Origin of the sequence: Streptomyces auratus (assembly GCF_050433025.1) — a bacterium.
In the GTDB taxonomy this organism is placed as follows: domain Bacteria; phylum Actinomycetota; class Actinomycetes; order Streptomycetales; family Streptomycetaceae; genus Streptomyces; species Streptomyces sioyaensis.
Genome location: NZ_JBNGCB010000003.1, coordinates 1,077,216 through 1,307,901, shown reverse-complemented (window position 1 = coordinate 1,307,901; position 230,686 = coordinate 1,077,216). Strand labels below are relative to the sequence as shown.

The following is a 230,686-nucleotide window of genomic DNA, read 5'->3' as shown; positions in this document are numbered from 1 at the left end:
CTGGCCGGGCGCCACGCCCCGTACCGGCTCCGTGAACGAAACCCGCAGCTCCGTGTCGTCGACCAGCTCGGCCGTGACCTCGGTTTCGCCGCCGTGGGCGCGCAGCTGGGCGGTGTACGTGGCAGGGCCGGCCGTCGGGGGGCGGCCGCACCAGCGGGGGCGGATGGCGGTCAGGGCCGTGACGTCGAGGGCTTCGACGGGGCCGACCGTGACGGTGTTGTCGACCGGGGAGATGTCGAGGACGTAGCGCGGCTTGCCGTCGGGGGCCGGGTGGCCGATGCGCAGGCCCTTGCGCTGGCCGATGGTGAAGCCGTACGCGCCCTCGTGCGTGCCGAGGCGGTTGCCGGACTCGTCGACGATGTCGCCCTGGGCCGTGCCGAGCCGCTTGGCGAGGAAGCCCTGGGTGTCGCCGTCGGCGATGAAGCAGATGTCGTGACTGTCCGGCTTCTTGGCGACGAACAGGCCGCGGCGGGCGGCCTCTTCGCGGATCTCGGCCTTGGTGGTGAGGGTGTCGCCGAGCGGGAACATGGCGTGCGCCAGCTGGCGGTCGTCGAGGACGCCGAGGACGTAGGACTGATCCTTGGCCATGTCGGAGGCGCGGTGCAGCTCGCGGCTGCCGTCCTCGCGGAGGACGACGGTGGCGTAGTGGCCGGTGCACACCGCGTCGAAGCCGAGGGCCAGGGCCTTGTCCAGGAGGGCGGCGAACTTGATCTTCTCGTTGCAGCGCAGGCAGGGGTTGGGGGTGCGCCCGGCCTCGTACTCGGCGAGGAAGTCGTCGACGACGTCCTCGCGGAAGCGTTCGGCGAGGTCCCAGACGTAGAAGGGGATGCCGATGACGTCGGCGGCGCGGCGGGCGTCGTGTGAGTCCTCGATTGTGCAGCAGCCGCGGGCGCCGGTGCGGAAGGACTTCGGATTCTCGGAGAGCGCGAGATGCACGCCGGTCACATCATGGCCGGCCTCGGCGGCGCGGGCCGCGGCGACGGCGGAGTCGACGCCGCCGGACATGGCGGCGAGTACGCGGAGGCGGCGGGGGGCGTCATCAGTCATAGCCCGTCCAGGGTAGACGGAACCGGCGACAGTGCGGAAAGCGTTGATCAGCGCATGGGGAAAAGTGGCGGGGAGCACGGTGGGCAGCACGGTGACGGGGGCGGCGGCGAGGGGGCCGCGCCCGGGGTGACGCGGCGGCGGGCGCTGTGGATCGGGGGCGGCTCCGTGGTGGCCGCCGGGGCCGCGGCGTTCGCGGCGCGGGACGAGCTGGCGCACTGGTGGTGGCGATTGCCGGGGAACGACAAGCCGCGGACGGCGGGCGCGGTCGACTTCCGGGGCGCGCAGTGGGTCGCGGCGTCCCCGGAGAACTACCGGCGGGCGGACCGGCCGGCGGACTACGGGATCGACCGGGTCGTGATCCACGTCGTCCAGGGCAGCTATGCGACGGCGCTGGAGGTCTTCCAGGATCCGGATCATGAGGCGGGGGCCCATTACGTCGTCCGCAAGGACGGGCACATCGCCCAGATGATCCGCGAACTGGATGTGGCGTTCCACTCCGGGAACCGCGGCTACAACGAGCGGAGCGTCGGGATCGAGCACGAGGGGTTCGTGGACCGGCCGGAGTCGTTCACCGCTGCCATGTACGCGTCGTCGGCGCGGCTGACGGCGGGGATCTGCCGGCGCTACGGCTTTCCGGCCGACCGGGAGCACATCGTGGGGCATGTGGAGGTGCCGGGGACGGATCACACCGATCCGGGGCGGCACTGGGACTGGGACCGCTATCTGCGGCTGGTCCGGGCCGAGCTGCACCGGGCGGCACGGGGGACGGAGCGGGCGCCCGTGCGGAAGGCCTGATGGCCCGCCGTGTCCGCACCTCCCGGCATCCCGCCCGGCCCACGGACGTGCGGGCGGACGACGGGGCTGTGCAGACGGCTCAGCTCAGGCCCGCGCTCCTGGCTCGTTCCACCACCGGGCCGATGGCCTGTGCCAGGGCCGCCACGTCCTCAGCCGTGGAGGTGTGGCCCAGGGAGAACCGCAGGGTGCCGCGGGCGAGCTCCGGCGACATGCCGGTGGCCAGCAGGACATGGCTGGGCTGGGCGACGCCGGCGGTGCAGGCGGAGCCCGTCGAGCAGGCGATGCCCTGGGCGTCCAGGAGGAGGAGCAGGGAGTCGCCCTCGCAGCCGGGGAAGGAGAAGTGGGCGTTGGCGGGAAGCCGGCCGGCCGGGTCCGGGTCGCCGCCGAGGACGGCGTCCGGGGCGGCGGCGCGGACCGCCTTGACCAGGTCGTCGCGCAGGGCGCCGATGTCGCGGGCGAAGTCCGCGCGGCGGGTGACGGCGCACTGGGCGGCGGCCGCGAAGGCGGCGATGGCGGGGGTGTCGAGGGTGCCGGAGCGTACCTGCCGCTCCTGGCCGCCGCCGTGCAGCACCGGCACCGGCGCGTACTCACGGCCCAGCAGCAGGGCGCCGATGCCGTACGGGCCGCCGATCTTGTGGCCGGAGACGGTCATCGCGGCGAGCCCGGAGGCGGCGAAGTCGACCTCCAGCTGGCCGACCGCCTGCACCGCGTCCGCATGCAGCGGAATCTCGAACTCCGCGGCCACCTCGGCGAGTTCCCGGACCGGCTGGACGGTGCCGATCTCGTTGTTGGCCCACATGACGGTGGCGAGCGCGACATCGGCGGGGTTGCGGGCGATGGCCTCGCGCAGCGCGCCGGCATGCACCCGTCCGTAGGTGTCGACCGGCAGCCATTCGACCCGGGCGCCTTCGTGCTCGGCGAGCCACTCCACGGCGTCGAGGACGGCATGGTGCTCGACGGGGCTGGCGAGGACCCGGGTACGGGACGTGTCGGCGGCCCGGCGTGCCCAGTACAGGCCCTTGACCGCGAGGTTGTCGGCCTCGGTGCCGCCCGCGGTGAAGACGATCTCGCTCGGGCGGGCGCCGAGGGAGGCGGCGAGGGACTCGCGCGCCTCCTCGACGGTGCGCCGGGCCCGCCGGCCGTCGGCGTGCAGCGAGGACGCATTGCCGGTGACGGTCAGCTGGGCGGTCATCGCCTGCACCGCCTCCGGGAGCATCGGGGTGGTGGCGGCGTGGTCGAGGTAAACCATGGTGCGCACGATTCTACGAGCTGGCGCGACGTGCTCCGGGGGCGCATCCGCAGCGCGTGGATGCTCCGTGCCCGGCGGAGTCATGGTCCGTTCGTCCGGGCCGCCGTGCGTGGCCCGCCGCCGGGCCACCCACACCCCTCGGGCCCCTCGACACCCCTGTAAGGAGTCACTAGCCTGACGGTCATGACTGCCTGGCTTCTGGACCGTACGTTCCGCACCGCGTCGGGCGACGAGGTGCGGTGGGCCGTGCTCGGGGCCGGGCGGGCGGAGGGGCCCGCGGTGGTCCTGCTGCACGGGACGCCGTTCTCGTCGTACGTCTGGCGCGGTGTCGCCCGGGCCCTGGCCGCGCGACACCGGGTGTTCGTCTGGGACATGCCGGGGTACGGCGCCTCGCAACAGCGGGCCGGGCAGGATGTGTCGCTCGCCGCCCAGGCGCGGGTCTTCACGGAGCTGCTGGCGCACTGGGAACTGGACGGGGACGGCACCGGACCGGCCGTAGTGGCGCACGACTTCGGCGGCTGTGTGGCCTTGCGGGCGCATCTCCTGCACGGTGCGCGCTACGGGCGGCTGGCGCTCGTCGACCCGGTGGCGCTGGCGCCCTGGGGCTCGCCCGCCTACCGGCTGCTGGGGGCGCACCGCGAGGTGTTCGGGCAGCTGCCGCCGGCGCTCCACCGGGCGCTGGTGCGGGAGTACGTGTCCTCCGCGAGTCACAACGGGCTGCCCCCGGCCGTCCTCGACCGGCTGGTCGCGCCCTGGTGCACGGACGAGGGGCAGCCGGCGTTCTACCGCCAGATCGGGCAGAACGACCAGCGGTTCACCGACGAGATCCAGGGTCGGTACGGCGAGATCGCGCTGCCGACGCTGATCTGCTGGGGCGACCGGGACACCTGGATTCCGCCCGCCAAGGGCCGCGAACTGGCAGCCCGCATCCCGGGCTCCCGGCTGCGGCTGATCGAGGGCGCGGGCCACCTGGTCCAGGAGGATGCCCCGGCGGAACTGACCGCGGCGCTGGGGGATTTCCTGCGGGAGGACGGCGGGCCGGGGCGCGGCGCGCCTAACGGGTCAGGCGGCGGCTGAGGGTGCGGACGGCGGCCACCGCCTCGGTCGCCCCGGCCTCCGCCGCCGTGAGCGCGTCGGAGGCGGTGAGTGTCTCCAGGGCGGCACGCAGGCGCGGCAGACCGGCACGCGGCGCCCGGCCCGTCCGCTCCAGGTCACGGACGTGGCCGGCGAGTTCGGCCGCCAGGGCGTCCAAGGCGTCCGGGGTGTCCGGGGTGTCCGGGGTATCTGGAGAATCTGGAGTGTCCGTCGGGGTGGTCGGGCCGGCGGATCGCGGGCCTGTTGCCTCGTCCGCGCCCCGCAGCCGCAGCTGATCGCCGAGGGTGCGGACGGCCGCCGTCAGATCGCGCAGCGCCGTGCCGGTGCGGGCGGTCTCCGCGGCGCGCGAGAGCCCCGGCCGGTGCGGACCGGCCGCCGACGGGTCCGGCTTCTCCCGGAGCAGCGCGCGCAGTTCGACGGCCTGCGGGGCGCCGAAGTCCTCCAGGACGGCGAGCGCCTCGCGCCAGTGCGCCTGGGCGCCTTGCTTATGTCCCAGGGCGGTCTGGGCATGTCCCGCCGCCGTCAGTGCGTCGGCCCGCCATCGCTCCCCGCCCGGCACCAGCAGCCGCTCCGCCGCGTCCGCCGCAGCCGTCGCCGCCTCGCCGGGCCGGACCAGGGCGACCATCGCCTCGGCCATCCGGCAGCGGGTGCGCCCCGCCCACAGGCGCTGCCGGTCCTCCTCGAACAGGGGCAGGGCGCGGGAGAGTTCACGGAGTGCGCCGGCGGGCCGGCCGGCCGACGCCAGCGCCACGGCGAGGGCGTAGTGGCCGTGCGCGAGCCGCGGGGAGCCCCCGCCGGCGCTGCGGTGGGCGCCGATGCTCCGCTCGGCGAACAGCACCGCCTCGTAGCCGTTGCCGGTCGCCGCCCAGAGCCGGGCCAGCGCGCCGAGCACGAGGGCCTCGCCGAGCGCATCGCCGCGGCGCCCGCACTGCTCCCATGCCGGGGTGAGATACCGCTCCGCGGTGTCGTGCTGCCCCTGGTGCAGGGCGATGATCCCGCGCGCATACGGTGCCCGGAAGCGGGTCAGCGCGTCGCCGCAGCGGCCGGCCAGCTCCTGTGCCCGTCGCGCCGCGGCCTCGGCCTCGTCGGCCTTGCCCAGCGCGAGGTACGCCTCGGCCAGTGCCAGCCGGGCGCGGCCCTCGGCCCGGGCGTCTCCCGCCCCCGCCGCCCGCGCCGCCACGGTCCGGGCGGCCGGCTCGAAGGCGGCGGAGAGCGCCCCGCAATCCGCCGTCGTCCCGGCGAGCAGCAGGAGGTCGGCGGCGGTTCGGGCGGTCCCCGGGGAGCGGACCACGGCACGGCGGACGAGGGCGAGCAGCTGCGGCAGCTCCTCGACCCAGTCGGCCAGTGCCTTGGTGCGGTCCTTCGTCGTGGGCAGGGGGCCGGGGGACGAGACCCGGGCCAGGTCCTGGAGCATCCGCTCACCGGGGTACCGCAGTGCGTACATCTGCCGGCCCACGGCCAGATACCAGGCCAGCAGCCGCGACAGCGCCGCATCCCGCTGTGCCGCGGGCAGCTCGCGGCCGGCGGCACAGCGGGCCGGGCCCCTCACCTCGTCGGCCAAGCGGTGGCGGTCGGCGGCCGTTTTTCGCAGGGCGCCGGCCGCCGCCAGTTCGTCCAGCGCCTCACGGGTCCGCGGTGCGTCCTCGTCCAGCAGCGCGGCCGCGGCGCCGAAGGGGAGGCCGGCGGGCGAGGTGTCCGCGAGGTCCGCCAGCGCGAGCAGCCGGACGGCCCGGCGCGCGGGCACCGAGAGCTGCTCGTCGAGCGACGGGGGCGCCGGCTCGGGGCGGCGCTGCGACGGCACCACCCCGCCCGGCGGGCCGGGCACCGCGCCCCCCAACCGCTCCAGCACCGGGCTGGCCAGGACGGCGAAGGCCCGCGCCGAGGCCTGCAGCCGCAGCTCCCCGTCCTCGTCGCCCATCAGGACGGGGAAGTCGGGCAGCCGCCCCATGTACGGCTCCAGCGACCGGCCGACCGCCTCGACGACCTCCACGGCCGCTTCCGCACCCAGCCCGCTGAACAGCAACTCCCGTACGCCGGGGCGGAAGTCGTAGACGGGCTCGGTGGCCAGGCCCGGTGGCGGTGCGCCCAGGGCGCGGTCCAGGGTGTGGGCGGCGGAGGTGTCCCGGGCCCGGTCGGTGCGCTCCAGGAGGCCGCCGAGCAGGATCTCCGCGACATGGGTGGGCCCGGCGTCGCCCATCGTGGCCGCGCGCACCAGCTGCATCAGCGGTGTGGTCAGGGGGCGGACGGCGGAGAGGCGGACCGCGAGCCGGTAGGCCTCGGGGGAGAACGCGCCGCGGAAGTGCGCCAGCAGCTCCTCGGCGCTGCCCTCGGGCCGGTCCGGTCCCCGGTGCCCGGGCAGCTCGTCCAGCAGCACCGTGTCGATCAGATGCGGCCCTCCGGGGCGGGTGAGCAGCCCGGCCCACTGCTCCAGCGCGGACGCGGTCGGATGCAGCACGGGCAGCGCGAGCACCCCCTCCGCCTCCGGGTCGCGCTCACCGCTGAGCGGATCGCAGACGAGAAGCCGGCCGAGGCCACCGAACTCGGCGGGCGCGGCCAGCAGCCGGGGCCGGGCGTCCAGGGCGGTGCCGCGCCACAGCCGCCGGGGCAGCGGGTTCAGGACGGCCAGCGGGCCGCAGTTGCCCCACGCGGTCAGGGCGCGGACGGTCTGCGGGCTGCGCCATCCCGGGCTGGTGCCGTCGGTGAGCAGAAAGGTCACCGAGGCGCCCGCCGACCGCCGGTGGTGCACCGGGCCGGCGGGGTTCCGGGGGTCGATCCGCTGGATCCGGACGGAGCGGAAGACCGTGCTCCGGGCGAGCAGCGCGCGCAGTTCGGCGGCGAGCGGCCCCCATACCTGCATGGCGGCCGAGCAGTCCACCAACAGCACGGCCGACCAGCGCGGTTCCTGCTCCGGGCGGGAGACGACATCGAGGAAGCCGGTCTCGGCGGCGAGCCGGACGGTGGCCTCGACGTCGGTGACGGTGCGGTGCGGGTGGTCCCGGGATCTGCGCAGCGGGCGCAGCGCCCGGCCCAGCTGCTGGGCATCGGGCAGCGCACGCCCGCCGGGGACCCGCGCGGGGCGGGCCCGGTCCGCGCCGGGTTCACCGCCCGCGCTCCCCCAGGCGTACAGCGCGCGCCGGGGCGGGCCGGGAGGCGTCAACGGCCGGGTGGATTCGGTGGGTTGGGGTTCACAGGAGGAAGCCGAGGAGTCGGCCGGGTCGGCGGGGTCGACAGGCGTCGCGGGCGCGGCGTCCGCCGACCGCCCCTCAGGTGCCGGGTCCGCAGCGGCCGTTGCGCCCTCCGCTCCCCCGGCCTCCGTACGCCGCCGGCCCTCCCCCGCTCCGGCCCGGTCCTCCGCCCCGTCCCCGTCCCCGAATGCGTCCGCGCCCCCGGATGCCGCCCCGTCCCCCGTCCCGCCCACGCGCTCCCCCGGCTCGCCCGAATCCCCCGGCCCCCCGGCCGCCGTACGCCCCTCCATCACCCGTGCCAGCCACAGCACGTCGAGGAGTTCGGTGGCCCCGAGGTCGTAGCCGGCGGCCGACATCGCCTGTCGCAGTCGGTCGATCATGGCGCCATGGGCTCGTCGAGGCGATGCAGTACGGCGCCGAGAAGTTCGTCCTTGGTGAGGTCGGCGCCGCTGATGCGCAGGTGGACGGCGGCCAGCAGCTGATCGGTGGCGAGTGTCTGGGTTTGCGCGCGCTGGTGGAAGACCTCGATCAGGTCCTCCGCCGCGGCGACCGCCGACGCGCCCAGATTGTGTTCGATGATCTTCCGCAGCCGGTCCCCGGTCGGCTCCGGCAGATCCAGCCGCACGCACCGGCGCAGGAAGGCGGGCGGGAAGTCCCGTTCGCCGTTGCTGGTCATGACGACCACCGGGAAGTGGGTGCAGCGCACCACCCCGCGATGGATCGCGACCCGCTCCCGGCTTCCGCTCAGCAGGACCGGCACCACCTGCTGGTGCTCGGGGAGCCGGGCCAGCTCCGGGATCTCGAACTCGCCCTCCTCCAGGACGACCAGCAGGTCGTTGGGCAGGTCGATATCGGCCTTGTCGAGTTCGTCGACGAGCAGGACCCGGGGCCGGCCGGCGGCCAGGGCGCTGCCGAGCGGGCCGAGGCGCAGATACTGGCCGATGTCGCCGGCGGCCGTGGCGCGCGGAGCCCTGGGCCGGCGCACCGAGCCGTGGGACGCCTCGCGCTCGCGGCGCAGCGAGGCCTCCCGCAGGCGGCCCACGGCGTCGTAGCGGTAGAGGGCGTCCTGGAGCGTGGAGCGGCTGTTGACCGACCAGCGCAGGACGTCCCCGAGCCCGAGCTCCTCGGCGACGGCATGGGCCAGCGAGCTCTTGCCGGCGCCGGGGCGGCCGGTGACCAGCAGCGGACGGTGCAGATGCAGCGCCGCATTGACCACGGAGATCTCGTTGCGCTCCAGGAGGTACGGCGCACGGGCGGCCGCCGTCCCGGCTCCGGCCGGGAAGCGCCGCCAGGGCGGTGGGGCGGGCAGCTCCGACGGGCCGCGGAACACCCACCAGGCCTCCGCCTCCGGGTCGTGGGGTGCGCCTGCTGCGCTCTGTCCGGTCACCGCACGTTCTCCTCGTTCTTTGCTGTGTGGCTCGCCGGGTGGGCCGCCGTGTCCACGGTGCACACTCGGGCATTCAGGGCTGGGTCAGCACCCAGGCGTCCGGGGCGAGTTGCGGGGGACGGTGGTCGGGTGCGTCGTACAGCAGGGACAGCCGGCGGCCGTGGTGGGTGGTGCTCTCCGGCTCGGCCATCGCCTTGGCCCGCTCCAGGCGCACCACCTCGGGGACCTCGGTGTGCTCGGCGCCGTCCACCAGGGCCAGCAGGTCCTGGGCGAGCTGTGCACCGTGTTCGGCGCGGTGCCACAGCACGGTGTGGACGCCCGCCTGGACGCACTGCCGCAGCAGCGTGCCGTGGTGGTGGGGTGGGCAGCACACGATCACCGTCCCGGCGTCGCGGTGCACCTCCAGCTGGGCGCGGGCAACCATCCGGTCGGTGTGCCGCTCGTCGAGGACCAGGCGTTTGGCGTGCGGCAGGGCCGCGGTGCGCTGTTTCCATCCGGCGTAGCTCTCCCGGGAGCGCTCCGTGGTCCGCACCACCACCCGGCGGGTGATCCCCGGGACGAACGGCCCGTCCTCGTCGCCGTCGGGCGACTCCCACGAGTCGACGTCGAGACCGAGCCAGGCGGCCGGGAGGAAGTACTCCACCAGGGCGGTCTCCGGGTCTTCCCGGACCTCGGTGCGCAGCACCCGGCGGATGTCGTCCACCACCTGCTCGCTGCCCGCCTCGGCATCGCGGACCAGCGCGAGACGGTGCGTCCGGCGGTCGGCGAGGGTCCAGATCTGGTAGGTGAAGCGGCGTCCGCTGGCGGTCGGCAGCAGCTCCACCTGGACGCGCGGGGCGGCGGGCGGGGCGCCGGTGCCCGGCAGGCCCGGTGCCGGGGTACGGGCCGGGGCGGCGGCCGCGACCACATCGGCGCGGAACTGGCTGACCGCCGCCTCGTCGACGCCCGAGCGGGCACCGACGCGCTCGACCCAGGCGTCCAGGTCCTCGGAGGGGTACGTACCGGCCGCGCTCTCCTCGACGCTGACCCGCACCACCCCTTGCAGCAGCGGCGGCACGGGCGCGCCGGTGAGGGAGCTGAAGCCCTCCAGGGCGTCCATCGCGTCGGCCAGGCCGGCGACGGCGGGCAGCTCCGGTGCGTGCGGCAGGACGCGTTCGAGGAGGGTGCGGGGGTCGGTGCGGGTGCAGTGGGCCAGCAGGCCCGACAGGTCGCGGCGCTGACGGGTGGTCAGGTACTCGCCGGGGCGGACCGTACGGGCGGCGCGGCGCAGCCGTTCCCAGTCCTCGCGGGCGCCGTGGTGGCCGGGCCAGGGGTGCGGCTCGTAGCCGGCGGCAGACGGCGGCTCGTAGTCCCGTACGAGGTCGAGGAGTTCGGGGATGCCGCGGCGGACGCCCACGGCCAGGCCGACCAGCCGTTCGAGGTCGGCCGCCGGGCCCGCCGAGGGTCTGCCCAACCGCGCGGCGAGCCGTTCCTCGCAGGCCAGCACCGCCTCGCGGCCCTGGAGTACCCGCTCCAGGGCGGTGAGCAGCTGCTGCACCCCGCGCCGGGCGGTGGGCACCGCCGAGGGCGGCAGCGCCGGGAGTTCGGCCTCGATGGCCGGGACGCTGATGGCGTACATCGTCGTCGGCAGGGCGCCGGGCGCGGCCGGTTTTGGTGCGCGGTGGACGGCCGCGACCAATCCGACGACGGCCTGCCGGGCGCGGTCCCACAGCGGCCCGCCGCTGAAGCCCTCGGTGACCTCGGCGCCGCCGAGCACGTCCAGGGCGATCCAGGGCGGGGCCGAGACCCGGGGCACGGCGCGCACCGTGGGCAGCGGATTGCCGCTGGCCCATAAGGCGATGGTCTCGTTGGCGTAGCTGTGCTGGAGGAACGGGGCCGGCTCGGCGCCGGCGGGCGGGGCCTCGGCCAGTTCCAGGACGGCCAGATCGCCGTGGTAGGGCACCTGTCCGGGCCGGACCGGGGCGTTCGTGGCGGCCGTGGCCCGCGGCGGCACCCACATCTCCCGCACGACCCGCCCGGTCAGATCGCGGCCAGCCGCGACATGGGGCAGCCGGAGGGTGACCGGGTCGCCCGCTCCGGGGGTGTCCTGGGCGAAACGGTCCCTGCCCAGTGCGCTGTTGACGACATGGGCGCAGGTCAGCACGAGCCGCTCGGCGACCAGTACGCCCGCGCCGACGGCCCGGTCGCCGGACCGTAAGGAGGCGAAGGACTGCTGAAGCGGGGTGTCCGGACCTGCGCCTGCGCTCACGGCGTCGTCGTCCCTCCTGATCCGTCCGTGCCGCTGCCGAGGTTCCAGGTGGCGGAGACCTTGAAGCTGGCCTCGCCGCTGCCGGAGAACACCCCGAGGCTCAGATCGGAGCCGAGCGTGACCCCGAACTCGACGGTGACCTCGTCGGGGCGGTGACTGCCGGCGGAGATCGAGCGGTGGATCTGGCCGAGTACGCCGCCGAGCGGGCGCAGGGCCTCTTCGAGGGCCTCGCCGCCACGGGTCAGCGCCCGGCTCATCCGGCCGTCCACGCTGACCGGCAGGGCGGCACCGAAGCCGTCGGGAAGCTCCAACTCGGAGTCGTCGCCGGGATGTCGGGGCCGGTCCCCGTCCGTCGCCTGCTGTCCGGTGGACCGCTCGTACGTGCCGGAGTGCTGCCCGGCGGCCGGTTGCCCGTCCCGCAGCCACACCACGGTCGCGTCGTCGATTCTGAGAGCCACATCCCCCATGCCGATCAGTCTGGCATGAGCCGGTCGGCACCGCCTGCTCTTTGCGTCACACTTCCGCCATCGCCCCCGGGGCGAGCTGCGTACGAGGGCTGCCCCCCGGACAGGGCCTCGGGCCCTACCCCTGCAACACCGCCCGCGCCAACTGCCGTGACTGGGCGACCAGTCGGTCCTGGGAGTCCCAGACCTCCGCGTCCTCCTCCAGGAAGCCGCCGGCCAGATTGCGGGTGGTGATGGCGACCCGCAGCGGGCCGGGGGCGGGGCGGTGGCGGATGTGGGCGGTCAGTTCGACGGTGGGCACCCAGCCCAGCAGGCCCATCTCGAAGGCGGTGGGCGGCAGTGCGTCGACGGTCAGCAGCAGGGAGAGCGGGTCGGGGTCGCGGCCGTCGGCCAGGCCGAACCAGGCGCGCATCTCGCCCTTGCCGGAGGGGGCGCCGACCGCCCAGCCGGCGGTCGCCGGGTCCAGGCGGAGGTCGAGCCGCTCGGTGATGGCGGTGCTGCCGGGGATGGCGGTGCCCTCGCCGGGGGCGTCGTCGGCGCCGAGGCAGTGCTCGTACGGCGGGATGGCCGGCGGCTTGGCGGTGGTGCGGACGTCGTCGGGCAGGGCGTCGAGGTCGCCGTACGAGGCGAGCACCCGCAGCCGCTCGATCTCGTTGCCCTCCTCGTCGGTCTGGAGGAGGCGGGCGGTGCCGGTCGACATGGTGCGGCCGGTGCGGACCACCTCGGTGCGGATGACGGCGGGGCCCGGGACCGAGGCCGTCAGGTAGTGCGCGGTGACCGACAGCGGGTCGGGGTGCGGGAGGGCCTCGCCCAGGGCACGGCCCATGAGGGCGAGGAGGTAGCCGCCGTTGACCGCCTGGATGATCGTCCAGCCGGCGGAGAGGTGGGCGTCATAGACGCCCACCGCGCGGCGGCTGACCGCCGTATCGCGGTCGAACTCGCTGTTGCCAAGGGTCACCAGAGCCATGGGTTGCACGCTACACCGGATGGTTACTGACCGGTAGTGTCAGTTTTTGCGGCCTCGGCGGAAGCAGTCCTTCCGGGGCCTGCGATGATGAGCGCCATGCTTCACGTCCTCTACCTGGCCGGGGTCGCGGCGTTCGCGGCAAGCGGGGTGCTGGCCGCCTACCGCGCCAACATGGACCCCTTCGGCGGGCTGGTGCTCGCCTTCGCCGCCTCCATCTCCGGCGGCACGCTGCGTGATCTCATCCTCGACCGGCGGCCGTTGTACTGGACGCACGACTGGGTGCTGCTGACCGTGATCATCTGCGTCGGCGTCGGCACCATGGCGTATCTGCGGTTCTGGCAGCTGCCGCACAAATCGCTGCTCGTGGTCGACGCGGTCGGGCTGTCCGTCGTGACGGTGATCGGTGCGCGGGCGGCGATCGAGGCGGGCGCCACCCCGCTCGCCGTGATCATCCTGGCCGTGCTGACCGGCGTCACCGGCGAGGTGATCCGCGATGTGCTGTGCGGCGAGTTCCCGCCGCTGCTGCTGCGCGAGGACGTCTATGCGATCGCCGCGCTGGCCGGCGCCTGCTGCTACCTGCTGCTGCACCACCTCGGAACGGGCGCCACCCCCGCCGCGGCGATCTCGGCGGGGGTGGTGTTCGCCCTGCGGATGGGCGCGGTCTACCTCGGACTGCACCTGCCGCGGCCGCAGCAGCTGCGCCCCCGGGGCGGCCGGCCGGACGGCGGCTGACCCGGGGCCCGGGGCCTTACTTGCCCGGCAGCGGCGGCTTGCTGTCCGTGTCGAGCCAGGTGTGGAACAGGTCGTCCAGCTGCTTGCCGGAGATCTTCTCGGCGAGCGCGATGAACTGGCCGGTGTCGGCGTTGCCGTAGCGGTGCTGTGCGGTCCAGGCCGGCAGCAGCTTGAAGAACGCCTTGTCACCGATCCGCTCGCGCAGCACCTGCAGCGTCATCGCACCCCGCTGGTAAACGGAGCTGGCGAACATGGTGTCCCGCTTCGGGTCGGCGATCTTCTGCTTCCAGAAGTCGCTGTCGGCGGGGATGTCGTGGTAGGTCTTGCGGAAGGCGTCGTGGGCGCTGAGGGTCCCGCGGTGCTCGGACCACAGCCACTGCGCGTAGCTGGCGAAGCCCTCGTTGAGCCAGATGTTCTTCCACTGCTTGACGGAGACCGAGTCGCCGAACCACTGGTGGGCCAGCTCGTGGACGATGGTGGTCTCGTTGCGCACGGCCGAGTAGACCGGCTTGGACTGCACCTCCAGCGAGAAGCCGGCCTCCGGCATGTCGTCGACGATCGCGCCGGTCTCCTCGAAGGGGTACGGCCCGAAGATCTTCGACCAGTAGTCGGTGGCCTCGGCGGTGATGCCGTAGACGTCGACCTTGCCGGTGGGCAGGGTGGGGTCGGTGGCGACGTAGATGGGGGTGCCGCCGGGGGTGGTGCCCGTACGGATGTCGAACTTGCCGATGGTGGCGGTGGCCAGGTACGTCGCCATCGGGCGGTTCTCGCGCCAGTGGGCGTAGGACCGGCCGTGGGCCTCCCCCGAGTTGATGAGCCGGCCGTTGGAGACGCCGGTCAGGCCCTTGGGGGCGTCGATACGGATGTCGTAGGTCGCCTTGTCGCTGGGGTGGTCGCTGGAGGGGAACCACGTCGAGGCGGCGTTGGGCTCACAGGCGACGAAGACACCGTCCTTGGTCTTCATCCAGCCGTAGTCGGAGCCGAAGATGATCGGCCCGCCCAGCGGCTTGGGGACGCCGTGGTAGGCGAGGGTGACGGTGAACTTCCGGCCGCGGTGCAGCGCGAAGTCCGGGCGGATGGTGATCTCGTCGCCGGATCTGGCGAAGTGGGCCTTGCGGCCGTTCACCCGTATCGAGTCGACCGTCAGCTGCTGCAGGTCGAGGTCGAAGGCGGAGAGGTTCTGGGTGGCCCGGGCGGTGAGCGTGGTGCGGCCGTCGAGGCGGCCGCTGTCGGGGTGGTAGCTGACGCCGAGGTCGTAATGCAGGGCGTCGAAGCCGCCGTTGCCCAACTTGGGAAAGTAGGGGTCGCCGACTCCGGCGGCACCGGCGGACGCACCGGGCGCCGCGGCGATCGAGGCCGTCGCGGCCACCGCGGTGGCCAGGGCGAGCCACCGGGAGGTGCGACGCGCAGAACGGGAGAGTGCCATGAGCCATCCCTTCGGACACACGGATGAAGATCGAACAACCGTGCTGACTCTGCACTCTCCCGCTGCGTCTTGCCCAGGACTTTGCCAAGTCCAGGCGTTATTCGCCGGTTGAGGCCTTACTGCCGGCGGGGCCCTCGGCCGCCGGAGCGGCGGCCGGTGCCGGGTCGCCGGCGTTCTCCGGGTGGTGGCAGGCCACCTGATGGCCGGTCCGCAGCGCGACCAGCGGCGGCTCGGTGGTGGTGCACACCTCGGTGGCCTTCCAGCAGCGGGTACGGAACCGGCAGCCGGAGGGCGGGTTGATCGGCGAGGGCACATCGCCCTTGAGCAGGATCCGGTCGCGCTCGGTGCGCCGCTTGGGGTCGGGCACCGGCACCGCGGACAGCAGCGCCTTGGTGTACGGGTGCATCGGCGTCTCGTAGAGCGCCTTGCGGTCGCTCAACTCCACGATCTTGCCGAGGTACATCACCGCGATCCGGTCCGAGACGTGCCGGATGACCGAGAGGTCGTGGGCGATGATCACGTACGTCAGGCCCAGCTCCTCCTGGAGGTCGTCCATGAGGTTGACGACCTGCGCCTGGATGGAGACGTCCAGCGCGGAGACCGGCTCGTCGGCGACCACCAGCTTGGGCTTGAGCGCCAGGGCGCGGGCGATGCCGATGCGCTGGCGCTGACCGCCGGAGAACTCGTGCGGATAGCGGTTGTAGTGCTCCGGGCTCAGGCCCACCAGCTCCAGCAGCCGCTGCACCTCCTTCTTCACCCCGCCCTCGGGCTCGACGCCCTGGAGGCGGAAGGGGGTGGAGACGATGCCGCCGATGGTGTGCCGCGGGTTCAGCGAGCCGTACGGATCCTGGAAGATCATCTGGACGTCGCGGCGCATCGGCCGCAGCCTGCCCGGCGAGAGGTGGGTGATGTCCCGGCCCTGGAACTCGATGGAGCCGCCGGTCGGTTCGTCGAGCCGGGTGATCAGCCGGCCCATGGTCGACTTGCCGCACCCGGACTCCCCGACGACGCCGAGCGTCTCCCCGGGCCGTACGTCGAAGTCGATGCCGTCGACCGCCTGCACCGCCCCGGTCTGCCGCTTGAGCAGGCCCTTGGTGATCGGGAAGTGCCGCACCAGACCGCGGACCCGCAGCAGCGGCTCGGGGCCGGCGGGGCCCTTCGCGGCCTCGGTCCCCTTCTGGAGCGGGATCTTCTTGTCCTGGTCGTCCGTCGTCTCGGTCACAGCTTCGGCGCAATCTCTTCGGTCCAGATACGCTCCCGCTCCTCCTGCGGCAGGTGGCAGGCGGAGAAGTGCCCGCCGCCGGCCTCGCGCAGTTCGGGACGGACCGTACGGGTCAGGTTGTCCTCGGGGACGTCCGCGTACGGGCAGCGGGGGTTGAAGGCACAGCCGGACGGGACGTTGATCAGGCTGGGCGGGGAGCCCTTGACCGGGATCAGCCGGTCCGTCTGGTCCCGGTCGATGCGCGGCATGGAGCCGAGCAGGCCCCAGGTGTAGGGGTGCTGGGGCGCGGAGAAGACCTTCTCGGCCGGGCCGCGCTCGACGCACCGGCCGCCGTACATCACCAGCAGATCGTCGGCGAGCTCGGCGACCACCCCGAGGTCGTGGGTGATGATGATGACCGCCGAGCCGAACTCCTTCTGCAGATCGCGGATCAGGTCCAGGATCTGCGCCTGCACGGTGACGTCCAGGGCGGTGGTCGGCTCGTCCGCGATCAACAGCTCGGGGTTGTTGACCAGCGCCATCGCGATCATGGCGCGCTGGCGCATCCCGCCGGAGAACTGGTGCGGATGGTCGTCGACCCGCTTGTCGGGCTGCGGGATGCCGACCCGGTCGAGCATCTCGATCGCCCGCCTGCGCGCGGTCTTCTTGTCCACGGCGTGGTGGACGCGGTAGGCCTCCACGATCTGGGTGCCGACCGAGTAGAAGGGGTGCAGCGCGGACAGCGGATCCTGGAAGATCATCGCCATCTCGCGGCCGCGCAGCCGGCGCACCTCGTCCGGATCGGCGGAGACCAGCTCCTTGCCGTCCAGCCAGATCTCGCCGGACATGGTCACCTTGCTGCGCTGCTGGCGCACGGCGCGGTGCAGGCCCATCACGGCCAGCGAGGTCACGGACTTGCCGGACCCGGACTCGCCGACGATCCCGAGCGTCTTGCCCTTCTCCAGGCTGAAGGTCAGCCCGTCGACGGACTTCACCACGCCGTCGTCGGTGGGGAAGTGCACCTTCAGATCGCGCACGTCGAGGAAGGCGGCCGGCTGCGGTGCCTTCTCGGGGGCGGCCGCCGCGGTCCCCTTCCGGTCATCGGTGGAGTCGGTCACGAGAGCCTCACCCGCGGGTCGACGGCGGCGTACAGAACGTCCACCACCAGGTTGCATATGACGATGAAGAACGCGGCGAGCAGGGTGACGCCGAGAATGTTGGGCAGGTCGTTGGCGTTGATCGCCTCGACGGCGAAGGCGCCGACTCCCTTGAGCGAGAAGACCTGTTCGGTGATGAGCGCACCGCCGAGCAGCAGGCCCAGGTCCATGCCGAAGACCGTGATGATCGGGGTGAGCGCGGCCCGCAGACCGTGCCGGAGGACCACCTTGCGCTCCCGCAGGCCCTTGGCGCGGGCGGTGCGGATGTAGTCCTCGCTGAGCGTCTCCAGCATGCCCGCTCTGGTGAGCCGGGCGTAGAGCGCGGAGTAGAGGAAGGCCAGGGTGACCCAGGGCAGGACCAGGGTCCGGGCCCACAGGAACGGATCCTGCATCAGCGGTACGTAGTCGCTGCGCTCGAAGATCGGCCACTGGTAGGTGAACAGGGCCAGCGCCAGGGCGCCGGTGAAGAACATCGGGAGGGAGACGCCCGCCAGCGCCACGGTCATGGCCATCCGGTCGAAGAACGAGCCGGGGCGCAGCGCGGAGAGCACACCGGTCGCGACGCCGGAGACCACCCACAGCACGGCCGCGCCGGCGGCCAGCGAGAGGGTCACCGGAAGCCGGGACTGGATCTCCGGCCAGACCTCGATATGGGTCTTGAAGGAATATCCGAAGCACGGCACATGGCACTTGGCCGCTTCCGGTCCGAATTTGTAGTCGACGCCGACGAAAATGCCCTTGAGGAAGTCCCAGTATTGCTCGAAGACGGGCTTGTCCAGGCCCAGGTTCTTCTTGACCGCCGCGATGTCCGCGGGCGTGGGGGCCTTTCCGATGTATTGCTGGGCAAGCTGGTCGGTGGTCTGCCCGGCCAGCTTCGGCAGCAGGAAGAAGATGCCGAACGTGACCGCGCTGACGATCAGCAGCAGGACCACTGCGCTGATCAGCCTGCGGATGAGGTACGAGAACACGGGGACGCGGCGCCGGCGCCGCGGGCCGGCCGCAACCGGCCCGCGGACACCCTGCCTTCACCTGCCTTCCAGGGCTGCTACTTCTTGACGCCGATGTTGAGGTAGTCGTACTCACCGCTGAAGGCCGAGGTGGACACCAGGTTGGTGGCCTTGGGCGAGCGGTACATCAGGACCTTGAAGTAGGTCAGCGGGACGATCGCGGCCTGCTCCATCGCCTTCTTGTCGATCGCGGCGTACGCCTTCTCGCGGGCCGCCTTGTCGGTGTTGGCGATGGCGCTGTCGAGCAGCTTGTTGATCTCCGGGTCGTCCAGCTGCGACAGGTTGGAGTTGCCGGACTGGCCGATCGCCTTGCCGTGCAGGATCTGCTGGAGGTAGCCGTAGCCGGTGGGGAAGTCCGCGCCCCACTGCATCATCATCAGGCCGACGTTGTTCTTCTTGTCGAACGCCGGCACACCGGCGTAGTCCGAGAAGTACTTGCTGGACGGGTAGGACTGGATCTTGGCGGTGACGCCGATCTTCTTGAGCGACTCGATGACCGAGGTGGCCGCGTCGACCTCGTCCTGACGGTCGTTGCGGGCCAGGATCGTGGTCGTGGCCTTGCCCGCGCCGCACGCGTCCCAGTGCTTCTTGGCCTCGGTCACGTCCAGGTTGTCGCCGCTGTACTTCTGCGGGTACAGGTCGTACTTCTGGTAGCCCTCGATGTCGGTCGGCAGGACCGTGGAGGCCACGGCACCGCGGATCGGGCCGCCGAGCGAGGTCTGGACGGCCTTCTTGTCGATCGCGTACTCGACGGCCTTGCGGCACTCCAGCTTGTCGAACGGCTTCACCTTGGTGTTGATCGCCGTGTAGACGAGGCGCTGGCCGAGCGCGTTGTCGGTCTGGGCCTTCTCCTTGGGGTCGGTCAGCAGCTGGGCCTGCGTCTGCCCGTCGACACCGCGGCCGGCCAGGTCCACCAGGGTGTTGCCCGACTGGAGGTCCTTGTCGATGGTCGACTGGGCGACCTTCAGATTCAGGACGATCTTGTCCGGCAGCTGCTTGCGCAGCGGGTCGGTCTTCGCCGACCACTGCGGGTTGCGGACCAGGGTGAGCTGCTTGCCCTCCTGGTAGCTCTGGAACTTGTACGAACCGGTGGACAGCACCGCCTTGGTGTAGTCCGCGCCCTTGTCCTTGGCCTGCGGGACCGGGGCGGTCTGCGGGGCGCTGACCAGGTAGTCGAACTCGGCGAACGGCTTCTTGAGGTGGAAGACGACCGTCTGCGCGTCCGGGGTCTCGATGGACTTCAGCCCGGCCTTGCCCTTGTCCTTGTAGGGGCCCTTGTAGCCGCCGCCGTCGTTGTCCTGGAGGAACTGCTGGAAGTAGTTCGGGCCCAGCGAGAGGGTGTCGCGCGCGAAGTTGCTGCGCTCGACGGCGTACTTGACGTCCTGCGAGGTGACCTCGGTACCGTCCTCGTACTTGACGCCCTTGCGGAGCTTGTACGTCCAGGTCTTGCCGCCGTCGCTGGCCTTGCCCATCGACTCGGCGAGGTCCGGGACCAGCTCGTTGCCCTTGCTGCCGGGACCCGGTTTGAAGGTGGTCAGCGGGCGCGCGTAGAGCCGGCTGAAGTTGTAGACGAAGGCGTAGTAGGTGTTGCCCGGGTCGAACGACTCGGGGGCGTCACTGATCGCGTAGGTGACCGTGCCCCCCTTCGCGTCCGAAGCGTTGACGACGCCCTTGGTGGCGGCGTTCGCCTCGCCCGAACCGCTTCCGGAATCCTTGCCCCCGCTACAGCCGGCCAGCAAAAGGCCCGCACTGGTGATGGCCGCAACCGCAGCGACCGGAACTGACCTTCGCATGATGGTCGGTGCCCCTTCGTTCGTCGAGAAAGGTCAACATCAAAAACGCAGGTGGGACATGTGAGCGGGCGCCCCGCACCGCCGTCAGCGGCTGCGCGGGTCCAATGCGTCCCGCAGACCGTCACCGAGCAGGTTGAAGGCGAGCACGGTGACGAAGATCGCGAGGCCGGGGACGATCATGTACTGGGGGTCGACCTCGTAGTACTTGACCGCCTGGTTGAGCATCCCGCCCCAGGACGCCTGGGGCGGCTGGATGCCCACGCCGAGGAAGCTCAGGGCCGCCTCGAAGAGGATGTTGGAGGGGATCAGCAGGGTGGAGTAGACGATGATCGGCCCCACCAGGTTGGGCAGCAGCTCCCGGAAGAGGATGAACGGGCCGCGCGCACCCATGCCGCGGGCGGCGTCGACGAATTCGCGCTCCCGCAGCGAGAGCGTCTGGGCGCGCACGATCCGCCCCATGTACGGCCAGTTGAAGAAGCCGATCACGAAGATCAGCACCGAGATGTGCAGCGGCAGGCCCTCCAGGCCGAAGGCGCCGCCCTGCAGCGAGGCGGAGATCGCGATGGCGAACAGCAGCAGCGGGAAGGCCAGGAAGACATCCATCATCCGGCTGATGAAGGCGTCCACCCGCCCGCGGTAGAAGCCCGCGACCACCCCGAGGACGGTGCCGAGGGCGACCGACAGCAAGGTCGCGCCGAACGCCACGATCAGCGACACCCAGGAGCCCTCCAGGACCCGGGCGAGCAGATCGCGGCCGAACTTCGGGTCCACGCCGAGCGGATGGTCCGCGCTCATGCCGCCCACGTCGCCCTTGGGAAGGGTGGTGTTGGGGTCGATCAGCGCCTGGTTCGGGTTGTCGGGGTCCAGCCCCAGCAGCGCCTGGAGCGGCCGGGAGAGCGAGGCGACGAGGACGAGCAGGATGACAACGATGGCACCGGCCACCGCGACCTTGTCCCGCCGGAAGCGCAGCCAGGCGATCTGACCGAGCGAACGCCCCTCGATCCGCTTTCCTTCCACGCCTTTCAGCACCGCTTCCGGCTGCGCCTGGGCAGCCGCCCCGGTGGTCTCGATCGGTGCGGTCACGGTGCCTTGACCCCTCTCGGCCGGCAGTGACCGGCCCACATCCCCGCCGCATAGCGGCCTGCTTCACATCACTGGTGCAAGTCCTGCGGATTTCCCGGAAATTCGCGCGGTGGAATTCGGGGATTCGCGTGACGTCGTGCGGGATGACACTCGTAGAAAGAACCGAGGTCCTCTGCTGCCGGAGTCTTCATCCGAGTTGCGATCACTCACCAGACCCGGTCGGGAAAGGATGCGTAACTGTGATGTGGCCCGCGGCTTTCCGTTATACGGACAACAACGCGGTCTGAGCGGGGCGCACCACCGCGCGAGAGGGCCTCAACCGCGGGTCATAGCGGGAGAATTCATCCCGGAAAGGGCGTCGGACCGACGCGCCGCGACGTATCAGTACGGGCGCGGGTAGCCGTAGCCGTACGAGGCGGCGGGGGGCTGCTGCTGGGCGTAGCCGTCACGGTCGAAGAAGGGGCGCGTGGAGGCCCGCATCCACAGGGCGACCGGGTCGTACTCGTCGTTCATCGCGACCGTGGAGACCGGCAGCCCGTCCGGCACCGCGCCGATCGACTGCTGGATCATCAACCGCGCCGAATCCACCGCCTGCTGGCCGGTGTCGTACAGATCCAGACCGACCGCCAGATACGGGGCACCGAGCGCGGGCTGCACCCAGGCCCGGCGCAGCGACCGGACGGCGGGCGTCCGGTGGGCGTTCTGCGCGAGCAGCGCATAGAACTGCGGGATGTCGATGACCGGCTCCGAGATCCGCAACGGCCCGGCGGGCAGCCGGTCGAGGCCGCCGGCGATCCGGCGCAGATCCAGCCAGGGGATGCCGACGCCGCCCCCGGGGGCGTGCGGGTTGAGCCACAGGCCCCAGCGGTCGGGGAAGAGCGCGGCGGCGATCTCGGGGCCGGTGACCACTTCGTGGTCGCGGTTCCAGCCGGAGGCGGCGAGCTCGGGCGCCGAGGTCACACAGGGTGCATAGCCGAGGCCGTCGACCTCCATGTTGCCGTACTGCGCGTCGGGCGCACCGGCCCTGCCCTGCCAGAGCAGCATCCAGACCTGGCCCGCGGCGAGCGCGTGCAGCAGTGCCTCATAGGCGTCGTAACGGCCGGGCGAGACCTGCTGGAGCAGCTGCTCCAGCTGCCCGGCCGCCGCCGGCCCCTGATGCGCACCCGCGCTCACGTCGTCCGTCCCTTCTGTCAGCAGGGCACGTGTGGGTGCGCCCGCCCGTCATCCAACCAGCTTACGAGTGGTGCCGAGAGAAGAAGGGGCGCACACGCTCCAGCATCCAGTCGGCGACCGGGTCCCCCTGGGCGAGATCGAGCATGACGAGCTGCACGGGCCAGGGCACCGGTACGGCGCCGAGCGCACGTCCAAGGGCTGACAGTACCGCCTCGCGGGCCGTGCCGTCGTGCACTGCGGCGGGGTCGGCGGCGACCTGAACACCGACGAACAGCGCGGGCGTGTCGCCCTCGACACTTGCCAGGGCACGCCGGGCAGTCAGGACAATTCCGGCGGCGGAGAACTCCAGTCCGGCGGCGGCGAGGAAGTCCACCGGCTCGTGCTGCCAGTCCGGTTCGAAGAGCCGCACCCGGCCGCCGCTCGGCAGACCGTCCCCGGCCTGCCGGCCGGCCCGGCAGAGTTCGCAGACCGCGGCGGGCGGCAGCGGGACGCCTATCGTGCCGTCGGGGTTGACCGCGATACCGACCTGCGGCGGCAGTCCGCGGGCGAACTCCCGTGCCGGGGCGACGGTGAAGGACAGGTGCGAGCCGACCACCCGCAGGAACTCCTGCTCGGAGCTGTAGACCGGGACGTAGGGCGCACCGTCGAGTTCGAGGGTGGGCAGATCGAGGCCGCGGGCGCCGGGGCCCGCGCTCTGCGGGCCGCCGCCGTTGGGCAACGGCACCCACACCCGGCTGCGGCCCAGGACCTCGACGATCCGGCCGCCCGCGCCGGGATGCCCGACCGCGGCGGCCAGGACCTCTTCGAGTTCGTTCGCCGGCCACGCCAGCTGCGGTATCCCCTGCTCCGGAAATGTCATGTCAATCCACCCGTTCCAAACCGCACCTTCTGGCCGTCGACCCTAGACGAGAAAGCGCGCGGAGAAACCCGCGGGGCACGGGCCCGCTGCGGTCGGCTCCGCTCAGTCGAAGCCGATCGTCTCCAGGGTGTTCGCCGCCCGCCGGTCGAGAAGGACCGCCGAGCCGACCCCGTACGGCAGCCGGGCCGCCTCCGCCGCGCCGACCAGCCTGCCCACCGCCCCGCGGTGCCGCGCGAAGGCGTACCCCGACACCCCGCGCCCGCGCGACTCCTGGCCGGACAGCGCCACCTCCGGCGGCACATCGAGCAGCACCAGATGCAGTCCGCGGCCGCCGCGCACCGCCGCCCGGGCGAGCCAGCCGCGCACCCACGCCAGGGTCCCGCAGTCGTGCACCACCACGCTGTCGCCGGAGCGCAGCGCGCGGCGCAGCGCCAGATAGTGGGCGGCCCGGACCAGCGGGCGGTAGAGGGCGTAGGGCAGCCGGCGCAGCCGGCCGCGCTCCCAGCGCTCGCGGACGTCCTGCGAATCGATGCGGTGCACCAGGGCGCCGCGCCGGTCCAGCGGCGGCACCACGCGCTGCATCAGGGTGCTCTTGCCGCTGCCCGGCAGCCCGGAGACCACCACCAGATCGCCGGCCGGGAACCGCAGCTCGACCGCGCCGCGCGCCCGCCCCGCGCCCCGCAGATCCACGACCCCGGCGCGGCGGCCGGGCCGCAGGACCCTGCGCCGCGGACGGCCGCCGCGGGACACGGCGGCGGCCGCCCCCGGCACGGCGCCGGGACGTACGGCTTCGGCAGACACGACCCCTGAAGTGGCACCGTATGCCGCTTCTCCGTGCACCGTGATCACCCTCCCCGTCCGGTTCTGTTCCGGTTCGAGTCCGTCCCGTACCCGCAGAGTGTCAAGAAAAGGTAATGCCCATCAAGGTGGTTGTCCGATCTGCCCACGTCATGGGCCGGCCGCCCACCAGGGCTGCTGTATCGGGCGATCCCGTGCAATGATGTGGCCGCCACGTGCACACCGCGTCTCACTTGTGCACCGCCAACTCCATACCGGCCGCTTGAACCCGCGCGGGAGAGTCCCCGGCCGCCAAGGCGGGGCGCCGAAGGAGCAAGTCCTCCCTTGAATCTCTCAGGCCCCTATACCGCACGGGCGAGGCAGATCTGAAAAGCGAGTCACCGCCCGGCCTACGGGATGGCTCCACCCAAGGTGCAAACCGGGTCCGTTCGCAGGATCCCGGTGAACCTCTCAGGTTCCGATGACAGATGGGGAGAACGTCCTCTCACCCATGCCCGGGAGCCCGGAACCATGACTGCTGCCCCCCGTCGTACTGCCTTGGATGCCACCCATCGCGCGCTCGGCGCGACCATGACCGACTTCGCCGGCTGGGACATGCCGCTGCGCTACAGCAGCGAGCGCGACGAGCATGTCGCCGTCCGTACCCGCGCCGGCCTCTTCGACCTCTCCCACATGGGCGAGATCACCGTCACCGGCCCGCAGGCCGCCGATCTCCTCGACTACGCGCTGGTCGGCAACATCGGCGGCGTGAAGACCGGCCGCGCCCGCTACACCATGATCTGTGAAGCCGAGGGCGGCATCCTCGACGACCTGATCGTCTACCGCCTGGCCGACCAGGAGTACATGGTGGTCGCCAACGCCTCCAACGCCCAGGTGGTGCTGGACGCGCTGAGCGCGCGGGCCGGCGGTTTCGACGCCGCGATCCGCGACGACCGCGACGCCTACGCACTGCTCGCGGTGCAGGGCCCGGAGTCCCCCGGCATCCTCAAGGCGCTGACCGACGCCGACCTGGACGGCCTGAAGTACTACGCGGGCCTGCCCGGCACGGTCGCCGGCGTCGAGGCGCTGATCGCCCGTACCGGCTACACCGGCGAGGACGGCTTCGAGCTGTTCGTCCGGCCGGCGGACGCGGTCGCCCTGTGGGAGGCGCTGTCCGCGGCCGGCAAGGACGCCGGGCTGGTGCCCTGCGGTCTGTCCTGCCGCGACACCCTGCGCCTGGAGGCGGGCATGCCGCTGTACGGGCACGAGCTCACCACCGCGACCACGCCGTTCGACGCGGGCCTGGGCCGGGTCGTGAAGTTCGAGAAGACCACCAACAACGGTGACTTCGTGGGCCGCGCCGCGCTGGCGGCGGCCGCCGAGCGCGCCGAGACGAACCCGCCGCGCAAGCTGGTGGGTCTGGTCGCCGAGGGCCGCCGAGTCCCGCGCGCGGGCTACCCGGTCGTCAGCGCCGACGGCACGGTCATCGGCGAGGTCACCTCCGGGGCGCCCTCCCCCACCCTGGGCAAGCCGATCGCCATCGCCTATGTCGACGCGGCCTACGCCACACCGGGCACCGAGGGTGTCTGCGTGGACATCCGTGGAAGCCATGAGCCGTACGAGGTCACCGCGCTGCCCTTCTACAAGCGGCAGAAGTAGCGGACCGCTCCCGCCGGGAGCCGGCCACGGCGCGCACCCGCGCGTCGCACTGTGCAAGAACCTCCCCTTGGCTCCGCCAGGGGCGACCCGCTTCACGACCACACCCTCGCGTACAGGAGAATCGAGCCATGAGCAACCCCCAGCAGCTGCGCTACAGCAAGGAGCACGAGTGGCTGTCGGGCGCCGAGGAAGGCGTCTCGACGGTCGGCATCACCGAGCACGCGGCCAACGCGCTCGGCGACGTCGTCTATGTGCAGCTCCCCGAGGTCGGTACCACGGTCGCGGCGGGTGAGACCTGCGGCGAGCTGGAGTCGACCAAGTCGGTCAGCGATCTCTACTCGCCCGTCGACGGGGAGATCACCGAGATCAACGAGGACGTCGTCAACGACCCCTCGCTGGTGAACTCCGCCCCGTTCGAGGGCGGTTGGCTGTTCAAGGTGAAGACCAGCGGTGAGCCGGCCGAGCTGCTCTCGGCCGACGAGTACGCCGCGTTCATCCAGAGCTGAGCCGCCGGCTCCCCGTCCGCCACCGCCCGAGTGGACGCTCCCCCGGACTCCGGGGGACCCATCGCGCCCCCTGACTCCCCAGGAAAGACTCATGTCGCTTCTGAACAGCTCCCTCCATGAGCTCGACCCCGATGTCGCCGCCGCCGTCGACGCCGAACTCCACCGCCAGCAGTCCACCCTCGAAATGATCGCGTCGGAGAACTTCGCCCCCGTCGCCGTCATGGAGGCCCAGGGCTCCGTCCTCACCAACAAGTACGCCGAGGGCTACCCCGGCCGCCGCTACTACGGCGGCTGTGAGCACGTCGATGTCGTCGAGCAGATCGCCATCGACCGCATCAAGGCCCTCTTCGGCGCCGAGGCCGCCAACGTCCAGCCGCACTCCGGCGCGCAGGCCAACGCCGCCGCCATGTTCGCCCTCATCAAGCCGGGCGACACCATCCTGGGTCTCAACCTCGCCCACGGCGGGCACCTGACCCACGGCATGAAGATCAACTTCAGCGGCAAGCTCTATAACGTGGTGCCCTACCACGTCGACGAGAAGACCAACCTGGTCGACATGGAGGAGGTCGAGCGCCTCGCCAAGGAGCACCGCCCCAAGCTGATCGTGGCCGGCTGGTCCGCCTACCCCCGCCAGCTGGACTTCGCCGCGTTCCGCCGGATCGCCGACGAGGTCGGTGCCTACCTCATGGTCGACATGGCGCACTTCGCCGGCCTGGTCGCCGCCGGGCTGCACCCCAACCCGGTGCCGCACGCCCACGTCGTGACCACCACCACGCACAAGACCCTGGGCGGCCCGCGCGGCGGCGTCATCCTCTCCACCCAGGAGCTGGCCAAGAAGATCAACTCCGCGGTCTTCCCCGGCCAGCAGGGCGGGCCCCTGGAGCACGTCATCGCCGCCAAGGCCGTCTCCTTCAAGGTCGCCGCCTCCGACGACTTCAAGGAGCGCCAGCAGCGCACCCTCGACGGCGCCCGGATCCTCGCCGAGCGCCTGGTCCAGGACGACGTCAAGCAGCACGGCGTCTCCGTGCTGTCCGGCGGCACCGATGTCCACCTCGTCCTGGTCGACCTGCGCGACAGCGAGCTGGACGGCCAGCAGGCCGAGGACCGTCTCCACGAGGTCGGCATCACGGTCAACCGCAACGCCATCCCCAACGACCCGCGGCCGCCGATGGTGACCTCGGGACTGCGCATCGGCACCCCGGCACTGGCCACCCGCGGCTTCACCACCGACGACTTCCGCGAGGTCGCCGACATCATCGCCGAGGCCCTCAAGCCGGCCTACGACGCCGACGCCCTCAAGGCCCGGGTCACGGCCCTGGCGGACAAGTACCCGCTCTACCCGTCGCTGTGACGCGTCTCATGCGTTGACCTCCCCGGCCCGCCGGATGCGGCGGGCCGGGTGGGGTGACGGGGACACGGCGCTGGGCCCGGGGCCGTCCCCCTGGGCTCACGCCCCGCAAGCCCCTCCCCTTTCTCCCCTTCTTCTCCCTCTTCTGCGGGGCCCCGGGCGTCCGGCTCCAGCTGCCCGGCCCTCCCCCTCGCCCGGCACCTGACCGAGCCCCGCGTCCGCGTCCCCGACCAGGCTGGCGACCGGGCCCCGGCGGCCGGAATCCGGGCCCGGCCCGGCATCCGCCGCGGCTTTCGTATCCACCCCGACACCGGCTGTTACCCCCCGCGACGGATGCCCGCCGGTTTCCGTCCGGCGGCCACATCTCCGGTCCGCGTTACGCTCGACAATCGGCGCAGAAACGTACCTCCTGCTCCATTGCTCCACCGTCCACCACGAGCAGACAAGGGAGTCCGCCCCCGTGGCCATCTCCGTCTTCGACCTCTTCTCCATCGGCATCGGCCCCTCCAGCTCCCACACCGTCGGCCCCATGCGCGCCGCGCGGATGTTCGTCGGACGGCTCAAGAAGGACGGCCTGCTCGCCCAGACGGTCAGCGTCCGCGCCGAACTCTTCGGCTCCCTCGGTGCCACCGGCCACGGCCACGGCACCCCCAAGGCCGTCCTCCTCGGCCTGGAGGGGCACTCCCCCCGCACCGTCGACGTCGAATCCGCCGACGACGAGGTGGAGCGCATCCGCACCACCAAGCGCCTGCGGCTGCTGGGCGCCGAAATCGGCGGCGCCCACGAGATCGACTTCGACGAGTCGTCCGAGCTGATCCTGCACCGCCGCCGCGCCCTGCCCTACCACGCCAACGGCATGACCCTCTTCGCCTACGACGGCACCGGCGCGCCCCTGTTGGAGAAGACGTACTACTCGGTGGGCGGCGGTTTCGTCGTCGACGAGGACGCCGTCGCGGGCGAAAACCCGATCGTGCCCGACGACACCGTCCTGACCCATCCCTTCCGGACCGGTGACGAACTGCTGCGGCTCTCCCGCGACACCGGGCTGTCCATCTCCGCCCTGATGCTCCAGAACGAGAAGGCCTGGCGCACCGAGGACGAGATCCGCACCGGGCTGCTGGAGATCTGGCAGGTCATGCAGGACTGTGTCAGCCGCGGAATGAGCCGCGAGGGCATACTGCCCGGCGGCCTCAAGGTCCGCCGCCGTGCCGCCCACTCCGCCCGCCAGCTGCGCTCCGAGGGCGACGCCGCCGCCCGCGCCATGGAGTGGACCACGCTCTACGCGATGGCGGTGAACGAGGAGAACGCCGCCGGCGGCCGGGTGGTGACCGCCCCCACCAACGGCGCGGCCGGCATCATCCCCGCCGTCCTGCACTACTACGTCAACTTCGTGCCCGGCGCCGACGAGGAGGGCGTCGTCCGCTTCCTGCTCGCAGCCGGCGCGATCGGCATGCTCTTCAAGGAGAACGCCTCGATCTCCGGCGCCGAGGTCGGCTGCCAGGGCGAGGTCGGCTCCGCCTGCTCGATGGCCGCCGGCGGCCTGGCCGAGGTCCTCGGCGGCTCCCCCGCCCAGGTCGAGAACGCCGCGGAGATCGGCATGGAGCACAACCTCGGCCTGACCTGCGACCCGGTCGGCGGCCTCGTCCAGATCCCGTGCATCGAGCGCAACGGCATGGCCGCGGTCAAGGCCGTCACCGCCGCCCGCATGGCCCTGCGCGGCGACGGCCACCACCATGTCTCCCTCGACAAGGTCATCAAGACCATGAAGGACACCGGCGCCGACATGAGCGTCAAGTACAAGGAGACGGCGCGGGGCGGGCTCGCGGTGAACATCATCGAGTGCTGAGCGAACGGCGCCGCTGAGCCATCGGCGCCGGGAGGGGAGGGGCCGCCGGCGGGATCGGCGGTCCCTCACTCGTGCTCCGGGACCTCATGGCCCGGGGCCTCGCGGCCCGGGGCCGCACGGTTCATGCCGGCTACCGGCCGATCTCCCAGGCGAAGGGCGGGAGTTCACGGGCCCGGGAGTAGATCTCCAGGGCCTGGCCCGCGGGGACGAAGGGGTGGACCCGGGCGCCGTCGAGGCCGGCCAGCACCCGGGCGCAGTGGTGGACGCAGCCGGCGACCTCCCGGCCGTGGCGGTCGACGAGGGTCGCGGCGTCGTGCGGGCCCTCGCACGGGGTGGGGTCCTTGGGCGCGGCGGCCGGGCAGCGGCCGCGGGAGGCGTGGGCGGCCGGGCGCGGCACCCGGGCGTCGAGCGGCTGGTTCATCGTGGTGTCCCCCTGGCGGTGCGGTGGTACGTGCCGTGGGCGGTGCCGGTGGCGGGATGGCCGGAAGGCGCCCGTCGTCCCGGTGCCCAGGACAGTGCTGCTCGGCGCGGGACGCGTCCATGCCGCCTTGGGAAAGACCTGGTCGGATCGTCAGCTGTTCGTGGGATGGGCGTTGCCCGGCCGCGTACGGGGGACGGCGAGCGGCTCCAGGAGCAGTGCGAGACAGAGCAGGGTGGCCGCCAGCAGCCAGCCGCCGACGACATCGCCCGGCCAGTGGACGGCGAGGTAGACGCGGGTGAGGCCGACGCCGGCGGCCCAGACGGCGAGCACCGCCCACCAGGTGCGGGCGCGGGCGGGACCGACGCGCCGGGCAATGCCCCAGGCCAGGATTCCGGCCGCCAGTGCCGAGGTGGTGGCGTGTCCGGAGGGGAAGGCGTAGCCGGAGGCGGGGCCGGCCCAGTCGAGGGCCGGCGGCCGGGGGCGGGCGAGCAGCTCCATCAGGCCGTAACGGATCGCCTGGCCGGCGGCGAGGACGAGGACGGCGCAGCCCACGGCGCGCAGCCGGCCGCGCGCGTCCCGGCCGGCCAGCAGCCCGGCGAGCACCGCCAGCAGATAGGGGACCGTGCCGGTGCCGGTGGCGGTCAGCACCCGGGCGATCGAGCGCAGCGGCTCTCCGTGGTGGGCGGCGGACCAGTGGATGGCGGCCTGTTCGGGGCCCAGTGGGACGCCGTGGCGTACGGACACGGTGACGGCCGCGGCGGTGAAGAGCGCCGCGCAGACCGCGGCGACGGTGAGCAGCGGGCGGGTACCGGGGCCGGGGCGTGGGGCGGGGCCGCGCCGTGCGGCCTGCGGTTCCGGCGCCGGCGGCGGCCCGGACGCGGTCACCGGGCGGCCACCAGGGGACGCAGCCGGGTGGCGCGGATCCGCTCGACGGTGGGGCCGGCGTGGCGGGCGAGCGGGGTGGCCAGCCGGGCGACGAGGGCGCCGACGAGCAGGCCGACCACGACGTCGTGCGGGTAGTGCGCGCCGACCCAGACGCGCGAGGCCGCCATCAGGAACGCGGCCGGCACCGCGATCCGGCCCAGTTGCCGGTCGCCCAGCAGCAGGGCGACGGCGGCAGCTGCCGCGATGGCGGAGTGGTTGCTGGGAAACGACCAGTCGCCGGGGCCGGGACAGGCCTCGACGGTGACGGTGTGCAGCGTCCGACAGGGCCGCTGTTCGTCGAAGACCGTCTTGACCAGGTCGTTGACGGCAAAGGCGAGGACCACCACGACGGGGGTGGCCAGCGCCCCCGCCATCGCGCCGGGGGCACCGTGGCGCGCCCGCCACCAGGCGATCAGCATCAGGACGGCGAACAGGCCGAGGCCGTAGTCGGTCCAGTAGGAGATCAGGGTGTTCAGGCCGTGCGGGGTGTGCTGCGCCAGGCCGGTGATCCGGGTGTAGAGGCCGCCGTCCATCGAGGCGCCGCCCAAGGCGAGGTGGTTCACGGGTTCTCCTTGGCGGTGGTGCGTACGGCGCGGTGGTGCGGAGGGCGCAGGGGTGGCCAGCGGCGGTGGGCCAAGTGCCCGCGGTGCGGCGGCAACCCCTGTCACCTGCGAAAATGCAGCGGCGGCGGCGTTGTCGGCGGGCCCTTTCATAATGGGTGCGGGCCTGCCCCACGACCGACCGGCCGACTACAGTCACGTAGACGGCTGTCGGAACTGTAGACGACGAAATGGTGAAGGGCGTTCCATGTCGGAGACATCACCTGTACAGCGGCGCCCTGCCGGCGAGCTGGAGGCGAGCGTGCTCGCGGCGCTCTGGGCGGCCGGCGAGCCGCTGAGCCCCGCCGAGGTGCAGCGCGCGCTCGGCGGCCGCCTCGCGCGCACCACCGTCACCACCATCCTCAGCCGGCTGCACGACAAGGGAGCGGTGTCCCGCTCCAGAGCCGGCCGAGGATTCACGTACTCGCCGATACAGGACTCCGCGGGGCTGACCGCCCGGCGGATGCGCAGCGAACTCGACAAGCAGGACGACCGCGGCACCGCCCTCGCCCGCTTCGTCTCCCAGCTGACCAGCGAGGACGAGCAGTTGCTGCGGACCCTGCTGGAGGCGGCGGGGGACGCCCCCGAGGGGCCGTCCGCCGCGCCGCTGTCCGGCCCCGGAGCCGGCCCGTGATCGTCGCCGTATGGATCCCGCTGCTGATGCCGCTGCTCGCGGTGCCGGCCGCCCGCCGCCTGGCCGAGTCGCTGCCGCCGCGCGCCGCCGCCTGGCTGCTGGCCGGCAGCGCGGCCGCCCTCGCCGGATGTACGACCGCGGCGCTCGGCCTGCTGGCGGCCGCCGGGGCGCTGCGGCTGCCCCCGGTCGCAGCCCTCGGTCACCTCTCCCTGCCGCTGCTCGGCGACAGCGGCGACGGTGCCGTGACCGTCCCCGTGGCCGCTGCCGCCGCCGTTCTGCTCACCGCCTGCACGCTCGCCGTCCTGCATCACGCCCGCCGGCACCGCGCCGAACTGCGCACCGCCCGGCAGGCCACCGACGCCCACCCGGCCTCCGGCGATCTGTGCGTCCTCCCCGACCCCGCGCCCGAGGCCTACGCCCTGCCGGGCCGGCCGGGCCGGGTGGTGGTCACCGCCGGGATGCTGCGGGCGCTGCCGCCGGCCGAGCGGGAGGCGCTGTTCGCCCATGAGCGCGCCCATCTCGCGGGCCGCCACCATCTGTTCCTGCTCACGGCCACGCTCTCCGCGGCCTGCCATCCGCTGCTCCGCTCGCTGCGCGCACCCCTGGCGTACGCCCTGGAGCGCTGGGCCGACGAAGCGGCCGCGTCCCGGGTGGGCGACCGCCGGGTCACCGCCCGGGCCATCGGACGCGCGGCGCTGGCAGCCCGCCCGGAGGACCGGGCGCCGTACCGTCCCGGCAGTGTGCTCGCCGCGACGGCCGGCCCGGTGCCGCGCCGGGTCGCCGCCCTGCTGGACGAGGAGCGGGCGACCGGTCACCCCCCGATACGGGCCGGCTTCCCGGGCCGCCGGCTGATCGCCGCGGCCCTGCTCGCCTGTGTCGCCTTCTCGGCGGCCGCCGCCCTGGACGCCGCGGCCGATCTGCACGAGACGGTGGAGGTGGCCCAGGGGGAGGTGGCGCACTGAGGGCTCCCGAGGGCGGTCCGGCGAACCGCCGCGCCCGGTGTCAGGAGTCCCCCGGCTCGTTCCGCGGGTGCGCCCGGGTGCCGCTCCCCTGTCCCGTCCCGACCGTGAATCCCAGGGTCGCGCCGCCGCCCTCGCGGCGGGCGGCGAAGGCATGGCCGCCGTGGGCGGTCGCGATCTCGCGGACGATGGCGAGGCCGAGACCGGAGCCGGGCAGACCGCGGGCGCCCGCGGCCCGGTAGAAGCGGTCGAAGACCCGGGTGAGGTCCGCCTCGGCGATCCCGGGGCCGCGGTCGAGGACCTCGAAACGGGCGCCGGTGACCACGACCTCGATCGGCTCCGTCCCGCCCGCGTCGAACTTGGCGGCGTTCTCCAGCAGATTCGTCAGCGCCCGGTGCAGCGCGGCGGACCGGCCCTCGACCACCGCCGGGCGGACGGTCCGTACGGTGATCTCGCGGCCGGTGCGGCGCCTGGCCGAGGCGGCCGCCTTCTCGGCGACCTCGGCCAGGCTCACCTCGGACAGCGGATCGTCGTCGCGCTGCCCGGCGGCCAGATCCACCAGCTCGTTGACCAGATCGCTCAGTTCCCTGGCCTCGCCCGCCAGGTCGGCGAGGAGCTCCTCGCGGGCGTCCGGCGGCAGCTCGTCGAAGCGCTTGAGCAGCGAGATGTTCGTACGGAGCGAGGTCAGCGGGGTGCGCAGCTCATGGCCGGCGTCCTGGACGAGGCGCTGCTGGTCCTGGACGGCGCTGGCCAGCCGCCCGAGCATGTCGTCGAAGGCCCGCCCGAGCCGGGCGACCTCGTCCCGCCCCGCCACCGGGACCGGGACGTCCAGCCGCCCGTGCTCCGCCACGCTCTCGGCGACCGAGGTCAGCCGCACCAGCCGGCCGGTGATCCGGCGCGCCAGCCACCAGCCGCCCGCCCCGGCCAGCGCTATGACCGAGGCGGCCAGCAGGGCGGTGCGCTGCTGGAGGGCGGAGAGCAGATCCTCGGTCTCGCTGAACTTCTGGGCGACCTGGACCGCCCCGCGGCCGCCGCCGAGCGCGACGGTCGCGACGTGGTAGACCTCGTCGCCGACGTTCGCCTCCCGCTCCGCAACCCGGCCGGCGTGGGCGTCCCGGGCGATCCGCTGTTCCTCGGCACCGGCCGGCAGGGCCGGGCTGCCCAGCTCCACGATCCGGCCGCCGGAGCCCAGGATCTGCACATCGGTACGGGTGGGCCGGGTGAGGTCGTCGCGCGGTCCGTCGTGGTCGGGGTCGGAGGACGCATAGTCCTCGGGCTCCAGCGGCTTCTCCTGGACCTGGGTGCGCAGATCCCCCACGACCTCCGAGAACACCGACTTCTCGTCCACCCGCACCAGCCGGGCCGCCGCGTCGTAGCTGAGGAACCCGACGAGGACGGTCACCGCCGCGGCACCGGCGGCGAAGGCCACCGCGAAGGCGGTGCGCAGGCTGGCCGGCTTCCGGGTGCGCAGCCAGGCGGCCTGCCCGCCGCTGCGCCAGGCCCGCAGCCGGGCCCGCAGCCGGGCCCGCAGCCCCCGGCCGGCCGGGGCGCCCGGATCTCTCCCGCCGCGGGGCCCGGACATCTCAGTCCTCCCGCAGGACGTAGCCGACGCCCCGCACCGTGTGGATCAGCGGGCGGCTGCCGGGGACGTCGACCTTGCGCCGCAGATAGCCCACGTACACCGCGAGGTTCTTCGAGCCCGGCCCGAAGTCGTAGCCCCAGATCCGGTCGTAGATCGTCGAATGGTCCAGGACGATCCCGGCGTTCCGGGCCAGCAGCTCCAGCAGTTCGAACTCGGTCCGGGTCAGCTCCAGCTCCCGCTCGCCGCGCCAGGCACGGCGTGAGGGGCCGTCGATCCGCAGATCCGCGGCCTCGACGACCCCGCTGTCCGCGAGCCGAGCCTCGTCCGGCTCCCCCGGCCCGTCGGCCCCGGCCACCGGACCCGCGGAGCCCGCCGTCCCGGCCGGCTCCGGCGTCGTCCGCCGCAGCAGCGCGCGCAGCCGGGCGAAGACCTCCTCGACCTCGAACGGCTTGACCACGTAGTCGTCCGCACCGGCGTCCAGTCCGGCGATCCGGTCCGCCGTCTCGACCCGGGCGGTGAGCATGAGGATCGGGGTGCGGTCCTGCTCGGCCCGCAGCACCTGGCACACCTGGAGCCCGTCGATCCCCGGCATCATCACGTCCAGCAGGATCACATCCGGCCGTTCGCGGTGGGCGGCGGCCAGCGCCTGAATGCCGTCGGCGACGGCCGTGACCTGGTACCCCTCCAGGGTCAGGGCACGCTCCAGCGCGGTGCGGATGGGGCGGTCGTCCTCGGCGAGCAGCACGGAGTGGGTCACGCGGCAAGTGTGCCAAGGGCCCGGGGGTGCGGCTGCGGGCGGCCGGTCCGATGGCGGGTTTCTTACTTGCCTCTCACCCGTGGTTCTTACCGGGCTCTCACCCTGGCCACGCCATTGACTTACCCCTTACCGCCACGGTTGCCCCCGTGCCGGACGGTCGGCCGCGACGACCAGGTCGCGAGGGTACCGGCCGGTCGGAACGACTCGGCACATCTCGGGGAGAGCACCGCACCGTATGAAGATCACCCTCCTGCTGCACAACGCCTACGCCATCGGCGGCACCATCCGCACCACGTTCAACCTCGCCGCCGCACTCGCCGACCGGCACGACGTCGAGATCGTCTCGATGCTCCGGCACCGCGAGGTCCCGCGGTTCACCCCGGACCCCCGGGTACGGCTGGTGCCGCTGGTGGACACCCGCGTCGGCAGCGAGGACATGGCCGATCCGCGCTTCGGCGAGGCCGCGCAGGACTTCCCGCTCGCCGAGAAGCGGTACGAGCAGTACAACCGGCTGGTCGACATCCGCGCCGCGGAGTTCCTGCGCGGTACGGACGCGGACGTGCTGATCGGCACCCGACCCGGCATCAACGTCTACCTGGCCCGCTTCGGCCCCCGCCGGGCACTGCGGATCGCCCAGGAGCATCTGAGACACGACGCCCACAGCAAGCAGCTCCGCGCCGAACTCGCCCGCCACTACCGGACGCTGGACGCACTGGTCACCACCACCGAGGCGGACGCCGCCGTGTACCGGGCGCGGATGCCGCTGCCCGGGGTACGGGTCCTGGCGGTGCCCAACATCGTGCCCGCGCCGGACGGCCCGCCGTCCGAGGGCACCGCGAAGGTGATCTCGGCGGCCGGCCGGCTGGTCCGCGGCAAGCGCTTCGACCTGCTGATCGAGGCCTTCTCGGCGGTCGCCGCCAAGCACCCCGACTGGCAGCTGCGGATACACGGCGGCGGCGCCGAGCGGGCCAAGCTCCAGGGGCTGATCGACGGCCTCGGGCTGAGCGGGAAGGCGGAGCTGACCGGGCCGCGCTCGCCGATAGAGGCGGAGTTCGCCAAGGCCTCGATCGTCGCCTCGGCCTCGGACGCCGAGTCGTTCGGCATGACCATCGTCGAGGCGATGCGCTGCGGGGTGCCGGTCGTCAGCACCGACTGCCCGCTGGGCCCCGCGGAGATCATCCACAACGGCAAGGACGGGCTGCTGGTGCCGCGCGGGGACGGCCAGGCGCTGGCCGGCGCCCTGCTGGAGCTCATCGAGGCCCCGCAGCGCCGCCGCGAGATGGCCGAGGCCGCGCGGGAGAGCTCGCACCGCTACGACCCGGAGCCGATCGCCGAGCGCTACCAACTCCTCTTCCAGGAGCTTCAGTCGACGCGCACCAGCCGGGCCTGGCAGCGCACCCTGAGCCGTACCCGCGGCCGCGTCCGACGGCTGCTGCGACGGGCCCTGCGCCGCTGAGGCGGCCCGCCCCCTACGGCGGGGCCCACGCCCGGTCGCCCACCGGACGCGCCGTCACATCCGCCCGCGTGCACGGAATTTCCCACCACGATCTGGCGCCTTCCGGTATCGGCATGCTGAACTGCTGGAAACTGCTGGAACGAAACTGCATCCCACGGAACACAGAAACACTGGACCCCGGTGGCACCGCATTGCGGGAACACGGCAGTTCGGGGTCACAGCAGTTCTGGATCACGGCGGCGGCAGCGGGTCAGAACACCGGGACGAAGTGCGCAGGGGCACAACGGCGCACAAACACAGGAACGCCACACCACGCCGCAACACGGTTGCCGCTTCGAGCAGTTGACGCTTCGAATCCGCAGGTCCGATCGGCAGGAGGCCGTTCATGCTGCACGGTGTCGATGTCAGCTCGTACAACACCTCGTATTCCACCGAGGGGTTGGACTTCGTTTTCGTCAAGGCCACCGAAGGCCGTTCCTACATCAATCCGAACCAGTCCGCGCAGGCGTCGAAGGCCCGTAAGGCGGGCTGCGTGGTCGGTTTCTACCACTTCCTGTGGCCGGGAAATATCGCCGCCCAGGCGAAATACTTCGTCGAAAAGTGCGCGTCGGTCCAGGGTGATCTCCTGGCCTGCGACTGGGAGCGCACCGGCGAGGGGACGTATGCCGGCAATGCAGAGAAGGACAAGTTCCTGGCCGAGGTGAAGAGGCTGCGCCCCACCCACCGCGTGCTGCTCTACTGCAACCGCGAATTCTGGCTCCACCACGACACCACGTCGTACGCGGCCGACGGCCTGTGGATCGCCGACTACGTCTCCGCCGGCCATCCGCGGATCAAGGCGAAGTGGCGCATCCATCAGTACACCAGCACCCCGCTGGACAAGGACGTCGCGGACTTCGCGAGCAAGGCCGCCCTCAAGAAGTGGGCGCACCCGGCATAAGGTTTCCTACCGGCACGCCGATTCGCACCCCCGGGAAGCGCACGTACGCGAAAGAGAAACGCTGCGTACGCCGCACGGAACGGTGCGTCACGGGACCCCGTGCCATAGGAACCGTGCGTCACGACAACGGCACGACGCACCACCACGAGAATCCAGAGGAGCAGCCGTGACCGACCCGGCGTCCAAGACCCTGCAGCAGGAGATCGCCCGGGATCTCCAGGTGACCGCGTCCTTCGACGCCGAGCAGGAGATCGAACGCCGGGTGGCCTTCCTCACCGAGCGGCTGACCTCCACGGGCCTGCGCTCCCTGGTCCTGGGGATCAGCGGCGGCGTCGACTCCACGACCACCGGGCGGCTCTGCCAGCTCGCCGTGGAGCGGGCCCGCGCCACCGGGCACGAGGCGACGTTCTACGCGATGCGGCTGCCGTACGGCGTCCAGGCGGACGAGAAGGACGCCCAGCGGGCGCTGGAGTTCATCCGCGCCGACCGGGAGCTGACCGTCGACATCCGCCCGGCGAGCGACGCGGCGCTGCAGGCCGCGGTGGACGGCGGGCTCACCTTCCGCGACGCCCACCACCAGGACTTCGTCCACGGCAACATCAAGGCCCGCCAGCGCATGATCGCGCAGTACGCGGTCGCCGGTGCCCGCGACGGCCTGGTCGTGGGCACCGACCACGCGGCCGAGGCGGTCTCCGGCTTCTTCACGAAGTTCGGAGACGGCGCGGCCGATGTGGTGCCGCTCACCGGCCTGACCAAGCGCCGGGTGCGCGCCGTCTCGGCGGCGCTGGGCGCCCCGGCGGAGCTGGTCCACAAGGTGCCGACGGCCGATCTGGAGACCCTCGACCCGGGCAAGCCGGACGAGGACGCGCTCGGTGTGAGCTACGACCAGATCGACGACTTCCTGGAGGGCAAGCCGGTCGACGACACCGCCGCCCAGGCCATCGTCCGCCGGTACCGGTTCACGGAGCACAAGCGGGGGCTGCCGATCGCACCGTGAGGCCGGTCGGCGACGGGGCGGGCCGACGGCTGCTCGCGGTCCGGGCGTCCCCCTCCCCGCACCCCCACCCGTCACACCCTGGCCAGGGGACCGTCACCATCCCGGTGCTAAATCGTGGGTGGGAGCGGGCATGCATGCGGGCATGGGAAGCCGCGAAGTGCGATCGGACGATCAACTGTCAGTGGGGCCGCCTACGCTCCGGGGCATGGGTTACGCAAACCTGCGCGAACTCCAGACCGCGCTGACCACCGCCTCCGACCTTGCCTCCTCCCTGCAGTCCGCGCCGAGCCGGCGCGATGCGGACCAGCTAGTCCACGTCCTCCGGCAAGCGCTGACCGCCGCCAGCTCACTGGGCGCAGAGACCGGCCCGACCGGCTGCGCCATACATCCGCACGGCGCCGTCGACCCGCTGTACGGCGATCCGGAAGACCCCTTGCCGCCGGGCTACGGCAAGTGCCTGCTGTGCAACGACCGCCGGCGCCGTGCGGACGCCCACCCCCTGCACGCCCGCCCGCACGCCCGTCTCCCTGCCCGCCGGCGACGCCGGCTGGACGCCTGAGCCACCACCGGACGGGCCCCGGCCGGGCGTGCCGGACTACCATCCGCGCATGCGACCTGCCAGATACAGCGATGAGGATCTAGAGCAGCACTCCCTGCAACGACGGGTGCCCGACGACGGGCAGCGGTCCGGGTTCGAGCATGACGTCGACCGGATCCTGTACTCCACGCAGTGGCGGGCGCTGGCCGGCAAGAGTCAGGTGGTGGCGAGCGCCGAGCTGGGCGCGTACCACACCCGGCTGACGCACTCGATGAAGGTGGCCCAGCTCGGCCGGCGGATGGCGGAGCGGCTGGAGCGCCAGTACGGCGGTCCGAATCCGGCGCTGGTCGAGGCGGCGTGCATGGCCCACGACATCGGCCATCCGCCCTTCGGGCACGCCGGTGAGCTGGCGCTGCGCGCCACGATGGACGAGCTGCACTTCGCGGACGGTGTGCTGGACAGCTTCGAGGGCAATGCGCAGACCCTGCGGGTGCTGACCTTCCTCGCCGCCCACAAGTACCCGGGCCATCGCGGGCTGCACCTGACCCGCGCCTGCCTGGACGCCGCCACGAAGTACCCCTGGGAGCGGGCGCCCGTCGACCAGGATCCGGCGCGCCATGTGAAGTGGGGGGTGTATGTCGCCGACCGGGAGGCGTTCTCCTGGGTGCGGGCCGGCCGTACGGACACCGCCGTACCGGTCGAGGAGCAGGTCATGGACTGGGCGGACGATGTCACCTACGCCTGCCATGACGTCGAGGACTTCTACCGCACGGGCCTGATCCCGCTGGCCGCGCTGTTCCCGCCGGACGGCGCCGCGGGCGCCGAGACCGAGCGGGAGACCCGCCGCTTCCTGGACTATGTGCAGGCCAAGCGGGCGCGCGCGGGCGAGGCCTTCGACCGGGAGGCGGCGCTGGTGATGATGGCGGACATCGGCAAGCGGCTCGCGGTGCCCGCCCCGTACAGCGGCAGCCATGAGGACGCGGTCGCGGTCAATCGCCGTACCGCCGACCTGATCTCGTACTTCACCCGCGGGATCGAGCTGGAGGTGGGCGGCGAGGCGGCGATCCGCTACGGCGCGCAGCTGGTGATCCCGGCCGAGCGGCGGGACGCCTGCGCGCTGCTGAAGGAGCTGGTGTGGTGCTACGTCATCGACCGCCCCGCGCTGGCCACCCAGCAGCACGGCAAGCGACGGGTGGTCAGCGAGCTGCTGCGCTGGAGCCATGACGCACCCGAGCTGCTGCCGCCGGACCGCGCCGAGGAGCTGGCGCTGCACGGCGACCGGCTGCGGGCCGCCGCGGACCATGTCGCCTCGCTGACCGAGGACCAGGCACTGGCCCTGCACCGCCGGCTGTCCGGCACGGGCCTGGGCTCGGTCAACGACAACGTGTGGCTCTGAGCCCGGAGTAGCCCCGAGAGGCAGGGAGCAGTCCAAGAGGCCCGGGGCGGAGCACGCGGGGCACGAGGCCCCGGACCGAGCCCGGCGCCGATGCGCCCGGCCTCCCCGCCCCCGGGGCCCGGCCGGTGCCGCCCCGCGACGGCCCGGCCCGGCCCCCGGCCGCGGCTATTCGGCCCCGCTCCGGGTCTGCTCCGCCCCGTCCTGCGGCTTCGCCCCGTCGTCCTTCGGCCTCTTCTCCGGCCGGAGGGCGATACGCCCCAGCACCGCCGCGACGACCAGCGCGGCCACCGCGATCAGGGCGTAGTCCGGTACCGCGTTCCCGATCCGCGTCGCCCATTCCTCGGCCCGGAATTCGGCGTCCGCGTCGAGGACTCCGGGCAGCGCACTGGTCCCGTTGAAGCGCAGGAACAGCACGCCGATGCCGATGAAGAACACCCCGGACAGCAGCGAGGTGGTGTGCAGCCGCAGCTTTCCGAGGGTGAATTCCCGGCCGCGCAGCCAGCTCCGGGTGCCGAGCTTGCAGCGGTCCCACAACAGCGCCAGCACGAACAGCGGCAGCGCCATGCCCAGCGCGTAGACGGCGAGCATCGAGGCGCCGTACACCGGTGAGCCGCTGACCGCGGTCACCGTCAGCACCGCCCCGAGGATCGGCCCCGCGCAGAAGCCGGCCAGGCCGTAGACGCAGCCGAGCAGAAAAGTGGAGACGGCCGACCGGGGGGTGATCCGCGCGGCCGCGGCCTGGGCGCGCCGGGAGGCGAAGCCCAGGCCGAGGATCTGGGCGAGGCCCATGGCGATGACGATCCAGCCGCCGAGGGAGATCAGCAGTTCACGGTGCCCGTTGAACAGCCGGCTGGCCGCCGTACTGGCCGCGCCGAGCGGCACCAGCGTCGTGGCCAGCCCCAGATAGAACACTCCCGTACGGGCCACCAGCCGGCCGGGGGTCGACAGGGAGTAGGCGAAGAACGCCGGCAACAGCAGTGCGCTGCACGGGCTGAGCAGAGCCAGCGCCCCGCCCAGGAACGCCGCGAGGTAGCCGATGTCGGTCACTTCCCGCCCCCCTTTGCCGCCGGCTGATGCTTCGCCGTCCGTGCGGCCTCCTCGATGGCCTGGGAGAAGACCGCGAGGGGCTGGGCGCCGGCCACCGGCCGGCCGTTGATCAGGAACGACGGGGTGGACTGCACACCCAGCTGGTAGCCCTCGTCCTGATCCTTCTTCAGCGCCTTGTCGGCGTCCGCGCTCTTCATGTCCGTACGGAACGTGTCGAGGTCGTCGACGCCACTGCTGCGGGCCAGGCCGACGAGCTTGTCCTCGGCGAGCGCCGCGCCCTTGCGGGTCTTGGCGTACAGCGCGTCGTGCAGCTGCCAGAACTTGCCCTGCCGGCCCGCGGCCCAGGAGGCGCGGGCGGCCCGCTCGGAGTCGGCGCCGAAGACGGTGAAGTTGCGGAATTCGATGCGCAGGGTGCCCGCGTCGACATACTTCTTGATCAGCTCGGGCTGGGTCTCGCGGGTGAAGCGGCCGCAGAACGAGCACTGGTAGTCGGCGTATTCGACCAGCACCACCGGGGCGTCCTTCTTGCCGACGGCCAGCGGGTCGCCGTCCGCGCGCCGGCTGGTCCGCTTGGCGAGGTCGTCGAACATCTTCTGCTGGGCGGGGTCCTCCTCGGCCTCCGGCGAGGCGGCGGGCGCGGCGCCGGGCTCGGTGTCGCGGCCGCTCTGGGTGGACTTGGCGATGGCCACGCCGATGGCGATCACGGCCACGACGAGGGCGAGGACCGCGCCGAGGGCGGCCAGCTTGCGGGCGGGAGAAGCGGATTTGGGCATGCGGAAGCTCCAGACGTACGGAGGGGGAATTCAGGCGGGTTGCTGCGCAGCGGCGGCCTAAATCCGCAGTACGGGCAGGAGCGAGGTGTGGTCGACGGCGGGCGCGCTGCCGGTCGGTGGCCGGGCGCGCGCGTGCTGCGCCGGCAGGTCCGCGGCCCGCGGCCCCGCGCCGGTGGTGGCGGGGGCGAGCGGCTCACCGCGGTGCGGGGCGGGCAGGGGGGCGGACTCGGAGGGCGCCGGCGCATGCCGGTTCGAGCAGCGCTTGGGCGCGGCGGCAACGGCGAGGGGCGCGCGGTCGTCGAGCTGCGGACCGCCCCGGGCGGTGCCCGGCCGCGACGGTGTGGCCGCGTCGTCCGCCGGGCGCGTGGCGCCGGCATGGGCCGCGGCGGTACGGGTCGCGTCGGTATGGGCCGCCTCGGCAGCATGCGCCGCCACCAGGCCCGTCCGCCACTGCGCCGCGGCCGTCGCCGCCCGGCCCGCCAGCCAGGCCTGGTCGCCGCCGATCCGGCACAGCAGCGGCCCGAAGGTGACGGCGAGGAGGAGCAGCAGCGTCAGCGCGGCCGACCGGCGCACAGCGTGCATGTCCCGTCCTCTCCGTCCCGGTGTGAGCATGAACGACCCATCCTACGGATCGTCCCCGCGCGGGCGGCGCACCGGCCGGAGGCCGGGACCCGTCTCGGCCCCGGCCACCGGCGTCAGCGGTCGGCGATCCGCACCTCGAACCAGGTCGCCTTGCCACGGGGCAGCAGATCCACGCCCCAGCGGTCGGAGAGGGTGTCGACGAGGAAGAGCCCGCGGCCGCTGAGGTCCGTCTCCTGGACCGGCAAGAGGCACGGCAGCCCGCGGGAGGGGTCGCGGACCTCGATGCGGATCCAGCCGCGGCGGCGCAGCATCCGCAGCCCGAAGGTGCGGGCGCCGGTGTGGCGTACGGCGTTGCCGACGAGCTCGGAGACGAGCAGGACGGCGTGCTCGGCGAGCTGGGGCGTCAGGGACCACTGCTTGAGGAGTACGGCGGCGGTCAGCCGGCGGGCGATGCCGGCGGACTGGGGGCGGGAGGGGAGCCGGACCTCACCGAGGGTCGGTTCACCGGCCGGATCGAGTGCGGTGGACAGCGGACCGCGGGGCGCCGGCACCGGTTCCGTGTCCCTCCCGGACATGCCCCGGTGTGCGGCGGCCGGATCGTTCCGCGGCCGCGGCTGCTCCATTTCTTCGAGGCCCGCCATGCCCCCATCATGGCTGCTGCCCGGCGGCCACGGGGGTGGAACCGAGGGAATCCCATGTCCGGAATCATCGGTTCCATACCCCCGGGACGACATATGCCAACGGCAGTTAAGGTTCTGACCGACCCGGATGACCTGCGACGACATCCGGCGTGTGAACAAGCGGCCCGATGCGCCAACAAGGGTGGCTTAAGGCGCAATTAAGTTTTCCGTCATTCGCCCACAAGGGGCATCGCCCGCCGGGCAAACCTCAGACCTCCCGCCAACATCAGCTGCTTCAGCGGAACTTGGCCTTGCCGGGCCCTTCCTCGACGAAGCTGCGCATGCCGGTCTCGCGGTCCTCGGTCGCGAACAGCCCCGCGAACCAGGTGCGTTCAATGGTGAGGCCGGTGTCGATGTCGGTCTCCAGGCCCGCGTCGACGGACTCCTTCGCGGCCCGCAGCGCCAGCGCCGGGCCGGCCGCCAGCCGCGCGGCCCAGGCGTGCGCCTGCTCGTAGACCTCGGCGGCCGGTACCACCCGGTCGACGAGGCCGAGGGCGAGCGCCTCGTCGGCCTTCACCTGACGACCCGTGAAGATCAGGTCCTTGGCCTTGGACGGGCCCACCAGCCGCGCCAGCCGCTGGGTGCCGCCGGCCCCCGGGATCAGGCCCAGCAGGATCTCCGGCTGGCCGAGCTTGGCGTTGTCGGCCGCGATCCGGAAGTCGGCGCAGAGCGCCAGCTCACAGCCGCCGCCGAGGGCATAGCCGGTGATCGCGGCGACCACCGGCTTGGGGATCCGGGCCACGGCGGTGAACGCGTCCTGCAGGGCCTTGGACCGTACGACCATGGCCGCGTGGTCCATGACCTGCATCTCCTTGATGTCCGCACCGGCGGCGAACACCTTCTCCCCGCCCCAGACGACGACGGCGCGCACGTCGTCGCGGCGGGTGGCCTCCTCGGCCAGCTCGCGCAGCCGGTCCTGGGTGGCGATGTCCAGGGCGTTCATGGGCGGACGGTCCAGGCGGACGGTGCCGACGCCGTCGGCCACCTCGAGATTCACAGTCATGCCGGAAGGTTAGTACGCGTTAACGACGCCGGGCCCGGTGCACTCGGTCACAGTGCACCGGGCCCGCCCGCCGTGGCCGCCCTACTGGTCGGCCTTCCACTTCTCCCAGGACAGGTTCCAGTCGCTGAAGCCGTTGTCCGGCTGGATCGTTTCGTCGTGCGAGTTCTTGACGATCACCACGTCGCCGACGACGGAGTTGCGGAAGAACCACGCCGCCGGGGTGGAGCTGTCACCGCCGCCGCGCTGGTCGAAGAGGCCGACGCAGCCGTGGCTGGCGTTGCGGGTGCCGAAGGTCGCGCGGCCCGACCAGTAGTTGCCGTGGATGAAGGTGCCGGAGTTGCTCAGCCGCATCGCGTGCGGCACGTCCTTGATGTCGTACTCGCCGCCGAAGCCCACGGTGTCGCCGTTCATCCGCGTCACGAGGTGCTTCTCGCTGATGACCATCTTGCCGTTGTACGTCTCGGTGCCGGGCCCGCCCGAGGTGATCGGGATGGTCCGGATCTTCTTGCCGTCGCGGACCACGGTCATCTGCTTCGACTTGGCGTCGACCGTGCTCACCTGGCTGCGCCCGACGGTGAAGGAGACTTCCTTGGCCTGGGTGCCGTAGACGCCGGGGCGGCCCTCGACGCCGTTGAGGTCGAGCTTGAGGGTGACCTTGGTGCCGGGCGCCCAGTACTTCTCGGGGCGGAAGTCGAGCCGGTCGTTGCCGAACCAGTGGCCCTCGACCGGGACCGACGGCTTCGCGCTGACCTTGATGGCGTCCTCGACGGCCTTGGGATCGGTGATGCCCCGCGTGAAGTGGAGCGACACCGGCATCCCGACGCCGACCTGCTGGCCGTCCTCCGGGCTGTACTGGCCGATGAAGGTGTTCTTGGGGACGAGGGTGGTGAAGCTGGAGTGCTCGGCGGCCTCCCGGCCCTGGCCGTCCACCGCTATGGCATCGACCTTGTACTCCGTCGAGGCGCCCAGATGTCCGCTCGGCTGCCACAGGGCGCCGTTGCCCGCTATCTTCCCGTCGACCTCATTGCCCTTGGCATCCTTGACCTTGACGGACTTGAGCCTGCCCTTGCGGGCGGTCACCTTCAGCGCGCCGCTCGTGGCGACGCCGTCCGCGCCGTCCTTCGGCGCTATCGTCACGGCCGCCTGCGAGGCGTCCTTGTCCCCGCCGGCCTTGCTAGCCGCTTTGCCGTCGTCACCGTCGTTGCCACCGCATGCGGTCAGCAGCAGCGCCCCGGCGAGCAGCAGCGCGAGCGGGCCTCCTCCCCTGTGCGGCAACCGACGCCGGCGAGCCGGCACCCCCGAATTCGGCTGGACGTTCACGACTGGCCCCTCTTCCCCTCGCACGGCCCGCGGTCCCCCGCACGCGGCTGCGGACAGCCGTGTGCTTGGCGTTAGATAACCACACCGCAGTGACAGTGAACTCCCCGTGAACGTCACCGTTTAGTCCCAAGTGCGGGGGTGGTGCGGGGGCAGGGCGCCGCCGGGCCGGCCGCGGGTCAGTGCAGGGCGGATCCGGCCCGCCACGGTCCCCACGGCATGTTCCAGCCGCCGAGGCCGTTGTCCGGCGCGACCGTGCGCTCCGGGGAGTGCTGCACCACCACGGTGTCACCGACGATCGAGCGGTCGAAGAACCAGCCGGCCGGGGTGTGCGGGCCGCCGCCCTTGATGTCGCGCAGCCCGACGCAGCCGTGGCTGGTGTTCAGGCCGCCGAAGACCTGGGGCGGCGCCCAGTAGTTGCCGTGCAGAAAGGTCCCGGACCGGGTCAGGCGCATGGCGTGCGGGACGTCCGGGATGTCGTACTCGCCGCCGAAGCCGACGGTGCCGCCGTTCATCCGCGTCACCGACTGCCGCTCCAGGATCACCATCGTCCCGTTGTAGGTGGGGTTCTCGTCGTCGCCCGCGGTGACCGGCAGCACGGCCGCCACCCGGCCCCCCTGCCGCACCGTCAGGGTGTGCCGGGCGGCGTCGATGGTGCTGATCTGGTCCCGTCCCACCCGGTAGCGGACGGTCTTGCGCTGGGTCCCGTAGGAGCCCGGTCCGGCCTTCACCCCGCGCAGCCGCAGCTGCACCGTGATCGTGGTGCCCGGCCGCCAGCGCGCGCGGGGCCGGAAGTCGAGCCTCCGGTGGCCGAACCAGTGGGCGGCGACCTCAACGGCGGGCCGGGCGCCGACCGTGACGGCGCGTTCGACGGCCGCGCGGTCGGTGACCGGCCGGTTGAAGACCAGCGAGAAGATCATGCCGGTGCCGACCGTGGCGTTGCTCTGCGGCGAGAAGTAGCCGATCAGCCGGCGGTCGGGGGCGGCGGTGGTGAAGGTGGTGCGGCGCACGGCGCGATGGCCCGCGCCGTCCAGCGCGACCGCGTCCACGGTGTACTTCGCCCCGAGTTGCAGGCGGGCGTGCGCCGGCCGCCAGGCCAGCCCGTCCGGCGAGATCCGCCCGGCGACGTGCCGCCGGCCGGCCGCACCGGTCCGGCTGACCGAGACCCGCTCCAGCCGCCCCTGCGGCACCCGGATCTCGAACCGCCCGTCGGCCCGTACGCCGTGCGCGCCGTTGTGCGGGACGACCCTGATCGTCTGTTCCCGGGAGCGCGGCTTGTCGCCGGTGAACACCTCCGCGTCCGCGCAGCCGGCCAGCGCCGCCGCCCCCGCGAGCCCGGCCAGGGCCGCGAGGGCGAGGCGGACCCGCCCGGTAGGCCGTACCGCCGCCCGGCTCCGCGTCCGGCCCGACATGCGGTCCCGCACCCGGGCTCTGCCGCGGAGGTGCGCTCGGTCCCCTGCTCGGTCCTGCTGATGGGCGGTCATATACCGGATTGTGACGGATGAGGCGCGAGATGGGAGGTATGCCGCGAAACGGAATGTCACGGACGGCGCGGGGACGGACAATGAGCCCCCGCCGCGCGACGCGTGAGGCAACGGCCGGTTGCGGGAAGAACAACGGGGAGGGCGGGACACCTGCACGGCCGGGACTCCCCCAGCGCACGCTGGGAGGCCCCGCCGTGCCGGGACTCCGCCCGACCGAGCCATGAGCCGCAGGAGGCCGGCACGTGTCGAGCGCACCCGAGCAGGAGGCGGTGGCGGACGAACCGCTCGCCGCCCCACCCGCGGATATCCGCCCCGGCAGCCCCACCCCCCTCGGGGCCCGCCACCGCACCGGCCCCGACGGCATCACCGGCACCAACTTCGCCCTCTGGGCGGGCGGCGCCGAGGCCGTGGAGCTGTGTCTTTTCGACGACGCGGAGCGCGAGACGCGCCATCCGCTCACCGAGCTCACCCATGAGATCTGGCACGGCTTCCTGCCCGGTGTCGGCCCCGGGCAGCGCTACGGCTACCGGGTCCACGGCCGCTGGGACCCCTGGACCGGCGCCCGCTGGAATCCGGCGAAGCTGCTGCTGGATCCGTACGCCCGGGCCGTGGACGGCGACTTCGGCACCCGTACGGAACCGGCCGGCCCGGGGTCCGCGCTGCCCGCCCAGCTCTACGGCCACGTCCGCGACTGGCCGCAGCAGCAGCTCGCCGACACCGTGCGCGACGACCGGGACTCGGCGCCGTACGTCCCCAAGGGCGTGGTGGTCGGCGAGGACACCGCGGACGAGGGCGGCGCCGACGAATGGCAGGACGACCGCCGGCCCAAGACGCCCTGGCCGGATTCCGTGCTCTACGAGCTGCATGTGCGCGGCTTCACCATGCGGCACCCCGGTATCCCGGAGCGGCTGCGCGGCACCTACGCCGGGCTGGCGCACCCCGCGGCGCTGGAGCACCTCGTCCGGCTCGGGGTCACCGCCGTCGAGCTGCTGCCCGTCCACCAGTTCGCGCACGAGGACCACCTGGTGCGCCGGGGGCTGCGCAACTACTGGGGCTACAACTCCATCGGCTACTTCGCGCCGCACGCCGGATATGCGGCCACCGGCACCCGGGGACAGCAGGTCGGCGAGTTCAAGCGGATGGTGCGGGCGCTGCACGACGCCGGTATCGAAGTGATCCTCGACGTCGTCTACAACCACACCGCGGAAGCCGGCGAGCTGGGCCCGACGCTCTCCCTGCGCGGCATCGACAACCGCGGCTACTACCGTCTGGCGGGCGACGCGCGACGCTACGCGGACTACACCGGCTGCGGCAACACCCTGCACGTCGTGCAGCCCCATGTCCTGCGGCTGATCACCGATTCCCTGCGCTACTGGGTCACCGAAATGGGCGTGGACGGCTTCCGCTTCGATCTGGCCGCCGCGCTGGCCCGTTCCATGCACGACGTCGACATGCTCTCCCCCTTCCTCGCCGTCATCGCCCAGGACCCGGTACTGCGCCGGGTCAAGCTGATCGCCGAGCCCTGGGACGTGGGATCCGGCGGCTATCAGGTCGGCGCCTTCCCGCCGTTGTGGACGGAGTGGAACGACCGCTACCGCGACACCGTGCGCGACTTCTGGCGCGGCGCCCAGCACGACGTCCGCGATCTGGGCTACCGGCTCTCCGGGTCGAGCGACCTCTACGCCTGGGGCGGCCGCCGCCCGTACGCCTCGGTCAACTTCATCACCGCGCACGACGGCTTCACCCTGCGCGATCTGGTCACCTACGAGCACAAGCGCAATGCCGGCAACGGCGAGGGCAACCGCGACGGCACCCACGACAACCGCTCCTGGAACTGCGGCGCCGAGGGCGAGACCGACGACCCGGACGTCACCGCACTGCGCCACCGCCAGCTGCGCAACCTGCTGACCACCCTCCTGCTGTCGACGGGCGTGCCGATGCTGGTGGCGGGCGACGAAATGGGCCGCACCCAGCACGGCAACAACAACGCCTACTGCCAGGACAACCCCACCAGCTGGCTCGACTGGTCGCTCCTGGACGACCCGCAGTGGCGCCCGCTGGCCGCCCTCGCCGCCCGGCTCATCGCCCTGCGCCGCGCCCACCCCGTCCTGCGCCGGCGGGCGTTCTTCTCCGGCCGGCCGCATCACCAGGGCGGCCTGCGCGATCTGGCCTGGTTCACCGCGGACGGCACGGAGATGACCGAACAGGACTGGTACACCCCGGGGGCGACGCTGGGCATGTACCTCTCCGGGAACGACATCTCCCAGCGCGACGACCGGGGCATCCGCATCGTCGACGACAGCTTTCTCGCCGTCCTGCACGCCGCCCCCCAGCCCCGCCAGGTCACCCTCCCCGGCCCACCCTGGGCCCGCGCCTACGAACTCCTCGTCGACACCGCATGCCAGGAGCAGCCGGACCCGGCCCAGCCGCCGTACGCGGCGGGCGGCACGCTCACCCTGGGCGGGCGGTCGGTGGTGCTGTTCCGGGCCGTGCCGGGGTGAGGCGCGGCCGGCGCCTGCCTCGGCGGGCGGCGGCCGGGCAGCGGCTCGAAACAGCGGGCCGGGGCGGTGCCGCGGCGAAATCCACATGAGCGTTGTCAGTGGGGCACCTTACGCTCGCGAGTGATGGCCGATACCGCGCAGACGACGAACCAGACCGACCGGACCGACTTACCCCAACGCTCCGCAGTGCGCTCGCTGTTGCGCCTGTGGCCGTTCATCCGCCCGGTGCGGGCGCGCCTGGGCACGGCCGCGTGCGTGGCGGTGCTCGCCTCCTGCATCAGCCTGGTCATCCCGCTGGTGCTCAAGTGGCTGGTGGACGGGCCCGTGGCGGCGCGCGACCCGGGCGGGGCGTGGCTCGGCGGCGCCTTCCTGCTGCTCCTCGGGCTGGCGGAGGCGCTGCTGTTCGGACTGCGCCGCTGGCTGGTGGCGCGCCCGCTGGCCGGGGTCGAGGCGACGATGCGCGAGACGCTCTACCGCCATCTGCAGCGGCTGCCGGTGGCCTTCCACGACCGCTGGCCTTCGGGCCAGTTGCTGTCGCGGGGGACCACCGACCTTCAGCTGCTGCGGATGTTCTTCGCCTTCCCGCTGATGTTCCTGCTGGTCAACGGGGTGACCATCCTGGTGGGCGCGGTGATCCTCATGGTCCAGCGCTGGTCGCTGGGGCTGGTGCTGCTGGCGCCGGTGCTGCCGCTGATGGTGCTGTGCTCGGTCTTCGAGGCGAAGTACGGGCGGGCGGCGCGCCGGGCGCAGGACCAGGTGGGCGATCTGACGACGGTGGTCGAGGAGTCGGTACTCGGCATCCGCATCATCAAGGGCTTCGGACGCCATCGCAGCCAGGCCCGGGCCTTCCGGGAGCTGACCCGTGCACTGCGGTCCACCGAGCTCGGCAAGGCGCGGCTGCTGGCCTGGATCTGGGGCTGCATCACCGCCCTCCCGGAGCTGTCGATCGGCGGCGCCCTGGTATGCGGGGCGGTGCAGGTGGCCGACGGGGAACTGTCCGCGGGCACGCTCGTCGCGTTCTTGTCGACGGCGCTGGCGCTGCGCTGGCCGGTGGACTCGATCGGCTTCCTGCTGGCCATGAGCAACGAGGCGGCGGCGGCCACCGACCGGTACTTCGAGGTGCTGGACGAGCCTGCGGTGGAGGAGGCGGGGGCGGCCACGCCGGCCGTGCAGATGCCGTCCGGGAGTTGCGCGGCACCGACGGCAACGGCCCGGGAGACCGCAGTCCCCGACACGGCGGCCTCGGACGCGCCGGCCCCGTACACAGCAGCGCCGGACGCCACGTCCCCGGGCACATCGGCCGCGGCCGGGGCCGGGGCCGCCACCGGCCAGGGGCTGGTCTTCTCCGGCGTCGCGTTCCGCTACCCCGACGCGCCGCCGGACTCACCGCCCCTCCTGAGGGACATCACCCTGCACATCCGGCCCGGCGAGACGATGGCGCTGGTCGGGGCGACGGGCAGTGGAAAGACCACGCTGACGGCGCTGGTGCCGCGGCTGTACGACCCCACCGCGGGCCGGATCAGCCTCGACGGGCGGGATCTGGCGACGATCAGCCGGGACGAGGCCCGTGCCATGGTGGCGGTGGCCTTCGAGGAGCCGACCCTCTTCTCGGCGACCGCCGCGGAGAACGTCCTGATGGGCGGCGTGGGCGCCGGGGACGACGAACTGCGGCGGGCGCTGGCGGTGGCGCAGGCCGACGGCTTCGTCGACGCCCTCCCGGAGGGCAGCGCGACCCAGGTCGGCGAGCAGGGCCTGAGCCTGTCCGGCGGACAGCGGCAGCGGCTCGCCCTGGCCCGTGCCGTGGTCGGCCGGCCGCGCTTCCTGATCCTGGACGATCCGCTCTCCGCCCTCGATGTGCACACCGAGGCGCTGGTGGAGGCGGCGCTGCGCCAGGTCCTGTCGACCACCACCGCCCTGGTCGTCGCCCACCGGCCGTCCACGGTCCTGCTCGCCGACCGGGTGGCGCTGCTGTCCGGCGGCCGGATCGCCGCCGTCGGCACCCATCACGAACTGCTCCGAGACAACCCCGAATACGCCGCATTGATGTCGGGAGAGGGAGGGGGCGCCCGATGACCACCACCACGGCCGGTCTGCCGTCCGACGATCCCGAGGGCCGCGACGGTCCGCTGTTCGACGACTCCGCGGGCCGCGCCGCCCCGCCCCGGCGGCCGGAGCCGGCACCGTCCGGGTCGTCACCCTCCGGGCCGGCACCCTCCGCGTCGTCACCCTCCGGACCGGCGCCCAGCGCGCCCCCGACGCCCGACTCGTTCGCCCGCGATGCACTCCCCGCTCCCCGGGGCGCCTCGCGTTCCCTGCTCGCTTCCCTGCTGGCACCGCACCGGCGGCGCGTCGCGGTGGTGGCCGTCCTGCTGCTGCTTCAGCAGGCCGCCGTGCAGGCCGGGCCGCTGCTGGTCGCGTATGCGCTCGACCACGCGGTGCCGGCGCTGCGGGCGGGCGCGCACGGGCCGCTGGTCGCCGTGGCGGTGGTGGCAGCCGTGTGCGCGGTGGCGTCCGGCGCGCTGCAGTTCGGCTTCATCCAGCTCGCCGCGCGCATCAGCCAGGACGTGCTGCTCGACCTCCGCGGCCGGATCTTCCGGCATGCGCAGGCGCTGAGCCTGGACTTCCACGAGCGCTATACGTCCGGCCGGCTGATATCCCGGGCCACCACGGACGTGGAGTCGCTGCGCGAACTCCTCGACGAGGGGCTGCAGGAGCTGATCACGATCGTCCTGTCGACGGTCTACATCAGCGTCACCCTGCTCTGGCTGGACTGGGGCCTGGGCGCCGCCGCCCTGGCCTCCGGCGTCCCGCTCGCCCTCCTCCTGCGCTCCTTCCGGCACCGCGCGCACCGCGTCTACAGCGCCAAGTCCTCGGCCATGGCGAGCATCATCGTGAAGTTCACCGAGACCCTCAACGGCATCCGCCCGGTGCAGGCGTTCCGCCGCGAGCGCGCCAACGACACCGCCTTCGCCCGGCTGAACCACCACCACGAGCGGATCAACGGCGACACGCTCCTGGAGATGGCCCGCTATGTCGTCTGCTCCCGGCTGGTGGCCAATGTCGCGCTCGCCGCGCTCGTGCTGTGGGGCGCCTGCCGGGTGGCCTCGGGGGGCCTGGCGCTCGGCGTGCTGGCCGCCGCGGTGCTCTATCTGCGCCGGCTCTACGACCCGATCGACCGGCTCGGGATGTTCCTCAACTCCTATGAGTCCGCGGCCGCTTCACTCCACAAAATCGCCGGGCTGCTCGCCCAGCGCCCCTCGGTCCCGGAGCCGGCCGCCCCCGCCGCCCTGCCCCCGCTCGCGGCCGGGCGGCCCGGCCGCGAGGTCGCCTTCCACGAGGTGGGGTTCGCCTACCGCACGGGCGGCGAGGTGCTGCCGCGCTTCGATCTGACCCTCACGGCCGGCGAGACCGTCGCCGTGGTGGGTGCCACCGGCGCCGGCAAGTCCACCCTCGCCAAGCTGCTGGCCCGCTTCTACGACCCCAGCCAGGGCCGGGTGCTGCTCGACGGCGTCGATCTGCGCGAGCTGCCCACCGGCACGCTGCGCCGCGCCGTCGTCATGGTCACCCAGGAGGCGTTCCTGTTCTCCGGCACGGTCGCCGACAACATCGCCCTGGGCCGCCCGGACGCCGTCCGCGCGGAGGTCGAACGCGCCGCGAAGGCCATCGGCGCCCACGACTTCATCACCGCCCTGCCGGACGGCTACGACACCGACGTCCGCAAGCGCGGCGGCCGCATTTCCGCCGGTCAGCGCCAACTGGTGAGCTTCGCCCGGGCCCTGCTCGCCGACCCCGCCGTCCTGATCCTCGACGAGGCCACCAGCTCCCTGGACATCCCCGGCGAGCGCGCCGTGCAACGCGCCATGGACACCGTTCTGCAGGGCCGCACCGCCCTGGTGATCGCCCACCGCCTCTCGACGGTCGAGATCGCCGACCGGGTCCTGGTCATGTCCGACGGCCGGATCATCGAGGACGGCCCGCCGGATCAACTCATAGCGGACCGGGGCCGGTTCGCGCAGCTGCACCAGGCGTGGCGGGACAGTGTGGGGTAGCGGGACCGACCGCGGGATCCGCGAGGGAAGGCGTCATTCCGGCGCTCCGTGCGCCGGGCACGGCGTCCGTCGGTCCGTCCGGGATGCGAGGCGCTCCGACTCCGGAGCGTTACCACCCGGAGGGTGCCCCGGCCCGAGGACCATGAGCCGCCCGCCACTCGCCCGCCCCGCTCCCCCACCCACTCCCCGCCCGCTCCCCGCCAGGTCTCCGCCTGGTCATGCCCGGATCCCGAGAGTTCACAAGCCTGGACATGGCGCGCCATTGCTGCCTATCGTCTCGCCATGGTGCAAAGGGTCGAGCCTCCGCCGGAACCACCGGTTACTCTCAGTAGTCCAGCCGAACTTCTCGCCGGCTACCTGGATTTCTATCGGGACGCCGTGCTGCGCAAGCTGGCGGGGCTCTCCGACGAGGAGCTGCGGAACAGCCGCCTGCCCTCCGGCTGGATGCCGCTGGCCCTCCTCAAACACCTGGCGTACGTGGAGCTGCGGTGGCTTCAGTGGGGCTTCGCCGGGGAGCAGATCGAAGAGCCGTGGGGCGACGTCAAGATCCGTCGCGGCGAGTGGCACCTCGAACCGGGTGAGACCCTCGAAGAAGTCACGGCATTCTTCCAGGAACAGTGCGCCCGGTCCCGCGCCATCGTCGCCGGAGCACCCCTGGACGGCAAGGCAGCCACCCTCGGCGGCCGCGTACCGGCCGAGGAAGACCGCCCGACGCTGATCTGGATCCTCTTCCACCTGCTCCAGGAATACGCGCGCCACCTCGGCCACCTCGACATCGCCCGTGAACTGGCGGACGGCACCCTCGGCGAATAGGCGACCCTCGCGAGCCGGCCCGCCCGGCCCCGCCGCCCCCGCCCGGCCCCGCCCGGCCCCCTGTCCAGCGCACAGGTTCGCCCGGACCTCCCGCCCGCCTCTCCCGGTCGGCGCCGACCCTTCCCCCGCGGCGACCAGTTCTCGCCCCAACTGCCCGCATCCCATTGGTTTTCCGCCGCACCCGTGTGCCGCACGTCTCATCCCCCGCACGGCCGGCGGAACGCGGAGAGGATGGTCACAGCGCGAGCGCGGACGACAGGGGGAAGACGGGATGACGGACGGCTCAAGGGGCCCGGCCGGCCCCGACCACCGCAGTGCCGGTCGGTACATCTGGTGGCTGGTGAGCAGTCAGCGGTGGCGGGTCGCGGCGGGCGCGACGTACGGCAGCCTGTGGATGGTGGGGCTGATGCTGCCGCCCTATGTGCTGTCCCGGGCCATCGACGACGGGCTGGTGCCGGACCGGATGCCGGTGCTGCTGGGCTGGGTTGCCGTGCTGCTGGCGGTCGGGGTGGGCAACGCCTGGCTGGCGGTCATGCGGCACCGCACGATGACCAGGATCCGGATGGACGCCACCTTCCGTACGGTCCGGGCCGTCGTGGCGCAGTCGTTGCGGCTGGGCGCGGCGCTGTCCCGTAGGACGACGGCCGGGGAGGTCGTCACCATCGGGATCGGCGATGTCGCGGTGATCAGCCAGACGTTGACGATGACGGGGCCCGGTGTCGGCGGGGTGCTGGCGTATACGGTCGTCGCCGTCCTGCTGCTGGCCGTCTCCCCGCTGCTGGCCCTGGTGGTGCTGCTGGGCGTGCCGCTGCTCGCGGTGCTGGTGGGGCCGCTGCTGAGGCGGCTGCAGGGGGCCGAGACGCGCTATCGCGAGCGGCAGAGCGGTCTGGCGGCGCAGCTGACGGACCTGGTCGGCGGGCTGCGGGTGCTGGGCGGCCTGGGCGGCAAGGAGGTGTTCGCCGCCCGCTACCGGGAGGCGTCGCAGGAGCTGCGCGCCGAGGGCTACCGGGTCGGTGCGGTGACCAGCTGGGTCCAGGCGCTCGGAGTCGGCCTGCCGACGCTGTTCCTGGCCGCGGTGACCTGGCCGGCGGCCCGGATGGCGGCCCAAGGGTCGATCACCGTCGGCGAGTTGGTGGCGGTCTACGGCTATGCGGCGGCGCTGGTGGTGCCGGTGTCGTTCTTCATCGAGGGCGGTTACGACCTCACCCGGGGGCTGGTAGCCGCCCGCCGGGTCGTTCGGTTCCTGCGCCTGGAGCCGGACACCGCGGACGGCCGGCCGGAAGCCGGTGCGGGCCGGGACGTACCCGAGGCGCCGGCCGTGCTGCGGGATCCGGCCTCCGGCGTCGAGGTGGTGCCGGGGCTGCTGACCGTACTGGCTGCCGCCCGGCCGGCCGAGTCGGCGGCGGTGGTCGACCGTCTGGGCCGGTTCGCGGACTCGGCGGCGACCTGGGGCGCGGTGCGCCTCGACGAGATCGCACTGCCCCGGGTCCGGGAGAGCATCCTGGTCGCGGACAACGAGGCGGACCTGTTCGCCGGGACGCTGCGCGAGGTGGCCGCCGGCCGGCGGGACCGCAGCGACGAGGAGATCGACCGCGCCCTGCACACGGCCCTGGCCGAGGACATCGTCCGCGGTCTGCCGGACGGGCTGGACGCACCGGTCGAGGCGCAGGGCCGCAACCTCTCCGGCGGCCAGCGCCAGCGCCTGCGGCTGGCCCGGGCGTTGCTGGCCGACCCCGAGGTGCTCCTCGCGGTCGAACCGACCTCGGCGGTCGACGCCCATACGGAGGCGGGCATCGCAGCCCGGCTGCACACTGCCCGCGCGGGCCGGACGACCGTCGTGACCAGCACCTCGCCGTTGCTGCTGGACCGCGCCGACGTGGTGTGCTTCCTGGTCGACGGCGAGGTCGCCGCGGTGGGCAGCCACCGTGCGCTGCTCGCCGAACAGCCCGGCTACCGGCGCCTGGTGTCACGCGATGCGGACGAGGCGGAGGGGATGGGCGCCGACGGCGTCGCCCCGGCTCACGCGACCGCGACCGCACCCGCGGCGAAGGAGAGCGCACGATGACACCGACGTCCACGAGGCCCGCCTCCCGGCCCGCCCCGCCGGACGGGGCGGCGCTGCCGGTCGCCGCGGCGGCCGCGACCCGGCGGGCCGCGCTCCGGCTGATCCGGCTCGACCGGCGGGCGTTCGCCCTGATGCTGGTCCTGAACTCGCTGGCCGCCGTCGCCGGTCTGGCCGGGCCCTGGCTGCTGGGCCGGATCGTGGACGCGGTCCGGGACGGCGCCGGGGTGCACACGGTCGACCGGCTGGCGCTGGTCATCCTGGTGTGTGCGCTGGCCCAGCTGTTGCTCGCGCGGTATGCACGCTATGTCGGCCACCGTTTTGGTGAGCGGACCGTGGCGCGGGTGCGCGAGCAGTTCGCCGACCGGACGCTGGCGCTGCCCGCGGCGACCGTGGAGCGGGCCGGCAGCGGCGATCTGACCGCCCGCGGCACGACGGATGTCGCCTCGGTCGCCCGGACGCTGCGGGACGCGGTGCCGGAGGTGTTCATCGCGGCGGCGCAGGCGCTCTTCCTGCTCGGTGCGGTGGTGGTCGTCAGCCCGCTGCTCGGGCTGTGCGGGCTGGGGCTGCTGAGCGGGCTGCCGGCGGTCCGGTGGTATCTGCGCCGGGCGCACGGCGCGTATCTGGCGGAGGGGGCGGCCACTTCGGCGCTCGCCGAGCTGCTGGCGGCCACCGCCGCGGGCGCCCGGACCGTCGAGGCCCTGGGCCTCCAGGAGCGTCGGCGGGCGGCGAGCGAGGCGGCCATCGAGCGGTGCCGCGCCACCCGTACCCGCACGCTGTTCCTGCGCAGCGTGCTGCTGCCCGCGGTCGATGTCTCGTACGTCGTCCCGGTGGTCGGGGTGCTGCTGGCCGGCGGGGTGCTGCACGGGCAGGGCCCCGCGGGCGTGACCTACGTCAGCCTGGGCACGGTCGTCTCGGCGGCGCTGTATCTGCGGCAGGTGTCGGCGCCGCTGGAGACGATCCTGTTCTGGCTGGAGCAACTGCAGAGCAGCGGCGCCGCGTTCGCCCGCGTCGAGGGCCTGGGCCAGGCCCCGCGGACCACCAAGGCCGCCGCCCCGGCCCTCCTCCCCCACCCCTCCCCGGGGTCCGCCCCAGCGCCCACCGTGCCCACCGTGCCCACCGACGACCGTATCGACGTCACGGCGGTCCACTACGCCTACGACCACGGGCACGACGACGTGCTGCGCGGCGTCGATCTGACCGTCCGCCCCGGTGAAAGGCTGGCCCTGGTCGGCCCGTCCGGAGCGGGCAAATCCACCCTGGGGCGGCTGCTGGCGGGTGTCGACGCCCCGCGCAGCGGCTCGGTGACGGTCGGCCGGGCGCCGGTCGCGGCGCTGGATCCGGAGGTGCTGCGCCGGCAGATCGTCCTGGTCACCCAGGAGCACCATGTGTTCCTGGGCACCGTCCGGGACAATCTGCGGCTCGCCGCGCCCGCGGCCGAGGACACCGCGCTGCACGCCGCGCTGGCCGCCGTGGGAGCCGAGTGGGCCGAGGAACTGCCGGACGGTCTGGACACCGAGCTGGGCGCCGGCGGGCACCGTCTCGACGGTTCGCAGTCGCAGCAACTCGCCCTGGCCCGGGTGGTGCTGGCGGATCCGCACACCCTGATCCTGGACGAGGCGACGGCGCTGCTCGACCCGCGGACGGCCCGGCACACCGAGCGCGCGCTGGCCGCCGTCCTCCAGGGCCGTACGGTCATCGCCATCGCACACCGGCTGCACACCGCCCATGACGCGGACCGGGTGGCCGTCATGGAGGGCGGCCGGCTGACCGAACTCGGCACCCACGACGAGCTGGTGGCGGCGGACGGCGCCTATGCCGCGCTGTGGCACTCCTGGCACGGCCGGGGCCCCGCCGGGCAGGACGCCCCGGGGGCCGCTCGTCCCGGGTCCGGATCCGGACGGCCTTGAGCTGCGGTTCGAGCCGTTCCGGTGGCCCCGGGAGCACGGGAACGACGTAACCGCCGATCACGGACCGTCCGCCTTCCGGACACGGATTTCGGGCAACGGACGGTTTCCGGCCAATTAGTTGAACGGAGCCTGACAACAAGCCACATGAGGTGGCACTCTTCCCCGCAACCGCCGCACGGACCCCCACAGCACCAGCCGCTGCGGCAGCGTTTCTCTCAGCACCACCCGCTCCACCGGTACGCCACGCACCACCGGTAACGCCACGTATCACCCGTACGTCTCCCCCCACACGCTCCAAGAGTTCTGCCTCGCTCTGCCCGGACGGCCGATGGGCCGCCCGGTCCCCCTCGGCCGCCCCGTCACGTCGCGGCCACCGCAGAAGGAGTCAGTGTGAGACGCACCCCCCATGGACGCGCCGTTGCGACCGGCGCACTCGTCGCCGTCACGGCGATGCTGGCCGTCGGCGTGCAGGCCGGCACCGGTACGGCGGCCGCCCCGCGGCCGGGCACCACGCATGCCACACCCCGGCCCGGCGCACTGCCGGCCAAGCTGTCCCCGTCCCAGCGTGCGGAGCTGATCAGGGCAGCGAACGCGACCACGGCACACACCGCCCGGGAGTTGAAGCTCGGCGCGAAGGAGAAGCTGGTCGTCAAGGACGTCTCGAAGGACGTCGACGGCACCGTGCACACCCGCTACGAGCGCACCTACGAAGGACTGCCCGTCCTCGGCGGTGACCTCGTGGTGCACCAGAGCAAGGGCGGCGCGCTCAAGGGCGTCACCAAGGCCGTACGCTCCCAGCTCAGGGTCGCGAGCACCACCGCGAAGGTGCACCCGGCCACCGCCGAGGCGAAGGCCGTGTCGTCGGCCCGGGCGCTCGGCTCGACGAGAACCGAGGCCGCCAAGGCGCCGCGCAAGGTGATCTGGGTCGCCGACGGCAAGCCGCTGCTCGCGTACGAGACGGTGGTCGGCGGGCTGCAGGACGACGGCACGCCCAACCAGTTGCACGTCATCACGGACGCCACGACCGGCGCCAAGCTCTTCCAGTACCAGGGGATCGAGCAGGGCATCGGCAACAGCGAGTACAGCGGCAAGGTCACCCTCGGGACGTCGGGCTCGGCACCGAACTTCTCGATGACCGACGCGACCCGCGGCAACCACAAGACGTACGACCTCAAGCACGGCTCGTCCGGCACCGGTTCGCTGTTCACCGACGCCGACGACACCTGGGGCGACGGCACCGCGCAGAACGCCCAGACGGCCGGTGTCGATGCGGCCTACGGCGCCCAGGAGACCTGGGACTACTACAAGAACGTGCACGGCCGCAGCGGCATCAAGGGCGACGGCGTCGGCGCCTACTCCCGCGTCCACTACGGCAACAGCTACGTCAACGCGTTCTGGGACGACGGCTGCTTCTGCATGACGTACGGCGACGGCAGCGGCAACGCCGCCCCGCTGACCGCGCTCGACGTGGCCGGCCACGAGATGTCGCACGGTGTCACCTCCAACACCGCGGGCCTGGAGTACAGCGGCGAGTCCGGCGGCCTCAACGAGGCGACCTCGGACATCTTCGGCACGGCGGTGGAGTTCTACGCCAACAACTCCGCCGACCCCGGTGACTACCTCATCGGCGAGAAGATCGACATCAACGGCGACGGCACCCCGCTGCGCTACATGGACAAGCCGTCCAAGGACGGGGCGTCGGCGGACTACTGGTCGAGCGGTGTCGGCAACAAGGACGTGCACTACTCGTCCGGTGTCGCCAACCACTTCTTCTACCTGCTGTCCGAGGGCAGCGGCCCGAAGGACATCGGCGGCGTCCACTACGACAGCCCGACCTTCGACAACCTGCCGGTCCCGGGCATCGGCCGGGCCAACGCCGAGAAGGTCTGGTTCAAGGCACTCAGCCAGTACATGAGCGCCAACACCAACTACGCGGACGCCCGTACCGCCACCCTCAAGGCGGCGGCGGACCTCTTCGGCCAGGGCAGCGCGTCGTACAACACGGTCGCCAACACCTGGGCGGCGGTCAACGTCGGCTCGCGCGTCCCGGACGGCGGCGGGGTCACCGTCACCAACCCGGGCAACCAGACCAGCACCGTGGGCCAGGCCGCCAGTCTGCAGATCAAGGCGACCAGCGGCACCGCGGGCGCGCTGTCGTACGCGGCGACCGGGCTGCCCGCCGGGCTGTCGCTCAACGCGAGCACGGGTCTGATCTCCGGTACGCCGACCACGGCCGGCACCAGCAATGTGACGGTCACGGTCACCGACGCCGCGAAGAAGACCGGGACGGCCGCCTTCACCTGGACGGTCAGCGCCTCCGGAGGCGGCAGCGTCTTCGAGAACACCGACGACGTGGCGATCCCGGACGCGGGCGCGGCGGTCACCTCGCCGATCAACGTCGGCCGCTCCGGCAACGCCCCGAGCACGCTCAAGGTCGGGGTCGACATCGTCCACAGCTACCGCGGTGACCTGGTCATCGACCTGATCGCCCCGGACGGCACCGCCTACCGGCTGAAGAGCGCCAACGCGTTCGACTCGGCGGCGGACGTGAAGACGACGTACACCGTCAACGCCTCCGCCGAGAAGGCGAGCGGCACCTGGAAGCTGCGGGTGCAGGACGTCTACGAGGAGGACTCGGGCCACATCAACAGCTGGAAGCTCACTTTCTGACCAACGGCCGCACCAAAGAGTCACCTTGGTGTGACATAAGCGGGCCGCCAGATCGAGCCACCTCGCAACGGGCCTGCTGAGCACAGTGATTGGGCGTCGTCCCCGGGTCACCGGGGACGACGCCCAACTCCGTTATACGGACGGCGGACTCCACTCTGCGGACGATTTCCAGCCAAGTTGTGAACACCCTCCTGACATGCACGCGTTCGAATGGCAGTCTTCCCGAACGCACGTCACACCCGCATCGCTTTGCACCCCCACCACTTGGCAAAGTTGAAGGAGCACGCGTGACCCCCCGCATATCTCGCAAGACCCGTGTGACCGGTGGCGCCATCGCCGCCGCAGCTCTGCTGGCCGCCGGTATCGCCGGCACCGCAGGAGCCTCCACCGCCCCGGCCCCCACCAAGGACGGTTCGCCCCTCAAGCTCAGCGCCTCGCAGCGCACCGAGCTGCTTCGCGACGCCGGCGCCGCGAAGGTCCAGATGGCCAAGGAACTCGGCCTGGGCTCGCAGGAGAAGCTGGTCGTCAAGGACGTCATCAAGGACGCCGACGGCACCACCCACACCCGTTACGACCGCACCTACGCCGGCCTGCCGGTGCTGGGCGGCGACCTGGTCGTGCACACCGCCAAGGGCGGCGCGATCAAGGGCACCACCAAGTCGACCGACAAGTCGATCAAGGTGGCCTCCACCACGGCGAAGATCGCCCCGACGGCCGCCGCGCAGTCGGCCCAGGGCACCGCCGCGAAGTCGCTCAGCGCCAAGAAGGCCGACGCGCAGGCGCCCAAGAAGGTCGTCTGGGCCGCCTCCGGCGCGCCCGCCCTCGCCTACGACACCGTCGTCAAGGGCGTCCAGAAGGACGGCACGCCCAGCCGCATGCACGTCATCACCGACGCCAACAGCGGCAAGAAGCTCTTCCAGTACGACGACATCCGTACCGGCAAGGGCGAGAGCGAGTACAGCGGCAGCGTCGACCTGGGCACCTCCAAGGAGGGCAGCGGCTTCACGCTGACCGACGCCGACCGCGGCGGTCACAAGACCGTCAACCTCGGCAACAGCGAGTCCGGTGAGGGCAAGGCCTTCACGGACGACGACGACAAGTGGGGCACCGGCAAGGCCGACGACCCGCAGACCGCGGCCGTCGACGCCCACTACGGCGCGGCCGAGACCTGGGACTACTACAAGAAGGTCCACGGCCGCAACGGCATCAAGGGCGACGGCAAGGGCGCCACGTCCCGCGTGCACTACGGCAAGAGCTACGTCAACGCCTTCTGGGACGACAGCTGCTTCTGCATGACCTACGGCGACGGCGAGGGCGACAAGGCCCCGCTCACCGCCCTCGACGTCGCGGCCCACGAGATGTCGCACGGTGTCACCTCCGCCACCGCCAACCTCACCTACAGCGGTGAGTCCGGCGGCCTCAACGAGGGCACCTCGGACATCTTCGGCACCTCGGTCGAGTTCTACGCCAAGAACGCCAAGGACCCGGGCGACTACCTCATCGGCGAGAAGATCAACATCAACGGTGACGGCAAGCCGCTGCGCTACATGGACAAGCCGTCCAAGGACGGTCAGTCGAAGGACTTCTGGGACTCCAAGACCGGGGACCTCGACCCGCACTACTCCTCGGGCGTCGCCAACCACTTCTTCTACCTGCTGTCCGAGGGCAGCGGCCCGAAGGAGATCGGTGGCGTCAAGTACGACAGCCCGACCGCGGACAACAAGAAGGTCGAGGGCATCGGCCGGGACAAGGCCGAGAAGATCTGGTTCAAGGCCCTGACCGAGTACATGACCTCGAACACCGACTACAAGGCCGCCCGCGAGGCGACCATCAAGGCTGCCACCGACCTGTACAAGGCCGGCAGCCCCGAGGTCAAGGGCGTCGAGGCCGCCTGGACCGGCGTCGCCGTCAAGTGACGCAACGAGCGGGAACGTGCTGAACGTGCCGGGGTGACCTCACCCTGGAGCGGGCGGTGTCCGGAGACTTCCGGGCACCGCCTTCACGCGTTTCCGGGGGCGGAGGAGCGCGGTGTCGCGGGCCGCGCCGGTCCCCGCCGAGCCGGGCCGATGCGGCGCCGGCCGGCCCGGCCCAGGAGCGGGCCGCGGGCACCCTGGGGCGCGCCCGTCACCACCTCAACTCCCCTGACTTCCCAGGCGTTTCCTGCCGGACAGCGACGGGCTCACCGACCACCACCCCGCCCCTCGATATGGCCGATTCCACCCCCTCACGCGCCCTTGTACGGACTACTTCCTGGGGGGAGGCTGCCAAGTGACGCCGAGGGGCCCCGGTGCGACACCGGACATCCGCTACACCGCAACTCCGCTGTGATCACACCGAGTTGAGGAGGCGAACGCCGACCGTGTCAGCGCAGCGCCGTAAGCACCCGTGCGGGGGCGACAGCCCGTCCGCCGGGGCGCGGCGGATCCGCGGTGCGGCACCGGTGCACAGCCCGGCGGACTTCCCGGCCGCCCCGTGCGGGACGGCCCGCCGGGAACGAAGGGCCTACCCGCAGGGGCGACCCCGCGCCGCACCTGCACACCGGATCCACCGGGGCACCGCCGGCCACAGACGGCCGGTGGAGCAGCGCCCCGCCCCGCCGTGCCATCCGCCAGCCGAGTGAAAGCGGACAGGAGCGCCCATGCCCGCAGCCGTTCCCCTTGCCGTAAAGCGGATACAAAGGGCAGAACCCCGCAAAGCACCACAATCCCAGGTGAGCCCATGATCGGTCGCATTCCTGTTCTGGACATCCGCCCGCAGATCGATTGCGGCCGCCGCCCGGCGAAGGCCGTGGTGGGTGAGACCTTCGAGGTCTCGGCCACCGTCTTCCGCGAAGGGCAGGACGCGGTCGCGGCGAATGTGGTGCTGCGCAATCCGGCCGGCCGCTGCGGCCCCTGGACACCGATGCGGGAGCGGTCACCCGGCACCGACCGCTGGAGCGCCGAGGTCACCCCCGCCGTCGAGGGCCGCTGGTCGTTCACCGTCGAGGCCTGGTCCGACCCGGTCACCACCTGGCGCCGGCACGCCGCGATCAAGATCCCCGCGGGCCTCGACACCGAGCTGATGCTCGCCGAGGGCGCCGAACTCCATGAGCGGGCGGCCGCGGAGGTCCCCAAGAGCGACGGGCGCGAGGCGGTGCTGGCCGCCGTGGACGCACTGCGCAACCCCGACCTGCCCGCCGCCACCCGGCTCGCCGCCGCCCTCGCCCCCCAGGTCACCGAGGCGCTGGACCGCCATCCGCTGCGCGAACTGCTCACCGTCTCGCGCCCGATGCCGCTGGTCGTCGAGCGCCGGCGGGCCCTGTACGGCTCGTGGTACGAGCTCTTTCCGCGCTCCGAGGGCGCCACCGTCGCACCGGACGGCACGGCCGTCAGCGGCACCCTGCGCACCGCGGCGGACCGGCTGCCGGCCGTCGCCGCCATGGGCTTCGACGTGGTCTATCTCCCGCCGGTCCACCCCATCGGCAACGCCTTCCGCAAGGGCCCCAACAACGCGCTGTCGGCCGGCCCGGACGATGTCGGCTCCCCCTGGGCCATCGGCTCGGCGGCCGGCGGCCATGACGCCCTCCACCCCGACCTGGGCACCTTCGAGGACTTCGAGCACTTCGTGCGCACCGCTCGTGAGCTGCGGATGGAGGTGGCCCTGGACTTCGCGCTGCAGTGCTCCCCCGACCATCCCTGGGTCACCCTGCACCCCCAGTGGTTCCACCACCGCGCCGACGGCTCCATCGCCTACGCCGAGAATCCGCCGAAGAAGTACCAGGACATCTACCCGCTCGCCTTCGACGCCGACTTCCGCGGGCTGGTCCGCGAGACCGAGCGGGTGCTGCGCTTCTGGATGGCCAAGGGCGTACGGATCTTCCGCGTGGACAACCCGCACACCAAGCCGGTGGCCTTCTGGGAGAAGGTGATCGGCGACATCAACCGCACCGATCCGGACGTGCTCTTCCTCGCCGAGGCGTTCACCCGCCCGGCCATGCTGCACACCCTCGCCCAGATCGGCTTCCACCAGTCGTACACGTACTTCACCTGGCGCAACACCAAGCAGGAGCTGACCGAGTACCTCACCGAGCTGTCCGGTGAGTCGGCGTCCTACCTGCGGCCCAACTTCTTCGTGAACACCCCGGACATCCTGCACGCCTACCTCCAGGAGGGCGGCCGCCCCGCCTTCGAGGTACGCGCCGTGCTGGCCGCGACGCTCGCCCCCACCTGGGGCGTCTATGCCGGGTACGAGCTCTGCGAGTCGACACCGGTACGGGCGGGCAGCGAGGAGTACCTCGACTCGGAGAAGTACCAGCTCAGACCACGCGACTGGGACGCGGCGGCGCGGGCGGGGCGCACCATCGCCCCGCTGATCACCACCCTCAACCGCATCCGCCGCCGGCACCCCGCCCTGCAGCAGCTGCGCAATCTGCACTTCCACCAGGTCGACAACGACGCCGTCCTCGCCTACTCCAAGCGCGAGGGGCACGGCGAGCGGACCGACACGGTGCTCACGGTGGTCAACCTCGACCCGCACCACACCCACGAGGCGACGGTGTCGTTGGACATGCCGGAACTCGGCCTCGGCCGGCACGAGTCCTTTCCGGTGCGCGATGAGCTCACCGGCGATACCTACCAGTGGGGCAGCGACAACTATGTGCGCCTGGGGCCGGGCAGCTCACCGGCGCCCGCCCATGTGCTGTCGCTGCGACCGTCCTCACCGATCGGAGGGTCACCCAATTGATCGTCAATGAGCCCGTCCCCGATACCTTCGAGGACACCCCGGCGAAAGACCGCGATCCCGACTGGTTCAAACGGGCCGTCTTCTACGAAGTCCTGGTGCGCTCGTTCCAGGACAGCAATGGCGACGGCATCGGCGACCTCAAGGGCATCACCGCCAAGCTCGACTATCTGCAGTGGCTGGGGGTGGACTGTCTCTGGCTGCCGCCCTTCTTCAAATCACCGCTGCGGGACGGCGGTTACGATGTCGCCGACTACACCGCGGTGCTCCCCGAATTCGGTGACCTGGCCGACTTCGTGGAATTCGTGGACGCCGCCCACCACCGCGGGATGCGGGTCATCATCGACATGGTGATGAACCACACCAGCGACCAGCACCCGTGGTTCCAGGAGTCGCGCACCGACCCCGGCGGGCCGTACGGCGACTATTACATGTGGGCCGACGACGACAAGCAGTACGAGGACGCCCGCATCATCTTCGTCGACACCGAGGCCAGCAACTGGACCTTCGACCCGGTCCGCAAGCAGTACTACTGGCACCGCTTCTTCTCCCACCAGCCGGACCTCAACTACGAGAACCCGGCGGTCCAGGAGGAGATGATCTCCGCCCTGCGCTTCTGGCTCGACCTGGGGATCGACGGCTTCCGGCTGGACGCGGTGCCCTATCTCTACGCCGAAGAGGGCACCAACTGCGAGAATCTGCCCGCCTCGCACGCCTTCCTCAAGCGGGTCCGCGCGGAGATCGACGCACATTATCCGGACACCGTGCTGCTGGCCGAGGCCAATCAGTGGCCGGAGGACGTCGTCGACTACTTCGGCGATTACGGCGTCGGCGGCGACGAATGCCATATGGCCTTCCATTTCCCGGTCATGCCGCGGATCTTCATGGCGGTACGCCGTGAATCGCGCTATCCGGTGTCGGAAATCCTCGCCAAGACCCCGGCGATCCCGTCCGGCTGCCAGTGGGGCATCTTCCTGCGCAACCACGACGAGCTGACCCTCGAAATGGTCACGGACGAAGAACGCGACTACATGTACGCGGAGTACGCCAAGGACCCGCGGATGCGCGCCAATATCGGCATCCGCCGCCGGCTGGCCCCGCTGCTCGACAACGACCGCAATCAGATCGAGCTCTTCACCGCCCTGCTGCTGTCGCTGCCCGGCTCGCCGATCCTCTATTACGGCGACGAGATCGGGATGGGCGACAACATCTGGCTCGGCGACCGGGACGCGGTGCGCACGCCGATGCAGTGGACGCCGGACCGCAATGCCGGCTTCTCCTCCTGCGACCCCGGCCGGCTCTTCCTGCCGACCATCATGGATCCCGTCTACGGCTACCAGGTCACCAACGTCGAGGCCGCGATGAGTTCGCCGTCCTCGCTGCTGCACTGGACCCGCCGGATGATCGAGATCCGTAAGCAGAACCCGGCGTTCGGACTCGGCAGCTACACCGAGCTGTCCTCCACCAACCCGGCGGTCCTGGCCTTCCTGCGGGAGGCACCGGGCACCGGCGGCGCGGACGACGACCTGGTGCTGTGCGTGCACAACTTCTCGCGCTTCGCCCAGCCCACGGAGCTGGATCTGCGGGCGTTCAGCGGCCGCCATCCGGTGGAACTCATCGGCGGTGTCCGCTTCCCGGCCATCGGGGAACTGCCGTATCTGCTGACCCTCGCGGGCCACGGGTTCTACTGGTTCCGGCTGCGCAGAAACTCCGGGTAGGCCGTCTGCGCCCTGACCGGGCACGGGTTGCCGGAACGACGCCCGTACGCGGCCGCATGGCGCGTACGGGCGTTTTTTGACCTTTCGCTCGGGCAGCCTCCCTACTACCGCACGGGCCGGGTGGGCCATCGTCGGTCCCGCCGGCCCGGCAGGGGGATACCGCGCAGCGGAGCAGCACGGGCCCGAATTCCGCTGCCGTACGGACGCTCTCGCACGAGGCGCCCCCGGACTCCGTCTGGGGGTACCCCCACCGCGCCGCCGCACAGTCAAGGCCGCATTCCGGGACACTTAGCCCTATATGTCGTGTGCCCGGGGAAAGGACGCGACGCCATGTCGGACACCGCCTCGACCCGTGCCACCCGCAACACCCCTGATCGCCGCCCGCTCGCCGGCGCACCCGATCTGCTGTCCTCGCTGGCCGCCCTGCTCACCGCATGGGTGCCCCGCCAGCGCTGGTTCGCCGGCAAGGGACGGATGGTCACCGGCTTCTCGCTGCTCTCGGCGACCGAACTGCTGCCGTGCACCACCGACGGCAGCGCGCCGGGCCTGCTGCATCTGCTCGTCCGCGCCCAGCAGAGCGCCCCGCCGAGCCGTACCCCGGTCGGCGACGACTGCTATCAGCTGCTGCTGGGGGTGCATCCGGCGCCGCCGCCGCAGCTGGCGCCCGCGGTGATCGGCCGCCCCGGCGGCGGTCCGCTGAGCGGCCGCACGGTCTACGACGCGCTGCTCGACAACCGGCTGTGCGGGGTGCTGCTGGAGCGGCTGCGGGTGCCGGGCCGGCTCGGCGCCCTGCGCTTCTGCCGCGAGCCGGATGCCGTCATCCCCTCCGGGCTGCCAGCCCGGCCGATCGCCGTCGAGCAGTCCAACTCCTCGATCGTGTACGGCGATTCCTTCATCTTGAAGGTCTTCCGGCGGATCGAGCCGGGCATCAACCCGGATCTGGAGCTGCCCCGGGCACTGGCGGACGCCAAATGCGCGCGGGTGCCGGCGCCCGCCGCGTGGTGCGAGACGGCGGCCGCCGGGGAGGGCGGCGAGGCGACCACGCTGGGCGTGCTGCAGCCGTTCCTGCCGGGCTCGGCGGACGGCTGGCAGCTGGCGCTCAACGCGCTGGCGGTGCGGGCCGACTTCACCGGCTCGGCGCGGGCGCTCGGCCATGCCACCGCGGAGGTGCACACCGCACTCGCCCAGACGCTGCCGACCACCGAGCTGCGCCGCCCGCAGCTCGAAGCGATCGCCGCCCGGATGAACGAGCGGCTGGCGGCCACCGCGCGCGCCGTGCCCGTGCTGCAGCCCTACCGCGCCCGGCTGCGTACCGCCTTCGACGCGCTGGCCGCGCTCGGCCGGGACGGCCGCAGCTGGGCCGCCCAGCGCATCCACGGCGATCTGCACCTGGGCCAGACCCTGCGCTCCGCCGACGAGGGGCGCTGGTCGCTGATCGACTTCGAGGGCGAACCGGCCCGCCCGCTGGCCGAGCGGCGCCGGCTCCAGCCGGCGGTGCGCGATGTCGCGGCGATGCTGCGCTCCTTCGACTACGCCGCGCGCAGCGGACCGGCCGGCGCCGACCCCTGGGCGCTGGAGTGGGCCCGCCGCACCCGCGACGCCTACTGCCTGGGCTATGCGGAAGCCGGCGGGCTCGACCCGCACTCCGTGCCCGAACTGATGCGCGCCTACGAGACCGACAAGGCCGTCTACGAGGTGCTCTACGAGGCCCGGCACCGGCCCGACTGGCTGGCCGTCCCGATGGCCGCCATCCGGCGGCTGGCCGCGGGCGGGGAGCCGGCCGTCGGGGCGGACGGATCCGGCGCGTCCCGGTCCGCCGGGTCCGACGGCCGGGGGTGAGGGGCCGCCGACGAACCGCCGCACCGCTGCCCGCAGACCCGCCGCCCGCAGACCCGCCGAGATCCGACCGATGCCCCGCCCCCGAGGAGGCCCCTCCCGTGACCGCCCGCCCGCCGTCCCGTCCGCACCCGCCCCACACCGCGCCCGCCCGGGACGCCACCGACGACAGCACGGCGGGGCGGTCCGGCCATCCGGCGACGCCCCGGCCGCCGGCCGCCGAGAATCTGACGCCCACTCAGGGCGCCGCCGGCGGCGGTCCCGTACACCGGCTGCCCCTGACCCCTCGCGCGCCCGCGGCGCCCGGAAGGACGGCGGGGCTCCCGAGCACCTTCCGTGCGGCCCGGCCGGCGCAGCCGGCGGCCGGCGGGCACGGGGTCCGGGCCGCCGCCCCGCTGTCCGACGAGGACCGCGGCCGGCTGCTGGACGGTGCCCATCACGACCCGCACGGGCTGCTGGGCGCCCACCCCGTACGCGGCGGGCTGCTCATCCGGGTCCTGCGGCCGGGTGCGCAGCGCGTCACCGTCCTGGCGAAGGGGCTGCGCGCCGACCTGCTGCCCGAGGGCGACGGGCTGTTCGCGGGGGTGCTGCCGCTGCGGACCGTCCCGGACTACGAGCTACTGGTCGACTACGGCGACCACGCGCCGACCGTGCACGACCCCTACCGCTTCCTGCCCGCGCTCGGCGAGCTGGATCTGCATCTGTTCGGCGAGGGGCGGCACGAGGAGCTGTGGCAGGCCCTCGGCGCGCGGATCATGGACCACCAGGGGGTGACCGGCACCCGCTTCACCCTCTGGGCGCCCAATGCCCGGGGTGTCCGGGTCGTCGGCGACTTCAACTACTGGGACGGCACCGGCCATCCGATGCGGTCGCTGGGCTCCTCGGGCGTCTGGGAGCTCTTCCTGCCGGGCATCGGCGCGGGCGAGCTGTACAAGTTCGAGATCACCCGGCCGGACGGCACGAAGACCATGCGGGCCGACCCGATGGCCCGGCGGACCGAGTGCCCGCCGGCCACCGCCTCGGTCGTGGATGCCTCGCACCACCGCTGGACGGACGAGGACTGGATGGCCCGGCGCGGCGAGCGCCCCGTGCACCAGGCGCCGTTCTCCGTCTACGAGGTGCATCTCCCTTCCTGGCGCCCCGGCTTGACGTACCGTCAGCTGGCCGAGCAGCTCCCCGCGTACGTCAAGGACCTGGGCTTCACCCACGTCGAGTTCATGCCGGTCTGCGAGCATCCCTTCGGCGGTTCCTGGGGCTATCAGGTGACCGGGTTCTACGCGCCGACCGCCCGGATGGGCACCCCGGACGACTTCCGGCAGCTGATCGACGCGCTGCACCGGGCCGGCATCGGTGTCCTGATGGACTGGGTGCCGGCGCACTTCCCCCGGGACGACTGGGCGCTGGCGGAGTTCGACGGCCGGCCGCTCTACGAGCACCAGGATCCGGCCCGGGCCGCGCACCCGGACTGGGGCACCCTGGAGTTCGACTACGGCCGCACCGAGGTCCGTAACTTCCTGGTCGCCAACGCCGTGTACTGGTGCGAGGAGTTCCACATCGACGGCCTGCGGGTCGATGCCGTCGCCTCGATGCTCTATCTCGACTACTCGCGCGAGGACGGCGGCTGGACGCCGAACGTGCACGGCGGCCGGGAGGACCTCGACGCGGTCGCCTTCCTCCAGGAGATGAATGCGACGGTCTACCGCCGCTGCCCCGGTGTCGTCACCATCGCCGAGGAGTCCACGGCCTGGGACGGCGTCACCCGCGCCACCCACCACGCCGGGCCCGGCGGTTTCGGCGGGCTGGGCTTCGGCCTGAAGTGGAACATGGGCTGGATGCACGACTCCCTCGGCTATGTCGCCAAGGAGCCGGTGCACCGCAAGTACCACCACGGCGAGATGACCTTCTCCATGATCTACGCCTACTCCGAGAACTATGTGCTGCCGATCTCCCATGACGAGGTGGTGCACGGCAAGCGCGCGCTGGTGTCGAAGATGCCCGGTGACTGGTGGCAGCAGCGCGCCAATCACCGGGCCTACCTCGGATTCATGTGGGCCCACCCCGGTAAGCAACTCCTCTTCATGGGGCAGGAGTTCGCCCAGGGTGCGGAGTGGGCGGAGAGCCATGGACCGGACTGGTGGCTGCTCGACCCCTCCTACGAGGCGGAGGCGGACCACCGGGGCGTCCGCGATCTGGTGCGCGACCTGAACCGCCATTACGCCGCCGCGCCCGCGCTGTGGGAACGCGACACGGACCCGGCCGGCTTCTCCTGGATCGACGGCGAGGCGAGCGAGGACAACGTCTTCTCCTTCCTGCGCTTCGCCGCCGACGGTTCCCCCCTGATCTCGGTCACCAACTTCTCCCCCGTCGTACGCCACGCCTACCGGCTCGGCGTCCCCGATCACATCCCCGCCTGGCGCGAGGTCCTCAACACCGACGACCCGCGCTACGGCGGCAGCGGTGTCACCAACCCCGGCCCCCTCACGACCGAACCGACCCCCTGGAACGGCCGCACCGCGTCCGTCTCCATCGTCCTCCCCCCACTGGCCAGCCTCTGGCTACGACCGTCCCGACCACCTCACGGCTGATGGCTGTCGGACCCTTCCGCCGCGGCTGCGGCACCCCCGCCGAACAGATCCGTCCCCGACGTCGCTATGGCCCGTTCCTCCTTGTTCGTACCCCCGCGCAGCCGGCTCGGGCCGACCGCGCCTTCCCTGTCATCCACATGGTGTCAGGGGGCACTGACAATCGACCCTGGCCGAGAAAACCGCAGGTCAGAGGGGTCTGAGACGGGCGTGCGGCGCCTGGGCGCGCGGCAGGTGCCGCCCGGTCGCGCCGAAGGGGCGGGTGCCGCAGCCGGCACCCGCCCCTTCCCCTTACCTGCGCTCCGGATCAGACCGGGGCGGACGCCTTCTCCGCCCCGCCGTCGCGCGGCCCGACGACGTCCACGGGACCCGGCTCTGCGGGTGCCTCGTCGGCGAGCGACTTCTCGTCGAACGGCGCCTTTCCGGCCAGCACCTCCGCCACCCGGCCCTTGTCGATCTCCTTGGTCCAGGTGCCGATCAGTACGGTGGCCACCGCGTTGCCCGCGAAGTTGGTCAGGGCGCGCGCCTCGCTCATGAAGCGGTCGATGCCGACGATCAGGCCGACGCCGTCGACCAGTTCGGGGCGGTGCGACTGCAGGCCGCCGGCCAGCGTCGCCAGGCCCGCACCGGTGACGCCCGCCGCCCCCTTCGAGGCGATGACCATGAACACCAGCAGCGAGATCTGCTGCCCCAGCGGCAGCGGCTTGCCCATCGCCTCGGCCACGAACAGCGAGGACATCGTCAGGTAGATGGCGGTGCCGTCGAGGTTGAAGCTGTAGCCGGTGGGGACGGTGATGCCGACCACCGGCTTGCTGACGCCCAGGTGCTCCATCTTCGCGATCAGCCGGGGCAGCGCCGACTCCGAGGAGGAGGTGGACAGGATCAGCAGGAACTCCCGGGCGAGGTACTTCAGCAGCAGGAAGATGTTGATCCCGGCGCAGAGGCGGAGCAGCGTGCCGAGCACCACGAGCACGAACAGCAGACAGGTGACGTAGAAGCCGACCATGATGACGGCCAGCGACTTCAGCGCGTCCAGCCCGGTCTCGCCGACCACCGCGGCGATGGCGCCGAAGGCACCGACGGGGGCCGCCCACATGATCATGGCCAGCACCCGGAAGACCAGCTTCTGGAGGTGCCCGACCCCGCGCAGCACCGGCTCGCCCGCCGAGCCCAGCGCCTGCAGTGCGAAGCCCACCAGCAGCGCCACCAGCAGCGTCTGGAGCACCTCGCCCTGGGTGAAGGCGGAGACCAGCGTGGTGGGGATCATGCCGAGCAGGAACTCCGGCAGCGACTCGCCGCCACCGGAGGCCTGGGCGTGGCCCGCGTGCCGCACGGTCTCGGTCAGGTGCAGACCGGAGCCGGGGTCCAGGATGTTGCCGACGACCAGGCCGATGGCCAGCGCGACGGTCGACATCACCATGAAGTAGCCCAGCGCCAGCCCGCCGACCGCGCCGACCTTGGCGGCCTTCCGGACCGAGCCGACGCCCAGCACGATGGTGCAGAAGATGACCGGCGAAATCATCATCTTGATCAGGTTCACGAACCCCGTGCCCAGCGGCTTGAGCTGGACGGCGACACCGGGGGCGGCGAAGCCCACGATGATGCCGAGCAGGACCGCCCCGATCACGGCGAGGTAGAGGAAGTGGGTCCGGTCCCGCTTCGCCGGCGCGGTCTCCTCGGTGGTGCCCCCACGCGGTGGGGTCTGTGCAGCCACGGCTGCCTCCTCAGGTCTTCGGCTGTGCGCTGATCTGCGGCTCTGTCACACAACAAAGTCCCGGCGACTATGCACGCCGTTGTGGCGCCCGTCACCCTTACGTACATTTCGTTCACGCGAAAGTGACCGTGCAGACGGTTTCGCGGTCTCCGTGCACACTGTTCGCATGCGACTCCCCCGACCCCGGCCGCCCCGACGGCTGCGGGGTCCCCGCAGCCTCGCCGGCCAGCTCTTCGCGATGCAGGTCGTGCTGGTGGCGGTGGTCGTCATGGGCTGCGCCGTCTTCGCGTACCTCAGCGCCGGCCGGCAGGCGGAGGAGACCGCACGGCGGCAGGCGACCGCGGCGGCCACCGCCGTCGCCGACTCGCCGGCCGTCGTGGCGGCGGCCCGCAGCGCCCACCCGACGGCCGCGCTCCAGCCGTACAGCGAGCGGCTGCGGCGCGATGCGGGCGTCGACTTCGTGGTGGTGATGGCCACGGACGGGACCCGCTGGACGCACCCGGAGCCGTCCGCGATCGGCAAGAAGTACCTCGGGCACATCGGTCCGGCGCTGCGCGGCGAGATCTTCCCCGAGACCCACATGGGGGTGCTCGGCCCGTCCGTACGGGTCGTCGCCCCGGTCCGCGACCCGCAGCGCGGCGGCCGGATCACCGCGCTGGTCAGCTCCGGGATCACCATCAAGACCATCAGCGCACAGCTGCAGGACCAGGTCCTGGCGCTGGCCGGGGTGGCGGCCGCGGCGCTGGCGCTCGGCGGCCTGGGCACGTACGTGATCAACGCCCGGCTGCGGCGGCACACCCACGGGATGAACGCCGGCGAGCTCGGCCGGATGCACGACTACCACCAGGCCGCGCTGCACGCCGTCCGCGAGGGGCTCCTGATGCTCGACGGGCAGCGCAGGGTCGCCCTGATCAACGACGGCGGGCAGGAGCTGCTGGGGCTGTCCGGCGACGCGGTGGGCCGCCCGGTCACGGAGCTGGGGCTGCCCCCGGCGCTGACCGAGGCGCTGCTGGCGCCCGGCCCGCGGGTCGACGAGCTGCAGCTGACCGGCGAGCGGGTGCTGGTGATCAACTCCTCGCCGGTCTCCGGAGGTGAGCGGCGCGGGAGCGTGGTCACCCTCCGCGACCACACCGAACTCCAGGCGCTGTCCGGCGAGTTGGACTCGGTACGCGGGTTCACCGAGGCGCTGCGCTCGCAGGCCCACGAGGCCGCCAACCGGCTGCACACCGTGGTGTCGCTGATCGAACTGGGGCGGTCCGAGGAGGCCGTGGAGTTCGCGACCGCGGAGCTGGAGCTGGCCCAGGCGCTGACCGATCAGGTGGTCGGGGCGGTCGCCGAGCCGGTGCTCGCCGCGCTGCTGCTGGGCAAGGCGGCGCAGGCCAACGAGCGCGGCGTCGACCTGACGCTGACACCGGACAGCCGGATCGACGACGGGCTGCTGCCGCCCGCTCTGCCGGCCCGTGACCTGGTCACCGTGCTGGGCAACCTCCTCGACAACGCCATCGACGCCGCGGCCCCGCCCCGCGGGCACGGCGCCGACGGCCCGCCGCGGGTGGCGGTCACCGCGCGGGCGGCCGACGGCGAACTGCTGCTGCGGGTGGCGGACAACGGGCCGGGCGTGGCCGCGGACGCCGCCCAGGAGATCTTCCAGCGGGGCTGGAGCACCAAGCAGAGCGCGGCGGCGCCCGCCCGGGGCCGCGGCCTGGGCCTGGCCCTGGTGCAGCAGGCGGTCCGCCGCAACGGCGGTGCCGTGACGCTGGACCGGGCCCCGGAAGGCGGCGCGCGGTTCACCGTACGGCTGCCGCTGCGGGCGGGGGCGACGGCATGAACGCGACGGCCGGCCCGGCGCACCCGGCCACGGGAGGAGGTGCCCGGTGACCCCCGCCGACATCCGGGTCCTCGTCGTCGAGGACGATCCGGTCGCCGCCGACGCGCACGCCCTGTACGTCGGGCGGATGCCCGGTTTCACCGTCTCCGGCACCGTGCACTCCGGCGCCGGGGCCCGCCGCCACCTGGAGGCGCACGCCGTCGATCTGCTGCTGCTCGACCTCTATCTGCCCGACGGCCACGGGCTGGCGCTGGTGCGCTCGCTGCGCGCGGCCGGGCACACCGCCGACATCATCGCGGTCACCTCCGCCCGCGATCTGACGATGGTGCGCGAGGGCGTCTCGCTCGGCGTGGTGCAGTACGTCCTCAAGCCGTTCACCTTCGCCACCCTGCGCGACCGGCTCACCCGCTATGCCCGGTTCCGCGCCACCACGGGCGAGGCCAGCGGGCAGGACGAGGTGGACCGGGCGCTCGCCGCGCTGCGCGCACCCCAGCCGGCCGCGCTGCCCAAGGGGCTGACCGCGGCCACCCTGCGGGCGGTGACCGATGTGCTGCGGGCCGCCGGCGGCGGGCTGACGGCCACCGAGGCCGCCGCCGACGTGGGGATTTCGCGGATCACCGCGCGCCGCTATCTCGAACATCTCGTGGTGAGCGGCCGGGCCGCCCGCGCGCCCCAGTACGGCCAGGTCGGCCGTCCCGAATTGCGCTATCGCTGGTCGGGGCATTGACCGGCTGTGACCGGTGACTTACTTTCAGCTGGCAGCCCCTCGTGGCCAGTTGGAGGTCGTGCCGTGCGCTCCACCGCCCCGCTGATTCTGCTCGCCGCCGCCGTCGTGGCCGCCGGTACGCTCACCGCCTGCTCCAGCGGGCCGGCCGGCGACCGGAACACCGTCAAGGTCGCCTTCATCAAGGACACCAACAGCAAGGTCACCGTCCGGGACGACTATGTCCGCCTGGTGGCCCGGCAGTTCGAGAAGCGCCACCCGGGCAAGAAGGTCCGGCTGATTCCGATCCAGGCGTCGGAGAACGACTACTACACCAAGATCCAGCAGATGATGCGCTCCCCGCGGACCGCACCGGACCTGGTCTACGAGGACACCTTCCTGGTCAACTCCGATATCACGGCGGGGCTGTTGCGCCCGCTGGACGCGCAGCTGCGCGGCTGGAAGGAGTGGCGGCAGTTCGAGCCGGCCGCGAAGGCCGCGGCCCGGGGGCAGGACGGCCGCACGTACGGCGTCCCGGACGGGACGGACACCCGCGGGCTGTGGTTCAACAAGAAGATCTTCAAGAAGGCCGGGCTGCCGGCCGACTGGCGGCCCCGGACCTGGGACGAGGTGCTGGACGCGGCCCGCACGGTCAAGCGCAAGGTCCCCGGCGTGATCCCGCTGAACGTCTTCACCGGCAAGGGCGCGGGCGAGGCCGCCGTGATGCAGGGCTTCGAGATGCTGCTGTACGGCACCGGCGAGAACCAGCTCTACGACCCGGGAAGCAAGAAGTGGGTCACCGGCACCCGGGGCTTCCGCGACAGCCTGGCCTTCCTCGACACGGTCTACAAGGAGAAGCTCGGGCCCGACGTGTCCGATGCGCTCAGCCCCAACATCCAGACCAATGTGGCCGCCGAGCTGCTGCCCGAGGAGAAGCTCGCCATCGACCTCGACGGCTCGTGGCTGGGCCAGCAGTGGCAGAAGACGGGTGGCGGCAACCCCTGGCCCGCCTGGTCGGCCACGCTCGGCCAGACCCCGTTCCCCACCCAGCACGGCGCGCCGCCCGGAAAGGTCAGCCTGGCCGGCGGCTGGACCTGGTCGGTACCGCGGCAGGCCCGGCAGCCCGAGCTGGCCTGGCAGCTGATCGAGACCTTCCAGTCGCAGCAGAACGCCCTCGAATGGTGCGTACGGGGCGCCCAGATCGCGGTGCGCAAGGACGTCGCGGCCGATCCGCGCTACCGCACGTCCGTGCCCGGCATCGGCTTCTTCACCGGTCTGGTCCCGATCAGCCGGTACCGGCCCGCACTGCCCGACTACCCCAAGGTCGCCGCGGCGATCGGCGAGGCGATGGAGGCGGTCACCGCCGGGGACCTTGCACCGGACAAGGCTGCCAAGGACTACGACACGTCGCTGCGGTCGATCGTCGGCGGCCGGACCGTCGCGAAGCCGTGACCGCCGGCGCCGCCGCTTCCGCCGGGCCCGCCGGAACCCCAGCCGCCCCGCGGGCCCCGCGCCGCACCCCGGCCCGCACCCGTCTGCTGCGCTGGGCCCCGCTCGTCCCGGCCACCGTTCTGCTGCTGCTCTTCCTCGTCGGCCCCATCGCCTACTGCGTCGGCATCGCCTTCACCGACACCCAGCTGACCGGCCAGGAGTCCGCCTCCTTCGTCGGCCTGGCCAACTTCCGCCATGCGTTCGGCGACCCGGCGTTCCGCAACGCCGTGGTGCTGACGCTGGTGTTCACCGTGGTCTCCTCGATCCTCGGGCAGAACACCCTGGGTCTCGCGCTGGCCGCTCTGCTGCGCCGCGCCTCGCGGCCCGTACGGACCCTGACCGGGGCGCTGGTGATCACCGCCTGGGTGCTCCCGGAGATTGTCGCGGGCTTCTTGCTCTACACCTTCTTCGAGCGGCGCGGCACCCTCAACGCCCTGCTGGCGTGGCTCCATCTGCCCGCCCAGAACTGGCTGTTCACGCTGCCCATCCTCGCGGTGTCGTTCGCCAACGTCTGGCGCGGTACGGCCTTCTCGATGCTGATCTACTCCGCGGCGCTCGCCGGGATCCCCCCGGAGGTCAACGAGTCCGCCGAGGTCGACGGGGCGGGCGGGCTGCGGCGGCTGTGGCACATCACGCTGCCGATGATCCGCCGCTCGGTCGGTACCAATCTGATGCTCAACACCCTCCAGACGCTCTCCGTCTTCGGGCTGATCTGGGTGATGACACGAGGCGGTCCGGGGAACCGCAGCCAGACCCTGCCGGTGTTCATGTACGACCAGGCGTTCACGAAGTCGCTGATCGGCTACGGCACCGCGGTGGCGCTGCTGTTGCTGGTGGTGGGGGCGCTGTTCTCGGCCGTCTATCTGCGCCTGCTGCGCGAGGAGGTCTGAGCCGTGCCGCGCCCCCGCCGCCTCGCGCTGCGAGGCGTTCCGAGCCGGCGGACCCGCCACCGGCTGGCCGCCGACGCCGCACTGCTGGCCGTCGCGGTGGCGTTCGCGACGCCCCTGGCCTGGCTGGTGCTGTCGTCGCTGGACGCGCGGGCGACGCTGCGGGTGCGGCTGCCGAGGTCCCCGACGCTGGACAACTTCTCGGCGGTCTGGACCGACGAGATCACCTTCACCCCGATGCTCAACAGCCTGCTGATCTGCGGCGGGGCCACGCTGCTCACGGTGGTCTGTGCGGCGCTCGCCGCCTATCCGCTCTCCCGCTTCCGCGCGCGCTTCGCCCGTCCGTACCTGCTGACGATTCTGTTCTCCACCTGTCTGCCGATCACGGCGGTCATGGTCCCGGTCTACGGGCTGTTCGTGCGGGTCGATCTGATCGACACCCAATACGGCACCGCACTGTTCCTGGCCGCAGCCCAACTCCCGTTCGCCATCTGGCTGATGAAGAACTTCATGGACGGGGTGCCCCGGGCCCTGGAGGAGGCGGCGTGGACGGACGGCGCCTCCTGGCGGCAGACCCTGCTGCGGGTGATCCTGCCGCTGATGGGGCCCGGGTTCGGCGTCGTGGCGATCTACACCTTCATCATGATGTGGGGCAATTTCTTCGTCCCCTTCATGCTGCTGCTCTCCCCCGAACAACTCCCGGCCTCGGTCAGCATCTTCACCTTCTTCGGCAATTACGGCGCGATCGCCTTCGGTGAACTCGCGGCCTTCTCCGTCCTGTATTCGACGCCGGTCCTCGCCCTCTACCTCCTGATCTCCCGGCGGCTCGGCGGCGGCTTCGCGCTCGGCGGCGCGGTGAAGGGCTGAGGAACCCGGCGGCGCCGTGAAGGGCTGAGGGGCCCGGCGGCCGGACGCGCCCCTGGCCGGAACGGGAAACCGGCCGGCTGGTAGCTTCCTACGACTTTCCGGCTTGGTCATCCGCACCATAGGTGCCCCCGCCCACCGTCACCTACCGTGTGCCGGTGCATACGCAAGCCGGGGAGCCCCGCCGGCCACCCTTCGACGCCGAGGCCGCCCGCCGGCTCCGCGAGGCCCTCGGCATGACCCCCGCCCATGTCGCGTACGGCATCGCGGCCGCCTACGGCATGCCGCTGTCGCCCGCGACGGTGACGGCCTGGGAAGCGGGCGAGCGTGCCCCCTCGGAGGCCGAACTGACCGCGCTGGCCGGCGCCCTGTGGTGTGCGCCGGGCGAGCTGCTGGGCGCGCCGGGCACCCTGCACGAATACCGGCTGGCGCTCGGCCTCGCCGCCGCGGACCTCGCGCGGCGCATCGGCATGGACCCGGCCGGGTACGCGCGCCTGGAGGCCGGCGGCCTCTGGCGCGGCACCGAGCGGCAGGCCGCGGCGCTCGCCGAGGCGCTGGCGCTGCCGCTGCCCGCGCTGATCCGCTTCACCGGCCGGGACGCCCTGCTGACCGAGCTGCTGACCAGCGCCGCCACCACCCGCTGGCAGGCCTACGTCCGGCCGGTCGGCAAGGTGGTACCGCTGCCCCGGGCGCAGCTCCGGGAGGTGCTGCAGGACCTGCACGCCGACTACCAGGCGACCATGGCCGCTACGCTCCACTGGGGCGGCGGGGAGCGCGCCGAGGAGTCCGGCAGGGCCGGGCGCGCCTTTCTCGACGGCATCCTGACGGAATTCTGGGCACGGGCGGGCACCGACCACCCCTGAGGGCGGGCACCGCACACCCCTGAACTCGCCCGGCACCCCCGGGGTTTCCCGTCGGCCACAGGTCGGAGGGCCGTCCGTCCAGAGGATGACGCCGGGGGCAGCGATGGCACTTCCGGCCGGTCCGCCTTTCGGTCCCTGCGGGTGAAGACCGGGCTGACCTGCGCATTCGAGAATAAGGACGTCGAAACATCCGTCCTTTTTCCAGGAGTTCCCGTGTCCCACGCGGCCACCTCTCCGGGTTTCCCCGGTTCCCCCGCCTCCCCCCGCACCGCCGCCGTCGCCGCCTGCGCCACGGACCTGAGCAAGGTCTACGGCCAGGGGGAGACCCGCGTGGTCGCACTGGACTCCGTCTCCGTCGAGTTCGGCCGGGCCCGGTTCACGGCGATCATGGGCCCGTCCGGCTCCGGCAAGTCCACGCTCATGCACTGCATGGCCGGACTGGACCGGATCTCCTCGGGCTCGGCCCGGATCGGCGAGGTCGAGCTGGGGTCGCTGAACGACAAGCAGCTGACGCGGCTGCGCCGGGACAAGGTCGGCTTCATCTTCCAGGCGTTCAATCTGATGCCGACGCTCAGCGCGCTGGAGAACATCACGCTGCCGATGGACATCGCGGGCCGCAAGCCCGACCGGGAGTGGCTCGACGCGGTGATCGACACCGTCGGCCTCTCGGGGCGGCTCGCCCACCGGCCGTCGCAGCTCTCCGGCGGACAACAGCAGCGGGTCGCGGTCGCCCGGGCACTGGCCGCCCAGCCGGAGATCATCTTCGCGGACGAGCCGACCGGCAACCTCGACTCCCGCTCCGGCGCCGAAGTGCTGGGCTTCCTGCGGGAGTCGGTGCGGGCGGCGAACCAGACGGTGGTGATGGTCACCCATGACCCGGTCGCCGCCGCGTACGCGGACCGGGTGGTCTTCCTCGCGGACGGCCGGATCGTCGAGGAGCTCCACGAGCCGACCGCGGACGCCGTCCTGGACCGGATGCGGCTGTTCGACTCCAAGGGCCGTACGAGCTGACCCCGGCGCCCCCTCCGCGCCCCTGGGGCGCCGCCCTTCACCTCCAGCAACCGGACCAGGACCCACCATGCTGCGTACAGCCCTGCGCAATGTCCTTGCGCACAAAGCCCGATTGATGATGACCGCGCTCGCGGTGCTGCTCGGCGTCGCCTTCGTCGCCGGCACGCTCATCTTCAGCGACACCGTCGGCGAAGCCGTCAAGAACGCCTCCGCCCGGAACCTCAAGGACGTGGCCGTCTCCGTCCAGGCCGCCGACAGGGAGTCCGACGCCCCCTCGTCCGCCGTCCCGGGGAAGGACGGCAAGCGGGCCACCGCCCTCGACGACAAGCTCGCGGACCGGATCCGGGCGCTGCCCGGCGTGGCGTCCGTACGGGCGAACGTCACCGGGCAGGCGACCCTCGCCGGGACCGACGACCAGCCGATCGGCAACGGCTGGCAGAACCTCGCCGCCAACTACCAGCCGGGCAAGGACGGCAAGGACAGCCGCTACCCGCTGGTGCAGGGCCGCGGCCCGGCCAACGGCGGCGAGATAGCGCTGGCCGAGACGACCGCGAAGGCGGCCGGCTATGCGCTCGGCGACACCGTGCGGTTCGCCACCGACGGGCCGGTGCTGAAGAAGAAGCTGGTCGGCATCGTGGCGACCGATGACCCGCAGGTGACCGCGGGCGGCAGCCTGGCGCTGTTCGACACCGCCACCGCGCAGAAGCTGTTCCTGCACGCCGGACAGTTCGACGAGCTGATCGTGGCGGCCGCGCCCGGCACCGACCAGAAGGCACTGACCGCCAAGGTGCGCGAGGTGCTGCCGGCGAAGCGGGCCGTGGCGACCAGCGGCAGCGACCTCGCCGCCGAACAGTCCCGGATGATCGCCGAGTCGAACAGCGCCATGAGCAAGACCCTGCTGACCTTCGCCGGCATCGCGCTGTTCGTCGGCATCTTCATCATCGCCAACACCTTCACCATGCTGATCTCCCAGCGCACCCGCGAGATCGCGCTGCTGCGCGCGGTCGGCGCCGCGCGCCGGCAGGTCGTCCGCTCGGTGCTCGCCGAGGCGGCGCTGCTGGGGCTGATCTCCTCGGTCGTGGGCTTCGCGCTGGGCACCGGGATCGCGGTGGGGCTGCGGGCGGTGCTGGACGCCAACGGCGCGGGCTTCCCGGACGGGCCGCTCGTCATCAGCCCGGCCGCGGTGCTCTGCGCGCTGGGCGTGGGCGTCGTGGTGACCGTACTGGCCGCCTGGCTGCCGTCCCGCAAGGCGGCGAAGATCGCGCCGGTGGAGGCGCTCAGCAGCGTCGAGGCGCCGCCGAAGCTGCGCAGCCTGCTCCTCCGCAATGTCATCGGTTCGGTGGTCACCGCGCTGGGCGTCGCGGTGATGCTCTACGTCTCCACCCTCAAGTCCGGGGACGATCTGCCGACCGCGATGCTCGGCTCGGCGGTGACCCTGGTCGGCGTGATCATCCTGGCGCCGCTGCTGTCCCGTCCGCTGGTGTCGCTGGCCGGTCTGGTCACCACCCGGTTGTTCGGCATCGGCGGCAAGCTGGCCAAGGAGAACGCGCTGCGCAACCCGCGCCGTACGGCGGCGACCGCGTCGGCGCTGATGATCGGCCTCACCCTGATCACCGGGATGACGGTCGTCGGGCACTCGGCGCAGATCGGCATGGACAAGATGGCGGCCACCGAGACGACGGCCGACTACCAGATCGAGACCACGACCTACACCGGTCTGGATCCCGAGCTGTCGAAGAAGGTGGCGAAGCTCCCGGGCGTCGAGGCGATGGCTCCGCTGCGCAGCACCGGCTATACGGTCGGGGAGGGCTTCGGCTCCCTCACCGGCACCGACCTCGCGCAGATCGGCAAGCTCACCCGTCTGACGTTCACCCAGGGCTCGCTGGACGCGGTCCGGGCGTCCGGCGGTATCGCCGTCTCGCAGGCGGAGGCCAAGCTCCGCGGCTGGCGGGTCGGTGACACGGTGAGCCTGAAGTTCGACGACAAGAAGACAGCGCGGGTGAAGGTCGCCGCCGTCTACAAGGACAACGAGACGTTCCGCGACGCGCTGGCCGACGTGTCCCTGGTCGACCCGCACATGACCCAGGTCAAGAACGACAAGCTGCTGGTGAAGGCCGGCGGCGGCTCCCCGGCGCTGGCCAAGGACATCCGGCACGCGCTCGGCGACAGCCCGCTGCTGAAGGTCCAGAGCCACGAGGACCTGCGCAAGGAGAACGCCGGGCAGATCGACACCATCGTGAACATGGTCTACGGGCTGCTGGGCATGGCCGTGATCATCGCGGTGGTCGGTGTCGTCAACACCCTGGCGATGTCGGTGTTCGAGCGGACCCGGGAGATCGGGATGCTGCGGGCGATCGGCCTGGCGCGCAGCGGTATCAAGCAGATGGTGCGGCTGGAGTCGGTGGTCATCTCGCTGTTCGGCGCGGTGCTCGGCATCGGGCTGGGAATCTTCCTGGCCTGGGCCGGCGGCAGCCTGGTCGGCTCGTCGTTCCCGACGTACGAGATGGTGCTGCCCTGGGGCCGGATCGGGCTGTTCCTGCTGATCGCGCTGGTCGTGGGGGTGCTGGCGGCGCTGTGGCCGGCCCGCCGGGCGGCGCGGCTGAACATGCTGGAGGCCATCGGCGCGGAGTGACCGCCCGTGCCGACGGCGGCGCGCCTCCCCTCAACCAGGGGGAGGCGCGCCGCCGTTGACGTATGCAGGGAGGGGGCTCGCGCGGCTCAGAAGACCGACTCGGCCTCGTCCATCCGCCACTCGGGCACCGTCTTGAGCTCGGTGACCGCCTCGGCCAGCGGCACCATCTGGATGTCGGTGCCGCGCAGCGCGGTCATCCGGCCGAAGTCGCCGCGGTGCGCGGCCTCGACGGCGTGCCAGCCGAAGCGGGTGGCGAGCACCCGGTCGTAGGCGGTGGGGGTACCGCCGCGCTGGACATGGCCGAGAATGACCGGCCGGGCCTCCTTGCCGAGGCGCCTTTCCAGCTCGTGGGCGAGCGCGTTGCCGATGCCGGAGAACCGCTCGTGGCCGTACTGGTCGATGGCGCCCTTCTTGTAGTCCATGCTGCCGGGGGCCGGGTGCGCCCCCTCGGCGACACAGACCACGGCGAACTTCTTGCCCCGGGCGAAGCGCTCCTCGACCATCGTGACCAGGTCGTTGACCTCGAAGCCGCGCTCGGGGAGGCAGATGCCGTGGGCGCCGCCGGCCATGCCGGACTCCAGCGCGATCCAGCCCGCGTGCCGGCCCATCACCTCGACGACCATGACCCGCTGGTGCGACTCCGCGGTGGTCTTGAGGCGGTCGATGGCCTCGGTCGCGACGCCGACGGCGGTGTCGAAGCCGAAGGTGCGGTCGGTGGAGGAGATGTCGTTGTCGATGGTCTTGGGGACGCCGACGACCGGGAGGCCGGCGTCCGACAGCATCCGGGCGGCGGTCAGCGTGCCCTCGCCGCCGATCGGGATGAGGACGTCGATGCCGTAGTCCTTGGAGTGGTCCTTGGCGTCCTCACAGGCCTGCTGGAGCCGGGCGCGCTCCAGCCGGGAGGAGCCGAGGATGGTGCCGCCGCGGGCGAGGATGCCGCTGACCGCTTCGAGGTCGAGCTTGCGGAAGCGGCCGTCGAGCAGGCCCGAGAAGCCGTCCTCGAAGCCGATGACCTCGTCGCCGTGCCCGGTGAGGGCGCGGTGGACCACCGACCGGATCACAGCGTTCAGGCCGGGGCAGTCGCCGCCTGCGGTGAGGACTCCGATACGCATCGTGCTGTGTCTCCTGTGCTCGCTGTCGGTTCCGTGTGAGCCGGTCCGATTGTTTCACGGGAGGCCCGCTCCTCCCCGCCCACCGGCCCTCACCCCTACTGTTCCTGCACGGGCTGCACAAGGGAAACTGGGAGAGCGGCCTAGCCACATGCGCAGGTATTGTCAAGAGGGGCATGCCCACCATAACGGCCAATTTTTGCCTTGCGAGCAACGGAAAAGGATCGGAGAGCACGCGTGACGCGCAGCGTGTACGTGACCGGGATCGACCGCGGCGACGGCCGCCAGGTCATCGAGCTGGGAGTCATGGAGCTCCTGACCCGCCATGTCGACCGGGTGGGCGTCTTCCGTCCGCTGGTCCATGACGACGGTCCGGACCGGCTCTTCGACCTGCTGCGGGCGCGCTACCGGCTCACTCAGCCCGCCGACACCGTCCACGGCATCGGTTACGAGGAGGCCGCCGCCCTCCAGGCCGAGCGCGGCACCGACGAGCTGGTCTCCCGGCTCGTCGACCGCTTCCACGCCGTGGCCAGGGACTACGAGTACGTCCTGGTCCTCGGCTCGGACTACGCGGCCACCAGCCTCCCCGACGAGCTGAACCTCAACGCGCGCCTGGCCAACGAATTCGGTGCCGCCGTGCTGGCCGTCGTCGGCGGTCAGGGCCAGGAGGCCGAGTCGGTGCGCGCCGAGGCCCACAACGCCTACCGCGCCTACCACTCGCTGGGCTGCGACGTCGTGGCCGTGGTCGTCAACCGGGTGGCGCCCGAGCACCGCGCGGCCGTCGTCGAGCGGCTCGCCGCCCGCCTCCCGGTGCCCTGCTACGCCCTCCCCGAGGACGGCTCGCTCTCCGCGCCGACCGTCGGCCAGATCGTGCACACTCTCGGCGCCGAGGTGCTGCTCGGCGACGACTCGGGGCTCGCCCGGGACGCCCGGGACTTCGTCTTCGGCGGCGCCATGCTGCCGACCTTCCTCAAGGCGCTCACGCCCGGCTGCCTGGTGGTGACCCCCGGGGACCGGGCGGACCTGGTCATCGGCTCGCTCGCCGCGCACAGCGCCGGTGCCCCGCCGATCGCCGGTGTGCTGCTCACCCTCGACGAGCGGCCCGGCCCGGACATCATGGCGCTGGCGGGCCGGCTCGCCCCCGGCACCCCGGTCGTCTCCGTACCCGGCGGATCGTTCCCGACCGCCGGCGAGCTGTTCGCGATCGAGGGCAAGCTGAACGCCGCCTCGCCGCGCAAGGCGGAGACCGCGCTCGGCCTGTTCGAGCGGCATGTGGACACCGTGGAGCTGACGAACCGGATCTCCGTCGCCCGCTCCGGCCGGGTGACGCCGATGATGTTCGAGCACGAGCTGATCGAGCGCTCCCGCTCCGGCCGCCGCCGGGTCGTCCTCCCCGAGGGCAGCGAGGAGCGGGTGCTGCGCGCCGCCGATGTGCTGCTGCGCCGCGACGTCTGCGCGCTGACCCTGCTGGGCGACGAGGAGGCCATCCGCAAGCGCGCCGCCGACCTGGCCATCGACCTGGCAGACGCCCAGATCATCGATCCGCAGACCTCCGCGCTGCGCGAGCGGTTCGCCGAGCGCTACGCCGCGCTGCGCGCCCACAAGGGCGTCAGCGTCGAGCTGGCCTACGACGTGGTCGCGGACGTCTCCTACTTCGGCACGCTGATGGTCCAGGAGGGCCTGGCCGACGGCATGGTCTCCGGTGCGGTGCACTCCACCGCCGCCACCATCCGCCCCGCCTTCGAGATCATCAAGACCAGGCCGAACGCCCAGATCGTCTCCTCGGTCTTCTTCATGTGCCTGGCCGACCGGGTGCTGGTCTACGGCGACTGCGCGGTCAACCCGGACCCGGACGCCGAGCAGCTGGCGGACATCGCGATCCAGTCGGCCACCACCGCCGCCCAGTTCGGCGTCGAGCCGCGGATCGCGATGCTGTCGTACTCCACCGGCACCTCCGGCTCCGGCGCCGACGTCGACAAGGTCCGCAAGGCCACCGAGCTCGTCCGCGCGCTGCGCCCCGATCTGCTGGTCGAGGGCCCGATCCAGTACGACGCGGCGGTGGACGCGGCGGTCGCGCAGACCAAGCTGCCCGAGTCCGATGTCGCCGGCAAGGCCACCGTGCTGATCTTCCCGGACCTCAACACCGGCAACAACACCTACAAGGCCGTGCAGCGCTCGGCCGGTGCGGTCGCCGTCGGCCCGGTCCTGCAGGGTCTGCGCAAGCCGGTCAACGACCTCTCGCGCGGGGCTCTGGTGCAGGACATCGTCAACACCGTGGCCATCACCGCCATCCAGGCGCAGGGCGAGCGGCCCGGCGCTCTGGTCCAGGACACCGTCAACACCGTGGCCATCACCGCCATCGACGCGCAGGGCGAGCGGCCCGGCGCCGGCCCCGCCGCCTGACCGCGGCCCCCTCCGCCCGACCCCTCCCTCCCCCTCTCGGAGAGCGCTCCATGACTGCCACCGCCACCCGCGTACTCGTCCTCAACTCCGGCTCCTCGTCGCTGAAGTACCAGCTGCTCGACATGCGCGACGCCTCCCGGCTCGCCGTCGGCCTCGTCGAGCGGATCGGCGAAGAGACCTCGCGTCTGGTGCACACCCCGCTGGCCACCGGCGGCGCGAAGCGCGAGACCGAGGGCGCGATGGCCGACCACGACGCCGCGCTGAAGGCCGTCGCCGCGGAGCTGGCCGCCGACGGGCTCGGCCTCGACTCCCCGCAGCTGGCCGCGATCGGGCACCGGGTGGTGCACGGCGGGCTGAAGTTCACCGAACCGACCGTGATCGACGACGCGGTGCTGACGGAGATCGAGCGGCTGGTGCCGGTGGCGCCGCTGCACAACCCGGCCAACATCACCGGCATCCGGACCGCTCGGGCGCTGCGCCCCGATCTGCCGCAGGTCGCGGTCTTCGACACCGCCTTCCACACCACGATGCCGGAGCACGCGGCCCGTTACGCCATCGACGTGGCGACCGCCGACGCCCACCGCATCCGCCGCTACGGCTTCCACGGCACCTCGCACGCCTACGTCTCCCGCAAGACCGCGGCGCTGCTGGGCAAGGACCCCTCCGAGGTCAATGTCATCGTGCTGCACCTGGGCAACGGCGCCTCCGCCTCGGCGGTGGCCGGCGGCCGCTGCGTGGACACCTCCATGGGCCTGACCCCGCTGGAGGGCCTGGTCATGGGCACCCGCTCCGGTGACATCGACCCGGCGGTGACCTTCCACCTCAAGCGGGTGGCCGGGATGTCGGAGGACGAGGTCGACGAGCTGCTCAACAAGAAGAGCGGGCTGATCGGGCTGTGCGGCGACAACGACATGCGGGAGATCCGGCGCCGGATCGACGCCGGCGGCGAGGACGGGGCGCGCGCCCAGCTCGCCTTCGACATCTACATCCACCGGCTGAAGAAGTACCTCGGCGCCTACACCGCGGTGCTCGGCCGGGTCGACGCGGTGGCCTTCACCGCGGGCGTCGGCGAGAACGCCGCCCCGGTGCGCGAGGCCGCGATCGCCGGCCTGGCTCAGATGGGCATGGCGGTGGACGCGGACCGCAATGCCGTACGGTCCGACGAGCCCCGGCTGATCTCGCCCGAGGACTCCCGGGTCGCGGTCGCCGTGGTGCCCACCGATGAGGAACTGGAGATCGCCCAGCAGACATACGCCCTGGTCAGTGCCTAGGACTCGGTGTTTCGGCCGACCGATAAATTCCGCTCCTAAACAAACCGATAGGATTCCGCTCATGCGCCGTTCCAAAATCGTCTGCACCCTGGGCCCCGCCGTCGACTCCTACGAGAAGCTGAAGACGCTGATCGAGGCCGGCATGAACGTGGCCCGTTTCAATATGAGCCACGGGACCCAGCCGGAGCACGAGGAGCGGTATCACCGCCTCCGAAAGGCCTGCGAGGAGACCGGCCGCGCGGTCGGCGTGCTGGCCGACCTCCAGGGCCCCAAGATCCGCCTGGAAACCTTCGCCGACGGCCCCGTGGAGCTGGTGCGCGGGGACGAGTTCGTCATCACCACCGAGGACGTCCCCGGCGACAAGACCATCTGCGGCACGACCTACAAGGGCCTGCCCGGCGATGTGTCCAAGGGCGACCCGATCCTGATCAACGACGGCAATGTCGCGCTCCAGGTCATCGAGGTCGACGGCCCGCGGGTGCGGACCATCGTCATCGAGGGCGGGGTCATCTCCGACCACAAGGGCATCAACCTCCCCGGTGCCGCGGTGAACGTCCCCGCGCTGTCCCAGAAGGACATCGAGGACCTGAAGTTCGCCCTGAACATGGGCTGCGACATGGTCGCGCTGTCCTTCGTCCGGGACGCCAAGGACGTCCAGGACGTGCACCGCGTCATGGACGAGGTCGGCCGCCGGGTCCCGGTCATCGCCAAGGTGGAGAAGCCGCAGGCGGTGGCCAACATGGAGGAGGTCGTGATGGCGTTCGACGCCGTCATGGTCGCCCGTGGTGACCTGGCGGTGGAGTACCCGCTGGAGAAGGTCCCGATGGTGCAGAAGCGGCTGATCGAGCTGTGCCGCCGCAACGCCAAGCCGGTGATCGTGGCGACCCAGATGATGGAGTCGATGATCACCAACTCCCGGCCGACCCGCGCCGAGGCCTCCGACGTCGCCAACGCCATCCTCGACGGCGCCGACGCGGTGATGCTCTCCGCGGAGTCCTCGGTCGGCCAGTACCCCATCGAGACCGTCAAGACGATGTCGAAGATCGTCGAGGCGGCCGAGGAGGAGCTGCTCTCCAAGGGCCTGCAGCCGCTGGTGCCCGGCAAGAAGCCGCGGACGCAGGGCGGTGCCGTGGCCCGTGCGGCCTGCGAGATGGCCGACTTCCTCGACGGCAAGGCGCTGGTGGCCTTCACCAAGTCCGGTGACACCGCCCGCCGGCTCTCCCGCTACCGCGCCGCCCAGCCGATCCTGGCCTTCACCACGGACGCCACCACCCGCAACCAGCTCACGCTGAGCTGGGGCGTCGACAGCTTCGTCGTGCAGCACGTCGACAACACCGACGCGATGGTCGACCTGGTGGACGCCGAGCTGCTCAAGCTCCAGCTCTACAGCAAGGGCGACACCATGCTGATCACCGCCGGTTCGCCCCCCGGCGTTCCCGGCACCACCAACATGGTCCGGGTGCACCACCTCGGCGGCCAGCAGGCCTGAGCCCGGCACGCGAAACGGCGGTGGGCCGCCCCCTGGGGGAAGGGGGCGGCCCACCGCCGTTTTCTGCGGCTCCCGAACGGGTCGGGTGGCCCGGGGCGTTCCTCAGCCGGTCATGAACTGGTGCAGACCCGGGACGTGGAGGTTGCCGCCGAACTGGCCCGCCTGATCGATCTTCACCTTGGTGAAGTAGGCGAACGGGACGTTGAGCGGCGGCGGGTGCTCGGGGTCGAAGACGATCGGGATCAACCCGAAGAGGTTGCCCTGCAGCCGCTCGGTGTACATGGTCACCTTGCCGCCGCGGATCGTGGACGTGGACCCCTGGGACGCCTGTACGTGGTACTTCTTGCCGGACGCCTTGTCGTCGACGGTCTGATGCAGATCACCGATGTCGACGGTGTCGGCGGTGAACTTCAGGGCCTGCTTGGTGTGGCCGTTCTGCGTCTGGACGTTGACGACGCCTTCGTAGTTCAGACCGCGCAGGGTGAGCGCGCTGGACTCCAGGTGCCAGGGGTCGTCGGGCAGGGTGACGGGGGTCTGCTCGTCCTTGCCCTTCTGCTTGTTCTCGACGACGCAGGGGAAGGACTTCTTGCCGCTGGAGTCCTTGCCGTCGAGGCCGCCGCCGGGCAGGGCGTTGTCCGCCGCGCCCACGGCGCCGTGGACGGTGTCGTTGACCGTCTTCGAGCCGTTCTTGAGGCTGTCACCGGCCTTGCCGGCGCCGTCCTTGAGGCCGTCGACCGTGTCCGTGACCGGCTTGGTGGCCTTGTCCACGGCGGACCCCGAGTCGCTGGACCCGGCGTCCTTGGAGGCCGACGGCGAGGGGCTCGGCGTGGCCGACGCGGACGTCGAAGGGCTCGGCGAGGCGGCGGAGTCGGCGGACTTGTCGCCGCCCAGCAGACCGCCGAGCGCATCGCCGATGCCGCCGAGCACCCCGCCGTCGCCCTTCGTGCTCTCGGAGGGCGAGGGCGACGGGGTCGCCGAGCCCGAGGGCTCGCTGCTCTCCTTGGAGGCGGACGGCTCGGGCGCGGGCTTGCTCGCCGCGTCCTTGCCGGCCGACGTCGAGGGCGAGGCGGACGGCTCGGCACTGGGCTTGTCGGACGGCTTGGTGCCGCCCTTCGTGCCCGTGTCGTCCTTCGCACCGTCCTTGGCCTTGGCGTCCTTCTGGCCGGCCTTGTCCGGTGCGGTGACACAAGGACCGTCCTTGAAGGGGCTCTTGGGCGCCGGCTTTGCTATCGCCATCTGGGGCGTCAGCCCCATACCCATGAGCACCGCGGACGGCATGGCGGCGATGGCTATCGCCTTGCCCGCGGGCACGTGGAGCCGCGTCAGCAAGGGCTTCCTGGGGGCCGCGTGTCGCGGCCCGCCTCTCGCCCCGGCAGCTGCGCGCTCCTCGTGCAGCTCGTCACCCGGCACAGTGCCTCCCGTTCGTTCCGTTGGTCGGGCTGGTTCCTGACAGGTCGTCCAGCCCCTTGCCCAACCCGGGACCGGCGGCCGGCGCGGGGTGCGTGGCGACCACGGGTCCGGCAACCGTCCTGGCGGCCGGATCGTCGTCGTCCTCGCTTCGAGCGGCCTTGCCCGGCGCCCAGGAGACACCCAGCGCACCGCCGATCAGCCCCAGAAGGAAGCCGATCAGAAAGGCGCCGAAGTTCGAGACGACCAGGGAGACCAGGGAGAGCAGAATCGCCGCCACACCCGCAAAGACGCGGGAAGCCGGCTGAAACCACATGGTGAGACCGAGCACGACCAGCAGTACGCCGATGATCAGCGAGCCGGCGCCGGCGGTGGTCGCCATGCGGACGGTCAGGGAACCGATCGTGAGATTCGCGTAAGGGATGTACATGATCGGGAGGCCGGCCAGCAGGGTCAGGAATCCGCCCCAGTACGGGCGGTGCCCGCGCCACTCCCGGAACGAAAGCCGCTTGCGGCCGATGGTCTCGATCAGCCGTGGTCGCGTTTCGGCGCTCATGTCGTACAGCTCCTCGGGACTGGCAAATCGGTGGTTCTGTGCAGGAGTGTTCTACTTGGCACTACCCGGCGTACGGGCACGGGGAACGGCATCCGCCGTACAGCTCCCCCGCGCCCGTACGCTCAGTGCGTCAGTAGCACTCGCTCTTGCCCTTGGCGACGCTCATCTTCAGGCCGCTGAGCTTGAATGTGCCGGCCGTCGTGGCCCAGGCCGTCTGCTTGACGTGGGTCAGCGTGGCCGAGTCGGCCTGCTGGGCGAACGAGCCGGGGTCGGCCTTGTCGCCCTTGTGCATCCCCGGGCCCTTGGTCGTCGAACCCGCAGCAACACCGATGTCGATGTTGTTGAAGGTCGCGTCCGCGGACAGCTGGTCGAGGTCGATGTAGAGGTTCTTCGCCTCGACGGGCGTGTCACCGCCACCGGCCGACAGCTTCATCGACACATCGCCGAAGACCGGGACCGGAACGACCACCGACTGGCACAGGTTCTTGATCTTGGCGTTCGAGAACCCCGAGACCGCTACCGGGACCTGCTTGCCGCCCTTCTGGGCGTCAATGGCTCCATACTGAACAAATCCGGTGCCGTCCAGCCGGTCTGTAGCGACCTTGAACTGCTGTCCGGACACGCTGAACGATGCCGCGAGCGCACCCTGCGAGAGGGCGACGCCGATCGCGGCAGTCGCCGCGACGCTCGGCACCATGACGACGGCGAACCGCTTCCATCTGGTCCCGCCACGAGCCAGGGACTCCATGACTTTCCTCCTTCTCGGACGTACATCTCCGGTACCGGCCGCCTCCCTTGAGGGGCGGTACCTGGGATGGGAGAAGTGCTACGTCCTCGGGAAGGAGAGCGCCTGTCCTCGGAGGCACATCGTGTTCCGAATACCGGCGATCACCCCCGAGCGACAACCACTGGCCACGCTCTCGCGCAACCTCCTGGACAGGCCCTGCCGGATGGGGCAGAGACCCCCCTGTCCACGGCCGGCGCCACTGCCGCCGACCACTCGGTGGGGACCCAAGTACCCCGCGGCACCAGCCGGATGCCGGGCTGCGGGAATGGACCGAGCGTGGCCGATCGTGGTCCATTCACGGCCGGTGCACAAGGGGCTCGTTACTTGCGGGTAACGACCCGATAAACACCCTGCGACGGACCGAGATCAACTGGGCACACACCGTGGTTGCTCACCGCGAGGGGACAAGAGTCAATTGCGGACAGAACGCCGCAAGAGGGCGGTTGAGACTTACTCCAAGTAACAGCGGCCACGTTTACCAAGTTTTGGTAAAACGTGGCCGCTGCGTCGTTTGATCGGTCAACTCGCGGAGGGCGTACTGGTCACAAGCGGGCGAGTCAGAGGACAGCGGGTCAGAACAGCACTCGGGCCAGTGCCGTACGCGCCGCCGTCACCCGCGGATCGTCGGCGCCGATGACCTCGAACAGCTCCAGCAGCCGCAGCCGTGCGGCCTCCCGGTCGTCGCCCGCATTCCGCTTCACCGCGTCGACCAGCCGGCCGAAGGCGTCCTCGACATGACCGCCGACCAGATCGAGGTCCGCGGCACGGATCTGCGCCGGCACATCGGCCGGGTTCTCCGCGGCCTCCTTGCGCACGGCCTGCGGGTCCAGATCCTGTACTCGGCGCAGGAGTTCGGCCTGCGCCAGACCGAGCGTGGCCTCCGGGTTGGCGGGGTCGTCGGACAGCACGTTCTTGTAGGCCTGGATGGCGCCGCCCAGATCACCGGAGTCGAGCGCCTGGTTCGCGGCTTCCAGCAGGGCGTCGTAGGGACCGGCCGGCACCGGGGCCTCGGCCTGCTCCTGCTCGTCCGCGGCCGACGGCTCGACGGGCGCCCCCACGATGCCGAACTGCTGCTCGGCGGCCTGCACCAGCTGGTCGAGCACCTGGCGGATCTGCGCCTCCGGGGCCGCGCCCTGGAACAGCGGGATCGGCTGGCCCGCCACGACGGCGAAGACCGCCGGGATGCCCTGCACCCCGAACTGCTGGAACAGCATCTGGTTGGCGTCGACGTCGATCTTGGCCAGCACGAACTTGCCGGCGTACTCCCCCGCGAGGCGCTCCAGCAGCGGACCCAGCTGCTTGCACGGCTCGCACCACTCGGCCCAGAAGTCGATGACGACCGGGACCTCGGTCGAGCGCTGCAGGACGTCCTGCTGGAACCCGGCCTCGTCGACGTCGAACACCAGGCGGGCACCGCTCGCGGGCGCCTGGCCCGTACGGGCGGCCTCGGCACGTGCCTGTTCCGCCTTCTGCTTCGCTTCCCCGGCCGCCTTCAGCGCGGCGAGGTCGACGACTCCACTCATGGACATATTGCGTGGCTGCATGGGTCCATCCTCCCCCCTGGGCGGTCCGTTCCGAAAAGCGATCCGGAAAGCGATGCGGTCGGCGACGCGGAATCCCCGGTCCGGTATCGCCGCCGGACCTTCCGCAGAGCACCACATCCGCTCCGTACGCCCCGCCGGATGCCGGCGTACGTCCTGGATGGCTGCCCGTTTCGGTCCCGAGGAGGACCGGTTGCGGCCATGGGTCCCCACCCACGGCCAGTGGCTATCACTCTTACGCTACGACCCGTAGCGTAACTCGCCGTCGCCTCCGCCCCACAACCGGTTTCAGCCCTGAGTGAAGTGATCTCCCTCACGGCGGACGGCGCCCGGCCCCGTACTGCCCGGTATGGTCGCCCGCATGCACGACTCCGCCAGCCCCCGCAAAGGCCGCACGGGCCGCCCGCGCAGCGCCGCGACCGACCACGCGATCCTCAGCGCGACCCGCGCCGCGCTGGTCGATGTGGGCTGGGGGCGGCTCACCATGAGCGAGGTGGCGGCCCGCGCCGGGGTCGCCAAGACGACGCTCTACCGACGCTGGGCCAACAAGAACGAGCTCGTCGTGGACGCCGTGGCGGTCCTCTTCGACGAGCTCGAACTCCCCGACCGGGGCTGCCTGCGCTCCGATATCGAGGGCGTGGTGCTGCAGTTCGGCGCGCTGCTCGCGCGGCCGGAGACCAAGACGGCGCTGATGGCCGTGGTCGCCGAGTCCACCACCGACGAGGCGCTGCGCGAACGGATCCGCTCGGCGATCGTCGACCGACAGAAGCGGCTGGTCTCGCTCGGCCGCTCCCGCGCCCAGACCCGCGGCGAGCTGCCCCCGGACACCGCCGGCGAGGACGGCGCCCGGGCGGCCACCCGCGCCATGGACCTGATCTTCGATGTGATCGCCGGGGCGATCGTGCACCGCACCCTGGTCAGCGGCGAACCCGTGGACGCCGAGTGGGGCCGCGACTTCACCGCCCTCTTCCTGACCGGGCTGACCGGACTGGCCGGTCCCGACGGCCGGAGCTGACGCACGGGCCCGTCGTCCCTCCGTCACGCCGGGCCCTGCTCCGTGGCCGCGGTCAGACCTGGTAGCGGTCCGCCGCGAACAGGTGCACGTTCTCCGCCACCCACTCCGACGTCCACTTCAGGCCCTGCTCCAGGGACACCTCCGGCCGCCACGAAGCCCATTCGCGCGCCCGGGAGTTGTCGGACAGCAGCCGCTCGACCTCACTGCCGGCGGGCCGCAGCCGCTCGGCGTCCACCACCACCTCGGCCTCCCGGCCCGAGGCCGCTATCAGCGCCTCGGCGAGCGCCCCGATGGAGATCTCCCGCCCGGTGCCGAGGTTGACGACCTCGCCCAGCGCCCGGTCGCAGTCGGCCAGCGCCAGGAACCCGGCGGCGGTGTCCGTGACGTAGGTGAAGTCGCGGGTCGGGGTGAGCGAGCCGAGCTTGATCTGCCGGGCGCCCGCGTGGAGTTGGGCCAGGATCGTGGGGATCACGGCCCGTGCGGACTGGCGGGGGCCGTAGGTGTTGAACGGCCGCACCACGGTCACCGGCAGCCCGAACGCATGCCGGTGCGACAGCGCCATCATGTCCGCGCCGATCTTCGAGGCGGAGTACGGCGACTGCGGCTGCAGCGGGTGGTCCTCACCGATCGGCGCGGTCAGCGCGGTCCCGTAGACCTCGCTCGTGGACGTGTGCACCATCCGGCGCACCTGGTACCGCCGGCAGGCCTCCGCGACGTTCTCCGTGCCCACCACGTTCGTCTGCACGTACGCGCCCGGCGAGTCGTAGCTGTACGGGATCCCGATGAGCGCCGCGAGATGGAAGACGGTGTCGCAGCCGGCGACGGCGTCCATCACCCGGCCCGCGTCCCGGACATCCCCTGCGATCATCTCGACCGGGGAGCCCGGCACCAGATAGCGCGCCAGATTTCCCTTTTCGGCGTACGGCTTGTAGTGGACGAAGGCGCGTACCTCGGCGCCGGCGTCCACCAGCAGGTCGACGAGGGCCGAGCCGATGAATCCCTCGGCTCCGGTGACCAGGACCTTGCGGCCGGCCCACTGCTGTGCGGTGTGGTTGCTCATGCGGACTCCTTCAGAGGGGTGGTCGAGTGCAGGGAGGCGGTCGAGTCGTGGGGGTGGCCGGCCAGCGCCAGTGCCTTGGCGGCGAGCAGGTCGGCGGCCCGGGCGTGGGTGCCGGGGTCGGCGGCCTGGCCCATCGCGGCGAGCCGGGCGGGGTCGTCGAGCAGCGGGGTGACCAGGGCGTCCAGCCGCGCGTCGGAGGCCTCCCCGTCGGGCAGCAGCAGCGCCGCCCCGGCGTCGGAGAGCACCCGCGCGTTGTGCGTCTGGTGGTCGCCCGGTGCGTGCGGATACGGCACGAGGACGGCCGGCATCCCGATCGTGGCCAGCTCGGCGACGGTCGCCGAACCGGCCCGGCACACCACGAGATCGGCCGCGGCGTACGCCAGATCCATCCGGTCCAGATACGGCACGGCCTCGGCGACCGCCGAGCCGCCGTTCTCCGCCAGCCGGGCCGAGGTCTCCTCCAGGGCCGCGGGCCCGGTCTTGATCAGCAGCCGCAGGTCCCGGCGCCCCCGGTAGCGGCCGGCCAGCCCGATGGCCGCCTCCGTCAGCCGGGCCGCCCCCAGGCTGCCGCCGTTGACCAGTAGCAGCCGGGCCCCGTCCGGGACGCCGAGCGCCCGGCGGGCCGCGGGGCGCAGCGCCGTACGGTCCAGCTCGGCCAGCGGCCCCACCAGCGGCATCCCGACCGTCTCGGCCCGCTCGCCGCCCGCCAGATGCGGCCGGCTGCGGTCGAAGGCGAGGGCGAGGTGCGGGGTGAGCCGGGCGGCGAACTTGTTGGCCCGGCCGGGCACCGCGTTGGACTCATGGATCAGGCTCGGCAGCCCGGCCATCCGCGCCCCGACGATCACCGGGGCACTCGGATAGCCGCCCATACCCACCGCGACCTGGGCCTTTTGTTCCTTGAGGATCGCCCGGCACTGGGCGCCCGCGCGCAGCAGCGCGGCCGGCAGCAGATAGCGTCGGGCGCCGAGCGAGGGATCGAAGGGAATCATGTCGACGGTGTGCAGCCGGTATCCGGCCTGGGGGATCAACCGCGTCTCCAGGCCGCGTTCGGTCCCGACGAAGGAGATCACCGCGTCGGGCACGGCCCGGCGCAGGGCGTCGGCGAGAGCGAGACCGGGATAGATGTGGCCGCCGGTGCCGCCCGCACCGATCACGACAGAGAGTGGTGTGCGCATGGCCGCCACGCTCGCGATACGCCCTAAGAAGCTTCTAAGAGAGGTGTTTGGCAGCCTATGTCCATGCCGCCCACGCCCGGAAACACCCCCGCCGCCAGGATCCTCGTCGTCGATGACGAACCGGAGGTGCGCGCCGCCGTGGAGGACGGCCTCGCCGTGGAGGGCTACGAGGTACGCGGCGCCGCCGACGGACTGGCCGCCCTCTCCCAGGTCGCCTCCTGGCAGCCGGACGCCCTCGTCCTGGACGTGATGATGCCCGTCCTGGACGGACTGGCCGTCTGCCGCCGGCTGCGCGCCCTGGACGACCGCACACCCATCCTCGTACTGACCGCGCTGGACTCGGTCAGCGAACGGGTCGACGGCCTCGACGCTGGCGCCGACGACTACCTCGTCAAGCCGTTCGCCCTGGACGAGCTGGTCGCCCGGGTCCGCGCGCTGCTGCGCCGCGCCTCCACCACGGCCGTCGAGGACTCCCACCTCACCTTCGACGACCTGGTGGTCGACCCGCTGACCCGCTCCGGCCACCGGGGCGACCGCCCCCTGGAGTTCAGCCGCACCGAATGGGCCCTGCTGGAACTGCTGTTGCAGCACCCGGGGCAGGTGCTGCCCCGGGAGGTCATCCTGGAGCGCGTCTGGGGCCGCGACTTCGGCCCGGACTCCAACTCCCTGGCCGTCTACATCGGTTACCTGCGCCGCAAACTGGAGGCCGGCGGCGAGCCCCGGCTCGTCCACACCGTGCACGGCATCGGCTACCGCCTCGGCCACGCGGAGGGCGCATGACCGGCACCCGCGGGCTGGGGGCCCGCTGGCGGCGCAGGCGCCCGCTGCGCACCCGGCTGGCGCTGGCGGCCTCCGCCGCGGTGGCGCTGGTGGCGGTCGGCGTCTGTGCGGCGGCGTTCGTCCTCATCGACTACCAGATGACCCGCCAGCTCGACCGGAACCTGGCCCAGACGGCCACCGAGCTCAGCCGGCAGCGGCACGACTGGGGCCCGACGGCGGGCGACACCCTCTGCCAGTACCCGGCCTCCACCTGCTTCCAGATCGTGCCGTCCGATCCCGCCAAGGACCCGCGCAAGCCGTATGTGCTGCCCGTCACCGACGCCACCCGGCAGGTCGCCGCCGGCCGGCACCCGGCGTTCTCCGGAAAGACGTCGGTGGCCGGACAGCCGGTCCGGATGTACACCACGCGCCTGGCGCACAAGGACGAGGCCGTGCAGGTCGCCCTGCGCTCCGACTCCGTCGACCGGAGCGTGGAGCAGGCCGCCTGGGCGCTGTCCGTGGTCGGCGCCGGCGGGGTGCTGCTGGCCGCCGCGCTCGGCTACTGGGTCTCCCGTACCGGCCTGGCCCCGGTCGCCCGGCTCACCGCCACCGCGGAGCGCATCGCCGCCACCCGCGACGCCCGCCACCGCATCGAACTGCCCGCGGGACCGCCCGCCCGGGAGGACGAGATCACCCGGCTGGCCACCAGCTTCAACACCATGCTCGACGAACTGGAGCAGTCGGTCACCTCCCAGCGCCGGCTGGTCGCCGACGCCTCCCACGAGCTGCGCACCCCGCTGACGGCGCTCCGCACCAACGCCGAACTCCTCGCCCGCGCCGACCGCCTGACGGATGCTCAGCGCGACCGCGCCTCGGCCGCGCTGGGCCGCCAGCTGCGCGAGGTCACCACGCTCGTCAACGACCTGATCGAACTCGCCCGGGACGAGGAACCCCGGCCGCTGGTCGAACAGGTCCGCCCGGCCGCCCTCCTGGAGCATGCGGTGGCCACCGCCGGCGAGCACTGGCCGGAGATCACCTTCACCACCGCCATCGCCCCGGCCGCGGCGGACCGCACGGTCCCCGGAGTCCCGGCCCGTCTCTCCCGGCTGCTGTCCAACCTCCTCGACAACGCCGCCAAGTTCTCCCCACCGGGCGGCCCGGTCGACACCGAACTCACCCTGCACGAAGGCGAGTTGCAGCTGACCGTCCGCGACCACGGCCCCGGCATCGCATCCGAGGACCTCCCTCATGTCTTCGACCGCTTCTACCGCGCGAAGGCCGCCCGCGCCCTGCCCGGCTCGGGACTGGGCCTGGCCATGGCCCGGCAGATCGCCCGCGCCCACGGCGCCGAGCTCAGCGCCGAACAGGCGCCGGGCGGCGGGGCGCTGTTCCGGCTGCGGATGCCGGCCGGAGAGGCATAACGGGGACGCCGTCACGCTTCACGGGGCCGGTACGCGGCGCCGACCCCCTCGGCCTCCGCTTCCGCTGCCTTCTCCTCGACCTTCGCCCGGACCGCCTGCCGGTCCTGCGGCGACATCGACCGCCAGCTCTCCCGCATCCCGGAGATGCCGTCGGTCAGCGCCCGGTAGCCGGACGGGTCGTCCAGCACGTCCTTCAGCTCGACCCGGCCACCGAGCATCTTGCGGGCGATGTCCTGGAGTTCGGAGGGAGCATTGGGGTTGTCGCGCACGGCGCGCAGAGCGGAGGTGAGGTGCTCGTTCTGCTCCTCGGCGAGGTCCCTCTCCTCGATGGGGTATTCGCGGTCGCCGGGGTGGGTGAAGGCGTTGTTGCTGGCCATGGGTCAGGGCTCCTGTCGGACGGTGCGGGTCTGCGTCAGCCGAATGCGTTGCGGACGCGTGCGGCCTCGTCCTGGCCGCCGTCGTTGTCGGTGTTGGTGTTGCTCTCGGCGCGGGACCTGGCAGCTCCGCCCCCGGACGCGGCGGACGACGAGTTCGAGTCGTCGGAGCCGCTGCCGGAGGAGGACGAGCCGCCGGAGCCGCCTTCGGAGGATCCGCTGGAGCCGCCTTCGGACGAGCCGCCGGACCCGCTGCTGGACGAGCCTTGCGCCCCGCCCTCGGACGAGCTGGCGGAGCCACCCTCGGACGAGGAGGAGGACGACGAGGAGCCGGAGCCGCCCTCGGACGAGCCGTCGTCGCCGCCTTCCGACGACGTACCGTCACCCGAGGTGGTCGGCTCAGCGTCCTTGTGGGTGACGCCGCGGACGGTCTTGGCGACCTTGGCGACCTTCTGCTCCCCCTCGTAGGCCTGCTTGGCGCCCTCGAGGACATCGCCGTGCGCCATCTTTCCGAGACCGTCCTTGGCCTCGCCCATACCGTGGTAGGCGTCGACGACCTCTTTCCCCTTGTCGACAAAGGGCTTGGCCGCGGCCTCACCCGCAGCCCCGAAGTCGAACCCCTTCTGCGCCCCGAAGTGGCTCTTGATCCCCTGCGTGGCGAGGTTCCCGACGAGCTTCTTGCCGACGTCGATGCCCATTTCCTTGGCGAGGTCGGTCACCATCTCCTTGCCCGACCGCTTCACCTTCTGGGCGAGGGCGTCCTTGATGGCCTGGAGGATCTGGGTCTTCGCCTTGCTGATGATCTGGCGGACCATGACCCTGGTCGTCGCCGTGGCGGCGGCCGCCCCGGCCTCGGAGGCCCCCAGTGTGACCGGCGCGGCAGCCTGGGCCGCCGCGAACTCAAAGGCCAACGCGATGAGTTGGGCAATCACCGCGAGCTTCATCACCATGATGATCGTGGCCACAATTTGGAGCACGATGGCGAGCGCTTCGGCGGCCTCGGCGGACTCATCGAGGAAGCCGTCGCCGGAGAACTTCTTCCACTTGTTGTCGAACGCCTCGATCGCGTCTCCGGTGTTGGCGCCGCGCACCGTGCCGGCAGCGCCGTCGCCCTGCTGCTGGGCCGAACGAACGGAGGCGGCGAAGTTACTCCAGGCCTCAGCCGCGTCACGCATCTTGTCCTCATCGATATTGGGCCATTGGAAGCCCAACAGATCGAGGACCCAGTCGACCTCGACAGGCAGCATGATGGTGGCCACTATGACTCACTCCCCCGGAAGCGAATTTTCGTCGGTGTATGGGGTGTATATGGGGGCGTCCCGAGCTGATTCGACGTCAATTCGCGATTTTGGGACGGCTCGCCGCGTACTTGGCGAGGTGATCGTGCTGATCCCGCTCGGTGGTTGCGTAATGCTCGCCCGTCGCCTCCAGCTTTTCCCCGATCGTGGAGAGACCTTCACCGAGGGCGGGCATCGACTCGACGAGACCGGCACTCACCGGCGAGTAGACGTCCATAAAATACTTGATGAGATCGTCGTCGCCCCAGTCCTCGGCCTCTTTGAGCGTGGCCGCCAACTTCTTGGCAGCGGCGCTGAAATCGGAACCAATGTCCTTGAAGGCACCGCCCTGCGCCTTGAGGACGGCTGGATCCACGTCGTACCCGGCGCCTGCCACGGGTCCCCCTTGATCTGCGTTCACGCGAGTTGAACAAGAATGCGTACGGATCTCGCAAGGATTGCATAAGTCCTATGGCGTACGGTAATTGATGGCCGCGGCCGCCGAGTGGGAGGGACGTGAAGATCATCTCCACATTCGGCGCGTCACCCGTTCCGCGACGGAAACCCCAACAGCGGCTTCCCCGACTCCCCGAAGCGAATAGAAAAGGAAATATCCGCCATGTCCCAGTCTGGACGCGTAGCCCAAGTGAAGAGACTGTGGGGCCGGTTCCTCCACTTGCTCTCCATCGTGATGCTGGTGGCGGTGAGTTGCCTTTGCCTCTGGTTGGGGCTGACCCAGACGGGCGTTGTGGGCACACATGGAACATTCACGGTCAGGGAGTGCCGTCTCGTCACCCATCACAGCACTTCCGGCAAGAAGGGGCACGTCAGCGGTTCAACTTCACACAGCTACACCTGCACCGGGACATTCCGCCCGACCGACAACAAGATCGCGATCGACGACAATTCCTTTATGAGCGATTTGGAAAAGGCGTACCCCAAGGGGAATCAATTTTCGACTCAGCGGACCGGCGCTTCCGTCTTGCTGAACAACCCCCGCGAGGCCACGAAGCAGTTCCTCATCGGCTTCGCGGCGCTTCTCGCTGACGCCTTTGTGCTCTTCTGGTTCATCACGCGCCTCGACAAAAACGGCATGACCCTGAAGGAAACCTGGCGTACGACCAAGGGCACGGCGACCCGCCCGGTCGTGATCACCATCGCGGCAGTGGCCCTCGTCGGCATGGCCCTCAGTCCCGTGCTCGCGTCCTCCCTGTCCGGCTGAGCCGGCGCCGCTCCTCCCGCCAGCCAGGCCCCCGGTCCGCGGCTACGCCCACACTTCCGGCAGCTGAGACGCGGGGAAGGCGGGGCCGTCAGCGCGACGGCCCCGCCCCACGAACCAGAGTTCAGTGCTCAGAGCTCAGAACCCGGCCGGCTCGGTGTAGACCCCCCACTCGTCCCGCAGCACCCCGCAGATCTCGCCGAGCGTCGCCTCGGCCCGTACGGCGTCCAGCATCGGCTCGATCATGTTGCCGCCGTCGCGGGCGGCGTCCAGCATCGCCTTCAGTGCGGCCTGCACCCGGGCCTCGTCGCGCGCCGCCTTGCGGGACGCGAGCACCCGCACCTGCTCGCGCTCGACCTCGTGGCTGACCCGCAGGATCTCCAGATCGCCGGTGACCGAGCCGTGGTGGCAGTTGACACCGACGACCTTCTTCTCGCCCTTCTCCAGCGCCTGCTGGTAGCGGAAGGCGGATTCGGCGATCTCTCCGGTGAACCAGCCGTCCTCGATGCCGCGCAGGATGCCGGAGGTCATCGGGCCGATCGGGTGCTCGCCGGTCGGGACCGCCCGCCGGCCGCGCTCCTTGATCTGCTCGAAGATCTTCTCGGCGTCCGCCTCGATCCGGTCGGTCAGCGACTCGATGAACCACGAACCGCCCAGCGGGTCGGCGACATTGGCGACGCCGGTCTCCTCCATCAGCACCTGCTGGGTGCGCAGCGCGATCTCCGCGGCCTGCTCGCTCGGCAGCGCCAGGGTCTCGTCCAGGGCGTTGGTGTGCAGCGAGTTGGTGCCGCCGAGCACGGCCGCCAGGGCCTCGACGGCGGTGCGTACGACGTTGTTGTACGGCTGCTGGGCGGTCAGCGAGACGCCGGCGGTCTGGGTGTGGAAGCGCAGCCACTGCGCCTTCTCGCTCGTCGCGCCGTACACGTCGCGCATCCAGCGGGCCCAGATCCTGCGCGCCGCCCGGAACTTGGCGATCTCCTCGAAGAAGTCGAGATGCGCGTCGAAGAAGAAGGACAGGCCGGGGGCGAAGGTGTTGACGTCCAGGCCGCGCGAGAGGCCCAGCTCCACATAGCCGAAGCCGTCGGCCAGCGTGTACGCCAGCTCCTGCGCGGCCGTCGCGCCCGCCTCGCGGATGTGGTAACCGGAGACCGAGAGCGGCTTGTACGCGGGAATGCCGTGCGCGCAGTGCTCCATCAGGTCGCCGATCAGCCGCAGATGCGGCTCGGGCTGGAAGAGCCACTCCTTCTGCGCGATGTACTCCTTGAAGATGTCCGTCTGAAGCGTGCCGTTGAGGACGGCCGGGTCGACGCCCTGGCGCTCGGCGGCGACGAGGTACATGCAGAAGACCGGGACGGCCGGGCCGGAGATCGTCATCGAGGTCGTGACGTCACCGAGCGGGATGTCCTTGAAGAGGACCTCCATGTCGGCGGCGGAGTCGATGGCGACGCCGCAGTGGCCGACCTCGCCGAGCGACCGCGGGTCGTCGGAGTCCCGTCCCATCAGGGTCGGCATGTCGAAGGCCACGGAGAGGCCGCCGCCACCGGCCTTGAGGATCATTTTGTAGCGCTCGTTGGTCTGCTCGGCATTGCCGAAGCCGGCGAACTGGCGGATCGTCCAGGTCCGCCCGCGGTAGCCGGTCGCGTACAGCCCCCGCGTGAAGGGGTACTCGCCCGGCCACCCGATCCGCTCGAACCCCTCGACCGCATCGCCCGGCCGGGGCCCGTACACCGGCTCGACGGGATCGCCCGAGAGCGTGGTGAAGTCCGCGTCCCGCTTACGGGCGGAGTCGTACCGAGCCTGCCAGCGGCGGCGGCCCTCATCGATCGCGTCAGCGTCCATACCTCGAATTTACTAGGACGTCCTAGTACTTGTCGACGGGAGCGGGGTCAAGTCGCCGCATGCGTCACTCTTGTCACTTTCCGTAACCAGTCTCACCGGAAGCGCCGGACGCACCGGGGATACGGAAAACGCGCCCGTCCTCGGGGGACAGGCGCGTCAGCAGGGGCGGGCCCCGTCAGAAGGGGCGCGCCCCGTCAGTAGAGGCGGGCCCCCGTTCAGCAGGGGCGGGCCGCCGTCAGACCTTCACCGGCTCCGGCGTCTCGGCGGCGAGCAGCGGCTCGATCTCGCGGACCACCTGGCGCTCGACGAAGAACGCGGCGGTGGGGATCGTGCCGGCGATCAGCACCCACAGCAGCTTGCCGAACTTCCACTTGGCCTTGGAGCCCAGGTCGAAGGCGAAGATGAGGTAGACGATGTAGAGCACGCCGTGGATCTGGGAGACGACCAGGGTGAGGTCCTTCCCCATCCCGAAGCCGTACTTGAACACCATGCAGGTGCAGAGCACGAGCAGCATCACGGCGGTGACGTAGGCCATCGCCCGGTAGCGGGTCAGGACGCTTCGCTTCATGCCCCGAGCGTAACCACCGGTTCCGGGGCGATCTTCGCCGCCCCCTGGGAAACGGGCAGCGGGTCACTCGTCCTTGAAGTCGGCCGCCGCCACCCGCAGCGGCCGCAGCAGCGCGAAGATCTCCGCGCACTCCTCGTCGTCGTACGTCCCGAGCCCGAAGTCCATCGCCATCAGCTCGCGGGTCGCCGCGTCACACACCTCACGGCCCTTTTCGGTGATGGTGGCGAGCGTGCCCCGTCCGTCGTTCGGGTTGGGCCGCTTGGCGACGAGCCCGGACTTCACCAGGCGGTCGACGGTGTTGGTCACCGAGGTCGGATGCACCATGAGCCGCTCGCCGATCTTGGACATCGGCAGCTCACCGGCCTTGGAGAAGGTCAGCAGCACCAGCGCCTCGTACCGGGCGAAGGTCAGCCCGTACGGCTTGACCACCGCGTCCACCTCGGACAGCAGGATCTGATGGGCGCGCATGATCGAGGTGATGGCGGCCATCGACGGCACGGCACCCCATCGCTGCCGCCACAGTTCGTCGGCGCGCGCGATGGGATCGAAGGCAAGGCTGAGCGGCTTCGGCACGCATCCGACCCTACCGGGCGGCCACATCGTGGTCAGGCGCGTCTCATTTTTCCGTCCCGGCCGCCGGCTCGGCCGCTCCGCGCACCGGCCCGGCGGACGCGCGGTCCGGCCCCGGCGCCGTACGCCATACTTCGCAGATCACCGCCAGTACGCAGACCGTCCCCACGACTCCCGCGGCCGGCATCACGACCCGCAGGGGCGCCCACTCCGCGGCCACCCCGGCCAGCCCCATCGCGAGCCCCATCACGGTCATCCGCCCCGCCTGCATCACCGTCATCGCCTGGCCCAGCAGCTCCTCGGGGACCGCGGCGACGAACCAGCGGTCGACGCCGAAGTTGTACGAGATCCCGGTGCCGGTCAGCACCAGCAGCAGCACCGCCCAGCCGAGCGAGGGCCGCGCGGCGAACCCGAGGGAGGGCAGGACGGCGAAGACGCCCATGGGGAAGGTCAGCCGGGCCCGGGCCCGCGGCCCGAGGAACGCGCCCACCAGGCTCTCCGCGACCACCGCACCGACGGGCATGCTGCACAGCAGCAGCCCCGTCCCGGCCGGTCCCGCCCCCAGCAGGCCGGAGTAGGGGACCAGCAGCGCCTCCGGGACGACGACGAACGCCGGCGGCAGCCACGTCAGCATCAGCAGCGCCCGCACCCGGCGGTCGGCCAGCAGCCGCCGGACACCGCCCAGCGAGGCCCTCAGCAGCGCACCGCGCCCGGCGCCCCGCACCCCGTGGCGGGCCGGCCGCGCCCGGGTCCCCAGCCGCAGCAGCAGGGCCGAGGCGAGGAACGTGCCCGCGGTGAGCGCGAGCACCGCCCGCGGGGTCACCGCGGCGAGCAGCAGACCGCCCGCCGCGAACCCGGCGAGCTGTGCGCCCTGGTTCACCAGGCGGATCACCGAGCGCCCCAGTACGAAGAGCTCCCCCTCGCCGAGGGTCTCGCCCAGCGTCGCGGCCCGGGTACCGGCGAAGACCGGCGCGATGGCGGCGAGCACACAGCGCAGCGCCAGCAGGACCGCGACCGGTGTGCCCGGCAGCACCATCCCGGCCGCCGCCAGCGCACACAGCAGATCGCAGACGACCAGTACCCGCCGGGCCGGGCACCGGTCGGCGACCGCCGACAGCAGCGTCCCGCCGACCGCGTACGGCAGCAGCCCCAGCGCAAAGGTCAGCGCGCTGAGCAGTGGCGACGCGGTGATCCGGAAGACCAGTACGGACAGCGCGAGCTCGCAGACGACCACGCCGAGCGAGGACAGCAGATGCGCGGCGAAGACGTACCGGAATTCGTGGACGGCGAAGACGGCGCGGTACCCGGCCGGGCGGACCTCGTCGGCGCGCGGGGCTCCGCCCGCGGCACGGGCGCCGTCAGGGCAGGCGGGGGTGGGGCCCGACGGCGCGGGCCCGGAGGGCGAAGGCATGCCCGCAGCCTGCCGGAGGCCGCCCGCGCCCCGTACTCTTTCGGCTCCAGCCGAATCCTGGGTCCGGGAGGGGAGCGAGCCCAGCCATGCCGGTGAACCTCCACTTCGGGGCCGACGATTTTCTCCGCGTCCGGTTCGCCGTCTCGCCGCTGTGCGAGACCCATGAGGCCGTCCGCACTCTGCGCCGCACCGACCGGCACGGCTATCACGCCCCGTGGCTGCGCCGGATGCGCCGGACCCTGGCCGGCTTGGACCTGGCACCGCTGTGGCTCTTCATGCCGTCATCGCCCCCGGGATACACCCCCGACTTCCTGGGCCGTCCACCGGACACCCCGATGGCGGGCTTCGACGAGGAGCTGGCCCGGCTGCGTGCCACCGATCCGGCCCTGGCCCGCGCCGAGATGGCCAAGTCGCTGGCGGGCCGCCCGGAGGCCGCGGCTTCGGCGCGGGGCCGGGCGGTGCTGGCGGACCCGGCACGGGCGGTCCGTGAGCTGGCCGAGGTCACCGAACGGGCCTGGCGGGCGCTGCTCGCCCCGGACTGGCCCCGGCTGCGGGCGCTGCTGGAGGCCGAGATCGCCTATCGGTCACGCCAGTTGGCGGGCGGCGGACTCCAGCGGCTGTTCGCCGATCTGCATCCGCGGCTGTCCTGGTCGGGCGACACCCTCACCGTCCGCACCCGTACCGACTTCGTCCAGATGCAGGATCTGGACGGCCGCGGGGTCCTGCTGCTGCCCAGCGTCTTCGTCTGGCCGGACGTGGTCAGCGGGTTCGACCCGCCGTGGCAGCCCACCGTCATCTATCCGGCGCGCGGCATCGGCGGGCTGTGGACCGAGCCGGAGACCGGCCCGGCGCTGGCGCGGCTGCTGGGGGCGAACCGCGCCGCCGTACTGGCCGCCCTCGACACACCCTCGACCACGACGGACCTGGCCCACCGCCTCGGCCTGGCGGCGTCCTCCGTCTCGGGGCATCTGTCCGTGCTGCGCGACGCCGGGCTGCTGACCTCGCGCCGGCACGGACACCAGGTGCACTACGAGCGCACGCCGCTGGGGATCACGCTGGCGGCGGGCGGCTGAGGTGTGGTCAGGAGGCGTCGCCGTCGGCGAGATAGCGCTCGACGGTCTCCACCTTCGACGTCAGTCCGTCCGTGACACCGGGCCGGATATCGGCCTTGAGCACCAGCGAGACCCGCGCGGAGCGGGCCTCGACGGCCGCCACCGCGCGCTTGACGACGTCCATGACCTCGTCCCACTCCCCCTCGATGGAGGTGAACATCGCGTCCGTACGGTGCGGCAGACCCGACTCGCGGACGACCCGGACCGCGTCGGCGACGTACTCACCGACGTCCTCGCCGACGCCCAGCGGGCTCACGGAGAAGGCGACGATCATGCGTTCAGCACGCCTTCCTTGCGGGCGCGGGCCGCGATCACGCCGGCCTCCTCCTCACGCTTGAGGACCCGGTCCCCGTAGAGGCCGCCGAACGGCACGATCGCCAGCACGAAGAAGAAGGCGACGCGCTTGACGGGCCACTTGGTGCGGTTCCACACGTCCAGCAACAGCACCAGGTAGGTGATGAAGAGCAGGCCGTGGATCATGCCGAGCGGCATCACCAGGGAGTCGTAGTCGAAGGCCAGGCGGAAGCCGGTGCCGAAGATCAGCAGCGCCGGGAAGGAGATGGCCTCCGGGACGGAGGCCAGGCGCAGTCGGTGCAGGGCGGCAGCGGTCTTGATGTCCACGGGAACCTCGTTCGGGTGGCAGATGGGCGGTCGGCGCGCAGCGCCGTCTTCCGGGGGTGGAGGTCGGGCGACGGGCGGGCGCGCTTGTGCAAGAGTTCACAAGCTTCGCACCATTGTTACAGCCGCCCCGGCGATCACCGCGCCGGGGGTTGGTGGCCGTCGGCGCCCCCGACGCGCACCGCCCGGAGATCAGGGCGAAGTCAGGGTCACGGGGCCTGCCGCGGGCGGCCGGCGCCGACTACCGTCTGACGCGTGGCTCAGTTTCGGCTCCAGGGGAGCAAGGTGCTCGCCGTCGACATGACGGGCGACGCCGTCAAGGCGAAAAACGGTGTGATGGTCGCGTACGACGGCCAGATGTCGTTCAAGAAGATGACCGGCGGCGGCGAGGGCCTGCGCGGCATGGTCACCCGGCGGCTCACGGGTGAGCAGATGGCCGTGATGGAGGTGAAGGGCCACGGCACCTGCTACTTCGCGGACCGCGCCAGCGAGATCAACCTCGTCCGGCTCCAGGGCGAGAAGCTGTACGTCGAGGCCGACAACCTGCTGTGCACGGACGCCGCGCTGCGTACGGGCACCACCTTCACCGGCCTGCGCGGCGCCTCCCAGGGCCACGGCCTGTTCACCACCACCGTCGAAGGCAGCGGCCAGGCGGCGATCATCTCGGACGGGCCCGCCGTGGTGCTGCGGGTCACCAAGCAGTCCCCCCTCCAGGTCGACCCGGGCGCATATGTGGCCCACACCGGCGACCTGCGCCAGCACTTCCAGTCCGGAGTGAATTTCCGCACCTTCCTCGGGGAGGGCTCCGGCGAGGCCTTCCAGATCCGCTTCGAGGGCGAGGGTCTGGTCTACGTCCAGCCCAGCGAGCGCAACACCGTGGGCGGTGAGATCTGATGCCGTTCACAGCGCTCAACTCCCGCATGGTGGAGGCCCGGATCGGCCCGGGCCAGCGGCTCTTCAGCCAGCGCGGCGCGATGCTCGCCTACCGCGGCGAGGTCTCCTTCACCCCGAACATCCAGGGCGGCCAGGGCGGTGTCGGCTCCATGATCGGCCGCCGGATCGCCGGTGAAGCCACCCCCCTGATGACCGTCGAGGGCACCGGTACCGTCATGTTCGGCCACGGCGGCCATCACGTGCACGTCATCGACCTGACCGGCGAGACGCTCTACGTCGAGGCCGACCGGCTGCTGGCCTTCGACGGCTCGCTGCACCAGGGCACGATGTTCATGGGCTCCCAGGGCGGGGTGATGGGCATGGTGCGCGGCCAGGTCACCGGCCAGGGCTTGTTCACCACGACCCTCAAGGGCGTCGGCTCGGTCGCGGTGATGGCGCACGGCGGCGTCATCGAACTGCCGATCACGCCCCAGCGCCCGGTCCATGTCGACCCGCAGGCCTATGTCGCCCACAGCGGCGACGTCCGCAACAAACTGTCCACGGCGCTCGGCTGGCGCGACATGGTCGGCCGCGGCTCGGGCGAGGCCTTCCAACTGGAGCTCTCGGGCCAGGGCACCGTCTACGTCCAGGCGTCGGAGGAAAAGCTGTGACCGGTCCCGTCATCCACGACGTCTCCTCCCTCCCCGCCGACGACAACGTCAACGCCTACACCTTCAGCGTCGATCTGAACGGCCAGTGGTTCCTGCAGAAGGGGAAGATGATCGCCTACTACGGGCAGATCGACTTCCACGGCATCGGACACGGCCGCCTGGACCGTCTGATCGCCGGCAGTTTCCATTCGCCACTGCACGCCGCGGACTGGGTCGTCGCCGAGGGCCGCGGAAAAATGCTGCTCGCGGACCGTGCCTTCGATGTGAATTCCTTCGATCTCGAGGACGGCAATCTGACGATTCGCTCGGGCAACCTGCTCGCATTTCAGCCATCTCTGTCGCTGAAGCAGTCCATCATCCCGGGCTTTCTCACCCTCATCGGTACGGGCAAGTTCGTGGCCGCGTCCAACGGCCCGGTGGTCTTCATGGAGCCGCCGATCCGGGTGGACCCGCAGGCGCTCGTCGGCTGGGCGGACTGCCCGTCCCCGTGCCACCACTACGACCATCAGTACCTGCGGGGATTCCTGGGCGGGCTGCGGGCGCACACCGGCATCGGCGGGGCCTCCGGCGAGGAGCACCAATTCGAGTTCGTCGGCGCCGGCACGGTACTGCTGCAGTCGACGGAGCAGCTGATGCCAGAACTGGCAACCGGGGCAGTACCCACCGAAGCGGGCGTTCCGGGCGGGGGCGGACACGTCCCGCAAAGTGGCTCACAACTGCCCCAGTTGCCCGGCAACCTCGGGAGCCTCCAGCGCCGCTTCGGGCTGTGAGCGGTACTCTGCGGACGGTGACCTCGAACGTCTGACCAACATCCGGCCCCCGCCGGCCGAAGTCACCCCCCTCCCATTTAATTCAGTATTCAACATTTACGGGTAGAATTCCTCCATGACGACCGACAGCGACACCCCCTGGCTGACCGACCAGGAGCAGCGTGCCTGGCGCACTCATCTGGACGTCAGCAGACTGCTGATGCACCAACTCGAGCGCGACCTGCAACCGTTCGGCCTGACGAACAACGACTACGAGATCCTGGTCAACCTGTCCGAGGCCGAGGACCGCCGGCTCCGGATGAGCGACCTGGCCGCCAGCACCCTGCAGTCCAAGAGCCGTCTCTCCCACCAGATCACCCGGATGGAGAACGCCGGACTGGTGCGCCGCGAGAGCTGCGAGTCGGACCGCCGTGGCCTGTACGCCGTGCTCACCGAGGAAGGCTGGGACACCATGCGCCGGGTCGCCCCGCACCATGTCGCATCGGTCCGCAAGCACTTCATCGACCTGTTCTCGGCCGAGGACCTCCAGGCACTGCGCGCCTCGCTCACCCCCGTGGCCGAACACCTCCGCACGGAGCGCGGCGGCGTCTGACCGGTCGGCCTCGGCCCCCTGAGCGGGCCGAGGCCGACCGGCCGGGCCAGGGCGTGTCTTTCGGATCACCCCGGGGCCGCGACGCCACGCCCTGACTCACCCGGCCACCGGCAGCCGCAGCTCGAACACCGACCCCGTGCGCACGGCCAGCGAGCCGCCGTGCCGCACCGCGACGTCCCGCGCGATGGCCAGCCCCAGCCCCGCCCCGCCGTCGTCCCGCGCCCGTGCGTCGTCGAGCCGCACGAACCGCTCGAAGATCCGCTCCCGCTCGCCCTCCGGCACCCCGGGCCCGTCGTCCTCGACCCGCAGCGCCACTTCCTCCCCCTCACGCGCCACGGCCACCCGTACGGACCCGGCGGCATGCCGCTGCGCGTTGTCCAGCAGATTCCCCAGCACCCGCGCCAACTGACTGCGCGACCCGGCCACTTCCCCGCCCGCCAGCTCCCCGATCTGCACCGGAACCCGGTCCGCGACCCGCTGCGAGGTCTCCTCGCGCACCATCGCCGCCAGCTCGACCCGGGTGTCCGTCGGCCGCTCTCCCGCATCCAGCCGGGCCAGCAGCAGCAGATCCGCCGCCAGCCGCTGCAGCCGCACGGTGTCCACCACCGCACCCGGCACATCCAGCAATTCCGGATGCGCCACCGCCACTTCGAGCTGGGTGCGCAGACTCGCGATCGGGCTGCGCAGCTCGTGCGAGGCATCGGCGACGAACCGCCGCTGCCGCTCCACGGACAGCTCCAGCGCCGCCAGCGTCTCGTTGGTGGTACGCGCCAGCCGGCCGATCTCGTCCCGCGACGACGGCACCGGCACCCGCCGGCTCAGATCCGTACTCGCCGTGATCGCGGCCATCTCCCCGCGGATCCCCTCCACCGGCCGCAGCGCCCGCCGGGTCACCAGCCAGGTCACCCCCGCCACCACCACGAGCAGCAGCGGCAGCCCGATCAGCATCGCGTCGCGCACCGACGCGACGACATCCTCCTCCGGCGCCAGCGCCGCCCCCGCCCGCACCGTCGCCTCCGCCCCACGGCTGTCCTTGGCCTCGACCGCCGCGAACCGGTAGCCGGCCACGTTCCCGTCGACGTCGGCACTCCCATCCCGGATGTCGACATCGTCATCGATCTCACCGGGCCTGAGCCCGCGCCCGCCGTCGCCGTCGTCGCCATCCTCAGCGTCCGCCGACCGTCCCGGCCCGGAGCCCCCCGCCCCCTTCCCCACGGACTTCCCGTCCACTGCCCGCACGTCCTCACCGACGGCCAGCACCCGCCCATCGCCGCCCGTGACCACCACCGGACGATCCTCGCCATCCGGCAGGTCCAGCTTGTCGTACGGCGTCCCCGTCGCGATCTGGCCGGCCACGTCCCGCGCCGCGACCTCGGCCTGCAGCCCCGCCTGGTTCTGCAGCTGGCTCTGCAGCACCAGCAGTACGGCCGTCCCCGCGGCGACCAGCGCCAGGGCCACCACCACGGTCGCGCCCGCCGCCGCCCTGGCCCGTACGGAGCCCAGCGCCCTACCCATCGGACACCAGCCGGTATCCCGCGCCGCGCACCGTCACGATGTGGCCGGCGCCGAGCTTGCGCCGCAGCGCACTCACATACACCTCGATGATGTTGACATCGCCTTCGTAGGCGAAGTCCCAGACATGCTCCAGAATCTCCGCCTTGGAGATCACCTCGCCCGCCCGCAGCGCCAACTGCTCCAGCACGGCGAACTCCTTGGCCGTCAGCACCACATCGGCCCCGTCCCGCTCGACCCGCCGCGCCCCCTGGTCGACGGCGAGCGACCCCACCCGCAGCACCGGCTCGGCACTCCGGCCGCGCCGGCGCAGCAGCGCCTTCACCCGCGCCACCAGCACCACGTAAGAGAATGGCTTGGTCAGATAGTCGTCGGCGCCGGTGTCCAGGCCCTCGGCCTCGTCGTACTCACCGTCCTTGGCGGTCAGCATCAGCACCGGCATCTCGTGCCCGGCGGCACGCAGCGCCCCGCACACCCGGTACCCGTTCATCCCCGGCAACATGATGTCGAGCACGACCAGGTCGTAGCCGCCCTCGCCCGCCCGCTGCAGCCCCTCCAGACCGTCGTGCACCACGTCGACCGCGTATCCCTCGGCCATCAGGCCTTTGGCCAGCGACAGCGCCAGCCGCTTCTCGTCCTCGACGATCAGGAGCCGGAACGGGCGGCGTGCGGCGCCGGGATGGGCGTGGCGCGATACGGGCGGATGCATGCGCCCCACCCTGCCATCCGGAACCTGAAGCCCCCTTCAGACTGCTTCAGCTCCCCTTCAGCTTCGATCCGTCACGGTGTGGGCACAGTCGATCGCAAGGGAAGAAACGACATGAAGCGCCACCTCATCATCGCCACCGCCGCCGCAGCCGCCCTCATCGCGGGCGGCACGGTGACCGCCGTCGCGGCCAACAGCGACAGCGCCTCCGGCAGCGCCCAGTCCTCGGCACAGCAGACCGCCCGCCACACGGCGGCGTCCACCGCCCAGGTGCGGGACGGCCGGTCGAGCATCCCCATGGCGGACGACGCCGACGGCCAGGGGGACCTCCGCGAGGCGAACGCCGCCAAGGTGACCGCACCGGACGCCGCGGCCGCCGCCCTCAAGGCCGTCCCCGGCACCGTGACCGCCCTCGACCTGGACGCGGACCGCCCCGGTCTGGTCTGGGACGCGGAGGTACTCGGCAAGGACGGCAAGCAGCACGAACTCACCCTCGACGCCGGCACCGCCCGGGTACTGAACCAGCACCTCGACCGCGGCGACCAAGACGACCGCGCCCAGCAGCGCGCCGCCCAGAACGCCCGGACCACCGCAGCGGACGCCGCCCGTACCGCGGCCCCCCACGGCACGGTGACCTCCGTCGAGCTGGACGACGACCACGGGGCCAAGGCCACCTGGGAGGTGGAGACGATCACCAAGGACGGCAAGGAGCACACGTTCCTGGTCGACCCGCAGTCGGGCAAGCCGAGCGCAACGCCGTCGCAGGACCACGACAACGACGACAACGACGGCTCGGACGACTGACACCCACAGCCCCGCTCGGCACGGCCCCCGCCCCCCTCATGTGGACGGGGGCCGTGCCGTTGTGGCTCCCGTAACCCGGTGCGTCCCCTCCGGCCCCACCGGCAATCACGAACCCCGCAAGACCCCAGCCCCACCGGCCAAACGGCAACACACCACCCGCACCAGCGAGCCGGGCACCAGGCCTACCCCACCCGGACGGGCACAGGCTCAGTCCCCATTCGTCAACCCATCCACCAACGTATCCGCCGCCCGATACGGATCCATCTCCCCGGAAACGATCCGCTCGGCCAACGCATCCAGCCGCCGGTCCCCCCGCAGATCCCCGATCCGCTCCCGCAGAGCCGTAACGGCGATCGTCTCGACCTCATGGGCCGCCCGCGCCCGGCGCCGCTCGGCCAGCACCCCCCGCTCCTCCATCCAGGCCCGATGCTTCTCCAGCGCCTCGACGACCTCGTCCACGCCCTCGCCCCGCGCCGCAACGGTCTTGACGATCGGCGGCCGCCAGTCCCCGGGCGCCCGGGACTCCCCCAGCCCCAGCATGTGGTTGAGCTCACGGGCGGTGGCATCGGCCCCGTCGCGGTCCGCCTTGTTGACCACGTAGACGTCACCGATCTCCAGGATTCCGGCCTTGGCCGCCTGGATCCCGTCGCCCATGCCGGGCGCGAGCAGCACCACGCTCGTATCGGCCTGCGAGGCGATCTCCACCTCGGACTGCCCGACGCCGACCGTCTCGACGAGGACCACGTCGCACCCCGCCGCGTCCAGCACCCGGATCGCCTGCGGCGCCGCCCAGGCGAGCCCGCCGAGGTGGCCGCGGGTGGCCATCGAACGGATGTAGACGCCGGGATCGGACGCGTGCTCGCTCATCCGTACCCGGTCGCCGAGCAGCGCGCCCCCGGAGAACGGCGAGGACGGATCGACGGCGAGCACCCCGACCCGCTTGCCGGTCTTGCGATAGGCCGACACCAGCGCGGAAGTGGTGGTGGACTTCCCCACGCCGGGCGAGCCGGTCAGCCCGACCACATACGCGTTGCCGGTGAGCGGCGCCAGGGCAGCCATCACCTCGCGCAGCTCCGGCGACGCCCCCTCCACGAGGGAGATCAGCCGGGCCACGGCCCTGGGCCGGCCCTGCCGTGCCTGTTCCACCAGCTGGGGGACGTCCACCATCGCCGCTCGGCTCCTTCGGCTCGCTCGTACGCGAATCGCCCGCTCGTACGCGCCGGGGCGTACGAGCTCGTCGGTTACTTACCCGGAACGCGGATGATCAGCGCGTCGCCCTGGCCGCCGCCCCCGCACAGCGCGGCGGCACCCACGCCACCGCCCCGCCGGCGCAGCTCCAGCGCCAGATGCAGCACGATGCGGGCGCCGGACATCCCGATCGGGTGACCCAGCGCAATCGCGCCGCCGTTGACATTCACCTTTTCCGGCGACACTCCGAGGTCCTTCACCGACTGCACGGCAACGGCCGCGAACGCCTCGTTGATCTCGATCAGGTCAAGATCGCCGACGGCGAGGCCGTCCTTCTTCAGCGCGTGGTTGATGGCGTTGGAGGGCTGGGACTGGAGCGAGTTGTCCGGGCCGGCGACATTGCCGTGGGCACCGATCTCCGCGATCCATTCCAGGCCGAGCTCCTCGGCCTTGGCCTTGCTCATGACGACGACCGCGGCGGCACCGTCGGAGATCTGCGAGGAGCTGCCGGCGGTGATCGTGCCGTCCTTGGCGAAGGCCGGGCGCAGCTTGCCGAGCGACTCGGCGGTGGTCTCGCCGCGGATGCCCTCGTCCTTGCTGAAGACGACCGGCTCGCCCTTGCGCTGCGGGATCTCCACGGGGGTGATCTCGGCCTCGAAGAGCCCGTTCTTCTGGGCGGCGGCGGCCCGCTGGTGGGAGCGCGCGGCGACCTCGTCCTGCTCCGGTCGGGCGATGCCCAAACGGGTGTTGTGCTTCTCGGTCGACTCGCCCATGGCGATGTTCTCGAAGGCGTCCGTGAGGCCGTCGTGCGCCATCGCGTCGAGCATCTCGACGGCGCCGTACTTGTAGCCCTCGCGGGACTTCGGAAGCAGGTGCGGGGCGTTGCTCATGGACTCCTGGCCGCCGGCGACGACGACGTCGAACTCACCGGCGCGGATGAGCTGGTCGGCCAGGGCGATGGCGTCGAGGCCGGAGAGACAGACCTTGTTGATGGTCAGGGCGGGGACGCTCATCGGGATGCCGGCCTTGACGGCCGCCTGACGTGCCGGGATCTGCCCTGCCCCGGCCTGCAGGACCTGGCCCATGATCACGTACTGCACTTGATCGCCGCCGATGCCCGCCCGGTCCAGTGCCGCCTTGATGGCGACGCCGCCCAGATCCGCGCCGGAGAAGGTCCGCAGGGATCCCAGGAGCCGGCCCATGGGGGTGCGCGCTCCCGCCACGATCACTGAGGTGCTGCCGTTGGTGCCGTTCGTTGCAGACATGCGGTGCGGCCTTCCTTTGCAGGGAAGTTAACGAGGGTTCTCGTCAATGTACTGAGCGGTACGCGCCAGGTCACCGGGAAGCAGGTGTGATCGCGCGCACGTTGCGTAACCAGCCATGCGAGGGGTGCACTGGAGCCATGCTGACGCGAATCGACCACATCGGGATCGCCTGTTTCGACCTCGACAAGACTGTCGAGTTCTACCGTGCCACGTACGGCTTCGAGGTGTTCCACTCCGAGGTCAACGAGGAGCAGGGAGTCCGGGAAGCCATGCTCAAGATCAATGAGACCTCGGACGGCGGTGCCTCGTATCTCCAGCTTCTGGAGCCCACCCGCGAGGACTCCGCGGTGGGCAAGTGGCTTGCCAAGAACGGCGAGGGCGTCCATCACATCGCCTTCGGCACCGCGGACGTGGACGGCGACTCCGAGGCCATCCGCGGCAAGGGCGTACGGGTCCTGTACGACGAGCCCAGGACGGGTTCGATGGGGTCGCGGATCACCTTCCTGCACCCCAAGGACTGCCACGGCGTGCTGACCGAACTTGTCACCGCGGCGCCCCCTGCGGCGGAAGAGCACTGACCTTTGCCTTCCCCGGCCGGTAGAGTGCAGCTTCGGCCGGGGTAAGGGAGTGGGGCTCGGTCCATACCCTGCCGATGATCTGACACCATTTCTTCGGAAGGGTCAGCTCCGAGGGGCGCGAGTCCGTACGACGTGACGTGTACGGGACGAGCGCTGCAGAATCCGGAGACGGCCGCCACCATGACCAGGGGACGGATGGGACCGCGCAGTGCGGGGCAACGACCGCTACGAGGCTGACGACCACCTCTCGCAGTTCGAGGCCGAGATGGAGCGGCTGAAGAGCGAGCGGGACAAGGCCGTCCAGCACGCCGACGACCTCGGCTATCAGGTCGAGGTGCTGCGCGCCAAGCTCCATGAGGCGCGCCGCAACCTCGCGACCCGTCCTGCCTACGACAACGTCAGTCATCAGGCCGAGCAGCTGCTGCGCAATGCGCAGATCCAGGCGGACCAACTGCGTACGGACGCCGAGCGCGAGCTGCGCGAGGCACGGGCACAGACCCAGCGGCTGCTGCAGGAGCAGGCCGAGCGGCAGTCCCGGCTGGAGGCCGAGCTGCACGCCGAGGCGGTCACCCGCCGCCAGCGGCTCGACGAGGAGCTCAACGAGCGCCGGCAGACCGTCGAATCGCACGTCAACGAGAACGTCGCCTGGGCCGAACAGCTGCGCGCCCGTACGGAGTCGCAGGCCCGCCGGCTGATGGAGGAGTCCCGGGCGGAGGCCGAGCAGGCGCTGGCGGCCGCGCGGGCCGAGGCCCAGCGCCTGGCCGAACGCGCCCGTGAGCGGCTCGGCTCCGAGGCGGAGCAGGCCCGCGCCGAAGCGGAATCCATCCTGCGCCGGGCGCGTACGGACGCCGAGCGGCTGCTGAACGCCGCCTCCAGCCAGGCCCAGGAGGCCACCGACCAGGCCGAGCAGCTGCGCACCAGCGTCGGCAGCGAGTCGGAGGAGGCGCGCCGGCAGGCCGCGGAGCTCACCCGCACCGCCGAGACCCGCATCCAGGAGGCCGACACGGCGCTGCGCGAGGCGCGTGCCGAGGCGGAGAAGCTGGTCGAGGAGGCGCAGCAGGCCGCCTCCAAGCGGCTGTCGGCGGTCGAGTCGGACAACGAGCAGCGCACCCGTACGGCCAAGGCGGAGATCGCCCGGCTGGTCGGGGAGGCCACCAAGGAGGCCGAGGCGCTCAAGGCCGAGGCCGAGCAGCTGCGGGCCGACGCCGCCACGGAGGCCGAACGGCTGATCGCCGAGGCGCAGGACAGCGCCCGGTCGCAGGCGGCCGAGGACTCCGCGGCGCAGCTGGCGAAGGCCGCCCGCACCGCCGAGGAGGTGCTGACCAAGGCGTCGGAGGACGCCAAGGCCACCATCAAGGCGGCGGCGGAGGAGGCCGAACGGCTGCGCAAGGAGGCCGAGTCCGAGGCGGACCGGCTGCGGGAAGAGGCGCATGACAGCGTCGCGCAGCTCAAGGGCGCGGCGAAGGACGACACCAAGGAGTACCGCGCCAAGACCGTCGAACTCCAGGAGGAGGCGCGGCGGCTGCGCGGGGAGGCCGAGCAGCTGCGGGCGGACGCGGTCGCCGAGGGCGAGCGGATCCGCAGCGAGGCCCGCCGGGAGGCGGTCCAGCAGATCGAGGAGGCGGCAGGGTCCGCCGAGGAGCTGCTGGGCAAGGCCAAGAACGATGCCGAGGAGACCCGTTCGGGCGCCGTCGCGGAGAGCGAGCGGGTGCGGACGGAGGCCATCGAACGGGCCACGGCGCTGCGCCGGCAGGCCGAGGAGGCCCTGGAGCGGGCCCGCTCGGAGGCCGAGGAGCTGCTCACCGAGGGCGCCCAGGCCGCGGAGATGGTCACCACCGAGGCGGAGGAGTCCGCCGCACGGCTGCGGGCCGAGGCCGAGCAGGCCGCCCAGGACCGGCGCGCCGAGGCGCAGGCCGAGCTGGACCGGCTGCGCACCGAGGCGGAGGAGAAGGTCACCGCCGCCGAGCAGCGGCTGCGCGACGCCCGCGCGGAGGCGGAGGGGCTGCGCCGGGAGACCCAGGAAGAGGCGGCTCGTCTCAAGTCGGAGTCGGCGGAGCGGCGCCGGACGCTGGAGCAGCAGGCCGAGGAGGAGGCCGAGCGGCTGCGCACGGAGGCCGCTGCGGATGCGACGGCCGCGCGCGGCGAGGCCGAGGCGGCGGCGGCCGGGCTGCGCGCCGAGGCGACGGCCGAGGCGGAGCGGCTGAAGGCGGAGGCGCAGGAGACCGCGGACCGGGTGCGTGCGGAGGCGGCGACGGCCGCGGAGCGCACGGGTACCGAGGCGGCGCAGGCGCTGGCCGCGGCCCAGGAGGAGGCCGCGCGGCGGCGCCGGGAGGCCGAGCAGCTGCTGGGCGAGGCCCGCGAGGAGGCCCACCAGGAGCGCACCGCGGCGCGCGAGCAGAGCGAGGAGCTGCTGGCGGCGGCCCGTACCCGGGTCGGCGAGGCGCAGGAGGAGGCCGAGCGGCTGGTCGAGGACGCCGACCGGCGGGCCGGCGAGCTGATGGCGGCGGCCGAGCAGACCGCGCAGCAGGTGCGGGACTCGGTCGCGGGGCTGCACGAGCAGGCCGGTGAGGAGATCGCCGGGCTGCGTTCGGCGGCCGAGCACGCCGCGGAGCGGACGAAGGCCGAGGCGCAGGACGAGGCGGACCGGCTCCGCAAGGAGGCGTACGAGGAGCGCGAGCGCGCCTCCGAGGAGGCCGTACGCGTACGCCGGGAAGCGCAGGAGGCCCGGGACGACGCGAAGTCCCTGGCGGAGCGGGCGGTTTCCGAGGCCATCGAGGAGGCCGAGGGGCTGCGCGCCGAGGCGGCCGGGATTCTCGACGAGGCCCGCCGGGACGCCAACACGGCCCGCACCGAGGCCGCCGAGCAGGCCGACCGGCTGGTGTCGGAGGCGAGTGCGCAGGCCGAGAAGCTGGTCGCGGACGCCACCGCGAAGGCCCAGCAGCTGCGCACGGACGCCTCGGACGCGCTGGCGTCGGGCGAGCAGGACGCGGCGCGGGCCCGTGCGGAGGCGCGCGACGACGCGAACCGGATGCGTTCGGAGGCCGCGGAGCAGGCCGACCGGCTGATCACCGAGGCCCGTACCGAGGCCGAACGGATCGTCACCGAGGCCACCGAGCTGACGTCTTCGGCGCAGGACGACGCCGACCGCATCGTCCAGGAGGCCCAGGCGGCCGCCGACGCGATGCGCGCGGAGGGCGAGCAGCAGGCGCAGTCGCTGGTGTCGGAGGCGGCACAGACGGCGGAGCGGCTGCGCACCGAGGCGGCCGAGGTGCTGGAGCGCGCCCGGCTGGACGCGGAGCGCACCGGCGACCAGGCGCGCGAGGCGGCGAACAAGACGCGTTCGGACGCCGCGGAACAGGCCGACCAGCTGATGTCGGAGGCCGCGACCGAGGCGGAGCGGCTGCGCACCGACGCGGCGGAGACGACCGCGGACGCCGAGCGGGACGCGGACCGTACCCGGGCCGATGCCCGGGAGCTGGCGGACCGGATGGTCGCGACGGCCACCGCGGAGGCGGACCGGCTGCGGGCGGAGGCAGCCGAGACGGTCACCGCCGCGCAGGAGCACGCCAACCGCACCCGCAACGAGTCCGCGAAGATCAAGGAGGACGCCGAAGCGGCGGCCGAACGGACCCGGACCGACGCCCAGGAGGCGGCGGACCGGCTGCTCGACGAGGCGCGCAAGGACGCTGCCCAGCGCCGCGGGGACGCCGCCGAGCAGGCGGACCAGCTCATCGCCAGGGCCCAGGAGGAGGCGCTCAAGACGGCCACCGCCGCCGAGGAGCAGGCCGACACGATGGTCGGGGCGGCCCGCACGGAGGCCGAGCGGCTCGTCGCGGAGGCGACCTCCGAAGGCAACGAGCGGGTCGAGAAGGCGCGTACGGACGCGAACACCCTGCTGGAGGAGGCACGCCGGGACGCCACCGGTATCCGCGAGCGCGCCGAGGAGCTGCGCCAGCGGATCGAGTCCGAGGTCGAGGAGCTGCACGAGCGGGCCCGCCGGGAGTCGGCGGAGACGATGAAGAACGCCGGCGAGCGGGTCGACAAGCTCATCGCGCAGGCCACCGCCCAGCAGGTGGAGGCCGAGGAGAAGGCCGACCGGATGGTCGCGGACGCCAACAGCGAGGCCAGCAAGGTCCGGATCTCGGCGGTGAAGAAGGCCGAGGGCCTGATCAAGGAGGCCGAGAACAAGAAGGCCGAGGCGGTGCGCGACGCGGAGCGGATGCGTCGCGAGGCCGAGGCGGAGGCCACCCGGATCGTGGACGAGGGCAAGCGGGAGCTGGAGGTCCTGGTGCGCCGGCGCGAGGACATCAACGCCGAAATCTCCCGCGTCCAGGATGTCCTGGAGGCCCTGGAATCGTTCGAGACGCCCGGCGGAAATGGGGAGGGAAAGGGCGGTGGTGTGAAGGCAGCCGCCGGAGCGGGCGCAACTCGTTCGAGTGGCAAGCAGTCTGAAGGGTAGCCACTCAAATGAGGGGTCATTCTCCAGATCAAACGGGCAATGACTCGATGACACGCCGTTGTGACCCCTAGGATTCTCCTTATCACCTCACCGGTCTCTTCGACAGGAACCCCATGAGCGACACTTCCTCCCCCTTCGGCTTCGAGCTCGTGCGGCGTGGGTACGACCGCGGTCAGGTGGATGACCGCATTACGAAGCTCGTCGCGGACCGCGACAGCGCGCTGGCCCGCATCACGTCGCTGGAAAAGCGGATCGAGGAGCTGCACCTCGAAACGCAGAACGCCCAGGCGCAGGTCAATGACGCCGAACCGTCCTACGCGGGCCTGGGTGCGCGCGTGGAGAAGATCCTCCGCCTCGCCGAGGAAGAGGCGAAGGATCTGCGCGAGGAGGCCCGCCGGGCCGCCGAGCAGCACCGTGAGCTGGCCGAGTCGGCCGCCCAGCAGGTCCGTAACGACGCGGAGGCGTACGCCGCCGAGCGCAAGTCGAAGGCGGAGGACGAGGGCGCCCGGATCGTCGAGAAGGCCAAGGGCGAGGCCTCCACGCTGCGCTCCGAGGCGCAGAAGGACGCGCAGTCCAAGCGCGAGGAGGCGGACTCCCTCTTCGAGGAGACCCGCGCCAAGGCCGCCCAGGCCGCCGCGGACTTCGAGACCAACCTCGCCAAGCGCCGTGAGCAGTCCGAGCGCGACCTGGCCTCGCGTCAGGCCAAGGCCGAGAAGCGGCTCGCGGAGATCGAGCACCGCGCCGAGCAGCTCCGCCTGGAGGCCGAGAAGCTGCGCACGGACGCGGAGCGCCGGGCCCGCCAGACGGTGGAGACCGCGCAGCGCCAGGCCGAGGACATCGTGGCGGACGCCAACGCCAAGGCGGACCGTATCCGCAGCGAATCCGAGCGCGAGCTGGCGGCCCTGACCAACCGCCGCGACTCGATCAACGCGCAGCTGACCAACGTCCGCGAGATGCTCGCGACGCTGACCGGTGCGGCGGTGGCCGCGGCCGGCGCCCCCGGCGACGAGGAGACCGTCACCCGCGGCGTCCCCGCCCAGCAGACCCGCTGACTGACCGGCCGGCAGGTTTCGTCCCGCTGCGTCCCACGCCCCCGTACCGCCCGTGTGGCGGCCCGGGGGCGTGGTGCGTACCGGGGGTCAGCCGGGCGGCTGCGCTCCGGTGGCAGGGGCTCCGGGGCCCGCCTAGCGTGCCGTACATGATCGAGCTCGAGGGGCTGACCAAGCATTACGGCGACAAGGTCGCCGTGGACGATCTCACCCTGACGGTGCGGCCCGGCATCGTCACCGGCTTCCTCGGCCCCAACGGCGCGGGCAAGTCGACCACCATGCGGATGATGCTCGACCTGGACAACCCGACGGCGGGGACGGTCCGGATCGACGGCAAGCACTACCGGCAGCTGCAGGATCCGCTGACGTACATCGGGGCGCTGCTGGAGGCGAAGTCGGTGCACGGTGGCCGGAGCGCCGCCAACCATCTGCTGTGTCTGGCGCAGAGCAACGGCATTCCGCGCAGCCGGGTCTTCGAGGTGCTGGACACCGTGGGGCTGAGCGCGGTCGCCAAGAAGCGGGCGAAGGGGTTCTCGCTCGGGATGAGCCAGCGGCTGGGCATCGCCGCGGCGCTGCTCGGCGATCCGCAGGTCCTCCTCTTCGACGAGCCGGTCAACGGCCTCGACCCCGAGGGCATCCACTGGATCCGCAATCTGATGAAGAACCTCGCGGCCCAGGGCCGGACCGTGTTCGTCTCCTCGCATCTGATGAGTGAGATGGCGCTGACCGCCGAGCATCTGATCGTGATCGGGCAGGGGCGGCTGATGGCCGACACCTCGATGAGGGAGTTCATCCACCAGAACTCGCGGTCGTACGTCCGGATGCGGTCCCCGGAGCGGGAGAAGCTGCTGGATCTGCTGCACTCCGAGGGCATCGACGCGGTGGCGGCCGGCAACGGCTCGGTGGAGGTCGACGGGGTGCCCGCCGACCGGCTGGGCGAGCTGGCCGCGGCGCACCAGCTGGTGCTGCACGAGCTGAGCCCCCAGCACGCGTCCTTGGAAGAGGCGTTCATGCAGCTGACGGCGGATTCGGTGGAGTATCACGCACACGACGGCGAGCCGGTGCCGGCACAGGCGGGCTCCCCGCCGGGTGGCCGGACCCCGGGAGCCCCGCAGCCGGCCGGGGCACGCCCCGGCGAGCCGCAGCCGACCGGCTGGGGTGCCGACTGGCAGAAGAAGAGGAGCTGACGGATGGCGGCGCTCGGGCAGGTCATTCGGTCGGAGTGGACCAAGATCAGGTCGGTGCGGTCCACGGTGTGGACGCTCGGCATCGCCGCGGTGCTCACCATCACGCTGGGCATGCTGATCTGCCTCCTGACCAACCACGACTTCCAGTCCATGCCGGCCAGGGAACGGCTGTCGTTCGACGCCACCAACATCAGCTTCTCCGGGATGGGGCTGGGCCAGCTCGCGATGATCGTCTTCGGGGTGCTGGTGGTCTCGAACGAGTACAGCACCGGCATGATCCGCGCCTCGCTGGCGGCCGTTCCGCAGCGCGGCACCTTTCTGTTCTGCAAGCTGCTGGTGGCCACCGCGCTGGTCTTCGTCGTCGGCCTGGCGACCAGCTTCGTGGCCTTCTTCGCGGGACAGGCGATGCTGGGTGATCTGCGGGCGCACCTCGGCGATCCGGGCGTGCTGCGCGCGGTGTTCGGCGGCGGGCTGTATATGACGCTGATCGCGCTGTTCTCGATGGCGGTGGCCGTGATGCTGCGCAGCCCGATGCTGTCGCTGGGCATCCTGATGCCGTTCTTCTTCCTGATCTCGAACATCCTCGGCAACGTCTCGGCGACCCGGAAGGTCGGCCGCTATCTGCCGGACCAGGCGGGCTCGAAGATCATGCAGGTGGTCACGCCCGCCAACAACGATGTGCCGTACGGGCCGTGGGGCGGTCTCGGCATCATGATCGCCTGGACGGTGCTGGCGCTGCTCGGCGGCTATGTCCTGCTGAAGCGGAGGGACGCGTAACACCCGGCCGCGCAACGGCCCGCCGGCCTCTCCACCGGAGGCGGCGGGCCCCGTCCCGATTGACGGGAACCGTCAATGTACGGATAGCCTCCTAACCCTCACGGGGGTACGAGGGCGCCTCTGCCCCGAGGCATCTCGCGAGGGGCGGAGAATGATCGAGGCAGTCGGCCTGACGAAGCGCTATGGCGCCAAGACGGCCGTGTACAACCTGTCGTTCCAGGTACGGCCGGGCACGGTGACCGGCTTCCTGGGGCCCAACGGCTCCGGCAAGTCGACCACGATGCGCATGATTCTGGGCCTGGACGCACCGACCTCGGGGCACGCGACCATCGCCGGCCGACCCTACCGCCGGCTCCCCAACGCCCCGCGCCAGGTGGGCGCGCTGCTCGACGCCAAGGCCGTGCACGGCGGGCGCAGCGCGCGCCAGCATCTGCTCTCGCTCGCCCAGCTGTCGGGCATCCCGGCCCGCCGGGTCGACGAGGTACTCGGCGTGGTCGGTCTGCAGGACGTCGCGGGGAGGCGTTCCAACGGCTTCTCGCTCGGCATGGGCCAGCGGCTGGGCATCGCCGCGGCGCTGCTCGGCGATCCGCAGGTCCTCCTCTTCGACGAGCCGGTCAACGGCCTCGACCCCGAGGGCATCCTGTGGGTGCGCAATCTGATGAAGCAGCTGGCGTCCGAGGGCCGTACGGTCTTCGTCTCCTCGCATCTGATGAGCGAAATGGCGCTGACCGCCGAGCACTTGATCGTGATCGGCCGTGGCCAGCTGCTGGCGAACATGTCGGTCAAGGAGTTCATCTCGGCCAACTCCGCCGATTTCGCCCGGGTGCGTACCCCGGACACCGAGCCGGAGCAGCGCGAGAAGCTGACCGCCGCGCTCGGTGAGGCGGGCGGGCAGATCACCCCCGAGCCGGACGGCGCCCTGCGGGTGACCGGACTGCCGCTCCCCCGCATCAGCGATCTCGCGCATGCGGCCGAGGTCCGGCTGTGGGAACTGTCGCCGCACCAGGCGTCCCTGGAGGAGGCGTACATGCGGATGACGCAGGGCGCCGTGGACTACCGCTCGACGGCCGACGCACGGGCCGGACTGCAGGAGGCCCCCGCCGGGTTCGCCCCGCAGGGTCCCCCGCCGCAGGGGTATGCGGGTGGCCCCGGCTACCCGGCCGGTCAGCCCGGTGGCCCGGGCCAGGCCCCGGCGGGCATGCCGGGCCAGGTTCCGGCGGGCGTCCCCGGCCAGGGGCAGCCGAATCCGTACGCCCAGCAGGCGCCCGGCGCCGTTCCGGGGCCGGGCCATCCGCCGCCCGGCCCGGCTCAGGGTCACCCGTATGGGGCACCCGAGTCGTACGGCGCGCCTCACCCGTACGGGCACCGGCCCGCCGCGCCGATGCCGCCCGCGACCCCGGTCGCACCGCCCGCCGCCCCCGCCGACCAGCCCACGCCGCACCACGAGGACGCCCGATGACCAGCCCTCAGCAGCCGCAGCCCCAGCCGCAGCCTGAGCGCGGACCCGACGACACCGGCGCGCAGCAGCAGCCGCTGCCGACCGCGCCGCCGGTGCCGCCCGCCGCGCCGCACCCGCCGCAGGGCCGGCCGCCCCAGACGCCGCCCGCCGCACCGCCGCAGCCCGGACAGCAGCCGGCGCCGCAGCCCGGTCAGCAGCCCCCGCCCGCCGGGGAAGCGGGCACGATGACGCTGCAGGCCCAGCAGCCCCCCGCCCAGCCGTCGCTCGCCAAGGAGGCGGGCACGATGACGCTCCAGGCCCAGCAGGCGCCCGGGCAGCCCGCACCGCCCGCGCCGGCCAGGGAAGCCGGCACGATGACGCTGCAGCCCCAGCAACCCGCCGAGCCGCAGCCGCTCGCGGCACACGGACCGGGCAGGGACGCGGGCACGATGCTGCTCCAGCAGCAGGGCCAGCCCCAGGCGCAGCCGCAGGCTCCGGCCCCGGCCCCGGCCCCGGCCCCGCCGCAGCATCAGCACCACCACCCGCAGGCCCAGCAGCCCCCCGTCCCGCAACAGGCCCACCCCCAGCAGGCCTGGGCCGGAGCAGGCGGCTACGTCTCCCACATCACCGTGCGCCCCACCCACCTCGGCCATGCGCTGGCCTCCGAGTGGACGAAGATCCGCTCGCTGCGCTCGACGATCTGGACGCTGGGCGTGATGGTCGTCCTGACCGTCGGCATCGGTCTGCTGGCCGGCGTCGCGGCGGGCTTGGAGCGCGAGATGGACCCGCTGCTCGGCGTCGGCTTCGTCGGGGTGCTGCTCGGCAGCCTGTGCGTGATCACCCTGGGCGTGCTGTCGATCTCGTCCGAGTACGGCACCGGCATGATCCGTACGACGCTGACCGCCTGCCCCAGCCGCGTCCGGGTACTGACCGCGAAGGCCGTCGTCTTCTTCACCCTCGCGCTGGTGCTCACGACGGTCGCGACCACGCTGGTCGCGCTGATCGACACCGGCCTGCTCAACGGCCCCGCGCCGACCACCGACCAGTGGCTGCGCGCCACCCTCGGTGCCGGTCTGTATGTCGCGCTGCTCGGCCTGCTGGCGCTGGCCGTCGGCGCCCTGCTGCGGCACTCCGCGGGCGCCATCAGCACGATGATGGGCGTGGTGCTGCTGCCGATGCTGCTGGCGCTGTTCCTGCAGGGGGAGAGCGTCAAGGACATCCAGCGGGCGCTGATCGAGTACTCGGTGCCGAGCGCCCTGGCGACGCTCTACGACATCCCGTTCCTGCCCACGGGTCCGACCGGCTGGACGCCGCTGTGGATCCTTGCCGGCGTGACCGCGGTGGTGCTGGGCGGCGCCTACGCAGCCGTCGCACAGCGCGACGTCTGACGCCGCGCACCCTTCTCGACCGCTCAGTATCTGGGCGCATTCCGGGACCGCTGGAGCCGCGCGCTCCGGCGGTCCCGTGCGTTCCAGCACGCCTTGTGCCAGTGCCGGCGGTCGTCGACATCGCCGTGCTGCTGCCAGGCGACGACATGCGGCACCCCGGGCGGGATCTCCTGGTCGCAGCCGGGGCAGCGGTAGTGCTTGGCCGCACCGCCGCCCCCCACCTGCCGCACGACCCAGGTCTCGCCGCGCCACTCCTCGGTACGTTCCAGGCCGTAGCGGTCACCGCCCGTGCGGTCGATGGGCTTCGCGCCGCCGGGCAGGCGGTTTCGACGCGGGGACACAGAGCACCTCGGAGGGTCACGGGGTCACGGGATGTCACCAGCGTACGCGGCTCGGTCAGGGGTGGACTCCGCTCGGCAGGTTTCTGCGATCATCGGGAAATTTCCCGTCAGGCCGTGCCCTTGGCACGTGTCTCCCGTTGTTGCCGGTGGGGGGAGTCGCGTCGGCTGCGAGGAGGCAGAGAGCGATGCGCGTTGGAGCTTTCATCCTGGCCGCACAATTTCCCGGTCAGGGACAGGGGGAAGCACTGCACCGCGCGGTGCGCTCCGCGGAGGTCGCGGAGGAGGCCGGGCTCGACGATGTCTGGCTGGCGGAACACCACTTCGTACCGTACGGCGTCTGTCCGAGCGCGGTGACGCTGGCGGCGCTGCTGCTGGGGCGCACCCGCCGGATCGGGGTCGGGACGGCGGTGAGCGTGCTGCCGACCCAGCATCCGGTGACGCTCGGCGAGCAGGCGGCGCTGCTGCATCTCACCGCCGGCGGCCGGTTCACGCTCGGCGTCGGCCGGGGCGGCCCCTGGGTCGATCTGGAGGTGTTCGGCTCCGGGCTCGCCGCGTACGACCACGGCTTCCCGGAATCCCTCGATCTGTTGATGCGCTGGCTGCGGGAGCCACGGGTCGGCGCGCAGGGCGAGCGCTATGCGTTCCGGGAGGTGGCGGTGGTGCCGCGGCCGGATCAGGCGCTGACCGATCCGGACGATCCGTGTGCCGGGCCCACGGGCCCGCCGGTGGTGGTGGCCTGCACCTCCGCCGCGTCGGTGCGGACCGCCGCCGAGCGCGGGCTGCCGATGCTGCTGGGCATGCACTGCGGCGACGAGGAGAAGGCGGAGATGGTCGCGCTGTGGCGGTCGGCCGCCCGGGAGGCCGGCCGGGACGGCGACGAGGTGGCCGCCGCCGCGCATGTCTCTGCGGGCGTGGTGCAGATCGCCGACGGCCGGGAGGCGGCGAGGGAGTCCCTGACCAAGGCGATGCCCGGCTGGCTGCGGCAGGGCCTGGGCGCGCATGTGACCGTCGACGGCCGCTATCGCGCGATGCGTGATCCGCTGGCCTATACGGAGCTGCTGTGCGGGCTGCATCCCGTCGGCACACCCCAGCTGTGCGCGGACCGGCTGGCGGCGACCTCGGAGCGGACCGGCATCAGCCGCTTCGCCCTGCTCGTCGAGGGCTCCGGTGACCTCGCGGCGACGGAGGAGAACGTGCGCCGGCTGGGCGCGGAGGTGCTGCCGCAGCTGGGGTGACCGGCCCGGTGCGGCGCTGCCGTGCGCGGGTGACGGTGCCCGCGCGCGGTGGAGCCGCGCACCGTGCCCGGAGGTGTCCCCGTCCTGGGAGAGTGCTGCCGCTGGCGCACCGGCACGGTGCGTCTCACAATCCTGTGCGCAGCGGCAGCAACGGCGTTCAGCAGTCGCGGAGTTGCGGCGACTGATTCAACAGCTGGCCCCGTATGGAGGTGAATCGGGCCAGGCGGTCGTCCACCGCCGGGTCGAGCGGGAAGACCGCGACCCGGTGGCAGTTCTGAAAGGCGAGCCGCACACCGAAGTGCCGCTCCAGCGAACCACGGATGGCGTCACTCGCCAGTGCGCGCAGCAACTGACCGCGCGCCTGCTCGTCCGGCGGAGGCGTCTGATTGTCGGCGAACTCTCCGCCGTCCACCTTCAGCTGGGCCACCAGAGAGCTGATCATCCCCCATGCGTAGGGCAGGGAGGTCCGGACGCAGTCGACAAATGCGGCTTCGTCGACCTCGCCTCGCTCGGCCTGTTCGAGGAGGGCCGGTGAGACGTCGAGCGACATGAGGTTCTCCTCTCGCGGCCCCGCCGGGACGGACAGGGCCTAGGGACGGGACAAGGGGATTCGCGACACAGCGTGTTCGCCTCACGACCCCCCGCTTCAACGGTATGCCGCGCAAGGTGCCCGCACCAGGAGATTGCACATACAACCGGCCATTGGCGAGCGCCGGGGGTGCGGGGATTTCCCCCGTAAAGGCCCGGTGATCCAGGGCGAATCGCGTGCGGGGCCTCCGGTCGAGTAGCGTTTCGCCCCATGCGTCTCGTCATCGCCCGCTGCTCCGTGGACTACGCGGGCCGGCTCACCGCCCATCTCCCCTCGGCCCCGCGCCTCATCCTCGTGAAGGCCGACGGCTCCGTCTCCGTTCACGCGGACGACCGGGCCTACAAACCCCTCAACTGGATGTCGCCGCCGTGCACCCTCAAGGAGGCGGACGGGGACGTGTGGACGGTGGAGAACAAGGGCGGCGAGAAGCTCATCATCACCCTGGAGGAGGTCATGCACGACTCCTCGCACGAACTCGGCGTCGACCCGGGGCTCATCAAGGACGGGGTGGAGGCCCACCTCCAGGAGCTGCTCGCGGACCGGATCGAAACCCTCGGCGAGGGATACTCCCTGATTCGGCGTGAATACCCCACTGCCATCGGCCCGGTGGATATCTTGTGCCGGGATGCCGATCACCGGACCGTCGCCGTCGAGATCAAGCGGCGGGGTGAGATCGACGGTGTCGAGCAGCTCACCCGCTATCTCGAACTCCTCAACCGTGACCCGCATCTGGCCCCGGTGAAGGGCGTCTTCGCCGCTCAGGAGATCAAGCCGCAGGCGCGGGTGCTGGCCACCGACCGCGGCATCGACTGTGTCGTCCTGGACTACGACGCGCTGCGCGGCATCGAGGACGACAAGCTCCGGCTGTTCTGACCCCGTGGGCCCCTGGGGACTTCTTCGGCCATGATCCCCGGGAGCCGCCCCCGGGGACGGCGCAGCGCGACGGCCCGGTCACGTACCGGGCCGTCGCGCTGTGGTGGTGCGGGGCGTCAGCCCGTCGAGGAGCTCGCCGTACCGGCCGAGGAGGCGCTGCCGTCCGACGGTGTGCCGCCGGACGAACCGCCCCCGGTGGAGCCGCTGTCCGAGGGGGCGGCCACGGACTGCGAGGGGCTCTGCGTCGACGGCTTGTCCGTGGGGTCCTGGGTGGGGGTCTGACTTGGCGTGGGGTCGGTCGGCTTGTCCGTCGGCGTGGGACCGGTCGGGTCGGCGGTCGGCGGCTGGGTGGTGCGGGTCGGCCGGCCGGTGGGCGTGGTGGGCCGCCCGCTCGGTTCGGTGGGGCCGGCCGTCGGGTCCGTCGGACCGGTGCCGCTGGGCGAACCGCTGGTGGCGGGGCCGGAGGCCGACGGGGACGGGGACGCCTGGTGACCGGGGGTGCCCGGGGTGCCGGGCCGGGACGTGCCGGCCTGCTGTGCCGGCCGGCCGGTACCGGGGTCTTCCTCCGGGGTGTCGGTGGCGGCGCCGTCGTCCGTGCTCTGTTCGGTGCTGACCTTGTCGTCGTGGTGCGCGTCGCCGGACGGCATGCTGAGCGTGACGACGGTGCCGAGGACGGCGGCCAGCAGGGCGCCCGCGCCGGCGGCCACGACGTTGCGGCGGGCCATGCCGAACAGCCGCTTGCCGCCGGCCGTACCGCTCACGGTCACGGCCGTCGTGGCGGCGGCCGAGGAGGAACCGCGGGCGACGATCGTCGCCGCGGTCTCCTCGGCCCTCGGCGTCCGCGGCTTCGCGGCCGGGACCCCGGCGGCCGGTGTGGCGGCCGGGCCCTTGGCCTTCCGGGCGGCGGCCGCGCCGGGTGCCTGCGGCAGGGTGGTGGTGGCCGCCGCGGCGGCAGCGGCCCGGGAGCTGTCGGTGACCAGCGCCAGGGCGCGGCGTCCGGCCACCGCGCCACTGCGGTCGGAGAGCACACCGCGCAGCCCGATGGAGGCCTCCAGCTCGGCGCGCGCCTTGTCGAGGTTGCCGGTGCACAGCGCCAGCACACCCAGCTCATGGTGGAAGTAGGCCTCTTCGGCGACCTCGCCGGCCAGCCGCGCGGCCTCCTGGCCGTGGCGCAGGCTGCGCTCCCAGGCGCTCCAGTGCAGCGCCGCGGCGAACGCCGGAGCGGCCGTACGGGCGAGCAGCACGGCCGCGCTGGTGTGCCCGCCCTCCCGGCTGCCGGTCAGCACGCCCATCGCGGCCAGCGCCACATCGGACTCCGCGGCGGCCCGTTCGGGGGTGACCGAGGGGTGACCGGCCCACCAGGCGTAGTGCTGGGCGACGGTGTGGGCCCGGGCGGCGGCGCCCTCCGCGTAGCCGTCCGCGGCCAGCTGGTCCTGGACGGTGGCGGCGAGCCGGTAGTGCCCGGCGACCGGGGTGATCAGGCCGCAGGCCAGCAGCTCGCCGAGGGCCGCGTCGGCGCGGGTGTCCTGGGTGAGGGCCGGCAGATGCGCCTGGTGCGGCAGCTCGCCGCCGAGCGCGACGGCGATCCGCAGCGTCTCCCGGGCCGCTTCGCTCAGCCGGGAGGCCAGCAGCGGGGCGGGGGCGGCGGCCTCGCCGAGGGACGGCAGCGGCACCTCGGGGTGCTCGCCCGCCCCGGCGGCCGGCTCGTCGGTGTCCGCGGGGAAGAGGCCGTACCCGTCGTCGAGGGCCCCCGGCCCGGCGAGCATCCGGTCGCGCTGCTTCAGCAGGGCGGCCGCCTGCACGAACCGCAGCGGCAGTCCCTCGGACTCGAACCAGAGGTCGGCGGCCCAGGCCTCCTCGTCGTCGGTGAGCGGCCGGTCCACGGCGCGCTCCAGCATCCGTACGCAGCCGCCGCGGCCGAGGCCGCCGAGGAAGACCTCTTCGACATGCGAGCCGGCGCTGGGGGCCGCGACGTCGGGGGTGGCGGCGAGCAGGAAGGCGCATTCGGGGGTGGCGGCGAGCAGCTCGTCGAGCGCGGCACCGCCGAACTCCAGGTCGTCCAGGACGACGATCCCGCCGATCCCGCCGACCATGCGCAGCATCTCGGCCCGGTCGGGGCGGTGCTGCGGGGCCCGATGGACGGCGGCGAACAGCGCGTACAGCAGGTCGGTGGTGTTGCGGTGGTAGCCGGACAGCCGGATCACCCCGTCCGGGGCGAGGTCGGCGCAGGCGTCGGCGACGGCCTCCAGCAGCCGGGTGCGGCCCGAGCCGGAGGGCCCGGTGACGCGTACCGAGCGGCCGCGGGAGAGCAGCCGGACCAGGCGCTCGGTGTCCTCGGTGCGCTCTTCGAGGACGGCTTGCTGCCCGGCGGACGCGGGCGGGCCCGGGGGCAGCGGGGGTGCCGCCGCGCGGGCTGCCGCGGCGCGTTCCTCCGGGTCGAGCCTGCCGGGTGCGGTGGGGACCTCTCCGGGCGGGCAGGGTTCTATTTCGCTGCCGTCGACGGGGTTGACGGTGACGAGGTAGGCACCCGAGACGAGCCGTACGACGCGGGCGGTCCCCCGGGAGCCGCCCTGCGGGCCGCCGAACGCGGGGGCCGGTGGCGCGGCAGGGCCATCCTGCTCGCCGTGCTCCTCGGGTCCCCGGTGAGTGTTCGGGTCCATCTTGCAAGCTCCCAGATGCTTCGTTCCGCGCCGCCTCGCCGGGCATCCAGGAGGCCGGGCGTCGTGCCGGCTGCGCTTCGTGCCGTCCGCGCTCCTCCGGCTCCGGCAGCGTGTGCGTGGCCCTCGCGTCCGGTCCGGTTCCCGCCGCGGATGATGACATACGGGCGGGAACCGAACCTTAGACCTGGAGCGCGGCCCGGCGCACCGCCGGGGGCCACTCCTGACCGGAACTTCCGGGATTGGCCGGTGTCGTGCTGTTTACGACATTTCTCTCGTTCAGCTCGGCATGGTTCGTCGCGCTGTGCCGTGTGTTTCTGATCGCCCGGTCCCCGGCCCGACTCCGGGCGCGGACCTCCGGGCGGCGTACCGCCCGTGCCTCACACCCGCGGAAGCGTTTCCGCTTCGATGCCGCCCTCGATCGCGAGGATGCGGTGCAGCCGGGTGGCGACCAGCAGGCGCTGCATCTGGGGCGGCACTCCGCGCAGCACCAGCCTGCGGTTGACCCGGCCCGCACGGCGGTGCGCGCCCATGATCACACCGAGGCCGGTGGCATCCCAGGAATCCAGCTCGGTCAGGTCCAGCACGAGATCGCCCCGACCGGAGTCGACGGCGGCGTGCAGGGCCGTTCGGGCGTCCGCCGCGCTGCGGACGTCGAGGCGGCCCCCGACGACCAGCTCGGCGTGGTCGCCCCTGATGTGCATATGCGCTCCCCGGTGTCATGGGTGGTGCCTGGACGTCTACAGAACTGACTGCCTCTCATGCGGCGAAGTTGCCGCCTGTAAGCGAACCGATACCCGAATTCACCCCGCGGGGTGAGCCCATCGGGGCCGATGGGCCTGACGGGACATCAGTGCTCGTAAAAGCCCTGCCCACTCTTGCGTCCGATATCGCCCGCATCGACCATCCGGCGCATGATCTCCGGCGGTGCGAACTTTTCGTCCTGGGACTCGGTGTAGATGTTGTCGGTGGCGTGCAGCAGGATGTCGATGCCCGTCAGGTCGGCGGTGGCGAGCGGTCCCATCGCGTGGCCGAAGCCCAACTTGCAGGCGGTGTCGATGTCCTCGGCGCTGGCCACGCCGGATTCGTAGAGCTTGGCGGCCTCGACGACCAGCGCCGAGATCAGGCGGGTGGTGACGAAGCCGGCCACGTCACGGTTGACGACGACGCAGGTCTTGCCGACCGACTCGGCGAACTGCCGGGCGGTGGCGAGGGTTTCGTCGCTGGTCTTGTAGCCGCGCACCAGCTCGCACAGCTGCATCATCGGCACCGGCGAGAAGAAGTGCGTGCCGACGACCCGCTCGGGGCGGGAGGTCGCCGCCGCGATCTTGGTGATCGGGATGGCGGACGTGTTGGAGGCCAGCACGGCCTCGTCCTTGACGAGCTTGTCCAGCGTCTGGAAGATCTCGCGCTTGACGTCGATCCGCTCGAAGACGGCCTCGACGACGATGTCGGCCTCGGCGGCGGCTTCCATGTCGGTCGTGGTGGTGATGCGGGCCAGCGCCGCTTCGGCGTCGGACGCCGCGAGCTTGCCCTTGGCGACGAACTTCTCGTACGAGGCCTCGATGCCACCCTTGCCCCGGGCCAGCGCCTCGTCCGTCACATCGCGGAGGACCACGTCCCAGCCCGCCTGGGCGGAGACCTGCGCGATACCGGACCCCATGAGTCCGGCGCCGATGACGGCGAGCTTCTTTGCCACTGCTGTCCCCTCACACCCTGTGCATTTGACGGTCGTGGGTGACGTTAGCGCTCGTGAGCGATCCTTTGGAGGCTAAGAGATGCGCGTCACGTCTCGAATGACGGACATCACACCGAGGGGGTCCGCGCCGAGCGCAGCGATCCGGACAGCCCGTCGTCAGTCGGCTGTCCGTACGGCGTAGTTGAGCACCTTTTCGCCCAACAGTTCCGCCATCTCGTCGAGGAGGACCAGTGCCTCCCGGGAGGCCTCCGCGGGCTTGCGGCCGGCGAGCATCGCCTGGGCGATCCAGTGCATCAGGCTCTGGTGCACCCAGTTGATCTGGCCCGCCATCAGGCCCGGCAGCGGGTCGCCGGCCGGTGCGCCGGTCTCCTCCCGGAGCGTGACCTCCAGGTTGTCGTGGACCTCCTGCTGGAGGTACCAGAGGCGGGCCTTGAGGGTGGGCGCGTCGTGCACCACGCGCATGAACCGCTCGTACCCCTCGATCAGTCCGACCCGCGGGGAGACCGCCTCGACCTCCTCGCGCAGCTCGCGCAGGACGGCGACGGCCGCGGACTCCCCCGCCGCCCGGCCCCGTACGAAGCGCGAGAGCCGGTCCGCGACCCCCTTGCTGCGGTCGAAGAAGAGGTCTTCCTTGGCCGGGAAGTAGTTGTAGACGGTGTTGACGGAGACCTCCGCGGCCCCGGCGATCTCCGCGATGGTCACCGCGTCGAAGCCGCGCTCCAGGAAGAGGCCGGTGGCCACGTCGGAGATGTACTGGCGGGTCTGCCGCTTCTTCCGCTCCCTGAGTCCCTCTGCCATGCCCCCACCCTACCTTTCGCTGGGTTCAATGAAATTTTGGGGACGTTGCAATTTTTCAGTCTCTCTGTTTTTCTGTGGGCATGGCAGTCCTCAGCGCGTCCGGCCTCGCCCGGACCTTCACCACCCCGCGCGGCCCCGTAGAGGCCGTACGCGGCATCGACCTCACCGCCGAACGCGGCGAGATCCTCGGCTTCCTCGGCCCCAACGGCGCCGGCAAGACCACCACCCTGCGCATGCTCACGACCCTGCTGACGCCCACCGGCGGCACCGCGACCGTGGCCGGCTGCGACCTCGTCCGCGACCCGGCGGGCGTCCGCCGCGCCTCCGGATACGTCGCCCAGTCCGGCGGCGTCGATCCGAACATCTCGCTGCGCGAGGAGCTGGTCACCCAGGCCCGCCTCTACCGCCTCGGCAAGGCCGAAGCCGCCTCCCGGGCCGAGGAGTTGGCCGTCGACCTGGACCTGACCGGGCTGCTCGACCGCAAGACCGCCAGCCTCTCCGGCGGACAGCGGCGGCGGCTGGACCTCGCGATGGGCCTCACGCACCGGCCCCAGGTGCTGTTCCTCGACGAGCCGACCACCGGGCTCGACCCGGGCAGCCGCGCCGACCTGTGGGACCTGGTCCTCCGGATCCGGACGCAGCACGGCACCACGGTCTTCCTGACCACCCACTACCTGGATGAGGCCGACGCGCTGGCCGACCGGCTGGTGATCGTCGACCAGGGCGTGGTGGTCGCGGAGGGCACCCCGGACGCCCTCAAGCGCGCCCATGCGGGCTCGGCCGCCGCGTCCCTCCAGGACGCCTTCCTCGCCATCACCGGGCGCAGCGCCGCCGCCGGTGACCAGACCCCCGTCGCCGTCTAGGAGCCCTTGTGTCCTCGTTTCTCTCCGACACCGCGCTGATCTTCGGGCGGTACGCCCGCCAGACAGTGCGGTCCCGGCTCCAGATGCTCTTCGGCGTGCTGATGCCGCTGCTGTATCTGCTCTTCTTCGGCCCGCTGCTGACCGATCTGCCGCTGTCCGCCACCGGCAGCTCCTGGCAGGTGCTGGTCCCCGGGCTGCTGCTCCAACTCGGCCTGTTCGGCGCCTCGTTCTGCGGTTTCGGCATCATCGTCGAAAAGCAGTACGGGGTCGTGGAACGGATGCGGGTGACGCCGGTGAGCCGGCTGGCGCTGCTGCTGGGGCGGGTGCTGCGGGATGCCGCGCTGTTCGTCTTCCAGGCGGTGCTGCTGGTGCTGGCGGCCATGGTCATGGGGCTGCGGGCGCCGCTGCCCGGCATCCTCATCGGCTTCGCGTTCGTCGCGGTGCTGACCGTGGCGCTGGCCTCGCTGTCGTACGCGCTGGCGCTGAAGGTGTCCACGCCCCAGGAGTTCGGGCCGGTCATCAACTCCCTGACCATGCCCTCGATGCTGCTCTCCGGGCTGATGCTGCCGATGACGCTGGGGCCGAAGTGGCTCGACGTGCTGTCGCACTTCATGCCGTTCCGCTATCTCGTGGACGCGGTGCGGGCGGCGTTCGTCGGCTCCTACGCCTCCGCGGCGATGCTCCACGGCGTCCTGGCGGCGCTCGCGCTCGTCGCGGTGTCGATGACCCTGTGCACCCGGGCCTTCCGCAGGTCCGCGGCGTAGGCTCGCCCGTATGGTGAATCTGACGCGCATCTACACCCGCACCGGCGACAAGGGCACCACCGCCCTGGGCGACATGAGCCGTACCGCCAAGACCGATTCGCGGATCGCGGCGTACGCGGACGCCAACGAGGCCAATGCGGCCATCGGCGTGGCCCTGGCGCTCGGCTCGCTCCCCGAGGACGTCGCCGCGGTGCTGCTGCGGGTGCAGAACGACCTCTTCGACGTCGGCGCGGACCTCTCGACGCCGGTGGTGGAGGACCCGAAGTTCCCGCCGCTGCGCGTCGAGCAGAGCTACATCGACAAGCTGGAGGCCGACTGCGACCGGTTCCTGGCGGAGCTGGAGAAGCTGCGCAGCTTCATCCTCCCCGGCGGTACGGCCGGTGCCGCGCTGCTGCACCAGGCGTGCACGGTCGTCCGCCGCGCCGAGCGGGCGACATGGGCGGCGTTCGAGGAGCACGGGGAGACCATGAACCCGCTGACCGCCACCTACCTCAACCGCCTCTCCGACCTCCTGTTCATCCTGGCCCGTACGGCCAACAAGGAGGTCGGGGACGTGCTGTGGGTGCCGGGCGGGGAGCGCTGACCGGCCGTCCTGCGCCCTGTCCGGCCCCGGCCGGGCAGGGCCGTCCCGTACCTCAGCCCTACCGCAGCGTCTTCTGCCGCGGCCCGGCCGCTTCGCCGTCGACAGTGGCATCCCGGCCCGGGGCCTTCTTCGGCCAGAGGAGATAGGTCAGCGCGATCACGCCGTGGAGGACGACGGCGCGCAGCGTGACGGCCTGCCAGCTGCGCAGGGAGCCGATGTCGCCGTCGCCGACGTACCAGATCGCGCACTGCAGCAGCGTGGCGGCGACGACGGCCATCAGCACCGTACGCAGCCACAGCTTGCCCTCGTGCCGGGCGCGGGCCAGGCCGTAGCGGGGCGGCTTCACCGGCCGCGGGCCGCCCGCGAAGCGGTGCGCGACATGTCCGTCGACCCACGTGATCGTGTAGTGGCCGTAGGCGACGGTGTAGCCGATGTAGACGGCGGCCAGCCCGTGTTTCCAGTCCGCCGTCGCCCCGTTCTTCAGGTCGATCGCGGTGACGGTCAGCAACACCAGCTCCAGCAGCGGCTCCAGCAGCAGTACCGCCGCTCCGGTGCGCCGCATCCCTGCCAGGTAGCGCAGCGTCAGACCGGCCGCCAGCAGTAACCAGAAGCCGACCTCACAGACAATGATCAGCGTGACGACCACGGCTGTCTCCTCTCCCGGCCCTTGAGCCGCACCCTCGAAGCCTTCCAGCGGCCGCCGCCCGGTACGTCGTCGCCCGCGACGATCCGGGACTGCATCTTTCGATGTAGCCCGCCTCCCCGACGGGTGTCCCTGACGTGGAGGCAGCCGGCCGTGGCGCCGTGTTGGATGGAAGGGTGCCTGCCCGATCCGTCGTCACCGCCGCCGGCCGGCCGCACCGCGACGATGTGCTCATCGCGGGCGGCGGGCTGCTCTGCGGGCTGCTGCTGTGGGCGCTGGGGCTGCACGGCGGGCCCTCGCTGCTGGGGCTGCCGCCCTCGCTGACCCTGGTCGCGCTCACCGCGATGGCGCTGGCGGAACTGGTCCGCCGTACGGCCCCGCCGGCGGCGCTGGCCGTCGCGGTGCCGGCCCTGGCGCTGGACATCTGCTCCGGCACCCTGGTCGCCACCGTCGTGATGTTCACGGACGTGGTCTATGCGGCGGTGCTCTACGGCTCGGCGGGGGCGGCCCGCCGGATCCCGCTGCACTCCGTCGTGGCGACGGTCCTGGGGGCCGCCGTGCTGACCGCGCTATGGCACGACCCGCAGGTCGTCCTGGCCGTCATCGGCCTCGCACTGATCACCATCGCCCCGGCCTCGACCGGCCTGATGATCCGGGAACACCGCGAGGCCGCGGAGGCCGCCCGGCTGCGGGCCGAGCGGATCGCGCTGCTGGCCGAGCGGGACCGCGCGCAGGCGGTGGCCGGCGAACGGGCCCGGATGGCGCGCGAACTGCATGACATGGTCGCCAACCATCTGTCCGCCATCGCGATCCACTCCACCGCCGCGCAGTCCATCGACGACCCGTCGGCGACCCGCGAGGCGCTCGGGGTGATCCGGGAGAACAGCGTGCAAGGTCTGGCCGAAATGCGCCGCCTCATCGGACTGTTGCGGGACCCCAGGACCACGGGGGCGGACGGCGCGCCCGCCGCGACCCCCACCCTCGACGGCCTGGACGCGCTGCTCGACCAGGCCCGTACCAGCGGCGCGGGCAGCGGACTGACCTTCGTGCTGGACGACGCCCGCGGCCCGGACTACGCCGGGGCCGCGCCGGAGCCCGCCGCCCCGGCCGAGCTGGCCGCGTACCGCATCGTCCAGGAGTCACTGACCAACGCGCTCAAGCACGCCGCCCCCGGCGAGGTGCGGGTAAGCCTCGCCCGGGAGGACGGGGCGCTCACCGTCGCCGTCCGCAGCCCGTACGCCGCCCGGCCGCGCCCCCGGGCACCCGGCTCCGGCAGCGGTCTGATCGGGATGCGCGAGCGGACCGCCCTGCTCGGCGGGGTGTTCCGGGCCGGACCGGCAGAGGGGCCGGACGGCAGGGTCTGGCTGGTACGGGCAGCACTGCCCACCGAGGAGGAAGCACTGTGACGACCGGCAGCGCGGCCCGGCCCATCCGGGTCCTGGTCGCCGAGGACCAGTCCGCCGTCCGGGCCGGGCTCGTCCTCATCCTGCGTTCGGCGCCCGACATCGAGGTCGTCGGGGAGGCCGCGGACGGCGAGGAGGCGGTACGGCTGGCCCGCGCGCTGCGCCCCGCGCTGGTCCTCATGGACCTCCAGATGCCGCGGCTCGACGGGGTCTGTGCCACCCGGCAGATCGTCACCGAGGAGCTGGCGGACGTCCTGGTGCTGACCACCTTCGACCTGGACGAATACGTCTTCGGGGCGCTGCGGGCGGGGGCCGCGGGCTTTCTGCTCAAGGACAGCGATGCGGCCACGCTGCTGACCGCGGTGCGCACCGTGGCGTCCGGCGAGGGACTGATCGCGCCGGCGGTGACCCGGCGGCTGCTCGCGGAGTTCGCCGGCACCCGTACGGCGGCGCAGCCGGCGCGGGACGGGGCGGCGCCCGATCCGCGGGTCCTGGACGCGCTGACGCCACGCGAGCGGGAGGTACTGGGATGTCTGGGGCGCGGCCTGTCGAACGCCGATATCGCGCTGCGTCTGGTGATGGCGGAGGCCACCGTGAAGACACATGTCAGCCGACTGCTGGCGAAGCTGGAGCTGCGCAGCCGGGTACAAGCGGCCGTGCTGGCACAGGAGTTGGGGGTGGCGGGGCCTTAGGGGGTGCAGGGGGCCGCGAGGGGGGTGGGTGGGCCGTAGGGGGTGGCCGAACAGATCCCGTAGGGGGTACCGGCGCCCCCTTCGGGGCCTGAACGCGACGCGCGCAGAGCGTATTCCCGGACCCGCTCGATCAGGCCATCCCAGACCCTTGATCACCGTTCCCAGGGCCCTCGATCACGGTTCCCAGGCCCCCCGATCAGGGCCCGGTCCCGGCACCTCAGGCCACATTCACCCGCTGCCCCGGCGGCGCCGCCTCCAGCCAGGCGAGGAAGCCGGTCAGTGCATCCTCGCTCATCGCCAGTTCCAGGCGGGTGCCGCGGTGGCGGCAGGCCAGCACGATCGAGTCGGAGAGCAGCGCCAGCTCCTCCTCGCCCTGCGGCGTACGGCGCTCCAAGACCTCGATGGCGGAGCGCTCCAGCAGACGGCGTGGCCGGGGCGCGTACGAGAACACCCGGAACCACTCGATCCGGTCGCCGTTGTAGCGCGCCACACCGTAGATCCAGCCCTTGCCGCCGGACTCGTTCTCCGGCACGTTCCAGCGCAGGCTGCAGTCGAAGGTGCCGCCGGACCGCTGGATGAGCCGCCGCCGCAGTCCGAAGACGAACAGCCCCAGCAGCACCAGGACCACCACGACCGCGCCGCTCACAAGCAGAGCGAGGACCATCTCGACCGACCTCCTCGCCTCGGTGGGGGTACCCCCGGACGGAGTCCGGCGGTAGGGAAACGCACCTGCATTGCCTCAGCCGCGGGCCGCTCCGGAGTGTTCCGGGCAGCCCGCGGCTGAGGATCGATCTCGTCGGTGCCGGGGCTCAGTGAACGCCCGTCACCGCACGCAGCCGGACATCGGCGCGGCGCTCGGCGACCGCGTCGGCCGCCGACTTCGCTCGCTCCAGGGCCCGCTCCGCGCGCTGGACATCGATCTCGTCCGACAGTTCCGCGATCTCCGCGAGCAGAGACAGCTTGTTGTCGGCGAACGAGATGAAGCCGCCGTGCACCGCGGCGACGACGGTGCCGTCCCCGCTCTCGCCGGTCGTACGAATCGTCACCGGGCCCGACTGCAGCACGCCCAGCAGCGGCTGATGTCCGGGCATGACGCCGATGTCGCCCGACGAGGTGCGCGCGACGACCAGGCTGGCCTTGCCCGACCAGACCTTGCGGTCCGCGGCGACCAACTCGACGTGCAGCTCAGCCACGATGGCTCCTCGGGTCTCCACCTGCCTGGTGCGGCAGGTGTTGGGTCAAATACTAGTGGTCGTACACACCGGGGGCGGCCAGGGCCGCCCCCGGGGCGCTACCGGGGTCAGGAGACGCCCAGCTCCTTGGCGTTGTTCTTGAGGTCCTCAAGACCACCGCACATGAAGAAGGCCTGCTCCGGGTAGTGGTCGAACTCGCCGTCGGCGATCGCGTTGAAGGCCGCGATCGACTCGTCCAGCGGCACGTCCGAGCCGTCCACACCGGTGAACTGCTTGGCCACGTGGGTGTTCTGCGACAGGAACCGCTCGATACGCCGGGCGCGGTAGACCGTGAGCCGGTCCTCCTCGCCGAGCTCGTCCATACCCAGAATCGAGATGATGTCCTGGAGGTCCTTGTACTTCTGCAGGATCGTCTTGACGCGCGAGGCGCAGTCGTAGTGCTCCTGCGAGATGTAGCGGGGGTCCAGGATCCGGGACGTCGAGTCCAGCGGGTCCACCGCCGGGTAGATGCCCTTCTCCGAGATCGGACGCGACAGAACGGTGGTCGCGTCCAGGTGGGCGAAGGTGGTCGCCGGCGCCGGGTCGGTCAGGTCGTCCGCGGGGACGTAGATCGCCTGCATCGAGGTGATCGAGTGACCGCGGGTCGAGGTGATGCGCTCCTGGAGGAGGCCCATCTCGTCGGCCAGGTTCGGCTGGTAACCCACCGCGGAGGGCATCCGGCCGAGCAGGGTCGACACCTCGGAACCCGCCTGGGTGTACCGGAAGATGTTGTCGATGAAGAACAGCACGTCCTGCTTCTGCACATCGCGGAAGTACTCCGCCATGGTCAGACCGGCCAGGGCGACGCGCAGACGGGTGCCCGGCGGCTCGTCCATCTGACCGAAGACCAGCGCGGTCTTGTCGATGACGCCGGAGTCCGTCATTTCCTCGATGAGGTCGTTGCCCTCACGGGTGCGCTCGCCGACACCGGCGAACACCGACACACCGTCGTGGTTGTTGGCCACGCGGTAGATCATTTCCTGGATCAGAACGGTCTTGCCGACACCGGCACCACCGAACAGACCGATCTTGCCGCCCTTGACGTACGGGGTCAGCAGGTCGATGACCTTGATGCCGGTCTCGAACATCTCGGTCTTGGACTCGAGCTGGTCGAAGCCGGGCGCCTTGCGGTGGATGGGCCAGCGCTCGGTGACCTCGGAAGCCGCCTCCGGCTTGTTGAGGATCTCACCGAGGGTGTTGAACACCTTGCCCTTGGTGACGTCACCGACGGGGACGGTGATGCCGTTGCCCGTGTTGGTCACCGAGGCCTGGCGGACCAGACCGTCGGTGGGCTGCATCGAAATCGCGCGGACCAGGCCCTCGCCCAGGTGCTGGGCAACCTCGAGGGTCAGGGTCTTCTTCTTGCCGGCGTCGGCCGGGTCGGAGACCTCGACGGTCAGCGCGTTGTAGATCTCCGGCATCGCGTCGACGGGGAACTCCACGTCGACGACCGGGCCGATGACCCGCGCGACGCGGCCCGTCGCCGTGGCCGTCTCAACAGTGGTGGTCATAGTTGTCAGTCACTCCCCGCGGTCGCGTCGGCCAGTGCGCTCGCGCCACCGACGATCTCGCTGATTTCCTGGGTGATTTCGGCCTGGCGGGCCTCATTGGCAAGCCGCGAGAGCGACTTGATGAGCTCTTCTGCGTTGTCGGTCGCCGACTTCATCGCACGGCGCGTGGCGGCGTGCTTGGAGGCGGCGGCCTGCAGAAGCGCGTTGTAGATCCGCGACTCGACGTACCGCGGCAGCAGGGCGTCCAGGACGTCCTCGGCCGACGGCTCGAAGTCGAAGAGCGGAAGGATCTCGCCCGTGGCCGAGGCCTCGGACTCCGCCACGGCCTTGTCCAGGCTGAGCGGCAGCAGCCGGTCGTCGAGCGCCGTCTGCGTCATCATCGAGACGAACTCGGTGTAGACGATGTGGAGTTCGTCCACGCCGCCCTCGGCGGTGTCCTTCTGGACGGCCTCGATCAGCGGTGCGGCGATCGCCTTCGCGTCCCCGTACGCCGGGCTGTCGGTGAAGCCGGTCCACGATTCCACGATCTTGCGCTCGCGGAAGCTGTAGTACGACACACCCTTGCGGCCGACGATGTAGGCGTCGACCTCCTTGCCCTCGGCCTTGAGCCGCTCGGTGAGCTGCTCCGCGGCCTTGATCACGTTGGCGGAGTAGCCGCCGGCCAGGCCGCGGTCGCTCGTGACGAGCAGCAGCGCGGCGCGGGTCGGGTTCTCCGCCTCGGTGGTCAGCGGGTGCTGGGTGTTCGAGCCCGTGGCAACCGCTGTCACCGCGCGGGTCAGTTCACTCGCGTACGGCGTCGATGCCGCCACCTTGCGCTGCGCCTTGACGACGCGCGAGGCGGCGATCATCTCCATCGCCCTGGTGATCTTCTTGGTCGCGGTGACGGAGCGGATGCGACGCTTGTAGACCCGGAGCTTGGCTCCCATGGATCAGGTCCCTTCCGTCGTCACTTGCTGGTGCCGGCCGGGGCGTCCTCGCCGAGCAGCTTGCCGTCCGAGGTCTCGAACTGCCGCTTGAAGCCGTCGACGGCCTCGGCGATCGCACCGATGGTGTCGTCGGACATCTTGGCGCCCTCGCGGATGCTGGTCAGCAGGTCCTTCTTCTCCCGGTGGAGGTAGTCGAGGAGCTCCCGCTCGAAGCGGCGGATGTCCTCGACCGGGACGTCATCCATCTTGCCGTTGGTGCCGGCCCAGATGGAAACGACCTGGTCCTCGGTGGGGTACGGGTTGTACTGGGCCTGCTTGAGCAGCTCGGTCATGCGCTTACCGCGCTCCAGCTGCGCCTTGGAGGCCGCGTCCAGGTCGGAACCGAAGGCGGCGAACGCCTCCAGCTCGCGGTACTGGGCGAGGTCCACGCGGAGCCGGCCGGACACCTGGCGCATGGCCTTGTGCTGGGCGGAGCCACCGACACGGGAGACGGAGATACCGACGTTCAGCGCCGGACGCTGGTTGGCGTTGAACAGGTCCGACTCCAGGAAGCACTGGCCGTCGGTGATGGAGATGACGTTGGTCGGAATGAACGCCGACACGTCGTTCGCTTTGGTCTCGACGATCGGCAGACCGGTCATCGAGCCGGCGCCCATGTCGTCGGAGAGCTTGGCGCAGCGCTCCAGCAGACGCGAGTGCAGGTAGAAGACGTCGCCCGGGTAGGCCTCACGGCCCGGCGGACGGCGCAGGAGCAGCGACACGGCGCGGTAGGCGTCGGCCTGCTTGGACAGGTCGTCGAAGATGATCAGGACGTGCTTGCCCTGGTACATCCAGTGCTGGCCGATGGCCGAGCCGGTGTAGGGCGCCAGGTACTTGAAGCCCGCCGGGTCGGACGCCGGGGCGGCGACGATGGTGGTGTACTCCAGGGCGCCGGCCTCCTCCAGCGCACCGCGCACGGACGCGATGGTGGAGCCCTTCTGGCCGATGGCGACGTAGATGCAGCGGACCTGCTTCTTCGGGTCGCCGGTGCGCCAGTTGTCGCGCTGGTTGATGATCGTGTCGACGGCCAGGGCGGTCTTGCCGGTCTGGCGGTCGCCGATGATCAGCTGACGCTGGCCACGGCCGATCGGCACCATCGAGTCGACGGCCTTGTAGCCGGTCTCCATCGGCTCGTGCACCGACTTACGGACCATGACGCCCGGAGCCTGCAGCTCCAGGGCGCGGCGGCCCTCGGACTCGATCTCGCCGAGGCCGTCGATCGGGTTGCCCAGCGGGTCGACGACGCGGCCGAGGTAAGCCTCGCCCACGGCGACCGAGAGCACCTCACCGGTGCGCTGCACCGACTGGCCCTGCTCGATGCCGCTGAACTCGCCGAGGATGACCGCACCGATCTCGCGCTCTTCCAGGTTCAGCGCAAGACCGAGGGTGCCGTCCTCGAACTTCAGCAGTTCGTTCGCCATCGCCGAGGGAAGGCCCTCGACATGCGCGATGCCGTCTCCGGCATCACTGACCGTGCCGACCTCCTCGCGCGAGGCCGCGTCCGGCTTGTACGCCTGGACGAAGTTCTCCAGCGCGTCCCGGATCTCCTCCGGCCGGATCGTGAGCTCCGCCATCTGGGTTCCCTGCTCTCCTTGTTGGGCCCGAAGTTACTTGCGGGTGTCTGGGGGGCTGTCCCCCAGGGGGTTTCCGCTTACGGCCCAACTCGGGCCGCCGTCATGCTTGTGCTGGTCCCCGGGGCCTCTTCCGGACCGCAGCCGGACCTCTCGGTCCGGCCGGCTGGTCCGGCGCCTGGCCGCCGGTTGTGCAGCTCTTGAGTTGGTGGCTGGGTCAGCCGGCCATCCGCCGGGTCGCCTCTTCGAGGCGGTCCGCGATGGTCCCGTTGATGACCTCGTCGCCGATCCGGACCTGGACTCCGCCGAGGACCTCGGGGTCCACGTCGAGGTTCAGGTGGATCTGCCGTCCGTACAGCTGCGCCAGGGAAGCGCCCAGGCGCTGCCGCTGCCCTTCGCTGAGGGGCACCGCGGAGGTGACCACCGCGACCATCCGGTCACGGCGGGTCGCCGCCAGCTTGGAGAGGGCATCGAGCCCCGCTTCCAGGCTACGGCCCCGCGGCTGTGCGACAAGACGGATCACCACACGCTCGGTGACCGGGTTCGCCCGGCCGCCCAGCAGCGAATGCAGCAGCTCCGTCTTGGCCGCGACCGTCGCGTTCCGGTCGGTGAGTGCCCGGCGCAGCTCGGGGTTCGAGCTGACGATCCGGGCGAACCGGAAGAGCTCGTCCTCGACGTCGTCGAGCTGGCCGGCCCGCTGCGCGGCGACGAGGTCGGCGCTGTAGGCCAGCTCCTCGAGCGCGTCCGTCAGGTCACGCGAGCGCGACCAGCGGGAGCGGACCATGCCGGACACCAGGTCGGCGGCCGGACCGCCGACCCGGCTGCCGAGCAGCCGTCCGGCCAGCTCGGCGCGGGCTTCAGCGGCCTGCGCCGGGTCGGTCAGGACCCGACGCAGCGACACCTCGCGGTCGAGCAGAGCGGTGACGGCAGCAAGCTCCTCGGCGAGCTTCGCCGCGTCGACGGAGCTGTCGTCCGTCAGCGCGTTGAATCCCTCGCGTGCGGAGGCGAGTGCCTCGCGGCTCGCTCCGTTCATCGGCCGGCCTCAGCCTTCGTCGCGTCCGACGCCGCCTTGGCCTCGACCTCGTCGAGGAAGCGGTCGATGGTCCGGCTCTGCCGGGCGACGTCCTCCAGGGACTCGCCGACGAGCTTGCCGGCCAGTTCGGTGGCGAGCTTGCCCACGTCCTGGCGCAGCGACAGCGCGGCCTGCTTACGGTCAGCCTCGATCTGGGCGTGACCGGCAGCGATGATCTCCTCACGCTGCCGCTGGCCCTCGGCGCGCATCTCAGCGATGAGCGTCGCGCCCTGCTCCTGCGCCTCCTGGCGCAGACGCGCGGCCTCGTGACGGGCGTCGGCCAGCTGGGCCCGGTAGTCCGCGAGCACCTGCTGAGCCTCGGCCTGCGTCGCCTCGGCCTCCTCAATGCGGCCTTCGATCTGCTTCCGGCGCTCGTCCAGAACCTTGTTGATGTTCGGGAGGAGCTTCTTCGCGAGGAAGCCGAAGACGATGAAGAAGGCGACCAGGCCGATGACCAGCTCTGGAATCGGCGGGACCAGGGGGTTCTCAGGAACCTCCGCCGCCAGGTTCAGGGCGTTCACATCAGTGCCTTCCGTCTAAATGGATAGTCGATGCGCTTCGTTTACTTGTAGACGAAGCCCATGACGATGCCGATGAGGGCGAGCGCCTCACAGAAGGCGAAACCCATGATCTGGTTGGTGCGGATCAGGCCGGCCGCCTCGGGCTGACGGGCCAGGGCCTGGGTGCCGTTACCGAAGATGATGCCGACGCCGACGCCGGGGCCGATCGCGGCGAGACCGTAACCGACCGAGGCGATGTTGCCGACGAGGGCGGACTTCGCGGTGTCACCGGCGGCGGCGAGGTTGACCATTTCGAGAGCAGCGGACATGCCGTTACTTCCTTCTCATTTCACGGACCGGTGGGGGTTGGCCACCGGACAGCTGTTGGGCTGGGAGTAGGGGTGCTCAGTGGTGCTCGGCGAGCGCGCCCTGGACGTAGTTGCAGGCCAGGAGGACGAAGACATACGCCTGGACGGCCTGGATGAAGAGCTCGAAGGCGGTCATCACGAGGGTCATCACGAAGGACGCACCCGCGTAGACGATGCCGATGCCGTTCAGCATGTACCAGCTGGCGATGGTGAACAGCAGGATCAGCAGGTGCCCCGCGAACATGTTCGCGAAGAGCCGGACCGCGTGCGTGAACGGGCGGATGATCAGGTGCTGGAGCAGTTCGAGCACCATGATCAGCGGCAGCACCCAGCCGAGCGACTTGTCATAGCCACTGAGGTTCTTCAGGCCCCCGACGAAGCCCTGCTTCTTGAACGTCAGGTACATCCAGAGGATGTAGACGATCAGGGCCATGCCCACCGGGAACGCGATGACCGACGTCACCGGGAACGCCATGACCGGGATGATGGACCAGAGGTTCATGATCCACACGAAGAAGAACAGCGAGACCATGAAGGGGACGTATTTGTCGCCCTCCTTTTTCCCCAGCGCGTCATAGACGAGCCCGCGGCGCACGAAGTCGTAGCCCGCCTCGCCGATCATCTGCAGCTTTCCGGGCACGACCTTGGCCCGGCCGAATGCGGCCCAGAAGAACCCCACCACCACGGCCGTGCTGAGGAACGCCAGCAGCATCGGCTTGTTGAACTCGTAGCCACCGATGGTGAAGAGGGGTTCGAATACGAACGAATGAAGGCCCGGGGCCTCGAAGCCACACCCCGGAATGAAGAGGTGGCACTCCGTGTCGAAGGCGAGCATCGTTTCAGCACTCACCGCGGGCTCCTTCAGCGTGGCGCATGGGTACGGCAACCTCGTTGTGTCGGCGCGGCGTTGAGCCACGGAGCGGCACTGGACTGGTCTTACGGATTAGGGGGCGGCTGGCAGGCGCTGGGCCCGGCCACATCACAGGCATTGGCCGCGAGAACTGCCCGTTGTTTCGCGTGGAACTCGGGAGCTCAGCCGCCTGCGCCATCTGTGCCGCAGTTGGCACCGGACGATAGCAGGCCCGCATGAGGGCATTTATCTCGGCCCTACGTGTCACGTCGGCGACCCCGCCGTCTCCGCCTTCTTCGTCCCGGCGGAGTCGGGTTCCACGTACAGGGTCTTCGCCTTCATATGACCGTGGGCCTGTGCCGCGATCCATACGAGGGTGGCGCCGAGCAAGGTGAACGCAAATGCCTTGGTGTCGAAGAGCGTTGTGTCCTTGAAGAGGATCAGGAACACCAGCACGAACAGAATCTGCGTCGTGTAGAGCAACAGCCCCATCATCTGGAACAACTGCGGAAGGCTCTTCGCGGTCTTCTGCAGGACCACCAGACCTGCCCCCATGACGAGCATCACCAACAGGGTGCCGACGACGGCGCCGAGCGCTCCTTTCGCGCCTGCGACCGCAGCGCTCACGCCAACGGCGACGGCGCCGATGGCGAGCGTGGGCACAAGGGCGTGAAGGAGTAGTCGGGCGTCATTCGACTGCATGGCGGCGCTCCGGCAAAGGGTGGGGGTTGTGTCGTCAGGGACGAGCGTAGACCCGGCCTGAGGCGGAACCTGAGGCCCGAGGGCCGTCGCACTAAGGCCCTCCGGCTCTGTCGCCGGGTTTCGTGAACGGTATCACAAACTATTTGATGAGGTCTTTACCTGGTTCGTGTGGACCCTGTCACACCTGAGCGTGAACCTGCGCGTTAGTGCACTGACGGATCGAATTTTGTCTGGTATGGGGTCAACTGCCCCGGTTACTGATGCCCGTTCGAGCGATCAGACGCCGGGATCAGCGGTGACTGCCCGCCCTGTGGCGGTCCACGAAGCGTGACCGGTCCCCGATCGCGGTGGCGCCGTTGATGCCCGCCGGGATCGGTTCGCGCTCCCCCTCCGCCCCCTCCTCCGCCGCCGCGGAGGCCGCCGCCTCCGCGGCCGCCCCGGCCGGGTCCACCACGGCGCGGGCGAGCCGGCGGTAGCGCGGCGGCACCATGCGCTCCGCCCAGCGCGGCGCGCGCGGGGTGAAGCGCGGCAGCAGGAGGAGCACCAGGCCCACCGCGCTCAGCAGCACGATGCCCAGCACGATCCACATGCTGGCGTTGTTCGCGGAGTAGGCGACCGCACCGAAGGCGATCAGCGCCGACCAGAAGTACATGATCAGCACGGCCCGGCTGTGCGAGTGCCCGATCTCCAGCAGGCGGTGGTGCAGATGGCCGCGGTCGGCGGCGAACGGCGACTGGCCCTGCCACGTACGCCGCACGATCGCCAGGAGCAGGTCGGCGACCGGCACCGCGATGACCGTCAGCGGCAGCAGCAGCGGAATGTAGACCGGCACCATCGCATGGGTCGCCTCCCGCAGACCGCCGGCCTTCACGTTGAGCAGATCGGGGTCGACCTGGCCGGTCACCGAGACCGCGCCGGCGGCCATCACCAGGCCGATCAGCATCGAGCCCGAGTCCCCCATGAAGATCCGCGCCGGGTGCATGTTGTGCGGCAGAAAGCCCAGGCACATGCCCATCAGAACGACCGAGAACAGGGTTGCGGGCGCGGCCGCCTCGATGCCATAGCCGAACCACATCCGGTAGGCGTACATGAAGAACGCCGCGGCCGCGATGCACACCATGCCGGACGCGAGGCCGTCCAGGCCGTCCACGAAGTTCACCGCGTTGATGGTGATGACGACCAGCGCGACGGTCAGCAGCGTGCCCTGCATCGGCGTCAGCGAGACCGTGCCGACACCGGGGATGGGGATCCACAAGATCGTCAGACCCTGCAGGACCATCACGCCCGCGGCGATCATCTGGCCGCCGAGCTTGACCAGCGCGTCCACGCCCCACTTGTCGTCCAGGACGCCGAGGATCCAGATCAGCGCGGCGCCCGACAGCAGCGCCCGGGGCTCGTTGGTCTCGAAGACGCTCTTGAGGTTGGTCAGATGCGAGGCCACCAGCAGACCGGCGCACAGCCCGCCGAACATGGCGATCCCACCGAGCCGCGGGGTCGGCTCACGGTGCACATCACGCGCGCGGATCTCCGGCATCGCACCGGCCGCGATCGCGAACTTCCGCACCGGCCCCGTCAGCAGGTAGGTCACCGCGGCCGTGACGCACAGCGTCAGCAGGTATTCACGCACGGGCTGCCCCATCGGTATAGCTGGCCATCACAGCCCCACACCCTATGCGTGTCCGCCCCCTGGCCGTGAATACAGGGGAAGACGCAGGACACCGGCGAACGGTTCCGGCCGTCACCCTTGATCGGGATATGGCGGAAAGGCATGGACCAAAGCGACAGTCCCGGAACGGGCCGCCGGGTCCTCCTCCAGCGCCGCCACGATCAGCCCGGCGACCTGCGCCATCTCCGCCTCGCCCATCCCCTGGGTGGTCACCGCCGCGGTGCCCAGCCGGATGCCGGTCCGGCGGTCCGCCGTCTCCTCGGCGCACGGCAGGGCGCAGGTGTCCAGGACGATCCCCGCGGCGGCCAGCCGGCCTCGGGCGGTGCGCGCGTCCAGGCCGAGCGGGGCGGTATCAGCGGTGATCAGATGGGTGTCGGTGCCACCGGTGGTGATCGTCAGACCGTGCCCGGCCAGCGCCTCGGCGAGCGCGCGGGCATTGGCCGTGACCTGGTGGGCGTACGCGCCGAAGGCGGGCGTGGCGGCCTCCGCGAAGGCGACGGCCTTGGCGGCGACGGCGTTCATCTGCGCACCCCCCTGGCTGAACGGGAACACCGCACGGTCGATGCGTTCGGCCAGCTTCGCCCCGCACAGGATCAGCCCGCCGCGCGGCCCGCGCAGCACCTTGTGTGTGGTTGCGCACACCACATGGGCGTACGGCACGGGACTGGGCGCCGCTCCCCCGGCGATCAGGCCGAGCGGATGGGCGACGTCGGCGATCAGATAGGCGCCGGTCTCGTCGGCGATGTCCCGGAAGGCGGCGTAGTCGATGTGCCGGGGATAGGAGATCGAGCCGCAGACGATGGCCTTGGGCCGGCGGGCGCGGGCCAGGTCGCGGATCGCGTCGTAGTCGAGGAGCTCGGTCTCCTCGTCGACGCCGTAGCCGGCGAAGTCGAACCAGCGGCCGGAGAAGTTGGCGGGCGAGCCGTGGGTGAGGTGTCCGCCGTGCGGGAGGGCCATGGCCAGGACGGTGTCACCGGGGCGCAGCAGGGCGGCGTAGGCGGCCAGAACGGCCGAAGACCCGGAGTGGGCCTGGACGTTGGCGTGTTCGGCGCCGAAGAGGGCCTTGGCGCGCTCCACCGCGATCCGCTCGGCGAGGTCGACGATCTCGCAGCCGCCGTGGTGCCGGGCGCCCGGATAGCCCTCGGCGTATTTGTTGCCCAGAGGGGAGCCGAGGGCGGCGAGGACGGCCGGTGAGGTGAAGTTCTCCGCAGCGATCAGCTGGAGCCCGTCGCTCTGCCGGGCGCTCTCGCCGAGCAGCACGCCGGCGATCTCGGGGTCCTGGCGCAGCAGGGCGGCGAAGTCCGGGGAGCCGGCCGGCCGGGTGACGTCGTCCCGGGCGGCGGCCCGGGCGCGGTCCTCGACGGACTCCGACGGGGCGGCGCCGGCCTGCCCGGTGGTCCGGGAAGCGGCGGCCGGGGTCTCGCTGCGGGGTGACGCGGTGGTGGCAGGCATCGCTTGCTCCGGGCCTCGTACGGGGACGTAGTCCCAATGTAGGCGCGGCAGGGCGATCGGGCGCGGTGTGCGGGCCGACAGGGTCCACGCCCGCGCCCAGGGGCCGTCAGGCCCGCGCCGGGAGTCCCGTGAGGGCGGTGACGACCGGGTCTAGGGCCTGGTTGATCTCGTCGCCGATGGAGCGGAAGAAGGTGATGGGGGCACCGTAGGGGTCGTAGACCTCGTCGGACTCCGGGTTGGGCGCCAGCAGCCAGCCGCGCAGCGCCGCGGCGGCGCCGACCAGCGCACGGGCGCGCTCGACCAGCCCGCCGTCCGGCAGGTCCGGGTCGGGATCGGGCAGGGTGGCGGGGTCTATGGCCCGCACCAGCCGGTTGAATTCCTTGAGGGTGAAGGTGCGCAGCCCCGCGGAGTGGCCCATGGAGATGACCTGGGCGCGGTGGTCGCGGGTCGCCGTGAGCACCAGGTCGGCGCGGATGACGTGCTCGTCGAGCAGCTCACGGCCGAGGAAGCCGGCCGGATCGGCGCCGTAGTCGGTGAGCACGGTCGCGGCGTGGGTCTCCATCGGGGCGCCCTCGTGCCCCCAGGTGCCGGCGCTCTCCACCAGCAGCCCGCCGCTGCGGGCCGTGCCGAGCCGCAGTTCCAGGGCATGGCGGTGCAGCCGCTCGGTGATCGGTGAGCGGCAGACGTTGCCGGTGCTGACGTGGAGAATCCGGAAAACGGATGCAGAGGGGAGAGAGCCGTCGCCTGGTCCCGCTATGCCACGCCCAAGGGGCGCCATCAATTGGCCACCTCGAGCTCGGGTACCACCTTGCGCAGCTCTTCCGCACTGATCGCGCCCGCGCGCAGCAGCACCGGGACCTTGCCGGTGACATCGACGATCGAGGACGGCACCGCGGCCGGGGTCGGGCCGCCGTCGAGGTAGACGGAGACCGAGTCGCCCAGCATCTCCTGTGCGGCGTCGCAGTCCTGCGGGGAGGGGTGGCCGGTGAGGTTGGCGCTGGAGACGGCCATCGGGCCGAACTCGGTCAGCAGCTCGATCGCGACGGGGTGCAGCGGCATCCGCACCGCGACCGTGCCGCGGGTCTCGCCCAGGTCCCAGGTCAGCGAGGGCTGATGCTTGGCGACGAGGGTGAGCGCGCCGGGCCAGAAGGCGTCGACCAGCTCCCAGGCCTGCTCGGAGAAGTCGGTGACCAGGCCGTGCAGAGTGTTGGGGGACCCGACCAGGACCGGGGAGGGCATCCCGCGGCCGCGGCCCTTGGCCTCCAGCAGGTCGCCGACGGCCTCGGCGCTGAAGGCGTCCGCGCCGATGCCGTAGACGGTGTCGGTCGGCAGCACGACCAGCTCACCGCGGCGGACGGCCGAGGCGGCCTCGCGCAGACCGGTGGTGCGGTCGGTCGCGTCGCTGCAGTCGTATCGCCGTGCCATCAGCGGTCCTCCTGGTGCCGAACGGTTGGGGGGTTCGTCGGGGCGGCGGTCGTCATGGCGTCGCCCGGCGTGCGGTGGCGAAACGGGGCCTGTTGTTGAGGTCCGGGTGGTCGGCCGCGTCGGCCCAGCCCCGCTCCTCGGTGAAGATCCACGGAACCTGTCCGCCCTGGGTGTCGGCGTGCTCGATGACGACCACGCCGCCGGGCCGCAGCAGGCGGTGTGCGGTCCGCTCGATGCCACGGATGGTGTCCAGGCCGTCCTGGCCCGAGAACAGCGCGAGCTCGGGGTCGTGGTCGCGGGCCTCGGGTGCGACGTACTCCCACTCGGTCAGCGGGATGTACGGCGGGTTGGAGACGACCAGGTCGACCTGCCCGTCCAGTTCGGGAAGCGCGGTCAGCGCGTCGCCGTGATGGAGAACGACGCGGGACCCCTCGACGTTCTTGCGGGCGTAGTCCAGCGCCTGCTCGGACAGCTCCACGGCGTGCACCCGCGAGCGCGGGACCTCCTGCGCCAGGGCCAGCGCGATGGCCCCCGAGCCGGTGCACAGATCGACGATCAGCGGCTCGACGACGTCCATGGCCCGTACGGCGTCTATCGCCCAGCCGACCACCGACTCGGTCTCCGGGCGGGGCACGAACACCCCTGGCCCGACGGCGAGTTCGAGGTAGCGGAAGAACGCCCGCCCGGTGATGTGCTGGAGCGGCTCACGGGCCTCGCGGCGGGCGACGGCCTCCCAGTAGCGGGCGTCGAAGTCCGCGTCGGTGACGTGGTGCAGTTCACCCCGTTTGACGCCGTGCACGAACGCGGCGAGTTCCTCGGCGTCGAAGCGCGGCGAGGGCACACCGGCGTCGGCCAGCCGCTGGGTGGCCTGGGCCACCTCGGCGAGCAGAAGGTTCACGGGGCCTTCCTCCTAGTGCGCTGCGTCTTCATTGTGCGGTCCGCGGCCGGCCGGGGGTGCGGTCCTGCGGCCGGTACGTACCGGCTCGCGCGGGCTTACTGGGCGGCGGCGAGCTTGGCGGCCGAGTCGGCGTCGACACAAGCCTGGATGACCGGATCGAGCTCGCCGTCGAGCACCTGGTCCAAGTTGTACGCCTTGAAGCCGACGCGGTGGTCCGAGATGCGGTTTTCCGGGAAGTTGTACGTACGGATGCGCTCGGAGCGGTCGACCGTACGGACCTGGCTGCGCCGGGCGTCGGAGGCCTCGCGTTCGGCCTCCTCCTGGGCGGCGGCCAGTAGCCGGGAGCGCAGGATGCGCATCGCCTGCTCCTTGTTCTGGAGCTGGCTCTTCTCGTTCTGGCAGGAGACGACGATGCCGGTGGGCAGGTGCGTGATGCGGACCGCGGAGTCGGTGGTGTTGACGGACTGGCCGCCGGGCCCGGAGGAACGGTAGACGTCGATCCGCAGGTCGTTGGCCACGATCTCGACCTCGACCTCCTCGGCCTCGGGCGTGACCAGCACACCGGCCGCGGAGGTGTGGATGCGGCCCTGCGATTCGGTGGCGGGCACCCGCTGCACGCGGTGCACCCCGCCCTCGTACTTCAGGCGCGCCCAGACTCCCTGCCCCGGCTCGGTGGCACCGCCGCCGCCCTTGGTCTTCACGGCGACCTGGACGTCCTTGTAGCCGCCGAGGTCGGACTCGTTCGCGTCCAGGATCTCGGTCTTCCAGCCGACCCGCTCGGCGTAGCGCAGATACATCCGCAGCAGATCGCCGGCGAACAGCGCGGACTCCTCGCCGCCCTCGCCGGCCTTGACCTCGAGGATGACGTCCTTGTCGTCGCTGGGGTCGCGCGGGACCAGCAGCAGCCGCAGCTTCTCGGTCAGCTGCTCGCGCTGGGCGTCGAGCACCTTGACCTCGTCGGCGAACTCCGGGTCGTCCTGGCTGAGTTCGCGCGCGGTCTCGATGTCGTCACCGGTCTGCTTCCAGCCGCGGTACGTCGCGATGATCGGGGTCAGCTCGGCGTAGCGCTTGTTGAGCCGCATGGCCTCGCGCTGGTCGGCGTGGACCGCGGGGTCGGCCAGCCGCTTCTCGAGATCGGCGTGCTCGCCGATCAGTTCTTCGACCGCCTCGAACATCGTGGGTTCCTCTGCTGGCTGGGACTACCGGGGGCCTGGACGACGCAAACAAAGACGCCGGTCCGGTCACCCCTGAGCAGGGGCGACCGGAGACCGGCGCCTTGAGGGTCGCTACTTCTTGGCAGCGGCGCCCTTGCCGAAGCGGGCCTCGAAGCGGGCCACGCGGCCGCCCGTGTCCATGATCTTCTGCTTGCCCGTGTAGAACGGGTGGCACTCGGAGCAGATGTCGGCGCGGATGTTGCCGCCGGCGACCGTGCTACGGGTGGTGAAGGACGCGCCACAGGTGCAGCTGACCTGGGTCTCGACGTACTCCGGGTGGATGTCGCGCTTCAAGGGATTCTCCTAGGTTCGGGAGTGCACCGGGTCGTGTCGCGGGTTGCGTCACGTGAACCGGGGCCGACGGTCCAGTCTGCCAGGACTAGCCGTATCTCCCAAAACCGGGGTGGAGCCGCGGCTATTCCCGGGCCGCTCCGGGGGGCCGGTGGCCCCCCTCGACCGCGGCGTCCGGCTACTTCACGTACCGGTCCGTGCCGCCCTGGTCACCGGCCGAGCCCTTGGTCGCGGACTTGGGGATCTCCTTGTCCTGCCGCAGCGCGTCCCAGACCAGCCGGCTCTGCTTCTCCAGCGGCACCACCCGGTCGGGGTTGGCCTTGTCGTACGTGACCGGCAGCGTGACCATGTTGATGTTGTCCGACCCGATGTTGCCCAGGCTCTTGGCCAGCCCGGTCAGTTCGCTGACCGAATTGAGGTCGGTGTCGGTGGTGATGGCCTTGGTGGCCGTGTCGGCGATGTCGTAGAGCTTGGTGGGGTTGGTGAGCACCCCGACGTTCTTGACCTGGTTCATCAGGGCCTTGAGGAACGTCTGCTGGAGCTGGATACGGCCCAGGTCGCTGCCGTCGCCGCCGGGGACGCCGTGCCGGGTGCGGACCAGGGCGAGCGACTGCTCGCCGTTGAGGGTGTGCTTGCCGGCCGGCAGATGCAGATGGCTGCTGTTGTCGTCGATCGACTTCTTGGTGGTGACGTCCACCCCGCCCAGCGCGTCGATGAGCTTCTTGAAGCCGGTGAAGTCGACCTCGATGAAGTGATCCATCCGGGTCCCGCTGATCGACTCGACGGTCTTCACGGCGCAGGCCGGGCCGCCGACCTCGAACGCGGTGTTGAACATCGCCCGCTGTTGCCCGGGGATGTCCTTGCCGTTGGTGGTGCAGTCCGGGCGCTTGACCAGGGTGTCGCGCGGGATGCTGACCACGCTGGCCTTCTTGTGGCCCTTGTAGACGTGCACGATCATCGCCGTGTCGGACCGCGCGCCGCCCTCGTCCTTGCCGTACTCACCGTTCTTGCCGGCCCGGGAGTCGGAGCCCATCACGAGGATGTCCATCGAGCCGTTGTCGACGTTCTGCGGCCGGTCGTGCCCGAGGGCGGAGTTGATGTCGACGCCCTTCAGATTGCCGTTGAGCTTGAAGTAGACGTAGCCGAGACCGGCACCACCGAGGAGTACGACGCTGACCAGCGTGCACAGGGTGATGGTCAGTATCCGGCGGCGCCGGGTGGGCCCTTTGCGCCGACGGCCCGTGGCGCGTATGCCGCGGGCACGGCTTTCGGCCGTGTTCGCGGTCCCGTTGCTGTCCGCCATCTGCTCCTCAGTCCTCGTTCGCTCGGCTGCGCCCCGCCGCCACCGGACAGCGCGCTGTCATGCCCGGGTCGCCCTGTCAGACGGGAGGTTGAGGGGAAGGGTTGCACAGCGAGTCATGAGCGCTTTCTTAGAAAGCCGCCGCGGGCCGAACCGCCCGCCCGGGACCTTCGTCCTGCTCACCTGGACTTTCGTCCCGTTTTCCGCCATGGCCGAAACCGGGTGGGTTGCAGTGGATCTGTGCGGAACGTCTCAAACCCGGCGTCCGCCCGCCCCGCCCGGACGCGGTGCAGGTCACAGCGCCGCCCGCGGCCCGCCCGCAGACAGCGGGCAGCACGAAGCCCCCCTCACCTGGAGCGGCGAGAGGGGCTTCGGGGACGGCGCCGGACGCGCCCTCGGGCGTCAGTCGTTGCCGTTGCCCGCGGTCGGCGTCGTCTTCTGGATCTGCAGCAGGAACTCCGCGTTGGACTTCGTCTGCTTCATCTTGTCCAGCAGCAGCTCGATGGCCTGCTGCTGGTCCAGGGCGTGCAGCACCCGGCGCAGCTTCCACACGATGGCCAGCTCGTCGCTGCCCATGAGGATCTCTTCCTTACGGGTGCTGGACGCGTCCACGTCCACCGCCGGGAAGATGCGCTTGTCCGAGAGCTTGCGGTCGAGCTTGAGCTCCAGGTTGCCGGTGCCCTTGAACTCCTCGAAGATCACCTCGTCCATCCGCGAGCCGGTCTCGACCAGCGCGGTGGCCAGGATGGTCAGCGAACCGCCGTCCTCGATGTTGCGCGCGGCGCCGAAGAAGCGCTTCGGCGGGTAGAGCGCGGTCGAGTCGACACCACCGGACAGGATGCGGCCGGAGGCCGGGGCGGCCAGGTTGTACGCACGTCCCAGACGGGTGATCGAGTCCAGCAGGACGACCACGTCGTGGCCCAGCTCGACCAGGCGCTTGGCGCGCTCGATGGCCAGCTCGGCGACGGTGGTGTGGTCCTCGGCCGGGCGGTCGAAGGTCGAGGAGATGACCTCGCCCTTGACCGACCGCTGCATGTCGGTGACCTCTTCGGGACGCTCGTCGACGAGGACGACCATCAGGTGGCACTCGGGGTTGTTGCGGGTGATCGAGTTGGCGATCGCCTGCATGATCATGGTCTTGCCGGTCTTCGGCGGGGCCACGATCAGACCGCGCTGGCCCTTGCCGATCGGGGTGACCAGATCGATGATCCGGGTCGTCAGCCCGCCCGACTCACCCTCCAGGCGCAGCCGCTCCTGCGGGTACAGGGGCGTCAGCTTCCCGAACTCCGGCCGCCCGCGGCCCTGTTCGGGCGCCACGCTGTTGACCGTGTCGAGGCGGACCAGCGCGTTGAACTTCTCGCGCCGCTCGCCGTCCTTGGGCTGGCGGACCGCGCCGGTGACGTGGTCGCCCTTGCGCAGGCCGTTCTTGCGGACCTGGGCGAGCGAGACGTACACGTCGTTCGGGCCCGGCAGGTAGCCGGAGGTCCGGATGAAGGCGTAGTTGTCGAGGATGTCGAGGATGCCCGCGACGGGGATCAGGACGTCGTCCTCGGAGACCTGCGGCTCGTTGCCGAAGTCCTCGCGGCCGCCGCGACGGCCCCGGCGGTCGCGGTAGCGCCCGCGACGGCCCCGGCGGCCGCCCTCGAAGTCGTCGTCGTCGTCATTGCGGCGATCGCGCTGACGCTGGCCGCCCTGACCGCCCTGGCCGCCGTCGCCGGCGTCGCCCTTGCGGCGGTCGCCGCGGTCGCGCTGGCGCTGGCCGCGGTCCCCGCGGTCGCCCTTCTGGCCGCGGTCCTGGCGGTCCCCGCGCTCCTGGCGCTCGCCGCTCTTGCCGGGGCGGCCCTCGCCGGTCTCCTGGGGGGAGACCGCGGTGTCGGTCCTGGCCTCGGTCTTGATCTCGGTCTTCGCCTCGACCTTGGTGTCGGTCTTGAGGTCGCCGGAAGCGGCCTCGGGGCTGCCCGCGGCGGCCGTGGCACGGCGCCGGCGGCGCTCGCCGGCCGGCTGCTCGTCGCTGACGGGCTGGCCGGGGATGTCGATCTGCTGCTGGGCCCCGGCCTTGTCGGCGGCCTTGTCGCCCTTGTCGGACTTGGCTGCCTTGCCGGCGGCCTGCTCCCCGCCGTCCTCGCCGGTACGGGCCTTGGAGGTCGTACGGCGCTTGGGCTTGGTCTCGGTGTCGGCGGGCGCGTCGGCCTTGGCGCCGGAGCCCGAGCCCGTGGCCTGCTTCTCCTTGATGACCTCGATCAGCTGGCTCTTGCGCATCCGCGCGGTGCCCTTGATACCGAGGCCGGAGGCGACCTGCTGCAGCTCTGCCAGGACCATGCCGTCAAGGCCGGTGCCGGAACGGCGGCGCCGCGTGGTTGCAGGCGCGGCGGGAGCGTCCGTGGCGGGCGCGGTGGCACTGCCATCGGTACGCGCGCCCATCAGATCGGTGGTGTCGCTCACGAAGGGTCCTTCCCTGGAGCGGGCGTCGGCCTGTCTGGCTCGGCGACCGGTTGTGCTGTCCGGCTGGGTCCTTGGTCTGGTGGACCGGGCCGGGGCGGTGGTCCCGCCGGAAATGGCGGAGAGATCAGTTCATGGCGCCGGCGTGAGGAGATGCAGAGTGGCCATTCACCACGCCGATTCCGGAGCGTGCTCACTTCCGCTCAGGCAATTGCCGGCTTTGACAATTGCGCCCAGCAGATTGGGAGGCTCCCGGAAGAAAGTGGTCCCGATGGGGGACACGAAGCACCGCGCCACTCAGGCGTCGAGTACTGACTTGAGGTTAACACTACCGGATCCAACAAACATTCCCCCTCTCCAAGACCGGCAATCGTCGGCCACCTGCGTGCTCACCCGGCGAGCGGCAGTACGCAGGCGCCCGCCGCGTCGAGGGCCAGGCGGTTTGCCGCCCACCCCTCGCCCGCCAGTGCCGCGACCTTGTCGGCCGCCGCGTCCTCCACCAGCGCGAGCACCGTCGGGCCCGCACCGGACACGACTGCGGGGACGCCGTCCACGCGCAGCCGGTTCACCAGGGCCACGCTCTCCGGCATCGCGGGAGCGCGGTATTCCTGGTGGAGTCGGTCCTCGGTCGCGGCGAGCAGCAGCTCGGGGCGCCTGGTCAGGGCCTCGACGAGCAGTGCGGCGCGGCCGGCGTTGGCCGCGGCGTCCACATGCGGGACGGTGCGCGGCAGCAGTCCGCGGGCGGTCTCGGTGAGCACCGGCTTTCCGGGCACGAAGACCACCGGAACGATGGAATCGGCGGGATCCATCCGGATCGCGCGGGCGGTGCCGGAGTCCATCCAGGCGAGCGTGAAACCGCCCAGCAGACAGGCGGCGACGTTGTCGGGGTGGCCCTCGATCTCGGTGGCCAGCTCCAGCAGTGCGGTGTCGTCGAGCTTTTGCTCGCCGCCTATCGTCACGGCGCGCGCGGCGACGATGCCGGCGCAGATGGCGGCCGAGGAGGACCCCAGGCCGCGGCCGTGCGGGATGCGGTTGGCGCAGACGATTTCCAGGCCGCGCGGCTGCCCGCCGAGCAGATCGAAGGCGGTGCGCATCGACCGGACGAGCAGATGGCTCTCGTCGCGGGACAGGGTGTCGGCGCCCTCACCTGCGATGTCGATGTGCAGCCCGGAGTCGGCGACGCGCACCACGACATCGTCGTACAGGCCCAGGGAAAGACCCAGGGCATCGAAGCCGGGACCGAGATTGGCGCTGGTAGCGGGGGTGCGCACCCGGACGGCGGCGGCGCGGAACGCGGGACCGGCCATCGCTCGATGACTCTCCTTGATTGATGCTGCGGTACTGCCCCGGAGCGCCGCGGCACCGAGGCGCCCGGCCGGCTCATGGGGACCGTTCTGACCTGCCCTGCACACCACTGCGTCATGCCGTGGGGAGGGGAGTTGCTGCCAGCCTATCGAAGGAAGGTTCTGTCGCGACATAGGGCGCACAGGAGGCGCACGATGCGTGTCGCGCGCTGCGCCGTGCACCAGCGTCGCTTTCCCTGGACTTTGCAGCCTTTGCACAATTTGCTGTGCGGGAGGTGACGGGACGCTCACCGCGCCCCGCCACCGGGTGCCGTACACGCAGGTCCACGCGTACGGCGGGGTCCTAGACGAGGCCGAGGCGCTCGGCAGCGGCGCCCGCGTCGACCGGGACCGTGACCGGCTGCGGCGCACCGGCCACCGCCCAGTCCGGGTCCTTGAGGCCGTTGCCGGTGACCGTGCAGACGATGCGCTGGCCGGGGTCGACCTTGCCCTCCTCGGCGGCCTTGAGCAGACCGGCGACCGACGCGGCCGAGGCGGGCTCCACGAAGACGCCCTCCTGCGCGGCCAACAGGCGGTAGGCGGACAGGATTTGACGATCGGTCACGTCGTCGATGAAGCCGCCGGACTCGTCCCGCGCCCGCTCGGCGTTCGCCCACGAGGCGGGGTTTCCGATGCGGATCGCGGTGGCGATGGTCGTCGGGTCCTTGACGACCTCGCCGCGCACGATCGGGGCGCTGCCGGAGGCCTGGAAGCCCCACATGCGCGGGGTGCGGGAGGCGATGCCGTCGGCCGCGTACTCCTGGTAGCCCCGCCAGTACGCGGTGATGTTGCCGGCGTTGCCGACGGGCAGCACGTGGATGTCCGGCGCATCGTCGAGCATGTCGACGATTTCGAAGGCCGCGGTCTTCTGGCCCTCGATACGAACCGGATTGACGGAGTTCACAAGTGCGACGGGGTAGTTGTCGGACAGCCGGCGGGCCAGCGTCAGGCAGTCGTCGAAATTTCCGTCGACCTGGAGAATCTTTGCGCCGTGCACCAGGGCCTGGCCCATCTTGCCGAGCGCGATCTTGCCCTGCGGGACGAGCACCGCACAGACCATGCCCGCGCGGACCGCGTAGGCGGCGGCCGAGGCGGAGGTGTTGCCGGTGGAGGCGCAGATGACCGCCTTGGCGCCCTCCTCCTTGGCGCGGGTGATCGCCATCGTCATGCCGCGGTCCTTGAAGGAACCGGTGGGGTTGGCGCCCTCGACCTTGAGGTGCACCTCACACCCGGTGCGCTCGGAGAGGACCTGGGCCGGTACGAGGGGTGTGCCGCCCTCCCGGAGGGTGACGACCTCGGTCGTGTCGCTGACCGGGAGGCGGTCGCGGTATTCCTCGATGATTCCGCGCCACTGACGACTCGTCGTGGTCACGGTGGAATTGGCTGACATGGGTTCCTCTACTCCCCTTCGACCCGCATGATGCTGGCGACACCGCGGACGGTGTCGAGCTCGCGCAGTGCCACGACGGTCGACGACAGGGCCGCATCCGCCGCCCGGTGGGTGACGATGACGAGCGATGCCTCGCCGTCCTTGCCCTGCTGACGGACCGTATCGATCGATACGCCGTGTTCGGCGAAGATGGTCGCGACCTGCGCGAGAACACCGGGCTTGTCGGCCACGTCGAGACTGATGTGGTACCGCGTGATGACCGCGCCCATGGGGCTGACCGGCAGCCGTGTGTAGGCGGACTCGCCGGGCCCGGTGGTGCCGGAGAGCTTGTTGCGGCAGACCGCCACGAGGTCGCCGAGGACCGCGGAGGCGGTGGGCGAACCGCCCGCGCCGGGTCCGTAGAACATCAGCTGACCGGCCGCGTCGGCCTCGATGAAGACCGCGTTGTACGCCTCTCGGACGGAGGCGAGCGGATGCGTCAGCGGAATCATCGCGGGGTGCACCCGCGCGGTGACGGACGCGCCGTCCGCGGCCCGCTCGCAGATCGCCAGCAGCTTGACCGTGCACCCCATCCGCTTGGCGGAGGCGATGTCGGCGGCGGTGACCTCCGTGAGGCCCTCGCGGTGCACATCGTCGATGGTCACCCGGGTGTGGAAGGCGATGCCGGCGAGGATCGCGGCCTTGGCGGCGGCGTCGAAGCCCTCGACGTCGGCGGTCGGGTCGGCCTCCGCGTAGCCCAGCGCGGTCGCCTCGTCCAGCGCCTCGCTGTAGCCCGCGCCGGTCGAATCCATCTTGTCGAGAATGAAATTGGTCGTGCCGTTGACGATGCCGAGCACCCGGTTGACCTTGTCGCCGGCCAGCGACTCGCGCAGCGGCCGCACCAGCGGGATCGCACCGGCGACGGCGGCCTCGTAATACAGATCCGCGCCCTTGGCCTCGGCGGCCGCGTGCAGCGCCGCGCCGTCCGCCGCGACCAGCGCCTTGTTGGCGGAGACCACGCTCGCGCCGTGCTCGAACGCGGTGGTGATCAGCGTGCGGGCCGGCTCGATACCGCCGATCACCTCGATCACGACATCAATGTCGCCGCGTTTGACCAGTGCGGTGGCATCGGTGGTGATCAGGTCGGCCGGGACGCCCTCGCGCACCTTGTCGGGGCGGCGGACGGCGATCCCGGCGAGCTCCACGGGCGCACCGATGCGGGCGGCGAGATCGTCGGCGTGCGTCGTCATGATGCGCGTCACCTCTGAGCCGACAACACCACAGCCCAGGAGCGCCACCTTCAGCGGACGCGTACGCATCATTCGACCTCTGCTTCTCATCGATCAGCGATTTTCGGCTTGCTTCATGCACCAGTCTCACGCACCGGACGGCGGTTTCCGTCCGTCGTCCAGATGCCGAGACATTTATTTCATCCCGGGTCGGGGCCCGGCGATCCGGCCCTAGCCGACGTCCAACCGCAGGAGATCTTCCTCCGTCTCCCGCCGGACGATCACCCTGGCCGCACCGTTCCTGACAGCTACGACCGGCGGCCGCAGCGAGTGGTTGTAGTTGCTCGCCATGGAACGGCAGTACGCACCGGTGGCCGGCACCGCGAGCAGGTCCCCGGGCGCCACGTCGGCCGGCAGGAAGGCGTCGCGTACGACGATGTCCCCGCTCTCGCAGTGCTTGCCGACCACCCGCGACAGCATCGGCTCGGCGTCCGAGGTCCGCGAGACCAGGGCCACGCTGTACTCCGCGTCGTACAGCGCGGTGCGGATGTTGTCCGACATCCCGCCGTCCACGGACACATACGTCCGCAGCCCCTCCAGCTCCTTGACCGTGCCGACCTCGTAGAGCGTGAACGCCGTCGGCCCGACGATCGCCCGCCCGGGCTCGACCGACAGCCGCGGCACCGCCAGCCCCGCCGCCGCGCACTCGCGGCTCACGATGTCGCCCAGCGCCGCCGCGATCTCGTGCGGCTCGCGCGGGTCGTCGTCCGAGGTGTACGCGATGCCGAGCCCACCGCCCAGATCGATCTCGGGCAGCTCGATGCCGTGCTCGTCGCGCACTTCGGTCAGCAATTGCACGACACGGCGGGCGGACACTTCAAATCCGGCCATGTCGAAGATCTGCGACCCGATATGGCTGTGAATTCCGATGAGTTCCAGGCCGTCCAGCTTGAGCGCGCGCCGTACGGCCTCTGCCGCCTGGCCGCCCGCCAGCGCGATGCCGAACTTCTGGTCCTCGTGCGCGGTCGCGATGAATTCGTGCGTATGCGCCTCGACACCGACCGTGACCCGGATCTGCACCCGCTGGCGCTTGCCCAGCCGCTCCGCGATGTGCGCGACTCGCACGATCTCCTGGAACGAGTCGAGCACGATCCGCCCGACCCCCGCCTCCACGGCGCGGGTGATCTCCTCGGTGCTCTTGTTGTTGCCGTGCAATGCGATCCGCTCGGCCGGCATGCCCGCCGCCAGCGCCGTCGCCAGCTCGCCGCCGGAGCAGACGTCGAGGTTCAGCCCCTCCTCGTGCAGCCAGCGCACGATGGCCCGCGACAGGAAGGCCTTCCCGGCGTAGAACACATCGGCCCCCGGCCCGAAGGCGTCCTTCCAGGCCCGGCAGCGCGCCCGGAAGTCGTCCTCGTCGAGGAAGTACGCCGGCGTACCGAACTCCTCGGCGAGCGCGGTGACGTCCAGCCCGCCGACGGTGACCACACCGTCGGCATTGCGCTGGACCGTACGCGACCAGACCCGCGGGTCAAGCGTGTTGAGATCGGCGGGCGGCCCGGCGTAGTGCCCCTCGGGCAACACATCGGCGTGCCGGGGCCCTGCGGGGTGCGCGGAACGACTCATAGCGGAGAGATCCCCTCAAAATGGTTCAGAGGTATTCGGGAGCGGAGATGCCGAGCAGACGCAGGCCGTTGGCGAGCACCGTCCCTGCGGCTTCGGCAAGCGCCAGCCGGGCCCGGTGCACGGCCAAGGGTTTCTGCTCCCCGACGGGCAGTGGCGGAAAGTCGTCGTGCCAGCGGAAGAACGCATCCGCGGTCGCCTCCAGATGCCGCACCACCCGGTCCGGCGCCCGCAGCCGCGCGGCGGCCTCGATGGCGGAGGGATAGGTGGCGAGAAGAGTGAGCAGCCCCTGAAGCGTCCGGCCCGCGGGGGCGGCCTGCGTTCCGGCGGGCTCACCGGACCCGAACCGTCGCGCCGCCTCGTCCGGGACCCCCGAGGCGCCCTCGGCCACCGGAAGCCCCACATCCCCCGGCTCCCCCGAAAACCCCAGCTCACCCGCGTTCCGCAGCAGCGCCCGAGCCCGGGCGTGCGCGTACTGCACCCGGAACCGTGGATTGCTCTCCCGCTGCACGGGCCGCTCCGGCACCCGCACCGGATCATGCGCGGCCGGCCGCAACAGCACCCAGCGCGCTTCATCGGAGCCCAGACGGGCGAGGAGGGCGACGAGGTCGGGCGGGTGGGGGACGGGGAGCGCACACCTGCGGGCCGGTGCGCCGGCCGCCGCCTCGATCCGCGCCAACGCCTCGGCCACGACCACCTCACGCGCATCGGAACCGGCCACGGCACCGTCGGCAGGAGCGGAACCGTCGACCGAACCGGCTTCTGCCGTCCGGGTGCTCCGGGCACTCAGGTTGGTCCGGGCACTCCGGTCCCCGTATCCGCTCCCCTGCGCCAGCACTTCCCGCACCAGGGCGATCTGCGCCTCGTCCCCCAGCGTGAAATTCAAGAACCCGGGCCCGGCGATCTCGACCCGGGCGATCCCGGGACTCCCGGCCAGCCGCTTCCGCAGAATCTCGGCCACCTCGCGGGCCGGCCGGCCCGCCGGCTTGGCGAGCTGCAGCGCGACATTGGAGGCATAGTCCCCACACCCGGGCCGCGGCGACGGCCGCACCACGATCCGCGCCGGCACGGACACGGAGAGCTCCTGCTCCTCCACCGCACCACGCACGGAGCGCAGGACGGTACGGGAGAGCTCAGCGGGGGTCACAGGACAAGCGTATGGGAGACCCGGGGTACCTATGCGACCCGGTTTCGCCCTGTGGACACTCTGCGTATCGATCCACATAGCGATCCGCCGAACGACCCGGGACGATCACCCCTATTCCGTCCCTACTCGGCCGGACGAACCGCGCATCCCGTCGCCCGCTCTACAACGAGCCCTCCGGCACGTCTCCGTCCCCCTACTCCCCACCCGCATCCACCACACCCACCCCACCGGACGTCGCGACCCCACCGGACGAAGCACCACGCTCCGTCGCTCCCCCGCCCCCGTCGCTTTCCCCGTCCTCGTCCTCGGTCCCGCCCTCGGGCCCATGCTGCCGTTGCCGGCCCTCACGCACCAGCTTGCCCACGGTCCGCACCAGCTCGGCCGGCTCGAACGGTTTCGCAAGGAACGCGTCCACCCCCACCGACTCCCCGTTGTCCACCTCGCCTTGGGTGCAGGCACTGACGATGGCGATAGGGATGTCCCACGTCCGCGGATCGGAACGCAAGCGCGCCGCGGTGTGCAGACCGTTGAGCCGCGGCATCACGACATCAAGGGTCACGACATCAGGTCTCACGTGGTGCACGACATCCAGACACTCGGCACCATCAGCCGCGGTCACGACCTCGAAGCCCTCCAGCTCGAGATTGACCCTGATCAACTGGCGGATCACCTTGTTGTCATCGACAACAAGGATCCGACCGGACAAGCCAGGCACACCATGAGACTAGGGCCCCACCTGCGACTGCGTCCCGGTTTTCCCCACTTCCGCCCCCGTGTGAAGGACCTTTCCCCGACCGCTACCCACCACCCGGCACCCATGCGCTAGGGACCGGTGAGCGCCCCACCCGCACCCTCCCCACCTCCCGCCAAACCTGTTCATGAACACCCCATCAGAGCTGGTAGGGTTCTACCCGTCGCCGCACAAACCGGCGACAACGCCCCCGTAGCTCAGGGGATAGAGCAACGGCCTCCGGAGCCGTGTGCGCAGGTTCGAATCCTGCCGGGGGCACCCAGGAAGTGGAACGAGATCGGGAACGCGTATCGGTCTCGGGACCCGGGTGCCATGATCGGACGCCAGCATTTCGGTGCGGGCGTCCGATTTTTTGTTGTCCTGGACAGGCCCGCGGGCGGGGCGGGCCGGTTCACGGTTGCCGGCCGTCGCCCGGCGCCCGCCGCTCGCCGAGCCGCCGGGCCGGCGCGGCCGCCACACACCCGGCCTCGTCCAGGCGATCAACCGGCTGACCGCTGCCTCTCCGTCCACGCGTCGCCGTGGCTCGGATGCATCGCTGGGACGTCCGGCGCGCCGAGGAGGCTCCTCGCGGGGTCAGGCTGCCGGGTGTCGGGACCGAGGCCTTCCTCGCCCTGCCAGACGAGTTGCTTGTCGCCCGTCGCCAGTTCGCTGGACTCGCGGTCCGCCAGTTCGGCGCCGGGCCCTGCCGGAGGCTTCGTCGCCACGCCGCAAGTACGACGCCGACAACGCTTACACGATCGAAGGAAACACCAACGACAACGGTTCGTTCGAAGGCAACGGCGTGTACATGAAAACCCGCCCTCGTAGGGACGGTTTCCTCTACGGCTACGGGCTGCCGGCCTTCACGGAAGGCGTCGTCACGGCCGACCCCGGCTTGAAGGACAAACCCGGCTTCACGTACCGGGCCACCGCCTCGTCCGGTGCGGCCGGTTCGCCCCCTACGACGCCCGTCGAAACCGCCCTGCCGTGGGTGTCCTCGAACCAGCTCATCTGGGCGGCCACCCACTCCGTGGCCCAGCAGCGGGCCGTGGAGCCCGGCAACAGCAACCCCGCGGACGATGTGGCGCTGGTGCAGGACGGGCTGGAGAAGGTCATGGGCGTCACCGTGGGCGACCCGCACGGCGGATGACGGACGGTGCAGCCGTCAGCGCTGGGGCAATCAACCCGAAAGACGTGACGTTCAATCGGCATGTGAGCGGCGGCACCCCAATCTCGCCTCGAAGATCCGGCAGTTCGACCCCAACCGGACGGGCGGGGGCTACTGACAGCGAGGAATCCTGACCGACCTCCCTGCGCTCAGCCGTTCAACCGCACCGGGAGTGACTCGATGCCGTACACGATCGAGAGCTTGCGGAATTCCAGGTCCTCCGGGGTGGCGGCGAGGCGCATGCGGGGGAAGCGGCGTACCAGGGCCGGGTAGGCGGCGCGGAGTTCCATGCGGGCCAGTTCGGCGCCCACGCAGCGGTGGATGCCGTAGCCGAAGGCGAGGTGGGAGGGGACGTTGCGGGAAGGGTCGAACTGTTCCATGTCCGGGCCCAGTTTGCCGTCGCGGTCCGCACCGCTCAGGGAGCACAGCACCACATCTCCCGCGGCGATCTGGACACCGCCGATTTCCAGGTCCTCGCGGGCGAAGCGCGGGAAGGCGACCTGTACGACGGTCAGGTAGCGGAGCAGTTCCTCGACATAGCGGTCGACGACGTCGTCGCCGTCGTGCAGGGCCGCGAAGTGCTTGGGGTCCTGGAGGAGGACCAGGGCGCCGAGCGCCAGCATGCTGGCGGTGGTTTCGAAGCCGCCGGTCAGGACGCCGTCGGCGAGGCCCGCCAACTCTTCGTCGCTGACCGAATCGCCGTGTTCCTGCACGATCATCCCGAGCAGACCGTCACCCGGGTTTTCACGCTGCTTCTTGACGATGTCCCGGAAATAGGAAAGGGATTCCGATATGGCACCGAAGGAGGCGTTTGCACCGCTGAAAAGATCGAAGCGGGCGGCACTGAGGCGTTCGAAGTCGGCGCGGTCTTCATAGGGGACGCCGAGGAGTTCGCAAATGACGAGGGAGGGGATAGGGAGGGCGAAAAGTTGGACGATGTCGACCGGGTCGCCGTCCTTGCCCGCCTTTTCCATGGCGTCGAGCTGCTCTTCGACGATCTCGTGGATGCGGGGGGTGAGCCGGCTGAGGCGGCGCATGGTGAATTCCGGCGTCAGAAGGCGGCGGAGGCGGGTGTGCACGGGCGGGTCGGCGAATCCGAGTCCGCCGGGGTTCTGTTCGGCACCCGCGCCGGCCTTGCCGACGAGGTTGGTGAAGTCCGAACTGAAGGCACCGGCCTTCCCCAGTACCGCCTTGACCTCGTCATAGCCGGTGACCAGCCAGACGTTGGCGGCTATGGGTACGGGAAGCCGACTGATGGACTCCTTCTCCCGGACGGCCGCCAAATCGCCCACCGGGTCGAGACCATCGCGCCGCAATGGCATCAGGACGGACTCGGGCAAGAAAGACATTCGAGACAGGTCGAATCCTTTCCTGCGCGTTCTCGCCAGATACATACGGCCGGCCCAGGCGATGATCCGGGAACGGAGAGTCGTCATGACGCTAATACTGCCTTTCGTCGAGGGGGTCGGTCACCCGCGCTCCGCGGCCCACGGCGGCCGGGAGAGCACGGAACCTCCGCTCGGCGTGCACGGGTGTGACGTACGCCATAGCCCCTCGCTCACGGTGGTCATGGCTCAGGTCCATGCCATCGACCGGAGTCTTCGGTCGTCCGCATCAGCGTGACGAGCTCGGCCTCGGCCTTCTTCTTCTATTCGGTCTGGACGAGTTTACAAAGTGCCATTGGGCGCGTTCGCGGAACAACCCGGAACGGCCCTGAGCGACCCCTGGGGCGTCCCTGATTCTTCCCTTAGGCATGGCCGCGACCCCCGCCACTCCCACACCCCTGCGCACCCCGCCCCAAGGCGGTAACCGGTTGCAGGTCCGACCACGGGACCGGGGCACCGCGTACGGACAGCCCAACCGCGCCCCGGTGAAGGCCGGTTGGGGGTCACCTCGCGGCGCCGGGAGCGTGCGGGCGGCCCGGCGAGGACGGGCCGGGGCACCCCGCCGCCCCCCTTACCCACCGTGATGAGTTGCGGACCCTCCGGGGTCTCCTTAGCGTGAAGGAGAGCGAGAGAAGTCGGCAGGGCGTGCCGCCGGAGCGCGGCGCGCGGCAGGCAGTAGCCGCACTCGCAGCCGGGGAAGGGTGCGAGGAGCACCGCGCCGGCGGGGCCCCGGCCCCGGCCCGTCCGTCAGGTGACGCCCGGTGACACCACTCGATCCACCCCGCAGGGACTCCCCTGAGGCTCTCCCCTTCGCAGGAGGAAGCGTATGTTTCCGAGGTCGAAGACAGGCAAGATCGGTGCGTTCGCCCGTTGCGTGCTGTCCGGTGCGCTGACCGGGGCCGTCGTGGCCGGCCCGGCACAGGCTGCCGACGACGAGGACGATCTCGCCCCGTACGAGGGCCGCGTCGTCGCCAAAAGGGGTGTGGTGCTGCGCACGGGGCCGAGCTACGACTACCGCGCGGTCGGATCGAAGCGCTACGGGACGGTGGTGGCGATCGCCTGCCGGCTCAACGGGCAGAAGGTCGAGGGCAACCCGGTCTGGTACAGGCTCAGCGATGCCTCGTACGCCTGGTCCTCCGTGCGCCACATCGTGCATGACGGGGAGGACCCCCGCTGGTGTTGAGGGGGCCGGGCGGGGGCACCCCGAGGGGTGCCCCCGAGGTAGCCCCGGGCCCGCGTCCGGGGCGTACGCGGCCCGTGCACGCCCGCGCACCCCGAACGTCGCATCCGACATAACGGAAATAACGGTCGCCGCTTGCTACGTTGCCAGGCATGACGGCAATGGCAAGGGCGGCCGCCGCGCGCCCGTTGGACACTCCCCCACCGTTGCCGCTACTGCCCAAGCGACGGGGCATCGAACTGGCCCTCCTGGTAGGCGCCGTTCTCATCAGCGTCTGCGGGTACGTCGTCGTGGGACTCACCCGGTGGCACGCCCTGCCGGGCGGTGCGGTTCGCTACGGCGCGGGGCTCGGCGGACTCGCGCTGCTCGCGCATCTCGCCGTCCGCTTCCGCGCCCCGTACGCAGATCCGCTGCTGCTGCCCACCGCGGTGCTGCTCAACGGGATCGGGCTGGTCCTGATCTTCCGCCTCGATCTGGACACCCCGGGAAACCACGCCGCGCCCACCCAGCTGGTGTGGTCGACGGTCGGTTTCCTGCTCTTCATCGGCGTGGTGGTGCTGCTGCACGACCACCGGACGCTGCAGCGGTACGCCGCACGGTGTGCGGGGCTCGCGCTGCTGCTCATGGCGGCGCCGATCCTCTTCCCCGCCGTCAACGGGGCGAAGATCTGGATCCGGCTCGCCGGATTCTCCATCCAGCCGGGTGAGTTCGCCAAGGTGCTGATCACCGTCTTCTTCGCGGCCTATCTTGCGGCCAACCGCGGCGTACTGGCGCGCACCGGGCGCAGTATGGGGCGGCTGCAGCTGCCCGCCGGAAGGGTGCTCGGGCCGGTCGTGGCGATCTGGCTGGTCAGCGTGGCCGTCCTGGTCCTCGAACGCGATCTGGGGACCTCGCTGCTGTTCTTCGGGATCTTCGTCGTCCTGCTGTACGTGGCCACCGGGCGGACCGGCTGGATCGCGGTCGGGCTGCTCCTGGCGGGCATCGGGGCGGCCGCCGTCGGCACGCTGGAGCCGCATGTGCACAGCCGGGTCGAGGACTGGCAGCACCCGTTCGCCGGGATCGCGGCGGGTCAGGGGCCCGGTCAGCTCGCCCAGTCGCTGTTCGCGTTCGCGGCCGGCGGGATGTTCGGCACCGGCCTCGGCCAGGGGCACTCGTATCTGATCGGCTTCGCGATGAAGTCCGACTTCATTCTGGCGACGTTCGGCGAGGAACTCGGGCTGGCCGGGCTGACCGCGCTGTTTCTGCTGTACGCGCTGCTGGTGGCCCGTGGCTATCGGGCCGCGCTCGGGCTGCGGGACCCGTTCGGCAGCCTGCTGGCCGTGGGCCTCGCGGCGCTGCCCGCGCTTCAGGTCTTCGTCATCGCGGGCGGGGTGATGGGGCTGATTCCGCTGACGGGGATGGCGATGCCGTTCCTCGCGCAGGGCGGGTCCTCCGTCGTCACCAACTGGATCATCGTCGCGCTGCTGCTGCGGATCAGCAATCGGGCGCGGACGCCACGGGCGGAGGGGGGCGAGAGCGGCAGCAAGGAGGGGAGTGCGGCGGCCGATGTCGAGGGCGCGGCGACCGGACCTCCGGCGCACGCGGCGGGTCAGGGGCCGGTCAGCGAGGCGGCCAACGAGGCGGCGCGGGACGGCAGGAGCGGGGCGGGGAGCCTCGCCGGGCGGGACACCCTGTTCGGGACGGGGAGCTGGGTGGCGGGCTTCCTGAAGCCGACCGGTACGCCGTCCCGGAGCCGGCCGCCCTCGGCCCCGCCGCCGGCCCCGGCCGACGAGGCCTCCTCGTCCCCGGAGGCCGGCCGTTGATCCGCTGCATCCGCCACACCGCCGCTTTCTCCTTTCTGCTCCTCGTCGCGGTGCTGGTCAACGCGGCCCGGGTGCAGATCTTCGAGACGGAGCACTACGGCCACAGCCCGGCCAACCGCCGCACCTCGATCGCCCGTTACGAGCAGCCGCGCGGTGCCCTGCTCGTCGCGGGCCGACCGGTGACCGGCTCCCGGGACAGCGGCGGGCGGCTGCGCTTCGAACGCAGCTACACCGAGGGGCCGCTGTATGCGCCGGTCACCGGCTACTCCTCGCAGATCTACGGGACCTCGCTGCTGGAAAGCGCCGAGGACGGCGTGCTCACCGGCGCCGACGACCGGCTCGCCACCTTCCCCTGGTGGGACCGTCTCACCGGCGCCCACCGGCCGGGCGGCAGCGTCCACACCACCATCAACCCCCGGATGCAGCGCGCCGCGTTCGACGGCCTGGGGGACAAGAAGGGCGCGGTGGCCGCGATCGAGCCGCGCACCGGCAGGGTGCTGGCGCTGGTCAGTACGCCCTCGTACGACCCGGGTGAGCTGTCCGGCAACGGCACCGCGGTCGGCGCGGCCTGGCGCCGGCTGAACGGCGCCGAGCCGCGGCCGATGCTCAACCGGGCCCTGGGGGAGACCTATCCGCCCGGCTCCACCTTCAAGGTCGTCACCGCGGCGGCCGCGCTGGAGAGCGGCAAGGTCACCGATATCGAGGCCCCGACGGACTCCCCCGACCCCTATCCCCTGCCCGGCACCGCCACCCGGCTCGGGAATGCCGCGAAGGGGTGTGCGGACGCTTCGCTCAAGGACGCGTTCCGGGCCTCGTGCAACACCGTCTTCGCGCGGCTGGGCGCCGAGGTCGGGCTGCGCGGCATGGCCGCCACCGCCGGGAAGTTCGGCTTCAACGACCGCCGGCTGCGCATCCCCTCGCCCGTCGCACCGAGCACCTTCGACACCCGGATGGATCCCGCGCAGGTCGCGCTGTCGGCCATCGGGCAGTACGACACCGCCGCCACGCCGCTCCAGATGGCGATGGTGTCGGCGGTGGTCGCCAACGGGGGCCGGTTGGCGCCGCCGTACCTCGTCGACAAGGTGACCGATGCCCGGGGCGTCCTGGTCGAGGACGGCCCGCACCTCCCTGCCCGCCAGGTGATCGGCCCGGTCACGGCCCAGCAGCTCCAGGAGATGATGGTCGACGTCGTCGCGCACGGCAGCGGCCGGCGCGCCGCCGTCAAGGGCGCCACGGTCGGCGGCAAGACGGGCACCGCGCAGCACGGGGTGCACAACGAGGGCATGCCGTATGCCTGGTTCATCTCCTGGGCGCGGGCGAAGGACAGCTATGAGCCGGCCGTCGCGGTGGCGGTGGTGGTCGAGGACGCGGCCGCCGATCGCGCGGACATCAGCGGCGGCGGGAGCGCGGCGCCGATCGCCCAGGCGGTGATGGCGGCGGCGGTCGGGTGAGGTCCGCGGGCGGGGCGGGCTGGTTGCGGCCCGGCCGTCGGTGCTGCGGCCCGGCCGTCGGCGCACGGCCCCGCCGTCGGTGCTGCGGCCCGGCCGTCGGCGCACGGCCCGGCCGTGCCGGGGCCCGTCCCCCGGAGCCCCCTGCACCGCCCCCGGCCGCCGCGTCACAATGGCCGTATGGCTGATGCGATCCCGCCCATGGAACCCGCTGCTCCCCCGCTGTTGTCCCTGGCCGAGGTGGAGGCACTGCCCCGGCGGGTGCACTCCGGGCAGACCGACAAGGCCGGCCGCCCCTATGCCGAGCATCTGGCCGCGGTCGCGGCGGGCGTACGGGAGCGGGGCGGCAGCGAGGAGCAGATCGCCGCGGCCTGGCTGCACGATGCGGTCGAGGACAGGGCGCTGAGCCGCGAGTGGCTGGCCGGCGCGGCGCTGAGCGTGGCGGCCAAGGCGATGATCCTGGCGGTCACCAAGCAGGCGGACGAACCGGTCGAGGAGTACACCGCGCGCATCCTGGCCACCCCCGGGGCGCTGCTGATCAAGGAGTCGGATCTCGCGCACAACGCCGATCCGGAGCGGCTGGCCGTACTGGACGCACCGACCCGGCAGCGGCTGACGGAGAAGTACGCCCGGGTGCGGGCCCTGTTGGGGTTGACCGGGCCGTAACCGCCAACGGGCCCCCGCCGTTCGGCACGCGCGCACGGTGCCCGCGCGGCATCCCCGGTCCTGGCCGCTGGGCCGCCCGGCCTCCAAAGCTCTCCCCCGCCCCCTCCCCCTCCTCCCCCTTCGGGGGAGGGGGCGGGGGGTGGGTTCGGGGGTGGGGGGACGGCACCCCCGCCGCCGGGGTCCACACATCGGACGCCCGCACAGAAAGGTGTCATACGCAGCTAGTCTGCGGCGATGACCTCTCCGCAGCCTTCGCAGCCCACGGAGCCCGCGCCGTCCGCACGGACCGCTCCGCCCCCCGAAGCCGCCCGCGTGATCGCCGCCCTGGAGGGCGTCGGCGTCCGCCGCCACACCACCGGGCAGGTCATCCTCGACGCCGTCGACTGGACCGTACGGGCCGGTGAGCACTGGGCGCTGCTCGGCGCGAACGGTGCCGGCAAGACCACCGTCCTGCGTCTCGTCGGGGCGCTGATGTTCCCCACCGTCGGCACCGTCGAGGTGCTCGGCCACCGGCTCGGCTCGGTGGACGTGCGCGAACTGCGCGCCGTCATCGGCCTGGTCTCGGGCGCGCAGAAGGTCCCGCAGGACGCGACCGGCCACACCGTCGTCCTGACCGGCGCGACCGGCACCGTGCAGCCGCTGTGGCGGAAGTACGACGACGCCACCCGTGAGCGCGCCCATGAGCTGCTCGCCGAGCTGGACTGCAAGGAGCTGGCGGACCGGCCGTACGGGGTGTGCTCGGGCGGCCAGCGGGCCCGGATCCTGATCGCCCGCGCGCTGATGGCCGACCCCCGGCTGCTGCTGCTCGACGAGCCGTTCAACGCGCTCGACCTGCCCTCCCGCGAGGACCTGATCGATGCGCTGCACCGGCTGGCCGCGGGGCGGCCGGAGCTGTCGACGGTCACCGTCACCCACCATCTGGAGGAGCTGTCCCCGGCCGTCGGCCACGCCCTGCTGCTGCGCGAGGGCCGGGTGCAGGCCCGCGGCCCGGTGGACGAGGTGCTGACCGGCGCGCGGATGACGGCCTGCTTCGGCCGCCCGATCGAGGTGTCCCGGCACGAGGGGCGCTGGCTGGCGCGGTCGGGAAGGCGCTGAGCCCCGAGCCGGGGCGGGGGCCGGTGCCTGCCCCGGCTCTCGTCGTCCGCCGTGCGGCAGGGCGGCGGCACGGCATCGGGAGCTCGGCGTACGCGGTGCCGGCCGGGCGGCCTCAGGCGGCCCGGGTGAGTTCGGCGCGGCCGAACAGGAGCGCGTAGCCGGCGGGGAGCTGCTGGAGGATGCGGGTGAGCAGTCCCTCGCCCGCCAGGTCGGCGACCGCGGCGAGGACGGCGCCGGTGTCCCAGCGGACGGTGGCGGGGCTCGCGCCGCTGCGGGTGGCGAGGTCCTTGACAAAGCCCCAGCCGGTGCGGGGTTCGGTGTCGGGGATCTGCGCGGTGAAGAGGAGTGCGGCCTCGACGGGCAGGCGGGCGGCCAGTTCGACACGTTCGTCGCCGGTCAGCTGCCGGCCCAGGCCGGCCAGCACGAGACGGACGGCTTCCGCGGCCCGTTCGCGGGTGGGGTAGGTACCTTCGTACCGGATCCTCTCCAGCATCTGATGGAACGTCATGGCCGGTACGGGCCGGGCCGATTCCTGCTGCACGTCCATTGCTGCGACGGTCGCCTTTCTCGTCTCTGGTTGTGGTGGGTCGGCCGGTGCCCGGCAGGCGCCGGGCACCGGTGGTGCGGGAGGTCAGGTGGACCGGGGGTGGCCGAAGAGGAGGTCGTAGCCGGCGGGGAGCTGGAGCAGGATCTCGTTCATGAGGTCGTCGCCCGCGGCATCGGCGGTCACGCTGAGCACGGCTCCGACGTCCCAGGTCGCCGTCTCCTCGGTGGCGCCGTCGATCCAGGCCGCGGTGGCGCGGACGAACCGCTGGGGGGAGAGCGGCTCGGCGGCCTCCAGCGGGTTGAGCAGGATCAGGGCGTAGGTCTCCGGGAGGCGCGCGGCCAGTTCGGCCCGCACCTCACCGACCAGATGTGCCCCCAGCAGGGCGAGGATCACGCGGGCCGCGCGTTCCGCTTCCTGCCGGGTCCCGTATTCGCCGCGTTCCTGGACACGCTCCAGGAACGCTTCCTCTCGCAGGACCACCTCGGGCCACCCCCTTTCGTCTCTGGGGCGGAGGACGGGCACCGAAGAGGGACCGAGTCCCGTCCTCCACCGCCGCTACGGGCCGGCGGCCTCGCTCACCCGCGGATCTGCCGGGGGGCGGATTCGCTGCCGATGGCGATCTTGCGGGGCTTGGCGCGCTCGGCGATCGGGATGCGCAGGGTCAGCACACCTGCGTCGTAATCGGCCTTGATGTGCTCGGTGTCGAGGGTGTCGGCCAGGACGATCTGGCGGGAGAAGGCACCCAGGGGGCGCTCGGACAGCTCCAGCTGCACATCGTCGGCCTTCGCCACGGGCCGGCGCTCGGCCTTGACCGTCAGCATGTTGCGTTCGACGTCGATATCGATCGCCTCCGGGGTGACCCCGGGCAGATCGAACGCCACGACGTACTCGTCGCCTTCGCGGTAGGCATCCATCGGCATCGCGGACGGCCGCGACCAGGTGCCGGAACCGAGCAGCTGCTGGGTGAGCCGGTCGAGTTCGCGGAAGGGATCGGTGCGCATCAACATCGCGAAACACCTCCAGAGGATCGGGCAGTAACTGCCAATGCGCTTCACCTGTCCTCTGTTGTAGCATGTCGTCTAATGGATGACAAGGCGAACGTCATCGAAATGATGACGAACCGAGGAGGTCCCATGTCCCCGGCCGACGAGACCGCACCCCCTCGCACCGGCAGCCCGGCCCCTGCCTCCTTCCTCGCCGCCGCGGCGGCCCTGGAGGCCATCAACCAAGCCGTCCATGCGGCCCAGAGCGCCGACGCCGAGGAACCGCCGGGCTTCGACGAGGGCCCCGGCAAGGCGCTGGCCTCCCTCCTGCTGCTGCGCGAGGTCCGCGAGCAGCTCGACGGCTGGGAGACGGGTCTGATCGAGACGGCCCGGCAGGCGGGTGCCAGCTGGGCCGATCTCGCCCGGCCGCTCGGCGTCGCCAGCCGCCAGGCCGCCGAACGCCGCTATCTGCGCCAGCGCCCCGGCCCCGCCGGAAGCACCGGTGAGCAGCGCGTCCAGGCCACCCGGGACCGCCGCGCCGCCGAGCGCACCGTCGTCGCCTGGGCCCGGGACAACGCGGCCGGCCTGCGCCGCCTCGCCGGCCAGATCACCGCCCTCACCGATCTCCCCGCCGCCTCCCGGGGCCCCGTGGACCTCCTCGACGAGGCACTCGGCAAGGACGATCCGGTCGGGCTCATCGCCCCCCTGACGGCCGCCCGCCCCCATCTGCAGCCGGGCCACCCCGACCTCGCCGCCCGTATCGACGTCTTCACCGGCCACACCGCCCGGCTCCGCGGCCACGGCGACCACCCGCGCCACGGCACCTGAACCGCGGGCCGCGGCACTCAGGGGCGGTTCCGCTCCGGGTGGTACGGGCGGTCAGTCGTCCGCCGCGCCCTCCGCGACGGCCGCCGCGACCTCCGCCGTACGGGCCTGCTCCTCGGCCGCGAAGCGCTCCGCGTCCAGCTTTTCGGCGAGTTCCTCGTCCTCGGCCATCAGCAGATCGAGGTTGGAGTCGCCCATCTCGAAGACGCCCATGTCCACATAGGCGCGCTGCAGGCGTTCACCCCACAGGCCGATGTCCTTGACGCAGGGCACGATCCGGCTGAACAGCAGCTTCCGGAAGAGGTGCAGGAATTCGGAGTTCTCGGTGAATTCGGCGGCCTCCTCGGGCGGAATGCCGAAGTTCTCCAGGACCTCCAGGCCGCGCAGCCGGTCACGCATCAAGTAGCAGCCCTCGATGACGAATTCCTCGCGTTCCCGCAGTTCGGCATCGGTCAGCTGCTTGTAGTAATCGCGCAGCGCCATGCGCCCGAAGGCGACGTGCCGCGCCTCGTCCTGCATGACATAGGCGAGGATCTGCTTCGGCAGCGGCTTGGTGGTGGTATCCCGGATCATGCCGAAGGCGGCCAGCGCCAGGCCCTCGATCAGCACCTGCATCCCGAGGTACGGCATGTCCCAGCGGGAATCCTTGAGGGTGTCGGAGAGCAGCGACTGGAGATTGTCGTTGATCGGGTAGAGCATCCCGATCTTCTCCTGGAGAAAGCGGCTGTAGATCTCGGCGTGCCGCGCCTCGTCCATCGTCTGGGTGGCGGAGTAGAACTTCGCGTCGAGATCCGGGACGGATTCGACGATCCGGGCGGCGCACACCATCGCGCCCTGCTCACCGTGCAGAAACTGGCTGAACTGCCAGGAGGTGTAGTGCCGGCGCAGATCACCGCGGTCCTTCTCGGTCATCTTGTCCCAGTACTTGGTGCCGTACAGGGACATGGACTCGTCCGGGGTGCCGAGCGGGTCCTGGGGGTCGACCTCCAGGTCCCAGTCGATCCGCAGGGTGGCGTCCCACTGCTTGTCCTTGCCCTTCTGGTAGAGCGCGAGCAGCCGGTCCCGTCCGTCGTCGTAGTCCCAGCTGAAGCGGGCCGCACCGGAGGCGGGCACCTTCCACACGGGGTCGCCTGGGCCTTGCACATAGAGATCTCGGCTCGACACGGATGCCTCCTCGGCTCGCCAAACGCCTTGTCACAGGCGGTCGTTGGCAGGCTCACACGTTTCTTACCGGCGGGTCAATAAGTCGTGCACGGGGGATTGACGAGCTTGCTGACAAGCAGTCTCATAAGAAGTGAACGCGGGTAACCCAGGAGCGAGGTAGCCACCCATGACGAGCGCGCCCACCGACATGACCGTGACGGACACCGAAGTCCTGCGGGACGCCCTCGGTCTGCTCAAGGACCGGGAACAGGTCGCCGAGCGGCTGCTCGACTCCTCCGCCCGGCACTCCTTCGACCCCGACACCGAACTCGACTGGGACGCGCCCCTCGAAGAGGGCAAGTGGTTCTGGCCGCCGGAGCTGGTCTCGCTCTACGACACCCCGCTGTGGCGGAAGATGTCCCTGGAGCAGCAGCAGGACCTCTCCCGCCACGAGGCCGCCTCGCTCGCCTCGCTGGGCATCTGGTTCGAGATCATCCTGATGCAGCTGCTCGTCCGGCACATCTACGACAAGCCGGTGACCAGCGCCCATGTCCGTTACGCGCTCACCGAGATCGCCGATGAGTGCCGGCACTCCAAGATGTTCGCCCGCATGATCCACAAGGGCGGCGCCCCGGCGTACCCGGTCTCGCGCGTCCACCACAACCTCGCCCGCGTCCTCAAGACGGTCTCCACCACCCCGGGTTCGTTCGCCTGCACCCTGCTCGGCGAGGAGATCCTGGACTGGATGCAGCGGCTGACCTTCCCGGACGAGCGGGTGCAGACGATCGTGCGCGGGGTGACCCGCATCCATGTCGTCGAGGAGGCCCGGCATGTGCGCTACGCCCGCGAGGAGCTGCGCCGCCAGATGATCACCGCGCCGCGCTGGGAGCGGGAGTTGACCCGCATCAGCTCCGGTGAGGCGGCGCGCGTCTTCTCCCTCGCCTTCGTCAACCCGGACGTCTACCCCCATGTCGGTCTGGACCGGCGCGAGGCGCTCGCACAGGTCAAGGCCAGCGGCCACCGCCGCGAGGTGATGCAGTCCGGCGCCAAGCGGCTGACCGACTTCCTGGACGAGATCGGCGTACTGCACGGCCTGGGCCGCAGGTTGTGGCGCCGCTCAGGTCTGCTGGCCTGAAGGATCCTTATGAACCGTCCAGTAACCGAGCACCTGTCCGAAGCGGAATCCAGGGCGGTTACGCTGCTGTTCATGAACGGCAGCGGCACCGCCCCAGCAGTACCCCGACCCGCCTATCGCAGGCTGAGCGTCGAGCAACGCCGCAGCCAACTACTCACCGCCGCGCTGGGCCTGTTCGCCCAGCGCGCGCCCGAGGACGTCTCGCTGGACGACGTGGCGACCGCGGCCGAGGTCTCGCGCCCGCTCGTCTACCGCTACTTCCCCGGCGGCAAGCAGCAGTTGTACGAGGCCGCGCTGCGCAGCGCGGCCGACATGCTGGAGCGCTGCTTCGCCGAGCCGGAGAGCGGCCCGCTCACCCAGCGGCTCTCGCGCGCGCTGGACCGTTATCTGGCGTTCGTCGACGAACACGACGCGGGCTTCAGCGCGCTGCTCCAGGGCGGCAGCGTCGTGGAGACCGCCCGGACCTCCGCGATCGTGGACGAGGTGCGGCGGGCCGCCGCCGACCAGATCCTGCGGCATCTGGGCGAGCCCGAGCCGGGCCTGCGGCTGCGGATGACCGTACGCATGTGGATCACCGCCGTCGAGGGCGCCTCCCTCATCTGGCTCGACGAGGACAAGCAGCCGGCCCTCGACGAGCTGCGGGACTGGCTGGTCGACCACTTCATCGCCCTGCTGACCGCCACCGCGGCCAGGGACCCGCAGACCGCCAAGGTGACCCGGGCGGCGCTGAAGCTGGAGGCCGCCGACGGCCCGGCCGGCGGGCTGGCCCGCCGCATGCTGCCCGTGGTGAGCGACGCCACGCACCTGCTGTGAGCTGCCGCCCCGCCGCCGTGGTGGGAGACTGACGGCGTGCGAAGCGAGAACACCCCGTTCGTCGGCGGGCCGCTGGACGGCCGCGTACTGCCCGTGCTGGTCGGCATGACCGGCCAGCCGCCGAAGACGTACGAGGTCCCGGTACCGGACGCCGGCGGGGGCCCGCCGGTGCGACACGTCTACCGGCGCGTGCCGGGGCGGGTGGGCCGCCTGGGGCTGCCGCACGGGTGGCGCTACGAGTACGACCCGGAGGGGAAGAGCTCCGGGGACGGGCCCAAGTGGCCCTGGCGGAAGCGGCGCTGATCCGGGGCCCGTCAGGGCTGCCGTGACGGGCCGCGGGCCGCGTCGGCGGCCCCAAAGGCACGACGGCATACGGCGGTGCACCCCGCGGCTCAGGGGGCGCACCGCCGCAGGGAGATCAGCTCGTCAGTGACGCCAGGTAGGCGTTCGTCTTCTCCGGCTCGTAGAAGAAGTTCTCGAAGTCGGACGGGTCGTCGAAGCCGTTGGCGAAGCGGTCGGCGGCGGGCTGGAGCTGGCCGGCCGCGCCGATGAGGTTCAGGACGTGCTCCGGCGGCGGGCCCAGCATCGCGTTGGTCCACTTGGTGACGTGCTGGGCGGTGTTCCAGTAGCGGTCGAAGGCGGACTGCATCCACTCCTCGTCGAACGGCCGCTCGCCGCGCTCCACGATGGCGGACAGGTAGGACGCGGCGCACTTGGCGGCCGAGTTCGAGCCCTGGCCGGTGATCGGGTCATTGGCGACGACGACGTCCGCGACACCGAGGACCAGACCGCCGGAGGGCAGCCGGCCGATGGGGTTGCGCACGGTGGGGGCGTAGCGGCCGGCCAGGGTGCCGTTGGCGTCGGTCAGTTCGGCCTTGGTGGCGCGGGCGTACTCCCAGGGCAGGAAGGTCTTCATCAGGTCGAGCGTGATGTCGAGGTGCTCCTGGGGGTCCGTGACGCCCTGGAAGGCGTCCAGCGGGCCGCCGGGTATGCCCTCCCAGAAGAGGATGTCGGCGCGGCCGGAAGTGGTGAGCGTCGGCATGACGAACAGCTCGCCGACGCCGGGCACCAGGTTGCAGCGCACCGCCTCGAACTCGGGGTGCTCGGGGCGCGGGCCGACGCCGTGCACGTAGGAGACGGCGAGCGCACGCTGCGGGGCGTCGTACGGGGAACGCGCGGGGTTCCGGCCGAACATGGACACCAGCTCGCCCTTGCCGGCCGAGACCAGCGTCAGGTCGTAGCGGCCGGCGAAGAAGTCCAGGTCGGAGACGGCCGCGCCATGGATGACGAGTTGGCCGCCGCGCTGCGCGAAGGTCTCCATCCAGCCGGCCATCTTCACGCGCTGGTCGACGGACTGGGCGTAGCCGTCGAGCCGGCCGACCCAGTCGATGGCGCGCTGCGAGCCCTCGGGCGCCTCGTGGCTGCCCGGGGCGGCGACCGAGACGCCGAGGCCCTCGATGCGCGGGGCCTGGCTCTCCCAGAAGTTGACCTGCAGATCCCGCTCGTGCTGGAGCGCGGTGTGGAACATGCACTGGGTCGACATCACCCGCCCCGCGCGGATCTCATCGGCGGTGCGGTTGGACATGAGGGTGACCTCATAGCCCTTCGACTGGAGGCCGAGGGCCAACTGGAGACCGGACTGGCCGGCTCCGATGACGAGTATTTTCCGCATGGCGGCACTCTTCTCTGCTACTGCGGTTGTTCGGGGGTGAAGTGGGGGGGTGGCAGGGTGCCCGGGGGAACGGGCCGCTCCGGAGACCGCTACTCGGGTGCGGTCTCCAGGGCGTGGCCGACCAGTGCCAGCAGTGCCTGGATCACCGTGGTCCGCCGGCGCGCATCCATGATCACCACGGGCACGTGAGCGGGCACGGTCAGCGCATCGCGGACGTCCTCCACCTCGTAGGCGTCGGTGCCCTCGAAGTGGTTGACCGCGACGACATAGGGCAGTCCGCAGCTCTCGAAGTAGTCCAGCGCCGGGAAACAGTCCTCGAGACGGCGGGTGTCGGCCATCACGATCGCACCGATCGCACCGCGCACCAGGTCGTCCCACATGAACCAGAAGCGCTGCTGTCCGGGCGTGCCGAACAGGTACAGCACCAGCTCCTGGTCGAGGGTGATCCGCCCGAAGTCCATCGCGACCGTGGTCGTGGTCTTCTCCGGGGTGGCGGTCAGATCGTCGGTGTCCTCGCTGGCCTGGGTCATCACCGCCTCGGTCTGGAGCGGGGTGATCTCCGAGACCGATCCGACGAACGTGGTCTTGCCGACGCCGAAGCCGCCCGCCACCACGATCTTGGTGGCGATCGGCGCCTGCGAACGGTCCGTCTGCCAGCTCTGCAGCCCCGCGTCGGCCGCGGCCGCCGGATCGCCCTGACCCACGGATCCGGCGGTCGCCGTCCCGGCCGATATCGTGTCAGAGCCTGTGAAGTCCACTCAGCACCCTTTCGAGCAGCGCGCGGTCGGGCCGGCCGGAGCCGTGCCCGGTGCCGTAGACGCGAATCTTTCCCTGGTCGGCGAGGTCGCTGAGCAGTACCCGGACCACGCCCAGCGGCATCTTGAGGAGCGCGGAGATCTCCGCGACCGAGCGCATCCGGCGGCACAGCTCGACGATCGCCCGCATCTCCGGCATCACGCGGTCGCCCCAGCCCCCGGAGGTGAGCTCGCGCCGCTCCTCGGGCGCCTCCAGCGCGGCGACGAACGTCTCCACGAGCAGCACATGGCCGAATCGCGTCCGGCCGCCGGTGAGCGAATACGGCCGCACGCGCGAGGGTTTCCGGTCCCCGCCTCGGACGGGGAGTTTGGGGGTACTCACTGGGCGCTCTCCATCGACTTGCGCAATTCACTGCGGAGTTCGGGGGTGAGGACATGTCCGGCCCGGCCGACGAACAGCGCCATGTGGTAGGCGATGACGTTCATGTCGCAGTCCGGAGTGGCATGCACGCCGAGCAGCGAACCGTCGCTGATCGACATGACGAACAGGCTGCCCTCGTCCATCGTGATCATCGTCTGCTTGACCGCACCGCCGTCCATCAGCTTCGCGGCACCGTTGGTGAGGCTGCCGAGCCCGGAGACGATGGTGGCCAGATCCGCGCTGGAGCCCCGCGGCCCGGCGCGCTCCTCCGGCCGGGCCTCGTCCTGGCTGCGGTCGGGGTCGGGGTCGGAGGACAGCAGCAGCAGGCCGTCGGAGGAGACCACCGCGACCGAGCGGATGCCCGGCACCTCCTCGACGAGATTGGTCAGCAGCCAGTGCAGGTTCTGTGCCTGGCTGCTCAGGCCCTGTCCGTAAGCAGTGGGCGCTTGCGCATTCAATCGCGTGCCTCCTCGACAACGTGGCTCTCTCCCGGGGCCCCCGCTCCGTCGGTGTCCGTCGGTGGGATGGTCTGCTCCGTTGTACGTTCCGCGATCTCGGCCTCGACGTCGCGTCGGCCGACTCGCGCCCCCGCCTGGAATCCGCCGAGCCGGCGCCGCAGTGCCTCGGCGTTTGCCGCACCGCTCTTGCGCGGGGCGACGGGCGCCTGCTGCTGCGCCACCACCTTGGGGCTGCGCTTGGGCAGCCCGGTGGCCGTCCGCCGCTTGCCGGTGGCCGGGGCGGCGGCGGTCTCTGGGTCGGCCGGTTCGCCGGCCTCCGGCGCCTCGGCGGGCGCCGCGGCGTCGGTGGGTGCGGCCTCGGTGGGTGCGGCCTCGGTGGGTGCCGCGTCGGTGCCGGGCCGGGTGTGCTGGTCCGGCCCGATGGCGTACGGGTCGGGCGCGGCGTCGGGACCGGGGACCGGGGCGGCGGGCGCCTGGCCGGGGCGCCCCTCGTCCTCGGCCCGGAAGTGGTCGCCGGCCCGGAAGTGGTCGCCGGTGCCCTGGGTGGTGGCGGCGTACGGTCCGGGCGACTGCGGGCCGTACGGGCTCGGTTCGGACGGGGAGTAGGTGGTCGGGCCGGACGGCTGCCCGTCGGGCGCCGCTCCGTCCGCGCCGCCGAGCCCGGCGGCGTCGATCGCCCGCTCCGCGGCGGCGACGAACGGGTCGGCTTCGGGTGCCGGCGCCGGGTCCGGGGTGGCGTCGTGGCGGGGTTCCGGAGCGGCCGGGTGCCCGTCGGGCCGCTCGGTGTCCGCGGCCGGTGCCCGGTCGTCGTACCTGGCCGGGGCCGCGGCGTCCGGCGTGCCGTGCAGCGCCGCCGGTTCCGTGCGCGCCGCCCGGGTCGGCAGGGCGTTGGAGTTCGCCTCGGCGACCGAGCCCGGCAGGCCCGGGGAGTGCGCCAGGTCCGGGGACGCGGCCACCGGGGGGCCCGACGGCGCCGGGCGGGTGGGCAGGATCGAGCCGGGCAGCACGATGACTGCGGTGACGCCGCCGTGCTTGGCGTCCCGCAGCTGGACCCGGACGCCGTGCCGGGCGGCCAGCCGCACCACGACGTACAGCCCCAGGCCCAGCGCCTCGTCGATGGTCTCGGAGGACGAGGCGGCCTCGACGTCACAGAGCCGCTCGTTGAGCTCGGCCATCCGCTCCGAGGTCATCCCGATGCCCTCGTCCTGGACCGAGAGCATGACCTCGCCGCTCTCCAGCAGCCAGCCAGCCAGCTCGACATGGGCCTTCGGCGGGGAGAACGCGGTGGCGTTCTCCAGAAGTTCGGCGATCAGGTGGCTGAGGTCGTCCGCGGCGAACCCGGCGACCTGGGAGTGCGGCGGCAGCGACTGGATGACCACCCGCTCGTAGCGCTCGATCTCGCTGATCGCGGCGCGCAGCACGTCCAGCAGCGGCACCGGCCCCTGGTGGTTGGTGCTGTGCTGCTCCGCGCCCGCCAGGACGAGGAGGTTCTCGCTGTTGCGGCGCATCTGCGCGGCGAAGTGGTCCAGCTTGAAGAGGGTTTCCAGCCGCTCGGGGTCCTGCTCGCTCTCCTCCAGCGACTCGATGACGACGAGCTGGCGCTCCACGAGGCCCAGGGTGCGCAGCGAGAGGTTGACGAACCGGCCGTGCACCCCGTTGTGCAGGGCCGCCAGCCGCTCGGTGAGATCGGCGATCTCTTCCTTGAGCGTCTCGCCCTGCTCCTGGAGCACCTCGCGCTCGGCGACCAGCCGCTGCCGGCCGCCGATCAGCCGCTTGCGCTCGCCCTCCAGCTCGGCGGTACGCCGCGCCAGCTCGCCGACCTGGGCGTGCAGCGCATTGACGGACCCCACGGCGGCGGCGAATTCGTCGTTGCGGCCCGTGTAGCTGAGGGGCTCCTCGTGGGCGGGGTCGGCGGCCAGTCGCTTGGCGCCGAGCCGCAGCGCGGCGAGCGGCTGGGTCAGCGAGCGGGCCGCCCAGACTCCGGCGCCGACGGCCAGCAGCAGGCACAGCGCCTCCAGACCGATGCGCAGCTCCAGCTCCGACACCGCGTCGTCGCGCAGCGTGCCGAGCCGCTGGACATCGGTGGTGGCCATGGCGGATTCGACGCCCCGCATCAGTCCGATACGGGTGGTGAGGGCGGCCTGCACCCGCGAGCGGCTGAGCCGCAGATCGGCCGCGTCCAGCCGGGGCTGATCGGTCAGCCGGGTCAGATAGCGCTCGGCGGTGGTGACGTCGGCGCCGTTGACGGTGCTGTCGTAGCGGTCGCGGGCGCGCTGGCTCGCGGCCTGCTCGAAGTCGCCCAGTGCGCTCTGTTCACGGGTGTGGGCGACCTGGGCGAGGGTGGTCAGCCGGGGCTGGCTGCCGCCCGCGGTGAGCCCGGCGAGCAGCAGGGCGCGGGTGCCGGCGGCCTCTTCGGTGGCGCGGCCCAGTGCGGGCAGCGCGCGCAGGTCGGCGTCGGCGGCGTCCGCGCGGGCGGGCAGTCCGCGGGCGATGTCGTCGCTGATCGCGCCGAGCGCCTGGAGAGCCTGGGTGTAGGCCCCGTAGATCCGATCGGCCGATTCGCGCCCGGACAGCGCCTGTTGACGGATGTGCGGGAGGGTGGCCAGCAATTTGGCGGCGGAGGCGTAGACGGCGGTGTCACCCGAGGCGTCCTGGGCCTCGGTGCGCAGCTCGCCGATCTGCTGGTCCACGCGGGCGCGCTGGGCCCGGGAGACCGTGGCCGCCTCGCTCCCGGCGCCGGGCCGTGCGGCGCCGGTTTTGGCGGTACGGCTGCCGCGCACGGCGGCGTAGGCGGTCATCCCGTCGCGTTCGTCGGCGAGGGAGTGCGCCAAGGCGATGGCGCGGACGTTCAGCTCCGCCAGATCGACGAGTTGCTGACTGCTGGTGGCGTCGTCGGCCGTCGCCGTCAGGCCGGGGGCGCCGGCGCCGAGGACCGCGGTGGCCACGACGGCCACCGCCCCGACAAGCCGGTTGCGCACCCGCGCAGGACGGCGTCCCGAGCCGCCCTCGCCGGCCGTGTCCTGCCCCTTACCAGGAGCCGAGTCCGTGCCCGGTCCCGCGATCGAACCGGCCGGTGATCCCGGCTTCCCTGCGCCGCCCCGAAGCCGCATCTTCCGCACCGCTGCTCGCATTCCTGTCTCGCCTGCTCACGCCCTGTGGCGTCGCGGACCCGGCTCGCTCTCCGCTCGCGGGGCGGATCTGCGCGAAAAACGCAGCAACGCACACGTCCGCGAGGGGTAACAGCCCGGCTCTGCGCGTCGCGACGAGCGTCCTGGCCCCACCCCATGATCCGGGCAACGACCATTCCACCGGCGCCGCGCAGTGGCTCGGCAACACATGCCCGGCCACCTGAACGAGTGAACATCAATCGGAGTTTGGCCATCAACTTCCCCGCGCGAACGTTTTCGGCCGCAACCCCTGGCAACCCCCGGACGGGTTTGGAGATGCGTCCGGGTCCTGGCAGGATGCGCGCCTGCATGCCGCCGGACCCCGTCCACACCATCCCTGCACAACCGCCCCCGCACGTACACCTGCGCGGCCACCCGCGCCCGACGGCCGGGGCGGATCGAGGGCCTCCGGCAGACTTGCGGCCATGCACATTGCACTCGCCACCGAGCCGGGCGACCCCCAACGCCCAAATGAGGACTACACATCGGTAGCCCTTCCTGCCTCCGGCCAGGGCGGAGTCCTGGTGCTGCTGGACGGCGTGACACCTCCCGAGGAGGACTACGGCTGTCTTCACACGGTGCCGTGGTTCACCGCGCGGCTGGGCGGCGCAATGCTCGAACTGTCGGTTTCACACCGGGATATGACGCTGCCTGATGCGCTCGCCGCGGCCATCTCCCGGACGGCCGACGCGCACCGGACGACCTGTGACCTTTCTCACGCACGCACTCCGCAGGCAACCCTGGTCGCCGCGCGCTGGTCCGAGGACACCGTCGAACACCTCGTCCTGTCCGATTCGGTGCTCCTCGTGGAGCGGACGGACGGCTCGGTGCTGCCGGTGCTCGACCCCCGGCTGGACGAACTGCCGCCCGCGGTCCGGGACCTGCGGGACGTCGTACGGGCGCTGCCGCGCGGCTCGGCAGAACGGGCCGCCGCGGGCCGGGAGTACGGGCGCGCGGTCGAGGCGCTGCGCAATGCGGAGGGCGGCTTCTTCACCGCGGCCGCCGACCCCTCGGTGGCCGCCCGCGCGGTGACCGGCAGCACCCCGCGCTCCGCGCTCCGCTCCCTGACCGCCCTCAGCGACGGCGCGAGCCGCTGGGTCGAGGTCTTCCGGGAGGGCTCCTGGGCCGACTGCGTGGCCCTGGTGGCCGGTCAGGGCCCCCAGGCGCTCATCGACCGGGTCCGGGCGGCGGAGGCGGCGGACCCCGCGGGCGCGGCACATCCGCGCGGCAAGGCGCGCGATGACGCGGCGGTGATTTTTGTGGCGCCGTGACAAATCGCCGGCGGGCGGAGTTTTCCGCCGGGGCCACGGCGCGCCGCCTCGACGACGGCGGGCGGCGGGGCCGGGCGCCGGTGCCGGGGCGACAGCCTGCGGCTATGCCCCGTCGCCGTCCTGCTCGGTGTCCTGGTCGACCTCCTGCTCGCCCTCCTGCTCGGCGTTCAGCCGGTGCAGCAGGCGGGCCAGTTCGGCGACCTCGCCGCGGTCCCAGGAGGCCAGGCGGCGGGCGTAGCGGGCGCGGCGGCCGGTGCGGACGCGGGTGAAGCGGGCGTGGCCCTCGTCGGTCAGGCGCACCAGGACCGCACGGCCGTCGGCCGGGTCCGGCTCGCGGGCGACCAGCCCGAGCTTCTCCAGAGCGTGCAGCTGACGGCTCATGGTCGCCTTGCCGACGCCGAAGAAGCCGGCGAGGTCGGTGGCACGCTGGGCACCGGCGTCGGCCAGCCGGAAGAGCAGGCCGTAGGCGGCGGGTTCCAGGTCCGGATGCACCTCTCGTGCCAGTTCACCGGAAGAGGCACGGGCCCGGCGGAGAAATACCGCCAATTCGCGTTCCAGGGCGAGAAATACGTGATCCACGCCAATCGGTTCGCCATTCGCCGTCGCCCCGTCGGCTCCGGTGTTGTGCACGTCAGCGCCCATTCTTCCGCTTTCCCTCACCTGAAAGTTTCTGGCCTCGGCGGCTGAAGCCGCAGCTCGGCCAGTATTTCGCAGGATTAGACCAACGGCAGCCCGCGGTGCCTCTTTTGGCACGTGGTCTACGCGCGTATCGTCATTTCCGGTATGGCCGTACCCCTCGGCCCCGGACGTCAGCGGGTCCACCGCGCGTCCTGGACACGCCTCGCTGTGTCCGCCTCTCTGTGTCCACACCTCCGTGTCCGCACCCGGTCCATACCGTCGGCTCTTCCCCCCTCAGGTCCACCGAGATCTTCGGAGGCACGTATGTCCGTGCTCAGATCCGGCTCCCCCCACCGACCCGCACGCTCCCTGGCGCTCGTGGCCGGGGTCCTGCTCTCCCTGCTCTCCCTGCTTCTCGGCCTCTCCGGCACCGCCGGCGCCGCGGCCGTCCGGCGCGCACCCGAACCCCGCCACCCCGACCGGGACTGGGCCGGTTCGCAGATCGCCCGGCACGAGGGCACCGCGGCCGGCGGCGCACCGCCCGCCGCCTCGCTCATGGCGTCCGTCGAAGGGGTGGACGTCAGCAGCCACAACGGCAGCGTCTCCTGGTCGACGCTCTGGAACAGCGGCGTCCGCTTCGCCTATGTCAAGGCGACGGAGTCCACCAGCTACACCAATCCGTCCTTCGCGCAGCAGTACAACGGCTCCTACACCAGCGGGATGATCCGCGGGGCGTACCACTTCGCCACCCCGGACACCTCCAGCGGCGCCGCCCAGGCCACCTACTTCGCCGGCCACGGCGGCGGCTGGTCCAAGGACGGCAGGACGCTGCCCGGCGCGCTCGACATGGAGTACAACCCCTACGGGTCCACCTGTTACGGGCTGAGCCCGGCCGGGATGGTCAACTGGATGAAGGACTGGTTCGCGACGTACAAGGCGCGCACCGGACGCGACGCCGTCCTCTACACCTCCACCGGCTGGTGGAAGCAGTGCACCGGAAACTCCACGGCCTTCGGCGCCGTCAATCCGCTGTGGATCCCGCGCTACGGCTCCTCGGTCGGCGAACTCCCGGCCGGCTGGGGCTTCCACACCATCTGGCAGTACACCTCCTCCGGCCCGACGGTCGGTGACCACAACCGCTTCAACGGCTCGCTGGACCGCCTCAAGGCCCTCGCCAACGGCTGAGGGCCTCCCCCTACGGGCGGCCCGTGCTCCCGTCGCGGAAGCACGGGCCGGCCCTCGTCTCAGGCCGCGACCGGGACCTCCGGTGCGGCACCGTTCGACGCCGGGGTCAGCGCCAGCTCCAGCACCTGGCGGACGTCCGCGACCGGGTGGACGTCCAGGGCGTCGAGGATCTCGGCCGGTACGTCGTCCAGGTCCGGTTCGTTGCGCCGGGGGATGATGACGGTGGTGATCCCGGCGCGGTGCGCCGCCAGCAGCTTCTGCTTGACGCCGCCGATCGGCAGCACCCGCCCGGTCAGCGAGACCTCACCGGTCATCGCCACGTCCGGCCGGACCTGCCGGCCCGACAGCAGCGAGGCCAGGGCTGTCGTCATCGTCACGCCCGCGCTCGGGCCGTCCTTGGGCACGGCGCCCGCCGGTACGTGCAGATGCACACCGCGCTCCTTCAGATCGGCAACCGGGAGCTCCAGTTCCGCACCGTGGGAGCGCAGGAACGACAGCGCGATGTGCGCGGACTCCTTCATGACGTCGCCGAGCTGGCCGGTCAGCTGGAGCCCGGACGCGCCGGTCTCCGGATCGGCGAGCGAGGCCTCCACATAGAGCACGTCGCCGCCGGCGCCGGTGACCGCGAGGCCGGTGACCACTCCGGGCACCGCGGTGCGCCGCTCGGACGGGTCCTGTGCCGACTCGGGGGTGTGGTGCGGCCGCCCGATCAGCGGGCGCAGCTGGTCCACACCCACGGTGAACGGCAGCTCCTGCTGACCCAGTTCGTGCTGGGCGGCGACCTTGCGCAGCAGCCTGGCGACCGCGCGCTCCAGATTCCGTACGCCCGCCTCGCGGGTGTACTCGCCGGCCAGCTTGCGCAGCGCGTCGTCCTCCAGGGTCACCTCGCCGGGCTCCAGACCGGCCCGCTCCAGCTGGCGCGGCAGCAGGTGGTCCCGGGCGATGACCACCTTCTCGTCCTCGGTGTAGCCGTCCAGGCGGACCAGCTCCATCCGGTCGAGCAGCGGCTCGGGGATGGCTTCGAGGACGTTGGCGGTGGCCAGGAAGACCACATCGCTGAGGTCGAGTTCGACCTCCAGGTAGTGGTCGCGGAAGGTGTGGTTCTGCGCCGGGTCCAGGACCTCCAGGAGGGCGGCGGCCGGGTCGCCCCGGAAGTCGGAGCCCACCTTGTCGATCTCGTCGAGGAGGACGACCGGGTTCATGGAACCGGCCTCCTTGACGGCCCGGACGATGCGGCCGGGCAGCGCGCCGACGTACGTCCGGCGGTGGCCGCGGATCTCCGCCTCGTCCCGGACGCCGCCGAGCGCCACCCGGACGAACTTCCGGCCCATGGCGCGCGCGACGGACTCACCGAGCGAGGTCTTGCCGACCCCGGGCGGGCCGACGAGCGCCAGCACGGCGCCCCCGCGGCGGCCGCCGATCAGCCCGAGACCACGCTCGGCCCGGCGCTTGCGGACGGCCAGATATTCGGTGATCCGCTCTTTGACGTCCTCCAGGCCCGAGTGGTCCGCGTCCAGGACCTCCTTGGCACCGGCGATGTCGTAGGCGTCCTCGGTCCGTTCGTTCCAGGGCAGCTCCAAAACGGTGTCCAGCCAGGTGCGGATCCAGGAGCCCTCGGGGCTCTGGTCGCTGGAGCGCTCCAGCTTGTCGACCTCCTTGAGGGCGGCCTTGCGGACCTCCTCGGGCAGGTCGGCGGCCTCGACGCGGGCGCGGTAGTCGTCGCCCTCGTCCTCCGGGTCACCGTTCAGCTCGGCGAGCTCCTTGCGGACCGCCTCCAGCTGCCGCCGCAGCAGGAACTCCCGCTGCTGCTTGTCGACGCCCTCCTGGACGTCCTTGGCGATGGACTCGGCGACGTCCTGCTCGGCGAGGTGCTCGCGCAGCGCCTCGGTGGCGAACTTCAGCCGCGCGACCGGGTCGGTGGTCTCCAGCAGCCGGACCTTCTGTTCGGTGGTCAGGAACGGCGAATAGCCGGAGTTGTCGGCCAGCGTCGGCACGTCCTCGATCTGCTGGACGCGGTCGACGACCTGCCAGGCACCGCGCTTGCGCAACCAGCTGGTGGCCAGCGCCTTGTATTCCGTGACGAGTTCGGCCACCGCACCCGGCAGGGGATCGGGGACCGTCTCCTCGACGGTCGTGCCCTCCACCCAGAGCGCGGCACCGGGGCCGGTCGTGCCGGAGCCGATCCGCACCCGGCCCAGGCCCCGGATCAGGGCCCCGGGGTCGCCGTCGGACAGCCGGCCGACCTGCTCGATCCGCCCGAGGGTGCCGATGCCCGGGTACGTCCCGTCGACGCGGGGCACAAGCAGCACCCGCGGCTTGTTACCCGAGGAGGCGGCGGCCTGCGCGGCCTCCACCGCCGCGCGGACGTCCGCGTCGGACAGGTCCAGGGGCACCACCATGCCGGGGAGCACGACCTCGTCATCGAGGGGCAGCACGGGCAGAGTGAGCGAGGTGGACGTCGAAGCCATGATCTCCCCTTCGGCAAGCAAGTTGAGCTTTTCTCACTCAATGCCGCAGGGCCCGGAGATGTTCCCCCCTACGCGTTCGCTGTGAGCGATCAGGAGCGGGGGCCCGTCGGGGCCGCGGGCCCCGCCTGCCAGTGGGCGGGGCGGGTCAAGGACGGCGGGAGTGTGGTGGCGGCGTCGCCCTTGGCCGCGTTGAGCTGGGCCTGGGTGAGGAAGAGGGCACCGGTGAGGTCGGCGCCGGCGAGGTCGGCGTCCCGCAGGTCGGCGCCGATCAGGTCCGCCGTACGCAGATCGGCACCCGTGAGGTCGGCGGCGATCAGGCAGGCCCCGCGGAGGTTGGCGCCCCGGAGGCCGGCCCCCTTGAGGCGGGCTCCCATGAGATCGGCGCCCCGCCGCTGCTTCTTACGGCCCGGGACCCCCTCCCGGACCAGTTCGCTGGTGCGCAGCAGCAGGGCGTTGACCTCGCCCCGGTGGGTGGGCACATCCAGCGCCAGGAGCTCTTCGGCGGTGCCGCGGGTCAGGGCCCGGGTCTTCTCCAGCGCGGCCCGCAGCCCGGCGTGGACCGGGCGGGCGGCCGGCAGGGTCAGCGCCTCGGTCAGGTACCACAGGAGCTCGTGCAACTGCCGCATGACGGGGAAGACATCGAACATCTGCCGGGCGGTCCCCGGGGTGCTCCGCCAGTCCTGTCCGCCGAAGGTGACCTGGGAAACCTTCTGCCCGGCGCCGAAGCAGTCGAAGACGGTGCAGCCGGTGAAGCCGCGCTGCCGCAGTTGGGAGTGGACCCCGCAGCGGAAGTCCGTCCGGAGGTTGGGGCAGGGCCGGCCGGCATCCTTGTCGATCGCGAAGTCCGACGACGCCGCGAACGGCAGCGCGACGCAGCACAGCCCGAAGCAGCTGCCGCAGTCGGACTGCAGGCCGGGATCCACGGTGTCCGGAATCGACTGCGGGCGGTCAGTCGATGGGGTGCGGGGGGTCGACTGCTTTCGGGGGGTCGACTGCTTGCGGTGAGGGGACAAGGCGCGTGCACTCCTGCGGCCGGCGAGCGCCGCGCAGGGCCGCGCTCGGAAGGGGCGGCCATTCTCCCAGGCGCCGTGCCCGGCCGGTTTCGTGTGCTGCGGCCGGCAACACCCCGCCGGGCACCGGGCGTTGTCAGTGGCACGCCCTAGCCTCGGACCATGAGCATGATTGGGGAGTACGCACGTGTCACACCTGCTGAACTCGACCGCGCCCTCGGCGATCCCGAGTGGGCGCTGACGCTGGTCAGCGCGCGGCGGGAGGCGGAGGCCGACGCGGGACCGCAGCCCGTGCCGACGCGCTGCCTCGACATCGACAAGGCCTGGGACGCCCTGGGGTTCCTGCTGCGCCGGGCGGCCTTCCCGGTGGACATCGTCCATGGCGAGGAGCCCGTCCCGGGCGCCGACGACTGGGGCTACGGTCCGCCCCGCTACCTCACCCCCGAGCAGGTGCAGAAGGCCGCCGCGGCGCTGGCGGAGATATCCGGTGACGCGCTGACGACCGGTGTCGGCCCGGCGGACCTCGCCGCGGCGGAGGTGTATCCGGCGATCGTCTGGGAGCGGGGTGAGCCGCTGGACTATGTGCGCGAGTACTACGAGCAGTTGCGGCCGTTCCTGTGCGCGGCGGCGGAGCAGGGGGACGCGGTGCTCATGTGGCTCGGATAGCGGCGCCGCCCGGTCCCGCAGGAGGGCGGGGAACGGCGCGCCGCGTCATCCCTCACGCCCCGTCATGACTGCTACCTTCGCGGCATGTTGCAGCAGATGTCCGGAGTCTTCATCGGCGCATTCTTCGGAACGGTCTTCGTGGTCGCCGATGCGCACGCCCCGCTGAACCCGGTGCTCGGCAACGTCCTGCGGGTGCTCGCGGTGCTCACCTTCGCCGGACTGCTGGCGCTCGCCCTGCGGGCCGGGCGCCACGGGCAGTTTGCGGCGGACGGCCCGGAGGCACCCCGGTCGGACTGGTTCCGGGGGAAGTTCGCGTTCGTCGTGGGAGCCGAGGTGGCGCTGCTGATCGGCGGGAATGTCGCGCTGCGGGAGGGCGGCGCCCCCCAGGAGACCGGCGTGGCCTGGATCGCGCTGATCGTCGGCCTGCATTTCCTCGCGCTGGCGGCGGTCCGGAAGCGGCGCAGCATCGCCGTCCCCGGCGCCGCCCTGACCGCGCTCGGCATGGCCGGGCTGGGCATGGCGGCGACCTCCGCCGTGGTGTGGGTGCCGTTCGTCAGCGGTGTCCTGTCGGGCGTGGCCCTGCTGGGCGGCTGCGCCTACGCCATCACCCATACGTACCGGTCCACGATGCGGCCGCAGGACCGCGACCGCGGGAAGCTCGGGACGTCCGTACGGTCGTGAGGCGGCGGCCCCGGGAGGCGTCCATACGGTCGTGAGGCGGCGGCCCCGGGACGCTCAAGACGTCCGTACGGCCGTAAGGCGGCAACCCCAGGACGCATCCGTACGGCCGTAACGCCGCGGCCCCCCACGCTCAGGAAGCCAGGTCAGGCAGCCCGAGCCCCTCAGGACGTCCCTGCGCCCTGCAGCGCCGGGCGGCCCAGCTCGCCGAGGAGCGGCGCGGGGCGGGTGCGGTGGGTGCGCCAGCGGCGCAGCAGCGGCCAGGCGGCCACGCCCAGGGTGAGCGAGAGCAGATGGCCCCAGTCGGTCAACGGGTCGGCGTAGGCGAGCAGGTCGGTCACGGCCAGATAGCCGACACCGGCCAGCAGCGGCCAGCGCAACCAGGCCGGCAGCAGGCCCGCCAGGGCTCCGATGCAGGTCATCACGCCGAAGCTGATGCCGTAGTCGAGACGGTGCAAGGAAGTCTCGGGCAGTCGGCCGGCGGCGACGGAGAAGGCGACGGGCAGTTCGGTGGCGAGGGTGGCCAGCGCATGGCCGCCGAAGAAGACGGCGGCGGTGCGCAGAGCGCCCAGCCGCCGCTCCAGCGCCGTCAGGACGAAGAGGAACCCGATGGCATAGGCGGAGGTCATCCCGCCGGCGATCCACAGGGCGCTGGCGACCAGCACCAGCAGCGGGGACTGCGCGAGATGGACGACGTCCGTGCTGGAGCCTTGCAGCAGCTCGGAGACCAGCCCCGGGTCGCCGTACTCGGCGAACAGTGAGGTGGCCACGAGCAGCAGGGCGTACCCGAAGGTGAAGGGGGTGCCGGCGGGGGTGGGCAGCAGCCGCCAGGGCAGCAGCCGCCAGGACCGCACGCGCGCGCCGGCCGGCGGAGCGCCCGCCGACGTCCCGTCCCGACCCGCCGGGGCCTCCTGGACCGGGACGTCATGGGCCGCGGCCTCCCGGCCGCCGCGCTGCCGAGGGATTCCCGGCAGCAGACCCGGCTGCCCGTCCGGGCCGGCGCCCGGGGCCGACTGGCGTCCCGGGGCGCCGGACGGCGCGCGTCCGGTCCGCATTCTGTCGGCGGTTCCAAGCCAGCTCACGGTCCGAGGCCCCTTCCGTTCATGGCGCTTCCGGTGAGCCACGCCCGCGTCCCTCGGTCGTGATCGCTCTGTCCTGATCAACGTTCCGGACCAGCCTGCATGCTCAACCCATGAAGAACCTGTGTGAGTGATATCCCTCACATGAGGCAACCGTCACCCAATCCGCCACGTCCGCTCCGATGGGGTCGGACTTCCTTCCTTCCGGAGCGTTGGACCGGTGCGGCCCGTATTGGCCACCATGGGCGCCATGGCTCCCGTTACTCCTGCGCAGACCCCGGCCGGCCACCCCGAGGCCCCGTGCACGCTCGACCGCCGCGAGGGCCCCTACGGAGAAGTGGTGCTGCGGCAACGGGGCGCGGCCCCTGCAGCCCCGGGAACGGGCGGCCCTCCGGACCCCGTCGAGCCCGTGATCTACGAGATCATCGCCAACGGCTGCTTCCTGATGGACACCTCCGACGGCCGCTCCGAGCGGCTGCTGATCGACGCCGCGCTGGCCGCCCTGCCGGCCGGCCGCCCCCGGCCCTCCGTGCTGATCGGCGGCCTCGGCGTCGGCTTCTCCCTGGCGCGCGCGGCGCAGCAGCCGCGCTGGGGCCGGATCGTCGTGGTCGAGCGCGAGGAGGCGGTGATCGACTGGCACCGCACGGGCCCGCTGTCGGCCGTCTCGGCGGACGCCCTGGCCGATCCGCGCAGCGAGATCCTGCACACCGACCTGGTCGCCCATCTGCGCACGGAAGCGGGCCAAGACACCTATGACGCGCTGTGTTTGGACATCGACAACGGTCCCGACTGGACCGTCACCGAGGACAACAACAGCCTCTACTCCCCCGCCGGGCTCGCCGCCTGCCGCGACCGTCTGACGGCCGGCGGCGTGCTCGCCGTCTGGTCCGCCCAGCCCTCGCCGGCCTTCGAGGAAGCCCTGCGAAATGCCGGATTCAGCGGGGTACATACGGAAGAGATCCCCGTTGTCCGAGGCGTCCCCGACGTGGTCCATCTTGCGCGGAAGGGCGCGTAGCCGACAGTCACACCATGCCCGTACGCTGCTGCCCAGCAAGACGCGACCACGCAGGGGCAATGCAGGGGCGGGCCGATGGACCAGACTCAGACAACGCAGGGCGGCGCCACCGCCGCCACGCCGGGTGCCCAGCGCCGGGTACTGGTCGTGGAGGACGACCCGACGATCGTCGAGGCCATCGCGGCCCGGCTGCGCGCCGAGGGCTTCCAGGTGCAGACGGCCACCGACGGCCCGGCCGCGGTGGAGACCGCGGAGGCCTGGCAGCCCGATCTACTGGTCCTCGACGTGATGCTGCCGGGCTTCGACGGCCTGGAGGTGTGCCGCCGGGTCCAGGCCCAGCGCCCGGTGCCGGTGATGATGCTCACCGCCCGGGACGACGAGACCGACATGCTGGTCGGCCTCGGTGTGGGCGCCGACGACTACATGACCAAGCCGTTCTCGATGCGGGAGCTGGCCGCCCGGGTGCACGTCCTGCTGCGCCGGGTCGAGCGCGCCGCACTGGCCGCGCACACCCCGCGCAGCGGCATCCTGCGGCTGGGCGAGCTGGAGATCGACCACGCCCAGCGCCGGGTGCGGGTGCGCGGCGCGGACGTCCATCTGACGCCCACCGAGTTCGATCTGCTGGTCTGCCTCGCGAACACCCCGCGCGCGGTGCTCTCCCGTGAGCAGCTGCTGGCCGAGGTGTGGGACTGGGCGGACGCCTCCGGCACCCGTACGGTCGACAGCCACATCAAGGCGCTGCGCCGCAAAATCGGCGCGGAGCGGATCCGTACGGTCCACGGCGTCGGCTACGCCCTGGAGACCCCGGCCGCATGACGCGGTGGTGGCGAACGCCCCTGAGCCGGCTGTGGCAGCGGGTCTGGGAGGGGCTGCGCCCGCTGGACCCGTACCGCTCCGTCAAGGCGGCGCTCGGGGCGCTGGTCAGCGTCTCGGTGATCATCACCACACTGCTGGTGTTCGTCGCGATGCACTCCGCGACCGAGATCCGGGTCATCACGATCTTCTCGGTCATCGCCTCGCTGCTGATCACCCAGTTCGTGGCCAACAGCCTCACCGCGCCGCTCGACGAGATGACGGACGTCACCCGCTCGATGGCGCACGGCAACTACAGCCGCCGGGTCCGCTCCGAGCGCCGCGACGAGTTCGGCGCCCTGGCCGACGCCTTCAACCGGATGGCGGCCGACCTGGAGGCGGTGGACACCCACCGCAAGGAACTGGTGGCCAATGTCTCGCACGAGCTGCGCACCCCCATCGCCGCGCTGCGGGCCGTCCTGGAGAACGTCGTCGACGGGGTCTGCGAGCCGGACCCGGAGACGATGCGGACGGCGCTGAAGCAGACCGAGCGGCTGGGCCGCCTGGTCGAGCACCTCCTCGACCTGTCCCGGCTGGACAACGGCGTGGTGCCGCTGCACGCCCGGCGCTTCGAGGTCTGGCCGTATCTGTCCGGGGTGCTCAAGGAGGCCAATATGAGCCGCGGCGCCTCCACGCTCTCCGGGCTGGCCGGCTCGGGCACCCACACCCGTACGGACGTCCATCTCCACCTCGATGTCTCGCCCCCGGAGCTGACCGCGCACGCGGACGCCGAGCGGCTGCACCAGGTCGTCGCCAATCTCATCGACAACGCGATCAAGCACAGCCCGCGGCACGGCCGGGTCACGGTGCATGCGCGCCGCGGCGAGGGGCCGCAGAGCCTGGTGCTGGAGGTGCAGGACGAGGGGCCCGGCATCCCCGAGTCGGAGCGCTACCGGGTCTTCGAGCGCTTCAACCGCGGCGGCCCGGCCCCCTCCGGCCCCGGCTCCGACGGCGGGACGGGCCTGGGCCTGGCCATCGCGCGCTGGGCGGTGGATCTGCACGGCGGACGCATCGGCGTGGCGGAATCACCCCGCGGTTGCCGGATCCGGGTCACTCTTCCGGGGCTGGAGTCAGCTCGAAGCTGACGCCCGCTGACGTAGGGTCGGTGGTGGAAGCACTCGTCCGTGGGTGTCACGGCGATGACGCCTACCCGGGCACAGGCAAACTTGGTGTGTTTCCCGCCAAGTCCTGCCCCGAAACCCCTCCGGGAATGTGACGTACGCGACGAGTACCCCTCCCAGCCTGCATCAGGGGTCACAACAGGCGTAGCCTTTATTCCCGCTGTCCACCACCTTAGGAAGCGGAAGAGGGCGGTTGCCGCCGTGTCGCTACAGTCCCCCAACAGCTCGAGCATCTCGACCGACCACGAGGGGCAGGGAAAGAACCCTGCCGCCGCGTTCGGTCCCAATGAGTGGCTCGTCGACGAGATCTACCAGCAGTACCTCCAGGACCCGAACTCGGTAGACCGAGCCTGGTGGGACTTCTTCGCCGACTACAAGCCGGGCGCCACCACGGCGCCGAGCCAGCCGGCGGAGGGCGCTGCCCCCGCCGCGGCCGCCCCGGCGCAGTCGTCCCCGGCAGCGCCCCCCGCCGCCGCGCCGAAGCCGTCCGGCACCGGAACGGCCGACGCCGCGCCGGCCCCGGCTCCGGCTCCGGCCGCCCCGGCGAAGCCGGCCGCGAGCGCTCCGGCGCCCGCCCAGCCGGCCCCGGCCAAGAGCGCCCCGGCCAAGGCCGCCGCGAAGCCGGCCGCCGCGCCCGCCGCCGAGGCCACGGGTGGTCCCGAGTTCGTCACGCTGCGCGGCCCCTCGGCCGCTGTTGCGAAGAATATGAACGCCTCCCTGGAGCTGCCGACGGCCACGTCCGTCCGCGCGATCCCGGTGAAGCTGCTCTTCGACAACCGCATCGTGATCAACAACCACCTCAAGCGCGCCCGGGGCGGGAAGGTCTCCTTCACCCACCTCATCGGGTACGCGATGGTGCAGGCCCTCAAGGCCATGCCGTCGATGAACTACTCCTTCGCGCTGAAGGACGGCAAGCCGACGCTGGTCAAGCCCGAGCACGTCAACCTCGGTCTGGCCATCGACCTGGTGAAGCCGAACGGTGAGCGCCAGCTCGTCGTCGCCGCCATCAAGAAGGCCGAGACGCTGACCTTCTTCGAGTTCTGGCAGGCCTACGAGGACATCGTCCGCCGGGCCCGCGACAACAAGCTGACGATGGACGACTTCACCGGGGTCACCGCGTCGCTGACGAACCCGGGCGGCATCGGCACGGTCCACTCCGTGCCGCGGCTGATGCCCGGCCAGTCCATGATCATGGGCGTCGGCTCGATGGACTACCCCGCGGAGTTCCAGGGCACCTCCCAGGACGCCCTGAACAAGCTCGGTGTCTCCAAGGTCATGACGCTGACCAGCACCTACGACCACCGCGTGATCCAGGGCGCCGCCTCCGGCGAGTTCCTGCGGATCATGAACCAGCTGCTGCTCGGCGAGAACGACTTCTTCGACGACATCTTCAAGTCGCTGCGGATCCCCTACGAGCCGGTCCGCTGGCTCAAGGACATCGACGCGTCCCATGACGACGACGTCACCAAGGCCGCCCGGGTCTTCGAGCTGATCCACTCCTACCGGGTCCGCGGCCACGTCATGGCCGACACCGACCCGCTGGAGTACCACCAGCGCAAGCACCCCGACCTCGACATCACCGAGCACGGTCTCACCCTGTGGGACCTGGAGCGCGAGTTCGCGGTCGGCGGCTTCTCCGGCAAGTCCATGATGAAGCTGCGCGACATCCTGGGCGTGCTGCGCGACTCGTACTGCCGCACCACCGGCATCGAGTTCATGCACATCCAGGACCCCAAGCAGCGCCAGTGGATCCAGGACCGGGTCGAGCGCTCGCACAAGTCGCCCGAGCGCGAGGAGCAGCTGCGCATCCTGCGCCGGCTGAACTCCGCCGAGGCGTTCGAGACGTTCCTGCAGACCAAGTACGTCGGCCAGAAGCGCTTCTCGCTGGAGGGCGGCGAGTCCGTCATCCCCCTGCTGGACGCGGTCATCGACTCCGCGGCCGAGTCGCGGCTGGACGAGTGCGTCATCGGGATGGCCCACCGCGGCCGCCTCAACGTCCTCGCCAACATCGTCGGCAAGTCCTACGCGCAGATCTTCCGCGAGTTCGAGGGCAACCTCGACCCGAAGTCGATGCACGGCTCCGGCGACGTGAAGTACCACCTGGGCGCCGAGGGCACCTTCACCGGCCTGGACGGCGAGCAGATCAAGGTCTCGCTGACCGCCAACCCCTCCCACCTGGAGGCCGTCGACCCGGTCGTCGAGGGTGTCTCGCGCGCCAAGCAGGACATCATCAACAAGGGCGGCACGGACTTCACCGTCCTGCCGATCCAGCTGCACGGTGACGCGGCGTTCGCCGGCCAGGGTGTGGTCGCCGAGACGCTGAACATGTCGCAGCTGCGCGGCTACCGCACCGGCGGCACGGTGCACATCGTCATCAACAACCAGGTCGGCTTCACCGCCGCCCCGGAGTCGGCCCGCTCCTCCATGTACGCCACCGACGTGGCCCGCATGATCGAGGCGCCGATCTTCCACGTCAACGGTGACGACCCCGAGGCCGTCGTCCGCGTGGCCCGTCTGGCCTTCGAGTTCCGCCAGGCGTTCAACAAGGACGTGGTCATCGACCTGATCTGCTACCGCCGCCGCGGTCACAACGAGTCCGACAACCCGGGTTTCACCCAGCCGCTGATGTACGACCTGATCGACAAGAAGCGCTCGGTGCGCAAGCTCTACACCGAGTCCCTCATCGGTCGCGGCGACATCACGCTGGAGGAGGCCGAGCAGGCGCTCCAGGACTTCCAGGGCCAGCTGGAGAAGGTCTTCACCGAGGTCCGCGACGCCACGACGACGCCGGCCGCCCCCGAGGTGCCGCAGCCGAAGGCCGAGTTCCCGGTCTACGTCGACACCGCGATCTCCCAGGAGGTCGTCAAGCGGATCGCCGAGTCGCAGGTCAACATCCCCGAGCGGGTCACCGTCCACCCGCGTCTGCTGCCCCAGCTGCAGCGCCGCGCGGCCCAGGTCGAGGACAACACCATCGACTGGGGCATGGGCGAGACCCTCGCCATCGGCTCGCTGCTGATGGAGGGCACCCCGGTCCGGCTCGCCGGCCAGGACTCCCGCCGCGGCACCTTCGGCCAGCGCCACGCGGTGCTGGTGGACCGGGAGACCGGCGAGGACTACACCCCGCTGCTCTACCTCTCCGAGGACCAGGCCCGCTTCAACGTCTACGACTCGCTGCTGAGCGAGTACGCGGCGATGGGCTTCGAGTACGGCTACTCCCTGGCCCGCCCGGAGGCGCTGGTCATGTGGGAGGCGCAGTTCGGTGACTTCGTCAACGGCGCCCAGACGGTCGTCGACGAGTTCATCTCCTCGGCGGAGCAGAAGTGGGGCCAGACCTCCGGTGTGACCCTGCTGCTCCCGCACGGCTACGAGGGCCAGGGCCCGGACCACTCCTCGGCCCGGATCGAGCGCTTCCTCCAGCTGTGCGCGCAGAACAACATGACGGTCGCCATGCCGACCCTGCCGTCGAACTACTTCCACCTGCTGCGCTGGCAGGTCCACAACCCGCACCACAAGCCGCTGGTCGTCTTCACCCCGAAGTCGATGCTGCGTCTGAAGGCCGCGGCGTCGAAGACGGAAGAGTTCATGACGGGCGGCTTCCGCCCCGTCATCGGCGACGCCACGGTCAAGCCCGAGGACGTCCGCAAGGTCATCTTCTGCTCCGGCAAGGTCTACTACGACCTGGAGGCCGAGCGGGAGAAGCGCGGCGCGACCGACACGGCGATCGTCCGTATCGAGCGGCTCTACCCGCTTCCCGGCAAGGAGCTCCAGGCGGAGATCGCCAAGTTCCCGAACGCCGCGAAGTACCTGTGGACCCAGGAAGAGCCGGCGAACCAGGGTGCGTGGCCGTTCCTCGGCCTCAACCTGATCGACCACCTCGACCTGGCCGTCGGCGCCGATGTGCCGCACGGCGAGCGGCTGCGCCGGATCTCCCGGCCGCACTCCTCGTCGCCGGCCGTCGGCTCCGCCAAGCGCCACCAGGCGGAGCAGGCACAGCTGGTCGCGGAGGCCTTCGACGCCTGAGGCGCCGGGCCGCCGGGGTGACCGGTGCAGGACAGCGGAAGGGCCCGTCCCCCTGGGGGGCGGGCCCTTCCGCGTGCGCGGACGCCGGCACGACGAGCCGGCCCTGGTCACCGGTCCCTATACCTGGTGCAGCCACGCGGTGAAGAACAGCACCAGACCGACCGCCACCAGCGCCGACAGCGGCAGCGGCCACCAGCGACGCCGCCGCCCGGACAGCGTCTGCTCGGTGGCCCGGTCGACCGCGACCATGCCGCGCAGCACTCCCAGCGCCCCTACGGCGACGGGCACCGCGACCGCGGCGTGCACCACCCAGGCACCCACCAGCGTGGGCCCGCCCCAGGAATGCTGGTAATCGTGCGCGTCGACCAGGGGATACAGCAGTCCGTTGAACAATCCCTGGGCCGCTAACAACGCCACCGCCCAGCCGAACAGCCCCAGTGCGATCCCGCATCCCCCCTGTACCGCATACGCCCCCCGTGCCTGCTTGATCCCCACCGCCAGCCTCCCGACCGAGGCCGGAAGCAGGCGCAGGCCCTTCCCTGCCGCCGCCCATGCGGAGGCGCCCACGAGGCTGCCCACCGCAGTGGCCGGAGTGATGCGGTGCGCCCCGTGGCGCTGTGTGGTGTCCATGCCGCCATCCAACCAACTCGCCTGCGGCGGCTCCATCGTGGCCGTCCTGCCCCACGTACTCAGACGGGCTGCGGTTCGAAGTCCCAGTACGGGCGGCGGCGGCGCCGGGCGGAGAGGGTGTGCGGGTGCTCGGCGCCCAGCGTCTCGGCGAGCTGCCCGATGGCCTCCTGTTCCAGCTTGGCCGCCTCCGGGCCGCGGCGGAGCGCCCGCAGGTCCTCGGCCAGCGCCGTCTTCGCGGACAGCGTCAGCGGATGGGTCTCCCCCAGCGTCGCCTTGGCGCGCTGCAGAGTGGCCCGGCCCAGCTCCACCGCGCCCTCCTCGTCGTCCACCCGGCTGCGGGCGGCACCGGCGTTCAGCGCACAGCCCAGCGTCCAGGGGTGGTCGGGGCCCATCGCCTCGGTCATCCCGCCGAGGGCGGCCTCCGCGAGGTCCAGCGCCTCCGCCTGGTCCCCGAACTCGCCGCGGACCAGCCCGACGTTGCCCAGGGTGCCGACGGTGTAGGGGTGCCGCTCGCCGGCCAGCGCGCGATAGCGCTCGGCGACCTCCTCGGCGAGGTCCCGGGCGTGCCCCAGATCGCCGTGCTCGCGCAGGAAGGTGGCGTGGTCCGCGCGCACCATCAGCGTCTCGGGGTGGCGCGGCCCCTGCACCCGGCGGGAGCGCTCGACGAGGTCGGCCAGCAGGGCGGCGGCGCGGGTGGTCTCGCCGGAGCGGCGCAGACACAGCGCGAGGTTGTGCTCGGCGCGCAGCGTCTGCGGGGTGTGCGGACCCATGACCTGAAGATGCAGCCGGGCGTTGAGCTCCTGTGCGGAGGTGGCGTCGCGGTAGCGGCCGAGCAGCCGCAGGGTGCGGGCGTGTGCGGTGCCCGCGTTGAGCGTCAGATGGTGTCGTTGGCGCAGTTCGCGCTCCCGGAAGGCCAGCACCTCGCGGTGGGTGACCAGGGCTTCTTCGTACCGGCCGAGCAGCGTGAGGACATTGCCGAGGTTGTGCCGCGAGGAGAGGGTGCGGGGGGCCTCCGGGCCGAGGAGGTCGGTGTAGGCCCGCCAGACGGCGTCGAAGAGGTCGTAGGCCTGCTCGTAGGAGCCGAGCGCCATCAGCGTCCCGGCCAGGCCGTCCTGGGCCCGCAGCAGATCGGCGTCGGAGGGGCTGCGCTCGGTGGCGAGCTGGTCGACGACGGCGCTGCCGACGGCCTCGGCCTCGCGGTAGCGGCCGAGCCTGCGCAGCATGTTGGCGTGCTGGTGGGTGAGGACGAGCATGGTGCGCTGGGTGGCGGCCAGCCGGGTGCGCCAGCGGGACATGAACTGTTCGCACAGCCGCAGGCCCATCCGGTATTCGCCGCGGACCCGCAGATATTCGACGCAGTTGAGCAGCAGCTGCTGGACGGCCGGTTCGGGGCTGTCGAGGACGCCGGCCGGTTCCAGATGCGGGATCAGCTCGGCGTAGCGCTCCCAGTAGCGGGTGTCGGCGGGGTTCTGCGGGTCGGCGGTGACCAGCACCCGGCAGGCGGTCGCCGACATCTGGTCGCGCTCGTCCTCGGACATGTCGCTGCGCAGGAACCGGTGGTAGAGCCGGTGCATGAGCGCGGTCTCCACGGCCGGGTCGGCGTCCTCGGAGACCTGGTAGTCGAGGCGTACGGCGGTGGACTCGGTCAGCCGGCGCAGGGCGGTGTTCCAGCTGATCGGCTCGGCGGCCAGATCGGCGAGGTGTTCGGGCAGATCGCCGCGGCGGGCCTGGGCGAGCATCGGGACGGGGATGGTGTCCGGGGCGAAGAACGCGAAGAGCTTGAGGAGTTCGACCGCCGCGGGGCTGCGCTCGCGCAGCGTGTTGAGGGTTATGGCCCAGCTGGTCTGGAAGGCCATGGGGTAGTCGGAGGAGATCCGGATGCCGACGAGGCTGGGCTCACCGCGGCGGATCAGCTCGATGTACTCCTTGGGGGACATCGGATTCGCGTCGAGCCAGGCGGCCGTCTGGGCGAGCAGCAGCGGCAGGTCCTGGACGGCGTCGGAGAGCAGATCGGCTTCCATCGGGGTCAGCCGCGGTGCGCGCCGCCGGGCGTAGGCGACGCTCTCGACGCGGTCGAAGGGCAGCACCTCGGTCTCCTGGGCGCTGCCGGAACCCGACCAGTCGCGGGTGAGGGTGGTGATCAGCACGTGCCCCCGGCCGTCGGGGACCAGGTCCTCGATCTGCTCCATGTCGTCGGCGCTGTCGAAGATCAGCAGCCAGCGGCGGTAGGGGCGGCCGATGCGGAGCGCTTCGTGGACGGCGCGGATGCGGTCGCCCAGCTCCCGGCCGACGGGGAGGCCGAGCCGGGTGGCCAGCTCGGCGAGCTGCTCGCGGGCGGCGCCGCGGTTGGTGGCGCTGATCCACCACACCACGTCGTAGTCGTTGCCGAAGCGGTGGGCGTACTCGGCGGCGATCTGGCTCTTGCCGACGCCTGAGGTGCCGTAGAGCGCGAGCCGGGTCTCCAGCGGCGGGCCCGAGCCGGTCTGCGAACCGGCCAGCTTGCCGTGCAGCTCTTCGAGCACGCCGTCGCGGCCGGTGAAGCGGTTGTTGCGGCGCGGGATGTTCCACACCTCGGGCGGGTCGTTCGGGAAGCGGGGCGCGCCGGGCCCGTCCTCGTCCACGGGCCGGTGCGGCGCCGCGATGCCCAGCCGCGTCAGCACCCGGCGGTTGGCCTCGCGCGCGTCCAGGTCGCGCAGGTCGGCGGGGCGCAGCAGGGACGCCGTGGCGGGCAGGCTCTGGGTGGCCACGCTCACCGCGGCGAACCGGTCGGCGTGCGGGGGCACCACTTCCCGCAGCGCGGCCGTCCACTCCTCCGGTGTCTTGGGGCCCAGCCGGAAATACCAGTCGTCCAGCACGATCAGCAGCCGGCCCTCGGCCTCCAGCAGGCCGGACAGCTCCTGTGCCAGCGCGGTGTCCGCCTGCGGGTCCCAGCGCAGCATGGTGGTGCCGTGGCCCTGCCGCTCCAGCTGATGGGAGATCCACGCGGCCCAGGGCCGGGTGAAGCCGGCGTAGCTGATGGTGATGTGCGGGGTGGAACGGGCCGGATCAGAGGAACCAGAAGAACCAGAAGAAGTGGCCTGATCGACCATGCGACCGTCTCCCTGGGATGCGATGGTGCGCGCGTGCGCAGGCTGTTTCCTCAGGCACGCCCTGGCTTTTTGGCACGATAGCCCAAGTGTCCCTCCTGGTGGCGACAGTGCGTCAGGTCATGTGGGGGTGCCGTCAGTTGGGCGTGACCTCGGCCTTGAGGCGGGCCGCGATGTGGCGGATCAGGCGTTCCAGGTCGGCGCAGTAGACGGAGGGGTTGCGGAACCCGGTGCCGTCGGCGCGGTAGCGGTGTGCGTAGTTGCCGCCGCCGCACACCTCCACCAGGGCGCAGCCGCGGCACCGGTCGCCCAGGCCGTCCCGGCCGGTGCGGCGGGCAACCATGCCGGGGTGGGCCAGGGCCTGGTCGAAGGTGTGGTGGAAGACGTCGAGGCCGGTGGCCGCGGCGCCCTCGTAGGCGGATTTGAGCGAGTCGACCTGTTCGATGGCGCCGTCGGTGTCCACGATCACGGCGACCACCGGGGAGAGGCCGACCGCCTCGCTGGAGCTGGGGCGGCCCAGGAGCAGGCCGAGGATCTCGGTGAAGACCCGTACCCGGGGGCCGGGGCCGCCGTCCCACCACAGGTCGAAGACGGTGCACAGCCAGTCGCCGTACGGGGTGCGGGGGCCCCTGCCGCTGGTGGCGGGCGGCGGGCTGGACCAGTTGGCGTGCGGGAGGAGGAAGTCGAGCATCGGGGGGTCCAGTGCGCGCAGCGAGCCGTAGACCTCGGCGGGGTCGGCGGTGATGTCGATCGTGCACAGGATCCCGGCGAACACCCCGGGCCGGTCGTGGAGCAGGCCCGCGGCGCGGGAGACCGCGGGCCAGGAGGGCCGTCCCGCGTGGTCGACCCGGCGGCGGTTGAGGCCGGGAGTGCCGCCGTCGACGCTGAGGCCGAGCCGGAACCCGGTGGCGCCGAGGGTGTCGATGATGTCCGCGGTCAGCAGCGTCCCGTTGGTCTGGACGCCGAAGTCGGCGGTGCAGCCGGCGGGCAGCGCGGCGCGGACGGCGGCGGCCTGGTCCAGGAGCGGGCCGGGGCCGGTGAGCAGCGGCTCCCCGCCGTGCAGATCGATCCGGACGGCACGCAGCCGGTGGGTGCGGGCGTGTTCGGCGATGCGCCGGGCGGTCTGCCGGACGGTCGCCGCCGGGACGGTCGGCGGGCGGGTACGCCAGCTGCGGTCGGGGCCGGCGTAGATGTAGCAGTAGGTGCAGGCGAGGTTGCAGCGGCTGTGGACCTTCAGGACGAACTGCCGGAAGGGCACCACGGCGGTCCGGCCGGTCGTCTCCCCCGCCACGGCGTCGCCCCCTGCCCTCGTCGCCTCATCGACGTATGGGCCGGATCAACTCCCGCCCGTCGTCTGATACATGGCTCCGCCCCCGATCGAGGAACCGAGTGCCCCCGGCAACTGGCCGGTTCCCTTGCACGTTTGCCCAAAAACAACCGTCCCTGACCGTCAATGCAAGGCTTTTTCCGGGCCGTCCTCGTAGTACGCCACGGCGTCCTCCGCCGACGGCCAGTTGCGCAGCAGCAGCGCCGCCACCTCGCCCAGCACCGGATGGTCCGTCCGCGCCGCGAGAACGCCCACGTCAACCCCGGCGAAGTCCGGCAGCCGCTCGGCCGACGGCCCCGGCGGGGCCGCCACCACCGGTTCGGTGCGGGGGATAGTCGCCACGCTGCTCTCCTCTGGGCCGGCTGGACGGGGGTGTTCCCGGACTCCCGTCCGCAGAAACACCTGCGGTGAGGGACGGTCAGGCGCTCCGGACGGGCCGCCGGGTGCGGTCAGGCGGCGGATTCGAGGGCACGCATACGGGCGCGGGTGCGCTGGGCCTCCGGGCCGGTGTCCTCGCCGGCGCGCTGCCACTGCTCCCAGCTCTCGCGGTAGGCGTGCAGCGCGGAACGGGACCCCGCGGTGACCTCCAGGACCTCGCCGCGGCGGTGGTGGGCGCGGGCGGCCAGCAGGGCGCTGCCGGCGCGCCGGGCGGCCGCGGCAGCCCGGCGGTAACAGGCGGCGGCGCGGTCATGGCGCTCCCGGGAGTCGAAGCGGCGGTCCAGCAGCAGTTGGACGTCGCCCACTTCGAGCCAGGCCTCCGCCGATACCGCGGCGGGGACGTCCGCGCCGCGGGCGGCCAGCTCCAGGATCCAGTCGGCCTCGTGCAGATCGGCGAGCGAGGGCTGGCGTTCATAGCGCAGCCGCAGGGCGCGGCCGAACAGCAGCCGGTGGTTGCCCAGGTCCGGGTCCTGCGGCGCGACCCGGCCGAGCGCCTCGCGCAGCACATGCACCGCCTCGTTGGCCAGCCGCTTGCCCGGCCCGTCGGCCGGCTCCTGCCGGGCGCGCAGCAGCAGCGCCGCACCGCGCTCGGCGAGCAGCGCACTGTGCTCGGGCGAATCGGGGGTGGCCAGCCGAAGCGCGCCGGCCAGCGCGGCGATGGCCGCGTCCAGGGCGGGCAGGGCGCCGGTGCGGGTGTGCACCGCGCGCTGGGCGGCGGCGGTACGGCGCAGGCTGTCCGCCTCCAGGGCCCGGTCGTCGAGGGCACGGGCCATCGCCCGGGCGCGTTCGAGGATCGGCAGGACGGACGGCAGCCCCGCGCCGCCGTTCAGCTGGCGGGCCGCCGCCAGATCGAGCAGCGTCCGGCACACCAGCCGGTCGGCGGCGCTGCCCCGGCGGCGCAGCAGCACGACGGCGGTGTCGAGGTCGTCGGCGGCGCGGACGGCGAGCGCCTCGGCGGCGCGGGGGTCCGCGGGGTGGCCGGCGGCGGCGCGGCGGGCCTGGTCGAGCAGCACCCCGCCGCGGGCGGCGTAGACCTCGCCGGGCACCTCCTCGCCGCTGGGCCACTGGTCGAGGAGGGTGGTCAGGGAGCACTCCGCCTCGTCGAGCGGGTCGGGGTCCGGCACGGCCGCCGGGTCCACCGCCGCACCGGACGCGGCGGCCACCGCCTCGGGGGCCGGTACGGGCAGCGCGGCCAGTCGGCGCAGCACCTCGGTGCGCAGCACCATGCTCTCCAGGACACGGGGGTCGAGCAGGCTCATCAGCCCGCAGGCGGTGTGCAGTCGGCGGGCGGCGTCGGCCAGCGCGATGCGCTCCTCGTCCGGTGTGCCCTCGGCCCGGCGCTCCTGGGCACGGGCATGGCCGACCCGGCCCAGCACGATCAGCGCCCGGGTGCGCTCGGCCTCCCGGCCGGCGGTGACGTCCTCCTGGTCGCCGGCGGCCGGCTCGCCCGCCGTGGCCCGCTCCGCGGCGCGCACCGCCCGCTCCGCCTCCTCCAGGGCGTCCGGCTGGCCCCAGGTCGCCCAGGCGTGCAGCAGGGCGCGCGCGAGGTCCGTACCGGCCTCGGGCAGACGTGCGGCGGCGGCGCGCAGCAACCGGACGGCCTCGATCAGGTCCCGGACGGTGCCGCCCTGTTCGTAGCGCTCCAGGAGGGCGGCGCCTTCCGCGGCGGGGCCGTCGGAGACGTACGGGCTGGGGGCGGGCGGGCGCAGCGCCGGTTCGAAGCGGCGCAGCACCCGCTCGGAGACCCGGGCGAAGGGTTCGGGCACCGCGCGCCGGCCGGTCTCGGGCTCGCGGCCGCTGCCGGAGAGCATGGCGACCGCAACGGCCGGGAAGTTGCGGGCGCTGCGGCCGAAGGTGCGCTCGATGTAGAGCGAGCAGTGTTTGAGGACCAGGGCGGCCTCGCCCGCGCTGAGCCTGCCGAGTAATTCGTCGCGCACCCCGGGCGCGAAGTCGTACCAGGGGCCGCTCACCCCGGCCTGCTCGCCCGCCTGCCCCTCCTGCGGGGGGAGTTGCGTGACCAGGCCGCTGAGCAGCACCTCGGCCAGTTCGGCCGGGCCGGTCTGCGGCAGCATCGCCCGCTGGACCAGCTGGATGACGGGGAGCGCGAGCGGGACGGCCGAGAGATGGACGGCGAGCAGCCGGGCGGCGGGAGAGGCCTGCTGGTCGAACTCGCGGACCATACGGGCCGGTGCGGCGCGCCCGGGCGCGGGCGCCGGGCCGGACGGGAACCCGGCGCCGTGGTCGGCCCGTACGACACAGGCCGCGCCGCGCAGTGCGAGACCGGCGTCGGCGGCGGCGAGCCGGGCCCAGGAGCCGAGGGCGGAGGGGGTGGCGGAGAGGACCGGGATGGCGCGCTCGCGGGGCGCTTCGGCGGCGGCGCCGGGCGCCCCGGTGGGCCGGCGTCGGCGCCGGGCCGGGCGGAAGTCCAGGGCGTGGTAGGGGCCCTGGCGCCGGATGAGGGTGCCGGCGACGGCGGGCAGCAGCGTGCGCGCCCACATCCGCTGCGGCAGCGGCTGGACGACGGCGAGCGGGGCGTCGGCGGCCCAGCGGTAGAGCAGCCGCTGCATCCGGCCGTCCCGCCAGAGGGGGCCCGCGCAGTCGCTGACGACGAGGGTGAGGTGGTGGCCGGTCGGGTCGTGCAACTGGTCGGCGGGGCGCAGCGGGCGGCCGGGGCCGGGGGCCGCCGCGACGCCGACGTCCGGGCCGTGCGGATGGAGGTAGTGCACCGTGACGTCGCGGAAGGCGCCCACCCGCTCGCAGACCTGGCGCAGGTCGTGCAGCATCTGCTCCCAGACGGCCATCGAGGACGAGCCGTCCATCAACAGCCGCAGCGCGGCCGCCCTGCGGTGTACCCCGCGCAGCACGGGGATGATCATCTCGGCGTGGGCGGAGAGTTCGGCGGTGGCCGGCTCGTCCAGCTTCCGGCGGACCGGGGCGACCGGCGGGCGGTAGCGCTGGATGGGCCGCAGGGCCCGCTGCAACGGCAGCAGCCCGGGGAACGCGGAGGCGATGGGGACCGCGATCTCGCCGAGCCGCCGCGGGTCCCGGTCGGCGACCCGCTCGTCCAAGGCGGGCAGCAGCTCCGCGACCCGGCGCCGGGCACTGTCCCGGAGCGTGGAGGGGGACGGCTCTCCCTCCACGGGGCCGCCGTCGGCGCCGTCTCGGGAACCGTCCCCGGGGCCGTCCTCGCGGCCGGCCGGCGGTGTCCCGTCGGCGTGCGCGGAACCCGGGGAGACGGCCGACCCCACCCGGAAAGTGGCCGGATCCGTACGGTGCACAGGGTCCGCGGCCGGGGGCCCGGTGTCCTCGGTGCCGCCGGCCCGTTCCTGCGGGGTGATCCACTGGGCGAGCCAGAGGGCGTCGGCCATCCCGCGGGCGTCGGCCGGCACCCCCGCCGCCGTCAGCCGGGCGACGAGTTCGTCGAGGGGGCCTGGGCCGGGCTCCCCGCGGGGCACCGCACTCACCTCGTCCGATCAAGAGGCCGCATCAGCTCCGCCGTCAGACGCCGTCGGGTCTCCTCCTCGTCCTCGTCCGTCCAGCCGGCCTTCTGGGTGAGGTGGATGGCGTTGAAGAGCTGGTCGACGGCGCGGACGTCGCCGGGCTCGCGGTCCAGGAAGCGGTCGATCACCGCTTCGTAGCGCCCGTCGGCGCCCTCGCCGAAGTGCGCCCGCACCATGGCGGCGAGCCGCTCCTTGTCGGGGACCGGGATGTGGAGGTGGATACAGCGGCGCAACAGGGGCGCCGGGAAGTCGCGTTCGCCGTTGCTGGTGAGGACGATGAAGGGGAAGGCGCGGCAGCGCACCCGGCCGTCACGCACCGTCACCTGCGCGCCGTCGTCGCTGAGCACCTCCACCTCGGGGGCGGATCCGGACAGCCGCTCCAGCTCCGGAATCCGGAACTCCCCTTCCTCCAGCACGTTGAGGAGGTCATTGGGCAGATCGATATCGCTCTTGTCGAGCTCGTCGACGAGCAGCACCCGGGGCCGGGCGGACGGCAGCAGGGCCGTGCCCAGTGGACCGAGGCGGATGTAGCGGCCGATGCCGCCGCCCGGCTCGTCGGCGGGGTCGGCGCCGGCCGGCGTCCCGCTCTCCGCGGCGGCCGGGGTGGCGCGGGCGATCTGGAGGTCCTGGAGGCGGCCGATGGCGTCGTAGTCGTACAGGCCGTCGCGCAGCGTGCTGCGGCTGACGACGGGCCAGCCGAGCACCCGGCCCAGGCCGAGTTCATAGGCGACGGAATGCGCCAGGGTGCTCTTGCCGCTGCCCGGTGCGCCGGTCACCAGCAGCGGGCGGCGCAGATAGAGGGCGGCGTTGACCAGCTCGCGCTCGGTCTCGCCGGGGCGGTGGTGGCTGGCCTCGCGGCGCTGCACACCGAGCCGGCGCTCGGAGGACGGGTCGAGGGCGGCGGGCGGCGCCACGAGGGGGCCGCCGTCGAAATCGCGCCAGGGCGGCGGCGGCGGAAGATGCTCAATTCCGTCGTGCGGTGCCCCCGCGCCACGGTAGATGAGCCAGTCGCTCACGTCGGAACTCCTCGTCGCCGGCCAGGCATCGGTCAGGAGCGTGGGTCACGGCACATCGCCGGAGACGTCGGCATCCGCTCCGCCTCCCCCGCGTCGCCACCCGCATCACGCCATCACGTCATCACGAACAAGTCTTCCACGACGCTATGACAGTACCCACCCCTACGGAAGCACACGGGGCGGTTTCCGGTCTCCGGCGCACTCGCCCGGGGCGCTCAAGTGCCCTGTCCGGGGCACTACTTGCGGCACGAGGGGCGGACGCGGCCACCCTGGGCACCGGGCGCACGGGGGGCGTACGCGGCGCCCGTGCCCGCCCGGGGGCGGCTCCGGCGCCGCTCATCGCGGCGACAGCTGGGGCCGGTCCGGGAACAGCGGCGGAATCGGATCCTCCGGGTCGTCGTAGAGAAGGACCAGATCGCGGGCCCAGTGCGTGCCCTCCTCCGCGGCCTCGGCGGCCTTCGCCCGCAGCTGCCGCACCAGTTCGGGGAGCCGGACCACCCCGCCCGATCCCTGGAGCAACTCCCGCACCCCGCGGTGGAACTCCTCGCAGCCGGCGTCGCAGTCCTGCTCCTCGCCGTGCCCGCGGGCCGGCCACAGCCCGGCCGGGAAGCCGGTGTCCAGGGCGACGCCCACCGCGTCCCGCCCGAACCCGTCGGCGACCGTGTGGCACAGCGCGGGCAGCGCGCCCTCGCCGGCCGTCTCCAGCAGCCGCCAGACCGACTCGGCGCAGGGGCCGGGCCGCGCGTCGGCGCCCTCGCCCGGCCGGACCCGCAGTGCCTGTAGTTCCGGGGCGGTGCGCAGGCCCTGCCAGCGGCGCAGCCAGGCGGGGTCGACCTGCTCGCGCCGCCCCTGGTCGCGCAGGATCACCGCGCGGCCGGGGCCCACCGGCCGCAGCCGGGCGGTGCGCCGGGTCGAGGCGGCGACCTCCCACTGGCCGGCGGCGGTGTGCCAGTGCCCTTCGGGGACGGCGACCTCCAGGCGTACGCGGGCGCCCGGGCCGGCGGCGCCGTCGGCCCGCAGCAGCCGCCCGCCGAGCTGCCGCAGCACCTGTTCCCGTGCCTGTTCGAAGGGCACCCCGCCGGCCGACTCCTGGACGTCCACCCGCAGCCACTGCCCCTGGCCATAGCCTTCGCTGACCGACCAGTTGAACAGCTCCGCTCCGCCCTCGTCGTAGAACAGCGGCTCGAACTCGACGAGGACGGAGCGGGGCCGGCGGCGCACCGGCCCTATCCTGCGCCGGTCCTGCGGCTGCAGCACCACCGCCTTGGCCTGGACGAACTCCGCGAGGCGGACCGCCTGCTCGCGTACCGCGGCGGCCGCTTCGCCCGGCTGGTCGCGGACCTCGTCGGCGGTCAGCTGCGCCACGATCCGCAGATAGTGCACAAAGGTGCGCAGCTCGGTGTACGGGTCGCTGCCCTGGTAGAGCGCGCCGTGCCCGTCCCGCCAGGTACGCAGCGACCAGGCCGCGGGCCGCTCACCGCGGTCCAGCACCTCGCCGACGGCGGCCTCCACGATCAGCGGGTCGCGCGGCGCGGGCAGACGGGCGAGCAGGTCCAGCGCCTGCAGGCGCTCCTGGACGCCCCACAGGCGGCCGCGGCCCGCCATGATCGCGTGCTGGGCGTCGAACCAGGTGGGTCCGGTGGCACGGCCGAGCTCCTGACCGGCCCAGTGCCAGCGGTCGTGCAGGCTCATCAGCGCGTGGTACGGGTCGGGCCCGAGCCCCTCGGCGCCGGCGACCAGGTGTTCCGGCCCCAGCCCGCGCAGTGCGGTGACCGGCACCGCGAGCCCGACGTGGTCCTGCTGGTGGCGGCCCTTGACGATGCCGACCACCTCACCGCGGTCACAGTCGATCAGCGGACCGCCGGAGGCGCCGGGCGTCACCCGGACATCGCTGCCGAACTGCAGGCCCCGGGCGTCACGGGCACCGAAGCGGACCGCGATGAAGGTGTCCACCGGGGCGGCGGGGGCGGCAGCACGGTCGCCGTGGACGTCACCGGGGGCGCGGCTGCGGGGACAGCCCGCGTCCGCGTCCCCGCTGCCCGTACGGGCGTCCCCCGCCCCGCCGTCCCCGGCCCCGCCCGCGGCCGATCCCGACCGGTCGTGGCCGCCGGAGTCGTGGTCACCGGAGTCGCGGTCACCGGAGTCGTGGCCGCGGAAGATATAGGCGTCCTCCAGAAGCGTCGCCGGCTGATCGCTGAGCCAGGCGCAGGGGTGCCGGCTCTCCGGGTCGAGCAGCCGGACCAGGGCGAGGTCGGCGCGGGCGGCACCGGATCCGGCCTCCGGGGCGGGCCGGCTCAGGTCGTACGCCTGCCGCGCGGGCACCACCCGGCCGCCGAACGCGACCCCGAAGACCCCGTCCGGCCCCGTCTCACGGCGCCGTCCGTCGCTCGCCGCCAGCACATGAGCGCAGGTCAGCACCCACCCCGGGGCGATGAGTACGCCGCTGCCCCACATCCGGGCTCCGGGGGCGCCCGGTGCGGCGCGCAGTCCGACGGTGGTGCGCCCGGCGTGGTCGAGGAGCTGTGCGTAGCGGGCGCGGTCACCGCTGCCGGCGGTCCGGCCCTGGGAGGTGGCCATCAGCGGCTCGAATCGTCCGGCTCCCGGCGGTCGGCCGTATGCTCCTGGTCCTCGCGCCGCCAGGTGAGCGTGAGGGAGAGGTTCGACTTCGCCCCGCCGTCCGCGAGCAGGGCGACGGCCTTGCCCGGCTTGGCCGACAGCTCCACGCCGAAGGTCACACTGGTCTCGTACGGCGCGACCCGGTCGGTGGCCTGGCGGACGCTGGCGGCGACCCCGCCGATCACCTCGCGGAGCCCCTCGACCCGGGCGCCGAGCGCGTCCCAGACACCGACGTCCTCGAACTCCCCGTCCCCGGTGTCCACGCCGTCCGCCGCGTCGAGTCCGGGGGCGTCGAGCCGGGAGACCCGGGCCCAGACCTCCGTGCCGTCGGGCAGCTCGATGCGCTGCGCGCGATCGTGCATCACGGCCTCCTGCTCCCCGTAGGCGGCAATTCCCCCATTGCCGCGGGACCGTTGACAGGTGATCAGGCTAGCCCGCAGGCGTCTGTGGCGCGAGAGGTCCGTGAGCCTGCCTATCCTGGCTGGGAATGACCCATGACCCCTGGTGGAGAGCGCGTGTATTTCACTGACCGTGGCATCGAGGAGCTGGAGAGCCGGCGCGGCGAGGAGGAGGTCACCCTCGCCTGGGTGGCCGACCAGCTGCGGACGTTCGTGGACCTGAACCCGGACTTCGAGGTCCCGGTGGAGCGGCTGGCCACCTGGCTGGCCCGGCTGGATGACGACGAGGACGAGTAGCGGCGGCTGGGGACGCGTAGCGACGGACAGCCGCGCAGAGCGGGAGCAGGCCGGGGCGGGCCGGCCCGGCGGGCGGCTCCTCGCGGGCGGACGCCACGGAGGGGGCCTCACGGGACACGGCGGCGGGCACGGCCCGGGCCGCTCGGAACGCCGTATCGAGACCAACTCCCTTGATTTCCATACGCGTTCGGGGTCCGCATGGCATGACCACGACACCTAGCGCGCCCACGGGAAGGTCCCCTTCCGTGGCGACCGGCCGCACCTCACCCTCACTTCGGCCCGCCTCCCCCGCACCCACCCAAATCCACACCGCACGGCGGACCGCTTGACTTCCGCAATCCGCGATATATCGTGTCTAGCGAGGACGCGATATGTTGCGTTGCAGTGCTCACAGTTGCAGTGCTCACAGGGGAGGCCAGTGATGTCAGCCGGGACCGAGTGGTTGCAGAATCCGACGCAGGTGACCGCACCACGCACGCTGGAGATCGCCGACCCCGTCGAGGCGCTCAGCGTCCGGGTGTACGGCGGCACGGTCAACGTCGTCGGCACCTCGGACGGCGGCCCCGCGCGGGTGGAGATCAGCGAGCTGGACGGCCCGCCGCTGAGCGTCTCGTGCCGCGACGGCGTCCTGTCGGTCGCGTATGAGGACCTCCCCTGGCGGGGCTTTTTGAAGTTCCTCGACCGCAGGGCCTGGAACCGCAGTGCGGTGGTCTCGGTGACGGTGCCGGCCGGCACCCGCGTCGAGGTCGGTGTGATCCGCGCCGGCGCGGTGGTCTCGGGCATCACGGGACGTGCGGACGTCCGCGGCGTCTCCGGCGACAGCACCCTCGTCGGCCTGACCGGCACGGTGCTGGCCGAAACGGTCTCGGGCAACGTCGAGGTGCAGTCGCTCACCGGCGATCTGCGGTTCCACTCCGTCTCGGGGAATCTGACCGTCATCGACGGTGCGGGCGGCGGGGTGCACGCGGACTCCGTCAGCGGCGACATGGTCCTCGATCTCGCTCCCGGCAAGGGCGCCGACATCGCGCTGACGACGGTCTCCGGGGAGGTCGCCATCCGGCTGCCCGACCCGGCCGACGCCCGGGTGGAGGCCAACACCACGTCCGGCACGGTCGCCAACGCCTTCGACGACCTGCGGGTGAGCGGCCAGTGGGGCACCAAGCGGATCACCGGCTCACTGGGCGCGGGCACCGGCACCCTCAAGGCCACCACCATCTCCGGCGGCCTGGCCCTGCTGCGCCGCCCCTCCCCTGAGGACGAGGACCACGGGCGGGACGATGCCGACGGCGGCCACGACAGCGGCCCGCACGAGGACTCCTCCGCCACCACCACCGGGAAGAAGGTGCGCTGACCATGCCCCCTGTCTTCGCCCACGGCCGACTGCGCCTCTACCTCCTCAAGCTGCTGGACGAGGCACCACGGCACGGCTACGAGATCATCCGCCTCCTGGAGGAGCGCTTCCAGGGCCTCTACGCCCCGTCCGCCGGCACGGTCTACCCCCGGCTAGCCAAGCTGGAGGCCGAGGGCCTGGTGACGCACGCGACCGAGGGCGGCCGCAAGGTCTACTCGATCACCGACGCCGGACGGGCCGAACTCGCCGACCGGGGAGGCGAGTTGGCGGATCTGGAGCTGGAGATCCGGGAGTCGGTCGCCGCCCTCGCCTCCGACATCCGGGAGGACGTGAGCGGTTCGGCCCGGGATCTGCGCCGGGAAATACAGGAGGCCGCCCAGCAGGCCCGCAAGGACGCGGAGCACGGGAAGGCCGGGCGGACCGGCGGGCGGCCGGACGCCGAGGAGGAGGACGGCGCCGGGCAGCCGTTTTCGGATGCCGGCGACTACCTCGACGGCATGTTCGGCGACAAGGAGTCCTGGCGGCAGGCGAAGGAGGAGTTCCGGCGCGCCAAGGACGAGTGGAAGGAGCAGGCCCGGCGGGCCAAGGAGGAGAGCCGGCGCGCCAGGCAGGACGCCCAGCGGGCTCGTAAGCAGGCCCGGGACGCCCAGGCGTTCGCGCGCGAGGAGGTCCAGCGGGTCCTCAATCGCGTACAGGAGCAGGCCCAGGGTGCCGTGCGGTCCGGCGACTGGTCGGGGGCGGTACGCGAGGCACTGTCCGAGGTGTCCCGCGAGATCGGGCGCTTCACCGGCCAGTCCGGCGCGGGCCGGGAAGAGGCCGGGCGGAACGGCGCCGGCCGGGGCGGCGCCGACCCCGGGGCCCGGGTGACGGTCGAGCGCGTCGATCTCGGCAAGCCGGACCCCGGGGAGGACGCGACGGCCGGAGCCCCGCCGGCCCCGGAGTGGGCGACGGAGCCGGCCGGTGACGACCCGGCCCGCGACTTCGACCGGCTGCTGGACCGCTTCCGCGACGATCTGCGGGATGCGGCCCGCGATCACGGCGTCAACGCCGAGCAGTTGAAGGAGTCCCGCCGCCGGCTGTCGGCGACCGCCGCCCATATCGGTGCGCTGCTGAGCCGGCCGGAGCGGTATGCGTCCGGGACGGATCCGGACGCCTGAGCCGGCGGGCGGCCGGGCCCGGCCGCCCGCTCAACCCCATGGCCGGGGCTCCGGCGCCCCCACACACGACCGCAGCGCCGCGATGAGCCGTTCGCACCGCTGGTCCCCGCTGCCGCCCATCCGGTTGGCGGTGTAGGCGAAGCCGACGCCGAACTCGTCGTCGCCGAAGGCGAATTGCCCGCCCGCCCCGCTGTGGGCGAACGAGCGCGGGCCGAGCAGCCGGCGGAACGGCGAGTCGAGGAGGACGCCGCTCCCCCAGCGTGCGCCGAGGTCCGGCAGCCCCGACCACGAGGGGCCGCCCGACTGCGGCCGGACCGCATCCGTGAGGGTGTCCGCGCCGAGCAGCCGCGGCCCGCCGTCCACCCCCGTGGCGACCGCGGCGTACAGGGCGGCCAGACCGCGCGCCGAAGAGACCGCACCCGCACCGGGGAATTCGGCGGTCAGCAGGGCGGGGGCGTTGTAGCCGTGCGGATCGTCGAGCCCGGGGAAGGGCAGGACGCCGTTCATCGTCAGCGCCCGCATGGGCAGCAGGTCGGGGCTCGGTAGCGGCGGCCGCCCCTCGGCCTCGACGAGCCGGGCCAGCTGCGGCAGTTCCTCCCGCGGCAGGCCGATCCAGGTGCGCAGGCCCAGCTCGTCGGCGACGGCCCGGCGGAAGTAGCGGCCCGGCCTCAGACCGGTCAGCCGGCGGATCACCTCGCCGAGAAGGAAGCCGAAGGCATGGGCGTGGTACTCGTGCGCCGTTCCGGGCTCCCAGAGCGGCGGCTGCTCCTCCAGTGCCCGGATCACCGGGGTCCAGGCGGTCAACTCCTCGAACGTCAGCCTCCGTTCGACGAGCGGAATGCCGGCGGTGTGGGCCAGCACCATCCGCGGGGTGATGCCCTCCTTGCCGTGCCGGGCGAACTCCGGCCAGCAGTCGGCCACCGGAGCGTCGAGGTCCAGCCGGCCCTGCTCGGCGAGCAGATGGACGCAGAAGCTGATGACGGCCTTGGCGAGGGACATGACGGGAAGGACGGTGCGCGCGTCCCACGCCCGGCCGGTCCGGTCGTCGGCACTCCCGCCCCACAGGTCGACGACCTTGCGCCCGCCCACGAACACGGTGACGGCGGCGCCGAGTTCCCCGCCGTCGGCGAAGTTCCGGGCGAATGCGTCCGCGACGGCTCCGAAGCCCTCGTCGGCCGTTCCGTGGTACGGCATCTGCTGCTCTCTTCCTCGCATCGGGACCGGCGGCCCCCATGGGCCGTCGGCGGGGTCACGATACGGAGACGGCCGCCGCTCCTCGATCGAATATCCGGCGCGGAGCCGACCGGCCACCCGACGACAGCGGCCGAATCTGTAGAGGCCCCAACACGGGCCCTGTTACCCACAGTTGCCATCGGCGGTCTGGATTCACGCGGCGTAATCGGGGAAACCACTACTTCGCACGGCTTTTCGTCCGGCACCGGGTCCAGGGGTCCCAGCTGCCCGACTCCGCGGACCGGCGGGCCGTGCTCCGGACCACCACCGCCCCACTCCCTGTCTGCGCACGCATCGTGAAGGCCATGAGGTAAAGCGATGTCGGAATACCTTTCGGTCGCCCGCCGGATGTGGCACCTGCTGGAGCCACTGCACGCCACGCTGTACTTCGCCCCCGAGGCCCGCCAGGTCGCCGCCGACCTCGGCCATGATGTCGCGTCCCGCTGGCCCAGCTATTTCGCCTGGCGTACGGCTCCGCTGGGCGCGGCCGGGCCGGAGCTGGTGGCCGCGACGTACTACACCTTCAGCCCGCGGATGATCGCCCGGTACCTCCCGCAGATCTGGACGGTCGCGGACCCGGCCAAGGTGCTGGATGCGCGGCTGCTGGCCATGGACCGTGCGCTGACCGCCCTGATCGGCGGCCGGCTGAGCGCCGCGCAGCTCGCCGAGGCGGCCCGGCTCGCCCGCCAGGCCGCCGAGAACGCCGGCACCGCCGCCCGCCCGCTGGCCGCCGCCAACCGCGATCTGCCCTGGCCGGACGCCCCGCATCTGACGCTCTGGCAGGCCGCGACGGTACTCCGCGAGCACCGCGGCGACGGCCATCTGGCAGCCCTGCTGACCTGCGGACTCGATCCGTGTGAGGCCCTGGTGTCGTTCGCCGCGATCGGCGCCGCGCCGGCCGCGGACTTCGTGGGGCGCGGCTGGAGCGCCCACGAGTGGAGCGACGCCCGGCACCGCCTCGCCGCCCGCGGCTGGATCGCTCCGGACGGCACCGCGACCGAGCGCGCCCGCACGGAGCGCGAGGCGATCGAGCGGACCACGGACCGGCTGGCGGCCGGCCCGTGGCGCGCCCTGGGCCACTCCCGCGCCGAACGGCTGGCGCAGCTGCTCAACCCCGTCCTCGGCGCGGTCTTCGAGGCCGGGTATCTGCCGCGGCACAGCACACTGGGCATCGGCACGGTCAAGGTCGCCTACCCGTAACCGGGGGCGGTGTGGGTTGCCGGTGCCGCGCACCGGAGCGCCTCCGCACCGCCCGGGGCGGCCCGGGTTACGGCCCGCCCCGGCCCCTCAACTCGCTTGTCTGCCGCGGCTCTCCCCCAGCACCCGCACCACCGCCTCGTGGGTCACCCCGTGGTCGGCGAGCACCGCGGCCGCCGGTCCGCGCCCGGTGGTCAGCGCGAGCAGCAGATGCTCGTCCCCGATGGACCGCTCGCCGCGGCCGGCCACCATCCGCAGGGCGCGCTCCAGGACGGACTTCGCCTCCGCGGTGAACCGACGGCGCACCCGCCGGCGCCGCCCGGGCGACCGGCCGGCGGCCAGCGCGCCCACCCCGTGTTCCTGCTCCACGCTCGCCACGATCGCGTCGACATCGATGCCGAGCCCGGCCAGTGCCGCCACGTCGGCGGCCGAGACCCCGCCGCGCCGGCGCGCCGCCGCCAGGCCGTCCACCACCGATTGCCGCCGCTCATGGAGGCCGAGGGCGGCGAGCGCCCCGGCGGCCGGTGAATCCGTCCGGTCCAGCAGGGCGAGCAGCAGCTCCGGCTCGCCGATCGTGTCGCTGCCCGTACGGTCCGCCTGCTCCGCGGCGCAGCTCACCGCTGCGCGCGCCTCGGCCGTGAACTTCTCGAACATCAGCGCCTCCCGTGCTTCTTGTGGACCGCCTGCCTGCTGACCCCCAGCTCCGCCGCGATCTCCTGCCACGACCAGCCCTTCGCCCGGGCGCTGCGCACCTGTACGGCTTCGAGCCGCTCCAGCAGCCGGCGGAGCGCGGCCACGGCACGGAGTCCGACCCTGGGGTCGCGGTCACCCGCCCGCTCGGCGAGATCCGTTGCTTCGCTCATGGTGTCAATTTAGGTTGACACGACGGAATGCGTCAACCTTCATTGACACGGATTCCGAGTCGGGGTCGGGTTAGGGAGCGTGGGCGGGGACGGCGGGCACCCGGAGGGAAGGGAGCGCCGGAGGGAAGGGGTGGCCGGAGGACCCTGCAGCTAGGGGGTGGCTCTCCGCTCTCCGTGGGCCTGCGACGCCTGGCACCGCAGGCTGATCCACGGAGACCGAAGAGACACCCCCTAGGAAGGGCCGGTCGAGGGCGCCCGGCGGTGACGCCGAGCCGACCGAGAGGCACCCGTCGATGAGGAAGCGTCAGCCCAGTGGGCACCCGGACAGCCGGACGACCGCCACGGTGCCGTCCGTCCGCAGTCCGTCGGGCAACGCCTCCGACCCCGTCCACAGCACCGCGTCGAACCGCTCCAGCCGCACCTCGGACTCCCCGGACTCCCCAGGCACCGTGAGCCGGGTGCCCCCCTCCAGCGCCACGAGAAGCAGCCCGCCCGCGGAATCCGGTCCACCCGCCACCCCGCCCTCCGGCCCCGCCGACCAGCTCCCGGCCACGACCTCCACGGTCGCCGCCGCCCGCCCCTCCCGGAGCATCACATTGAGGTTGACGACCGGCCCGTCCAGCAGCCGGGAGACGGTGGTGGCGTCGCCGGGGAAGGCGAACGGGCGGTAGCGGCCCGGCAGCAGCCGCGGGGTGCCGTCCACCGTCAGCTCCAGCCCGGCGCCGTCGACGACGGTGAGGATCCGCCGGACGCCGGGCAGCGGGGAGTACGGCCCGTCGCGGGTGACGTCCGCGAGGCTGACCCGCCAGGCGAAGCCGTCCCAGCCGGCGCCCGGGGGATGGACCGCGATCTCGCGGGTCACCCCGCCGCCGTTGCTCCACGGCGCGGCGGCCCGCCCCGCCGCCCGCAGAATCCGCATATCTCCGGCCCCTTCAAGCCCCCGTCCGCAGGTCAGACCGTCAGCACGACCTTGCCGAACAGTTCGCCCTCCGCCATCTTCGTGAACCCCTCGCGGGCCCGGTCCAGCGGCAGCGTGGAGTCGATGACCGGGCGGATGCCCTTGGCGGCGCAGAAGCTCAGCAGCGACGCCAGCTCGTCCTTGCTGCCCATCGTGGAGCCGACGATCTTCAGCTCCAGGAAGAAGATCCGGTTGAGCTCGCCGCTCTTGGGGGTGAAGCCACTGGTGGCGCCCGAAATCACCAGGGAGCCGCCGGGCTTGAGCGACTTGACCGAGTGCGACCAGGTGGCGGCGCCGACCGTCTCGATCACCGCGTCCACCCGCTGCGGCAGCCGCTCCCCGCTCGCGAACACCGCCTCGGCGCCCAGCTCCAGCGCCCGCTTGCGCTTGGCCTCGTCCCGGCTGGTGGCGAAGACCCGCAGGCCCGCGGCGGCGCCCAGCACGATGGCTGCGGTCGCCACCCCGCCGCCCGCACCCTGCACCAGCACGCTGTCGCCGGGCCGTACGCCCGCGTTGGTGAACAGCATCCGGTACGCGGTCAGCCAGGCGGTCGGCAGACAGGCCGCCTCCTCGAAGGACAGCTCCTTCGGCTTGGGCAGCACGTTCCACAGGGGCACGGTGACCTGCTCGGCGAAGGTGCCCTGGTAGCGCTCGGTGAGGATGGAGGGCTTCTCCTTCGGGCCGACGCCGTGACCGGTCTGGCCGATGACGGAGTGCAGCACGACCTCGTTGCCGTCCGCGTCGATACCGGCGGCGTCACAGCCGAGGATCATCGGCAGTGCGTCCTCGGTGATACCCACCCCGCGCAGCGACCACAGGTCGTGGTGGTTGAGGGAGGCGGCCTTGACGTTGACGGTCGTCCAGCCGGGGCGTACGTCGGGGGCCGGGCGCTCCCCCAATTCGAGGCCGTTCAGCGGCTGGTCACGGTCGATGCGGGCGGCGTAGGCAGCAAACATGATCCCAACGTAGGCCGCGGACGGGCGCTGCGGTACCGCGTACGGGTGTGACACGCACCGCTGCGCCGCGCGGCGCACACGGCCACGACGACGGGCCGGGCCCGCACCCTCACAGGTGCGGGCCCGGCCCGTGGACGGAGTCTGCCGGGGCGTCAGCGGCGCGCCACGCCCTCGGCGCGGGCGGCGGCCGCGACCGCGGCGGTGACGGCCGGGGCGACCCGCTCGTCGAACGGCGAGGGGATGACCCGGTCGGCGCTGAGTTCATCGGCGACGACGGCGGCCAGCGCCTCGGCGGCGGCGAGCTTCATGCCCTCGGTGATCTGCGAGGCCCGCACCTGCATGGCGCCGGCGAAGATGCCCGGGAAGGCCAGCACGTTGTTGATCTGGTTGGGGTAGTCGCTGCGTCCGGTGGCGACCACGGCCGCGTAGCGGTGTGCGATGTCCGGGTGGATCTCCGGGGTGGGGTTGGCCATCGCGAAGATCAGCGACTCCTTCGCCATCTTCGCCACCGCCCCCTCCGCCACCGTGCCGCCGGAGACCCCGATGAAGACATCGGCGCCGTCCAGCGCGTCCTCCAGCGAGCCGGTCAGCCCGCCCTTGTTGGTGAAGCCGGCGACCTCACGCTTGACGTCCGTGAGGTCGGTGCGGTCCGCGGAGACGATGCCCCTGCGGTCGCACACCGCGACATCGCCGATGCCCGCCTCGATGAGGATCTTGGCGATCGCGACACCGGCCGCACCGGCGCCCGAGATGACCGCGCGCAGCTGGCCGAGCGCCCGGTCGGTGAGCTTGGCGGCGTTGCGCAGCGCGGCCAGCGTGACCACGGCGGTGCCGTGCTGGTCGTCGTGGAAGACCGGGATGTCCAGCCGCTCCTGGAGGCGGCGCTCGATCTCGAAGCAGCGCGGCGCCGAGATGTCCTCCAGGTTGATGCCGCCGAAGGACGGAGCCATCCGGACGACGGTCTCGATGATCTCGTCGGTGTCCGTGGTGCCGAGCGCGATCGGCACCGCGTCGACGCCGCCGAACTGCTTGAAGAGGATGGCCTTGCCCTCCATCACCGGGAGGGACGCCTCCGGGCCGATGTCGCCCAGGCCCAGCACCGCGGTGCCGTCCGTGACGACGGCGACGACGTTGGACTTCCAGGTGTAGTCATCGACGAGTTCGGGCTGCTCGGCGATGGCGCTGCACACCTTGGCGACGCCCGGTGTGTACGCGAGGGACAGGTCGTCCTTGTTGCGGACGGGCACAGTCGCCTGGATGGCCATTTTGCCACCGCGATGGAGCGCGAAGGCCGGATCGAAGGCATCGTCGGGCGCACTGCCCGCGCCCGCGCCTGTAGTGCTGTCGCTGCGAGGATTGACGATCTCCGCTGCCACTTGTCTTACCCCTTTTAATCGTGAATCTGCTGAGGGTGGCCACTCCCTGGTTGAGGGGTGGGCGGGCACCGCGTCCGGACCCTGCGCGGCAGATGGCCGCCGCGCGGGGGGAGGATCGGACGCCGGGCGCGCCGCACACGCGCCCTGAGCCCCGGATGAGGGGTGTAACGAACCTTTCTACCCGACGGGCGCGGGCCCCGACGAGTTGGATTCATTACTCTCGGCTTCAGATACCAGACAATAACCTCGAAGTGTGCAAAAAGCGTGAAGCGCACAAACAACTCAAGAGTGCCAACCTTCGCGGTCCGCATCCCGAGAGGGCCGGAGTGAGCGGGACATCCTTCGCATCCCGCCGGCGGCACACCCCCCTTGCACCGCACGGCCGTCAACCCGCCGAGCCGTCCGTTATCCGATTTTGACCTGTGTGATGGTCCGAATACCGGAGTCCGGGTGGCAGGATTTCCGTCACCAACCGAGGTCACGGCGCTCCAGGGTGTGTACCCCGGCCTTTGTCACGTCGGCTTCTCCATCCGCAGGAGGATCAGCATGACCGCACGCCCCACCCGTCGCCCGGCCCTCGGCAGGTCTCGTACAGCCGTGGCCACGGCGGCCGCGGTCACAGCCTCGCTGCTGCTGCTCAGCGCCTGCGGAGACCAGACGGATGCGGCCATCGCCAAGCGTGAGGCGAAGAAGAACCGCAATGTGCATGCGCCGCTGTTCAAGAAGCTGCCGAAGGACGTGCAGGAGAAGGCGCTGCTCCAGGTCGGCTCGGACATCACGTACAAGCCGGTGGAGTTCCGCTCCAACGGCGCGGTCATGGGCATCGACCCGGACCTCGCGGAGGCGATGAGCAAGGAGCTGGGCATCAAGCTCAACTTCAACAACGCCACCTTCGACACCCTCATGGGCGGCCTGAAGTCCAAGCGCTACGACATCGCGATGTCGGCGATGACGGACACCAAGGAGCGCCAGGAGGGCATCGACAGCAACACCGGCAAGAAGATCGGCCAGGGTGTCGACTTCATCGACTACCTCAATGTCGGCGTCTCGCTCTACACCCGCAGGGGCAAGACCCAGGGCATCGACGGCTGGGAGACGCTGTGCGGCAAGAAGATCGCGGTGCAGCGCGGCACGGTCTCGGACGACCTGGCCAAGGACAAGTCGAAGGCCTGTGAGAAGAACGGCGAGCAGGCCATCTCCATCGAGGCGTTCGACAACGACTCCGAGGCCCAGACCCGGCTGCGTACCGGCGGTGTGGACGCCGTCTCCAGCGACTACCCGGTCGCGGCGTACGCGGTGAAGGTCTCCGGCCACGGCAAGGATTTCCAGATGGTCGGCGGGGCGCCGCTCAAGGCGGCCCCGTACGGCATCGCGGTCCCCAAGGGCAAGCAGCAGCTGCGTGACGCGCTCAAGGCCGCGATGGAACTCGCGATCAAGAACGGCTCGTACGCCAAGGTTCTGGACAAGTGGGACGTCAAGGATGCCGCGGTCAAGGACGTGCAGCTCAATGGCGGCTCCTGAGCCGCCGTCAGCTCTCCCGTCCGCTCCGCGCACCTCCCGCCGAATGCTGAAAGGCAACACCCGTGTCAGTTGACGTCGACAAGTCGGCCCAGCCGCCGGCGGACGCTCCGCCGCCCCAGCCCGAGCCCCTCAAGGCCATCCCGGTCCGCCATTACGGGCGCTGGGTGGCGGCGGTCGTCGTCCTCGGACTGGTCGCCCTGCTCGGCCGGGCCTTCGCCTCCGGGAACGTCAACTGGGACGCCATCCCCCAGTACATGTTCAACGCGGACATCCTCAAGGGCCTGCGCAACACCCTGCTGATCACCGTGCTGTCGATGATCATCGGCATCGTCCTCGGGGTGATCCTGGCCGTGATGCGCCAGTCCAAGAACCCGGTGACCTCGACGGTCGCCTGGTTCTACGTCTGGTTCTTCCGCGGTACGCCGGTCTACGTCCAGCTGTTCCTCTGGTTCAACCTGGGCCTGGTCTTCCAGTACATCGACATCATGCCGATCTACAAGGACGAGTGGTCGGACTTCATGACCCCGTTCCTGTGTGCGCTGCTGGGCCTCGGGCTCAACGAGGCCGCGTACATGGCGGAGATCTGCCGGGCCGGTCTGAACGCGGTCGACGAGGGCCAGACCGAGGCGGCGCACGCGCTGGGCATGAGCCACGCCAAGACGCTGCGCCGGATCATCGTGCCGCAGGCGATGCGGGTGATCGTGCCGCCGACCGGCAACGAGGTCATCAACATGCTGAAGACCTCCTCGCTGGTCATCGCCGTCCAGTACTACGACCTGCTGCAGGCCGCCCAGAACGTCGGCCGGGACTCGGGCGTCGTGGTGGAGATGCTGATCCTCGCCGCCGCCTGGTACCTGATCGCCACCACGGTGCTGAGCATCGGCCAGTACTACCTGGAGCGTTACTACGCCCGCGGCTCCAGCCGCCAGCTTCCGCCCACCCCGCTCCAGCGCGTCAAGGCGAAGCTGGCCGGCGGCCTCAACCGCTCCGCCGGAGGTGCGGCATGACCACCAAGATGACGACGAGCAAGGCCGCGGGCACCAGCGGCGGCCCGATGGTCAAGGCCGAGGGCGTCCACAAGTCCTTCGGCACGGCCCACATCCTCAAGGGCATCGACCTGGAGGTGGCGCCCCGGGAGGTCTTCTGCCTGATCGGCCCGTCCGGTTCCGGCAAGTCGACGTTCCTGCGCTGCATCAACCACCTGGAGAAGGTCAACGCCGGCCGGCTGTCCGTCGACGGCGAACTGGTCGGCTACCGCGAGCACAACGGCAAGCTCTACGAGCTGCGCGACAAGGAGGTCGCCGCCCGGCGCCGCGACATCGGCATGGTCTTCCAGCGCTTCAACCTCTTCCCGCACATGACCGCGGTGGAGAACATCATGGAGGCGCCGATCCAGGTCAAGGGCGAGTCCAGGGCCGCCGCCCGGGAGCGCGCGACCAAGCTGCTGGACCGCGTCGGCCTCGCCGACAAGGCCGCGAACTACCCCTCGCAGCTCTCCGGCGGCCAGCAGCAGCGCGTCGCCATCGCCCGGGCGCTGGCGATGGAGCCGAAGCTGATGCTCTTCGACGAGCCGACCTCGGCGCTCGACCCGGAGCTGGTCGGTGACGTGCTGGACGTCATGAAGGACCTGGCCGCGGATGGGATGACGATGATCGTCGTGACCCATGAGATGGGCTTCGCCCGCGAGGTCGGCGACTCGCTGGTCTTCATGGACGACGGCGTGGTCGTCGAATCCGGCCATCCGCGCGAGGTGCTGGGCAACCCCCAGCACGAGCGGACGAAGTCGTTCCTCTCGAAGGTCCTGTAGCGCCCGTCGAGCGAGCGGGGTGCCCTGTGCGGTGACGTCCGCACGGGGCGCCACCGCGGTGCACACGCACCGCCGCGGCGCCGGGCCTACTTCAG

The 230,686-nt window shown here is 71.9% G+C and carries 196 protein-coding genes, 1 tRNA gene, 2 pseudogenes and 1 riboswitch (2 of these 200 only partly in view); of the genes and pseudogenes, 87 read left to right on the top strand and 112 right to left on the bottom strand.

The genetic code is table 11. From position 1 onward, the window contains the following. A protein-coding gene (gene mnmA, locus BKA18_RS25445) for a tRNA 2-thiouridine(34) synthase MnmA (RefSeq protein WP_040898282.1) crosses the window boundary here: on the bottom strand, positions 1-1,047 show its 5' portion. It extends 84 nt beyond the left edge of the window; 1,047 of the gene's 1,131 nt are visible here — the first part of the coding sequence; the start codon lies at positions 1,045-1,047; the stop codon falls past the left edge of the window. A gap of 54 nt (positions 1,048-1,101) precedes the next feature. Here mnmA and BKA18_RS25440 point away from each other — a divergent pair, with 54 nt between their 5' ends. Continuing rightward, positions 1,102-1,842 carry an N-acetylmuramoyl-L-alanine amidase gene (locus BKA18_RS25440; RefSeq protein ID WP_366045429.1) on the top strand — a complete coding sequence of 247 codons (741 nt, stop codon included), beginning with the start codon at positions 1,102-1,104 and terminating at the stop codon, positions 1,840-1,842. A 79-nt stretch (positions 1,843-1,921) separates the two neighbouring features. On the opposite strand, the gene BKA18_RS25435 is transcribed toward BKA18_RS25440, so the two are convergent. Further along, complete coding sequence (locus tag BKA18_RS25435; RefSeq protein WP_366045430.1) at positions 1,922-3,091, bottom strand: cysteine desulfurase family protein; 1,170 nt, start codon at positions 3,089-3,091, stop codon at positions 1,922-1,924. 183 nt (positions 3,092-3,274) lie between these two features. Between BKA18_RS25435 and BKA18_RS25430 the strand changes: the two genes are divergently transcribed. Further along, positions 3,275-4,168: an alpha/beta fold hydrolase gene (locus BKA18_RS25430; RefSeq protein ID WP_366045431.1), complete on the top strand. Its 894-nt coding sequence runs from the start codon at positions 3,275-3,277 to the stop codon at positions 4,166-4,168. On the opposite strand, the gene BKA18_RS25425 is transcribed toward BKA18_RS25430, so the two are convergent. From BKA18_RS25425 to BKA18_RS25405, 5 genes are all read right to left on the bottom strand, one after another. Then, the gene (locus tag BKA18_RS25425; protein WP_366045432.1) at positions 4,146-7,751 is read right to left on the bottom strand and encodes an SAV_2336 N-terminal domain-related protein; all 3,606 of its coding nucleotides are present in this window, start codon (positions 7,749-7,751) and stop codon (positions 4,146-4,148) included. The genes BKA18_RS25430 and BKA18_RS25425 overlap by 23 nt on opposite strands. Beyond that, positions 7,748-8,758 carry an AAA family ATPase gene (locus BKA18_RS25420; protein ID WP_366045433.1) on the bottom strand — a complete coding sequence of 337 codons (1,011 nt, stop codon included), beginning with the start codon at positions 8,756-8,758 and terminating at the stop codon, positions 7,748-7,750. Before BKA18_RS25420 ends, BKA18_RS25425 begins: the two co-directional genes overlap by 4 nt. Positions 8,759-8,831: 73 nt before the next feature. Further along, entirely contained in the window at positions 8,832-11,006 is a 2,175-nt protein-coding gene (locus BKA18_RS25415; protein ID WP_366045434.1) for a VMAP-C domain-containing protein, read from the bottom strand. Next, positions 11,003-11,473, bottom strand: a complete 471-nt coding sequence (locus tag BKA18_RS25410) for a CU044_2847 family protein (RefSeq protein ID WP_366045435.1) — start codon at positions 11,471-11,473, stop codon at positions 11,003-11,005. The genes BKA18_RS25415 and BKA18_RS25410 overlap by 4 nt, the downstream gene beginning before the upstream one ends. A 115-nt stretch (positions 11,474-11,588) precedes the next feature. Then, positions 11,589-12,437, bottom strand: a complete 849-nt coding sequence (locus tag BKA18_RS25405; protein WP_366045436.1) for a thioesterase family protein — start codon at positions 12,435-12,437, stop codon at positions 11,589-11,591. A gap of 96 nt (positions 12,438-12,533) precedes the next feature. Here BKA18_RS25405 and BKA18_RS25400 point away from each other — a divergent pair, with 96 nt between their 5' ends. After that, on the top strand, positions 12,534-13,169 hold the full coding sequence (locus BKA18_RS25400) for a trimeric intracellular cation channel family protein (protein ID WP_173909762.1): 636 nt from the start codon (positions 12,534-12,536) through the stop codon (positions 13,167-13,169). A gap of 16 nt (positions 13,170-13,185) precedes the next feature. Here BKA18_RS25400 and BKA18_RS25395 read toward each other — a convergent pair whose 3' ends face one another. From BKA18_RS25395 to BKA18_RS25355, 9 genes are all read right to left on the bottom strand, one after another. Next, a complete protein-coding gene (locus tag BKA18_RS25395; RefSeq protein WP_366045437.1) occupies positions 13,186-14,595 on the bottom strand; it encodes a M1 family metallopeptidase in 1,410 nt (469 codons plus the stop codon). 97 nt (positions 14,596-14,692) lie between these two features. Further along, positions 14,693-15,784, bottom strand: a complete 1,092-nt coding sequence (locus BKA18_RS25390; RefSeq protein ID WP_051006960.1) for an ABC transporter ATP-binding protein — start codon at positions 15,782-15,784, stop codon at positions 14,693-14,695. 29 nt (positions 15,785-15,813) lie between these two features. Then, on the bottom strand, positions 15,814-16,914 hold the full coding sequence (locus BKA18_RS25385; RefSeq protein ID WP_366045438.1) for an ABC transporter ATP-binding protein: 1,101 nt from the start codon (positions 16,912-16,914) through the stop codon (positions 15,814-15,816). Further along, positions 16,911-17,921, bottom strand: coding sequence for an ABC transporter permease (locus BKA18_RS25380; protein ID WP_366045439.1), 1,011 nt, complete (start codon positions 17,919-17,921; stop codon positions 16,911-16,913). The genes BKA18_RS25385 and BKA18_RS25380 overlap by 4 nt, the downstream gene beginning before the upstream one ends. A gap of 77 nt (positions 17,922-17,998) precedes the next feature. Continuing rightward, complete coding sequence (locus BKA18_RS25375) at positions 17,999-19,753, bottom strand: ABC transporter substrate-binding protein (protein ID WP_366045440.1); 1,755 nt, start codon at positions 19,751-19,753, stop codon at positions 17,999-18,001. A gap of 84 nt (positions 19,754-19,837) precedes the next feature. Further along, entirely contained in the window at positions 19,838-20,836 is a 999-nt protein-coding gene (locus tag BKA18_RS25370; RefSeq protein WP_006602982.1) for an ABC transporter permease, read from the bottom strand. 381 nt (positions 20,837-21,217) lie between these two features. Next, positions 21,218-22,009, bottom strand: a complete 792-nt coding sequence (locus BKA18_RS25365; RefSeq protein WP_040898293.1) for an enhanced serine sensitivity protein SseB C-terminal domain-containing protein — start codon at positions 22,007-22,009, stop codon at positions 21,218-21,220. Between the two features lie 61 nt (positions 22,010-22,070). Continuing rightward, positions 22,071-22,868, bottom strand: a complete 798-nt coding sequence (locus tag BKA18_RS25360; RefSeq protein WP_366045441.1) for an enhanced serine sensitivity protein SseB — start codon at positions 22,866-22,868, stop codon at positions 22,071-22,073. A gap of 102 nt (positions 22,869-22,970) precedes the next feature. Continuing rightward, a complete protein-coding gene (locus tag BKA18_RS25355) occupies positions 22,971-23,669 on the bottom strand; it encodes an AAA family ATPase (RefSeq protein WP_366045442.1) in 699 nt (232 codons plus the stop codon). A 260-nt stretch (positions 23,670-23,929) separates the two neighbouring features. Further along, positions 23,930-24,025, top strand: a riboswitch (glycine riboswitch). 151 nt (positions 24,026-24,176) lie between these two features. Between BKA18_RS25355 and gcvT the strand changes: the two genes are divergently transcribed. From gcvT to BKA18_RS25335, 4 genes are all read left to right on the top strand, one after another. Next, positions 24,177-25,304, top strand: coding sequence for a glycine cleavage system aminomethyltransferase GcvT (gcvT, locus tag BKA18_RS25350; protein ID WP_366045443.1), 1,128 nt, complete (start codon positions 24,177-24,179; stop codon positions 25,302-25,304). A 128-nt stretch (positions 25,305-25,432) separates the two neighbouring features. Beyond that, positions 25,433-25,810: a glycine cleavage system protein GcvH gene (gene gcvH, locus BKA18_RS25345; protein ID WP_006602987.1), complete on the top strand. Its 378-nt coding sequence runs from the start codon at positions 25,433-25,435 to the stop codon at positions 25,808-25,810. Positions 25,811-25,901: 91 nt separating this feature from the next. After that, positions 25,902-27,161 carry a serine hydroxymethyltransferase gene (gene glyA / locus BKA18_RS25340; protein WP_006602988.1) on the top strand — a complete coding sequence of 420 codons (1,260 nt, stop codon included), beginning with the start codon at positions 25,902-25,904 and terminating at the stop codon, positions 27,159-27,161. Between the two features lie 457 nt (positions 27,162-27,618). Next, positions 27,619-29,004, top strand: a complete 1,386-nt coding sequence (locus BKA18_RS25335) for an L-serine ammonia-lyase (RefSeq protein WP_366045444.1) — start codon at positions 27,619-27,621, stop codon at positions 29,002-29,004. Between the two features lie 130 nt (positions 29,005-29,134). Here the strand turns inward: BKA18_RS25335 and BKA18_RS25330 are convergent, their stop codons facing one another. The 3 genes from BKA18_RS25330 to BKA18_RS25320 form a co-directional block, all read right to left on the bottom strand. Continuing rightward, positions 29,135-29,425, bottom strand: a complete 291-nt coding sequence (locus tag BKA18_RS25330) for a hypothetical protein (protein WP_366045445.1) — start codon at positions 29,423-29,425, stop codon at positions 29,135-29,137. A 150-nt stretch (positions 29,426-29,575) separates the two neighbouring features. After that, a complete protein-coding gene (locus tag BKA18_RS25325; protein WP_366045446.1) occupies positions 29,576-30,310 on the bottom strand; it encodes a phosphatase PAP2 family protein in 735 nt (244 codons plus the stop codon). Beyond that, complete coding sequence (locus BKA18_RS25320) at positions 30,307-30,912, bottom strand: phosphatase PAP2 family protein (RefSeq protein ID WP_366045447.1); 606 nt, start codon at positions 30,910-30,912, stop codon at positions 30,307-30,309. The genes BKA18_RS25325 and BKA18_RS25320 overlap by 4 nt, the downstream gene beginning before the upstream one ends. Positions 30,913-31,156: 244 nt before the next feature. Between BKA18_RS25320 and BKA18_RS25315 the strand changes: the two genes are divergently transcribed. Further along, the gene (locus BKA18_RS25315) at positions 31,157-31,582 is read left to right on the top strand and encodes a BlaI/MecI/CopY family transcriptional regulator (protein ID WP_366045448.1); all 426 of its coding nucleotides are present in this window, start codon (positions 31,157-31,159) and stop codon (positions 31,580-31,582) included. After that, positions 31,579-32,544 carry a M56 family metallopeptidase gene (locus BKA18_RS25310; RefSeq protein ID WP_366045449.1) on the top strand — a complete coding sequence of 322 codons (966 nt, stop codon included), beginning with the start codon at positions 31,579-31,581 and terminating at the stop codon, positions 32,542-32,544. Before BKA18_RS25315 ends, BKA18_RS25310 begins: the two co-directional genes overlap by 4 nt. Before the next feature lie 40 nt (positions 32,545-32,584). Here the strand turns inward: BKA18_RS25310 and BKA18_RS25305 are convergent, their stop codons facing one another. Further along, a complete protein-coding gene (locus BKA18_RS25305) occupies positions 32,585-34,123 on the bottom strand; it encodes a HAMP domain-containing sensor histidine kinase (RefSeq protein WP_366045450.1) in 1,539 nt (512 codons plus the stop codon). A gap of 1 nt (position 34,124) precedes the next feature. Then, on the bottom strand, positions 34,125-34,880 hold the full coding sequence (locus BKA18_RS25300) for a response regulator transcription factor (protein WP_366045451.1): 756 nt from the start codon (positions 34,878-34,880) through the stop codon (positions 34,125-34,127). A 235-nt stretch (positions 34,881-35,115) separates the two neighbouring features. Here BKA18_RS25300 and BKA18_RS25295 point away from each other — a divergent pair, with 235 nt between their 5' ends. From BKA18_RS25295 to dgt, 5 genes are all read left to right on the top strand, one after another. Further along, positions 35,116-36,336, top strand: a complete 1,221-nt coding sequence (locus BKA18_RS25295) for a glycosyltransferase family 4 protein (RefSeq protein ID WP_366045452.1) — start codon at positions 35,116-35,118, stop codon at positions 36,334-36,336. Between the two features lie 385 nt (positions 36,337-36,721). Continuing rightward, positions 36,722-37,276, top strand: coding sequence for a GH25 family lysozyme (locus BKA18_RS25290; RefSeq protein WP_006602998.1), 555 nt, complete (start codon positions 36,722-36,724; stop codon positions 37,274-37,276). A gap of 166 nt (positions 37,277-37,442) precedes the next feature. Next, the gene (gene nadE / locus BKA18_RS25285; RefSeq protein ID WP_366045453.1) at positions 37,443-38,273 is read left to right on the top strand and encodes an NAD(+) synthase; all 831 of its coding nucleotides are present in this window, start codon (positions 37,443-37,445) and stop codon (positions 38,271-38,273) included. Positions 38,274-38,478: 205 nt separating this feature from the next. Further along, positions 38,479-38,832: a hypothetical protein gene (locus BKA18_RS25280; RefSeq protein ID WP_147249730.1), complete on the top strand. Its 354-nt coding sequence runs from the start codon at positions 38,479-38,481 to the stop codon at positions 38,830-38,832. A gap of 49 nt (positions 38,833-38,881) precedes the next feature. After that, a complete protein-coding gene (dgt, locus tag BKA18_RS25275; protein WP_235449818.1) occupies positions 38,882-40,207 on the top strand; it encodes a dGTP triphosphohydrolase in 1,326 nt (441 codons plus the stop codon). 165 nt (positions 40,208-40,372) lie between these two features. On the opposite strand, the gene BKA18_RS25270 is transcribed toward dgt, so the two are convergent. The 7 genes from BKA18_RS25270 to BKA18_RS25240 all read right to left on the bottom strand — a co-directional run bounded on the left by BKA18_RS25270 (position 40,373) and on the right by BKA18_RS25240 (position 47,093). After that, positions 40,373-41,254, bottom strand: a complete 882-nt coding sequence (locus BKA18_RS25270; RefSeq protein WP_366045454.1) for a cytochrome c biogenesis CcdA family protein — start codon at positions 41,252-41,254, stop codon at positions 40,373-40,375. Further along, a complete protein-coding gene (locus BKA18_RS25265; protein ID WP_366045455.1) occupies positions 41,251-42,027 on the bottom strand; it encodes a DsbA family protein in 777 nt (258 codons plus the stop codon). The genes BKA18_RS25270 and BKA18_RS25265 overlap by 4 nt, the downstream gene beginning before the upstream one ends. Positions 42,028-42,084: 57 nt before the next feature. Continuing rightward, the gene (locus BKA18_RS25260) at positions 42,085-42,609 is read right to left on the bottom strand and encodes a hypothetical protein (protein WP_366045456.1); all 525 of its coding nucleotides are present in this window, start codon (positions 42,607-42,609) and stop codon (positions 42,085-42,087) included. A gap of 113 nt (positions 42,610-42,722) precedes the next feature. Continuing rightward, positions 42,723-43,250, bottom strand: a complete 528-nt coding sequence (locus BKA18_RS25255) for an ATP-binding protein (RefSeq protein ID WP_235449814.1) — start codon at positions 43,248-43,250, stop codon at positions 42,723-42,725. A gap of 274 nt (positions 43,251-43,524) precedes the next feature. Further along, a complete protein-coding gene (locus BKA18_RS25250) occupies positions 43,525-44,292 on the bottom strand; it encodes an enoyl-CoA hydratase/isomerase family protein (protein WP_366045457.1) in 768 nt (255 codons plus the stop codon). A gap of 81 nt (positions 44,293-44,373) precedes the next feature. Further along, positions 44,374-45,612, bottom strand: coding sequence for a L,D-transpeptidase (locus BKA18_RS25245; RefSeq protein WP_429638618.1), 1,239 nt, complete (start codon positions 45,610-45,612; stop codon positions 44,374-44,376). A gap of 176 nt (positions 45,613-45,788) precedes the next feature. Beyond that, positions 45,789-47,093, bottom strand: coding sequence for a L,D-transpeptidase (locus BKA18_RS25240; RefSeq protein WP_366045458.1), 1,305 nt, complete (start codon positions 47,091-47,093; stop codon positions 45,789-45,791). 242 nt (positions 47,094-47,335) lie between these two features. On the opposite strand from BKA18_RS25240, the gene glgX reads away from it, so the two are divergent. From glgX to glgB, 12 genes are all read left to right on the top strand, one after another. Next, the gene (gene glgX, locus BKA18_RS25235; RefSeq protein WP_366045459.1) at positions 47,336-49,594 is read left to right on the top strand and encodes a glycogen debranching protein GlgX; all 2,259 of its coding nucleotides are present in this window, start codon (positions 47,336-47,338) and stop codon (positions 49,592-49,594) included. A gap of 123 nt (positions 49,595-49,717) precedes the next feature. Then, the gene (locus tag BKA18_RS25230; RefSeq protein ID WP_366045460.1) at positions 49,718-51,667 is read left to right on the top strand and encodes an ABC transporter ATP-binding protein; all 1,950 of its coding nucleotides are present in this window, start codon (positions 49,718-49,720) and stop codon (positions 51,665-51,667) included. Then, the gene (locus tag BKA18_RS25225; protein ID WP_366045461.1) at positions 51,664-53,643 is read left to right on the top strand and encodes an ABC transporter ATP-binding protein; all 1,980 of its coding nucleotides are present in this window, start codon (positions 51,664-51,666) and stop codon (positions 53,641-53,643) included. Before BKA18_RS25230 ends, BKA18_RS25225 begins: the two co-directional genes overlap by 4 nt. Before the next feature lie 282 nt (positions 53,644-53,925). After that, a complete protein-coding gene (locus BKA18_RS25220; RefSeq protein WP_366045462.1) occupies positions 53,926-54,456 on the top strand; it encodes a DinB family protein in 531 nt (176 codons plus the stop codon). Between the two features lie 271 nt (positions 54,457-54,727). Then, the gene (locus BKA18_RS25215) at positions 54,728-56,521 is read left to right on the top strand and encodes an ABC transporter transmembrane domain-containing protein (protein WP_366045463.1); all 1,794 of its coding nucleotides are present in this window, start codon (positions 54,728-54,730) and stop codon (positions 56,519-56,521) included. Beyond that, the gene (locus tag BKA18_RS25210) at positions 56,518-58,428 is read left to right on the top strand and encodes an ABC transporter ATP-binding protein (RefSeq protein WP_366045464.1); all 1,911 of its coding nucleotides are present in this window, start codon (positions 56,518-56,520) and stop codon (positions 58,426-58,428) included. The genes BKA18_RS25215 and BKA18_RS25210 overlap by 4 nt, the downstream gene beginning before the upstream one ends. A gap of 390 nt (positions 58,429-58,818) precedes the next feature. Continuing rightward, the gene (locus BKA18_RS25205; protein ID WP_366045465.1) at positions 58,819-61,098 is read left to right on the top strand and encodes a M4 family metallopeptidase; all 2,280 of its coding nucleotides are present in this window, start codon (positions 58,819-58,821) and stop codon (positions 61,096-61,098) included. 287 nt (positions 61,099-61,385) lie between these two features. Beyond that, positions 61,386-63,014, top strand: a complete 1,629-nt coding sequence (locus tag BKA18_RS25200) for a M4 family metallopeptidase (protein ID WP_366045466.1) — start codon at positions 61,386-61,388, stop codon at positions 63,012-63,014. Between the two features lie 802 nt (positions 63,015-63,816). After that, on the top strand, positions 63,817-65,820 hold the full coding sequence (locus BKA18_RS25195; RefSeq protein WP_366045467.1) for an alpha-1,4-glucan--maltose-1-phosphate maltosyltransferase: 2,004 nt from the start codon (positions 63,817-63,819) through the stop codon (positions 65,818-65,820). Continuing rightward, positions 65,817-67,535 carry a maltose alpha-D-glucosyltransferase gene (gene treS, locus BKA18_RS25190; RefSeq protein WP_093485244.1) on the top strand — a complete coding sequence of 573 codons (1,719 nt, stop codon included), beginning with the start codon at positions 65,817-65,819 and terminating at the stop codon, positions 67,533-67,535. Before BKA18_RS25195 ends, treS begins: the two co-directional genes overlap by 4 nt. A gap of 330 nt (positions 67,536-67,865) precedes the next feature. Further along, the gene (locus BKA18_RS25185; protein WP_366045468.1) at positions 67,866-69,374 is read left to right on the top strand and encodes a maltokinase N-terminal cap-like domain-containing protein; all 1,509 of its coding nucleotides are present in this window, start codon (positions 67,866-67,868) and stop codon (positions 69,372-69,374) included. Positions 69,375-69,472: 98 nt separating this feature from the next. Beyond that, positions 69,473-71,956, top strand: a complete 2,484-nt coding sequence (gene glgB / locus BKA18_RS25180) for a 1,4-alpha-glucan branching enzyme (RefSeq protein ID WP_366045469.1) — start codon at positions 69,473-69,475, stop codon at positions 71,954-71,956. Positions 71,957-72,260: 304 nt separating this feature from the next. Here the strand turns inward: glgB and BKA18_RS25175 are convergent, their stop codons facing one another. Next, entirely contained in the window at positions 72,261-73,667 is a 1,407-nt protein-coding gene (locus tag BKA18_RS25175) for a C4-dicarboxylate transporter DctA (protein WP_006603023.1), read from the bottom strand. 166 nt (positions 73,668-73,833) lie between these two features. Between BKA18_RS25175 and BKA18_RS25170 the strand changes: the two genes are divergently transcribed. The 8 genes from BKA18_RS25170 to BKA18_RS25135 all read left to right on the top strand — a co-directional run bounded on the left by BKA18_RS25170 (position 73,834) and on the right by BKA18_RS25135 (position 83,946). Further along, positions 73,834-75,495 (top strand): sensor histidine kinase, encoded by a 1,662-nt coding sequence (locus BKA18_RS25170; RefSeq protein ID WP_366045470.1) that lies wholly within the window; start codon positions 73,834-73,836, stop codon positions 75,493-75,495. 46 nt (positions 75,496-75,541) lie between these two features. Continuing rightward, positions 75,542-76,222, top strand: coding sequence for a response regulator (locus BKA18_RS25165; RefSeq protein ID WP_366045471.1), 681 nt, complete (start codon positions 75,542-75,544; stop codon positions 76,220-76,222). A gap of 63 nt (positions 76,223-76,285) precedes the next feature. Beyond that, positions 76,286-77,650 (top strand): extracellular solute-binding protein, encoded by a 1,365-nt coding sequence (locus tag BKA18_RS25160; protein WP_366045472.1) that lies wholly within the window; start codon positions 76,286-76,288, stop codon positions 77,648-77,650. Beyond that, entirely contained in the window at positions 77,647-78,579 is a 933-nt protein-coding gene (locus BKA18_RS25155; protein WP_366045473.1) for a carbohydrate ABC transporter permease, read from the top strand. Before BKA18_RS25160 ends, BKA18_RS25155 begins: the two co-directional genes overlap by 4 nt. Before the next feature lie 3 nt (positions 78,580-78,582). Continuing rightward, entirely contained in the window at positions 78,583-79,443 is an 861-nt protein-coding gene (locus tag BKA18_RS25150; protein ID WP_366045474.1) for a carbohydrate ABC transporter permease, read from the top strand. Positions 79,444-79,592: 149 nt separating this feature from the next. Next, complete coding sequence (locus BKA18_RS25145; protein WP_366045618.1) at positions 79,593-80,303, top strand: helix-turn-helix domain-containing protein; 711 nt, start codon at positions 79,593-79,595, stop codon at positions 80,301-80,303. Between the two features lie 213 nt (positions 80,304-80,516). Then, entirely contained in the window at positions 80,517-81,314 is a 798-nt protein-coding gene (locus BKA18_RS25140) for an ABC transporter ATP-binding protein (protein WP_366045475.1), read from the top strand. A gap of 67 nt (positions 81,315-81,381) precedes the next feature. Further along, the gene (locus BKA18_RS25135) at positions 81,382-83,946 is read left to right on the top strand and encodes an ABC transporter permease (RefSeq protein ID WP_366045476.1); all 2,565 of its coding nucleotides are present in this window, start codon (positions 81,382-81,384) and stop codon (positions 83,944-83,946) included. 86 nt (positions 83,947-84,032) lie between these two features. Here the strand turns inward: BKA18_RS25135 and BKA18_RS25130 are convergent, their stop codons facing one another. Further along, a complete protein-coding gene (locus tag BKA18_RS25130; protein ID WP_366045477.1) occupies positions 84,033-85,058 on the bottom strand; it encodes an ATP-dependent 6-phosphofructokinase in 1,026 nt (341 codons plus the stop codon). A gap of 234 nt (positions 85,059-85,292) precedes the next feature. Here BKA18_RS25130 and pta point away from each other — a divergent pair, with 234 nt between their 5' ends. The 3 genes from pta to pyk all read left to right on the top strand — a co-directional run bounded on the left by pta (position 85,293) and on the right by pyk (position 90,218). Then, positions 85,293-87,458: a phosphate acetyltransferase gene (gene pta / locus BKA18_RS25125; protein WP_366045478.1), complete on the top strand. Its 2,166-nt coding sequence runs from the start codon at positions 85,293-85,295 to the stop codon at positions 87,456-87,458. A 50-nt stretch (positions 87,459-87,508) separates the two neighbouring features. After that, positions 87,509-88,729, top strand: a complete 1,221-nt coding sequence (locus tag BKA18_RS25120; protein ID WP_366045479.1) for an acetate kinase — start codon at positions 87,509-87,511, stop codon at positions 88,727-88,729. Between the two features lie 61 nt (positions 88,730-88,790). After that, a complete protein-coding gene (pyk, locus tag BKA18_RS25115) occupies positions 88,791-90,218 on the top strand; it encodes a pyruvate kinase (protein ID WP_006603035.1) in 1,428 nt (475 codons plus the stop codon). Positions 90,219-90,320: 102 nt separating this feature from the next. Here pyk and BKA18_RS25110 read toward each other — a convergent pair whose 3' ends face one another. The 4 genes from BKA18_RS25110 to BKA18_RS25095 all read right to left on the bottom strand — a co-directional run bounded on the left by BKA18_RS25110 (position 90,321) and on the right by BKA18_RS25095 (position 94,512). Next, a complete protein-coding gene (locus BKA18_RS25110; RefSeq protein ID WP_366045480.1) occupies positions 90,321-91,547 on the bottom strand; it encodes a hypothetical protein in 1,227 nt (408 codons plus the stop codon). Positions 91,548-91,617: 70 nt separating this feature from the next. Then, on the bottom strand, positions 91,618-92,181 hold the full coding sequence (locus BKA18_RS25105) for a DUF6114 domain-containing protein (protein WP_366045481.1): 564 nt from the start codon (positions 92,179-92,181) through the stop codon (positions 91,618-91,620). 130 nt (positions 92,182-92,311) lie between these two features. Next, positions 92,312-92,929, bottom strand: coding sequence for a DUF6230 family protein (locus BKA18_RS25100; RefSeq protein WP_006603038.1), 618 nt, complete (start codon positions 92,927-92,929; stop codon positions 92,312-92,314). A 611-nt stretch (positions 92,930-93,540) separates the two neighbouring features. Then, a complete protein-coding gene (locus BKA18_RS25095; protein WP_366045482.1) occupies positions 93,541-94,512 on the bottom strand; it encodes a tetratricopeptide repeat protein in 972 nt (323 codons plus the stop codon). A 358-nt stretch (positions 94,513-94,870) separates the two neighbouring features. Between BKA18_RS25095 and BKA18_RS25090 the strand changes: the two genes are divergently transcribed. After that, complete coding sequence (locus BKA18_RS25090) at positions 94,871-95,524, top strand: TetR/AcrR family transcriptional regulator (protein WP_366045483.1); 654 nt, start codon at positions 94,871-94,873, stop codon at positions 95,522-95,524. Positions 95,525-95,576: 52 nt separating this feature from the next. Here the strand turns inward: BKA18_RS25090 and BKA18_RS25085 are convergent, their stop codons facing one another. Next, the gene (locus BKA18_RS25085; RefSeq protein WP_366045484.1) at positions 95,577-96,584 is read right to left on the bottom strand and encodes a GDP-mannose 4,6-dehydratase; all 1,008 of its coding nucleotides are present in this window, start codon (positions 96,582-96,584) and stop codon (positions 95,577-95,579) included. Continuing rightward, positions 96,581-97,759: a UDP-N-acetylglucosamine--N-acetylmuramyl-(pentapeptide) pyrophosphoryl-undecaprenol N-acetylglucosamine transferase gene (locus tag BKA18_RS25080; protein WP_366045485.1), complete on the bottom strand. Its 1,179-nt coding sequence runs from the start codon at positions 97,757-97,759 to the stop codon at positions 96,581-96,583. The genes BKA18_RS25085 and BKA18_RS25080 overlap by 4 nt, the downstream gene beginning before the upstream one ends. Positions 97,760-97,816: 57 nt before the next feature. On the opposite strand from BKA18_RS25080, the gene BKA18_RS25075 reads away from it, so the two are divergent. After that, positions 97,817-98,539 carry a response regulator transcription factor gene (locus BKA18_RS25075; RefSeq protein WP_366045486.1) on the top strand — a complete coding sequence of 241 codons (723 nt, stop codon included), beginning with the start codon at positions 97,817-97,819 and terminating at the stop codon, positions 98,537-98,539. Further along, entirely contained in the window at positions 98,536-99,939 is a 1,404-nt protein-coding gene (locus BKA18_RS25070) for a sensor histidine kinase (protein ID WP_366045487.1), read from the top strand. Before BKA18_RS25075 ends, BKA18_RS25070 begins: the two co-directional genes overlap by 4 nt. Before the next feature lie 11 nt (positions 99,940-99,950). Here BKA18_RS25070 and BKA18_RS25065 read toward each other — a convergent pair whose 3' ends face one another. The 3 genes from BKA18_RS25065 to BKA18_RS25055 form a co-directional block, all read right to left on the bottom strand. Next, positions 99,951-100,316 (bottom strand): hypothetical protein, encoded by a 366-nt coding sequence (locus tag BKA18_RS25065; protein ID WP_366045488.1) that lies wholly within the window; start codon positions 100,314-100,316, stop codon positions 99,951-99,953. A gap of 35 nt (positions 100,317-100,351) precedes the next feature. Continuing rightward, positions 100,352-101,572 carry a WXG100-like domain-containing protein gene (locus tag BKA18_RS25060; RefSeq protein WP_366045489.1) on the bottom strand — a complete coding sequence of 407 codons (1,221 nt, stop codon included), beginning with the start codon at positions 101,570-101,572 and terminating at the stop codon, positions 100,352-100,354. Positions 101,573-101,648: 76 nt separating this feature from the next. After that, a complete protein-coding gene (locus BKA18_RS25055) occupies positions 101,649-101,987 on the bottom strand; it encodes a DUF2563 family protein (RefSeq protein ID WP_366045490.1) in 339 nt (112 codons plus the stop codon). A gap of 222 nt (positions 101,988-102,209) precedes the next feature. On the opposite strand from BKA18_RS25055, the gene BKA18_RS25050 reads away from it, so the two are divergent. After that, positions 102,210-102,812, top strand: coding sequence for a hypothetical protein (locus tag BKA18_RS25050; protein WP_006603048.1), 603 nt, complete (start codon positions 102,210-102,212; stop codon positions 102,810-102,812). Positions 102,813-102,947: 135 nt separating this feature from the next. Here the strand turns inward: BKA18_RS25050 and icmA are convergent, their stop codons facing one another. The 4 genes from icmA to BKA18_RS25030 form a co-directional block, all read right to left on the bottom strand. Next, entirely contained in the window at positions 102,948-104,648 is a 1,701-nt protein-coding gene (gene icmA / locus BKA18_RS25045) for a coenzyme B12-dependent isobutyryl-CoA mutase large subunit (protein ID WP_366045491.1), read from the bottom strand. Positions 104,649-104,883: 235 nt separating this feature from the next. Further along, a complete protein-coding gene (locus BKA18_RS25040; protein WP_006603050.1) occupies positions 104,884-105,216 on the bottom strand; it encodes a DUF3817 domain-containing protein in 333 nt (110 codons plus the stop codon). Positions 105,217-105,279: 63 nt separating this feature from the next. Beyond that, the gene (locus BKA18_RS25035; RefSeq protein WP_359360388.1) at positions 105,280-105,789 is read right to left on the bottom strand and encodes a MarR family winged helix-turn-helix transcriptional regulator; all 510 of its coding nucleotides are present in this window, start codon (positions 105,787-105,789) and stop codon (positions 105,280-105,282) included. 43 nt (positions 105,790-105,832) lie between these two features. Then, a complete protein-coding gene (locus BKA18_RS25030; RefSeq protein WP_366045492.1) occupies positions 105,833-107,197 on the bottom strand; it encodes an MFS transporter in 1,365 nt (454 codons plus the stop codon). 86 nt (positions 107,198-107,283) lie between these two features. On the opposite strand from BKA18_RS25030, the gene BKA18_RS25025 reads away from it, so the two are divergent. Beyond that, positions 107,284-108,270, top strand: a complete 987-nt coding sequence (locus tag BKA18_RS25025; protein WP_366045493.1) for an ArsR/SmtB family transcription factor — start codon at positions 107,284-107,286, stop codon at positions 108,268-108,270. A 7-nt stretch (positions 108,271-108,277) separates the two neighbouring features. Here BKA18_RS25025 and BKA18_RS25020 read toward each other — a convergent pair whose 3' ends face one another. Both BKA18_RS25020 and BKA18_RS25015 read right to left on the bottom strand, forming a co-directional pair. Further along, the gene (locus BKA18_RS25020) at positions 108,278-108,583 is read right to left on the bottom strand and encodes an MTH1187 family thiamine-binding protein (protein WP_006603054.1); all 306 of its coding nucleotides are present in this window, start codon (positions 108,581-108,583) and stop codon (positions 108,278-108,280) included. Beyond that, complete coding sequence (locus tag BKA18_RS25015; protein ID WP_006603055.1) at positions 108,580-108,930, bottom strand: DUF3817 domain-containing protein; 351 nt, start codon at positions 108,928-108,930, stop codon at positions 108,580-108,582. Before BKA18_RS25015 ends, BKA18_RS25020 begins: the two co-directional genes overlap by 4 nt. Positions 108,931-109,182: 252 nt before the next feature. Between BKA18_RS25015 and BKA18_RS25010 the strand changes: the two genes are divergently transcribed. The 4 genes from BKA18_RS25010 to BKA18_RS24995 all read left to right on the top strand — a co-directional run bounded on the left by BKA18_RS25010 (position 109,183) and on the right by BKA18_RS24995 (position 111,833). Further along, positions 109,183-109,821 carry an AIM24 family protein gene (locus BKA18_RS25010; RefSeq protein ID WP_078568613.1) on the top strand — a complete coding sequence of 213 codons (639 nt, stop codon included), beginning with the start codon at positions 109,183-109,185 and terminating at the stop codon, positions 109,819-109,821. Then, positions 109,821-110,471 carry an AIM24 family protein gene (locus BKA18_RS25005; RefSeq protein ID WP_366045494.1) on the top strand — a complete coding sequence of 217 codons (651 nt, stop codon included), beginning with the start codon at positions 109,821-109,823 and terminating at the stop codon, positions 110,469-110,471. The genes BKA18_RS25010 and BKA18_RS25005 overlap by 1 nt, the downstream gene beginning before the upstream one ends. Continuing rightward, positions 110,468-111,241: an AIM24 family protein gene (locus BKA18_RS25000; protein ID WP_096212618.1), complete on the top strand. Its 774-nt coding sequence runs from the start codon at positions 110,468-110,470 to the stop codon at positions 111,239-111,241. Before BKA18_RS25005 ends, BKA18_RS25000 begins: the two co-directional genes overlap by 4 nt. A gap of 115 nt (positions 111,242-111,356) precedes the next feature. Continuing rightward, a complete protein-coding gene (locus BKA18_RS24995; RefSeq protein WP_006603059.1) occupies positions 111,357-111,833 on the top strand; it encodes a MarR family winged helix-turn-helix transcriptional regulator in 477 nt (158 codons plus the stop codon). 96 nt (positions 111,834-111,929) lie between these two features. Here the strand turns inward: BKA18_RS24995 and BKA18_RS24990 are convergent, their stop codons facing one another. Both BKA18_RS24990 and BKA18_RS24985 read right to left on the bottom strand, forming a co-directional pair. Then, on the bottom strand, positions 111,930-113,348 hold the full coding sequence (locus tag BKA18_RS24990) for a sensor histidine kinase (protein WP_429638613.1): 1,419 nt from the start codon (positions 113,346-113,348) through the stop codon (positions 111,930-111,932). Then, positions 113,341-114,054: a response regulator transcription factor gene (locus BKA18_RS24985; RefSeq protein WP_366045495.1), complete on the bottom strand. Its 714-nt coding sequence runs from the start codon at positions 114,052-114,054 to the stop codon at positions 113,341-113,343. Before BKA18_RS24985 ends, BKA18_RS24990 begins: the two co-directional genes overlap by 8 nt. Positions 114,055-114,165: 111 nt before the next feature. On the opposite strand from BKA18_RS24985, the gene BKA18_RS24980 reads away from it, so the two are divergent. After that, positions 114,166-114,855, top strand: coding sequence for a PepSY domain-containing protein (locus BKA18_RS24980; protein WP_366045496.1), 690 nt, complete (start codon positions 114,166-114,168; stop codon positions 114,853-114,855). 207 nt (positions 114,856-115,062) lie between these two features. Here BKA18_RS24980 and meaB read toward each other — a convergent pair whose 3' ends face one another. Together meaB and BKA18_RS24970 are read right to left on the bottom strand one after the other, a co-directional pair. Next, a complete protein-coding gene (meaB, locus tag BKA18_RS24975; protein WP_366045497.1) occupies positions 115,063-116,022 on the bottom strand; it encodes a methylmalonyl Co-A mutase-associated GTPase MeaB in 960 nt (319 codons plus the stop codon). Between the two features lie 74 nt (positions 116,023-116,096). After that, positions 116,097-117,272 (bottom strand): acetyl-CoA C-acetyltransferase, encoded by a 1,176-nt coding sequence (locus BKA18_RS24970; RefSeq protein WP_366045620.1) that lies wholly within the window; start codon positions 117,270-117,272, stop codon positions 116,097-116,099. Positions 117,273-117,445: 173 nt separating this feature from the next. On the opposite strand from BKA18_RS24970, the gene mce reads away from it, so the two are divergent. From mce to BKA18_RS24935, 7 genes are all read left to right on the top strand, one after another. Next, a complete protein-coding gene (mce, locus tag BKA18_RS24965; RefSeq protein WP_006603065.1) occupies positions 117,446-117,886 on the top strand; it encodes a methylmalonyl-CoA epimerase in 441 nt (146 codons plus the stop codon). Positions 117,887-118,094: 208 nt separating this feature from the next. Then, entirely contained in the window at positions 118,095-122,345 is a 4,251-nt protein-coding gene (gene scy / locus BKA18_RS24960; protein WP_366045498.1) for a polarized growth protein Scy, read from the top strand. Between the two features lie 113 nt (positions 122,346-122,458). Then, a complete protein-coding gene (locus BKA18_RS24955) occupies positions 122,459-123,397 on the top strand; it encodes a coiled-coil domain-containing protein (RefSeq protein ID WP_006603067.1) in 939 nt (312 codons plus the stop codon). 146 nt (positions 123,398-123,543) lie between these two features. Then, complete coding sequence (locus BKA18_RS24950) at positions 123,544-124,581, top strand: ABC transporter ATP-binding protein (RefSeq protein ID WP_366045499.1); 1,038 nt, start codon at positions 123,544-123,546, stop codon at positions 124,579-124,581. Between the two features lie 3 nt (positions 124,582-124,584). Further along, on the top strand, positions 124,585-125,358 hold the full coding sequence (locus BKA18_RS24945) for an ABC transporter permease (RefSeq protein WP_366045500.1): 774 nt from the start codon (positions 124,585-124,587) through the stop codon (positions 125,356-125,358). Positions 125,359-125,509: 151 nt separating this feature from the next. Continuing rightward, on the top strand, positions 125,510-126,817 hold the full coding sequence (locus BKA18_RS24940) for an ABC transporter ATP-binding protein (RefSeq protein ID WP_366045501.1): 1,308 nt from the start codon (positions 125,510-125,512) through the stop codon (positions 126,815-126,817). Between the two features lie 428 nt (positions 126,818-127,245). Continuing rightward, on the top strand, positions 127,246-128,184 hold the full coding sequence (locus tag BKA18_RS24935) for an ABC transporter permease (RefSeq protein ID WP_429638774.1): 939 nt from the start codon (positions 127,246-127,248) through the stop codon (positions 128,182-128,184). 23 nt (positions 128,185-128,207) lie between these two features. Here BKA18_RS24935 and BKA18_RS24930 read toward each other — a convergent pair whose 3' ends face one another. Further along, a complete protein-coding gene (locus BKA18_RS24930; protein ID WP_006603072.1) occupies positions 128,208-128,525 on the bottom strand; it encodes a hypothetical protein in 318 nt (105 codons plus the stop codon). Between the two features lie 185 nt (positions 128,526-128,710). Between BKA18_RS24930 and BKA18_RS24925 the strand changes: the two genes are divergently transcribed. Further along, the gene (locus tag BKA18_RS24925; protein ID WP_006603073.1) at positions 128,711-129,760 is read left to right on the top strand and encodes an LLM class flavin-dependent oxidoreductase; all 1,050 of its coding nucleotides are present in this window, start codon (positions 128,711-128,713) and stop codon (positions 129,758-129,760) included. Positions 129,761-129,917: 157 nt separating this feature from the next. Here the strand turns inward: BKA18_RS24925 and BKA18_RS24920 are convergent, their stop codons facing one another. Further along, entirely contained in the window at positions 129,918-130,310 is a 393-nt protein-coding gene (locus BKA18_RS24920) for an SCO5389 family protein (RefSeq protein WP_006603074.1), read from the bottom strand. Positions 130,311-130,559: 249 nt separating this feature from the next. Between BKA18_RS24920 and nucS the strand changes: the two genes are divergently transcribed. Continuing rightward, the gene (gene nucS / locus BKA18_RS24915) at positions 130,560-131,222 is read left to right on the top strand and encodes an endonuclease NucS (protein WP_006603075.1); all 663 of its coding nucleotides are present in this window, start codon (positions 130,560-130,562) and stop codon (positions 131,220-131,222) included. Between the two features lie 116 nt (positions 131,223-131,338). Here the strand turns inward: nucS and BKA18_RS24910 are convergent, their stop codons facing one another. From BKA18_RS24910 to BKA18_RS24895, 4 genes are all read right to left on the bottom strand, one after another. Next, positions 131,339-133,882 carry an ATP-binding protein gene (locus tag BKA18_RS24910; protein WP_366045502.1) on the bottom strand — a complete coding sequence of 848 codons (2,544 nt, stop codon included), beginning with the start codon at positions 133,880-133,882 and terminating at the stop codon, positions 131,339-131,341. A 377-nt stretch (positions 133,883-134,259) separates the two neighbouring features. Beyond that, positions 134,260-134,583, bottom strand: a complete 324-nt coding sequence (locus tag BKA18_RS24905; protein WP_006603077.1) for an STAS domain-containing protein — start codon at positions 134,581-134,583, stop codon at positions 134,260-134,262. Positions 134,584-134,729: 146 nt separating this feature from the next. Further along, positions 134,730-135,578: a 3-hydroxyacyl-CoA dehydrogenase family protein gene (locus BKA18_RS24900; protein ID WP_006603078.1), complete on the bottom strand. Its 849-nt coding sequence runs from the start codon at positions 135,576-135,578 to the stop codon at positions 134,730-134,732. 156 nt (positions 135,579-135,734) lie between these two features. Next, a complete protein-coding gene (locus BKA18_RS24895; protein WP_366045503.1) occupies positions 135,735-136,376 on the bottom strand; it encodes a TetR/AcrR family transcriptional regulator in 642 nt (213 codons plus the stop codon). Positions 136,377-136,456: 80 nt separating this feature from the next. Here BKA18_RS24895 and BKA18_RS24890 point away from each other — a divergent pair, with 80 nt between their 5' ends. Genes BKA18_RS24890 through BKA18_RS24880 form a run of 3 tightly spaced genes read left to right on the top strand, consistent with a single transcriptional unit; the run spans position 136,457 to position 138,586 of the window. Beyond that, positions 136,457-137,239, top strand: a complete 783-nt coding sequence (locus tag BKA18_RS24890; RefSeq protein WP_366045504.1) for an ABC transporter ATP-binding protein — start codon at positions 136,457-136,459, stop codon at positions 137,237-137,239. An 8-nt stretch (positions 137,240-137,247) separates the two neighbouring features. Further along, positions 137,248-138,003 carry an ABC transporter permease gene (locus BKA18_RS24885; RefSeq protein WP_366045505.1) on the top strand — a complete coding sequence of 252 codons (756 nt, stop codon included), beginning with the start codon at positions 137,248-137,250 and terminating at the stop codon, positions 138,001-138,003. A gap of 10 nt (positions 138,004-138,013) precedes the next feature. Then, positions 138,014-138,586 carry a cob(I)yrinic acid a,c-diamide adenosyltransferase gene (locus BKA18_RS24880; RefSeq protein WP_366045506.1) on the top strand — a complete coding sequence of 191 codons (573 nt, stop codon included), beginning with the start codon at positions 138,014-138,016 and terminating at the stop codon, positions 138,584-138,586. Between the two features lie 58 nt (positions 138,587-138,644). Here BKA18_RS24880 and BKA18_RS24875 read toward each other — a convergent pair whose 3' ends face one another. Further along, positions 138,645-139,232, bottom strand: coding sequence for a hypothetical protein (locus BKA18_RS24875; protein WP_366045507.1), 588 nt, complete (start codon positions 139,230-139,232; stop codon positions 138,645-138,647). 173 nt (positions 139,233-139,405) lie between these two features. On the opposite strand from BKA18_RS24875, the gene BKA18_RS24870 reads away from it, so the two are divergent. Both BKA18_RS24870 and BKA18_RS24865 read left to right on the top strand, forming a co-directional pair. After that, positions 139,406-140,635: a sensor histidine kinase gene (locus BKA18_RS24870; protein ID WP_366045508.1), complete on the top strand. Its 1,230-nt coding sequence runs from the start codon at positions 139,406-139,408 to the stop codon at positions 140,633-140,635. Beyond that, positions 140,632-141,324: a response regulator gene (locus BKA18_RS24865; RefSeq protein WP_366045509.1), complete on the top strand. Its 693-nt coding sequence runs from the start codon at positions 140,632-140,634 to the stop codon at positions 141,322-141,324. The genes BKA18_RS24870 and BKA18_RS24865 overlap by 4 nt, the downstream gene beginning before the upstream one ends. 217 nt (positions 141,325-141,541) lie before the next feature. Here BKA18_RS24865 and BKA18_RS24860 read toward each other — a convergent pair whose 3' ends face one another. The 25 genes from BKA18_RS24860 to BKA18_RS24740 all read right to left on the bottom strand — a co-directional run bounded on the left by BKA18_RS24860 (position 141,542) and on the right by BKA18_RS24740 (position 168,194). Further along, entirely contained in the window at positions 141,542-141,988 is a 447-nt protein-coding gene (locus BKA18_RS24860) for a DUF2550 domain-containing protein (RefSeq protein WP_093485191.1), read from the bottom strand. A gap of 145 nt (positions 141,989-142,133) precedes the next feature. Continuing rightward, a complete protein-coding gene (locus tag BKA18_RS24855; RefSeq protein WP_006603087.1) occupies positions 142,134-142,517 on the bottom strand; it encodes a F0F1 ATP synthase subunit epsilon in 384 nt (127 codons plus the stop codon). 107 nt (positions 142,518-142,624) lie between these two features. After that, positions 142,625-144,067, bottom strand: a complete 1,443-nt coding sequence (gene atpD / locus BKA18_RS24850) for a F0F1 ATP synthase subunit beta (RefSeq protein WP_006603088.1) — start codon at positions 144,065-144,067, stop codon at positions 142,625-142,627. A 5-nt stretch (positions 144,068-144,072) separates the two neighbouring features. Beyond that, a complete protein-coding gene (locus BKA18_RS24845; protein ID WP_235448725.1) occupies positions 144,073-144,993 on the bottom strand; it encodes a F0F1 ATP synthase subunit gamma in 921 nt (306 codons plus the stop codon). Between the two features lie 20 nt (positions 144,994-145,013). Beyond that, the gene (atpA, locus tag BKA18_RS24840) at positions 145,014-146,606 is read right to left on the bottom strand and encodes a F0F1 ATP synthase subunit alpha (RefSeq protein ID WP_366045510.1); all 1,593 of its coding nucleotides are present in this window, start codon (positions 146,604-146,606) and stop codon (positions 145,014-145,016) included. 214 nt (positions 146,607-146,820) lie between these two features. Beyond that, entirely contained in the window at positions 146,821-147,636 is an 816-nt protein-coding gene (locus tag BKA18_RS24835) for a F0F1 ATP synthase subunit delta (RefSeq protein ID WP_366045511.1), read from the bottom strand. Continuing rightward, positions 147,633-148,196, bottom strand: coding sequence for a F0F1 ATP synthase subunit B (locus tag BKA18_RS24830; RefSeq protein ID WP_006603092.1), 564 nt, complete (start codon positions 148,194-148,196; stop codon positions 147,633-147,635). Before BKA18_RS24830 ends, BKA18_RS24835 begins: the two co-directional genes overlap by 4 nt. Positions 148,197-148,237: 41 nt before the next feature. Further along, a complete protein-coding gene (atpE, locus tag BKA18_RS24825) occupies positions 148,238-148,504 on the bottom strand; it encodes an ATP synthase F0 subunit C (RefSeq protein ID WP_006603093.1) in 267 nt (88 codons plus the stop codon). A gap of 76 nt (positions 148,505-148,580) precedes the next feature. Beyond that, entirely contained in the window at positions 148,581-149,378 is a 798-nt protein-coding gene (atpB, locus tag BKA18_RS24820; RefSeq protein ID WP_040898335.1) for a F0F1 ATP synthase subunit A, read from the bottom strand. Between the two features lie 279 nt (positions 149,379-149,657). After that, positions 149,658-150,095 (bottom strand): Cg1360 family ATP-synthase-associated protein, encoded by a 438-nt coding sequence (locus tag BKA18_RS24815; RefSeq protein WP_366045512.1) that lies wholly within the window; start codon positions 150,093-150,095, stop codon positions 149,658-149,660. Between the two features lie 289 nt (positions 150,096-150,384). Next, positions 150,385-151,734, bottom strand: a complete 1,350-nt coding sequence (locus BKA18_RS24810) for an MraY family glycosyltransferase (protein WP_366045513.1) — start codon at positions 151,732-151,734, stop codon at positions 150,385-150,387. A 99-nt stretch (positions 151,735-151,833) separates the two neighbouring features. Continuing rightward, a complete protein-coding gene (locus BKA18_RS24805) occupies positions 151,834-153,213 on the bottom strand; it encodes a serine hydroxymethyltransferase (RefSeq protein WP_366045514.1) in 1,380 nt (459 codons plus the stop codon). Between the two features lie 106 nt (positions 153,214-153,319). Next, complete coding sequence (locus tag BKA18_RS24800; protein WP_429638608.1) at positions 153,320-153,994, bottom strand: arsenate reductase/protein-tyrosine-phosphatase family protein; 675 nt, start codon at positions 153,992-153,994, stop codon at positions 153,320-153,322. Beyond that, positions 153,991-154,638, bottom strand: coding sequence for an L-threonylcarbamoyladenylate synthase (locus tag BKA18_RS24795; protein WP_366045516.1), 648 nt, complete (start codon positions 154,636-154,638; stop codon positions 153,991-153,993). The genes BKA18_RS24800 and BKA18_RS24795 overlap by 4 nt, the downstream gene beginning before the upstream one ends. A 52-nt stretch (positions 154,639-154,690) precedes the next feature. Continuing rightward, positions 154,691-155,536 (bottom strand): peptide chain release factor N(5)-glutamine methyltransferase, encoded by an 846-nt coding sequence (gene prmC, locus BKA18_RS24790; protein WP_006603100.1) that lies wholly within the window; start codon positions 155,534-155,536, stop codon positions 154,691-154,693. 95 nt (positions 155,537-155,631) lie between these two features. Continuing rightward, positions 155,632-156,711, bottom strand: a complete 1,080-nt coding sequence (gene prfA, locus BKA18_RS24785; RefSeq protein ID WP_006603101.1) for a peptide chain release factor 1 — start codon at positions 156,709-156,711, stop codon at positions 155,632-155,634. 111 nt (positions 156,712-156,822) lie between these two features. Next, positions 156,823-157,044 carry a 50S ribosomal protein L31 gene (gene rpmE / locus BKA18_RS24780; protein WP_006603102.1) on the bottom strand — a complete coding sequence of 74 codons (222 nt, stop codon included), beginning with the start codon at positions 157,042-157,044 and terminating at the stop codon, positions 156,823-156,825. Between the two features lie 175 nt (positions 157,045-157,219). Then, positions 157,220-158,344 carry an LCP family protein gene (locus tag BKA18_RS24775; RefSeq protein ID WP_366045517.1) on the bottom strand — a complete coding sequence of 375 codons (1,125 nt, stop codon included), beginning with the start codon at positions 158,342-158,344 and terminating at the stop codon, positions 157,220-157,222. A 399-nt stretch (positions 158,345-158,743) separates the two neighbouring features. Further along, positions 158,744-160,783: a transcription termination factor Rho gene (rho, locus tag BKA18_RS24770; RefSeq protein ID WP_366045518.1), complete on the bottom strand. Its 2,040-nt coding sequence runs from the start codon at positions 160,781-160,783 to the stop codon at positions 158,744-158,746. Between the two features lie 386 nt (positions 160,784-161,169). Beyond that, the gene (thrB, locus tag BKA18_RS24765) at positions 161,170-162,087 is read right to left on the bottom strand and encodes a homoserine kinase (RefSeq protein ID WP_366045519.1); all 918 of its coding nucleotides are present in this window, start codon (positions 162,085-162,087) and stop codon (positions 161,170-161,172) included. Between the two features lie 340 nt (positions 162,088-162,427). Then, on the bottom strand, positions 162,428-163,513 hold the full coding sequence (gene thrC / locus BKA18_RS24760; RefSeq protein ID WP_366045520.1) for a threonine synthase: 1,086 nt from the start codon (positions 163,511-163,513) through the stop codon (positions 162,428-162,430). 8 nt (positions 163,514-163,521) lie between these two features. Next, a complete protein-coding gene (locus BKA18_RS24755) occupies positions 163,522-164,814 on the bottom strand; it encodes a homoserine dehydrogenase (RefSeq protein ID WP_366045521.1) in 1,293 nt (430 codons plus the stop codon). 138 nt (positions 164,815-164,952) lie between these two features. Further along, positions 164,953-166,344 carry a diaminopimelate decarboxylase gene (lysA, locus tag BKA18_RS24750; RefSeq protein ID WP_366045522.1) on the bottom strand — a complete coding sequence of 464 codons (1,392 nt, stop codon included), beginning with the start codon at positions 166,342-166,344 and terminating at the stop codon, positions 164,953-164,955. Between the two features lie 25 nt (positions 166,345-166,369). Then, complete coding sequence (gene nrtL / locus BKA18_RS24745; protein ID WP_366045523.1) at positions 166,370-167,488, bottom strand: ArgS-related anticodon-binding protein NrtL; 1,119 nt, start codon at positions 167,486-167,488, stop codon at positions 166,370-166,372. A 193-nt stretch (positions 167,489-167,681) separates the two neighbouring features. Beyond that, positions 167,682-168,194, bottom strand: a complete 513-nt coding sequence (locus BKA18_RS24740; protein WP_429638773.1) for a response regulator — start codon at positions 168,192-168,194, stop codon at positions 167,682-167,684. A gap of 231 nt (positions 168,195-168,425) precedes the next feature. On the opposite strand from BKA18_RS24740, the gene BKA18_RS24735 reads away from it, so the two are divergent. Beyond that, positions 168,426-168,497, top strand: a tRNA-Arg gene (locus BKA18_RS24735). Between the two features lie 221 nt (positions 168,498-168,718). On the opposite strand, the gene BKA18_RS24730 is transcribed toward BKA18_RS24735, so the two are convergent. Further along, a complete protein-coding gene (locus BKA18_RS24730; RefSeq protein WP_366045525.1) occupies positions 168,719-168,943 on the bottom strand; it encodes a hypothetical protein in 225 nt (74 codons plus the stop codon). Between the two features lie 83 nt (positions 168,944-169,026). Here BKA18_RS24730 and BKA18_RS24725 point away from each other — a divergent pair, with 83 nt between their 5' ends. Then, entirely contained in the window at positions 169,027-169,368 is a 342-nt protein-coding gene (locus BKA18_RS24725) for a hypothetical protein (protein WP_366045526.1), read from the top strand. Between the two features lie 167 nt (positions 169,369-169,535). Here the strand turns inward: BKA18_RS24725 and BKA18_RS24720 are convergent, their stop codons facing one another. After that, positions 169,536-170,822: a cytochrome P450 gene (locus BKA18_RS24720; protein WP_366045527.1), complete on the bottom strand. Its 1,287-nt coding sequence runs from the start codon at positions 170,820-170,822 to the stop codon at positions 169,536-169,538. Between the two features lie 775 nt (positions 170,823-171,597). Between BKA18_RS24720 and BKA18_RS24715 the strand changes: the two genes are divergently transcribed. The 5 genes and pseudogenes from BKA18_RS24715 to BKA18_RS24695 all read left to right on the top strand — a co-directional run bounded on the left by BKA18_RS24715 (position 171,598) and on the right by BKA18_RS24695 (position 176,962). Beyond that, positions 171,598-171,954, top strand: a complete 357-nt coding sequence (locus BKA18_RS24715) for a hypothetical protein (RefSeq protein ID WP_366045528.1) — start codon at positions 171,598-171,600, stop codon at positions 171,952-171,954. A 158-nt stretch (positions 171,955-172,112) separates the two neighbouring features. Next, positions 172,113-173,471 (top strand): annotated as a pseudogene (locus tag BKA18_RS24710) (FtsW/RodA/SpoVE family cell cycle protein); the annotation flags it as partial. Between the two features lie 278 nt (positions 173,472-173,749). Beyond that, positions 173,750-175,204, top strand: coding sequence for a penicillin-binding transpeptidase domain-containing protein (locus BKA18_RS24705; RefSeq protein WP_366045529.1), 1,455 nt, complete (start codon positions 173,750-173,752; stop codon positions 175,202-175,204). A gap of 177 nt (positions 175,205-175,381) precedes the next feature. Further along, entirely contained in the window at positions 175,382-175,867 is a 486-nt protein-coding gene (locus tag BKA18_RS24700) for an HD domain-containing protein (RefSeq protein WP_366045530.1), read from the top strand. 234 nt (positions 175,868-176,101) lie between these two features. Beyond that, a complete protein-coding gene (locus BKA18_RS24695) occupies positions 176,102-176,962 on the top strand; it encodes an ABC transporter ATP-binding protein (RefSeq protein ID WP_429638605.1) in 861 nt (286 codons plus the stop codon). A gap of 112 nt (positions 176,963-177,074) precedes the next feature. Here BKA18_RS24695 and BKA18_RS24690 read toward each other — a convergent pair whose 3' ends face one another. The 3 genes from BKA18_RS24690 to BKA18_RS24680 form a co-directional block, all read right to left on the bottom strand. Further along, a complete protein-coding gene (locus BKA18_RS24690; RefSeq protein ID WP_366045531.1) occupies positions 177,075-177,509 on the bottom strand; it encodes a DUF2267 domain-containing protein in 435 nt (144 codons plus the stop codon). An 84-nt stretch (positions 177,510-177,593) separates the two neighbouring features. Continuing rightward, a complete protein-coding gene (locus tag BKA18_RS24685) occupies positions 177,594-177,989 on the bottom strand; it encodes a DUF2267 domain-containing protein (protein WP_366045532.1) in 396 nt (131 codons plus the stop codon). Between the two features lie 95 nt (positions 177,990-178,084). Then, on the bottom strand, positions 178,085-178,516 hold the full coding sequence (locus BKA18_RS24680) for an Hsp20/alpha crystallin family protein (RefSeq protein ID WP_366045533.1): 432 nt from the start codon (positions 178,514-178,516) through the stop codon (positions 178,085-178,087). A gap of 126 nt (positions 178,517-178,642) precedes the next feature. On the opposite strand from BKA18_RS24680, the gene BKA18_RS24675 reads away from it, so the two are divergent. Continuing rightward, the gene (locus BKA18_RS24675; protein ID WP_366045534.1) at positions 178,643-179,320 is read left to right on the top strand and encodes a type III effector protein; all 678 of its coding nucleotides are present in this window, start codon (positions 178,643-178,645) and stop codon (positions 179,318-179,320) included. A gap of 51 nt (positions 179,321-179,371) precedes the next feature. Here the strand turns inward: BKA18_RS24675 and BKA18_RS24670 are convergent, their stop codons facing one another. Continuing rightward, positions 179,372-180,481: a ferritin-like domain-containing protein gene (locus BKA18_RS24670; protein ID WP_366045535.1), complete on the bottom strand. Its 1,110-nt coding sequence runs from the start codon at positions 180,479-180,481 to the stop codon at positions 179,372-179,374. A gap of 166 nt (positions 180,482-180,647) precedes the next feature. On the opposite strand from BKA18_RS24670, the gene BKA18_RS24665 reads away from it, so the two are divergent. The 3 genes from BKA18_RS24665 to BKA18_RS24655 all read left to right on the top strand — a co-directional run bounded on the left by BKA18_RS24665 (position 180,648) and on the right by BKA18_RS24655 (position 182,711). Further along, positions 180,648-181,595 carry an AurF N-oxygenase family protein gene (locus BKA18_RS24665; RefSeq protein ID WP_366045536.1) on the top strand — a complete coding sequence of 316 codons (948 nt, stop codon included), beginning with the start codon at positions 180,648-180,650 and terminating at the stop codon, positions 181,593-181,595. A 72-nt stretch (positions 181,596-181,667) separates the two neighbouring features. Beyond that, the gene (locus tag BKA18_RS24660) at positions 181,668-182,408 is read left to right on the top strand and encodes a TetR/AcrR family transcriptional regulator (protein WP_051006962.1); all 741 of its coding nucleotides are present in this window, start codon (positions 181,668-181,670) and stop codon (positions 182,406-182,408) included. Between the two features lie 36 nt (positions 182,409-182,444). Then, positions 182,445-182,711, top strand: coding sequence for a hypothetical protein (locus tag BKA18_RS24655; RefSeq protein WP_211823499.1), 267 nt, complete (start codon positions 182,445-182,447; stop codon positions 182,709-182,711). Positions 182,712-182,826: 115 nt separating this feature from the next. Here BKA18_RS24655 and BKA18_RS24650 read toward each other — a convergent pair whose 3' ends face one another. The 5 genes from BKA18_RS24650 to BKA18_RS24630 all read right to left on the bottom strand — a co-directional run bounded on the left by BKA18_RS24650 (position 182,827) and on the right by BKA18_RS24630 (position 188,692). Beyond that, positions 182,827-184,080 carry a styrene monooxygenase/indole monooxygenase family protein gene (locus BKA18_RS24650; RefSeq protein WP_366045537.1) on the bottom strand — a complete coding sequence of 418 codons (1,254 nt, stop codon included), beginning with the start codon at positions 184,078-184,080 and terminating at the stop codon, positions 182,827-182,829. An 89-nt stretch (positions 184,081-184,169) separates the two neighbouring features. Then, positions 184,170-184,784, bottom strand: a complete 615-nt coding sequence (locus BKA18_RS24645) for a GTP-binding protein (RefSeq protein ID WP_366045538.1) — start codon at positions 184,782-184,784, stop codon at positions 184,170-184,172. Between the two features lie 34 nt (positions 184,785-184,818). Then, positions 184,819-185,166, bottom strand: a complete 348-nt coding sequence (locus BKA18_RS24640; RefSeq protein WP_006603131.1) for a DUF742 domain-containing protein — start codon at positions 185,164-185,166, stop codon at positions 184,819-184,821. A gap of 47 nt (positions 185,167-185,213) precedes the next feature. Then, on the bottom strand, positions 185,214-185,714 hold the full coding sequence (locus BKA18_RS24635) for a roadblock/LC7 domain-containing protein (protein ID WP_366045539.1): 501 nt from the start codon (positions 185,712-185,714) through the stop codon (positions 185,214-185,216). Then, a complete protein-coding gene (locus BKA18_RS24630; RefSeq protein WP_366045540.1) occupies positions 185,711-188,692 on the bottom strand; it encodes a sensor histidine kinase in 2,982 nt (993 codons plus the stop codon). Before BKA18_RS24630 ends, BKA18_RS24635 begins: the two co-directional genes overlap by 4 nt. Before the next feature lie 614 nt (positions 188,693-189,306). Between BKA18_RS24630 and BKA18_RS24625 the strand changes: the two genes are divergently transcribed. After that, positions 189,307-190,152, top strand: a complete 846-nt coding sequence (locus BKA18_RS24625; RefSeq protein WP_366045541.1) for a PP2C family serine/threonine-protein phosphatase — start codon at positions 189,307-189,309, stop codon at positions 190,150-190,152. A 102-nt stretch (positions 190,153-190,254) separates the two neighbouring features. Here the strand turns inward: BKA18_RS24625 and BKA18_RS24620 are convergent, their stop codons facing one another. Next, the gene (locus tag BKA18_RS24620) at positions 190,255-190,794 is read right to left on the bottom strand and encodes a MarR family winged helix-turn-helix transcriptional regulator (protein WP_366045542.1); all 540 of its coding nucleotides are present in this window, start codon (positions 190,792-190,794) and stop codon (positions 190,255-190,257) included. A gap of 300 nt (positions 190,795-191,094) precedes the next feature. On the opposite strand from BKA18_RS24620, the gene BKA18_RS24615 reads away from it, so the two are divergent. Beyond that, a complete protein-coding gene (locus BKA18_RS24615) occupies positions 191,095-191,955 on the top strand; it encodes a lysozyme (protein ID WP_366045543.1) in 861 nt (286 codons plus the stop codon). A 59-nt stretch (positions 191,956-192,014) separates the two neighbouring features. On the opposite strand, the gene lon is transcribed toward BKA18_RS24615, so the two are convergent. From lon to BKA18_RS24600, 3 genes and pseudogenes are all read right to left on the bottom strand, one after another. Then, positions 192,015-194,423, bottom strand: coding sequence for an endopeptidase La (lon, locus tag BKA18_RS24610; protein ID WP_006603137.1), 2,409 nt, complete (start codon positions 194,421-194,423; stop codon positions 192,015-192,017). Positions 194,424-194,512: 89 nt separating this feature from the next. After that, positions 194,513-194,692 carry a pentapeptide repeat-containing protein gene (locus BKA18_RS24605; RefSeq protein ID WP_429638772.1) on the bottom strand — a complete coding sequence of 60 codons (180 nt, stop codon included), beginning with the start codon at positions 194,690-194,692 and terminating at the stop codon, positions 194,513-194,515. A gap of 6 nt (positions 194,693-194,698) precedes the next feature. Then, positions 194,699-194,815, bottom strand: a pseudogene (locus tag BKA18_RS24600) (pentapeptide repeat-containing protein); the annotation flags it as partial. Positions 194,816-195,601: 786 nt separating this feature from the next. Between BKA18_RS24600 and BKA18_RS24595 the strand changes: the two are divergent. Beyond that, positions 195,602-196,099: a YfbM family protein gene (locus BKA18_RS24595; protein WP_366045623.1), complete on the top strand. Its 498-nt coding sequence runs from the start codon at positions 195,602-195,604 to the stop codon at positions 196,097-196,099. Between the two features lie 84 nt (positions 196,100-196,183). Next, complete coding sequence (locus BKA18_RS24590) at positions 196,184-196,780, top strand: hypothetical protein (RefSeq protein ID WP_366045545.1); 597 nt, start codon at positions 196,184-196,186, stop codon at positions 196,778-196,780. A 161-nt stretch (positions 196,781-196,941) separates the two neighbouring features. Here the strand turns inward: BKA18_RS24590 and BKA18_RS24585 are convergent, their stop codons facing one another. After that, complete coding sequence (locus BKA18_RS24585) at positions 196,942-197,832, bottom strand: rhomboid-like protein (protein WP_366045624.1); 891 nt, start codon at positions 197,830-197,832, stop codon at positions 196,942-196,944. Positions 197,833-198,106: 274 nt separating this feature from the next. Here BKA18_RS24585 and BKA18_RS24580 point away from each other — a divergent pair, with 274 nt between their 5' ends. The 4 genes from BKA18_RS24580 (at position 198,107) to BKA18_RS24565 (ending at position 204,864) form a co-directional block, all read left to right on the top strand. After that, a complete protein-coding gene (locus BKA18_RS24580) occupies positions 198,107-198,871 on the top strand; it encodes a spermidine synthase family protein (RefSeq protein ID WP_366045546.1) in 765 nt (254 codons plus the stop codon). 75 nt (positions 198,872-198,946) lie between these two features. Beyond that, positions 198,947-199,687 (top strand): response regulator transcription factor, encoded by a 741-nt coding sequence (locus tag BKA18_RS24575; protein WP_006603143.1) that lies wholly within the window; start codon positions 198,947-198,949, stop codon positions 199,685-199,687. After that, a complete protein-coding gene (locus tag BKA18_RS24570) occupies positions 199,684-200,808 on the top strand; it encodes a sensor histidine kinase (protein ID WP_366045547.1) in 1,125 nt (374 codons plus the stop codon). Before BKA18_RS24575 ends, BKA18_RS24570 begins: the two co-directional genes overlap by 4 nt. A 237-nt stretch (positions 200,809-201,045) precedes the next feature. Beyond that, positions 201,046-204,864 (top strand): multifunctional oxoglutarate decarboxylase/oxoglutarate dehydrogenase thiamine pyrophosphate-binding subunit/dihydrolipoyllysine-residue succinyltransferase subunit, encoded by a 3,819-nt coding sequence (locus BKA18_RS24565; RefSeq protein WP_366045548.1) that lies wholly within the window; start codon positions 201,046-201,048, stop codon positions 204,862-204,864. Positions 204,865-204,981: 117 nt separating this feature from the next. Here the strand turns inward: BKA18_RS24565 and BKA18_RS24560 are convergent, their stop codons facing one another. The 8 genes from BKA18_RS24560 to BKA18_RS24525 all read right to left on the bottom strand — a co-directional run bounded on the left by BKA18_RS24560 (position 204,982) and on the right by BKA18_RS24525 (position 217,839). Continuing rightward, positions 204,982-205,494, bottom strand: coding sequence for a hypothetical protein (locus BKA18_RS24560; protein WP_366045549.1), 513 nt, complete (start codon positions 205,492-205,494; stop codon positions 204,982-204,984). A gap of 59 nt (positions 205,495-205,553) precedes the next feature. Next, on the bottom strand, positions 205,554-208,583 hold the full coding sequence (gene fxsT / locus BKA18_RS24555) for an FxSxx-COOH system tetratricopeptide repeat protein (protein ID WP_366045550.1): 3,030 nt from the start codon (positions 208,581-208,583) through the stop codon (positions 205,554-205,556). Between the two features lie 133 nt (positions 208,584-208,716). Further along, complete coding sequence (locus BKA18_RS24550) at positions 208,717-209,871, bottom strand: FxsB family cyclophane-forming radical SAM/SPASM peptide maturase (RefSeq protein WP_366045551.1); 1,155 nt, start codon at positions 209,869-209,871, stop codon at positions 208,717-208,719. A 159-nt stretch (positions 209,872-210,030) separates the two neighbouring features. After that, entirely contained in the window at positions 210,031-210,249 is a 219-nt protein-coding gene (locus tag BKA18_RS24545; RefSeq protein ID WP_358919216.1) for a YxD-tail cyclophane-containing RiPP peptide, read from the bottom strand. A 107-nt stretch (positions 210,250-210,356) separates the two neighbouring features. Next, a complete protein-coding gene (locus tag BKA18_RS24540) occupies positions 210,357-213,800 on the bottom strand; it encodes an SAV_2336 N-terminal domain-related protein (RefSeq protein ID WP_366045552.1) in 3,444 nt (1,147 codons plus the stop codon). A 5-nt stretch (positions 213,801-213,805) separates the two neighbouring features. Beyond that, positions 213,806-214,861, bottom strand: a complete 1,056-nt coding sequence (locus tag BKA18_RS24535) for an AAA family ATPase (protein WP_006603151.1) — start codon at positions 214,859-214,861, stop codon at positions 213,806-213,808. A 336-nt stretch (positions 214,862-215,197) separates the two neighbouring features. After that, positions 215,198-217,438, bottom strand: a complete 2,241-nt coding sequence (locus tag BKA18_RS24530; RefSeq protein WP_366045553.1) for a VMAP-C domain-containing protein — start codon at positions 217,436-217,438, stop codon at positions 215,198-215,200. After that, positions 217,438-217,839 (bottom strand): CU044_2847 family protein, encoded by a 402-nt coding sequence (locus BKA18_RS24525; RefSeq protein WP_366045554.1) that lies wholly within the window; start codon positions 217,837-217,839, stop codon positions 217,438-217,440. Before BKA18_RS24525 ends, BKA18_RS24530 begins: the two co-directional genes overlap by 1 nt. 153 nt (positions 217,840-217,992) lie before the next feature. Between BKA18_RS24525 and BKA18_RS24520 the strand changes: the two genes are divergently transcribed. From BKA18_RS24520 to BKA18_RS24510, 3 genes are all read left to right on the top strand, one after another. Next, positions 217,993-218,172, top strand: coding sequence for a DUF6104 family protein (locus BKA18_RS24520; protein WP_006603154.1), 180 nt, complete (start codon positions 217,993-217,995; stop codon positions 218,170-218,172). Positions 218,173-218,593: 421 nt separating this feature from the next. Further along, the gene (locus tag BKA18_RS24515; protein ID WP_366045555.1) at positions 218,594-219,523 is read left to right on the top strand and encodes a DUF4097 family beta strand repeat-containing protein; all 930 of its coding nucleotides are present in this window, start codon (positions 218,594-218,596) and stop codon (positions 219,521-219,523) included. 2 nt (positions 219,524-219,525) lie between these two features. Beyond that, positions 219,526-220,680, top strand: coding sequence for a PadR family transcriptional regulator (locus tag BKA18_RS24510; RefSeq protein WP_366045556.1), 1,155 nt, complete (start codon positions 219,526-219,528; stop codon positions 220,678-220,680). 30 nt (positions 220,681-220,710) lie between these two features. On the opposite strand, the gene BKA18_RS24505 is transcribed toward BKA18_RS24510, so the two are convergent. Further along, on the bottom strand, positions 220,711-221,874 hold the full coding sequence (locus tag BKA18_RS24505) for a serine hydrolase domain-containing protein (RefSeq protein WP_366045557.1): 1,164 nt from the start codon (positions 221,872-221,874) through the stop codon (positions 220,711-220,713). A gap of 357 nt (positions 221,875-222,231) precedes the next feature. Here BKA18_RS24505 and BKA18_RS24500 point away from each other — a divergent pair, with 357 nt between their 5' ends. Further along, a complete protein-coding gene (locus tag BKA18_RS24500) occupies positions 222,232-223,113 on the top strand; it encodes an SCO6745 family protein (RefSeq protein WP_006603158.1) in 882 nt (293 codons plus the stop codon). Positions 223,114-223,200: 87 nt separating this feature from the next. Here BKA18_RS24500 and BKA18_RS24495 read toward each other — a convergent pair whose 3' ends face one another. From BKA18_RS24495 to BKA18_RS24475, 5 genes are all read right to left on the bottom strand, one after another. Continuing rightward, positions 223,201-223,764: a Clp protease N-terminal domain-containing protein gene (locus BKA18_RS24495; RefSeq protein WP_366045558.1), complete on the bottom strand. Its 564-nt coding sequence runs from the start codon at positions 223,762-223,764 to the stop codon at positions 223,201-223,203. Next, complete coding sequence (locus tag BKA18_RS24490) at positions 223,764-223,973, bottom strand: helix-turn-helix domain-containing protein (RefSeq protein ID WP_366045559.1); 210 nt, start codon at positions 223,971-223,973, stop codon at positions 223,764-223,766. Before BKA18_RS24490 ends, BKA18_RS24495 begins: the two co-directional genes overlap by 1 nt. Before the next feature lie 304 nt (positions 223,974-224,277). After that, positions 224,278-224,892, bottom strand: a complete 615-nt coding sequence (locus BKA18_RS24485) for a HutD/Ves family protein (RefSeq protein WP_366045560.1) — start codon at positions 224,890-224,892, stop codon at positions 224,278-224,280. Positions 224,893-224,924: 32 nt separating this feature from the next. Continuing rightward, positions 224,925-225,887 (bottom strand): zinc-binding dehydrogenase, encoded by a 963-nt coding sequence (locus BKA18_RS24480; protein ID WP_006603162.1) that lies wholly within the window; start codon positions 225,885-225,887, stop codon positions 224,925-224,927. Between the two features lie 152 nt (positions 225,888-226,039). Continuing rightward, a complete protein-coding gene (locus tag BKA18_RS24475) occupies positions 226,040-227,263 on the bottom strand; it encodes an NAD(P)-dependent malic enzyme (RefSeq protein WP_366045561.1) in 1,224 nt (407 codons plus the stop codon). A gap of 546 nt (positions 227,264-227,809) precedes the next feature. Between BKA18_RS24475 and BKA18_RS24470 the strand changes: the two genes are divergently transcribed. From BKA18_RS24470 to BKA18_RS24460, 3 genes are all read left to right on the top strand, one after another. Next, a complete protein-coding gene (locus BKA18_RS24470; RefSeq protein ID WP_366045562.1) occupies positions 227,810-228,784 on the top strand; it encodes an ABC transporter substrate-binding protein in 975 nt (324 codons plus the stop codon). Between the two features lie 62 nt (positions 228,785-228,846). Beyond that, positions 228,847-229,791 (top strand): amino acid ABC transporter permease, encoded by a 945-nt coding sequence (locus BKA18_RS24465; protein WP_006603165.1) that lies wholly within the window; start codon positions 228,847-228,849, stop codon positions 229,789-229,791. Positions 229,792-229,838: 47 nt separating this feature from the next. Then, positions 229,839-230,591: an amino acid ABC transporter ATP-binding protein gene (locus tag BKA18_RS24460; protein WP_006603166.1), complete on the top strand. Its 753-nt coding sequence runs from the start codon at positions 229,839-229,841 to the stop codon at positions 230,589-230,591. 86 nt (positions 230,592-230,677) lie between these two features. On the opposite strand, the gene BKA18_RS24455 is transcribed toward BKA18_RS24460, so the two are convergent. Continuing rightward, on the bottom strand, positions 230,678-230,686 hold the end of the coding sequence (locus tag BKA18_RS24455; RefSeq protein ID WP_366045563.1) for a class I SAM-dependent methyltransferase. 753 nt of this gene lie beyond the right edge of the window; 9 of the gene's 762 nt are visible here — the last part of the coding sequence; its start codon lies beyond the right edge, outside the window — the gene reads right to left on this strand; the stop codon is at positions 230,678-230,680.

Coding starts and splice junctions, on each gene's coding strand:
- BKA18_RS25440 (WP_366045429.1), top strand. CDS start 1,102: ATGGGGAAAAGTGGCGGGGAGCACGGTGGGCAGCACGGTGACGGGGGC.
- BKA18_RS25435 (WP_366045430.1), bottom strand. CDS start 3,091: ATGGTTTACCTCGACCACGCCGCCACCACCCCGATGCTCCCGGAGGCG.
- BKA18_RS25430 (WP_366045431.1), top strand. CDS start 3,275: ATGACTGCCTGGCTTCTGGACCGTACGTTCCGCACCGCGTCGGGCGAC.
- BKA18_RS25425 (WP_366045432.1), bottom strand. CDS start 7,751: ATGATCGACCGACTGCGACAGGCGATGTCGGCCGCCGGCTACGACCTC.
- BKA18_RS25410 (WP_366045435.1), bottom strand. CDS start 11,473: ATGGGGGATGTGGCTCTCAGAATCGACGACGCGACCGTGGTGTGGCTG.
- BKA18_RS25405 (WP_366045436.1), bottom strand. CDS start 12,437: ATGGCTCTGGTGACCCTTGGCAACAGCGAGTTCGACCGCGATACGGCG.
- BKA18_RS25400 (WP_173909762.1), top strand. CDS start 12,534: ATGCTTCACGTCCTCTACCTGGCCGGGGTCGCGGCGTTCGCGGCAAGC.
- BKA18_RS25395 (WP_366045437.1), bottom strand. CDS start 14,595: ATGGCACTCTCCCGTTCTGCGCGTCGCACCTCCCGGTGGCTCGCCCTG.
- BKA18_RS25375 (WP_366045440.1), bottom strand. CDS start 19,753: ATGCGAAGGTCAGTTCCGGTCGCTGCGGTTGCGGCCATCACCAGTGCG.
- BKA18_RS25360 (WP_366045441.1), bottom strand. CDS start 22,868: ATGACATTTCCGGAGCAGGGGATACCGCAGCTGGCGTGGCCGGCGAAC.
- gcvT (WP_366045443.1), top strand. CDS start 24,177: ATGACTGCTGCCCCCCGTCGTACTGCCTTGGATGCCACCCATCGCGCG.
- gcvH (WP_006602987.1), top strand. CDS start 25,433: ATGAGCAACCCCCAGCAGCTGCGCTACAGCAAGGAGCACGAGTGGCTG.
- glyA (WP_006602988.1), top strand. CDS start 25,902: ATGTCGCTTCTGAACAGCTCCCTCCATGAGCTCGACCCCGATGTCGCC.
- BKA18_RS25330 (WP_366045445.1), bottom strand. CDS start 29,425: ATGAACCAGCCGCTCGACGCCCGGGTGCCGCGCCCGGCCGCCCACGCC.
- BKA18_RS25315 (WP_366045448.1), top strand. CDS start 31,157: ATGTCGGAGACATCACCTGTACAGCGGCGCCCTGCCGGCGAGCTGGAG.
- BKA18_RS25305 (WP_366045450.1), bottom strand. CDS start 34,123: ATGTCCGGGCCCCGCGGCGGGAGAGATCCGGGCGCCCCGGCCGGCCGG.
- BKA18_RS25295 (WP_366045452.1), top strand. CDS start 35,116: ATGAAGATCACCCTCCTGCTGCACAACGCCTACGCCATCGGCGGCACC.
- BKA18_RS25290 (WP_006602998.1), top strand. CDS start 36,722: ATGCTGCACGGTGTCGATGTCAGCTCGTACAACACCTCGTATTCCACC.
- BKA18_RS25280 (WP_147249730.1), top strand. CDS start 38,479: ATGGGTTACGCAAACCTGCGCGAACTCCAGACCGCGCTGACCACCGCC.
- dgt (WP_235449818.1), top strand. CDS start 38,882: ATGCGACCTGCCAGATACAGCGATGAGGATCTAGAGCAGCACTCCCTG.
- BKA18_RS25265 (WP_366045455.1), bottom strand. CDS start 42,027: ATGCCCAAATCCGCTTCTCCCGCCCGCAAGCTGGCCGCCCTCGGCGCG.
- BKA18_RS25260 (WP_366045456.1), bottom strand. CDS start 42,609: ATGCACGCTGTGCGCCGGTCGGCCGCGCTGACGCTGCTGCTCCTCCTC.
- BKA18_RS25255 (WP_235449814.1), bottom strand. CDS start 43,250: ATGGCGGGCCTCGAAGAAATGGAGCAGCCGCGGCCGCGGAACGATCCG.
- BKA18_RS25250 (WP_366045457.1), bottom strand. CDS start 44,292: ATGACTGTGAATCTCGAGGTGGCCGACGGCGTCGGCACCGTCCGCCTG.
- BKA18_RS25240 (WP_366045458.1), bottom strand. CDS start 47,093: ATGACCGCCCATCAGCAGGACCGAGCAGGGGACCGAGCGCACCTCCGC.
- BKA18_RS25230 (WP_366045460.1), top strand. CDS start 49,718: ATGGCCGATACCGCGCAGACGACGAACCAGACCGACCGGACCGACTTA.
- BKA18_RS25225 (WP_366045461.1), top strand. CDS start 51,664: ATGACCACCACCACGGCCGGTCTGCCGTCCGACGATCCCGAGGGCCGC.
- BKA18_RS25220 (WP_366045462.1), top strand. CDS start 53,926: ATGGTGCAAAGGGTCGAGCCTCCGCCGGAACCACCGGTTACTCTCAGT.
- BKA18_RS25215 (WP_366045463.1), top strand. CDS start 54,728: ATGACGGACGGCTCAAGGGGCCCGGCCGGCCCCGACCACCGCAGTGCC.
- BKA18_RS25210 (WP_366045464.1), top strand. CDS start 56,518: ATGACACCGACGTCCACGAGGCCCGCCTCCCGGCCCGCCCCGCCGGAC.
- BKA18_RS25195 (WP_366045467.1), top strand. CDS start 63,817: ATGATCGGTCGCATTCCTGTTCTGGACATCCGCCCGCAGATCGATTGC.
- BKA18_RS25185 (WP_366045468.1), top strand. CDS start 67,866: ATGTCGGACACCGCCTCGACCCGTGCCACCCGCAACACCCCTGATCGC.
- BKA18_RS25170 (WP_366045470.1), top strand. CDS start 73,834: ATGCGACTCCCCCGACCCCGGCCGCCCCGACGGCTGCGGGGTCCCCGC.
- BKA18_RS25135 (WP_366045476.1), top strand. CDS start 81,382: ATGCTGCGTACAGCCCTGCGCAATGTCCTTGCGCACAAAGCCCGATTG.
- BKA18_RS25130 (WP_366045477.1), bottom strand. CDS start 85,058: ATGCGTATCGGAGTCCTCACCGCAGGCGGCGACTGCCCCGGCCTGAAC.
- BKA18_RS25120 (WP_366045479.1), top strand. CDS start 87,509: ATGACTGCCACCGCCACCCGCGTACTCGTCCTCAACTCCGGCTCCTCG.
- pyk (WP_006603035.1), top strand. CDS start 88,791: ATGCGCCGTTCCAAAATCGTCTGCACCCTGGGCCCCGCCGTCGACTCC.
- BKA18_RS25105 (WP_366045481.1), bottom strand. CDS start 92,181: ATGAGCGCCGAAACGCGACCACGGCTGATCGAGACCATCGGCCGCAAG.
- BKA18_RS25100 (WP_006603038.1), bottom strand. CDS start 92,929: ATGGAGTCCCTGGCTCGTGGCGGGACCAGATGGAAGCGGTTCGCCGTC.
- BKA18_RS25095 (WP_366045482.1), bottom strand. CDS start 94,512: ATGCAGCCACGCAATATGTCCATGAGTGGAGTCGTCGACCTCGCCGCG.
- BKA18_RS25090 (WP_366045483.1), top strand. CDS start 94,871: ATGCACGACTCCGCCAGCCCCCGCAAAGGCCGCACGGGCCGCCCGCGC.
- BKA18_RS25085 (WP_366045484.1), bottom strand. CDS start 96,584: ATGAGCAACCACACCGCACAGCAGTGGGCCGGCCGCAAGGTCCTGGTC.
- BKA18_RS25080 (WP_366045485.1), bottom strand. CDS start 97,759: ATGCGCACACCACTCTCTGTCGTGATCGGTGCGGGCGGCACCGGCGGC.
- BKA18_RS25075 (WP_366045486.1), top strand. CDS start 97,817: ATGTCCATGCCGCCCACGCCCGGAAACACCCCCGCCGCCAGGATCCTC.
- BKA18_RS25070 (WP_366045487.1), top strand. CDS start 98,536: ATGACCGGCACCCGCGGGCTGGGGGCCCGCTGGCGGCGCAGGCGCCCG.
- BKA18_RS25065 (WP_366045488.1), bottom strand. CDS start 100,316: ATGGCCAGCAACAACGCCTTCACCCACCCCGGCGACCGCGAATACCCC.
- BKA18_RS25050 (WP_006603048.1), top strand. CDS start 102,210: ATGTCCCAGTCTGGACGCGTAGCCCAAGTGAAGAGACTGTGGGGCCGG.
- icmA (WP_366045491.1), bottom strand. CDS start 104,648: ATGGACGCTGACGCGATCGATGAGGGCCGCCGCCGCTGGCAGGCTCGG.
- BKA18_RS25040 (WP_006603050.1), bottom strand. CDS start 105,216: ATGAAGCGAAGCGTCCTGACCCGCTACCGGGCGATGGCCTACGTCACC.
- BKA18_RS25030 (WP_366045492.1), bottom strand. CDS start 107,197: ATGCCTTCGCCCTCCGGGCCCGCGCCGTCGGGCCCCACCCCCGCCTGC.
- BKA18_RS25025 (WP_366045493.1), top strand. CDS start 107,284: ATGCCGGTGAACCTCCACTTCGGGGCCGACGATTTTCTCCGCGTCCGG.
- BKA18_RS25020 (WP_006603054.1), bottom strand. CDS start 108,583: ATGATCGTCGCCTTCTCCGTGAGCCCGCTGGGCGTCGGCGAGGACGTC.
- BKA18_RS25005 (WP_366045494.1), top strand. CDS start 109,821: ATGCCGTTCACAGCGCTCAACTCCCGCATGGTGGAGGCCCGGATCGGC.
- BKA18_RS24995 (WP_006603059.1), top strand. CDS start 111,357: ATGACGACCGACAGCGACACCCCCTGGCTGACCGACCAGGAGCAGCGT.
- BKA18_RS24990 (WP_429638613.1), bottom strand. CDS start 113,348: ATGGGTAGGGCGCTGGGCTCCGTACGGGCCAGGGCGGCGGCGGGCGCG.
- BKA18_RS24985 (WP_366045495.1), bottom strand. CDS start 114,054: ATGCATCCGCCCGTATCGCGCCACGCCCATCCCGGCGCCGCACGCCGC.
- BKA18_RS24980 (WP_366045496.1), top strand. CDS start 114,166: ATGAAGCGCCACCTCATCATCGCCACCGCCGCCGCAGCCGCCCTCATC.
- meaB (WP_366045497.1), bottom strand. CDS start 116,022: ATGGTGGACGTCCCCCAGCTGGTGGAACAGGCACGGCAGGGCCGGCCC.
- mce (WP_006603065.1), top strand. CDS start 117,446: ATGCTGACGCGAATCGACCACATCGGGATCGCCTGTTTCGACCTCGAC.
- BKA18_RS24955 (WP_006603067.1), top strand. CDS start 122,459: ATGAGCGACACTTCCTCCCCCTTCGGCTTCGAGCTCGTGCGGCGTGGG.
- BKA18_RS24950 (WP_366045499.1), top strand. CDS start 123,544: ATGATCGAGCTCGAGGGGCTGACCAAGCATTACGGCGACAAGGTCGCC.
- BKA18_RS24945 (WP_366045500.1), top strand. CDS start 124,585: ATGGCGGCGCTCGGGCAGGTCATTCGGTCGGAGTGGACCAAGATCAGG.
- BKA18_RS24940 (WP_366045501.1), top strand. CDS start 125,510: ATGATCGAGGCAGTCGGCCTGACGAAGCGCTATGGCGCCAAGACGGCC.
- BKA18_RS24935 (WP_429638774.1), top strand. CDS start 127,246: ATGCTGCTCCAGCAGCAGGGCCAGCCCCAGGCGCAGCCGCAGGCTCCG.
- BKA18_RS24925 (WP_006603073.1), top strand. CDS start 128,711: ATGCGCGTTGGAGCTTTCATCCTGGCCGCACAATTTCCCGGTCAGGGA.
- BKA18_RS24920 (WP_006603074.1), bottom strand. CDS start 130,310: ATGTCGCTCGACGTCTCACCGGCCCTCCTCGAACAGGCCGAGCGAGGC.
- nucS (WP_006603075.1), top strand. CDS start 130,560: ATGCGTCTCGTCATCGCCCGCTGCTCCGTGGACTACGCGGGCCGGCTC.
- BKA18_RS24910 (WP_366045502.1), bottom strand. CDS start 133,882: ATGGACCCGAACACTCACCGGGGACCCGAGGAGCACGGCGAGCAGGAT.
- BKA18_RS24905 (WP_006603077.1), bottom strand. CDS start 134,583: ATGCACATCAGGGGCGACCACGCCGAGCTGGTCGTCGGGGGCCGCCTC.
- BKA18_RS24895 (WP_366045503.1), bottom strand. CDS start 136,376: ATGGCAGAGGGACTCAGGGAGCGGAAGAAGCGGCAGACCCGCCAGTAC.
- BKA18_RS24890 (WP_366045504.1), top strand. CDS start 136,457: ATGGCAGTCCTCAGCGCGTCCGGCCTCGCCCGGACCTTCACCACCCCG.
- BKA18_RS24880 (WP_366045506.1), top strand. CDS start 138,014: ATGGTGAATCTGACGCGCATCTACACCCGCACCGGCGACAAGGGCACC.
- BKA18_RS24860 (WP_093485191.1), bottom strand. CDS start 141,988: ATGGTCCTCGCTCTGCTTGTGAGCGGCGCGGTCGTGGTGGTCCTGGTG.
- atpD (WP_006603088.1), bottom strand. CDS start 144,067: ATGACCACCACTGTTGAGACGGCCACGGCGACGGGCCGCGTCGCGCGG.
- BKA18_RS24845 (WP_235448725.1), bottom strand. CDS start 144,993: ATGGGAGCCAAGCTCCGGGTCTACAAGCGTCGCATCCGCTCCGTCACC.
- atpA (WP_366045510.1), bottom strand. CDS start 146,606: ATGGCGGAGCTCACGATCCGGCCGGAGGAGATCCGGGACGCGCTGGAG.
- BKA18_RS24835 (WP_366045511.1), bottom strand. CDS start 147,636: ATGAACGGAGCGAGCCGCGAGGCACTCGCCTCCGCACGCGAGGGATTC.
- atpE (WP_006603093.1), bottom strand. CDS start 148,504: ATGTCCGCTGCTCTCGAAATGGTCAACCTCGCCGCCGCCGGTGACACC.
- atpB (WP_040898335.1), bottom strand. CDS start 149,378: ATGCTCGCCTTCGACACGGAGTGCCACCTCTTCATTCCGGGGTGTGGC.
- BKA18_RS24815 (WP_366045512.1), bottom strand. CDS start 150,095: ATGCAGTCGAATGACGCCCGACTACTCCTTCACGCCCTTGTGCCCACG.
- BKA18_RS24810 (WP_366045513.1), bottom strand. CDS start 151,734: ATGGGGCAGCCCGTGCGTGAATACCTGCTGACGCTGTGCGTCACGGCC.
- BKA18_RS24805 (WP_366045514.1), bottom strand. CDS start 153,213: ATGCCTGCCACCACCGCGTCACCCCGCAGCGAGACCCCGGCCGCCGCT.
- BKA18_RS24795 (WP_366045516.1), bottom strand. CDS start 154,638: ATGGCACGGCGATACGACTGCAGCGACGCGACCGACCGCACCACCGGT.
- prfA (WP_006603101.1), bottom strand. CDS start 156,711: ATGTTCGAGGCGGTCGAAGAACTGATCGGCGAGCACGCCGATCTCGAG.
- BKA18_RS24775 (WP_366045517.1), bottom strand. CDS start 158,344: ATGGCGGACAGCAACGGGACCGCGAACACGGCCGAAAGCCGTGCCCGC.
- thrB (WP_366045519.1), bottom strand. CDS start 162,087: ATGGCCGGTCCCGCGTTCCGCGCCGCCGCCGTCCGGGTGCGCACCCCC.
- thrC (WP_366045520.1), bottom strand. CDS start 163,513: ATGTCAGCCAATTCCACCGTGACCACGACGAGTCGTCAGTGGCGCGGA.
- BKA18_RS24755 (WP_366045521.1), bottom strand. CDS start 164,814: ATGATGCGTACGCGTCCGCTGAAGGTGGCGCTCCTGGGCTGTGGTGTT.
- lysA (WP_366045522.1), bottom strand. CDS start 166,344: ATGAGTCGTTCCGCGCACCCCGCAGGGCCCCGGCACGCCGATGTGTTG.
- BKA18_RS24725 (WP_366045526.1), top strand. CDS start 169,027: ATGAAAACCCGCCCTCGTAGGGACGGTTTCCTCTACGGCTACGGGCTG.
- BKA18_RS24720 (WP_366045527.1), bottom strand. CDS start 170,822: ATGACGACTCTCCGTTCCCGGATCATCGCCTGGGCCGGCCGTATGTAT.
- BKA18_RS24715 (WP_366045528.1), top strand. CDS start 171,598: ATGTTTCCGAGGTCGAAGACAGGCAAGATCGGTGCGTTCGCCCGTTGC.
- BKA18_RS24700 (WP_366045530.1), top strand. CDS start 175,382: ATGGCTGATGCGATCCCGCCCATGGAACCCGCTGCTCCCCCGCTGTTG.
- BKA18_RS24695 (WP_429638605.1), top strand. CDS start 176,102: ATGACCTCTCCGCAGCCTTCGCAGCCCACGGAGCCCGCGCCGTCCGCA.
- BKA18_RS24690 (WP_366045531.1), bottom strand. CDS start 177,509: ATGGACGTGCAGCAGGAATCGGCCCGGCCCGTACCGGCCATGACGTTC.
- BKA18_RS24680 (WP_366045533.1), bottom strand. CDS start 178,516: ATGTTGATGCGCACCGATCCCTTCCGCGAACTCGACCGGCTCACCCAG.
- BKA18_RS24675 (WP_366045534.1), top strand. CDS start 178,643: ATGTCCCCGGCCGACGAGACCGCACCCCCTCGCACCGGCAGCCCGGCC.
- BKA18_RS24665 (WP_366045536.1), top strand. CDS start 180,648: ATGACGAGCGCGCCCACCGACATGACCGTGACGGACACCGAAGTCCTG.
- BKA18_RS24660 (WP_051006962.1), top strand. CDS start 181,668: ATGAACGGCAGCGGCACCGCCCCAGCAGTACCCCGACCCGCCTATCGC.
- BKA18_RS24650 (WP_366045537.1), bottom strand. CDS start 184,080: ATGCGGAAAATACTCGTCATCGGAGCCGGCCAGTCCGGTCTCCAGTTG.
- BKA18_RS24625 (WP_366045541.1), top strand. CDS start 189,307: ATGCACATTGCACTCGCCACCGAGCCGGGCGACCCCCAACGCCCAAAT.
- BKA18_RS24620 (WP_366045542.1), bottom strand. CDS start 190,794: ATGGGCGCTGACGTGCACAACACCGGAGCCGACGGGGCGACGGCGAAT.
- BKA18_RS24615 (WP_366045543.1), top strand. CDS start 191,095: ATGTCCGTGCTCAGATCCGGCTCCCCCCACCGACCCGCACGCTCCCTG.
- lon (WP_006603137.1), bottom strand. CDS start 194,423: ATGGCTTCGACGTCCACCTCGCTCACTCTGCCCGTGCTGCCCCTCGAT.
- BKA18_RS24595 (WP_366045623.1), top strand. CDS start 195,602: ATGATTGGGGAGTACGCACGTGTCACACCTGCTGAACTCGACCGCGCC.
- BKA18_RS24590 (WP_366045545.1), top strand. CDS start 196,184: ATGTTGCAGCAGATGTCCGGAGTCTTCATCGGCGCATTCTTCGGAACG.
- BKA18_RS24585 (WP_366045624.1), bottom strand. CDS start 197,832: ATGCGGACCGGACGCGCGCCGTCCGGCGCCCCGGGACGCCAGTCGGCC.
- BKA18_RS24580 (WP_366045546.1), top strand. CDS start 198,107: ATGGCTCCCGTTACTCCTGCGCAGACCCCGGCCGGCCACCCCGAGGCC.
- BKA18_RS24575 (WP_006603143.1), top strand. CDS start 198,947: ATGGACCAGACTCAGACAACGCAGGGCGGCGCCACCGCCGCCACGCCG.
- BKA18_RS24570 (WP_366045547.1), top strand. CDS start 199,684: ATGACGCGGTGGTGGCGAACGCCCCTGAGCCGGCTGTGGCAGCGGGTC.
- BKA18_RS24560 (WP_366045549.1), bottom strand. CDS start 205,494: ATGGACACCACACAGCGCCACGGGGCGCACCGCATCACTCCGGCCACT.
- fxsT (WP_366045550.1), bottom strand. CDS start 208,583: ATGGTCGATCAGGCCACTTCTTCTGGTTCTTCTGGTTCCTCTGATCCG.
- BKA18_RS24530 (WP_366045553.1), bottom strand. CDS start 217,438: ATGGCCACCTCCCAGGGCCGGACCGCCGGCAGCGGTGACCGCGCCCGC.
- BKA18_RS24525 (WP_366045554.1), bottom strand. CDS start 217,839: ATGCACGATCGCGCGCAGCGCATCGAGCTGCCCGACGGCACGGAGGTC.
- BKA18_RS24515 (WP_366045555.1), top strand. CDS start 218,594: ATGTCAGCCGGGACCGAGTGGTTGCAGAATCCGACGCAGGTGACCGCA.
- BKA18_RS24510 (WP_366045556.1), top strand. CDS start 219,526: ATGCCCCCTGTCTTCGCCCACGGCCGACTGCGCCTCTACCTCCTCAAG.
- BKA18_RS24505 (WP_366045557.1), bottom strand. CDS start 221,874: ATGCCGTACCACGGAACGGCCGACGAGGGCTTCGGAGCCGTCGCGGAC.
- BKA18_RS24500 (WP_006603158.1), top strand. CDS start 222,232: ATGTCGGAATACCTTTCGGTCGCCCGCCGGATGTGGCACCTGCTGGAG.
- BKA18_RS24495 (WP_366045558.1), bottom strand. CDS start 223,764: ATGTTCGAGAAGTTCACGGCCGAGGCGCGCGCAGCGGTGAGCTGCGCC.
- BKA18_RS24490 (WP_366045559.1), bottom strand. CDS start 223,973: ATGAGCGAAGCAACGGATCTCGCCGAGCGGGCGGGTGACCGCGACCCC.
- BKA18_RS24485 (WP_366045560.1), bottom strand. CDS start 224,892: ATGCGGATTCTGCGGGCGGCGGGGCGGGCCGCCGCGCCGTGGAGCAAC.
- BKA18_RS24480 (WP_006603162.1), bottom strand. CDS start 225,887: ATGTTTGCTGCCTACGCCGCCCGCATCGACCGTGACCAGCCGCTGAAC.
- BKA18_RS24470 (WP_366045562.1), top strand. CDS start 227,810: ATGACCGCACGCCCCACCCGTCGCCCGGCCCTCGGCAGGTCTCGTACA.
- BKA18_RS24460 (WP_006603166.1), top strand. CDS start 229,839: ATGGTCAAGGCCGAGGGCGTCCACAAGTCCTTCGGCACGGCCCACATC.